This window comes from Pseudomonas sp. MT92 (assembly GCF_058792515.1).
On record NZ_JBXAFA010000001.1, the window covers coordinates 167,729 to 390,147 of the forward strand.

211 protein-coding genes, 1 other RNA gene and 3 pseudogenes (2 of these 215 running past the window's edge) are annotated in these 222,419 nt (G+C 60.7%); 125 read left to right on the forward strand and 90 right to left on the reverse strand.

The window, feature by feature from the left end; genetic code table 11:
* Positions 1-78 carry the 3' end of a c-type cytochrome gene (locus AC1Q6D_RS00800; RefSeq protein ID WP_047535053.1) on the forward strand. 339 nt of this gene lie to the left of the window's left edge, so the window shows 78 of its 417 coding nt (coding positions 340-417); its start codon lies beyond the left edge, outside the window; the stop codon is at positions 76-78.
* A 162-nt stretch (positions 79-240) separates the two neighbouring features.
* Positions 241-2,163 carry an acetyl-CoA hydrolase/transferase C-terminal domain-containing protein gene (locus tag AC1Q6D_RS00805; protein ID WP_103402926.1) on the forward strand — a complete coding sequence of 641 codons (1,923 nt, stop codon included), beginning with the start codon at positions 241-243 and terminating at the stop codon, positions 2,161-2,163.
* A gap of 67 nt (positions 2,164-2,230) precedes the next feature.
* Here AC1Q6D_RS00805 and AC1Q6D_RS00810 read toward each other — a convergent pair whose 3' ends face one another.
* Positions 2,231-2,803: a xanthine phosphoribosyltransferase gene (locus AC1Q6D_RS00810; protein ID WP_103402925.1), complete on the reverse strand. Its 573-nt coding sequence runs from the start codon at positions 2,801-2,803 to the stop codon at positions 2,231-2,233.
* A 56-nt stretch (positions 2,804-2,859) separates the two neighbouring features.
* Positions 2,860-4,869, reverse strand: coding sequence for a DNA helicase Rep (gene rep / locus AC1Q6D_RS00815; protein ID WP_047535049.1), 2,010 nt, complete (start codon positions 4,867-4,869; stop codon positions 2,860-2,862).
* Positions 4,870-5,147: 278 nt separating this feature from the next.
* Between rep and AC1Q6D_RS00820 the strand changes: the two genes are divergently transcribed.
* Positions 5,148-6,821 carry a putative bifunctional diguanylate cyclase/phosphodiesterase gene (locus AC1Q6D_RS00820; protein WP_047535048.1) on the forward strand — a complete coding sequence of 558 codons (1,674 nt, stop codon included), beginning with the start codon at positions 5,148-5,150 and terminating at the stop codon, positions 6,819-6,821.
* A gap of 135 nt (positions 6,822-6,956) precedes the next feature.
* Here the strand turns inward: AC1Q6D_RS00820 and AC1Q6D_RS00825 are convergent, their stop codons facing one another.
* Positions 6,957-8,354, reverse strand: coding sequence for a NorM family multidrug efflux MATE transporter (locus AC1Q6D_RS00825; RefSeq protein WP_103403007.1), 1,398 nt, complete (start codon positions 8,352-8,354; stop codon positions 6,957-6,959).
* 158 nt (positions 8,355-8,512) lie between these two features.
* On the opposite strand from AC1Q6D_RS00825, the gene AC1Q6D_RS00830 reads away from it, so the two are divergent.
* Both AC1Q6D_RS00830 and AC1Q6D_RS00835 read left to right on the forward strand, forming a co-directional pair.
* The gene (locus tag AC1Q6D_RS00830) at positions 8,513-9,433 is read left to right on the forward strand and encodes a LysR substrate-binding domain-containing protein (RefSeq protein WP_103402924.1); all 921 of its coding nucleotides are present in this window, start codon (positions 8,513-8,515) and stop codon (positions 9,431-9,433) included.
* 185 nt (positions 9,434-9,618) lie between these two features.
* Positions 9,619-11,595, forward strand: coding sequence for a methyl-accepting chemotaxis protein (locus AC1Q6D_RS00835; RefSeq protein WP_103402923.1), 1,977 nt, complete (start codon positions 9,619-9,621; stop codon positions 11,593-11,595).
* A 34-nt stretch (positions 11,596-11,629) separates the two neighbouring features.
* On the opposite strand, the gene AC1Q6D_RS00840 is transcribed toward AC1Q6D_RS00835, so the two are convergent.
* A complete protein-coding gene (locus tag AC1Q6D_RS00840; RefSeq protein WP_103402922.1) occupies positions 11,630-13,123 on the reverse strand; it encodes a YifB family Mg chelatase-like AAA ATPase in 1,494 nt (497 codons plus the stop codon).
* Between the two features lie 433 nt (positions 13,124-13,556).
* On the reverse strand, positions 13,557-13,817 hold the full coding sequence (locus AC1Q6D_RS00845) for an accessory factor UbiK family protein (protein ID WP_090466396.1): 261 nt from the start codon (positions 13,815-13,817) through the stop codon (positions 13,557-13,559).
* Positions 13,818-14,235: 418 nt separating this feature from the next.
* Here AC1Q6D_RS00845 and glnK point away from each other — a divergent pair, with 418 nt between their 5' ends.
* The 4 genes from glnK to sutA all read left to right on the forward strand — a co-directional run bounded on the left by glnK (position 14,236) and on the right by sutA (position 17,013).
* Positions 14,236-14,574, forward strand: a complete 339-nt coding sequence (gene glnK, locus AC1Q6D_RS00850; RefSeq protein WP_002555808.1) for a P-II family nitrogen regulator — start codon at positions 14,236-14,238, stop codon at positions 14,572-14,574.
* A 35-nt stretch (positions 14,575-14,609) separates the two neighbouring features.
* On the forward strand, positions 14,610-15,947 hold the full coding sequence (locus tag AC1Q6D_RS00855) for an ammonium transporter (protein WP_103402921.1): 1,338 nt from the start codon (positions 14,610-14,612) through the stop codon (positions 15,945-15,947).
* 215 nt (positions 15,948-16,162) lie between these two features.
* Positions 16,163-16,588: a secondary thiamine-phosphate synthase enzyme YjbQ gene (locus AC1Q6D_RS00860; RefSeq protein ID WP_047534955.1), complete on the forward strand. Its 426-nt coding sequence runs from the start codon at positions 16,163-16,165 to the stop codon at positions 16,586-16,588.
* A gap of 101 nt (positions 16,589-16,689) precedes the next feature.
* The gene (sutA, locus tag AC1Q6D_RS00865; protein ID WP_007980816.1) at positions 16,690-17,013 is read left to right on the forward strand and encodes a dormancy-specific transcriptional regulator SutA; all 324 of its coding nucleotides are present in this window, start codon (positions 16,690-16,692) and stop codon (positions 17,011-17,013) included.
* Positions 17,014-17,193: 180 nt separating this feature from the next.
* On the opposite strand, the gene AC1Q6D_RS00870 is transcribed toward sutA, so the two are convergent.
* Genes AC1Q6D_RS00870 through lptM form a run of 6 tightly spaced genes read right to left on the reverse strand, consistent with a single transcriptional unit; the run spans position 17,194 to position 21,804 of the window.
* Complete coding sequence (locus AC1Q6D_RS00870) at positions 17,194-17,901, reverse strand: HAD family hydrolase (protein WP_103402920.1); 708 nt, start codon at positions 17,899-17,901, stop codon at positions 17,194-17,196.
* Positions 17,898-18,797, reverse strand: coding sequence for a tyrosine recombinase XerC (gene xerC, locus AC1Q6D_RS00875; RefSeq protein ID WP_103402919.1), 900 nt, complete (start codon positions 18,795-18,797; stop codon positions 17,898-17,900). The genes AC1Q6D_RS00870 and xerC overlap by 4 nt, the downstream gene beginning before the upstream one ends.
* Positions 18,798-18,799: 2 nt before the next feature.
* On the reverse strand, positions 18,800-19,525 hold the full coding sequence (locus AC1Q6D_RS00880) for a DUF484 family protein (protein ID WP_090466401.1): 726 nt from the start codon (positions 19,523-19,525) through the stop codon (positions 18,800-18,802).
* 13 nt (positions 19,526-19,538) lie between these two features.
* A complete protein-coding gene (gene dapF / locus AC1Q6D_RS00885) occupies positions 19,539-20,369 on the reverse strand; it encodes a diaminopimelate epimerase (protein WP_047534948.1) in 831 nt (276 codons plus the stop codon).
* A gap of 4 nt (positions 20,370-20,373) precedes the next feature.
* Positions 20,374-21,621 (reverse strand): diaminopimelate decarboxylase, encoded by a 1,248-nt coding sequence (gene lysA, locus AC1Q6D_RS00890; protein WP_047534945.1) that lies wholly within the window; start codon positions 21,619-21,621, stop codon positions 20,374-20,376.
* Between the two features lie 9 nt (positions 21,622-21,630).
* Entirely contained in the window at positions 21,631-21,804 is a 174-nt protein-coding gene (gene lptM, locus AC1Q6D_RS00895; protein WP_047534942.1) for an LPS translocon maturation chaperone LptM, read from the reverse strand.
* Between the two features lie 202 nt (positions 21,805-22,006).
* Here lptM and cyaY point away from each other — a divergent pair, with 202 nt between their 5' ends.
* The 3 genes from cyaY (at position 22,007) to rnk (ending at position 23,186) form a co-directional block, all read left to right on the forward strand.
* Positions 22,007-22,339 carry an iron donor protein CyaY gene (cyaY, locus tag AC1Q6D_RS00900; protein ID WP_090466405.1) on the forward strand — a complete coding sequence of 111 codons (333 nt, stop codon included), beginning with the start codon at positions 22,007-22,009 and terminating at the stop codon, positions 22,337-22,339.
* A gap of 4 nt (positions 22,340-22,343) precedes the next feature.
* Entirely contained in the window at positions 22,344-22,559 is a 216-nt protein-coding gene (locus tag AC1Q6D_RS00905) for a DUF1289 domain-containing protein (protein ID WP_081997964.1), read from the forward strand.
* Between the two features lie 216 nt (positions 22,560-22,775).
* Positions 22,776-23,186 (forward strand): nucleoside diphosphate kinase regulator, encoded by a 411-nt coding sequence (gene rnk / locus AC1Q6D_RS00910; protein WP_047534936.1) that lies wholly within the window; start codon positions 22,776-22,778, stop codon positions 23,184-23,186.
* 7 nt (positions 23,187-23,193) lie between these two features.
* Here the strand turns inward: rnk and AC1Q6D_RS00915 are convergent, their stop codons facing one another.
* The 3 genes from AC1Q6D_RS00915 to AC1Q6D_RS00925 all read right to left on the reverse strand — a co-directional run bounded on the left by AC1Q6D_RS00915 (position 23,194) and on the right by AC1Q6D_RS00925 (position 26,922).
* Complete coding sequence (locus AC1Q6D_RS00915; protein ID WP_103402918.1) at positions 23,194-26,040, reverse strand: class I adenylate cyclase; 2,847 nt, start codon at positions 26,038-26,040, stop codon at positions 23,194-23,196.
* 192 nt (positions 26,041-26,232) lie between these two features.
* Complete coding sequence (locus AC1Q6D_RS00920) at positions 26,233-26,478, reverse strand: TIGR02647 family protein (protein WP_103402917.1); 246 nt, start codon at positions 26,476-26,478, stop codon at positions 26,233-26,235.
* A 159-nt stretch (positions 26,479-26,637) separates the two neighbouring features.
* Positions 26,638-26,922 (reverse strand): hypothetical protein, encoded by a 285-nt coding sequence (locus AC1Q6D_RS00925; protein WP_047534926.1) that lies wholly within the window; start codon positions 26,920-26,922, stop codon positions 26,638-26,640.
* A gap of 124 nt (positions 26,923-27,046) precedes the next feature.
* Here AC1Q6D_RS00925 and AC1Q6D_RS00930 point away from each other — a divergent pair, with 124 nt between their 5' ends.
* On the forward strand, positions 27,047-27,706 hold the full coding sequence (locus AC1Q6D_RS00930) for a glutathione S-transferase family protein (protein ID WP_103402916.1): 660 nt from the start codon (positions 27,047-27,049) through the stop codon (positions 27,704-27,706).
* A gap of 119 nt (positions 27,707-27,825) precedes the next feature.
* Here AC1Q6D_RS00930 and argH read toward each other — a convergent pair whose 3' ends face one another.
* Positions 27,826-29,220: an argininosuccinate lyase gene (gene argH, locus AC1Q6D_RS00935; RefSeq protein WP_047534921.1), complete on the reverse strand. Its 1,395-nt coding sequence runs from the start codon at positions 29,218-29,220 to the stop codon at positions 27,826-27,828.
* A 455-nt stretch (positions 29,221-29,675) separates the two neighbouring features.
* On the opposite strand from argH, the gene AC1Q6D_RS00940 reads away from it, so the two are divergent.
* From AC1Q6D_RS00940 to rsd, 7 genes are all read left to right on the forward strand, one after another.
* Positions 29,676-30,422, forward strand: coding sequence for a LytR/AlgR family response regulator transcription factor (locus AC1Q6D_RS00940; RefSeq protein WP_047534918.1), 747 nt, complete (start codon positions 29,676-29,678; stop codon positions 30,420-30,422).
* 139 nt (positions 30,423-30,561) lie between these two features.
* Positions 30,562-31,503 (forward strand): hydroxymethylbilane synthase, encoded by a 942-nt coding sequence (hemC, locus tag AC1Q6D_RS00945; RefSeq protein WP_103402915.1) that lies wholly within the window; start codon positions 30,562-30,564, stop codon positions 31,501-31,503.
* Positions 31,500-32,267 (forward strand): uroporphyrinogen-III synthase, encoded by a 768-nt coding sequence (locus AC1Q6D_RS00950; protein WP_103402914.1) that lies wholly within the window; start codon positions 31,500-31,502, stop codon positions 32,265-32,267. Before hemC ends, AC1Q6D_RS00950 begins: the two co-directional genes overlap by 4 nt.
* Before the next feature lie 16 nt (positions 32,268-32,283).
* Complete coding sequence (locus AC1Q6D_RS00955) at positions 32,284-33,426, forward strand: uroporphyrinogen-III C-methyltransferase (RefSeq protein WP_103402913.1); 1,143 nt, start codon at positions 32,284-32,286, stop codon at positions 33,424-33,426.
* Positions 33,423-34,661, forward strand: coding sequence for a heme biosynthesis protein HemY (locus AC1Q6D_RS00960; protein WP_103402912.1), 1,239 nt, complete (start codon positions 33,423-33,425; stop codon positions 34,659-34,661). Before AC1Q6D_RS00955 ends, AC1Q6D_RS00960 begins: the two co-directional genes overlap by 4 nt.
* A gap of 228 nt (positions 34,662-34,889) precedes the next feature.
* Complete coding sequence (locus AC1Q6D_RS00965) at positions 34,890-35,441, forward strand: disulfide bond formation protein B (RefSeq protein WP_047534906.1); 552 nt, start codon at positions 34,890-34,892, stop codon at positions 35,439-35,441.
* Positions 35,442-35,618: 177 nt separating this feature from the next.
* On the forward strand, positions 35,619-36,077 hold the full coding sequence (rsd, locus tag AC1Q6D_RS00970) for a sigma D regulator (protein ID WP_103402911.1): 459 nt from the start codon (positions 35,619-35,621) through the stop codon (positions 36,075-36,077).
* 60 nt (positions 36,078-36,137) lie between these two features.
* Here the strand turns inward: rsd and AC1Q6D_RS00975 are convergent, their stop codons facing one another.
* Positions 36,138-36,803, reverse strand: coding sequence for an FKBP-type peptidyl-prolyl cis-trans isomerase (locus tag AC1Q6D_RS00975; protein WP_103402910.1), 666 nt, complete (start codon positions 36,801-36,803; stop codon positions 36,138-36,140).
* A 192-nt stretch (positions 36,804-36,995) separates the two neighbouring features.
* On the opposite strand from AC1Q6D_RS00975, the gene AC1Q6D_RS00980 reads away from it, so the two are divergent.
* Positions 36,996-38,102, forward strand: a complete 1,107-nt coding sequence (locus AC1Q6D_RS00980) for an AlgP family protein (protein ID WP_103402909.1) — start codon at positions 36,996-36,998, stop codon at positions 38,100-38,102.
* Here the strand turns inward: AC1Q6D_RS00980 and AC1Q6D_RS00985 are convergent.
* A complete protein-coding gene (locus AC1Q6D_RS00985) occupies positions 38,099-38,563 on the reverse strand; it encodes a TIGR02444 family protein (RefSeq protein ID WP_103402908.1) in 465 nt (154 codons plus the stop codon). The two genes, AC1Q6D_RS00980 and AC1Q6D_RS00985, sit on opposite strands and share 4 nt — an antisense overlap.
* Positions 38,564-38,613: 50 nt before the next feature.
* On the opposite strand from AC1Q6D_RS00985, the gene AC1Q6D_RS00990 reads away from it, so the two are divergent.
* The 5 genes from AC1Q6D_RS00990 (at position 38,614) to AC1Q6D_RS01010 (ending at position 44,543) form a co-directional block, all read left to right on the forward strand.
* Positions 38,614-40,524 carry an ATP-binding cassette domain-containing protein gene (locus AC1Q6D_RS00990; RefSeq protein WP_103402907.1) on the forward strand — a complete coding sequence of 637 codons (1,911 nt, stop codon included), beginning with the start codon at positions 38,614-38,616 and terminating at the stop codon, positions 40,522-40,524.
* Positions 40,524-41,105 carry a mechanosensitive ion channel family protein gene (locus AC1Q6D_RS00995; RefSeq protein WP_103402906.1) on the forward strand — a complete coding sequence of 194 codons (582 nt, stop codon included), beginning with the start codon at positions 40,524-40,526 and terminating at the stop codon, positions 41,103-41,105. Before AC1Q6D_RS00990 ends, AC1Q6D_RS00995 begins: the two co-directional genes overlap by 1 nt.
* Positions 41,106-41,220: 115 nt before the next feature.
* A complete protein-coding gene (rhtB, locus tag AC1Q6D_RS01000; RefSeq protein WP_047534889.1) occupies positions 41,221-41,853 on the forward strand; it encodes a homoserine/homoserine lactone efflux protein in 633 nt (210 codons plus the stop codon).
* Between the two features lie 229 nt (positions 41,854-42,082).
* Positions 42,083-43,981: an FTR1 family protein gene (locus AC1Q6D_RS01005; RefSeq protein WP_103402905.1), complete on the forward strand. Its 1,899-nt coding sequence runs from the start codon at positions 42,083-42,085 to the stop codon at positions 43,979-43,981.
* A 106-nt stretch (positions 43,982-44,087) separates the two neighbouring features.
* On the forward strand, positions 44,088-44,543 hold the full coding sequence (locus AC1Q6D_RS01010) for a YaiI/YqxD family protein (RefSeq protein WP_047534885.1): 456 nt from the start codon (positions 44,088-44,090) through the stop codon (positions 44,541-44,543).
* Positions 44,544-44,594: 51 nt separating this feature from the next.
* Here the strand turns inward: AC1Q6D_RS01010 and elbB are convergent, their stop codons facing one another.
* Positions 44,595-45,263 carry an isoprenoid biosynthesis glyoxalase ElbB gene (elbB, locus tag AC1Q6D_RS01015; protein ID WP_103402904.1) on the reverse strand — a complete coding sequence of 223 codons (669 nt, stop codon included), beginning with the start codon at positions 45,261-45,263 and terminating at the stop codon, positions 44,595-44,597.
* A gap of 115 nt (positions 45,264-45,378) precedes the next feature.
* Between elbB and AC1Q6D_RS01020 the strand changes: the two genes are divergently transcribed.
* Positions 45,379-46,614: a sterol desaturase family protein gene (locus AC1Q6D_RS01020; protein ID WP_103402903.1), complete on the forward strand. Its 1,236-nt coding sequence runs from the start codon at positions 45,379-45,381 to the stop codon at positions 46,612-46,614.
* Here AC1Q6D_RS01020 and AC1Q6D_RS01025 read toward each other — a convergent pair.
* Entirely contained in the window at positions 46,595-47,227 is a 633-nt protein-coding gene (locus tag AC1Q6D_RS01025; RefSeq protein WP_103402902.1) for a DedA family protein, read from the reverse strand. The two genes, AC1Q6D_RS01020 and AC1Q6D_RS01025, sit on opposite strands and share 20 nt — an antisense overlap.
* Before the next feature lie 205 nt (positions 47,228-47,432).
* On the opposite strand from AC1Q6D_RS01025, the gene hemB reads away from it, so the two are divergent.
* Both hemB and ppk1 read left to right on the forward strand, forming a co-directional pair.
* Positions 47,433-48,446 carry a porphobilinogen synthase gene (hemB, locus tag AC1Q6D_RS01030; RefSeq protein ID WP_103402901.1) on the forward strand — a complete coding sequence of 338 codons (1,014 nt, stop codon included), beginning with the start codon at positions 47,433-47,435 and terminating at the stop codon, positions 48,444-48,446.
* A gap of 18 nt (positions 48,447-48,464) precedes the next feature.
* The gene (gene ppk1, locus AC1Q6D_RS01035) at positions 48,465-50,687 is read left to right on the forward strand and encodes a polyphosphate kinase 1 (protein ID WP_103402900.1); all 2,223 of its coding nucleotides are present in this window, start codon (positions 48,465-48,467) and stop codon (positions 50,685-50,687) included.
* Positions 50,688-50,823: 136 nt separating this feature from the next.
* On the opposite strand, the gene ppx is transcribed toward ppk1, so the two are convergent.
* From ppx to AC1Q6D_RS01060, 5 genes are all read right to left on the reverse strand, one after another.
* Entirely contained in the window at positions 50,824-52,326 is a 1,503-nt protein-coding gene (ppx, locus tag AC1Q6D_RS01040) for an exopolyphosphatase (protein WP_103403006.1), read from the reverse strand.
* Positions 52,327-52,454: 128 nt separating this feature from the next.
* Positions 52,455-53,192, reverse strand: a complete 738-nt coding sequence (locus AC1Q6D_RS01045; protein WP_103402899.1) for an amino acid ABC transporter ATP-binding protein — start codon at positions 53,190-53,192, stop codon at positions 52,455-52,457.
* Entirely contained in the window at positions 53,179-53,829 is a 651-nt protein-coding gene (locus AC1Q6D_RS01050) for an amino acid ABC transporter permease (RefSeq protein WP_103402898.1), read from the reverse strand. The genes AC1Q6D_RS01045 and AC1Q6D_RS01050 overlap by 14 nt, the downstream gene beginning before the upstream one ends.
* On the reverse strand, positions 53,826-54,506 hold the full coding sequence (locus AC1Q6D_RS01055; RefSeq protein ID WP_103402897.1) for an amino acid ABC transporter permease: 681 nt from the start codon (positions 54,504-54,506) through the stop codon (positions 53,826-53,828). Before AC1Q6D_RS01055 ends, AC1Q6D_RS01050 begins: the two co-directional genes overlap by 4 nt.
* A gap of 22 nt (positions 54,507-54,528) precedes the next feature.
* Positions 54,529-55,314 (reverse strand): transporter substrate-binding domain-containing protein, encoded by a 786-nt coding sequence (locus AC1Q6D_RS01060; protein WP_047534861.1) that lies wholly within the window; start codon positions 55,312-55,314, stop codon positions 54,529-54,531.
* Positions 55,315-55,570: 256 nt separating this feature from the next.
* Here AC1Q6D_RS01060 and AC1Q6D_RS01065 point away from each other — a divergent pair, with 256 nt between their 5' ends.
* The 5 genes from AC1Q6D_RS01065 to AC1Q6D_RS01085 all read left to right on the forward strand — a co-directional run bounded on the left by AC1Q6D_RS01065 (position 55,571) and on the right by AC1Q6D_RS01085 (position 60,812).
* Positions 55,571-56,278: a FadR/GntR family transcriptional regulator gene (locus tag AC1Q6D_RS01065; protein ID WP_103402896.1), complete on the forward strand. Its 708-nt coding sequence runs from the start codon at positions 55,571-55,573 to the stop codon at positions 56,276-56,278.
* A 119-nt stretch (positions 56,279-56,397) separates the two neighbouring features.
* On the forward strand, positions 56,398-56,727 hold the full coding sequence (gene trxA / locus AC1Q6D_RS01070; protein ID WP_003206727.1) for a thioredoxin TrxA: 330 nt from the start codon (positions 56,398-56,400) through the stop codon (positions 56,725-56,727).
* 248 nt (positions 56,728-56,975) lie between these two features.
* Positions 56,976-58,235, forward strand: coding sequence for a transcription termination factor Rho (gene rho / locus AC1Q6D_RS01075; protein ID WP_017845130.1), 1,260 nt, complete (start codon positions 56,976-56,978; stop codon positions 58,233-58,235).
* Positions 58,236-58,377: 142 nt separating this feature from the next.
* Entirely contained in the window at positions 58,378-59,844 is a 1,467-nt protein-coding gene (gene ubiD / locus AC1Q6D_RS01080; protein WP_103402895.1) for a 4-hydroxy-3-polyprenylbenzoate decarboxylase, read from the forward strand.
* Positions 59,844-60,812, forward strand: coding sequence for a CDP-6-deoxy-delta-3,4-glucoseen reductase (locus AC1Q6D_RS01085; RefSeq protein ID WP_103402894.1), 969 nt, complete (start codon positions 59,844-59,846; stop codon positions 60,810-60,812). The genes ubiD and AC1Q6D_RS01085 overlap by 1 nt, the downstream gene beginning before the upstream one ends.
* A gap of 47 nt (positions 60,813-60,859) precedes the next feature.
* Here the strand turns inward: AC1Q6D_RS01085 and AC1Q6D_RS01090 are convergent, their stop codons facing one another.
* A complete protein-coding gene (locus AC1Q6D_RS01090) occupies positions 60,860-61,336 on the reverse strand; it encodes a sn-glycerol-3-phosphate transporter (protein WP_103402893.1) in 477 nt (158 codons plus the stop codon).
* A gap of 351 nt (positions 61,337-61,687) precedes the next feature.
* On the opposite strand from AC1Q6D_RS01090, the gene AC1Q6D_RS01095 reads away from it, so the two are divergent.
* The gene (locus AC1Q6D_RS01095) at positions 61,688-62,356 is read left to right on the forward strand and encodes a gamma-glutamylcyclotransferase (RefSeq protein WP_103402892.1); all 669 of its coding nucleotides are present in this window, start codon (positions 61,688-61,690) and stop codon (positions 62,354-62,356) included.
* A 112-nt stretch (positions 62,357-62,468) separates the two neighbouring features.
* Here AC1Q6D_RS01095 and AC1Q6D_RS01100 read toward each other — a convergent pair whose 3' ends face one another.
* Complete coding sequence (locus tag AC1Q6D_RS01100) at positions 62,469-63,446, reverse strand: NADPH:quinone oxidoreductase family protein (protein ID WP_090466442.1); 978 nt, start codon at positions 63,444-63,446, stop codon at positions 62,469-62,471.
* Positions 63,447-63,596: 150 nt separating this feature from the next.
* On the opposite strand from AC1Q6D_RS01100, the gene AC1Q6D_RS01105 reads away from it, so the two are divergent.
* Positions 63,597-64,004, forward strand: a complete 408-nt coding sequence (locus AC1Q6D_RS01105) for a flagellar basal body-associated protein FliL (RefSeq protein WP_047534823.1) — start codon at positions 63,597-63,599, stop codon at positions 64,002-64,004.
* Between the two features lie 88 nt (positions 64,005-64,092).
* Here the strand turns inward: AC1Q6D_RS01105 and AC1Q6D_RS01110 are convergent, their stop codons facing one another.
* The 4 genes from AC1Q6D_RS01110 to AC1Q6D_RS01125 form a co-directional block, all read right to left on the reverse strand.
* Complete coding sequence (locus tag AC1Q6D_RS01110; RefSeq protein WP_103402891.1) at positions 64,093-65,211, reverse strand: ABC transporter permease; 1,119 nt, start codon at positions 65,209-65,211, stop codon at positions 64,093-64,095.
* Positions 65,211-67,934: a ribosome-associated ATPase/putative transporter RbbA gene (gene rbbA, locus AC1Q6D_RS01115; RefSeq protein WP_103402890.1), complete on the reverse strand. Its 2,724-nt coding sequence runs from the start codon at positions 67,932-67,934 to the stop codon at positions 65,211-65,213. The genes AC1Q6D_RS01110 and rbbA overlap by 1 nt, the downstream gene beginning before the upstream one ends.
* Entirely contained in the window at positions 67,931-68,896 is a 966-nt protein-coding gene (locus AC1Q6D_RS01120) for an HlyD family secretion protein (RefSeq protein WP_103402889.1), read from the reverse strand. Before AC1Q6D_RS01120 ends, rbbA begins: the two co-directional genes overlap by 4 nt.
* A 132-nt stretch (positions 68,897-69,028) precedes the next feature.
* On the reverse strand, positions 69,029-69,478 hold the full coding sequence (locus tag AC1Q6D_RS01125; RefSeq protein ID WP_103402888.1) for an EVE domain-containing protein: 450 nt from the start codon (positions 69,476-69,478) through the stop codon (positions 69,029-69,031).
* A 196-nt stretch (positions 69,479-69,674) separates the two neighbouring features.
* Between AC1Q6D_RS01125 and AC1Q6D_RS01130 the strand changes: the two genes are divergently transcribed.
* A complete protein-coding gene (locus AC1Q6D_RS01130) occupies positions 69,675-69,830 on the forward strand; it encodes a hypothetical protein (protein WP_090466451.1) in 156 nt (51 codons plus the stop codon).
* Positions 69,831-69,864: 34 nt separating this feature from the next.
* On the opposite strand, the gene AC1Q6D_RS01135 is transcribed toward AC1Q6D_RS01130, so the two are convergent.
* From AC1Q6D_RS01135 to AC1Q6D_RS01150, 4 genes are all read right to left on the reverse strand, one after another.
* Positions 69,865-70,470, reverse strand: a complete 606-nt coding sequence (locus AC1Q6D_RS01135; protein ID WP_047539134.1) for a 5-formyltetrahydrofolate cyclo-ligase — start codon at positions 70,468-70,470, stop codon at positions 69,865-69,867.
* An 86-nt stretch (positions 70,471-70,556) separates the two neighbouring features.
* A non-coding RNA gene (gene ssrS / locus AC1Q6D_RS01140) (6S RNA) lies at positions 70,557-70,735 on the reverse strand.
* Between the two features lie 30 nt (positions 70,736-70,765).
* A complete protein-coding gene (locus AC1Q6D_RS01145) occupies positions 70,766-71,083 on the reverse strand; it encodes a cell division protein ZapA (RefSeq protein ID WP_007899404.1) in 318 nt (105 codons plus the stop codon).
* Complete coding sequence (locus AC1Q6D_RS01150) at positions 71,080-71,289, reverse strand: TIGR02449 family protein (protein WP_007982902.1); 210 nt, start codon at positions 71,287-71,289, stop codon at positions 71,080-71,082. The genes AC1Q6D_RS01145 and AC1Q6D_RS01150 overlap by 4 nt, the downstream gene beginning before the upstream one ends.
* 193 nt (positions 71,290-71,482) lie before the next feature.
* On the opposite strand from AC1Q6D_RS01150, the gene AC1Q6D_RS01155 reads away from it, so the two are divergent.
* The 9 genes from AC1Q6D_RS01155 to gcvH all read left to right on the forward strand — a co-directional run bounded on the left by AC1Q6D_RS01155 (position 71,483) and on the right by gcvH (position 80,847).
* Entirely contained in the window at positions 71,483-72,043 is a 561-nt protein-coding gene (locus AC1Q6D_RS01155; protein WP_103402887.1) for a YecA/YgfB family protein, read from the forward strand.
* 26 nt (positions 72,044-72,069) lie between these two features.
* Positions 72,070-73,404, forward strand: coding sequence for a Xaa-Pro aminopeptidase (gene pepP, locus AC1Q6D_RS01160; protein WP_047534788.1), 1,335 nt, complete (start codon positions 72,070-72,072; stop codon positions 73,402-73,404).
* Positions 73,401-74,588, forward strand: a complete 1,188-nt coding sequence (gene ubiH / locus AC1Q6D_RS01165) for a 2-octaprenyl-6-methoxyphenyl hydroxylase (RefSeq protein WP_103402886.1) — start codon at positions 73,401-73,403, stop codon at positions 74,586-74,588. The genes pepP and ubiH overlap by 4 nt, the downstream gene beginning before the upstream one ends.
* On the forward strand, positions 74,581-75,066 hold the full coding sequence (locus AC1Q6D_RS01170) for a DUF4442 domain-containing protein (RefSeq protein ID WP_103402885.1): 486 nt from the start codon (positions 74,581-74,583) through the stop codon (positions 75,064-75,066). The genes ubiH and AC1Q6D_RS01170 overlap by 8 nt, the downstream gene beginning before the upstream one ends.
* Before the next feature lie 9 nt (positions 75,067-75,075).
* Entirely contained in the window at positions 75,076-76,293 is a 1,218-nt protein-coding gene (locus AC1Q6D_RS01175) for a 2-octaprenyl-3-methyl-6-methoxy-1,4-benzoquinol hydroxylase (protein WP_178083095.1), read from the forward strand.
* A 178-nt stretch (positions 76,294-76,471) separates the two neighbouring features.
* Positions 76,472-77,476, forward strand: coding sequence for an extracellular solute-binding protein (locus AC1Q6D_RS01180; RefSeq protein WP_047534780.1), 1,005 nt, complete (start codon positions 76,472-76,474; stop codon positions 77,474-77,476).
* 84 nt (positions 77,477-77,560) lie between these two features.
* On the forward strand, positions 77,561-79,177 hold the full coding sequence (locus AC1Q6D_RS01185; protein WP_103402883.1) for an ABC transporter permease: 1,617 nt from the start codon (positions 77,561-77,563) through the stop codon (positions 79,175-79,177).
* Positions 79,178-79,333: 156 nt separating this feature from the next.
* On the forward strand, positions 79,334-80,416 hold the full coding sequence (gene gcvT / locus AC1Q6D_RS01190) for a glycine cleavage system aminomethyltransferase GcvT (RefSeq protein WP_103402882.1): 1,083 nt from the start codon (positions 79,334-79,336) through the stop codon (positions 80,414-80,416).
* Positions 80,417-80,463: 47 nt separating this feature from the next.
* Positions 80,464-80,847, forward strand: a complete 384-nt coding sequence (gene gcvH, locus AC1Q6D_RS01195; RefSeq protein WP_103402881.1) for a glycine cleavage system protein GcvH — start codon at positions 80,464-80,466, stop codon at positions 80,845-80,847.
* A gap of 46 nt (positions 80,848-80,893) precedes the next feature.
* Here the strand turns inward: gcvH and AC1Q6D_RS01200 are convergent, their stop codons facing one another.
* On the reverse strand, positions 80,894-82,033 hold the full coding sequence (locus tag AC1Q6D_RS01200; RefSeq protein ID WP_103402880.1) for a DegT/DnrJ/EryC1/StrS family aminotransferase: 1,140 nt from the start codon (positions 82,031-82,033) through the stop codon (positions 80,894-80,896).
* Positions 82,034-82,187: 154 nt separating this feature from the next.
* Between AC1Q6D_RS01200 and gcvP the strand changes: the two genes are divergently transcribed.
* Entirely contained in the window at positions 82,188-85,061 is a 2,874-nt protein-coding gene (gcvP, locus tag AC1Q6D_RS01205; RefSeq protein ID WP_103402879.1) for an aminomethyl-transferring glycine dehydrogenase, read from the forward strand.
* A gap of 90 nt (positions 85,062-85,151) precedes the next feature.
* Here the strand turns inward: gcvP and AC1Q6D_RS01210 are convergent, their stop codons facing one another.
* The 3 genes from AC1Q6D_RS01210 to AC1Q6D_RS01220 all read right to left on the reverse strand — a co-directional run bounded on the left by AC1Q6D_RS01210 (position 85,152) and on the right by AC1Q6D_RS01220 (position 87,754).
* Positions 85,152-85,469 carry a DUF2388 domain-containing protein gene (locus AC1Q6D_RS01210; RefSeq protein ID WP_047534773.1) on the reverse strand — a complete coding sequence of 106 codons (318 nt, stop codon included), beginning with the start codon at positions 85,467-85,469 and terminating at the stop codon, positions 85,152-85,154.
* A 71-nt stretch (positions 85,470-85,540) separates the two neighbouring features.
* Positions 85,541-87,325, reverse strand: a complete 1,785-nt coding sequence (tfpB, locus tag AC1Q6D_RS01215; RefSeq protein WP_103402878.1) for a type IV pilus assembly ATPase TfpB — start codon at positions 87,323-87,325, stop codon at positions 85,541-85,543.
* Positions 87,326-87,415: 90 nt separating this feature from the next.
* Positions 87,416-87,754, reverse strand: a complete 339-nt coding sequence (locus AC1Q6D_RS01220) for an ACT-like domain-containing protein (protein ID WP_103402877.1) — start codon at positions 87,752-87,754, stop codon at positions 87,416-87,418.
* Positions 87,755-87,879: 125 nt separating this feature from the next.
* Between AC1Q6D_RS01220 and AC1Q6D_RS01225 the strand changes: the two genes are divergently transcribed.
* Positions 87,880-88,344 carry an Lrp/AsnC family transcriptional regulator gene (locus tag AC1Q6D_RS01225; protein WP_047534765.1) on the forward strand — a complete coding sequence of 155 codons (465 nt, stop codon included), beginning with the start codon at positions 87,880-87,882 and terminating at the stop codon, positions 88,342-88,344.
* Positions 88,345-88,452: 108 nt separating this feature from the next.
* Here AC1Q6D_RS01225 and AC1Q6D_RS01230 read toward each other — a convergent pair whose 3' ends face one another.
* A complete protein-coding gene (locus AC1Q6D_RS01230; protein WP_103402876.1) occupies positions 88,453-89,820 on the reverse strand; it encodes a CYTH domain-containing protein in 1,368 nt (455 codons plus the stop codon).
* A gap of 157 nt (positions 89,821-89,977) precedes the next feature.
* Between AC1Q6D_RS01230 and argE the strand changes: the two genes are divergently transcribed.
* A complete protein-coding gene (gene argE, locus AC1Q6D_RS01235; RefSeq protein WP_103402875.1) occupies positions 89,978-91,138 on the forward strand; it encodes an acetylornithine deacetylase in 1,161 nt (386 codons plus the stop codon).
* A 245-nt stretch (positions 91,139-91,383) separates the two neighbouring features.
* Positions 91,384-92,682, forward strand: a complete 1,299-nt coding sequence (argA, locus tag AC1Q6D_RS01240) for an amino-acid N-acetyltransferase (protein WP_047534756.1) — start codon at positions 91,384-91,386, stop codon at positions 92,680-92,682.
* Between the two features lie 109 nt (positions 92,683-92,791).
* Here the strand turns inward: argA and tauA are convergent, their stop codons facing one another.
* The gene (gene tauA / locus AC1Q6D_RS01245; protein WP_103402874.1) at positions 92,792-93,781 is read right to left on the reverse strand and encodes a taurine ABC transporter substrate-binding protein; all 990 of its coding nucleotides are present in this window, start codon (positions 93,779-93,781) and stop codon (positions 92,792-92,794) included.
* Between the two features lie 362 nt (positions 93,782-94,143).
* Between tauA and AC1Q6D_RS01250 the strand changes: the two genes are divergently transcribed.
* The 9 genes from AC1Q6D_RS01250 to AC1Q6D_RS01290 all read left to right on the forward strand — a co-directional run bounded on the left by AC1Q6D_RS01250 (position 94,144) and on the right by AC1Q6D_RS01290 (position 103,358).
* Complete coding sequence (locus AC1Q6D_RS01250; RefSeq protein ID WP_103402873.1) at positions 94,144-95,484, forward strand: OprD family outer membrane porin; 1,341 nt, start codon at positions 94,144-94,146, stop codon at positions 95,482-95,484.
* A 501-nt stretch (positions 95,485-95,985) separates the two neighbouring features.
* A complete protein-coding gene (locus tag AC1Q6D_RS01255) occupies positions 95,986-97,323 on the forward strand; it encodes an OprD family porin (protein ID WP_103402872.1) in 1,338 nt (445 codons plus the stop codon).
* Positions 97,324-97,688: 365 nt separating this feature from the next.
* On the forward strand, positions 97,689-98,327 hold the full coding sequence (locus tag AC1Q6D_RS01260) for a peroxiredoxin (protein WP_103402871.1): 639 nt from the start codon (positions 97,689-97,691) through the stop codon (positions 98,325-98,327).
* Positions 98,328-98,618: 291 nt separating this feature from the next.
* Entirely contained in the window at positions 98,619-99,212 is a 594-nt protein-coding gene (gene ssuE / locus AC1Q6D_RS01265; protein ID WP_090466473.1) for an NADPH-dependent FMN reductase, read from the forward strand.
* Between the two features lie 89 nt (positions 99,213-99,301).
* Positions 99,302-100,267, forward strand: coding sequence for a sulfonate ABC transporter substrate-binding protein (locus AC1Q6D_RS01270; protein ID WP_103402870.1), 966 nt, complete (start codon positions 99,302-99,304; stop codon positions 100,265-100,267).
* Between the two features lie 25 nt (positions 100,268-100,292).
* Positions 100,293-101,441 carry an FMNH2-dependent alkanesulfonate monooxygenase gene (gene ssuD / locus AC1Q6D_RS01275; protein ID WP_047534736.1) on the forward strand — a complete coding sequence of 383 codons (1,149 nt, stop codon included), beginning with the start codon at positions 100,293-100,295 and terminating at the stop codon, positions 101,439-101,441.
* Positions 101,442-101,449: 8 nt separating this feature from the next.
* Complete coding sequence (gene ssuC / locus AC1Q6D_RS01280) at positions 101,450-102,232, forward strand: aliphatic sulfonate ABC transporter permease SsuC (RefSeq protein WP_047534732.1); 783 nt, start codon at positions 101,450-101,452, stop codon at positions 102,230-102,232.
* Positions 102,229-103,035 (forward strand): aliphatic sulfonates ABC transporter ATP-binding protein, encoded by an 807-nt coding sequence (gene ssuB / locus AC1Q6D_RS01285; protein ID WP_103402869.1) that lies wholly within the window; start codon positions 102,229-102,231, stop codon positions 103,033-103,035. Before ssuC ends, ssuB begins: the two co-directional genes overlap by 4 nt.
* A gap of 107 nt (positions 103,036-103,142) precedes the next feature.
* The gene (locus AC1Q6D_RS01290) at positions 103,143-103,358 is read left to right on the forward strand and encodes a TOBE domain-containing protein (RefSeq protein WP_007967989.1); all 216 of its coding nucleotides are present in this window, start codon (positions 103,143-103,145) and stop codon (positions 103,356-103,358) included.
* Between the two features lie 97 nt (positions 103,359-103,455).
* Here the strand turns inward: AC1Q6D_RS01290 and AC1Q6D_RS01295 are convergent, their stop codons facing one another.
* Together AC1Q6D_RS01295 and AC1Q6D_RS01300 are read right to left on the reverse strand one after the other, a co-directional pair.
* Positions 103,456-104,094, reverse strand: a complete 639-nt coding sequence (locus AC1Q6D_RS01295) for a TetR/AcrR family transcriptional regulator (RefSeq protein ID WP_103402868.1) — start codon at positions 104,092-104,094, stop codon at positions 103,456-103,458.
* 229 nt (positions 104,095-104,323) lie between these two features.
* Positions 104,324-105,700, reverse strand: coding sequence for a glutamine synthetase family protein (locus AC1Q6D_RS01300; RefSeq protein ID WP_090466477.1), 1,377 nt, complete (start codon positions 105,698-105,700; stop codon positions 104,324-104,326).
* Positions 105,701-105,978: 278 nt separating this feature from the next.
* Between AC1Q6D_RS01300 and AC1Q6D_RS01305 the strand changes: the two genes are divergently transcribed.
* The 8 genes from AC1Q6D_RS01305 to AC1Q6D_RS01340 all read left to right on the forward strand — a co-directional run bounded on the left by AC1Q6D_RS01305 (position 105,979) and on the right by AC1Q6D_RS01340 (position 114,731).
* The gene (locus AC1Q6D_RS01305) at positions 105,979-106,308 is read left to right on the forward strand and encodes a gamma-glutamyl-gamma-aminobutyrate hydrolase family protein (protein ID WP_178083092.1); all 330 of its coding nucleotides are present in this window, start codon (positions 105,979-105,981) and stop codon (positions 106,306-106,308) included.
* A gap of 77 nt (positions 106,309-106,385) precedes the next feature.
* Positions 106,386-107,744: a glutamine synthetase family protein gene (locus AC1Q6D_RS01310; protein WP_103402867.1), complete on the forward strand. Its 1,359-nt coding sequence runs from the start codon at positions 106,386-106,388 to the stop codon at positions 107,742-107,744.
* A gap of 61 nt (positions 107,745-107,805) precedes the next feature.
* On the forward strand, positions 107,806-109,170 hold the full coding sequence (locus AC1Q6D_RS01315; protein WP_047534711.1) for an aspartate aminotransferase family protein: 1,365 nt from the start codon (positions 107,806-107,808) through the stop codon (positions 109,168-109,170).
* Between the two features lie 168 nt (positions 109,171-109,338).
* On the forward strand, positions 109,339-110,451 hold the full coding sequence (locus AC1Q6D_RS01320) for a polyamine ABC transporter substrate-binding protein (protein WP_103402866.1): 1,113 nt from the start codon (positions 109,339-109,341) through the stop codon (positions 110,449-110,451).
* 164 nt (positions 110,452-110,615) lie between these two features.
* Positions 110,616-111,713 carry a polyamine ABC transporter substrate-binding protein gene (locus AC1Q6D_RS01325; protein ID WP_103402865.1) on the forward strand — a complete coding sequence of 366 codons (1,098 nt, stop codon included), beginning with the start codon at positions 110,616-110,618 and terminating at the stop codon, positions 111,711-111,713.
* A 71-nt stretch (positions 111,714-111,784) separates the two neighbouring features.
* Positions 111,785-112,927 carry an ABC transporter ATP-binding protein gene (locus AC1Q6D_RS01330; protein WP_103402864.1) on the forward strand — a complete coding sequence of 381 codons (1,143 nt, stop codon included), beginning with the start codon at positions 111,785-111,787 and terminating at the stop codon, positions 112,925-112,927.
* Positions 112,924-113,844: an ABC transporter permease subunit gene (locus AC1Q6D_RS01335; protein WP_047534701.1), complete on the forward strand. Its 921-nt coding sequence runs from the start codon at positions 112,924-112,926 to the stop codon at positions 113,842-113,844. Before AC1Q6D_RS01330 ends, AC1Q6D_RS01335 begins: the two co-directional genes overlap by 4 nt.
* Entirely contained in the window at positions 113,841-114,731 is an 891-nt protein-coding gene (locus AC1Q6D_RS01340) for an ABC transporter permease subunit (protein WP_103402863.1), read from the forward strand. The genes AC1Q6D_RS01335 and AC1Q6D_RS01340 overlap by 4 nt, the downstream gene beginning before the upstream one ends.
* Before the next feature lie 143 nt (positions 114,732-114,874).
* Here AC1Q6D_RS01340 and AC1Q6D_RS01345 read toward each other — a convergent pair whose 3' ends face one another.
* Positions 114,875-115,516 carry an HD domain-containing protein gene (locus tag AC1Q6D_RS01345; RefSeq protein WP_103402862.1) on the reverse strand — a complete coding sequence of 214 codons (642 nt, stop codon included), beginning with the start codon at positions 115,514-115,516 and terminating at the stop codon, positions 114,875-114,877.
* A gap of 305 nt (positions 115,517-115,821) precedes the next feature.
* Here AC1Q6D_RS01345 and AC1Q6D_RS01350 point away from each other — a divergent pair, with 305 nt between their 5' ends.
* Positions 115,822-116,787, forward strand: a complete 966-nt coding sequence (locus AC1Q6D_RS01350; protein ID WP_047534694.1) for a GlxA family transcriptional regulator — start codon at positions 115,822-115,824, stop codon at positions 116,785-116,787.
* A 126-nt stretch (positions 116,788-116,913) separates the two neighbouring features.
* Here the strand turns inward: AC1Q6D_RS01350 and AC1Q6D_RS01355 are convergent, their stop codons facing one another.
* On the reverse strand, positions 116,914-119,325 hold the full coding sequence (locus AC1Q6D_RS01355; RefSeq protein ID WP_103402860.1) for a penicillin acylase family protein: 2,412 nt from the start codon (positions 119,323-119,325) through the stop codon (positions 116,914-116,916).
* 112 nt (positions 119,326-119,437) lie between these two features.
* A complete protein-coding gene (locus AC1Q6D_RS01360; protein WP_103402859.1) occupies positions 119,438-120,019 on the reverse strand; it encodes a DUF6436 domain-containing protein in 582 nt (193 codons plus the stop codon).
* A gap of 96 nt (positions 120,020-120,115) precedes the next feature.
* Here AC1Q6D_RS01360 and bipL point away from each other — a divergent pair, with 96 nt between their 5' ends.
* Positions 120,116-121,066, forward strand: a complete 951-nt coding sequence (gene bipL / locus AC1Q6D_RS01365; protein ID WP_103402858.1) for a phospholipase BipL — start codon at positions 120,116-120,118, stop codon at positions 121,064-121,066.
* Positions 121,067-121,183: 117 nt separating this feature from the next.
* On the opposite strand, the gene AC1Q6D_RS01370 is transcribed toward bipL, so the two are convergent.
* The gene (locus AC1Q6D_RS01370; protein ID WP_047534682.1) at positions 121,184-121,936 is read right to left on the reverse strand and encodes a DUF2059 domain-containing protein; all 753 of its coding nucleotides are present in this window, start codon (positions 121,934-121,936) and stop codon (positions 121,184-121,186) included.
* Between the two features lie 108 nt (positions 121,937-122,044).
* On the opposite strand from AC1Q6D_RS01370, the gene AC1Q6D_RS01375 reads away from it, so the two are divergent.
* Both AC1Q6D_RS01375 and AC1Q6D_RS01380 read left to right on the forward strand, forming a co-directional pair.
* Positions 122,045-122,677: a 2OG-Fe(II) oxygenase gene (locus tag AC1Q6D_RS01375; RefSeq protein ID WP_103402857.1), complete on the forward strand. Its 633-nt coding sequence runs from the start codon at positions 122,045-122,047 to the stop codon at positions 122,675-122,677.
* A 2-nt stretch (positions 122,678-122,679) separates the two neighbouring features.
* Positions 122,680-123,174, forward strand: a complete 495-nt coding sequence (locus AC1Q6D_RS01380) for a 2-thiouracil desulfurase family protein (RefSeq protein WP_103402856.1) — start codon at positions 122,680-122,682, stop codon at positions 123,172-123,174.
* 113 nt (positions 123,175-123,287) lie between these two features.
* Here the strand turns inward: AC1Q6D_RS01380 and AC1Q6D_RS01385 are convergent, their stop codons facing one another.
* Complete coding sequence (locus AC1Q6D_RS01385; RefSeq protein ID WP_103402855.1) at positions 123,288-123,872, reverse strand: transporter substrate-binding domain-containing protein; 585 nt, start codon at positions 123,870-123,872, stop codon at positions 123,288-123,290.
* Between the two features lie 135 nt (positions 123,873-124,007).
* On the opposite strand from AC1Q6D_RS01385, the gene AC1Q6D_RS01390 reads away from it, so the two are divergent.
* Positions 124,008-124,433, forward strand: coding sequence for a DUF4399 domain-containing protein (locus tag AC1Q6D_RS01390; protein WP_047534675.1), 426 nt, complete (start codon positions 124,008-124,010; stop codon positions 124,431-124,433).
* Positions 124,434-124,556: 123 nt separating this feature from the next.
* Here AC1Q6D_RS01390 and serA read toward each other — a convergent pair whose 3' ends face one another.
* The gene (serA, locus tag AC1Q6D_RS01395; RefSeq protein WP_047534672.1) at positions 124,557-125,786 is read right to left on the reverse strand and encodes a phosphoglycerate dehydrogenase; all 1,230 of its coding nucleotides are present in this window, start codon (positions 125,784-125,786) and stop codon (positions 124,557-124,559) included.
* 204 nt (positions 125,787-125,990) lie between these two features.
* On the opposite strand from serA, the gene AC1Q6D_RS01400 reads away from it, so the two are divergent.
* The 4 genes from AC1Q6D_RS01400 to AC1Q6D_RS01415 all read left to right on the forward strand — a co-directional run bounded on the left by AC1Q6D_RS01400 (position 125,991) and on the right by AC1Q6D_RS01415 (position 130,204).
* The gene (locus tag AC1Q6D_RS01400; protein ID WP_103402854.1) at positions 125,991-127,385 is read left to right on the forward strand and encodes an FAD-binding oxidoreductase; all 1,395 of its coding nucleotides are present in this window, start codon (positions 125,991-125,993) and stop codon (positions 127,383-127,385) included.
* A 37-nt stretch (positions 127,386-127,422) separates the two neighbouring features.
* The gene (locus AC1Q6D_RS01405; RefSeq protein ID WP_047534660.1) at positions 127,423-128,088 is read left to right on the forward strand and encodes a fumarylacetoacetate hydrolase family protein; all 666 of its coding nucleotides are present in this window, start codon (positions 127,423-127,425) and stop codon (positions 128,086-128,088) included.
* A 168-nt stretch (positions 128,089-128,256) separates the two neighbouring features.
* Entirely contained in the window at positions 128,257-129,183 is a 927-nt protein-coding gene (locus AC1Q6D_RS01410; RefSeq protein WP_103402853.1) for an SdiA-regulated domain-containing protein, read from the forward strand.
* A 103-nt stretch (positions 129,184-129,286) separates the two neighbouring features.
* The gene (locus AC1Q6D_RS01415; RefSeq protein ID WP_103402852.1) at positions 129,287-130,204 is read left to right on the forward strand and encodes an SdiA-regulated domain-containing protein; all 918 of its coding nucleotides are present in this window, start codon (positions 129,287-129,289) and stop codon (positions 130,202-130,204) included.
* A gap of 123 nt (positions 130,205-130,327) precedes the next feature.
* Here the strand turns inward: AC1Q6D_RS01415 and rpiA are convergent, their stop codons facing one another.
* Entirely contained in the window at positions 130,328-131,002 is a 675-nt protein-coding gene (rpiA, locus tag AC1Q6D_RS01420; protein WP_103402850.1) for a ribose-5-phosphate isomerase RpiA, read from the reverse strand.
* A gap of 316 nt (positions 131,003-131,318) precedes the next feature.
* On the opposite strand from rpiA, the gene ilvA reads away from it, so the two are divergent.
* The gene (gene ilvA, locus AC1Q6D_RS01425) at positions 131,319-132,833 is read left to right on the forward strand and encodes a threonine ammonia-lyase, biosynthetic (protein WP_090466510.1); all 1,515 of its coding nucleotides are present in this window, start codon (positions 131,319-131,321) and stop codon (positions 132,831-132,833) included.
* A 39-nt stretch (positions 132,834-132,872) separates the two neighbouring features.
* Positions 132,873-133,298 (forward strand): DUF2269 domain-containing protein, encoded by a 426-nt coding sequence (locus AC1Q6D_RS01430; protein WP_103402849.1) that lies wholly within the window; start codon positions 132,873-132,875, stop codon positions 133,296-133,298.
* A 94-nt stretch (positions 133,299-133,392) separates the two neighbouring features.
* Here the strand turns inward: AC1Q6D_RS01430 and AC1Q6D_RS01435 are convergent, their stop codons facing one another.
* On the reverse strand, positions 133,393-134,049 hold the full coding sequence (locus AC1Q6D_RS01435; protein WP_103402848.1) for a histidinol-phosphatase: 657 nt from the start codon (positions 134,047-134,049) through the stop codon (positions 133,393-133,395).
* Positions 134,050-134,192: 143 nt separating this feature from the next.
* Here AC1Q6D_RS01435 and AC1Q6D_RS01440 point away from each other — a divergent pair, with 143 nt between their 5' ends.
* Positions 134,193-134,672, forward strand: coding sequence for an RNA pyrophosphohydrolase (locus AC1Q6D_RS01440; protein WP_007897732.1), 480 nt, complete (start codon positions 134,193-134,195; stop codon positions 134,670-134,672).
* Positions 134,673-134,694: 22 nt separating this feature from the next.
* Positions 134,695-136,974: a phosphoenolpyruvate--protein phosphotransferase gene (ptsP, locus tag AC1Q6D_RS01445; RefSeq protein ID WP_103402847.1), complete on the forward strand. Its 2,280-nt coding sequence runs from the start codon at positions 134,695-134,697 to the stop codon at positions 136,972-136,974.
* 59 nt (positions 136,975-137,033) lie between these two features.
* On the opposite strand, the gene AC1Q6D_RS01450 is transcribed toward ptsP, so the two are convergent.
* Entirely contained in the window at positions 137,034-137,780 is a 747-nt protein-coding gene (locus tag AC1Q6D_RS01450) for an NRDE family protein (protein ID WP_103402846.1), read from the reverse strand.
* A 132-nt stretch (positions 137,781-137,912) separates the two neighbouring features.
* Here AC1Q6D_RS01450 and AC1Q6D_RS01455 point away from each other — a divergent pair, with 132 nt between their 5' ends.
* The 3 genes from AC1Q6D_RS01455 (at position 137,913) to AC1Q6D_RS01465 (ending at position 140,611) form a co-directional block, all read left to right on the forward strand.
* A complete protein-coding gene (locus tag AC1Q6D_RS01455) occupies positions 137,913-138,695 on the forward strand; it encodes a sulfite exporter TauE/SafE family protein (RefSeq protein WP_103402845.1) in 783 nt (260 codons plus the stop codon).
* Between the two features lie 83 nt (positions 138,696-138,778).
* Positions 138,779-139,591, forward strand: a complete 813-nt coding sequence (gene lgt, locus AC1Q6D_RS01460; RefSeq protein WP_103402844.1) for a prolipoprotein diacylglyceryl transferase — start codon at positions 138,779-138,781, stop codon at positions 139,589-139,591.
* Positions 139,592-139,639: 48 nt separating this feature from the next.
* Positions 139,640-140,611 (forward strand): thymidylate synthase, encoded by a 972-nt coding sequence (locus AC1Q6D_RS01465; RefSeq protein ID WP_103402843.1) that lies wholly within the window; start codon positions 139,640-139,642, stop codon positions 140,609-140,611.
* A gap of 133 nt (positions 140,612-140,744) precedes the next feature.
* Here AC1Q6D_RS01465 and cadR read toward each other — a convergent pair whose 3' ends face one another.
* The gene (cadR, locus tag AC1Q6D_RS01470) at positions 140,745-141,194 is read right to left on the reverse strand and encodes a Cd(II)/Pb(II)-responsive transcriptional regulator (RefSeq protein WP_103402842.1); all 450 of its coding nucleotides are present in this window, start codon (positions 141,192-141,194) and stop codon (positions 140,745-140,747) included.
* Between the two features lie 85 nt (positions 141,195-141,279).
* Between cadR and AC1Q6D_RS01475 the strand changes: the two genes are divergently transcribed.
* From AC1Q6D_RS01475 to AC1Q6D_RS01505, 7 genes are all read left to right on the forward strand, one after another.
* Complete coding sequence (locus AC1Q6D_RS01475) at positions 141,280-143,565, forward strand: heavy metal translocating P-type ATPase (protein WP_103402841.1); 2,286 nt, start codon at positions 141,280-141,282, stop codon at positions 143,563-143,565.
* Between the two features lie 16 nt (positions 143,566-143,581).
* Complete coding sequence (locus AC1Q6D_RS01480; RefSeq protein ID WP_103402840.1) at positions 143,582-144,445, forward strand: LysR family transcriptional regulator; 864 nt, start codon at positions 143,582-143,584, stop codon at positions 144,443-144,445.
* 223 nt (positions 144,446-144,668) lie between these two features.
* A complete protein-coding gene (locus AC1Q6D_RS01485; protein WP_103402839.1) occupies positions 144,669-145,745 on the forward strand; it encodes a putative 2-aminoethylphosphonate ABC transporter ATP-binding protein in 1,077 nt (358 codons plus the stop codon).
* Positions 145,745-147,469 carry a putative 2-aminoethylphosphonate ABC transporter permease subunit gene (locus AC1Q6D_RS01490; protein WP_103402838.1) on the forward strand — a complete coding sequence of 575 codons (1,725 nt, stop codon included), beginning with the start codon at positions 145,745-145,747 and terminating at the stop codon, positions 147,467-147,469. Before AC1Q6D_RS01485 ends, AC1Q6D_RS01490 begins: the two co-directional genes overlap by 1 nt.
* Before the next feature lie 39 nt (positions 147,470-147,508).
* Positions 147,509-148,534, forward strand: coding sequence for a putative 2-aminoethylphosphonate ABC transporter substrate-binding protein (locus tag AC1Q6D_RS01495; protein ID WP_103402837.1), 1,026 nt, complete (start codon positions 147,509-147,511; stop codon positions 148,532-148,534).
* A gap of 144 nt (positions 148,535-148,678) precedes the next feature.
* Positions 148,679-149,812 (forward strand): TIGR03364 family FAD-dependent oxidoreductase, encoded by a 1,134-nt coding sequence (locus AC1Q6D_RS01500; RefSeq protein ID WP_103402836.1) that lies wholly within the window; start codon positions 148,679-148,681, stop codon positions 149,810-149,812.
* Positions 149,812-150,369 (forward strand): phosphonate degradation HD-domain oxygenase, encoded by a 558-nt coding sequence (locus AC1Q6D_RS01505; protein ID WP_103402835.1) that lies wholly within the window; start codon positions 149,812-149,814, stop codon positions 150,367-150,369. Before AC1Q6D_RS01500 ends, AC1Q6D_RS01505 begins: the two co-directional genes overlap by 1 nt.
* Before the next feature lie 38 nt (positions 150,370-150,407).
* Here the strand turns inward: AC1Q6D_RS01505 and AC1Q6D_RS01510 are convergent, their stop codons facing one another.
* The gene (locus AC1Q6D_RS01510; protein WP_047534616.1) at positions 150,408-151,772 is read right to left on the reverse strand and encodes a GTPase/DUF3482 domain-containing protein; all 1,365 of its coding nucleotides are present in this window, start codon (positions 151,770-151,772) and stop codon (positions 150,408-150,410) included.
* A complete protein-coding gene (locus tag AC1Q6D_RS01515; protein ID WP_103402834.1) occupies positions 151,765-153,135 on the reverse strand; it encodes a DUF2868 domain-containing protein in 1,371 nt (456 codons plus the stop codon). The genes AC1Q6D_RS01510 and AC1Q6D_RS01515 overlap by 8 nt, the downstream gene beginning before the upstream one ends.
* 102 nt (positions 153,136-153,237) lie before the next feature.
* On the opposite strand from AC1Q6D_RS01515, the gene AC1Q6D_RS01520 reads away from it, so the two are divergent.
* Positions 153,238-153,750 (forward strand): dihydrofolate reductase, encoded by a 513-nt coding sequence (locus AC1Q6D_RS01520; RefSeq protein WP_103402833.1) that lies wholly within the window; start codon positions 153,238-153,240, stop codon positions 153,748-153,750.
* A gap of 122 nt (positions 153,751-153,872) precedes the next feature.
* On the opposite strand, the gene AC1Q6D_RS01525 is transcribed toward AC1Q6D_RS01520, so the two are convergent.
* A complete protein-coding gene (locus tag AC1Q6D_RS01525) occupies positions 153,873-155,264 on the reverse strand; it encodes an L-cystine transporter (protein ID WP_103402832.1) in 1,392 nt (463 codons plus the stop codon).
* A 240-nt stretch (positions 155,265-155,504) separates the two neighbouring features.
* On the opposite strand from AC1Q6D_RS01525, the gene AC1Q6D_RS01530 reads away from it, so the two are divergent.
* Positions 155,505-156,560, forward strand: coding sequence for an HAD family hydrolase (locus AC1Q6D_RS01530; RefSeq protein ID WP_103402831.1), 1,056 nt, complete (start codon positions 155,505-155,507; stop codon positions 156,558-156,560).
* 35 nt (positions 156,561-156,595) lie between these two features.
* Positions 156,596-156,688: pseudogene (locus AC1Q6D_RS01535) on the forward strand (outer membrane lipoprotein carrier protein LolA); the annotation flags it as partial.
* Positions 156,689-156,742: 54 nt separating this feature from the next.
* Here AC1Q6D_RS01535 and ilvD read toward each other — a convergent pair.
* The 3 genes from ilvD to AC1Q6D_RS01550 form a co-directional block, all read right to left on the reverse strand.
* The gene (gene ilvD / locus AC1Q6D_RS01540; protein ID WP_103402830.1) at positions 156,743-158,584 is read right to left on the reverse strand and encodes a dihydroxy-acid dehydratase; all 1,842 of its coding nucleotides are present in this window, start codon (positions 158,582-158,584) and stop codon (positions 156,743-156,745) included.
* 259 nt (positions 158,585-158,843) lie between these two features.
* Positions 158,844-160,046 (reverse strand): MFS transporter, encoded by a 1,203-nt coding sequence (locus AC1Q6D_RS01545; RefSeq protein WP_103402829.1) that lies wholly within the window; start codon positions 160,044-160,046, stop codon positions 158,844-158,846.
* Positions 160,047-160,250: 204 nt separating this feature from the next.
* Positions 160,251-161,447 carry a class I SAM-dependent rRNA methyltransferase gene (locus AC1Q6D_RS01550; protein WP_103402828.1) on the reverse strand — a complete coding sequence of 399 codons (1,197 nt, stop codon included), beginning with the start codon at positions 161,445-161,447 and terminating at the stop codon, positions 160,251-160,253.
* Positions 161,448-161,675: 228 nt separating this feature from the next.
* Here AC1Q6D_RS01550 and AC1Q6D_RS01555 point away from each other — a divergent pair, with 228 nt between their 5' ends.
* Positions 161,676-162,491 (forward strand): HDOD domain-containing protein, encoded by an 816-nt coding sequence (locus tag AC1Q6D_RS01555; protein WP_177329364.1) that lies wholly within the window; start codon positions 161,676-161,678, stop codon positions 162,489-162,491.
* 43 nt (positions 162,492-162,534) lie between these two features.
* Positions 162,535-163,347, forward strand: coding sequence for a bifunctional DNA-formamidopyrimidine glycosylase/DNA-(apurinic or apyrimidinic site) lyase (gene mutM, locus AC1Q6D_RS01560; protein WP_047534590.1), 813 nt, complete (start codon positions 162,535-162,537; stop codon positions 163,345-163,347).
* Between the two features lie 85 nt (positions 163,348-163,432).
* On the opposite strand, the gene AC1Q6D_RS01565 is transcribed toward mutM, so the two are convergent.
* From AC1Q6D_RS01565 to AC1Q6D_RS01585, 5 genes are all read right to left on the reverse strand, one after another.
* A complete protein-coding gene (locus AC1Q6D_RS01565; RefSeq protein WP_003176712.1) occupies positions 163,433-163,684 on the reverse strand; it encodes a YfhL family 4Fe-4S dicluster ferredoxin in 252 nt (83 codons plus the stop codon).
* 220 nt (positions 163,685-163,904) lie between these two features.
* Entirely contained in the window at positions 163,905-164,384 is a 480-nt protein-coding gene (gene coaD, locus AC1Q6D_RS01570) for a pantetheine-phosphate adenylyltransferase (protein WP_007939322.1), read from the reverse strand.
* 115 nt (positions 164,385-164,499) lie between these two features.
* Complete coding sequence (locus AC1Q6D_RS01575) at positions 164,500-166,095, reverse strand: GMC family oxidoreductase (protein ID WP_103402826.1); 1,596 nt, start codon at positions 166,093-166,095, stop codon at positions 164,500-164,502.
* A gap of 69 nt (positions 166,096-166,164) precedes the next feature.
* The gene (locus AC1Q6D_RS01580; RefSeq protein ID WP_103402825.1) at positions 166,165-166,710 is read right to left on the reverse strand and encodes a twin-arginine translocation pathway signal protein; all 546 of its coding nucleotides are present in this window, start codon (positions 166,708-166,710) and stop codon (positions 166,165-166,167) included.
* 28 nt (positions 166,711-166,738) lie between these two features.
* Positions 166,739-168,169: a coniferyl aldehyde dehydrogenase gene (locus AC1Q6D_RS01585; RefSeq protein WP_103402824.1), complete on the reverse strand. Its 1,431-nt coding sequence runs from the start codon at positions 168,167-168,169 to the stop codon at positions 166,739-166,741.
* 146 nt (positions 168,170-168,315) lie between these two features.
* Between AC1Q6D_RS01585 and AC1Q6D_RS01590 the strand changes: the two genes are divergently transcribed.
* The gene (locus AC1Q6D_RS01590; RefSeq protein WP_047534581.1) at positions 168,316-168,984 is read left to right on the forward strand and encodes a TetR/AcrR family transcriptional regulator; all 669 of its coding nucleotides are present in this window, start codon (positions 168,316-168,318) and stop codon (positions 168,982-168,984) included.
* A 50-nt stretch (positions 168,985-169,034) separates the two neighbouring features.
* Entirely contained in the window at positions 169,035-169,889 is an 855-nt protein-coding gene (locus AC1Q6D_RS01595) for a sulfurtransferase (RefSeq protein ID WP_103402823.1), read from the forward strand.
* Between the two features lie 61 nt (positions 169,890-169,950).
* Here the strand turns inward: AC1Q6D_RS01595 and AC1Q6D_RS01600 are convergent, their stop codons facing one another.
* The 5 genes from AC1Q6D_RS01600 to AC1Q6D_RS01620 form a co-directional block, all read right to left on the reverse strand.
* Positions 169,951-170,781, reverse strand: a complete 831-nt coding sequence (locus AC1Q6D_RS01600) for an AraC family transcriptional regulator (protein ID WP_103402822.1) — start codon at positions 170,779-170,781, stop codon at positions 169,951-169,953.
* 3 nt (positions 170,782-170,784) lie between these two features.
* Positions 170,785-171,783: a hydrolase gene (locus AC1Q6D_RS01605; protein ID WP_103402821.1), complete on the reverse strand. Its 999-nt coding sequence runs from the start codon at positions 171,781-171,783 to the stop codon at positions 170,785-170,787.
* Positions 171,784-171,846: 63 nt separating this feature from the next.
* Positions 171,847-172,461 carry a 16S rRNA (guanine(966)-N(2))-methyltransferase RsmD gene (gene rsmD, locus AC1Q6D_RS01610; protein ID WP_103402820.1) on the reverse strand — a complete coding sequence of 205 codons (615 nt, stop codon included), beginning with the start codon at positions 172,459-172,461 and terminating at the stop codon, positions 171,847-171,849.
* A complete protein-coding gene (locus AC1Q6D_RS01615; RefSeq protein ID WP_103402819.1) occupies positions 172,461-173,951 on the reverse strand; it encodes a M16 family metallopeptidase in 1,491 nt (496 codons plus the stop codon). The genes rsmD and AC1Q6D_RS01615 overlap by 1 nt, the downstream gene beginning before the upstream one ends.
* Positions 173,944-175,299 carry a M16 family metallopeptidase gene (locus tag AC1Q6D_RS01620; RefSeq protein ID WP_103402818.1) on the reverse strand — a complete coding sequence of 452 codons (1,356 nt, stop codon included), beginning with the start codon at positions 175,297-175,299 and terminating at the stop codon, positions 173,944-173,946. The genes AC1Q6D_RS01615 and AC1Q6D_RS01620 overlap by 8 nt, the downstream gene beginning before the upstream one ends.
* Positions 175,300-175,643: 344 nt before the next feature.
* Between AC1Q6D_RS01620 and ftsY the strand changes: the two genes are divergently transcribed.
* From ftsY to rpoH, 4 genes are all read left to right on the forward strand, one after another.
* Positions 175,644-177,029, forward strand: a complete 1,386-nt coding sequence (gene ftsY / locus AC1Q6D_RS01625; RefSeq protein WP_103402817.1) for a signal recognition particle-docking protein FtsY — start codon at positions 175,644-175,646, stop codon at positions 177,027-177,029.
* On the forward strand, positions 177,026-177,697 hold the full coding sequence (ftsE, locus tag AC1Q6D_RS01630) for a cell division ATP-binding protein FtsE (RefSeq protein WP_003229148.1): 672 nt from the start codon (positions 177,026-177,028) through the stop codon (positions 177,695-177,697). The genes ftsY and ftsE overlap by 4 nt, the downstream gene beginning before the upstream one ends.
* Positions 177,694-178,716, forward strand: coding sequence for a permease-like cell division protein FtsX (gene ftsX / locus AC1Q6D_RS01635; protein ID WP_103402816.1), 1,023 nt, complete (start codon positions 177,694-177,696; stop codon positions 178,714-178,716). Before ftsE ends, ftsX begins: the two co-directional genes overlap by 4 nt.
* 113 nt (positions 178,717-178,829) lie before the next feature.
* A complete protein-coding gene (gene rpoH / locus AC1Q6D_RS01640; RefSeq protein ID WP_047534555.1) occupies positions 178,830-179,684 on the forward strand; it encodes an RNA polymerase sigma factor RpoH in 855 nt (284 codons plus the stop codon).
* Positions 179,685-179,861: 177 nt separating this feature from the next.
* Here the strand turns inward: rpoH and mtgA are convergent, their stop codons facing one another.
* Positions 179,862-180,584: a monofunctional biosynthetic peptidoglycan transglycosylase gene (gene mtgA, locus AC1Q6D_RS01645; RefSeq protein ID WP_047534552.1), complete on the reverse strand. Its 723-nt coding sequence runs from the start codon at positions 180,582-180,584 to the stop codon at positions 179,862-179,864.
* A 74-nt stretch (positions 180,585-180,658) separates the two neighbouring features.
* Between mtgA and AC1Q6D_RS01650 the strand changes: the two genes are divergently transcribed.
* The 4 genes from AC1Q6D_RS01650 (at position 180,659) to trmB (ending at position 182,901) form a co-directional block, all read left to right on the forward strand.
* Complete coding sequence (locus AC1Q6D_RS01650) at positions 180,659-181,039, forward strand: DUF423 domain-containing protein (RefSeq protein WP_103402815.1); 381 nt, start codon at positions 180,659-180,661, stop codon at positions 181,037-181,039.
* A gap of 71 nt (positions 181,040-181,110) precedes the next feature.
* Positions 181,111-181,311 carry a sulfur carrier protein ThiS gene (gene thiS, locus AC1Q6D_RS01655; RefSeq protein ID WP_161793944.1) on the forward strand — a complete coding sequence of 67 codons (201 nt, stop codon included), beginning with the start codon at positions 181,111-181,113 and terminating at the stop codon, positions 181,309-181,311.
* Between the two features lie 60 nt (positions 181,312-181,371).
* Entirely contained in the window at positions 181,372-182,166 is a 795-nt protein-coding gene (locus AC1Q6D_RS01660; RefSeq protein WP_103402814.1) for a thiazole synthase, read from the forward strand.
* 9 nt (positions 182,167-182,175) lie between these two features.
* The gene (gene trmB, locus AC1Q6D_RS01665; protein WP_103402813.1) at positions 182,176-182,901 is read left to right on the forward strand and encodes a tRNA (guanosine(46)-N7)-methyltransferase TrmB; all 726 of its coding nucleotides are present in this window, start codon (positions 182,176-182,178) and stop codon (positions 182,899-182,901) included.
* Between the two features lie 118 nt (positions 182,902-183,019).
* Here the strand turns inward: trmB and AC1Q6D_RS01670 are convergent, their stop codons facing one another.
* From AC1Q6D_RS01670 to AC1Q6D_RS01710, 9 genes are all read right to left on the reverse strand, one after another.
* Positions 183,020-183,343, reverse strand: a complete 324-nt coding sequence (locus AC1Q6D_RS01670; RefSeq protein WP_047534544.1) for a DUF3392 domain-containing protein — start codon at positions 183,341-183,343, stop codon at positions 183,020-183,022.
* A 9-nt stretch (positions 183,344-183,352) separates the two neighbouring features.
* Positions 183,353-184,558: a radical SAM family heme chaperone HemW gene (hemW, locus tag AC1Q6D_RS01675; protein ID WP_103402812.1), complete on the reverse strand. Its 1,206-nt coding sequence runs from the start codon at positions 184,556-184,558 to the stop codon at positions 183,353-183,355.
* Positions 184,555-185,151 (reverse strand): RdgB/HAM1 family non-canonical purine NTP pyrophosphatase, encoded by a 597-nt coding sequence (rdgB, locus tag AC1Q6D_RS01680; protein WP_103402811.1) that lies wholly within the window; start codon positions 185,149-185,151, stop codon positions 184,555-184,557. Before rdgB ends, hemW begins: the two co-directional genes overlap by 4 nt.
* A complete protein-coding gene (locus tag AC1Q6D_RS01685) occupies positions 185,148-185,582 on the reverse strand; it encodes a DUF4426 domain-containing protein (protein WP_103402810.1) in 435 nt (144 codons plus the stop codon). Before AC1Q6D_RS01685 ends, rdgB begins: the two co-directional genes overlap by 4 nt.
* A gap of 25 nt (positions 185,583-185,607) precedes the next feature.
* Complete coding sequence (gene metW / locus AC1Q6D_RS01690) at positions 185,608-186,228, reverse strand: methionine biosynthesis protein MetW (protein WP_103402809.1); 621 nt, start codon at positions 186,226-186,228, stop codon at positions 185,608-185,610.
* 7 nt (positions 186,229-186,235) lie between these two features.
* Positions 186,236-187,375: a homoserine O-succinyltransferase MetX gene (gene metX / locus AC1Q6D_RS01695; protein WP_103402808.1), complete on the reverse strand. Its 1,140-nt coding sequence runs from the start codon at positions 187,373-187,375 to the stop codon at positions 186,236-186,238.
* Between the two features lie 206 nt (positions 187,376-187,581).
* The gene (locus AC1Q6D_RS01700; RefSeq protein WP_103402807.1) at positions 187,582-188,169 is read right to left on the reverse strand and encodes a YggT family protein; all 588 of its coding nucleotides are present in this window, start codon (positions 188,167-188,169) and stop codon (positions 187,582-187,584) included.
* Between the two features lie 24 nt (positions 188,170-188,193).
* On the reverse strand, positions 188,194-189,012 hold the full coding sequence (gene proC / locus AC1Q6D_RS01705) for a pyrroline-5-carboxylate reductase (protein WP_103402806.1): 819 nt from the start codon (positions 189,010-189,012) through the stop codon (positions 188,194-188,196).
* Between the two features lie 34 nt (positions 189,013-189,046).
* Positions 189,047-189,733, reverse strand: a complete 687-nt coding sequence (locus tag AC1Q6D_RS01710; protein WP_103402805.1) for a YggS family pyridoxal phosphate-dependent enzyme — start codon at positions 189,731-189,733, stop codon at positions 189,047-189,049.
* A gap of 57 nt (positions 189,734-189,790) precedes the next feature.
* Here AC1Q6D_RS01710 and AC1Q6D_RS01715 point away from each other — a divergent pair, with 57 nt between their 5' ends.
* Entirely contained in the window at positions 189,791-190,825 is a 1,035-nt protein-coding gene (locus tag AC1Q6D_RS01715) for a type IV pilus twitching motility protein PilT (RefSeq protein WP_103402804.1), read from the forward strand.
* Between the two features lie 130 nt (positions 190,826-190,955).
* Here AC1Q6D_RS01715 and AC1Q6D_RS01720 read toward each other — a convergent pair whose 3' ends face one another.
* On the reverse strand, positions 190,956-191,576 hold the full coding sequence (locus AC1Q6D_RS01720) for a C40 family peptidase (protein WP_103402803.1): 621 nt from the start codon (positions 191,574-191,576) through the stop codon (positions 190,956-190,958).
* 250 nt (positions 191,577-191,826) lie between these two features.
* On the opposite strand from AC1Q6D_RS01720, the gene AC1Q6D_RS01725 reads away from it, so the two are divergent.
* The gene (locus AC1Q6D_RS01725) at positions 191,827-192,258 is read left to right on the forward strand and encodes an NINE protein (RefSeq protein WP_103402802.1); all 432 of its coding nucleotides are present in this window, start codon (positions 191,827-191,829) and stop codon (positions 192,256-192,258) included.
* A 93-nt stretch (positions 192,259-192,351) separates the two neighbouring features.
* Here AC1Q6D_RS01725 and AC1Q6D_RS01730 read toward each other — a convergent pair.
* The 7 genes and pseudogenes from AC1Q6D_RS01730 to AC1Q6D_RS01760 all read right to left on the reverse strand — a co-directional run.
* A pseudogene (locus AC1Q6D_RS01730) lies at positions 192,352-192,450 on the reverse strand (hypothetical protein); the annotation flags it as partial.
* A 514-nt stretch (positions 192,451-192,964) separates the two neighbouring features.
* Positions 192,965-193,933: a lipid II-degrading bacteriocin gene (locus tag AC1Q6D_RS01735; protein ID WP_103402801.1), complete on the reverse strand. Its 969-nt coding sequence runs from the start codon at positions 193,931-193,933 to the stop codon at positions 192,965-192,967.
* Positions 193,934-194,411: 478 nt separating this feature from the next.
* On the reverse strand, positions 194,412-195,683 hold the full coding sequence (locus AC1Q6D_RS01740; protein ID WP_103402800.1) for a dihydroorotase: 1,272 nt from the start codon (positions 195,681-195,683) through the stop codon (positions 194,412-194,414).
* Positions 195,680-196,684, reverse strand: coding sequence for an aspartate carbamoyltransferase catalytic subunit (locus tag AC1Q6D_RS01745; RefSeq protein WP_103402799.1), 1,005 nt, complete (start codon positions 196,682-196,684; stop codon positions 195,680-195,682). Before AC1Q6D_RS01745 ends, AC1Q6D_RS01740 begins: the two co-directional genes overlap by 4 nt.
* 27 nt (positions 196,685-196,711) lie before the next feature.
* Positions 196,712-197,215, reverse strand: a complete 504-nt coding sequence (gene pyrR / locus AC1Q6D_RS01750; protein ID WP_047534509.1) for a bifunctional pyr operon transcriptional regulator/uracil phosphoribosyltransferase PyrR — start codon at positions 197,213-197,215, stop codon at positions 196,712-196,714.
* Between the two features lie 94 nt (positions 197,216-197,309).
* Positions 197,310-197,747 (reverse strand): Holliday junction resolvase RuvX, encoded by a 438-nt coding sequence (gene ruvX / locus AC1Q6D_RS01755; RefSeq protein WP_047534506.1) that lies wholly within the window; start codon positions 197,745-197,747, stop codon positions 197,310-197,312.
* Positions 197,747-198,319: a YqgE/AlgH family protein gene (locus AC1Q6D_RS01760; RefSeq protein ID WP_103402798.1), complete on the reverse strand. Its 573-nt coding sequence runs from the start codon at positions 198,317-198,319 to the stop codon at positions 197,747-197,749. The genes ruvX and AC1Q6D_RS01760 overlap by 1 nt, the downstream gene beginning before the upstream one ends.
* Positions 198,320-198,427: 108 nt before the next feature.
* Here AC1Q6D_RS01760 and AC1Q6D_RS01765 point away from each other — a divergent pair.
* Positions 198,428-198,529, forward strand: a pseudogene (locus AC1Q6D_RS01765) (outer membrane lipoprotein carrier protein LolA); the annotation flags it as partial.
* Here the strand turns inward: AC1Q6D_RS01765 and AC1Q6D_RS01770 are convergent.
* The gene (locus AC1Q6D_RS01770) at positions 198,524-199,423 is read right to left on the reverse strand and encodes an energy transducer TonB (protein ID WP_103402797.1); all 900 of its coding nucleotides are present in this window, start codon (positions 199,421-199,423) and stop codon (positions 198,524-198,526) included. The pseudogene AC1Q6D_RS01765 and the gene AC1Q6D_RS01770 sit on opposite strands and share 6 nt — an antisense overlap.
* 107 nt (positions 199,424-199,530) lie before the next feature.
* Positions 199,531-200,481 (reverse strand): glutathione synthase, encoded by a 951-nt coding sequence (gene gshB, locus AC1Q6D_RS01775; protein WP_103402796.1) that lies wholly within the window; start codon positions 200,479-200,481, stop codon positions 199,531-199,533.
* Positions 200,482-200,854: 373 nt separating this feature from the next.
* Here gshB and pilG point away from each other — a divergent pair, with 373 nt between their 5' ends.
* The 15 genes from pilG (at position 200,855) to madM (ending at position 218,384) form a co-directional block, all read left to right on the forward strand.
* Complete coding sequence (pilG, locus tag AC1Q6D_RS01780) at positions 200,855-201,259, forward strand: twitching motility response regulator PilG (protein ID WP_047539125.1); 405 nt, start codon at positions 200,855-200,857, stop codon at positions 201,257-201,259.
* A gap of 57 nt (positions 201,260-201,316) precedes the next feature.
* A complete protein-coding gene (pilH, locus tag AC1Q6D_RS01785; RefSeq protein ID WP_047539122.1) occupies positions 201,317-201,682 on the forward strand; it encodes a twitching motility response regulator PilH in 366 nt (121 codons plus the stop codon).
* A gap of 10 nt (positions 201,683-201,692) precedes the next feature.
* A complete protein-coding gene (locus AC1Q6D_RS01790) occupies positions 201,693-202,232 on the forward strand; it encodes a chemotaxis protein CheW (RefSeq protein WP_103402795.1) in 540 nt (179 codons plus the stop codon).
* Between the two features lie 126 nt (positions 202,233-202,358).
* Positions 202,359-204,419: a methyl-accepting chemotaxis protein gene (locus AC1Q6D_RS01795; protein WP_103402794.1), complete on the forward strand. Its 2,061-nt coding sequence runs from the start codon at positions 202,359-202,361 to the stop codon at positions 204,417-204,419.
* A 49-nt stretch (positions 204,420-204,468) separates the two neighbouring features.
* A complete protein-coding gene (locus AC1Q6D_RS01800; RefSeq protein WP_103402793.1) occupies positions 204,469-210,483 on the forward strand; it encodes an Hpt domain-containing protein in 6,015 nt (2,004 codons plus the stop codon).
* Complete coding sequence (locus AC1Q6D_RS01805; protein WP_371919874.1) at positions 210,476-210,946, forward strand: chemotaxis protein CheW; 471 nt, start codon at positions 210,476-210,478, stop codon at positions 210,944-210,946. Before AC1Q6D_RS01800 ends, AC1Q6D_RS01805 begins: the two co-directional genes overlap by 8 nt.
* A 200-nt stretch (positions 210,947-211,146) precedes the next feature.
* Positions 211,147-212,817, forward strand: coding sequence for a malonate decarboxylase subunit alpha (mdcA, locus tag AC1Q6D_RS01810; RefSeq protein ID WP_103402792.1), 1,671 nt, complete (start codon positions 211,147-211,149; stop codon positions 212,815-212,817).
* The gene (locus AC1Q6D_RS01815) at positions 212,817-213,692 is read left to right on the forward strand and encodes a triphosphoribosyl-dephospho-CoA synthase (RefSeq protein WP_103402791.1); all 876 of its coding nucleotides are present in this window, start codon (positions 212,817-212,819) and stop codon (positions 213,690-213,692) included. The genes mdcA and AC1Q6D_RS01815 overlap by 1 nt, the downstream gene beginning before the upstream one ends.
* Positions 213,692-213,991, forward strand: a complete 300-nt coding sequence (locus AC1Q6D_RS01820) for a malonate decarboxylase subunit delta (RefSeq protein WP_034147532.1) — start codon at positions 213,692-213,694, stop codon at positions 213,989-213,991. Before AC1Q6D_RS01815 ends, AC1Q6D_RS01820 begins: the two co-directional genes overlap by 1 nt.
* Positions 213,984-214,835 carry a biotin-independent malonate decarboxylase subunit beta gene (locus AC1Q6D_RS01825; protein ID WP_103402790.1) on the forward strand — a complete coding sequence of 284 codons (852 nt, stop codon included), beginning with the start codon at positions 213,984-213,986 and terminating at the stop codon, positions 214,833-214,835. Before AC1Q6D_RS01820 ends, AC1Q6D_RS01825 begins: the two co-directional genes overlap by 8 nt.
* Positions 214,832-215,635, forward strand: coding sequence for a biotin-independent malonate decarboxylase subunit gamma (gene mdcE, locus AC1Q6D_RS01830; RefSeq protein ID WP_103402789.1), 804 nt, complete (start codon positions 214,832-214,834; stop codon positions 215,633-215,635). Before AC1Q6D_RS01825 ends, mdcE begins: the two co-directional genes overlap by 4 nt.
* On the forward strand, positions 215,629-216,249 hold the full coding sequence (locus AC1Q6D_RS01835; protein WP_103402788.1) for a malonate decarboxylase holo-ACP synthase: 621 nt from the start codon (positions 215,629-215,631) through the stop codon (positions 216,247-216,249). The genes mdcE and AC1Q6D_RS01835 overlap by 7 nt, the downstream gene beginning before the upstream one ends.
* Positions 216,246-217,157 carry a malonate decarboxylase subunit epsilon gene (gene mdcH, locus AC1Q6D_RS01840; protein WP_103402787.1) on the forward strand — a complete coding sequence of 304 codons (912 nt, stop codon included), beginning with the start codon at positions 216,246-216,248 and terminating at the stop codon, positions 217,155-217,157. Before AC1Q6D_RS01835 ends, mdcH begins: the two co-directional genes overlap by 4 nt.
* Before the next feature lie 64 nt (positions 217,158-217,221).
* The gene (gene madL / locus AC1Q6D_RS01845; protein ID WP_103402786.1) at positions 217,222-217,614 is read left to right on the forward strand and encodes a malonate transporter subunit MadL; all 393 of its coding nucleotides are present in this window, start codon (positions 217,222-217,224) and stop codon (positions 217,612-217,614) included.
* A 5-nt stretch (positions 217,615-217,619) separates the two neighbouring features.
* Positions 217,620-218,384: a malonate transporter subunit MadM gene (madM, locus tag AC1Q6D_RS01850; RefSeq protein WP_103402785.1), complete on the forward strand. Its 765-nt coding sequence runs from the start codon at positions 217,620-217,622 to the stop codon at positions 218,382-218,384.
* 86 nt (positions 218,385-218,470) lie between these two features.
* On the opposite strand, the gene AC1Q6D_RS01855 is transcribed toward madM, so the two are convergent.
* The gene (locus AC1Q6D_RS01855) at positions 218,471-219,385 is read right to left on the reverse strand and encodes a LysR family transcriptional regulator (protein WP_103402784.1); all 915 of its coding nucleotides are present in this window, start codon (positions 219,383-219,385) and stop codon (positions 218,471-218,473) included.
* 200 nt (positions 219,386-219,585) lie between these two features.
* Between AC1Q6D_RS01855 and trhA the strand changes: the two genes are divergently transcribed.
* Positions 219,586-220,203: a PAQR family membrane homeostasis protein TrhA gene (gene trhA / locus AC1Q6D_RS01860; protein ID WP_103402783.1), complete on the forward strand. Its 618-nt coding sequence runs from the start codon at positions 219,586-219,588 to the stop codon at positions 220,201-220,203.
* Positions 220,204-220,209: 6 nt separating this feature from the next.
* Here the strand turns inward: trhA and AC1Q6D_RS01865 are convergent, their stop codons facing one another.
* A complete protein-coding gene (locus AC1Q6D_RS01865) occupies positions 220,210-221,133 on the reverse strand; it encodes a LysR family transcriptional regulator (protein WP_103402782.1) in 924 nt (307 codons plus the stop codon).
* A 109-nt stretch (positions 221,134-221,242) separates the two neighbouring features.
* Between AC1Q6D_RS01865 and AC1Q6D_RS01870 the strand changes: the two genes are divergently transcribed.
* Positions 221,243-222,419 carry the 5' portion of a D-amino acid dehydrogenase gene (locus tag AC1Q6D_RS01870; RefSeq protein ID WP_103402781.1) on the forward strand. It continues 65 nt past the right edge of the window, so 1,177 of the gene's 1,242 nt are visible here — the first part of the coding sequence; the start codon lies at positions 221,243-221,245; its stop codon lies beyond the right edge, outside the window.

Genomic DNA, 222,419 nt, shown 5'->3' on the forward strand with positions numbered 1-222,419 from the left:
CCGCCTAAAGGCACTTGCGCCGATTGCTCCGACGCCGAGCTCAAAGGCGCGATCCAGAAGATGTCCGGCCTGAAGTAAGGCGCTGCATCTTTCGTAAAAAACCGTCTCCGGACGGTTTTTTTGTGCCCGCGGATCGCCGCTCGCTCCTACAGGGTTTTGTGTTGCTTGCAGGCTGTTCATTGCAACCAAGACCCGGCAAGCTCAGTCCAACCCCGCATCATGGAATGTCAGGAGGTTTGGATGGTTCAGCTGTGTTCTATCGAGCAAGCGGTTGATGACGTGTTGGCACGGTTGCCGGCGCATATCCACATGGGCCTGCCTTTGGGCCTGGGCAAGCCCAATCACTTCGTCAACGCGTTGTATCAACGTATCGCGCAATTGCCGCAGCGGCGGCTGACGATCTACACCGCGCTGTGCCTGGGGCGCCCCGCGCTGGGTGACGGGTTGCAAAAGCGTTTCCTCGAACCCTTCACCGAACGGGTTTTCGGCGATTACCCGGAACTGGATTTCCTTGCCGACCTGCGTCGCGACAGCTTGCCGCGCAACATCCATATCCAGCAGTTTTTCATGCAGCCCGGCAGTCTGCTGCACAGTGAATCGGCCCAACAGGATTACATCAGCAGCAACTACAGCCATGCCGCGCGGGATATCAACGCCGCCGGGTTGAACCTGGTTGCGCAGTTGGTGGCCAGTCATGCCGAGCATCCAGACCGCTTGAGCCTGAGCTGCAACCCGGACATCACCCTCGACCTGTTGCCAATGATCGCCAGGCGCCGGGCCGCCGGGGAGACGATCCTGATGCTTGGCCAGGTGCACAACGATTTGCCCTACATGCCCGGTGATGCCGAGGTCGGCATCGATACGTTTGATCTGCTGATCGACGAAAAGGACAACACCACGCTGTTCTCCACGCCAAACATGCCGGTGGGGTTCCAGGATCACTTCATCGGTTTACACGCCAGCACGCTGGTGCGCGATGGCGGCACCTTGCAGATCGGTATCGGCGCCATGGGCGATGCGCTGACTGCCGCGTTGCTGGCACGGCAGGCCGATAACAGCGGCTACAAGGCGCTGCTGGCGGATCTGAATCTGAGCCAGTGGGCTCAATTGATCGACCGCGAAGGCGGCACCGAGCCGTTCGCCAGGGGCCTTTATGGTTGCAGCGAAATGTTCGTCAACGGTCTGCTGGTGCTGGCGGATGCCGGGATCGTACGGCGCAAGGTCTACCCGGATGTGCCGACCCAGCAACAGGCGAATGCCGGCACCCTGGAAGAAGCGGCGCAGACTGGCGGCATTTCGGTGCATGGCGGCTTCTTCCTCGGGCCGCGCAGTTTCTATGAGCGCTTGCGCGAATGGCCGCAAGGCAAGCGGCTCGCATTCAACATGACCCGTATCAGCTACATCAACGAACTCTATGGCCAGGAAGAGTTAAAGCGCTTGCAGCGCCTCGATGCACGGTTCATCAACACCGCATTCACCATGACCTTGCTCGGCGCGGGCGTGGCGGATCAGCTTGAGGACGGACGCGTGCTCAGCGGGGTGGGCGGGCAGTACAACTTCGTTGCCCAGGGCCATGCATTGCAGGGCGCGCGCTCGGTGCTACTGCTGCGCAGCTGGCGCGAGTCGGGCGGCGATGTCAGTTCCAATATGGTTTGGGAGTATGGTCACTGCACGATACCGCGGCATTTGCGCGACATCGTGGTCACCGAGTACGGCATCGCCGATCTGCGGGGCAAGACCGATGCGGCAGTGATTGAGGCGTTGTTGAATATCAGCGACTCACGTTTCCAGCCGGGGCTGATCGAGCAGGCGCAGAAGGTCGGCAAATTGCCGAAGGATTTCCGTCTCGATCCGCGTTTCACCGACAACAGCCCGCAACGTCTGCAGGCAATTCAGGCGCGGCACCCGCACTTGTTTCCGGAGTATCCGTTGGGCTGCGATTTCACGGAAGTGGAGCGGGACTTGTTGCGGGCGCTGAATTGGCTCAAGAGCAAATTCAAGCTGAGCGAGATTCTGGAGTTGGGCAAGGCTGCGCTGGATGCGCCGGAGCCCGATGCGTTTCCTGAACACTTGGAACGCATGCAACTGACCAACCCTGAAGGATTGAAAGAGGATTTGTATCAGCGATTGTTGCTCGCGGGCCTTAAGGCCACCGCGCCATAACGCCCACCGCAAAACCAACTGTGGGAGCCAGCAGGCTGGCTCCCACAGGTATTGCAGTGTTCGGGCGTTACTCGATGAAGGTCACGACGCCGCCGGCCAGCGACTGCACGCGAGCCAGGGACTCGACGCGATAGCCCTGCGCATCCAGCTCCGCACGACCGCCCTGGAACGACTTCTCGATCACGATCCCCAAACCAGCCACGGTGGCGCCGGCCTGCTTGATGATCGAAATCAGTGCCTGGGACGCCTTACCGTTGGCCAGGAAGTCGTCGATGATCAGCACGCGGTCGCTACTGGTCAGGTGGCGCGGGGAGATCGCGACGGTGCTCTCGGTCTGCTTGGTGAACGAGTAGACGGTCGCCGACAGCAGGTTTTCGGTCAGGGTCAGGGACTGGTGCTTGCGGGCGAAAATCACCGGTACGCCAAGGTTCAGGCCCGTCATGATCGCCGGGGCGATGCCCGAGGCTTCGATGGTGACGATCTTGGTGATGCCCGAGTCCTTGAACAGCGAGGCGAACTCGTCGCCGATCAGCTTCATCAGGGCAGGGTCGATCTGGTGGTTCAAAAAGGCATCGACCTTCAGGACCTGGTCGGAAAGCACGATGCCTTGTTCGCGAATTTTCTGGTGCAGTGCTTCCATGAAACTGTCCTCTTTTGGCGTCTTTTGCGCCGAAGGTCTAGTAAAAGTGGTCAATTCTAGCGCTTTAACATCGCGCGTATATCCGCCAATGCGCTATTGCCGCGAACGGCTTTGACTTCGGTCGGGGTGTCGTCGTTGCCTTCCCAGGCCAGGTCGTCCGGCGGCAGTTCATCGAGGAAGCGACTCGGCGCGCAGTCGATGATCTCGCCGTATTGCTTGCGCTTGGCGGCAAAGGTGAAGGCCAGGGTCTGACGCGCGCGGGTGATCCCGACGTAGGCCAGTCGGCGTTCTTCTTCGATGGTGTCGGCTTCGATGCTGGAGCGGTGGGGGAGGATTTCCTCTTCCATGCCCATGATGAACACGTAAGGGAATTCCAGGCCCTTGGAGGCGTGCAGGGTCATCATCTGCACACCTTCGGCACCGTCTTCCTCTTCCTGTTGACGCTCCAGCATGTCGCGCAGCACCAGTTTGCCGATGGCGTCTTCGACGGTCATTTCGCCGTCTTCGTCTTTTTCCAGGGTGTTCTTCAGCGCCTCGATCAGGAACCAGACGTTACCCATGCGGTAGTCGGCGGCCTTGTCGCTGGAGCTGTTGGTACGCAGCCAGTTCTCGTAGTCGATGTCCATGACCATGCTGCGCAGGGCCGAGATCGGGTCTTCGCCGGCGCATTGTTCGCGCACCTTGTCCATGAAGCGCTTGAAGCGCGACAGGCGATCGGTGAAGCGTGAATCCAGGTGCTCGCCCAGGCCGATTTCGTCGGTGGCGGCGTACATCGAGATTTTTCGCTCGGTGGCGTAGTTGCCCAGCTTCTCCAGCGTCGTCGAACCGATTTCACGGCGCGGGACGTTGATCACCCGCAGGAAGGCGTTGTCGTCGTCCGGGTTCACGATCAGGCGGAAGTAGGCCATCAGGTCTTTCACTTCCTGGCGTCCGAAAAAGCTGTTGCCGCCGGACAGGCGATACGGCACCTGGTGGTGCTGCAATTTCAGCTCGATCAGCTTGGCCTGGTAGTTACCGCGATACAGGATGGCGAAATCGCTGTAAGGGCGATCGGTGCGCAAGTGCAGGCTGAGGATTTCCACGGCCACGCGCTCGGCTTCGGCGTCTTCGTTGCGGCAGCGGATCACGCGGATCTCGTCGCCGTGGCCCATTTCACTCCACAGCTGCTTTTCGAACTCGTGGGGGTTGTTCGAAATCAGCACGTTGGCGCAGCGCAGGATGCGGCTGGTGGAGCGATAGTTTTGCTCCAGCATCACCACTTTCAACGACGGGTAGTCGTCCTTGAGCAGCATCAGGTTTTCCGGGCGCGCGCCGCGCCAGGCATAGATCGACTGGTCGTCGTCGCCCACCACGGTGAACTGGTTACGTTTGCCGATGAGCATTTTCACCAGCAGGTACTGGCTGGCGTTGGTGTCCTGGTATTCGTCCACCAGCAGGTAACGCACCTTGTTCTGCCACTTTTCCAGGATGTCGGCGTGTTCTTCGAACAGCTTCACCGGCAGCAGGATCAAGTCGTCGAAGTCCACCGCGTTGAACGCCTTGAGCGTGCGCTGGTAGTGGGTGTAGACGATGGCAGCCGTCTGTTCCTTCGGGTTGCGTGCGTTTTCCAGGGCCTGGGGCGGCAGGATCAGGTCGTTCTTCCAGGCGCCGATCATGTTCTTGATCTCGTCGACGCCGTCGTCGCCCGAGTATTCCTTCTGCATGATGTCGGTCATCAGGGCCTTGACGTCGGCCTCGTCGAAAATCGAGAAGCCCGGCTTATAGCCCAGCCGCGCGTGCTCCTTGCGGATGATGTTCAGGCCCAGGTTGTGGAAGGTACAGACCGTCAAACCGCGGCCTTCACCGGCGCGCAGCAGCGTGCCGACCCGTTCCTTCATCTCGCGCGCCGCCTTGTTGGTAAAGGTCATGGCGACGATGTACTGGGCGCGGATGCCACAGTTCTGGATCAAGTGTGCGATCTTGCGCGTGATCACGCTGGTCTTGCCGGAGCCAGCGCCGGCGAGCACCAAAAGAGGGCCGCCGACGTAGCTCACGGCTTCTTGCTGCCGGGGATTGAGTCGGGACATACGTAAATTCAGGAGTCAGTACGAAATGGGCCGGCATTTTAACAGGCTCAGCGATTTGTGCTGCTCTGTCCGACTTGTGACGTACAACGCGATCTCTATTTGCCGGTTTTGTTACTTTCACGCAGGATGCGCGACCAAATTGCGTCTACTGTTCGTAATTCCGGATACAAAGGCTTCGTTTTGATAACTGATGTCATTGGTCATTAGTCATTGGTCATTGGTTATCGGCACGGCATAATGCCCACCGCCTACATATTTGCAGAGTCTAGGGAGCTAGCTTGTCTACGCCTGTCGAACCCTTGCGTTTGCTGCTACTGGCCGAAGAGCCAGCGTGGGCAGCGTTGTTGCGCGAGTGTCTGGCTCCGATGGGGAGCTCGGCCGTGCTCATCAGCGCGCCGAGTTGGGAGTCGGTCAGCAGTCTGTTCGATGACAACCGCAGTGCGGTGTTGTTGACCGTCCCGGCTCTTCAGCCGGCGCCTGGCCGTTGCTGTCTGCCGACGGTGTTGCTGCTTGAACATGAACCGCTGACTCCACCCGACGGTGTGAGTGACTGGCTGGTACGCGAGCATCTCGACCCGAGCATGCTGCGCCGGTGCCTGCGGCATGTGCGTGAGCGTGGCGTGCTGGAAACCACCCTGCAACGACTCGCCGAGCAAGACCCGCTCACCGGCATTGCCAATCGCCAGGGCTTCCAGACCTTGCTGACGGCGCGATTGGCCGAAAACGAAGGGCGAGGCCTGGCGCTGGGCCACCTGGACCTCGATAACTTCCGTCATGCCAACGACGCCCTCGGCCATCAGGCCGGTGACCGGTTGATCCTGCAAGTGGTCGCGCGGCTCAAAAGCCAGCTTGAGGCCGGCGATCAACTGGCACGGCTGGGCAGCGATGAATTCGCGTTGCTGATCGACACCCGCCGCGCGCCTCAACGCGCGGAATGGATGGCCGAGCGCATCACCGAAGCGCTGGCCGAGCCGTATTGGGTCGATGGTGAGAGCCTGCTGATCGGTTCCAGCCTGGGCATTGCCCACGCCCGGGCCCAGGCCGGTGCCGATCCGTTGATGTGGCATGCACACATCGCCATGCAACAGGCCAAGAGCACTCAGGGCTGTACCTTCCATATCTTCAACGAACGCATCAACCGCAATGCCCGCAGCATCGCCGACCTCGAAAGCGAACTGCGCCGGGCATTGCGCCGCGATGAGCTGGAACTGCATTACCAGCCACGCCTGAACCTTGAGGACGGGCAAATCGTCGGACTCGAGGCGTTGGTGCGCTGGCGCCACGGCGAGCGTGGCTTGTTGCCACCGAGCGAGTTCGTGCCGCTGGCCGAGCAAAGCGGTCTGATCGTGCCGCTGGGGTACTGGGTCATTTCCCGGGCCTTGCGCGACATGCAGGCATTGCTCGAGCTCGGGATACCGCCATTACACATGGCGATCAACCTGTCATTCCGACAGTTTCAAGACAGTCAGTTGCTCTCGACCCTGAGCCGGCTGATTGCCGAACGTGGCGTCGAGGCGCAATGGCTGGAGTTCGAATTGACCGAAACCGCGGTCATGCGCCGCAGCGATCTGGTGAAGCAGACCATGGATGCCCTCGGGCGCCTTGGGGTGCGCTTCTCCCTCGACGACTTCGGCACCGGGTTTTCCTCGTTCGTACACCTCAATAGCCTGCCGATTACCTTGCTGAAGATCGACAAGAGTTTTGTCGGCGGCATGGAGCAACGGGAAGAGAATCGCAAACTGGTCCACGCGATGATCAACCTGGCGCACAACCTCAACCTCGAAGTCGTCGCCGAAGGGGTGGAGACGTCGGAGCAACTGGACTTGTTGCGCGGGTTTGAGTGCGATCAGGTACAGGGTTATCTGATCAGCAAGCCGTTGGCCTTGGCGGATCTGGTGGAGTACCTGACGTTTGACTCCAGTCAGAAGGCGCCGCTGGAAATCGTCAGCTGACCGCGAATAATTGGCTGCCACGGAGCCCTGTAGGAGCGAGCTTGCTCGCGATGATCGACAACGATAACGCTGGTTCGCAGGTGCACCGCGGCGTTCTCAGGTTTATCGCGAGCAAGCTCGCTCCTACAAGGGATCTCAGTCGGTCTGAGCAACCCCGAAGCGCTGCTCTGATGTTGTGTCCCGCCGAATCATGCGCTTCATCTTCCACTCGAACGCCAGTGTCAGGCTCACCGCCGAGCACGCCAGGCCCAGCGCCAGGCCCCACCAGACGCCCGTCGGCCCCCATTGCAAGTCGAACGCCATCCACCAGGCCGCTGGCGCGCCGATCAGCCAATAGCAAGCCAGACCAACCAGGAACGTGGTCTTGGCGTCCTTGAGGCCACGAATGCAGCCCATGGCGATGGTTTGCGTCCCGTCGAACAGCTCGAACCACGCCGCCACCGCCAACAGGCTCACCGCCAGGTGGATGACGTCGCGAAACGCCGGGTCGTTGTGGTCAAGAAACAGCCCCACCAACTGGTTCGGCAACAGCCAGAACACCATCGCAAAACACAGCATCGCCGCAGCACCGAAAGCGAGGCCGACCCGGCCAGCCAGTCGTGCATCGGGCAGTTGCCCGGCGCCGTAGTGCTGGCCGATGCGCATGGTGATCGCGTAGGAAATCCCCGCTGGCACCATGAACGCCACCGAAACGATCTGCAGGGCGATCTGGTGTGCTCCCAATGGCGTGCTGCCCATGGTGCCCATGCACAGCGCCGCGAAGGCAAACAACCCGACCTCCACTGCGTAGGTGCCGCCAATCGGCAGGCCCAGACGCCACAGCTCTTTCAGGTACGGCCGGTTGAGCCGCAGCAGGCCATGACGTAGCGGATAGGCGTCGTAAGCCGGATGCCGACGAATGTGCAGCGCCAATGCCAGGGCCATGATGTTGGCGACAATCGCCGTGACCAGGCCAATCCCCATCAGCCCCAGTTTCGGCAGGCCGAACAGGCCGGTAATCAGGGCGTAGTTGAGCAGGAAGTTCGCCACCGTACCGCCCAGGCTGATCACCATCACTGGCGTGGCCCGGCCGATGGCGCTGGTGAAACCACGCAGGGCCATGAAGCTCAGGTAGCCGGGCAGGGCGAACGGCAGAAAGATCAGAAACTGACCCGCCGACTGGACGTTGATCTCAGCCTGGCCGAACAGCAGCAGCACCGGTTTCAGATTCCACAGCAGCAAACCGGCGACCAGTGCCATCAGCCACGCCAGCCACAATCCGGCCTGGGTCAACCGTGTCGCGCCGAGGATATCGCCGGCACCCTGACGGATCGCCACCAGGGTGCCGACCGCAGCAATGACGCCGATGCAAAAAATCGACACGAACGAATAGGTCGCCGCGCCGAGTCCACCACCGGCCAATGCCTCGGGACTCAGGCGCGCCATCATCAAGGTGTCGGTGAGGACCATCAACATGTGCGCCAACTGCGAGGCAATCAACGGCCCCGCCAGCCGCAGGATGGCCCAGAGTTCAATACGCGCTGGATGCTGCATGGTCATCACGCTCGTTTATCAAAGAGGACAGGAAAGCGTCGATTCTCGGCGCTCTGCGCGGAATGCACAAAGGGATAAAAAGGATGGGTGGCATGATTAAAACTCATGCTGGAGAGTTTCTGCTAGGGTGGCCTTATCCCGCTGTAGGAGCTTTCCCAATGTCACGTCGCCTTCCTCCCTTGTATGCCTTGCGCGCATTCGAAGCTGCGGCGCGGCACAGTTCGTTTACGCGAGCGGCTGAAGAACTGTCGATCACCCAGAGTGCGGTCAGCCGGCACATTCGTACGCTCGAAGAGCACTTTGCCTGCCGTCTGTTTCATCGCAGTGGTCGCCATCTGCAACTGACCGAATCGGCTCGCTTGCTGTTGCCGGGCATCCGCGAGGGGTTCACCGCACTGGAGCGCGCCTGTAACACCCTGCGCGCCGAAGACGACATCCTGCGCATGAAAGCGCCGTCGACCCTGACCATGCGCTGGTTGCTGGCGCGCCTGAGTCGTTTCCGCCATCTGCAACCGGGCAACGAGGTGCAATTGACCAGCGCCTGGATGGATGTCGATTCGGTGGATTTCAACGACGAGCCGTTCGACTGTGCCGTGTTGCTGAGCAACGGGCACTTCCCGCCGGATTGGGAGGCGAGTTATCTGTTTCCCGAGGAACTGATCCCGGTGGGCGCGCCCAACCTGCCGAGCGATCAGCCCTGGGACGCGGCGCGGCTGGCGAACACCGAGTTGCTGCACCCGACACCGGACCGGCGCGACTGGCGTAACTGGCTGGAGCGCATGGGCCTGGCCGATCAAGTGTCACTCAAGGGGGGGCAGGTGTTCGATACGCTGGAACTGGGCATGATCGCGGCCGCCCGCGGCTACGGCGTGTCCATGGGGGATCTGCTGATGGTGGCGGAGGATGTGGCGCAGGGACGCTTGAGCCTGCCATGGCCGACGGCGGTCGCCAGCGGCGAGCGTTATTACCTGGTCTGGCCGAAAACCCGTCCCGGTGGCGAGCGTATGCGTCGGCTCAGCGATTTCCTGCAAAGTGAAGTCCGGGCGATGGAATTGCCGGATGTCGAGCACTTGAGCTGAAACGATAGAGCCGCCGCAATGGCGGCCTTAAGCAATATCCCGGTTTTTTACTCAAGTATTCCCTCCCTCCGCCGAAAATCTGCAAGTGGGACCTTCGTGCAGGTTCGACGCTTTCCCCATTATCAGAAATTTTGCTGAGTGTGCGTTGCGATCAGGATGATCCGGGCGCTCGGCCAGGAGCCGTCATGTCTCAACCTCGTGCCCGGATCGCCTCGCAGTTGGGTCTTGCGCTCGCTGTGATTCTGGTGACTGTCATCAGCGCAAGTACCTTGTTCGCCCTGCGTTCGCTGAACACCGCCAACCTGGCCACCCGCGAAGAGCATCTGGCGAGCGAAGCCCGGTTATTGGCCGATCAGCTGAGCACCTTCCACGGTACGTTGCGTGAAAGCACCCAGCGCCTGGCGGGCCTGTTCGAAAAGCGTTTCAGTGCTGGCCTGAGCGTGCACCCTGATGAGCCGGTAACGGTTGCGGGCACGCAGACTCCGGGGCTGCATCTGGGCAGCGAAGTGCTCAACAACAACTTCAAGGAAGTGGATGAGTTCAAGCAGATGACCGCTGGCGTGGCGACAGTGTTCGTGCGCAGCGGCGAAGACTTTATCCGGGTCAGTACCTCCCTGAGCAAACAGGACGGCAGCCGGGCCATCGGCACCCTGCTTGATCATGCTCACCCGGCCTACGCACGCCTGATCGCGGGGCAGGGCTATGTCGGGCGTGCCTTGCTGTTCGATCGCTCCTACATGACGCAATACACCCCGGTACGGGACAGCAGCGGCAAGGTGATTGCCGTCCTGTTCGTGGGCTTCGATTACACCGACGCGCAGAACGCGCAGTTCGAAAACCTCAAGCGTTTCCGCATCGGCCAGACCGGTTCACTGGCACTGTTGGACGAGCAGAACAAATGGCTGGTACCGATTGCCGGTGTGCAAGCGCTGGATCAGGCCGTGCCGGCCGTCGTGGCGCTGGTCAAGACGCCGGGCAAAGGCCGGTTCTGGAGCGACAAGTCCGAAGATTTCTACAGCATTGCCGTGCCGTTTGAAGGCGGCCCGTGGTCGGTGGTGGCGAGCATGCCGAAAACCGAAATCGGCGCTGTGACCTGGAGTGTCGGTATCCAGTTGGCTATCGGCAGTCTGTTGGCGATGTTGCTGGCGGTCGGCGCGGCCGTCTGGCTGTTGCGCAGCAAACTGGCGCCGCTGGGGGATCTGGTGCGTCAGGCCGAAGCCTTGGGCGCCGGTGATTTGAGCGTGCGTCTAAGCGTGTCGAGCAACGATGAAATCGGCCAGTTGGCTCGTGCGTTTAACCAGATGAGTCAAGCGTTGTCGACCATGGTCGAGCACATTCGCAACGCCTCGATGGAGGTCAACAGCCGCGCCCAGGCCTTGTCCGGTTTATCCGGCGGCGCCTATGAAGGGATGGAGCAGCAATCGGGCGAGATCACCAGCATGGCCGGGGCCGTGGAAGAGTTCAGCGCCACCTCCCTGAACATCGCCGACAACATGGGCAACACCCAGCGCCTGGCCCAGGAAAACGCTCAGCAAACCCGGATCGGTCGCACGTCGATGGACGAAGCTTCCTCGTCCCTGGAGCAAATCGCCGGTGCACTGAACAGCACCGCGACGGTGATCAACACTTTGGGCCAGCGCTCCCAGGAAATCGGCGGCATCGTTGGCGTCATCACCTCGATCGCCGAACAAACCAACTTGTTGGCGCTTAATGCTGCGATCGAAGCGGCGCGTGCCGGTGAGCAGGGGCGTGGCTTTGCCGTGGTGGCCGATGAGGTGCGCAACCTGGCTTCGCGCACCCGTCAGGCCACGGACGAGATTTCCGTGATGATCCAGAGCATCCAGCAGGAAACCGGCAACGCCATCAGCACCATGGAGCAGGGTAATGTGCTGATGCAGGAAGGCTTGTCGCGCAATGCCAATGTCGCCTCCGCGCTGGCGCGTATCGACGAGCAAAGCCGTTCGGCTGGCCAGCAATTCGCCGCGATCACCACGGCGACCCAGGAGCAGAGCAGCACCGCGACCTTGCTCAGCAGTAACTTGCAAAGCATTGCCCTGGCGAATAGCGAGCAGCGGGAAGTGGTGTCGAACCTGGCGGTCACTGCCAAAGAGCTGGAGAAGCTGGCGGCAGACTTGCGTGCCGAGGTTGACCGGTTTCGTTGAGGTGCTTTTGAAATAGTCGATGCGGCGTCGGCACTTATTGCATCGCCGGCCGATACTGCAATGCTTCCGCCAGATGCTCACGCCTGATCCCGTCGACCTGCTCCAGATCCGCCAAGGTTCGCGCCACCTTCAGCAGCCGATGCGCCGAGCGCAGCGACAGGGTCAGCCTTTCACAGGCCGTTTCCAGCCAGGTCTCATCGACTGTGGATAACGTGCAGTGCCGGCGCAGCCCCGGCAAATCGAGAAAGGCGTTGGCGCACCCTTGGCGCTTTTGCTGTCGTTCACGGGCTTCAGCGACCCGCTCCGCCGCGCTGGCGCTGTCCTCTCCGGGTTTCACCGTCGGATTCAGCGCCGTGGCCTCCCGCGCAACCGTCAGGTGCAAATCGATCCGATCCAGCAACGGCCCGGACAGTTTGTTGCGATAGCGCTGGACCATGTCCGGGGTGCAGGAGCAGCGGCCAGTGGGTTCGCCAAGATATCCACAGGGGCACGGATTCATTGCCGCCACCAGCTGAAAACGTGCCGGGAATCGCACGCGATCCTTCGCTCGGGAAATCACGATATGGCCCGACTCCAGAGGCTCCCTTAACACCTCCAGTACTTTGCGGTCGAACTCCGGAAGCTCATCGAGAAACAAAACACCGTGGTGGGCGAGGGTAATTTCACCGGGCTGCGGTTTCGAGCCGCCACCGACCAGCGCCGGGCCTGAAGCCGAGTGGTGCGGTTGTCGGAAGGGGCGCTGCGGCCAATGACTCAAAGGGACGCAACTGGTGACTGACTGAATCGCCGCCACTTCCAGTGCTTCGCACTCGGCCAGGGGCGGCAACAGCCCTGGCAGGCGACTCGCCAGAAGCGTCTTGCCCGTTCCCGGAGGTCCGCTGAACAGCAAGTTATGCGCGCCGGCTGCAGCAATCAGCAACGCCCGTTTGGCGGCTTGCTGGCCCTGCACTTCGTTCAGGTCGGGATAGGGTTTGCTGGCGTGGATCAATCCATCGGAGACATAGGGTTCTACCGGCGTGTGTCCATTGAAATGCGCCACGGCCTGCAGCAGATGATCCACCGCAATCACCTTCAACCCCGACGCCAGGCACGCCTCCTCGGCATTCGCGCTCGGCACCATCAACGAACGCCCGGCCTTGCGCGCGGCCAGTGCCGCCGGCAACACGCCTCGCACCGCACGCACTGCGCCTGACAGGGCCAGCTCACCCAGACATTCCACGTCATCGAGCGTCAACGTCGGCACCTGCACGCTGGCCGAAAGAATCCCCAGGGCAATCGCCAGATCGAACCGTCCGCCATCCTTGGGCAAATCCGCCGGTGCCAGATTCAGGGTGATGCGCCGCGCCGGAAACTGCAGCCCCGAATTGATGATCGCACTGCGCACCCGATCCTTGCTCTCTTTCACCGCTGCCTCAGGCAGGCCGACCATGGTCAGCGACGGTAAGCCATTGGCCAGATGAACTTCGACGGTGACGGCGGGCGCATCCACGCCAATCTGGGCGCGGCTGTGGACGATGGAGAGGGACATGGTCGTTCCTTGAGTTGTACGGGGGCCGCTTCCTGCGGGTTTTTGAAGGGTAGACGGCAGCGCTGTTTCCGCAGTGCATGGAAGAGAAGGAATTTTCGCAAGATGTTGCGCCGTTCCACGGGCAGCGTATTGATTCTGTGGCGAGGGGAGCGCTCCCTCGCCATAAGCATTCCATCGTTTAATTTCTTTGAAGAGACATTGATGTGCGATGCGCTAGTGTTGGTCGAAAGTGGTCAGTTATTGCATTAGAAAGGGTGGATTAGCGGCGCAATCAGACGGCGGATGAGAGGTTCGTAGGATGTTGCCGGGACTCTTGCGGGCTTGAAGACCGCAGTCTCGGCAATTCCTACAGATAAATCTGACGGTCGTTACGACCTTGTGGCGAGCAGGCTCGCCTACACGGTGGAATGGGGTTAACCATTGGGGAGCGGCGTTATTCGGAGGGTGGATTCAGTTTCGCTTCCAGTTCCGCGACCTTCGTCTCAAGTGCTTCCAACCGTGCCCGCGTCCGCGCCAGCACGACCATCTGGCTATCAAACTCTTCCCGGCTCACCAGATCCAGTTTGCTGAAGCCGCTTTGCAGCAGGGCCTTGAACTGGCTTTCGATTTCGCTTTTCGGCAATGGGGTGTCGCCGCTGAAGAGACGGGAGGCGGTGCCCGTCAGGGCGTCGAGGAAGTCTTTGGGCGCGAGCATGGGAAAGGTCCTGATAACAATGGCCGGCAGTGTATCACGCAGTGTCTATAGTCATTTCGCGGGCAAAGGATGCACGCTTTTCGCGCATGGGGACGGACGGCATCGCACCGTTGTTGTGCGTAACGCGTGCGGTGTTGTTGCGAAGTCGCTGCCATCTGCTGGTAAAGGCTTGAAAACAGTACGTTTTGTGGAGATGGCAAGCTTTCTGCTTAGACGGTAGTGACCCATGCACTGATGCAGTCGCTGTGACGAATGCAGTGCGCCAAGCGGAGCACGGGAAGTGTTTCGTGAGGAGCGGGTAGCTGGCGTCGGACGGGCAAGTAAGGTCGACGATGCGTTACAAAGCCAGGCACTGCGCTTAGACTTGAGACGGGTTTGTTTTCCTGGGGCAAGTCCACCAATTCGGGAGAGAGTTTTCATGAAGCTAGTCACTGCCATCATCAAGCCGTTCAAGTTGGACGATGTGCGCGAGTCGTTGTCCGAGATCGGCGTGCAGGGCATTACCGTCACTGAAGTCAAAGGCTTCGGTCGGCAGAAGGGTCACACCGAGCTGTATCGTGGCGCGGAGTATGTGGTCGATTTCCTGCCAAAGGTGAAGATTGATGTCGCCATTGACGACAAGGATCTCGACCGGGTTATCGAGGCGATAACCAAGGCCGCCAACACCGGCAAGATCGGTGACGGCAAGATCTTCGTGGTCAATCTGGAACAGGCGATTCGCATCCGTACCGGCGAAACCGATACCGACGCAATCTAAGCCGCCACAAACCCAACGCCCCAGGAGAAAACAATATGACTCTGCGTAAATTCGCAGGGCTAGGAGCCCTGTTGTCCATCGTAATGCCCGGCCTGGCCATGGCGGCAGATCCGGTGGCGACTCCAGTCCTCAACTCCGGCGATACCGCCTGGATGTTGACCTCGACAGCCCTCGTGCTGTTCATGACCATTCCCGGCCTCGCGCTGTTCTACGGCGGCATGGTTCGGTCGAAAAACATTCTTTCCGTGATGATGCAGTGCTTCGCCATTACTGGTCTGATCAGCGTCCTGTGGGTCATTTATGGCTACAGCATCGCGTTCGACACCACCGGCATGGAACAAGGCGTCATCAACTTCAACTCGTTCTTTGGCGGCATGGGCAAGGCGTTTCTCGCCGGCATCACCCCTGCCAGCCTGACCGGCCCTGCGGCCCTGTTCCCTGAGGCAGTGTTCGTCACCTTCCAGATGACCTTCGCCATCATCACTCCGGCGCTGATCGTCGGTGCCTTCGCCGAGCGGATGAAGTTCTCCGCGATGCTGGTTTTCATGGGCGTCTGGTTCACGCTGGTCTACGCGCCGATCGCGCACATGGTCTGGTCCGGCAACGGCGGCCTGCTGTGGGACTGGGGCGTGCTGGATTTCGCCGGTGGCACCGTGGTGCACATCAACGCCGGTGTGGCCGGCCTGATTGCCTGCCTGGTGCTGGGCAAGCGTAAAGGCTTCCCGACCACCCCAATGGCGCCGCACAACCTTGGCTATACCCTGATGGGTGCGGCGATGCTGTGGGTCGGCTGGTTCGGTTTCAACGCCGGTTCCGCCGCGGCGGCCAACGGCACGGCCGGCATGGCGATGCTGGTGACCCAGATCGCAACCGCCGCTGCTGCATTGGGCTGGATGTTCGCCGAGTGGATGACCCACGGCAAACCAAGCGCACTGGGCATCGCTTCGGGTGTGGTTGCAGGCCTGGTGGCCATTACTCCGGCGGCCGGCACCGTAGGTCCTATGGGCGCTCTGGTGATCGGCCTGGCAGCAGGCGTGGTGTGCTTCTTCTGCGCCACTACCCTGAAACGCAAACTCGGCTATGACGATTCCCTGGACGCCTTCGGTGTGCACGGTATCGGCGGTATCCTCGGTGCAATCCTGACCGGTGTTTTCGCTGCACCGTCCCTGGGTGGCTTCGGTACCGTCACCGACATCGCCGCACAAGTCTGGATTCAATGCAAAGGCGTGGGCTTCACGGTGATCTACACCGCGATCGTCACCTTCATCATTCTCAAGGTACTGGATGCCGTCATGGGTCTGCGTGTCACCGAGGAAGAAGAAGCCGTCGGTATCGATCTGGCGCTTCACAACGAACGCGGCTACAACTTGTAAGCACGCGCATGAGAAAACTTGCCCGGCTTGCCGGGCATTTTTTTGTCCGGATTTTGTCGTTAAGGGAAGCGCTGAAAGGTTTTTTCTGACAGCTTTTGCACTGTTTGCGACGCGGGTTTTTGTGCCGCCGATGGCTTACAGGATTGAAGGAATATTAGGGCCTTTGTTTTTTCCCAGAGCGCGCTAGAATGCGCCCCGAACGTGCGGAGAACTGTATGTGGCAACAGACTCTGATTACTCTGCGGGCGAGGCCCCGGGGCTTTCATCTGGTAACGGACGAGTTACTCGCCGGCTTGCCTGAACTCAGGGCGTGCCGGGTTGGTCTGCTGCACTTGTGGCTACAGCATACCTCGGCGTCGTTGACCATCAACGAGAACGCCGATCCGGCGGTACGTCGCGACTTCGAACGGTTTTTCAATCGTCTGATCCCACAAGGAGCAGACGGCTATGAGCATAACGACGAAGGCCTGGACGACCTCCCGGCGCACTTCAAGGCCAGTGTGCTTGGCTGTCAGCTCAGTCTGCCGATATCGGCAGGCCGATTGGCGTTAGGGACCTGGCAAGGCGTTTATCTGGGCGAGCACCGTGATCATGGCGGTGCTCGTAAAGTCCTCGCCACCGTGCACGGTGAAGGGGCATAACCGCTGGTCAGCAGCGGCTGTTGATTTTTTTCCGGCAGCCTTCGACAGAGGGCAAAGCTGGGCTATAACTAATCTGCTTTTCGCAAGTCATGAGGTAGAACATGAGCGACGATGATCTGGAAAACGACGACCTCGAAGTAGGCGACGACGACGAAACCGAAGAAGGTCTGGAAGCGGCGGCGGAAGATGTCGCTGAAGATGACGGCGGTGATGCGCCGGTTCCGACCGCCAAAGGCAAAGCCAAGGCAGCGGTATCGGTCGATGAGTTGCCAAGTGTCGAAGCCAAGAACAAGGAACGCGACGCCCTGGCCAAGGCCATGGAAGAGTTCCTGGCTCGTGGCGGCAAGGTGCAGGAAGTGGAGGCCAATGTGGTCGCCGATCCTCCCAAGAAGCCTGATAACAAGTACGGCAGCCGGCCTATCTAAGCCTGATTCCTTGCTTGCTGAAAAAGCCCGCCGTCGCTGCGGGCTTTTTCATGCCTGAAACAAAAAAGATGAAAACGGTGGTGATCCCTGTGGGCACGAGCTTGCTCGCGATGGCGGAGTGTCAGGCAACCTTTATTTTGAATGTTGCGCTCTCATCGCAAGCTCGCACAGGTTTCCTTGTCAGTTCGAGGTCTTGTTCCAACTCGCCAGCAACGCCGGCAACTCGGTCAGGCTGCGAATCTCGGCATCCGGCAACCGGTCGGCTTCCCAGTCCTTGCCGGCCGGGTTGAACCAGATCGCCCGCAGCCCCGCTTGCTGGGCACCGGCAATGTCATCGCCTGGGTGGTCACCGATATGCACCGCGGTCTCGGCAGTGGCGCCACCGCGCTGCAGCGCCTCATGGAACAATCGAGAGTCAGGTTTGGCGATGCCGATGTCTTCGGCGCATAACGCGAACTTGAAATAATCCGCCAGCCCCAGGCGCCGCACATCGGCATTGCCGTTGGTCACCACGCCGAGGGTGTAATGGTTGGCCAGCACTTCCAGGGTCGGTTGCACTTCGGGGAAGATTTCCAGCTGATGCCGGGCGTGCAGAAACACCTCGAAACTCTGATCGGCCAGGTCGGACGCTTCCGTATGGGCGTAACCGGCTTCTTCCAGCGCCTGGAACAGCACCCGGCGGCGCAGGGCGCTGATGCGGTGCTTGAGGTTAGGTTCGATGCTCAGGATGCGTTCGCGAATGGCCCACAAGTGTTCCACCGGTACCGCGCCCAGATTCGGTGCGTGTTCAGTCAGCCATTCACGCAATATGGCTTCGGCGCTGACGATCACCGGAGCGGTGTCCCAGAGGGTGTCGTCGAGGTCGAAGGTGATCAGTTGGAGAGTCATGAATCATCGCCTTTAATGCGTTTGGCCCGTGGATGAGCACTGTCGTAGACCGTGGCCAGGTGCTGGAAGTCCAGGTGGGTATAAATCTGCGTGGTCTTGATGTCCGAATGGCCGAGCAGTTCCTGCACTGCCCGCAGGTCCTGGGAGGACTCCAGCAAGTGGCTGGCGAAGGAGTGGCGCAACATGTGCGGGTGCAGGTTTTGCCCGAGCTCCCGTTCGCCAGCGGCTTTTACCCGTAGCTGAATCGCCCGTGGGCCCAGTCGACGGCCTTGCTGGCTGACAAACACCGCGTCGTCCGCCGGATTGGCCAATGCCCGTAACGGCAACCAGAGCTCCAATGCCTCGCGCGCCATTTTGCCCACCGGCAGCAGACGGGTTTTGCTGCCCTTGCCGAGCACCTGGATCATGCCATCCGCCAAATCAAGCTGATCGAGATTCAGTCCGGTCAGCTCCGACAGGCGCAGCCCGGAAGAGTAGAACAGCTCAAGTATCGCCTGGTCGCGACGTGCCAGAAAATCATCCTCCACACCGCCCTCAAGCAGTTGCAGCGCGCGGTCAGTGTCGAGGGTTTTCGGCAGGCGGCGTTCGCCCTTGGGCGGCGCCAGGCCGTTGGCCGGGTCGTGGTCGCACAGGCCTTCGCGGTTCAGGTAGTGATAGAGCCCGCGCACCGCCGACAAGAGTCGCGCCAGGCTGCGGGAGGACTGGCCCTGGGCATGCAGGCGAGCGATCAGGCTACGCAGACGCTGGATGTCCAGCGCCGCCCAGCTGCCGATGTTCTGTTTGACGCACCAGCCCAGCACCTTGTCGAGGTCGCGACGATAGGCCGAAAGCGTGTGCGGCGACACCTGTCGCTCACTGCGCAGGTGTTCGCAGTAAGCGTCCAGTTGCCGTTCCATGTTCAGCGTACCGAGCGCAAGGAGTTGTTGACCCGTGGCAGCACGCGGCCCATGACTTCGGCGATGTAGCTCAGGAACAGGGTGCCCACCGAGCTTTTGTAATGCTGCGGATCACGGCTGGCGATGGCCAGGATGCCGTGGATACCCTGATGGCTGATGGCGACGACGGCGGTGGAACCGATCTGCTTGCGCTGCTCTTCGCCGAACAGGAAGTCCAGCTCGTGCTCGCGCAGGCTGCCGCTGACGCTTTTGTCTTCCTGCAACAAGCCGCCAATGGCCACTTGTGCCTCAGCGTGGGTCACCCAGCGGCCGACCGGCATGGCGTTGTCGCCGAGCAGGATGAGGCTGACAAAAGGCACCTGGAAGTCCTGGCGCAGGCTGTCTTCGACAGACATCACCACGTCTTCCAGGCTGGCGGCATCCATCAGCGCGAGGATCAGGCGGCGGGTCTTGTCGAACAACCGGTCGTTGTCGCGGGCCACGTCCATCAAGTGCGAGAGACGGTGCCGCAACTCGATGTTGCGGTCACGCAGGAGGGTCATCTGGCGCTCGACCAGCGACACGGTATCGCCGCGCCGGTGGGGAATGCGCAAGGCCGGCAGCAGTTCTTCATGCTGGACGAAGAAGTCCGGATGAGCCTCCAGGTACGCGGCAATTGCCGCCGCCTCCAGGCTCTCGGACGGGGATTCGTCGGACTGTCGGGCGGGTACCTGAGGCTTATCGGTCATGGCTTTGGCTCACTCAAAGACGCACTTGTCCTTCATATACACGGACTGCCGGGCCGGTCATCAAGACCGGGTGGCCAGGGCCTGCCCATTCAATGGACAGGCGCCCGCCAGGCAGGTCGATCAATAGCGGCGAATCCATCCACCCCTGGCTGATCGCGGCCACTGCGGCGGCGCAGGCGCCGGTACCGCAGGCCTGGGTTTCCCCGGCGCCACGCTCCCAGACACGCAGCTGCGCGCGGCCTCGGTCGATGACCTGGAGAAAACCGACATTGACCCGTGCCGGAAAGCGCGGGTGATGTTCAATTTTCGGCCCCAATTCATGGACCGGTGCGTTGTTGATATCGCTGACCCGCAGAACCGCATGGGGATTGCCCATGGACACGGCGGCCAGCTCTACCGGGGTGCCATCGACGTCGACCTGATAGCTCAGGGCCTGCTCGGGTGCCTGGAACGGGATGTCGGCGGGCACCAGGCGCGGGGCGCCCATGTTCACGCCGATCTGCCCGTCGCTGCGCACGTCCAGCTCGATGATGCCACTTTTGGTTTCGACACGGATCTGCCGTTTTGCGGTCAGGCGCTTGTCGAGCACGAAGCGGGCGAAACAGCGCGCACCATTGCCGCACTGTTCCACTTCAGAGCCGTCGGAGTTGAAGATCCGATAACGGAAGTCCACGTCCGGGTTGCTGGGCGCTTCGACGATCAGCAGTTGGTCGAAACCGATACCAGTGTGTCGGTCACCCCAAAGCTTGGCGTGCTTGGGCAGAATATGCGCGTGCTGGCTGACCAGGTCGAGGACCATGAAGTCGTTGCCCAGGCCGTGCATTTTGGTAAAACGCAGCAGCATGGTTTTACTCCGGCAGCAGGCTTTCGCCAGCAAACAACTCGGCTACCGTTTCACGGCGACGCACTTCAAACGCCTGATCACCGTCCACCAACACTTCAGCGGCACGGCCACGGGTGTTGTAGTTGGAGCTCATGACAAACCCGTAGGCGCCAGCCGAATGCACAGCCAGCAGATCGCCTTCTTCCAGGGCCAATTGACGATCCTTGGCCAGGAAGTCGCCGGTCTCGCAGATCGGGCCGACGATGTCGTAGGCGCGACCGGCCGTGTTGCGCGGGCGCACGGCCGTCACGTCCATCCAGGCCTGATACAGCGCCGGGCGGATCAGGTCGTTCATGGCCGCATCGACGATGGCGAAATCCTTGTGTTCGGTGTGCTTGAGGTACTCGACCTGCGTCAGCAGCACGCCGGCATTGGCCACGATGAAACGGCCCGGTTCGAACACCAGCGCCAGGTCGCGACCGTCGAGGCGTTCACGCACGGCCTTGATGTAGTCGGCAGCCAATGGCGGCTCTTCATCGCGATAACGAACGCCCAGGCCGCCACCGAGATCGATGTGGCGCAGGTAAATGCCGCAATCGCCGAGGCGGTCGACCAGGCCCAGCAGGCGGTCGAGGGCGTCGATGAAGGGCGGCAGAGTGGTCAGTTGCGAGCCGATATGGCAGTCGACGCCGACCACTTCCAGGTTTGGCAGCTGCGCGGCGCGCACATACACGTCTTCGGCGTCGGCAATGGCAATGCCGAACTTGTTCTCTTTGAGACCGGTGGAAATGTACGGGTGAGTACCGGCATCGACATCCGGATTCACGCGCAGCGAGATCGGCGCACGAACACCCAGTTCGGCGGCCACCACTTGCAGGCGTTCCAGCTCGTCGGTGGACTCGACGTTGAAGCAGTGCACGCCGACTTCCAGGGCGCGACGCATGTCGTCACGGGTCTTGCCGACACCGGAGAACACGATCTTGTCGGCGCTGCCGCCGGCAGCCAGTACGCGTTCCAGCTCGCCACGGGAAACGATGTCGAAACCGGCGCCCAGACGCGCCAGGACATTCAGTACACCCAGGTTGGAGTTGGCCTTGACCGCGAAGCAGACCAGGTGTGGCATGCCCGCCAGTGCATCGGCGTAGGCCAGGTATTGGGCTTCGATGTGGGCACGGGAGTAAACGTAAGTCGGTGTACCAAAGCGTTCGGCGATAGCAGACAGGGCAACACCTTCCGCGAACAGTTCACCGTCACGGTAGTTAAAAGCGTCCATGAGGTTCCCTTATTGGTAGACGTCGTGCTTGTGCGCCTTGGAGGCAGGCTTTTGCGAGGACTGGGCCTGCGCTGCAGGGTCCTGGTCTTCGTCGGGCAGGTACAGCGGGCCTTTTTGACCGCAGGCCGACACAAGGCAGGCAACCGCGAGGAGCGCAGCAAGGGAAGAGATCAGGCGCTTCATGGCGAAATCCTTGAAAATGCATTAATTGCGCCGGAGTATACCGGCCGCCCGGCGGCTTGCCTATGCGACGGGGCTCCCGTCCGGCGGGCCTCGGCTCGCTCCCATAGATTGGGGTTGCCGGGTGTTATTCTTTGCAATCGGGAGGCCTCGGTCGTATCTTGCGGCGCTTGAGCCTGATCAGACACTTTTTGAGGTTGCCGTAATGAGTTTGTCCGAAGCGCGTTTCCATGACCTGGTCGATGCCACCCAACAGACGTTGGAGGACATCTTTGACGACAGCGACCTGGATATCGATCTGGAAAGCTCGGCCGGTGTGCTCACCGTCAAGTTCGAGAACGGAACTCAGTTGATCTTCAGTCGACAAGAGCCGTTGCGGCAGTTGTGGCTCGCAGCGGTGTCCGGTGGCTTCCACTTCGATTACGACGAAGAGAGCGATCGCTGGATGTGCGACAAGAGCGAAGAGCAACTGGGCGAGATGCTCGAGCGCATCGTCAAGGCCCAGGCTGACGTCGAACTCGATTTCGAAGGTCTGTAATACCGTGACACAGTCTGCGCCGGTACGTCCGCCCAAGCCGCTCTACAGCAATATCAGCCCGGCGGTGCCATCGCCGTGCAGTGGCGTGTGCCGGCTGGATGAGCAAAAAGTCTGCCTCGGCTGTTTCCGCCACGTCGAAGACATCCGCGAATGGCGCTCGGCGGATGACGAGCGGCGCCGGGTGATTTGCGAACAGGCTCTGAAACGCCGGTCTCTGTAGGCGCTGGCCTGACAGCGATGGCGGTCGTGCCCCTTCAGATCTATCGCCGGCAAGCCGGCGCTTGCAGGGTTGCGCGCTGTCCGGTTCTGGCTTGTATATTTTTTGAGCTGTGTTAGTGTCCGGGTACGCCTCAACTCATCGAGGCTTGTGAAAACCCCGCCTTTTTCTGGCGGGGTTTTGCTTTTTTCGTGCAGAAGAAAGGAGTCTGCCCTGATCATGACCGCACCTTCCATCACCCTTACCCGTCTGGACGTACAGCGTCTGGAGCGTCTGATCGACAGCCTGGATGACACGCTGCCAGGCGTTATCGCGCTGCAAACCGAGCTGGATCGCGCCGATACATTGGTCAGCCACGAAGAAGTGCCGGCCGATGTTGTGACCATGAATTCTCGCGTGCACTGCCGTGAAGAGAGCAGTGGCAAGGATTATCACCTGACCCTGGTTTATCCGAAGGATGCCAACGCCGACGAAGGCCGGATTTCCATCCTGGCGCCCGTGGGCAGTGCGCTGCTTGGCCTGAAGGTTGGCCAGCACATCGATTGGCCGGCGCCGGGTGGCAAGACCCTGAAACTGACCCTGCTGGAAGTCGAATCGCAGCCAGCCAATGGCGGCGCCTTCCCTGAGTGACAACCTGTCAGGCCTGTTCGAGCGCCTCGTTCAGTGCGTGCTCCAGGTCGGCCTTGTAACGTAGATACATATTGCTTGAACTCTGCCCATCACTGAGCAGGCCTGTCAGGTCAAGGTCGGTGATGTAGCAGCGATAGCGCTCGGTTTCGCTGCGCTGTTCGATGATTTCCCGGGCGACCACGCTGAACAGCTGGTCGCCATGCTCCAGTTCTGAAAACTCCCGCTGATTGCAATACAAAGTGACCTGTACCTTGCCCGGTACCGCTTTGCCGACGATCGCCTGTACGTCATAGAACGGTTTGTTGGCGGCGGTTTGCGGTGCCGGTCTGGGTTCGACCCTGCGCGCCCGCCCCGCACCGGAAGGCAGCAGCCGGTAATACAGGGTGTCCAGGCTCGGGGGGTGGGCCGCGTCCATCGGCAGCAAGGTGTCGCGCCGGTACAGGATCGACTGGAGGAACCGTTGCAGCGGCATCAGGAGGCTTTGCTCGTCGTGCCACGGCAAGCGCTGGTGCCACAAGGCATTGAATTCATCGAGTACGTACAGATCGGCCTGGTCTTCGTTGACCCGGTAGAACACCTGGATGCAGTCGGGCTGCCCCATGGGCAAGAGCAGCGCCAGGTTGTGGTCTTCCAGGGCCTTGTGATCGAGGTGCAGCGGGCTGTAGCTGGCCAGGTCTTCGCTCAGGTAATCGAACAGCGCAGGCAATGAGGCCAGGGCGACGTGATTGACTTGGCCGGGTATCAGTTCAAGTACGTGGTAATGCTGCTGGACCTGAATCATGTAGCGGTAATTGAGGTTGCTCAGCAGCAGGTTCTGCGCCGTGTCGAGGATTTCTTCGACGCGCTGGGCGATGAATTGCGCGCGGTTGTGGCAGAAGCACTGTACTCGCAACCGGGGCTGCTGCGGTCCGTTGGGCAGATTGTTGAGGTAGTCGCGCAGGCAGTCGAGCAGGGCGTGAGGTCCGTCGAAGCGATTGACCAGGACTTCGTTCCAGCTATTGAGCAAGACTTGATCCAGGGTCAGCACCAGGTTTTCCCTGACGCCGGCATAGCTCAGGGAGTCGGTGCGCTCGGTGGTCATCAGGATGTTCAGGTCGCGATGGTGCTTGAGCGGGTCGACGCCGACGTTTACCAGGATTAGCACCTCGCTGGGCACGCTGGCGCGCAGCAACGGTTCTTCGGCGACGGTCTGTAGCGGCAGGCGAATGCTCTGTTGCAGACTGCCCAGCAGGTTGAACAGTTCGAACTCGCTCAGGTCGCTGCTTCCGGGATGCAGGGCCAGACGGGTGCTGCTGTCGATCACGCCGTTGCGGTGGCACCAGGTCAGCAGTTCAAGCAATTGACGGCTGCGCTTGATCGGGGCGAAGTGTTCCCACTCAAGGACGGCCAGGCTGCCGTTATACAATCCCCACTGGCTTGTCTCCGACCCCTTTTGGCTCGATGCGTATACCAGCGTCAGGGTGTCTTCAGCCAGGTCAGGCGCGATGCCCGGGTTGATGAATTCGACCTTGCCTGCCTTGCGCTCGAAGGCGGCATACAGACGTCGGCCCAGCACGCTGAGATCGCGTTTGTTGATCAGGCTGGTGGTTTGGTCGTTACGGGCAAATTGGGTCAGGAAGCGGTAGCTGTAGTTCAGCTCGTTGACCAGTGCCCGGCGCTCCGAGTCGACCTGGCGGACTTTCCACTGACTGCGGCTGTCGAGCAGCGCCAATTGCCGTGGGTCCCATTGCCATTCGTGGGCCAGCCGTTCCAACAGCGAACGTTGCCAGCCCTGGGTTCGACCGCTGCTGCCGGTGAGTTTGCGATTGACCTTCAGGTACAGCGCGCGACGCACCACTTCCAGGCGCTCGGGCTCGTTGCGGGCGATAAGGTATTCCTCGATGCGCCGATAAACCACGACGTACGGGTCCAGTTCATCGAGGTCGAGCCGATTGGCGAACACGGCCTGCTTGAAGCGCAGGCTCAGGCACTGGACCCTGGGGTGTTCGCTGGCGTAAACCTCGGTCAGCAGCAGCTTGAGCACCGACTTGTAGGGCGACTCGATGCCCTTGAACAGTTGCCAGAGTCCGGCACCGATAAATTCGCCGGGCGGAATATAGGCCAGGTGCCCCAGGTCGAGGGTTTCGTCTGCGCGGATGAAGCGTTTGGAAATCAGCGTGTGGGTATAGCGGTCGTAACCCGCCTCTTCATAGACCGGTACCAGCCACCAGATCGGTGTGCGTCCGGCCAGCCAGATCGCGGTGCGGTAGAACTCGTCCAGAAGCAAGTAGTGTTGGGTGGTGCCACAGTCTTCCGAACTCAATTGGGTATCGCGCTCGCCGCGTACGAAGCGAACCGGGTCGATCAGGAAAAAGTGTGCTTCGGCCCCCTGGCTGTCGGCCCAGGCTTCCAGCAATTGGCATTTCTTGCGCAGCTCGGCGAGTTCCTGCTCGTTCAAATCCGGACTGTGACAGACCCACACGTCCATATCGCTCTGATCGGCCTGAGCCAGCGAGCCGAGGCTGCCCATCAGGAACAGGCCGTGAATCGGGCGCGGCGGATTGCTACCGTGGCGCGGCTTATAGGAAAACGAGCGGGTCAGGCGTTGAGCTTCGGCCAGGGCATTGGCATCCGGCTCGAAATTCGACAGCCCGGCCGGTGTGCTGCCGGAAACGTAACCCGGCAACAACGGATGATTGACGTGAAAAAACAGCGGAAGAAGGTTGAGCACCCCTTGCTGGCGGGTCGACAACCCCTCCATGGCGCGAGCCATGCGGCCCTGATTGAGCTTCAGAAACCGCGCGCGCAGTTGGCTGAGAACCTTGCGGTCGATTCCCTCGTCCAGATCGGGGCGGATTTCATGGGTACGGGTCATGTCAGCTCAAACCGGCTCACAGGGCTCGGATGTGGGGCTCTCGGGATGAGGGGCAGTTTAGCGCCTCGGCCCCAGGGCGTTTAAGCTGATTTTGTATTTCTGGCGCCAGATTTTTATCGCGTGGCGACGGCCGGGAAGAATTTGCCCGCGGAAATCCCGTGGTGGAGGTTTCCGTGGGCGATACGGTGCAATTCAGGCTGTTTCCCGGACGCGCAGGATGGTCAGAACGGTTTGTATGTTTTGCGCGGCATCACGACCCAGGCTGGTCAGGTAACCGCCATCGGGTTGGTCGATCAGTTCTTTTTCAAACAGGCGTTGGGCAGCGGCAATGGCTTTGGGGGCAGCGGTTTGATGAATTTTCAAACCTTCCTGGGAACTGTCCAGGTTGAAGAGTGCGAGGATTTCCAGTTCGGCAACCAGCTCAGGGGTAAGCGACATAAGGACTCCAGACTTTCTAGGAATTAGACGACAGCGCCCCTAAGGTGATCCCACTCGTGCGGCATGTCCAGCCCTCGCGACAGGGTTTTTTCATCATGGTGAGCATTCCCCGTTTTCAGGGGCTTGCAGGAGCGGGCTTGCTCCTGCAGGGGGAAGGGGTTATTTCTTTTCCGGGGGCAACTCGGGCAGCGCGCGCAGTGCCGCTTCGTACCATTCGGTGTTGAACGCGCGGTCTTCTTCGAGGATTGCGTCAATTTCCACGGCCAAAACATGAGCCATCAGATTGAGAATTTCTTCCTTCTCGTAACCCACCAGCGTCAGCTTGTTGAAGGTCGCCTTGGCGGCCGGCGGATTGTCGCTTTCGATCTGGTTTTCGATGGCTTCAATCAGGGTGTTTTCGGTGAATTCTTCTTCGTCGCTATCGATGTCTGTTGGCTCGCTCATAGCAGGCTCCTCAAGTTAAGGCGGCCAGTTTACCCGCATTCAGCAGCGTGATGCTGCTGGCGAGAAAGCCACGAGCGATCTATAAACACGCACTGCCCACCCCGCACGGCCTGGAGGCTCTGTGATGATCAAGCTTTATGGATTTTCCGTCAGCAACTACTACAACATGGTCAAACTGGCGTTGCTGGAAAAAGGCCTGGCGTTTGAAGAAGTGCCGTTTTACGGCGGCACCAGCCCTGAAGCGCTGGCCATCAGTCCACGGGGCAAGGTGCCAGTGCTGCAGGTCGAGCAGGGCTTCATTAACGAAACCGCCGTGATTCTCGAATACATCGAGCAGAGCCAGCAAGGCAGGCCCCTGCTGCCGAGCGGTCCATTCGAGCGCGCACAAGTGTTGGCGCTGGCCAAGGAAATCGAGTTGTACATCGAACTGCCGGCGCGTGCCTGTTTCGCCGAAGCGTTTTTCGGCATGACCGTGCCCGACGCGATCAAGGAAAAGACCAAAGCCGAGTTGCTGCTGGGAATGGCGGCCCTGGGCCGGCACGGCAAATTCGCCCCTTATGTAGCGGGCGACAGCTTGAGCGTGGCGGATTTGTATTTCCTGTACAGCGTGCCGCTGGCGTGTGGTGTGGCGCACAAACTGTTCGGGATTGATCTGTTGGCTGAAGTGCCGCAGGCCAAGGTACTGCTGGAGCGTCTGGAGCAGAATCCGAATGTGCAACGGATCGCGGCGGACAAGGACGCGGCGATGCCAGCGTTTATGGCGATGGTCGCGTCCAGGAAGTAGTTTGTAGCGCTCTTACGATCGCATCGCGAGCAGGCTCGCTCCCACAGGAGGTATGCGGCAGGCACAAATTTTGTGTCTGCCGCCGATCAATGTGGGAGCGAGCCTGCTCGCGAAGCTTTTTAGCGGCTGGCGAGCAACGCCTGGCCGCGAACCACGGCTGCCTTCACCTGCGCCGGTGCTGTGCCGCCGATGTGATTACGGGCGTTGACCGAGCCTTCCAGGGTCAGTACGGCGAATACGTCCTGATCGATCTGGTCGCTGAACTTGCGCAGTTCTTCCAGGCTCATTTCCGCCAGGTCCTTGCCACTTTCCACGCCGTATTTCACCGCATGGCCAACGATTTCATGGCAGTCACGGAACGGCAGGCCACGGCGTACCAGGTAGTCGGCCAGGTCGGTGGCGGTGGAGAAACCGCGCAATGCCGCTTCGCGCATCATCGCGTGCTTGGGTTTGATCGCCGGAATCATGTCGGCGAAAGCCCGCAGCGAGTCGCGCAGGGTGTCGGCGGCGTCGAACAGCGGTTCCTTGTCTTCCTGGTTGTCCTTGTTGTAGGCCAGGGGCTGGCCCTTCATCAAGGTCAGCAGGCCCATCAATGCACCGAAGACGCGGCCGCTCTTGCCACGCACCAGTTCCGGCACGTCCGGGTTTTTCTTTTGCGGCATGATCGAACTGCCGGTGCAGAAACGGTCTGGCAGATCGATGAACTGGAATTGCGCACTGGTCCACAGCACCAGTTCTTCGGAGAAGCGCGACAGGTGCATCATCGCGATGCTGGCGGCCGAGCAGAATTCGATAGCGAAGTCACGATCGGACACGTTGTCCAGCGAGTTGCCGCCCACCGCGTCGAAACCCAGCAATTGGGCAGTGTATTCACGGTCGATCGGGTACGTCGTGCCGGCCAGCGCGGCGCTGCCCAACGGCATACGGTTGGTACGCTTGCGGCAGTCGACCAGACGCTCGTAATCGCGGCTGAGCATTTCGAACCAGGCCAGCATGTGGTGCCCGAAGGTGACGGGCTGTGCGGTCTGCAGGTGGGTGAAGCCTGGCATGATGCTGCCCGCTTCGCGCTCGGCCTGTTCCAGCAAGCCTTTTTGCAGGCGGGTGATTTCGCCCAGAATCAGGTCGATTTCGTCACGCAGCCACAGGCGGATGTCGGTGGCAACCTGATCGTTACGGCTGCGTCCGGTGTGCAGCTTTTTGCCGGTCACGCCGATGCGGTCGGTCAGGCGCGCCTCGATGTTCATGTGCACGTCTTCGAGGTCGATGCGCCAGTCGAACTGGCCGGCCTCGATTTCACCCTGGATGGTCTTCAATCCATCGATGATGCTGTCGCGCTCGGCATCGGTGAGCACGCCGACCTTGGCCAGCATGGTGGCGTGGGCGATCGAGCCCATGATGTCGTGGCGATACAGGCGCTGGTCGAAGGTGACGGAGGCGGTGAAGCGGGCGACGAAGGCGTCGACGGGTTCACTGAAGCGGCCGCCCCAGGACTGATTGGTCTTGTCAGTGCTCATGAATTCGCTCGTATCGGCTGAAGAAAGATGGCGTTGAAAGCTGGCGCGGATAATAACAGGGTTGCCATTGCTGTCGCTGACGCTGGTCGCCTGGTTTTTTCATGGCCCGCCCGTGTCCGGGGCAATTCTTGTGCGATTCACTCAACGATATTTTTCATTTGAGCTCTATCGTCTCGGCAACCGTCTACAGTTGGACAGTAGGGTTGGTGCACTTCTCGGTGCGCAAGTGGACTATATGACGAGGGGGTGTTCAGATTGCGTATCAGCAAACCCTGTGGCGCTGTGTCGCCAATGCGAGCCTGGGCCGCCAATTGCCCGGCGGATGAAAATTTAGCCGTCGGTCTCGCGGCACTTTTTGACGCTCGCGCTAGTCTTAGCGTGGATCGCGGTGACGGACGTCACTTACCCTGTCTACGCTATCCTTGTGCGAGACTCACGCAGGAATCCAGCGCAATATGAATGTCCTGATCGTTGATGACGACCCCCTAGCCCGCGAGCGCCTGAGCCGAATGGTTGGCGAACTCGAGGGATACAGTGTCCTGGAGCCCAGCGCCACGAACGGCGAAGAGGCGTTGGCACTGATCGACAGCCACAAGCCGGATATCGTGCTGCTCGATATCCGCATGCCAGGCCTTGATGGCCTGCAAGTGGCCGCGCGATTGTGCGAACGCGAAACCCCGCCCGCCGTGGTGTTTTGCACAGGGCCCGATGAATTTGCCGTGGAAGCCTTACAGGCCAGCGCCGTAGGCTATCTGGTGAAACCTGTGCGAACCGAACATTTACATGACGCTTTAAAGAAAGCCGAGCGACCCAATCGTGTTCAACTCGCGGCCCTGACCCGCCCGGCCGCCGAAAGTGGCAATGGTCCACGCAGCCACATCAGCGCCCGAACCCGAAAGGGGATCGAGCTGATCCCGCTGAATCAGGTGGTCTACTTCATTGCCGATCACAAATACGTGACCTTGCGCCACGAGAGCGGCGAAGTGCTGCTGGATGAACCGCTCAAGGCCCTCGAGGACGAGTTCGGTGACCGCTTTGTGCGGATCCACCGTAACGCACTGGTCGCTCGCGATCGCATCGAACGGCTGCAACGAACGCCACTCGGGCATTTTCAGCTGTTCCTCAAAGGCCTGAACGGTGACGCCTTGATCGTCAGTCGGCGCCACGTGGCGGGCGTGCGGAAGATGATGCAACAGCTTTAATTCGCTGGTCGCAGGTGAATTTCCACACCCGATTGCCGGACATCCGGGGCCAGGGAGGCCGAGTAGTTTCTGATACAAGTCAAAGTGGATTTGGCTGAGCTGTTATTATCCGCCGTATCTTTTCAGTACGGATTGATCCATGTCCTCTCGCCAGATCCGCATCGCCACCCGCAAAAGTGCTCTCGCCCTGTGGCAGGCCGAATATGTCAAAGCCCGTCTGGAAGAGGCCCATCCCGGTCTGCTCGTGACGTTGGTCCCCATGGTCAGTCGTGGTGACAAGCTGCTTGATTCACCACTGTCGAAAATCGGCGGCAAGGGCCTGTTCGTCAAGGAACTGGAAACCGCGTTGCTGGAAAACGAAGCGGACATCGCCGTGCACTCCATGAAAGACGTGCCGATGGACTTCCCCGAAGGTCTCGGCCTGTTCTGTATCTGCGAGCGTGAAGACCCGCGCGATGCATTCGTCTCCAATACCTATGCCAGCCTGGACGAGTTGCCTGAAGGCAGCATCGTCGGTACATCGAGCCTGCGTCGCCAGGCCCAATTGCTGACCCGTCGACCTGATCTGGAAATCCGCTTCCTGCGTGGCAACGTCAACACTCGTCTGGCCAAGCTCGATGCCGGTGAGTACGACGCCATCATCCTTGCATCCGCCGGTTTGATTCGCTTGGGCTTTGAAGATCGCATTATGTCGGCCATCAGCGTCGACGACAGCCTGCCCGCCGGTGGCCAGGGTGCCGTGGGCATCGAATGCCGCAGCGCCGACAGTGAAATTCACGCACTGCTGGCGCCGCTGCATCATCAGGACACCGCCACCCGCGTCACCGCCGAACGTTCCCTCAACAAACACCTCAATGGTGGCTGCCAGGTGCCGATTGCCTGCTACGCCGTGCTTGAAGGCGAGCAGATCTGGTTGCGTGGCCTGGTGGGCGATCCGAATGGCGGTCTGCTGCTCAGTGCTGAAGCCCGCGCGCCACGAGGCAAGGCCGAGGCCCTGGGTGTGCAAGTGGCCGAAGACCTGTTGAGTCAGGGCGCCAACGAGATTCTCAAAGCGGTCTATGGCGAGGCAGGTCACGAGTGACGGGCTGGCGCCTGCTGTTGACGCGTCCGGCGGATGAGTCGGCGGCGCTGAGCAGTCTCCTGGCCGATCAGGGGATTTTCAGCAGCAGCTTGCCGCTTTTGGACATAGCGACGATCCCCGCCTCTGACACAATGCGCCAGGTGATCCAGGAACTGGATCGCTACAGCGCTGTGATCGTGGTCAGCAAGCCCGCTGCTCGAATCGGCATCGAGTTGATCGACCGGTTTTGCTCGCCCTTGCCGCGCGTGAAATGGTTCAGCGTCGGCGCGGCGACGGCACAGATTCTTGTCGATCGTGGCCTGGATGTGAGCTGCCCGGCGCAGGGCGATGACAGTGAAGCCTTGCTTGAACTTGAGGCATTGCGCGAGGCCATCGCCGGGCCTGAACCGCGCGTGCTGATCATGCGCGGGGAGGGTGGTCGCGAGTTACTGGCAGAGCGCCTGCGCGAGCGAGGTGCTAGTGTCGAGTATCTGGAACTGTACCGTCGCGAACTGCCGTACTACCTGCCGGCCACGTTGCCACGGCAGATTGAAGCGGAACGCCTGAACGGGCTGGTGGTCAGCAGTGGACAGGGTTTTGAGCACCTGCATCAATTGGCTGGCGATGCCTGGCCACGGTTGGCGCGGTTGCCGTTGTTTGTACCAAGCCCCAGGGTTGCCGAGCTGGCACATGCCGCCGGGGCCCTGGCAGTTGTGGATTGCCGCGGCGCCAGTGCCGCGGCTTTGCTGACGGCGTTACGGGAGCACCCCGTGCCCGTTCTCTAATGCAAAGGATGGATACGTGAGCGAAACAGCCTTGCCTAAAGATGACGTCCGGCCAGTGCTCGATGCACCGGTTGAAACACCACCACCTGCGGCAGAGCAGCGCCGAGGCAATGGGCTGGCGATTGTCGCGCTGTTGTTGGGCGCTGCCGGTATCGCAGTGGGTGGTTGGGGAGTCTGGCAGGTGCGTCACCTGCAATCGACTAACCAACAACAGCTGAGTCAGGTGCAGGCATTGAGTGACGAGGCGCAAAGCCTGAAGCTCAATGAACAGCGCCTGAGCGCGCGCCTGGAGCAAATGCCTGGCGCCGATGTGCTGGAGGAGCGCAGTCGCCTGGTGATTCAGCTGCAGGGTGATCAGCAGCGCCTGAACCAGCGTCTGGAAACCGTTCTCGGTGCCAGCCGCAAGGATTGGCGCCTGGCCGAGGCCGAGCACTTGCTGCGTCTGGCCAGTTTGCGATTGTCTGCCTTGCAGGACATCAGCAGCGCCCAGGCCCTGGTGCAGGGCGCCGATGAAATTCTGCGCGAACAAAATGATCCCGGAGCCTTCGCCGCCCGCGAGCAAGTGGCCAAAACCCTGGTGGCTTTGCGCAGCACCGAGCAACCGGATCGCACGGGGTTGTTCTTGCGGCTGGGGGCTTTGCGTGAGCAGGTGATCGGCCTGACCGAACTGGCGCCCGAGTACAAGGATCGTGGCGAATCGTTGCTGGGCCTGACCGCCGATGGCGACGGCGCCAACCGTTGGGCCCAGTGGTGGGATCAGATTTCTCGCTACATCCGCATCGATTTCAACGCCGATAAAAACGTCCGCCCGTTACTGGCCGGGCAGAGCCTGAGCCAGGTGCGACTGGCCCTGAGCCTGACGCTCGAGCAAGCGCAATGGGCCGCACTCAATGGTCAGGCTGCGGTTTACAGCCAGGCTCTGGACGAAGCGCGCGATGTGCTCAAGGGCAACTTCAACCCGGACAATCCGCAGAGCAAAGTGATGCTTGAGCAGGTGGCCGAGTTGAGCAAGCAGCCCGTCACCGTGGTCACCCCGGACCTGACCGGCACACTGAGTGCGGTTCAGGCTTATCTGGAACGGCGTAACGTGAACGCCGAAGACTCGGTCAAGCCAATGGCCAAACCTGCCGCGAACGCCGCGCAGGAGGCCACACCATGAAGCGCCTGTATGTGATCGTGTTTCTGGTCATCGCTGCTACAGCGGCGCTAGGCTTGGCGATTGCCGAGCACTCGGGCTACGTGCTGATCGCTTACAAGACGTTCAGATACGAATCGAGCCTCTGGGCAACGCTGGCTTTGGTGGCTGTCCTTTGGCTGCTGTTCTGGGGCATCAAGGCGTTGATCGAGTTGGTAACGACGTCCAGTGGCGTGGTCAACCCGTGGTCACGGCGCAATCGCAGTCGTCGGGTGCAGGTCGCCATCGAGCATGGTCAACTGGATCTGGCGGAAGGTCGCTGGGCCAGCGCGCAGCGTCATCTGGCCCGGGCGGCGGAAGCCGAGCGCCAGCCGCTGCTGTACTACCTCGGCGCTGCCCGAGCCGCGAATGAACAAGGTCATTACGAGGAAAGCGACAACCTGCTGGAGCGTGCGTTGCAGCGTCAGCCACAGGCCGAGCTGGCAATCGCCTTGAGCCACGCACAATTACAGACTGATCGCGGCGACACCGAAGGCGCCCTCGCGACCCTGCAAGCGATGCACGAGCGCCACCCTCATAACGTGCAGACCCTGCGCCAGTTGCAGCGCTTGTATCAGCAGCTAGGCGATTGGTCGGCCCTGATTCGTCTGCTGCCGGAGTTGCGCAAGGACAAGGTCCTGCCAGCCGCTGAATTGGCCGAACTTGAGCGTCGCGCCTGGGGCAAGAACCTGTCTCTGGCGGCGCATCAGGAAGCAGACGGAACCGTCGGCTTGCAAACGCTCAACCGCGCCTGGCAGCAGTTGAGTTCGGCCCAGCGTCAAGAGCCGCAACTGGTGCTGGCCTATGCCGAGCAATTGCGCCAACTGGGTGCTCAGGTCGAAGCTGAAGAGGTGCTGCGCACGGCGCTCAAGCGCAGCTTTGACAGTCACCTGGCTCGGCTCTACGGATTGGTTCGCGGTGGTGATCCGGCGCGTCAACTGCAATTCGCCGAGGGCTTGCTCAAGGATCAACCGGCCGACCCGAGCCTATTGCTGACCCTGGGTCGCCTGTGCCTGCAAAGCAGCCTGTGGGGCAAGGCGCGGGACTATCTGGAAAGCAGTCTGCGCGTGCAGCGCAACCCGGAAGCCTGCGCCGAACTGGCTCGGTTGCTGGCGCAGATGGGTGATACCGAGCGCAGTAATCAGCTGTTCCAGGAAGGTCTGGGCTTGTTGGATGAGCGCTTGTTGGCAGCACCGCTGCCGATGCCGGCTCACGCTTGACCGTGAGTGAAGGGTCGCCCGAAGGGGCGATCCGATGGCGAAAACGTTGTCGGAATTTTACTTTCGTGATTCGTCTTCAGCAGAATCCTACAAGGGGCTACACCTGATCCTCTGGCCTCTGTCGGGAATTCCCTACACTTGCGCTGAAGTGTCCCTGCCGACCTGTCTTGAAAGGCCGTTGCGCTTTCCTCTACCGTAGCTGTCGGTCCTTACTGTTACGGAAAAGCCATGCCTCTGGCCTGCTCACGCTCCCTGTTTTTCCTGGTTTTCATTGCGGGCGCCCTGGTCCTGGGCGTGTCGTACTATCTGGAGTATGCAGTCGGCCTCCAACCTTGTGGTTTGTGCCTGTTGCAACGAGGTTGCCTGGCACTGCTGACGGGTGTCTGTCTGATGGCTTCGGTGCAGGGACCCGGTCGCTTCGGGACTGTCCTGTATTGGCTGTTCGGTGTGCTTTTCAGCCTGGCCGGAACGGTCATCGCGTGGCGGCAGGTGTTGCTGCAAAGCGATCCGGCAAATCAATTGTCGACTTGCGCGCCTAATCTGAGTGATCTGTTCGCCGGTTCGCCCTGGATGTGTGTCGTGCGGCAGATGTTCAAAGGCACCATCGACTGCGCTCAGATCTCCTGGACCCTGTTTGACTTGAGCATCCCGGAGTGGAGCCTGCTGTTCTTTATCTCGATGATGACCCTGGGGATTTATCAGCTGTTGCGTCAAGCCTGGGTCGCCTTGCGGCGACCACTCAGCGGCGAGTCGTCGCACCGGGCGCTTGTGGGTGATTAAACACTTGTATGAACTTTATCGGCTGCGTACCTTGAAGCCACAGACGTGCGGGCATAATCTGGCCGGCACGTGTCATTGGAATTATGTTGCTCGATGACGCTCTGCCTGGCCGATTCTTGACCTTCAAGAGTATGACGGGTGTAGGGCAGCATGACCCACAAGGGAAGAGAGATCGCCATGCTCGAAAGTTGTCAGAATGCTCAGGAACGTTGGGGTGGAGTACATCTGCTGATCGATCGTTGGTTGCAGGAACGTCACGAACTGGTTCGTGCCTATGATGCGCTCGGTGCCAAGCCAGAGGCTCTGGGTGAAAACCGCAAACCTTTGCAGGAATTCTGTGGTGTCCTGGTTGATTACGTGTCCGCCGGGCATTTCGAAATCTACGAACAGCTGACCGGTGAAGCCAAGGCTTTCAATGACAAGCGTGGTCTGGAGTTGGCAGAAACCCTCTACCCGCGCATCGACGTCATCACCGAAAAACTGCTCGCGTTCAATGACCTGTGCGATGCAGGCAAGTGTGTGGCAGAGAAATTCAAGGAACTGGGTGGTCTGTTGCACGAGCGCTTCGAGCTGGAGGATTGCCTGATCGAGGTTCTGCACACCGCTCACAAGGCAGAAGATTCGGTTCAGGCCTGAATTCACTCTTCGCAATACTGAAAACGGTGCGCCTTGCGCACCGTTTTTCGTTTCCGCCATTCAGCCAGTGGCGCCGCGCAATTCGACTTCGAACACCAGCGGTGTAAACGGCGCGATCAAGTCGCCGGCACCATCGGCGCCATAGGCTTGCGCCGATGGAATCACCAGGCGCCATTTCGCGCCGACCGGCATTTGCTGCAGTGCGCTGCGCCATCCGCTGATCACGCTATCGAGACTGAACCATTGCGGCTGACTGTTCTGGTCGAACACCGTGCCGTCGGGAAGGCGACCGACATACAGCACCTGGACCTTGCCGTTTGGCCCGGCCTTGGCACCCGTGCCAGGCGCCAGTTCCGTCAGCAGTATTCCATCCGCCAGTTCACGAACACCGGGCCTGGCTTTTTCATCGGCGAGAAAACGCTGTTCTTTTTGCAGCGCCAATTCGCTTTGCGGCTCAGGTGATTGCATGGCGACCCGGGCTTCGTGCTCGTTGAGGATCTGTTCGATCTGCTCGTCTTTCAACGCCAGTGGCTTGCCTTGATAGGCTTGCTGCAAACCTTCGACGAGCGCCTGAAGTTGAAGATCGGGAACCTCCTGGCGCAGGCGTTCACCGAGGCTCGCACCCAGGCTGTAAGCGAGGTCGTGAGCGTCATTTTCCGACGTTTTTTCTGCAGCGTGGGCCGCGGAAAAAATCACGCACAGCGATAAAAAAAAGTAGCGCGACATGGGCACTCTCCAGCCTGAGATGCGGGCGATTATGCCAGTGAGAATGCGTTCAACGGTGAACTGCTTTTACACAAGCGCAGAACATTTTCGATTCGTTGCAACGCAACGCTTTGGATACTGTCAAGATGCCCTAGCGGCGGTAGCAGCAGAGGTCTAGTATGAGCCGCACCCACGTCAGCCAGGAGGTAAACCATGTCGGCCACCAAGAAGCCTGTAAATACCCCGTTGCACTTACTTCAACAACTCTCGGGCAGCTTGCTCGAGCACTTAGAAACCGCTTGTTCCGAAGCGCTGGCTGATGCTGAAAAACTGCTCGCCAAGCTGGAAAAGCAGCGCGGAAAAGCGCAGGAAAAATTGCACAAATCCCGCACCAAGTTGCAGGACGCTGCATCGGCCGGCAAGGCCAAGGCGCAGGCCAAAGCCAAGGACGCAGTGAAGGAACTCGAGGAGCTGCTGGATGCCCTCAAGGATCGTCAGTCGGACACTCGCGGCTATATCCTGCAGCTCAAGCGCGACGCTCAAGAAAGCCTGAAACTGGCCCAGGGCGTTGGTCGCGTTCAAGAGGCTGTCGGCAAGGCATTGTCCCTGCGTGCGGCCAAGCCTGCTGCGGCCCCTGCGAAGAAAACCGCTGCCAAACCGGTTGCTGCAAAAGCACCGGCCAAGCCTGCCGCCAAACCGGTTGCCAAGGCACCGGTGAAAGCCGCAGCCAAGCCCGCTGCAAAACCTGCGGCGAAAAAACCTGTCGCGGCCAGCGCTGCGAAACCGGCGGCTAAAACGACGGCTGCGAAACCGGCCGCTGCCAAACCGGTTGCTGCAAAAACAGCCGCTGCCAAACCGGCCGTAGCGAAAACCGCTGCTGCGAAACCAGCGGCCAAACCGGCAGCAAAAACGACCGCTAAACCTGCGGCCAAACCAGCCGCCAAAACTGCAGCGGCCAAGCCTGCTGCCAAGCCGGCCGCCAAACCTGTCGCCGCTAAAACCGCGGCCAAGCCAGCGGCTAAACCTGCTGCAAAAACGACGGCTAAACCAGCCGCCAAACCTGCTGCGGCGAAACCTGCCGCTGCTGCCAAGCCAGTCGCAGCCAAGCCTGCTGCAAAACCTGCGGCCAAACCAGCGGCTAAACCCGCCGTGAAAAAACCGGTTGCCGCCAAGCCGGCCACCGCGCCAGTTGCCAAGCCAGCCGTCCCGGCTGCGGCGGCAGCACCTGCTCCGGTCGCCACCCCCTCGACAGCCGTGTCTGCTCCAACGCCGGCCGCTGTTCCGAGCGCAGCTACCACCCACCCAACCAGCGCTTCCTAAGTGCCGGATACCGCGACGCGCAGCTGACGCAGCGCGTCGCGGTCCAGGTGAGTGGCGCCTGCCGCTACACCTTCCATCCAGGCCGAGAGATCGGTCCTTTTCTCTTGCGGCCAACCTTGGGCCGATCGCTCCAGTCGTAGCAACAGATGTCGCTCGGCTTCCAGCTCCAGGGTCTTCACCTGTTCGCGCAGCCCATGCAGGTCGGCGTCCAGCATGGCGATGGTTTTCCATTGCGTGCGCAATGCCCGTAGCGGTTGCACCACATCGTTGTCCCACGGCTCAGCCACACTGCGAAGTTGCTGCAGGCGCTGCTCATTGCAGGCCACTCCCCGCTGTCCCAGCCATGCCGCACACAGCAGCAGGCACACGTTGACGCCCGCCGACTGCAATTGCAGGCACGCCTGTTCAACGCCCGGACGGGCATAAGTGCTCAGGGAAAAGCTCCACAGGTCAGAGGACATAGTGCTACTCGCGCCAGTTGCGAGCGAAGCTGGTAGACTCCGCCGCCATTATGATTCGACTTCAGAACCTGACTTTACAGCGTGGCCCGCAACGTCTGCTAGAAGACGCCGAGTTGACGCTGCACGCCGGCCAGAAAGCCGGCCTTATCGGTGCCAACGGCGCCGGCAAATCGAGCCTGTTCGCCTTGCTTCGGGGTGAACTGCACCCGGATTCGGGTGACTGCTTCCTGCCGGCCGACTGGCGTATCGCCCACATGCGCCAGGAGGTCGACACCCTCGAACGCCTGGCGGTCGACTACGTGCTCGATGGCGACCTGCGCCTGCGCCAGGTGCAACGCGACCTCGCCGCAGCCGAAGCGGCCCATGACGGTGCCGCTCAGGCCCGTCTGCACTCGGAACTCGACAGCGCCGACGGTTACACCGCCGATGCCCGTGCCCGCAAGCTGCTGGCGGGCCTTGGGTTCACCAATGACCAGATGGATCGTCAGGTCGGAGATTTCTCCGGTGGCTGGCGGATGCGTCTGAACCTGGCGCAGGCCTTGATGTGCCCCTCGGACCTGTTGCTGCTTGATGAACCAACCAACCACTTGGACCTCGACGCCATCATTTGGCTGGAAGAGTGGCTCAAAAGTTATCCCGGCACTTTGATGCTGATCTCCCACGACCGGGATTTCCTCGATGCCGTGGTCGATCACGTGGCTCACGTCGATCAGCGCAAGATCACGCTCTATCGCGGTGGCTACAGCGCCTTCGAACGCGCCCGCGCCGAACGCCTGGCCCAGCAACAACAGGCGTACGAGAAGCAGCAGGCGCAACGTGCGCACATGGAAAGCTACATCGCCCGCTTCAAGGCCCAGGCCACCAAGGCCCGCCAGGCCCAGAGCCGGATCAAGGCATTGGAGCGGATGGAAGAGTTGACCGCGGCCCACGTCGACTCACCGTTCGACTTCGTGTTCCGCGAATCGCAGAAAATCTCCAGCCCGCTGATTGACCTGTCCGATGCCCGTCTGGGTTACGGCGAGAAAACCGTGCTGGAGAAGGTCAAGCTGCAATTGACCCCCGGCGCGCGGATCGGCCTGCTCGGCCCCAACGGCGCCGGCAAGTCGACCCTGATCAAGAACCTCGCGGGTGAACTCACGCCGCTCGCCGGCCGCTTGACCCGTGGCGAGAACACGGTTGTTGGCTACTTCGCCCAGCATCAGCTTGACTCCCTGGACTCCAAGGCCAGCCCGTTGCTGCACCTGCAGCGCCTGGCACCGACCGAGCGTGAGCAGACACTGCGTGACTTCCTTGGCGGCTTCGACTTCCGGGGCGCGCGGATCGATGAGCCGGTGCTGAATTTCTCCGGTGGCGAGAAGGCGCGTCTGGCGTTGGCGCTGATCGCCTGGGACCGGCCGAACCTGTTGCTGCTCGACGAACCGACCAACCACCTGGACCTGGAAATGCGCCTGGCGCTGACCATGGCCCTGCAGGAATTCAGTGGCGCGGTGCTGGTGGTCTCTCACGATCGTCATTTGCTCAAAAGCACCACCGACAATTTCTATCTGGTAGCCGATGGCAAGGTCGAAGAATTCGACGGCGACCTGGAGGACTACACCCGTTGGCTGGTGGAGTACCGTCAGCGTAATGCCCCGGTCAGCAACACGCCGGTCAACCCGGACAAGACCGACAAGAAAGCCCAGCGTCAGGCCGCAGCGGCGTTGCGTCAGCAACTGGCGCCGCACAAGCGTGAGGCTGACAAGCTCGAAGCCGAGTTGGGCAAGCTTCACGAGAAACTGGCGAAGATCGATGCCAGCCTCGGCGACAGCGACATCTACGAACCGGCGCGCAAGAACGAATTGCGTGATCTGCTGGCCGAACAGGCCAAGCTGAAGGTCCGTGAGGCGGAGCTGGAAGAGGCCTGGATGGAAGCGTTGGAGCTGTTGGAAAGCATGCAGGCGGAGCTGGAGGCGCTGTCCTGATGGACGCCTTCAAGTTGCCGTTGCCAGCGGTGTGGGTCGAGCCGATCTGGCTCGGCGTGCAACTCCTGCTGATCCTGCTGGCCGGCTACCTCGCCCAGCGCTTCGTTGCCAAGGGCCTGACCCGTCTCGGTGAGCGCTACCCGTTTCCGCCACAATTGCTGATGCCCCTGCGCGGAGGTCTGCGTTGGCTGATCATGGGCAGCGCCCTGATTTTCGTGCTGGAGCGCCTCGGGGTTTCGGCCACGGTGCTCTGGACGGCGCTGTCGGGTTTTGTAGCGGTCGCTGCAGTCGCGTTTTTCGCCATGTGGAGCGTGCTGTCCAACTTGCTCTGCGCGATTCTGATCTTCACCGTCGGCCCGTTTCGGCTGGGCGATGTGGTCGAGTTGGTGGATACCACCGACAAGCCCGGCGTCAAAGGTCGGGTAGTAGCGATCAATTTGCTTTACACCACGTTGGTCGAAGCCGAAGAGCTCGGAACCGGTAGCGCCATGGTGCAAGTGCCGAACAGTTTGTTCTTTCAGCGCTCGGTTCGACGCTGGCGCGGCAGTGATGTCTTTCCTGCAAGCGGTTTCGAAAAGTAGCCGACACGCCGGCCACGCGGGTCGGCGATCGTCATGTCCTATAAAAAATCGGTAGTCATCGGCCCAAAGCCGCATTAGCTTAGACCTCTGTCACGAGTCTGAGTCGAGGTGTGCGATGGAGCTTCAAACATGGCTGGCTTTTTTTGCCGCCTGCTGGGTGATCAGTCTTTCTCCGGGGGCTGGCGCCATTGCGTCGATGTCCAGCGGCCTGCAATACGGTTTCTGGCGTGGGTACTGGAATGCGCTAGGCCTGCAATTGGGGCTGGCGCTGCAGATTGCGATTGTCGGCGCCGGTGTGGGCGCGATTCTTACGGCATCGGCAACCGCGTTCTACGCCATCAAATGGTTCGGTGTGGCCTATCTGGTTTATCTCGCCATCAAGCAATGGCGCGCGTTGCCCAGCGACATGAGCGATAACGCCGCCGTGCGCCCGATTGGCAAACCGCTGGTACTGATATTCCGTGGCTTCCTGGTCAACATCAGCAACCCCAAGGCGCTGGTGTTCATGCTGGCGGTGTTGCCACAATTCATCGATCCCCACGCGCCGCTGCTGGCTCAGTACCTGATCATTGGTGTGACCATGATCTGCGTCGACCTGATCGTCATGGCCGGTTACACCGGGTTGGCGTCCAGGGTGCTGCGCCTGTTGCGCACGCCCAAGCAACAAAAACGCATGAACCGCACCTTTGCCGGGCTGTTCATTGGTGCCGCTGCCTTCATGGCGACTCTGCGCAAAGCCGCCGTTTAAACCCACGCTGACAAAAAAGGCGACCTTTTCAGGTCGCCTTTTTTATTGTCGCAAGGGCGGGATCAGCGCATCCGATGGGCTTGGCGCCCCTTGCCGGGAGGGTGGCAGGCGGTCGATGCGGGCGCTGGCCCCGTGTTTCGCTCTGACGCCAGCAGAGCAGACAAAGCTTGAGCGAAAGTCATTGAGAGTGAACAATATATTACTTCGTGTTTCCAATTGAGATTCATTCATGATTGCCCCGTCCCGTTTCCTGGCCTGGCTCTTCGTACCGTTGCTGGCCTTATGCAGCTCCAACTTGCTGGCCGACACGGTGGAAGGTGCGCCGCAAGCGCTGCACCTGCTCGACTACATCGGCGCGGATTACCCGGCAACGGTGCGGGCAGGCAAGGTCATTGACGAGTCTGAATACCGCGAACAGCTCGAATTCACCGGGGTGTTGCAAGGGTTGGTCGCCGCCATGCCGGGCAAGCCGGAAAAAGCCGGGCTGGAGCAGGGCATCAGTGCGCTGCATGCGGCGATCACGGCGCGTCAGGACGGCGCGGAGGTCGCCCGTCAGGCCCGGCAACTGGGCGCGAAACTGGCTGTGGCCTACGAGGTCAGCCAGGCCCCGGTCATTACCCCCGACCCGACTCGCGGCGCGCCCCTGTACGCCCAGCATTGTTCGGTGTGCCACGGTGATGCAGGCGCTGGCGATGGCCCTGCGGGTGTCGGCCTGACCCCGCCACCGGCCAATCTGCGCGATGCTGCGCGCCTGGATCAACTGAGCCTCTACGGGATCTACAGCACCCTGGGGCTCGGCGTCGAAGGCACCGACATGCCGGCCTTTGCCGATCAACTGGACGATCGCCAGCGTTGGGATCTGGCCACTTATATCGCTGGCTTCAGCGCCGATCCGGTGAGCGCCAGCGGCGACAAGACTTACAACATTGCCGATCTGGCCCGTCAGACGCCGGCCGAAGTACAGGCTGCCGACGGCCCGCAAGCGGCCGCTACCTTCCGGGCCCAGCGGGCGCAACCCCCGCAGGTCAAGCGCGGCCCGGCGCAGTTGCTTGATTACACCGCCGCCACGCTGGACAAGAGCATCGCGGCCTATCGCGCCGGCGAACACGATCAGGCCTATGACTTGTCGGTGGCGGCGTATCTGGAAGGTTTCGAGCTGGTCGAAAGCTCGCTGGATAACGTCGACGCCAACGTGCGCAAAGACACTGAGAAATCGCTGATGGCTTACCGTCAGTCGTTGCAGGATGGCTTGCCGGTCGAACAGGTCGAACAGCGTCTGGACGCCGCCAAGGCCAAGTTGAAAGTGGCCGCCGGCTTGTTGGGCAGTGACGGTTTGAGCTGGTCCCTGAGCTTCATCTCCGGCCTGTTGATTCTGCTGCGCGAAGGTCTGGAGGCTATCCTGGTACTGGCGGCGATCCTCGCCTTCCTGCGTAACACCGGCCAGCAGTCGGCGGTGCGCAGTGTCAACGTCGGTTGGGGGCTGGCGCTGCTGGCCGGTCTGGGGACATGGGCGCTGGCGGCGTATGTGATCGATGTCAGTGGCTCCCAGCGCGAACTGCTGGAAGGCGCGACGGCGCTGTTTGCCAGTGTCATGGTGCTGTGGCTCGGCGTGTGGATGCACGACCGTCGTCATGCCGCGGCCTGGCAGGATTACATCAAGAGCAGCCTGGTGGGCGGTGGCGGGCGATTCGGCTTTGCGATCCTGGCGTTTTTCTCGGTTTATCGCGAATTGTTCGAAGTGATCCTGTTCTACGAAACCCTGTGGCTGCAGGCTGGCCCGGCCGGTCACGACGCCGTGCTGGCCGGTGGGGCGACGGCGCTGGTGCTGTTGGTCGGCCTGGCATGGGTCATCCTGCGGGGTTCAGCGAAACTGCCGCTGGCGCTGTTCTTCAGCATCAACGCCGCGCTGCTGTGCGCGCTGTCAGTGGTGTTCGCCGGGCATGGCGTCAAGGCGCTGCAGGAAGCCGGGATTTTCGGTACACGGCCGGTCCCGTTCTTTGAATTCGACTGGCTGGGGATTCATGCCGATGCGTATTCGCTGAGTGCTCAGGCGGTGGCGATTGTTGCGATCACCGTGTTGTATGGTCGAAGCTGGCTGGCTGAGAAGCGCCGGGTAACTGTTTCTTAAAGCATTCGCTTCGCTCACATTCGCGAGCAGGCTCGCTCCCACAGCATTAGCGCTAACCTTGTGGGAGCGAGCCTGCTCGCGATGCTTTTCGGAAGAGGAAAAACTGATGCGTGTCTGGATCGATGCCGACGCTTGTCCTCGGGCGGCCAAGGACCTGGTGGTGAAGTTCGCCCTGAAGCGCCGGTTCGAGGTGGTGCTGGTGGCCGGGCAGCCGCAGATCAAGCCGGGCCTGACGCTGGTAAAGCTGATCGTGGTGCCGAGCGGTCCGGATGCGGCCGATGATTACCTGGTAGAACACGCCGTGCCTGGGGAGCTGGTGATCTGCAGCGATGTGCCGCTGGCCGACCGCCTGGTGAAGAAAGGCGTTTCGGCGCTGGACCCACGAGGCAAGGAGTTCGATGCGCAGAACATGGGTGACCGGCTGGCGGTGCGTAACCTGTTCACCGATCTGCGAGAGCAGGGGCAGATGAGCGGCGGCCCGGCACCGTTTGGCGAGCGGGAAAAGCAGGCGTTTGCCAATGCGCTGGATCGGATATTGACCCGGTTATCACGCAACGCCTGAGTCGGACGAAAAACCCTGTGGGAGCAAGCTTGCTCCCACAATTAGAGGGTGTCAGGCGTCGTTTTCGTGGGTCAGCTCAAGTACGCGGTCGACCAGTTTGTTGATGCCGGAGGCCGCTTCGCTGATCGACTGCGCCAGCATGTACGCCGGTGTAGTCACCAGTTTGCGTGCCTTGTCTTCGACGATTTCGCTGACCGCGCAGTCTTTGTGGGTCGCGCCCATCTTGTTCAGGGCGGCAGCGGTGTCGGCGTCGTTGCCGATGGTGCAGATCACGCCCGGCCCGTAGATTTTCGCCGCCAGGGCTGGCGAGATGCAGATCAGACCGACCGGTTTGCCGGCCTCGGCAAAGGCTTCGGTCAGGGCCAGTACGTCCGGTTGCACGGTGCAGCCGGTGCCCTCGACGGCAAAGTTGGAGAGATTCTTGGCTGAACCGAAACCGCCGGGAACGATCAAGGCATCGAAGTCTTCGGCGTTGGCTTCGCGGATGTCCTTGACCTCGCCACGGGCGATGCGCGCCGACTCCACCAGCACGTTGCGCGACTCGGGCATTTCTTCGCCGGTCAGGTGGTTGATCACGTGCAGCTGCGCGATGTCCGGGGCAAAGCACTGCACTTGCGCGCCACGCTGGTCCAGGCGCAGCAAGGTAATCACGCTTTCGTAGATCTCTGCACCGTCGTACACGCCACAACCGGAAAGGATCACTGCAACTTTTTTGCTCATAAGCTTTTCTCCAGATTCATGGCGTTAAATGTCCACTAATTTGTCACTCGTTGCCATAGGGTTAAATCGCGGCTACACATAGGATCTGTCCCCAGGATTCCGATCAGGGCGCGTCATGGACTTCATTCTGTATGCGGTGCCATTTTTCTTTGTGCTGATTGCCGTCGAGCTGCTGGCCGACCGTTGGCGCGGGGTGAGCAACTATCGGGTGGCGGACGCGATCAACAGCATCAGCACCGGCGTGCTGTCGACCACCACCGGCCTGCTGACCAAGGGCGTGGGACTGGTCACCTATGCGTTTGCCCTCAAGCATCTGGCGCTGTTCGAGCTTTCGGCCGACAGCGTTTGGGTCTGGGTTTTCGCCTTCGTCCTTTACGACTTCTGCTATTACTGGCTGCATCGAATGGGCCACGAACGCAACATCCTCTGGGCCGCGCATTCGGTGCATCACCAGAGCGAGGACTACAACCTCTCCACCGCCCTGCGTCAGACCAGCACCGGGTTCCTGCTGAGCTGGATCTTCTACCTGCCCATGGCGGTGGTTGGCGTACCGCTGTTGGTATTCGTCAGCGTCGCCGCGCTGAACCTGCTGTACCAGTTCTGGGTGCATACCCGGCACATTCCCAAGCTCGGCTGGTTCGAGTGGCTCTTCGTCACGCCGTCCAATCATCGGGCTCACCATGCACAGAACGCTCTCTACATGGATCGCAACTATGGCGGGGTGTTCATTATTTGGGACCGTCTATTCGGCTCGTTCCAGGAAGAGGACGACAACGAACCGGTGATTTTCGGCGTGACCACGCCGCTGGCGAGCTGGAATCCGATCTGGGCGAACGTGCAGTTCTATGCGCAGTTGTGGGCGGATGCGCGGCGCGCGGAAAGCACCTGGGACAAATTGCGGATCTGGTTCATGCGCACCGGTTGGCGGCCAGCGGACGTGGCAGCCAAATACCCGATGAACAAACCGGACCTGAGCCAGTTCCGCAAATTCGAGGTGCCGCTGGACGGACGTCAGCAACTCTACGTCTTGCTGCAGTTCTGCGTGTACATCGCGTTGGGCAGCTACTTGATGAATCTGGAGCCGAGGCTGCCGACCGCTGCCCTGATCCTGGGCTGGAGTGCCGTGGCGTTGGGGCTGTTTGTGCTGGGGGTGGCCCTGGAGAATCGCCCGTGGGCGTTGAAGCTGGAGTTGTTGCGACTGGCGTCGAATGTGCCGCTGGTATGGCTGGCGCCACTGGTGGGGCTGTGGCCGGCCAGCGCGGCGGGCTGGGTCGGCCTGCTCAGTTACAGCCTGCTCAGCGGTATCGGTCTCTACTGCTGCAGAAACCGCTTCACTCGGTTGGCGTCTTAGCGTTTTCGATTTTGGCCTGCTCAGCCTTCAAGGCTTGCTCGTCGGCATAAATCTGCTTGGCCAGGCGGGCATTCTTGAAGCGTCGGCGCAGCCACAGGACCAGGCCCAGTACCAGCAGGGCGCCGAGGACCCATAGCTCGTACTTCTTGATGCTGCCGAGCATGCCTTCGAGCACCGCGCCGAAGTGATACGCGGCAGCGGCCAGTGCGGCCGCCCAGACCGCCGCGCCTATGCCGTTGAGCAGCAGGTATCGCCCCGGTGGATAGCCCGAAAGACCGATGGCCACGGGCATTACCGTGCGCAACCCATAGACGAAGCGGAAGCTCAGCACCCAAATGTCCGGGTGTTTGCGGATGTGTTCCAGCGCCCGGTCACCCATCAGTTGCCAGCGAGGTTTGCGCGCAAGCAACTTGCGACCATGCTTTCGTCCCATGAAGTACCACAGCTGATCGCCGGCATAACTGCCGAAGAACGCCACGACCACCACCAGGTTGATATCCATGTATCCACGGAACGCGAGGAAGCCTGCGAGCACCAGAATGGTTTCGCCTTCGAAGAACGTGCCGAGAAACAAGGCAAAATAGCCGAAGTCATGCAGAAATTGTTGGAGCATTGTCTGGGTGCTGGCGAAATGAACGCGCAGCCTAACCCTTCGTACACATTCAGGAAAGTGTCGAAATGTGTCTCGACGTGAACATTTCCTACAACGACAATGGAATGCGGCTACATGTCGCAGTGTGCACATAACTGTCACGCGATCGTCATAATGGCCGCTTATAACTGTCACGCTCGCACGCCAGCGGGCTCAGGAGTCTGCCGTGAGCTTTACCCCCGCCAACCGTTTGTTCCCTGCAACCCGCCTGCGCCGCAACCGCCGTGATGAATTTTCGCGTCGTCTGGTTCGTGAAAACGTGTTGACCGTCGATGATCTGATTCTGCCGGTATTTGTGCTGGACGGTGAAAACCGTCGCGAAGCGGTCGCCTCGATGCCGGGCGTCGAACGCCTGACCATCGATCTGTTGCTGGAAGAGGCGGCCAAATGGGTCGAGCTGGGGATTCCGGCGCTGGCGCTGTTCCCGGTGACCCCGCCGGAACTCAAGTCGCTGGACGCCGCCGAAGCCTGGAACCCCAACGGTATCGCCCAGCGTGCCACCCGCGCCTTGCGTGCGCAGTTTCCTGAGCTGGGCGTGATCACCGACGTCGCGCTGGACCCGTTCACCACCCATGGTCAGGACGGCATTCTCGACGAAGAAGGTTATGTACAGAACGACATCACCGTCGACGCGCTGGTCAAGCAGGCCCTGTCCCATGCCGAAGCCGGCGCTCAGGTGGTGGCCCCGTCGGACATGATGGACGGTCGCATCCAGGCCATTCGCGAGGCTCTGGAACTGGCCGATCACGTCAATGTGCGGATCATGGCCTACTCGGCGAAGTACGCCAGTGCCTATTACGGGCCGTTCCGCGATGCCGTCGGGTCGGCGCTGAACCTGGGCAAGGCCAACAAAGCCTCCTATCAGATGGACCCGGCCAACAGCAACGAAGCCCTGCACGAAGTGGCGGCTGACTTGTCAGAAGGCGCAGACATGGTCATGGTCAAGCCTGGCATGCCCTATCTGGACATCCTCTGGCGGGTCAAGGAAGAATTCAAAGTGCCGACTTTTGTTTATCAAGTCAGCGGCGAGTACGCCATGCACATGGCAGCGATCCAGAATGGCTGGTTGAGCGAAGGGGTGATCCTCGAATCCCTGACCGCCTTTAAACGTGCCGGCGCAGATGGCATCCTGACGTACTTTGCCGTTCGCGCAGCTCAATTGTTACGAGAGCAAAAATAGCCCTCCCAGGAACATGTGATGAATACCGAAGGACTGACTGAAGTTGCCGTAAAAGACGCTCAACCCGTGGTGGAGCAAATCGCCGAAACCCCACCGGAACTGGAGCCTGCTCCGCCTGTGGTGGTCGCCGAAACCGTTGTGGCAGCGCCAGCGATTGTCATTCCAGGCCTGGATGACAGCAGCCTGTACATCCACCGCGAGCTGTCGCAACTGCAATTCAACATCCGCGTGCTGGAACAGGCGCTGGATGAGTCCTACCCGTTGCTGGAGCGGTTGAAGTTTCTGCTGATCTTCTCCAGCAACCTGGACGAGTTCTTTGAAATTCGCGTGGCCGGCCTGAAGAAACAGATCACCTTTGCCCGTGAACAGGCCGGTGCCGATGGTCTGCAACCCCATCAGGCCCTGGCCCGTATCAGCGAGCTGGTGCACGGGCACGTTGATCGTCAGTACGCGATCCTCAACGACATTCTGTTGCCGGAGCTGGAAAAACATCAGGTCCGCTTCATCCGTCGGCGTTACTGGACGACCAAGCTCAAGACCTGGGTTCGCCGCTATTTCCGCGACGAGATCGCCCCGATCATCACCCCGATCGGCCTCGACCCGACGCACCCGTTCCCGTTACTGGTGAACAAGAGCCTGAACTTTATCGTCGAGCTCGAAGGCATCGACGCCTTCGGTCGCGATTCCGGTCTGGCGATCATTCCGGCACCGCGTCTGTTGCCACGTGTCATCAAGGTGCCGGAAGAAGTCGGTGGCCCTGGCGACAACTATGTGTTCCTGTCGTCGATGATCCATGCTCACGCCGATGACCTGTTCCAGGGCATGAAGGTCAAGGGCTGCTATCAGTTCCGCCTGACCCGTAACGCCGACCTGGCACTGGACTCCGAGGATGTCGAGGACCTGGCCCGCGCCCTGCGTGGCGAACTGTTCTCCCGTCGCTACGGTGACGCGGTACGCCTGGAAGTGGCCGATACCTGCCCGAAACACCTGTCCGACTACCTGCTCAAGCAGTTCAACCTGAGCGAGACCGAGCTGTATCAGGTCAACGGCCCGGTGAACCTGACGCGACTGTTCAGCATCACCGGCCTGGACAGCCAGCGCGAGCTGCAATACCTGCCGTTCACGCCGCAGATCCCGAAACTGCTGCAGAACAGCGAAAACATCTTCAGCGTGATCAGCAAGCAGGACATTCTGTTGCTGCACCCATTCGAGTCGTTCACCCCGGTGGTCGACCTGCTGCGTCAGGCGGCAAAAGACCCGCACGTTCTGGCCGTACGCCAGACCCTGTACCGCTCTGGCGCCAACTCGGAAATCGTCGACGCGCTGGTGGATGCCGCGCGTAACGGCAAGGAAGTCACCGCCGTCATCGAATTGCGCGCGCGGTTCGACGAAGAGTCCAACCTGCAGCTGGCCAGCCGTCTGCAAGCGGCGGGCGCGGTGGTGATCTATGGCGTGGTCGGCTTCAAGACCCACGCCAAGATGATGCTGATCCTGCGTCGCGAGGCCGGTGAAATCGTGCGTTACGCGCACTTGGGCACGGGTAACTACCATGCCGGTAACGCCCGCCTGTACACCGACTACAGCCTGCTGACCTCCGACGATGCCTTGTGTGAAGACGTCGGCAAGCTGTTCAGCCAGTTGATCGGTATGGGTAAGACGTTGCGCATGAAGAAGCTGTTGCATGCGCCGTTCACCCTGAAGAAGGGCATGCTCGACATGATTGCCCGCGAAACCCAGTTCGCCCTCGACGGCAAACCGGCGCACATCATCGCCAAGTTCAACTCGCTGACCGATCCGAAGATCATCCGCGCGTTGTACAAGGCCAGTCAGTCAGGCGTGCGCATCGATCTGGTGGTGCGTGGCATGTGCTGCCTGCGGCCGGGCATCGCCGGGGTTTCGCACAATATTCACGTGCGTTCGATCATCGGCCGTTTCCTGGAACACACGCGGGTCTTCTATTTCCTCAACGGCGGTGAAGAGCAAATGTTCCTCTCCAGTGCCGACTGGATGGAGCGCAACCTCGACAAGCGCGTCGAGACTTGCTTCCCGGTAGAAGGCAAGAAGCTGATCATGCGGGTCAAGAAAGAGCTGGAGCTTTATCTCACCGATAACACCCACAGCTGGAGCCTGCAGTCGGACGGTCGTTACATCCGTAACACGCCAACCGGCAACCAGAACCCGCGCAGCGCCCAGGCGACGTTGCTGGAGCGTTTGGGCAGCCCGATCCTGGCCGTCCGTTAACGCGGATCAGGCGGACAAAAAAGGGCGATCCAACTGGATCGCCCTTTTTCATGTGCACTGTGAACGATTATGCGTGCTGCCTGGATAAACGTGTTGCCCTCAGGTTTTTCGCGAGCAAGCTCGCTCCTACAGGGCTCTAGCGGACGCTGAGGACGATATCGACCCGGGTCAGCCATTCCGCTTCGATGGCGAAATCGGCCTGGGTCAGTTGGTTTTCGTCCAGCCAGTTTTCCGGGAACACCACTTCCAGGCTGTTGCCATTGGCATTCAGTTCCACCTGAGGCATTTGCTGGGTGCCGCGGATGTGATGGAACAGGATCGCGAAGCGCAGCAGCACGCACAGGCGAATCAGCTTGATGCCGTCGTCGCCGAAATCGGCAAACTTGTCCTTGGGAATGTTGCGTCGGTGGCCGCGCACCAGCAGCGCGAGCATCAATTGGTCTTCGCGGGAGAAGCCGGCCAGGTCCGAGTGCTCGATCAGGTAGGCGCCATGCTTGTGGTACTGGTAGTGGGCGATGTCCAGGCCCACTTCATGGACCTTGGCGGCCCAGCCGAGCAGTTCGCGCCAGACACCGTCTTCCAGATCCCAATCCTTGGCCACCTGATCGAACGCATGCAGGGCCTTGCGCTCGACCCGCACCGCCTGTTCCAGATCGACGTGGTAGCGCTCCATCAGCGAGGTAAGGGTGCGCTCACGCACGTCTTCGTGATGATGGCGACCCAGCAGGTCGTAGAGCACGCCTTCACGCAGCGCGCCTTCACAATGGTCCATGCGTTGCAGTTCGAGGGCGTCGAAAATGGCTTCGAGAATCGCCAGGCCGGCCGGGAAAATGGCGCGACGGTCCGGTTTGATGCCTTCGAAGTCGATTTTCTCGACGTCGCCGAGCTTGATCAGTTTGCGCTTGAGCCAGGCCAGGCCCTCGGCGTTCACTTCCCCCGTGCCGTGACCGCCCGCCTTCAGCGCCAGGCCAATGGCGCGGATGGTGCCCGAGGAGCCAATGGCTTCATCCCAGGTCAGGCGATGCAGGGCGTGTTCGATGCTCATGATCTCCAGGCGTGCCGCCGTGTACGCCTGGGCGTAGCGGGCCGGGGTGATCTTGCCGTCCTTGAAGTAGCGCTGGGTGAAGCTGACGCAGCCCATCTGCAGGCTTTCGCGCAGCAGGGGTTCGAAACGCTGGCCGATGATGAACTCGGTACTGCCGCCGCCGATGTCGGCCACGAGGCGCTTGCCCGGGGTGTCGGCGAGGGTGTGGGAGACGCCCAGATAGATCAGGCGCGCTTCTTCACGGCCGGAAATGACTTCCACCGGATGGCCGAGTATCTCTTCGGCGCGGTGGATGAATTCAGCCCGGTTGCGGGCCTCGCGCAGGGCGTTGGTGCCAACGATGCGCACGGCGCCCAGTGGCATACCGTTTATCAGTTGGGCGAAGCGTTTCAGGCAATCGAGTCCGCGCTGCATCGATTCTTCGCTGAGCTTGCGCTCCTCGTCGATGCCGGCCGCCAGCTGAACCTTCTCCCCGAGACGTTCGAGAATGCGGATCTCGCCGTTCTGGGCCTTGGCCACGACCATGTGAAAGCTGTTGGAGCCCAGGTCGATTGCGGCGATCAAGGACAGATTCTTGGCTTGGGATTGCGGCATGGTCAGGCTCTCGGTCGATAACCCTGCCATCGTGCCACGATCAAAGGCTGCCGCCAACGCGCAGTGATCAAAGCGTTGATCCTGCGCATACCTGTGGCGAAGGGGTAGGCCCCCTCGCCACAGAGAGTTCAACCAGCCGCTTCCACCGTCCCGATGAAATTCGCCAGCTCCGCCGTCTGCGGATTGGCGAACAGCACTTTCGGATCCCCCACTTCATGCACCTTGCCCTGATGCATGAACACCAACTTATCCCCAACCTCCCGGGCAAAGCGCATTTCGTGGGTGACCATGATCAGCGTCATGCCCTCCCTGGCCAGTTGCCGGACCACGCTGAGCACTTCGTTGACCAGCTCCGGGTCCAGCGCCGAGGTGATTTCATCGCACAGCAGTACTTTCGGTGACATCGCCAGCGCGCGGGCAATCGCCACGCGTTGTTGCTGCCCACCGGACAGTCGATCAGGGAAGGCATCGAATTTCTCTCCCAGCCCGACGCGTTCCAGCATCTGCCGCGCCAGCTCGGCGGCCCTGGCTTTCGGCACTTTCTGCACCACTTGCGGCGCGAGCATCACGTTCTCGCCCACCGTCAGGTGCGGGAACAGGTTGAACTGCTGGAACACCATGCCGACTTTTTGCCGCAGGCTGCGCAGGTCCGCGCGGGCGGCGTCGAGGTATTCGCCGTCGACTTCGATGACGCCGTCGTTGATCGATTCCAGACCGTTCAGGGTGCGCAGCAGGGTCGATTTACCCGAGCCGCTGCGCCCGATGATTGCCACCACCTGGCCTTCCTCGACACTCAGGTCGATGCCTTTGAGCACATGGTGATCGCCGTAATATTTATGCAGGGCGGAAATTCTAAGCAGAGGCATGCAGTCTCCTTTCCAGGTAGCGCGCACTGAGGGACAAGGGGTAGCAGAGCAAGAAGTAGCCGAGGGCGACGAGGCCGTAGACCATGAACGGTTCGAACGTGGCGTTGGCGAGCATGCCGCCGGTTTTGGTCAGCTCGGTGAAGCCGATGATCGAGGTCACGGCGGTGCCTTTGACCACCTGCACCGAGAAGCCCACGGTCGGCGCCACGGCGATGCGCAGTGCCTGCGGCAGGATGACGTAGCGCAACTGTTCAAGCCGGCTCAGCGCCAGGCTGGACGAGGCTTCCCACTGGCCGTTGGGGATGGAATCGACGCAACCCCGCCAGATCTCCGCCAAGTAAGCGCTGGTGAACAGGGTCAGCGCGAGCGCTGCCGCCGCCCAGGGCGAAATTTCCACCCCGGCCAACGCCACGCCGAAGAACACCAGAAACAGCTGCATCAACAGCGGCGTGCCCTGGAACAGTTCGATGTAAGTGCGGGCGAAATTGCGTGACAGGGGATTGTCCGAGATGCGCATCACCATGATCAGCAGCCCGATCAAGCCGCCCCCGATGAACGCCACCAGCGACAGCGCCAGGGTCCATTGCAGCCCCGTGAGCAGGTTGCGCACGATGTCCAGGAAAGTGAAATCGCTCATCGGCTGCTCCTTGCGCTGTTTCTTGCGACAAACCGATGACCGATCCAGTTGAGCAACTGGCGGATCAGCAGGGCCATGCACAGGTAGATCAGCGTGGTCAGGGCGTAGGTTTCAAAGGCGCGGAAGTTGCGCGACTGAATGAAGTTGGCGGCGAAGCTCAGCTCTTCCGTGGCGATCTGCGAACACACCGCCGAACCGAGCATGACGATGATGATCTGGCTGCTCAGGGCTGGCCAGACTTTGCCCAGCGCGGGCAGTAGCACCACGTGACGGAACGCTTCGAAGCGCGTCATCGCTAATGCCGCCGCGGCTTCCAGTTGACCCCGTGGAATCGCCTGGATGCCGGCGCGGATAATCTCGGTGGAGTAAGCGCCCAGGTTGATCACCATCGCCAGGACCGCGGCCTGCCATTCGGAAATCTGCAGCCCCAGCGACGGCAGGCCGAAGAAGATGAAAAACAACTGCACCAGAAATGGCGTGTTGCGAATCAACTCGACATAGACGCCGAAAATCCCGGCGAACGGGCGGATGTTCCACGCCCGCACCAACGCGCCCACGATGCCGAGGCTCACCCCGAGCACCGCGCCGATGGCCGTCAGCTCAAGGGTGAACAGCGCACCGCGCAGCAGCAGATCGGTGTTTTGCACCACCGGCAGGAAATCGAACTGATAAGCCATAAAGGGGCTCCTGCACGCAGAGTCAGAGGTCGGCCGGCAGCGGTTCTTTCAGCCAGGTCAGGGCGTTTTTCTCCAGGGCGCCATCGCCCTTGGCGGTGACGAGGATCTGGTTGACCTTGTCCAGCAGTGCCGGCTCGTTCTTGTTCACGCCGACATAGACCGGCGAATCCTTGAGCTTCACTTTCAGCGCTGGCACGCGTTTCGGGCTTTTCTCGCTGATCGCCACCATCACCACGTTGCCGCTGGCGATCAGGTCGACCTGACCGGCCAGGTAAGCGGCGATGGTCGAGTTGTTGTCCTCGAAACGCTTGATGGTCACGCCTTCGGGGGCGACCTTGGTCAGTTCGATGTCTTCGATGGCGCCACGGGTGACGCTGATGGTTTTGCCCTTGAGATCGTCCAGGCTCTTGACGTTGGCGTCTGGCGGGCCGAACACGGCCAGGTAGAACGGCGCGTAGGCCCGGGAGAAGTCGATGACTTTTTCACGTTCGGGGTTCTTGCCGAGGCTGGAGATCACCAGGTCAACCTTGCCGGTGGTCAGGAACGGGATCCGGTTGGTGCTGTTGACCGGCGTCAGCTCGAGTTTGACCTTGAGCTGGTCGGCCAGCAGCTTCGCGGTGTCGATGTCGAGGCCCCGTGGCTTCATGTCCGGGCCGACCGAGCCGAAGGGCGGAAAGTCCTGAGGCACGGCGACTTTGAGGACGCCACGCTTGAGCACATCTTCCAGGCCGTCGGCGTGGGCGGGTGCCTGGCTCAGCATCAGGCTGGCAAACAGGGCAGCGAGTAGGGCGCTGTAACGCTGGATCATGGCAAATCTCCGAATCGACGAGGAGTAATTTCTGCGATTCGACAGAGCACGGGGCATGCCAAGATAGGGTTTTCCGGCTGCCAGGCCGCGGTTTTACTGGTGTGGCAAGGTCTTACTGGTCTGAACAGTCAGGTGTTGTTTCGCACCTCGATGGCGCATCTGTGAAAATCGCCGAACCCCCATGGGGCACGACTTGCCGGACGCCGTGAATAGCTTTACAACTACCCGCACATTGGCCTGGTTCGTCTGGAAAACCATGAATTCGATCTCCCGCGCCGTACCTGAAGTGGCGCTGCAAGCCATCCGCAAACTGATCACCGAACAGGGTTTCGGCCCGGGCGATGCCTTGCCCTCGCAACGGGACCTGGCGGTGCAATTGGGGGTCAGTCGGGCGTCGTTGCGCGAGGCGTTGTCATCGCTCAGTGCGCTGGGGGTCATCAGCATCCAGCCGGGCAAAGGCGTGTTCGTGCAGTCGCCCGTGGAACTGCCGCGAGGCGAGGGCGCGCCGAGCTGGCCGTTCGCGGCCCAGGCTTCGCCGCTGGATATCTTTCAATTGCGCTATGCGTTGGAGGGGTTCGCTGCGGGGCTGGCTGCCGTGACCTTGAGCACCGATGAGCTTGATGTGCTGGAAGATAATGTCGCCGCCATGCGCAACGAACTGAAGGCCGGGGACTTTGAGGCCGCGGCGCGTCTGGACTTCGAATTCCATCGGCGCATTCTGCTCGCCAGCGGCAACCAGGCGATGCTGAGCATCCTGACCGCCAGTGCCGACATCTTCCTGGAAAGTCAGAAACTACCGTTCATCCGGGCCGAGCGGGCCATGGAGACCTGGCAGGAGCACCGTAAAATCCTTCGTGCGCTGGCCCGGCGGGCCTCGGGCGCCGCCCAGAAAGCCATGCATGAGCATGTGCGCAATGCCGCCCTGCGCACTGGAATCGCTTTCGTCGCTCCCGCCATGGCGTGACTTGGGCTATACCCAAACTCATGTAACACCATAGCGAGACTCAATCATCTGCGGCTTCCTGAACACGGGAAGGGCGGCTATGATGGGCCACGTTTTTGCTTACAACCCCGGAGAATTCCATGAGCAGCGATCTTATCAAACACGTTAGCGACGCTAGCTTCGAGGCCGACGTACTCAAGGCTGAAGGCGCTGTACTGGTCGATTACTGGGCTGAATGGTGTGGCCCTTGCAAAATGATCGCTCCTGTTCTGGACGAAATTGCCGAGACTTACAAAGGCAAGCTGACCGTTGCCAAACTGAACATCGACGAAAACCAGGAAACCCCGGCCAAGCATGGCGTGCGTGGCATTCCGACCCTGATGCTGTTCAAGAACGGCAACGTTGAAGCGACCAAGGTCGGCGCGCTGTCGAAGTCGCAGTTGGCGGCCTTCCTCGACGCCAACATCTAAGCGTCGATGTCGTGTTATTGAAAAAGGCCCCGCAAATTGCGGGGCCTTTTTCGTTGCTGAGGGCTAGACGCTCCGAAACTCAGGTGTTACATTCGGCCCCGCACTGGTTTCTCCAGTGCCCCCTGCTAGCCGTCGCCGACGCTCTCCTTTTCGAATAAGTACGCGATCCTGTCGCCTTCTCTGCGGCGCGGCCTCATTAAGCCAAAAGCTTAATTTCCCCCCTCCATAAATGATTACGTCATTCCTATATGAATCTGACTGAACTCAAGCAAAAGCCGATTACCGAACTGCTCGAATTGGCCGAACAGATGGGCATAGAAAATATGGCCCGTTCGCGCAAGCAGGACGTGATTTTCTCCCTGCTGAAAAAGCACGCGAAAAGCGGCGAGGAAATCTCCGGTGATGGCGTGCTGGAGATTCTCCAGGACGGCTTCGGCTTTCTCCGCTCTGCAGACGCCTCTTATCTCGCCGGCCCAGACGATATCTACGTCTCGCCGAGCCAGATCCGTCGCTTCAACTTGCGCACCGGTGACACCATCGTTGGCAAGATCCGTCCTCCGAAGGAAGGCGAGCGTTATTTCGCGCTGCTCAAGGTCGATACGATCAACTTCGACCGTCCGGAAAACGCGAAAAACAAGATTCTCTTCGAGAACCTGACCCCGCTGTTCCCGACCGTGCGCATGAAGATGGAAGCCGGTAACGGTTCCACCGAAGACTTGACCGGTCGTGTCATCGACCTGTGCGCCCCGATCGGCAAAGGCCAGCGCGGTCTGATCGTTGCACCGCCGAAAGCCGGTAAAACGATCATGCTGCAGAACATCGCGGCCAACATCGCGCGCAACAATCCTGAAGTTCATCTGATCGTGCTACTGATCGATGAGCGTCCGGAAGAAGTAACCGAAATGCAGCGTACCGTGCGCGGCGAAGTGGTTGCCTCGACGTTCGACGAGCCGCCAACCCGCCACGTGCAGGTTGCCGAAATGGTAATCGAGAAGGCCAAGCGCCTGGTCGAGCACAAGAAAGACGTGGTGATCCTGCTCGACTCCATCACCCGTCTGGCCCGTGCCTACAACACCGTGATCCCGAGCTCCGGCAAGGTGCTGACCGGTGGTGTCGATGCCCACGCCCTGGAGAAACCGAAACGTTTCTTCGGTGCCGCACGGAACATCGAAGAAGGCGGCTCGCTGACCATCATCGCCACCGCACTGGTTGAAACCGGTTCGAAGATGGACGAAGTGATCTACGAGGAATTCAAAGGCACCGGCAACATGGAACTGCCTCTGGATCGCCGTATCGCCGAAAAACGCGTCTTCCCGGCGATCAACATCAACCGTTCCGGCACCCGCCGCGAAGAGTTGCTGACCGCAGACGACGAGTTGCAGCGCATGTGGATCCTGCGCAAGCTGCTGCACCCGATGGACGAAGTGGCTGCCATCGAGTTCCTGATCGACAAGCTGAAAACGACCAAGACCAACGATGAGTTCTTCTTGTCGATGAAGCGCAAGTAAGTCGGTCAGGTCTGCAGAAGCCGGGGAAACCCGGCTTTTTGCTATCTGATTTTTGATCAAACGCCAGTTCGTGGTTCTGAACCGAAGGGTTCGGCGCTAAACTGCCAGCCCCCGAACGCCACGGCCAAAACGAGGCTCACGCATGCAGTATCGCGACTTGCGCGACTTTATCAGCGGCCTGGAACAGCGCGGAGAACTCAAGCGCATCCAGGTTCCGGTGTCCCCTGTGCTGGAAATGACCGAGGTCTGTGACCGTACGCTACGCGCCAAGGGCCCGGCACTGTTATTCGAAAAACCAACCGGTTACGACATTCCAGTGCTCGGCAACCTGTTCGGGACGCCTGAGCGCGTCGCACTGGGTATGGGCGCAGAAGCGGTCAGCGAGCTGCGCGAAATCGGCAAGCTTCTGGCGTTCCTCAAGGAGCCCGAGCCGCCGAAGGGGCTCAAAGATGCCTGGTCCAAGCTGCCGATCTTCCGCAAGATCATCTCGATGGCGCCCAAGGTCGTCAAAGATGCCATTTGCCAGGAAGTGGTCATTGAAGGCGACGATGTCGATCTTGCCATGTTGCCGGTACAGACCTGCTGGCCTGGCGACGTTGCCCCGCTGATCACCTGGGGCCTGACCGTCACCAAGGGCCCGAACAAGGATCGCCAGAACCTCGGTATCTATCGCCAGCAAGTGATTGGCCGCAACAAGGTCATCATGCGTTGGTTGAGCCATCGTGGTGGCGCGCTGGATTACCGTGAATGGTGCGAGAAGCATCCGGGCCGGCCGTTCCCTGTAGCTGTGGCCCTGGGCGCCGATCCCGCTACCATTCTCGGCGCCGTGACCCCGGTGCCCGATAGCCTCTCAGAGTACGCCTTTGCCGGCCTGCTGCGCGGCAACCGAACCGAACTGGTGAAGTGCCGTGGCAACGACCTGCAAGTGCCGGCCACGGCTGAAATCATCCTTGAAGGCGTGATTCATCCAGGCGAAATGGCGGACGAAGGTCCGTATGGCGACCACACCGGCTATTACAACGAAGTCGACAGCTTCCCGGTGTTCACGGTCGAGCGCATTACCCACCGCATCAAGCCGATTTACCACAGCACCTACACCGGGCGTCCACCGGATGAACCGGCGATTCTCGGGGTGGCGCTGAACGAAGTATTCGTGCCGATCCTGCAGAAGCAGTTCCCGGAGATCACCGATTTCTACCTGCCGCCTGAAGGTTGCTCGTATCGCATGGCCGTCGTGACCATGAAGAAGTCGTATCCGGGCCACGCCAAGCGGGTAATGCTCGGCGTCTGGTCGTTTTTGCGACAGTTCATGTACACCAAGTTCGTTATCGTCACTGACGACGATATCAACGCACGGGACTGGAACGACGTGATCTGGGCCATCACCACGCGCATGGACCCCAAGCGCGACACGGTGATGATCGAAAACACGCCGATCGACTACCTCGACTTCGCCTCTCCGGTGTCCGGCCTGGGCTCGAAGATGGGGCTCGATGCCACGCACAAGTGGCCGGGCGAAACGACGCGGGAGTGGGGTCGGGTCATCGTCAAGGACGAAGCCGTGACCAAACGGATCGATGCCATCTGGAATCAGTTAGGAATAGATTGATGCGTGTAACTTTGCAGCCCTCCGGAGCAGTGCTGGATATTCTGCCCGGCGAGCGGATTCTCGATGGCGCACGCCGTCTGGGTTATGAATGCCCGCAAAGCTGTCGTAACGGTAATTGCCACGTGTGTGCCGCGCTGCTGGTGGAAGGGCGTGTCGAACAGGACGGCGGTGTGCGCGACCATGGCGAGTTCTACACTTGCATAGCAGAGCCGCTGGAAGACTGCATCGTGCTGTGGGATGGCGTGCTCGCGCTGGGAGAATTGCCGGTGCGCAGTCTTTCGTGTCAGGTCACCAGTTGTACCGACGTCGGCGGTGATACCTGGCGGGTCCGACTGCGGGCCCCGGCCGGCAAGCCGCCGCGCTATCATGCCGGCCAGTACCTGATGATTCATCGGGACAACGGCGAAAAGTCGTCCTTTTCCCTGGCCTCGGCCCCTTCCTCCGGGCGTGATCTGGAAATCCACGTGCTGGCGCGTGAAGCCAGTGCGCTAAACCTGATCAAGCAACTGCAGCGCGACGCGATGGTGCGGATCGACATGCCGTTCGGCGACACGCACCTGGCCGAGTTGCCGGACGGCCCATTGGTATTGATTGCCGCAGGCACCGGCATGGGCCAGGTCCACGGCCTGATCGAACATTGTCGCGCCACCGGCTTCAAGCATCCTGTGCATCTGTATTGGGGGGTGCGTCGTCCCGAAGACTTTTATCAAATCGAGCATTGGGACGAATGGCTGAAGTTGCCCAATCTGTTCCTGCACAAAGTCGTTAGCGATCAATGCGGATGGCAGGGGCGCTGCGGCATGTTGCATGAAGCCGTTTGCGAAGACTTTCCCGATCTCAAGGCGCTGCACGTGTACGCCAGTGGCTCGCCGGCGATGGTCTACGGCACGCTGGATGCGCTGGTCGAGGCCGGGATGGACGCCCATCAGATGCGCGCCGACGTATTTGCGTACGCGCCGCGATCTTGATCCACGATCTTGATCCACGGCTTTGATCGCCGCCCGGCAAGCCTTTTCTAGAAGCGTATGCCCGTGGTCACCATGGCCGCGTTGGCGCCGAGGAATACCAACTCGGCGGCCAGCGGGCCGTAGTGCGCGCCAACGGATGGAATGATCACCGGCGCAATGCCGAAGTGGTTGAGCGGAATCTTGTCCTTGTACTGGCCGCTGTAGCCTTGGAGCAGTCCGCCGGTCACTTTCAGATACACCGGATACTCGGCACTCTCATAGCGTTTACCGACATAGGCATAGTTGGAGCGCTGGCGGAACGAGTTGCGAAACGTCGCCCCGCCAAATACCCAGCCAGAGGCTTGATTGCGTTCAATGCCAATCAGGTCCTGATTGTTATTGTGGTCGGGATCAGGCGAGTAATGTTTGGTGTAGACGCTGGTCTGTGCATACCAGAAGCCTTTGTCTTGTTGTGCGTCATCCGCCGCCATTACATGGCTGGCCTGGATCATTAACAACATGGCGACAAGCCCCGCTTTTTTCATCATTCAGCCTCTGTTAAACACTACGGCTTGCGCCTGGGGAGGTCGTTATACGTGGGCGCCCGGCAACGGGGAAGGCAGAAAATCCGAGAGTTTAGTAGGAAATTTCCTGCGTATTATGAACCTGCCCTGAACAGGCCGAATGCTTATGCATATGTCATTCAGGTATTTAAGTCATTCTGAAAATAGTATTAGGCTATATAAAACGGGATGGCTGCGGTGATTGCCGGTATTTAGTGGTATCACGAGTGTCATACATCTCTTAGCACTTTTCGTTTTACGGTTACTGCTATATGTTCTATGTAACGAAATTTGCTACATCTTGTAATACTTGTGGGGCCGAACACTTCCGCCATGACAGCCATTGAATCGACTTTTCTGAATCTGGCTTACCCTCCGCGGCTCGATCTGGGGCCGCAGCTCACTCACGAACAATTGCTCAGCTCGATGCAGTCGACCATGGCACGCCACAAGGGCGGCCCGGTCTGGTTGTTCGCGTATGGGTCTCTGATCTGGCGTCCCGAATGCACGGCGGTTGAGCGGGTTCGCGGCCGGGTGCACGGCTACCATCGCGGCTTGTACCTGTGGTCCCATGAACATCGCGGCACGCCAGAAATGCCCGGCTTGGTGTTTGGCCTGGATCGTGGCGGCTCTTGCAGTGGCTTTGCCTACCGACTGCCGGAAGAGCAATTGGAGGCCTCGCTGTATGCGCTCTGGAAAAGGGAGATGCCTTTTCCGTCCTATCGTCCGCACTGGCTCAACTGCCGCCTTGAAGACGGCAGCCAGGTTCAGGCGTTGGGTTTTGTCCTGGAGCGGCACCTGCCCAGCTATGCCGGTAACTTGCCGGATCACGTGCTCAGCCATGTGTTCGAAAACGCTTGCGGGCGCTACGGCACCACTCGCGATTATGTCGAGCAGACCGCCCACGCCCTGCGTAGCCATGCCATGCCCGATCGGAATCTGGAAGCGCGACTCAAGCGCTGCAAGTCAAAGTCCGATCAGGCGGATGCACCGCCGATGTGAGCGGGCGTAGCAAACACTACCTGCACACCCGCTTCGTTGCTTTAGAGCTACGAGTGAATAGGCCAGAACAACCTCGTCAGTTGTTCTGGCTTTTTTTGCGTCCGGTGAAGGCTCAGCGAACCTGCACCACCACTTTCCCGACCGCCTTGCGCTGGCCGAGGTCATTGATGGCCTGTGCGGCGTTGCTCAGCGGGTAGACCTGCGATACCAGCGGCTTCAACTTGCCTTCTGCGAACCAGCCGAACAATTGCTGAAAGTTCGCCGCGTTGTCCTGTGGCTGACGCTGGGCAAATGAGCCCCAGAACACGCCGACCACGGCGGCACCTTTAAGCAGGGCGAGGTTTACCGGCAGTTCGGGGATGCGTCCGCTGGCGAAGCCCACCACCAGCAGGCGACCATTCCAGGCGATAGCGCGGATGGCCTGGTCGAACAGGTCGCCGCCCACCGGATCGTAGATCACGTCCGCACCCTGGCCATCGGTCAGGCGTTTGATTTCGTCCTTGAGGCTGGTTTCGCTGTAGTTGATCAGTTCATCGGCGCCGGCGGCCTTGGCCACAGCGAGTTTTTCGGCGCTGCTGGCGGCGGCGATGACCCGGGCGCCCATGGCTTTGCCGATTTCCACGGCGGCCAGACCGACACCGCCGGAGGCGCCGAGTACCAGCAGGGTTTCACCCGGTTGCAGGTTGCCCCGTTGCTTGAGCGCATGCATCGAAGTGCCGTAGGTCATGCTGAAGGCGGCGGCAGTGTTGAAGTCCATGGAAGGCGGGATGGGCAGTACGTTGTAGCCCGGTACCGCGACCTGTTCGGCGAAGCTGCCCCAGCCGGTCAGGGCCATGACCCGGTCACCGACCTTCAGGTGGCTGATCTTTTCGCCCACCGCGCTCACCACGCCAGCGGCCTCGCCCCCAGGGGAAAACGGGAAGGGCGGTTTGAACTGGTATTTGCCCTCGATGATCAGCGTGTCCGGGAAATTCACCCCGGCGGCGTGCACGTCCAGCAGGATTTCGTTCTTCTTCGCGACAGGACTGGCGACGTCTTCCAGCACCAGCGATTCGGCAGGGCCGAAGGCTTTGCACAGCACGGCTTTCATCAGGGCTATTCCTTTGGGAGTGATGGCCGATAAGTGTAGGTGTGTGAGTCGAGGGGTCAACGAGCATGCCCGGCCCTGATAGTCAGCCATAAGCTTGTGCTTGAGCGGCGGGTCGTTATGCTAGGCCGCAAACCGGATAAGGAGTGAATTGTGAAAGCGTGGATCGTGTTGATGCTGGCCCTGTCTCTGCCTGTGGCAGCGGTGGCCGAAGAGGCAAAAGAAGGTGAGGCTCCGAAGGTCAACTACATCACCCTCAGCCCGCCATTCGTGGGCAACTATGGGTTGGACGGTACGCCGAAGCTCAAGGTCTACAAGGCCGACGTGGCATTGCGCGTGACCGGTGACGAGGCCACCAAAGCGGTGAAAGCCAATGAACCGCTGATCCGCAATCAACTGGTGGCGCTGTTCGCCCAGCAGACCACCGAGACGATGAATAACGTCGAAGCCAAGGAAAAATTGCGTCAGGAAGCCCTGAAGCAAACCCAGCAGGTCATGACTGACGAAACCGGCAAACCGGTGGTCGAGGATCTGTTGTTCAACAACCTGATCATCCAGTAACGCCGGATCTACAGGCGCTGGGTGACTGGTGATCGCGCCTTCGGGCGCGCGATCACCAGCCAGCCATGGGGCTGGCAGGAGCATCGTTTCAGGACGCCAGGCTCTTGCGAAACCGCATCAGCGCGATCGCAAAGAACAGCAGGCCGATGGCGGTCAGCGCGAGCAAGTCCGGCCACACCACGCTCAGCCCCGCATCGCGAAACAGGATCGCGGCGCTAAGGCTGACGAAGTGTGTCGACGGTGAACCTTGCATCACCCACTGCAACCACTGCGGCATGCTGTCGAGCGGCGTACTGCCGCCGGACAGCAGCAGCATGGGAATGATGACCGGAATGGCCAGCAGACCGAACTGCGGTGTCGAGCGGGCCAGGGTCGCGAGAAAAATCCCCAGTGCCGTACTGGCGAACAGATAAACGGCCGTCACCATCAAAAACAGGCTCATGGAACCGGCCAGCGGTACGCCGAGCGCGCCTTTGACGATCACTTCCAGTGAAATCCAGGTGCACACCACGACGACGAGCATGTTGCTCCAGATTTTCGCCAGCATGATCTCCAGCGCCGTCAGCGGCAGCACCAGTAAATGGTCGAGGGTGCCGTGTTCGCGCTCACGCAGCAGAGCCGTGCCGGTGAGGACGATGGCGAGGATGGTGATGTTGTTGACGATCTGAATCACGGCCAGGAACCAGCCACCTTCCAGATTCGTATTGAACAGCGAACGGGTGGTCAGCAGGATGGGGGTCTGGCTGGCGGGATCGCTCTGACCACTGTAGGTCACCAATTCACGCTGGAATATCCGCCCGATGTAGCCGGCCCCCATGAACGCCTGGCTCATGGCCGTGGCATCGACATTCACTTGCACCGCAGGCTGGCGACCGGCCAGCAAATCGGTCTGAAAATTCGCCGGCACGTTGATCACAAAGGTGTACCGGCCACTGTCCAGGACTTGATCGAGTTGCCCATAAGGCAGCGCTACAGGGTGCTGAAACTCTGGTGGTTGCAGGGCCTGGGCCAGTTGTCGTGACAGCATACTGTGATCTTCGTCCACCATCGCTACGCTGGCGTTGTGCACGCCAATCACCGAGCCGGCCGCCGGCATGTAGATCGCCACGGTGAAGGCGTAGAACAGAAAGACCAGCAACACGCTGTCGTGCCGAAGGCTGGTCAGCTCCTTGATGCCCAGACGCAAGATGTGAGCGAGCTTGTGCATCAGGCCTCCTGCTTTTTCAGCATGATCAGGCTCAGCCCGGTGAACCCGAGAAAGAACCCGAACAGCGCCAGGCATTGCGGCCACAGCTGCCGCAGGTCCAGCGCTTTGGTAAACGTGCCGACGGTGATATCGAGGAAATAACCGGCCGGAAACAATATCCCCATCACCGCCGCCGCGCCCTCAAGGGAGGAGCGCGGCACGATCAGCCCGGAGAACTGGATGGTCGGCAGGCTGGTGATGATCATGGTGCCGAGGATCGCGGCGATCTGGGTGCGGGTGAATGCCGAGATCAACAGGCCCATGCTGGTCGTCGCCAGTACGTACAGCAGTCCGCCGAAGGCCAGGGTGAGCCCGCTGCCCTTGAAGGGGACGCCGAACAGCCAGCGGTTCATCGCCGTCAGCACGGCCAGATTGATCAGGCTGATCGCCAGATACGGCGCCTGTTTGCCCAGCAGGAACTCCAGTCGGGTCAGTGGCGTGGCATAGAAATTGGTGATCGATCCCAGTTCTTTCTCCCGCACGATCCCCAGGGCCGTCAGCATGGCCGGGATGAACGCGAGGATCAGCGCCATCACCCCGGGGCCGATGGCGTTGACGCTGACCACGTCCTGGTTGTAGCGGAATCGGGTTTCCAGTTTGGCCGCTGCGGGCGCATTCCGTGCGCGACTGCTCTGTTCGGCCAGTCGTTCCAGGACTGACTGGTGCACCGCTTCCACGTAGTTACGGCTGGTCTCGGCACGAAACGGCATGCCGCCATCCAGCCAGGCGGCTACGGCAGGCTGGCGTCCGGCGTACAGGTCGCGACCAAAACCCGGCGGGATCTCCAGCGCGAGTTTGATTTCCGAGCGTTGAAGGCGTCGGTGCAGTTCTTTCGTGTCGTGGATGGGGGATTGTTCGGCAAAGTAGCGAGAGCTGCGAAACGCCTCCAGATAGGTGCGACTTTGCGGCGTCTGGTCTTGATCGAATACGGCGAACGCGAGTTTTTCCACGTCCAGCGAAATGCCATAGCCGAAGATCACCATCATGAAAATGGCCCCGAGCATGGCAAAGGCCATTCGCACTTTGTCGCGCAGCAACTCCTTGCCTTCGCGGGTGGCCACGGCCACCAGGCGCCCGACACTGAAACGGCGCTCCTTCATCGGCTTGGCCGGTGTGACAGGTGCAGGGTCCGGGGTGGGCGCAGCTGGTGTTTCGGTCGCTCCCTGAGCCTGTTCCAGGCAGGTGACAAACGCCGCTTCCAGCGTTTCGCCGTTGAACTGTTGTTGCAGCGCCGCCGGGGTGTCGCAGGCCAGCACCTTGCCAGCGTGCATCAGCGAGATACGGTCGCAGCGCTGGGCCTCGTTCATGAAGTGGGTAGAGAGGAAAATCGTCACGCCTTGCTCGCGCGACAGTTCGATCAGCAGTCGCCAAAAGTCGTCTCGCGCGGCCGGGTCGACACCGGAAGTGGGTTCGTCGAGGATCAGGACTTCCGGACGATGCAGCACCGCGACGGCCAGCGACAGCCGCTGGCGCAAGCCCAAGGGCAAAGCGCCGGATTGTTGGTCGGCCACGCCGCCCAGGTTGAAGCGCTGGATCAGTTCGTCGATGCGCTGGACGCTATCGGCCTTGGGCAAATCGAACAGGCGGGCGTGCAAGTCGAGGTTTTGTCGCACGCTGAGCTCGCCATACAGCGAGAAGCTCTGGGACATGAAGCCGACCCGTTTTCGCGTGGCCAGGTCCTTGGCGTTCACCGGATTGCCCAGCAACGTGGCGCTGCCTTCGCTGGCCGGCATCAGTCCGGTGAGGACTTTCATGGTGGTGGTTTTGCCGCAGCCGTTGGAGCCGAGGAAACCGAAAATTTCGCCGCGACCGATGGCGAAGCTGACTTTGTCCACGGCGGTAAAGTCGCCGAAGCGCAGGGTCAGGTCGTGAGCCTCGATGGCAATGTCGGTGGTGGAGCCGGGCCGGGGGGGAATCACCAGTGGCTGGTTGTCGTGGCCACTGTCGCCCTGGAAATGGGTGAACGCCTCGTCGAGTTTGCCGCCGGGCGTGACGGCCGCCAATTCGCTGCTCAGGCCCGTTGCGATCAAACGACCGCCGTCGAGCATCAGGCAATGTTCGAATTGCTCGGCCTCTTCCATGTACGCCGTTGCCACCAGCAGCGTCAGTTGTGGGCGTTGACGCCGTACATCGTCCACCAGTTCCCAGAAGCGCCGCCGGGACAAGGGATCGACGCCTGTGGTCGGTTCGTCGAGGATCAGCAGGTCCGGCTCGTGGATCAGCGCGCAGCAGAGGCCAAGCTTCTGCTTCATGCCGCCAGACAGTTTGCCGGCCGGGCGATCGGCGAAGCGCAACAGATCGGTGGCCAACAGCAAGCTGCGCCGGCGCTGGTCGCATTCGGCTTTTGACAGGCCGAACAGTGTGGCGAAAAATTGAATGTTCTCGCTGATCGACAGCTCGGGGTACAGGTTGCCGCCCAGGCCTTGAGGCATGAAGGCGATACGCGGGTAGAGGCTATTGCGATGGCGACGGTCCTGGATCGAGCCGCCGAGCACCTCCAATTGCCCTTGTTGCAGGGTTTTAACGCCCGCGATCAAACCCAGCAAACTCGACTTGCCTGCACCGTCCGGTCCGATCAGGCCGCAGCGTGTGCCGGTCGGCAGACTGAAGCTGATGTCGGTCAGGGCCTGCTGTTTGCCATACAGGTGGTTGATGCCGGTGGCTTGCAGCGCCAGGCCGTTCATTGCAGTTTGGCCGGCCAATCAATCGGTGCGGTGCGCACATAACCGGCACCGGGCATGCCCGGCTTGGCCTGGGGCAGGGCGCCTGGATCGGTCAGGCGCAGTTTGACGCGGAACACCAGTTTTTGCCGTTCGTCACGGGTTTCGACTTCCTTGGGAGTGAATTGCGACTTGGCGGCGACGAAATTGATTTTGGCCGGCAGCGGGCGGTCGGGCAGGGCATCGAGCAGGATTCGCGCATCATCGCCAACCGCCAGGCGTCCGGTAACGGAGGCAGGAAGGTAGAGGTTCATGTACTGGTCGCTGGGGTCTATCAGCAACAGCACGCGCCCGCCGGCACCCAGCACCTCGCCGGGTTCGGCCATGCGCAACTGGACGACCCCGTCAATGGGTGCGCGCAGGCTGGCGTCATCAATTTCGCTGGTCAACATCGCCACTTGGGCCTGGGCCGCACCAATTGTCGCACCGACCGCCGAGACCTGGGCTTTGGACGCGGCGACTGCAGCGACGCCGGTGTCCAGGCGCGCCTGTTGTTGATCGACGATCTGGCCACTCACGAAACCGTGTTTGATCAATTCCTGAGAGCGCTTGAGCTCCTGTTGAGCCAGCAGTTGTTCGCTCTGGCGCAGTTGCACGTTGGCCTGGGCGGCGGAAAGGTTTTCCCGGGCACGCAACACCTCGGCTTCAGCCTGGTTGCGCTGTGCTTCGAGGGTGCGGGTATCCATGCGGGCCAACAGTTGGCCCTTGGTGACCTTGTCGCCTTCATCGACGAGCACCTCTGCCAGTCGCCCGGGTGTCTTGCTGGCGATCTGTACTTCGGTGGCTTCGAGGCGGCCATTGCCGACGTACAAGCCTTCAGGCAAGCGGTCATGCATTGACTTCCAGTAACCGAAGCCTCCGGCGGCCATCAGCAAAACCATCAACGAGCTGGCGAAGAAAATCGAAGAGCGACTGTGTGTTGACATGCGGGCATCCTGCGACTGTTGCGTCCTAGTCTGACTGATCGAGCACCGAGGCGATTTGATACCCGTCAACTGAGGGACAAGACTAATCTGATTGGCCAGGCAAATGGGGGCGATCGGCGCTTTCTGCTTTATTTAACGTAAATCGAGCACTGCCGCCCATTGCTCGGCAGTCACCGGCATCACGGATAACCGACTGCCTTTCTGCACGAGTGGCAGTTGCGCCAATGCGGTTTGCTGTTTCAGGTAATCGAGTTTCAACACCCTGGAGAACGTCTCGACATGGGCGACATCGATTGCGCTCCAGGCGTTTTTCTCCGCGGTTGCCTTTGGATCGTAATAATGACTTTCAGGCTCCAGTGCCGTGGGGTCCGGATACGCCGCTTCGACAATCTTGCCAATCCCGGCAATCCCCGGCTCGGGGCAGCTGGAATGGTAGAAGAAGAACTCGTCCCCCACTGCCATGGCCCGCAGGAAATTACGCGCCTGATAGTTGCGGACCCCGTCCCAGCGCGCTTTGCCGAGCTTCTCCAGACCTTTGATCGAGAGTTCGTCGGGCTCGGATTTCATCAGCCAATAGGCCATGTTTTTTGCTCCTTGCGAGGTGAGTGGACAGGTGGTCCGGCCATTTTATGACAAACCGACAGTCGGTTGACGTCAGCGTTTGCGTGCCGGTTCACGTTGTCGCAAAATGCCGGCCTTTAAAGCTTGACGCTGCTGCACGGCCAACAAACGGAAACCGCTGCTGTCATCGTGTTGATGTGCCTTTGGGGGGCAATCGATGAAACGCAAACCGGATTTACTATGGATTTTGGTTATTTTGTTCGGCCTTGGGGTCGTGACCACCGGTTATGCCCAAAGCCTTTGGACCAACAAGACCGATGCACCGGTCGAGGTCGCACCGTTGCAACAACAGTCGACCGCTTTCAAACGCTGAACCTGTCTTTCGACGCCGCTGATCCCGGTGGCGTCTAGCCTGCGTAATACCAGGCCTTGTCCGTCACCGTTCCCTGCAACGGCACATCCCAGCTTGCCTGAGCCAGGCGCTCGACCTTCTGACATTCGTGGGCCAGTCCCAGTAGCGTCGGCTTGCGCCAGTCATGACGGCGGGCCAGATAAGCCAGGCTGCGATCATAGAAGCCGCCGCCCATGCCCAGGCGTCCGCCAACATCGTCAAACCCCACCAACGGCAGCAGCACCAGGTCCAGCGCCCAGACTTTGCGTTGTCGGGCGAGGTTATGCCTGGGTTCGAGAATCCGGAAGCGATTGGGTTTGAGTTTTTCGCCGGGGCGAATGCGCTGGAACACCATTTTGGTTCGCGGCCAGGCGCTGAGCACCGGCAGATAGGTGGCCTTGCCCCGACGCTGGGCGGCACGCAGCAGCAGGCGCGGATCGATTTCACCGTCGGTGGGCAGGTATAGAGAGATGTGTCTGGCGCGGCGAAACAGCGGTTGCTGGGCCAATTGCTTGTACAGCCCGCGAGCGGCCTGGCGCTGCTGACTGGCTGTCAGTGCGCGGCGGGCCTTGCGCAGCATGCGTCGAAGTTGCGGGCGGGGAAGCAGCGCAGGTTCGGTCATGGATTCGGGCTTCAGCAGATCGGATACGTGAAGCGTACCCGTAAAAACGCCGATGCCGGTATTAAAACCGGCATCGGACTGCAATCAGGCTCCCCGGGTGAACCGCTGTCGACTTAGCCCTTGAACCCGAAAGTTCAAGGTGGAAGATGCAGTAGGCTTTAAGGCTTTCCGTCTAGCGGACATGCACACCAGCCCAACGTGCAACCTCCAGGGTATAGCAAATCGGCTCAGGGACATCGCCAACTGGCAAGCACCCCAGGGAGTGTTGGGAGTATAACGCAAGCGTTGGCGCGAATCAGCCTTTGGTGACGTCCGGATCGGTCGACAGCACCAAATCGACACGATCGAGCAGGTCTCGCACCTGTTCGCGGGTCGAGCCGCTGGCCTGAACATCCGGGCGTTCTTCCTTGTGCAGCAGGTCGTGTGTGATGTTCAACGCGGCCATGACGGCAATGCGATCGGCGCCGATGACTTTGCCGCTGCTGCGGATTTCACGCATCTTGCCGTCCAGGTAGCGAGCGGCGCTCACCAGGTTGCTGCGTTCTTCCTGGGGGCAGATGATCGAATATTCTTTGTCGAGGATCTGCACGGTGACGCTATTGCTTGAACTCATGAGTCTTGCTCCAGGGCCTTGAGGCGCGAAATCATCGATTCGACCTTACGCCGGGCGATTTCGTTTTTTTCAATGAGGTGAGCGCGTTCCTCGCGCCAGGTCTTTTCCTGAGCTAGTAAGAGTCCGTTTTGGCTCTTTAGTTGCTCGACGCGGGTAATCAGCAGTTCGAGTCTGGCCATCAGCGCTTGCAGGTCGGTGTCTTCCATTGTCTTCACTGTCTGATGGAGGGCGAACTGTAGGAGCGAGCCTGCACGCGATGGTCGCCAGCGTTACCACCGGGGCCCTGACACCCTATGGCGTTCTCGGGTTCATCGCGAGCAAGCTCGCTCCTACAGAGGAGTCGATGTAGGATACAAGGCCTTCATTCTAGACATAGCGCCGTCTGGCGCCTAGCTACCCATGCCCATTCAGAATTCCCCGTACCAAGCCTTCGCCACCCTGCTGACATCCAGCGGTCATAACGTCTCGCCTGCCGAATTGCACGGCTTGCTGCTCGGCCGCAGTTGCGCCGGTGCCGGTTTTGATGTCGAAGGCTGGCTGATCGATGCCGCCGAGCTGCTGGAAACCGAGCCACAGGACAACGTCCGCAATGCCTTGATCGGCCTGCAAGAGATGGTCAAGGGCGAACTCACCGGCGACGACGTGACCGTCGTTCTGCTGCTGCCAACCGATGAGACCCCGCTTACCGAACGTGCCGCAGCACTGGGGCAGTGGTGTCAGGGTTTCCTCAGCGGTTTCGGCCTGAACTGCCGCGACAGCAGCATGCTGAGCACTGAGGCGACCGAGGTGCTGCAGGATCTGGCGGCGATTTCCCAAGTGCAAGATGCTCTGGAAGAATCCGACGACGGTGAAAACGACTACATGGAAGTCATGGAGTACCTGCGCGTCGCGCCGCTGCTGCTGTTTTCCGAAACCAGGAAGCCGGACGCGCCTGCTGCCGCCAAACCGTCGCTGCACTGATCAACGCCAGGGAACGCCATCTGCCCATGATCCATATCCCGAAATCGGAATACAGCCGTCGCCGCAAGGCCTTGATGGCGCAGATGGAACCCAACAGCATCGCCATCCTGCCCGCCGCCGCAGTGGCCATTCGCAACCGCGATGTCGAGCACGTTTACCGCCAGGACAGCGATTTCCAGTACCTCAGCGGTTTTCCAGAGCCTCAGGCCGTGCTGGTATTGATGCCGGGGCGATTGCACGGTGAGTACATCCTGTTCTGCCGCGAACGCAACGCCGAACGCGAGTTGTGGGACGGCCTGCGTGCCGGGCAGGAAGGCGCGATTCGCGACTTCGGCGCCGACGATGCCTTTCCGATCACTGACATCGACGACATCCTGCCAGGTCTGATCGAGGGTCGTGACCGGGTGTATTCGGCCATGGGCAGCAACCCGGAATTCGACCGGCATCTGATGGAGTGGATCAACGTGATTCGCTCCAAAGCCAATCTTGGCGCCCAGCCGCCGAACGAATACGTTGCCCTGGATCATTTGCTTCACGACATGCGCCTGTATAAATCAGCGGCAGAAGTGAAAGTGATGCGCGAAGCTGCGCGGATTTCCGCCCAGGCCCATGTGCGTGCGATGCAGGCCAGCCGTGCCGGGTTGCACGAATTCAGCCTGGAAGCCGAGCTTGATTACGAATTCCGCAAGGGCGGGGCGAAGATGCCGGCCTACGGTTCGATCGTTGCGGCGGGGCGCAACAGTTGCATCCTGCATTACCAACAGAATGACGCGGTGCTCAAGGACGGCGATCTGGTGTTGATCGACGCCGGGTGCGAAATCGACTGCTACGCCAGCGATATCACGCGCACCTGGCCGGTCAACGGCAAATATTCCGCGGAACAGAAGGCCATCTACGAATTGGTGCTGGCGGCGCAGGAAGCGGCGTTTGCCGAGATCGCCCCGAACAAACACTGGAATCAGGCCCACGAGGCCACGGTCCGGGTGATTACTGCCGGTCTGGTCGAGTTGGGGCTGCTGCAGGGCGATGTCGACGAGCTGATCGCCAGCGAAGCCTACAAGGCGTTTTACATGCACCGTGCCGGGCACTGGCTGGGCATGGATGTGCATGACGTCGGCGAATACAAAGTCGGCGGCGAATGGCGCGTGCTGGAGGTCGGCATGGCGCTGACCGTGGAGCCGGGGATTTACATCGCACCGGATAACCAGAGCGTGGCAAAGAAATGGCGGGGCATTGGCGTGCGCATCGAGGACGACGTGGTGGTGACCAGAAGCGGCTGTGAAATCCTGACCAAAGGCGTGCCGAAAACGGTCGCCGAGATCGAGGCCCTGATGGCCGAAGCACGGACACAAGCGGCATGAGTCGAGTCAATCTGGCGATTATCGGTGGTGGCCTGGTCGGTGCCAGCCTGGCGTTGGCCTTGCAGGCCGGGGCCAAGGCCCGTGGCTGGAAGATCCTGTTGATCGAGCCTTTCGCTCCCGGTCACACCTGGCAACCCAGCTACGACGCGCGCTCCACGGCGTTGTCCTTCGGCGCCCGGCAGATTTATCAGCGGTTGGGCGTGTGGCAGGAGATTTCCCGTCGCGCCGAGCCGATCAAACAGATTCACGTCTCCGACCGTGGGCGCTTTTCCACGGCGCGGCTGTCGGCGATGGAAGAGGGCGTTCCCGCGCTGGGTTACGTGGTGGAAAACGCCTGGCTCGGGCAATGCCTGTGGCAAGGCCTGGACAAGGACGTGATCAGTTGGCGCTGCCCGGCGGAAGTCACGCGCCTGGAGCCGCTGACCGATGGCTATCGCCTGACCCTCAATGACGAAACCACTCTGGAGTGCGACCTGGCTGTGCTCGCTGACGGCGGCCGTTCCGGGCTGCGCGAGCAGTTGGGCATCGGCGTCAAGAAACGCCCGTACAACCAGAGCGCGCTGATCGCCAACATTACGCCGAGCGAAGCCCATAACGGCATGGCATTCGAGCGCTTCACCGACGATGGACCGATGGCGCTGCTGCCGCTGCAGGATAACCGTTGTGCGCTGGTGTGGACTCGCCAGGGCATGGACGCGCAAAGGCTGGCCGCCCTCGATGAACGCAGTTTTCTCAGTGAATTGCAGGGTGTGTTCGGCTATCGCCTCGGCACCCTGAAGCAGGTCGGCGCCCGGCATCTGTATCCGCTGTCGCTGGTGGAGGCCGAAGAGCAGGTGCGCCCGCATCTGGCGATTCTCGGCAACGCCGCTCACAGCCTGCATCCGATTGCCGGCCAGGGTTTCAACCTGTCTCTGCGCGATGCCCAGGCGTTGGCCGATGCGTTGCTCGCCAGCGAACAGGCGCTGGGGGATTTCGCGACCTTGCAGGCCTACCGCGAACGCCAGCGCCTGGATCAGAGCCTCACCGTGGGCTTCTCCGATCAGGTCACGCGCTTGTTCGGCAGCACTCAGCCGTTGGTTTCCATGGGCCGTAACCTGGGCCTGTTGGGCCTCGATCTCTTGCCACCGGCCAAGCGCTGGTTCGCCCGGCAGGCCATGGGCCTGGGTACGCGTCCCGATGTTTAAGTGGCTGACCCAACAATTCGGCAAGGCGCGGCTGATGCGCTGGTTCATGGGCCTCTATCCGCCGTACCTCGGTGCCGGGGTTCGAGTGCGGCACATCAGCGATGACTTTCGCGACATCCAGGTGTCCATGGGATTGAACTGGTCCAACCGCAATTACGTCGGCACCCAGTTCGGTGGCAGCCTGTATTCCATGGTTGACCCATTCTTCATGTTGATGCTCATGGAAAACCTCGGGCGCGACTACATCGTCTGGGACAAGGCCGCCGACATCGATTTCATCGCGCCTGGCAAAGGCACGGTGTATGCCCGTTTCAACATCGACGACACCTTGCTCGACGAGATCCGTCGGCAGACCGCGGGTGGCGAAAAGTACCTGCCGCAATTGCAGGTCGATATTCACGACGGTGCCGGCCATCTGGTGGCGCGCGTTGGAAAAACCCTTTACGTGCGGCTCAAGCCGCAAGCGAGACAGGCTTAAAGCATGGAAATGCGCGCAGATCTGCTGATTGTCGGAGCCGGAATGGTCGGCAGCGCCCTGGCGCTGGCGTTGCAGGACAGCGGGCTGGAAGTCCTGTTGCTGGACGGCAGCCCTCTGAGTGTCAAACCCTTTGACGTCCAGGCACCGTTCGAACCGCGAGTCAGTGCCTTGTCTGCCGCCAGTCAGCGGATTCTCGAGCGGCTGGGTGTGTGGGACGGCATCGTCAGTCGCCGCAGCAGTCCTTATAGCGACATGCAGGTCTGGGATGGCAGTGGCACCGGGCAAATCCACTTCTCGGCCGCCAGCGTGCATGCCGAGGTACTGGGCCATATCGTCGAGAACCGCGTGGTTCAGGACGCCTTGCTTGACCGTTTGCACGACTGCGACCTGGGCATGCTGGCCAACGCTCGTCTGGAACAAATGCGCCGCTCTGGCGACGACTGGCTGCTGACCCTGGCCGATGGCCGCACCCTGCGCGCGCCTTTGGTGATCGCAGCGGATGGCGCCAATTCGGCGGTGCGGCGCCTGACCGGTGTCGCGACGCGCGAGTGGGATTATATGCACCATGCGATCGTCACCAGTGTGCGCAGCTCAAAACCTCATCAAACGACCGCCTGGCAGCGCTTTACCGACAATGGCCCGTTGGCGTTCCTGCCGCTGGAACGGGACGGTCAGCAGGATTGGTGTTCGATCGTCTGGTCGACCACGCCGAGCGAAGCCGAACAGCTGATGGCGCTGGATGACGAAGGCTTTTGTCGCGCGCTGGAGCGGGCCTTTGAGGGCCGGCTCGGCACCGTGCTCAGCGCCGACCCGCGCCTGTGCGTCCCCCTGCGTCAGCGCCATGCCAAGCGATACGTCGCTGAGGGCCTGGCGTTGATCGGCGACGCGGCCCATACCATTCACCCGTTGGCCGGGCAGGGCGTGAACCTCGGGTTTCTCGATGCCGCCGTGCTGGCCGAAGTGCTGCTGCAAGCGTCGAGCCGGGGTGAGCGCCTGGCGGATGTGAAAGTGCTGAGTCGCTACGAGCGCCGGCGCATGCCCCATAACCTGGCGTTGATGGCGGCGATGGAGGGGTTCGAGTGGTTGTTCCAGGCCGATCCGTTGCCTGTGCGCTGGTTGCGTAATGCCGGGTTGAAAATGGTCGAGCAGATGCCTGAGGCCAAGGCGTTGTTCGTGCGCGAGGCCCTTGGGTTGACCGGGGACTTGCCGGCGCTGGCCAAGGCCTGAGATTTTTACCGAGGCTAATGGCCCCATCGCGAGCAAGCTCGCGATGGGGGGCCGGAACATCCACCGTGGATTTCCTGCGGTGCAACATCTGGTAACTCCTCCGCGAACTGTTCGATTGAGAAGCTAAATGTGAGTCCTTATCATTTGCCCTCACTTTTTCAATCGAGAGACTGCTCCCATGTTGGCACCAAAGCGTCTATTGACCGCACTGGCCCTGACCCTGATAGGCAGCACCGCCGCCCAGGCTGCCGACGAGGTGGTGGTCTACTCCTCGCGTATCGATGAGCTGATCAAACCGGTGTTCGATGCCTACACCGCGAAAACCGGGGTCAAGGTGAAGTTCATCACCGACAAGGAAGCACCGCTGATGCAGCGGATCAAGGCCGAGGGCGAGAACGCCACCGCCGACCTGCTGCTGACCGTCGACGCCGGCAACCTCTGGCAAGCCGAGCAGATGGGCATCCTCCAGCCGTTCACCTCGAAAACCATCGACGCCAACATCCCGCCTCAGTACCGCGCATCGTCACACGCCTGGACCGGCCTGAGCCTGCGGGCGCGGACCATCGCCTATTCCACCGAGCGGGTGAAGCCGGGTGAATTGACCACCTACGAAGCCCTGGCCGACAAGAACTGGGAAGGTCGCCTGTGCCTGCGCACGGCGAAGAAGGTCTACAACCAGTCCCTGACCGCCACCCTGATCGAAGTCCACGGCGCCGAGAAAACCGAGAAGATCCTCAAGGGCTGGGTCAACAACCTGTCCACCGACGTGTTCTCCGACGATGTCGCGGTGCTGGAGGCCATCAACGCCGGTCAGTGCGACGTCGGCATCGTCAACACCTACTACTACGGACGTCTGCACAAACAGAAACCTGATCTGCCGGTAAAACTGTTCTGGCCGAACCAGGCGGATCGAGGCGTGCACGTCAATCTGTCCGGCATCGGTCTGACCAGGCATGCCCCGCATCCGGAAGCCGCCAAGGCGCTGGTGGAGTGGATGACCACGCCTGAGGCGCAGAAAATCTTCGCCGACGTCAACCAGGAGTTTCCGGCAAACCCCGCCGTACAGCCATCGGCTGAAGTCGCTGCCTGGGGTCAGTTCGTGGCCGATACCTTGCCGGTGGAAGTCGCCGGCAAGCGTCAGGCCGAAGCGATTCGCATGATGGATCGAGCTGGCTGGAACTGAGTTGTGGCGAGGGGCCAGCTCCCTCGCCACAGATTGACGCCACTGTCGACTGACGGTGGCTTCACATTATTCTAGAGATCTTCCTTGGCCCACCCCGCCCAACGCCGCTGGTACCCGCTGGTCTTCGCCATCGCTGCGCTGGTCCTGCTGCCCCTGAGCGTCTTGCTGCTTTCCTGGCAAACCATCGACCAGCAGATCTGGTCCCACCTGTGGGACACGCAGATGTCACGCTTGCTGGGCAACACGGTGACGCTGGTGCTTGGCGTCGGTATCGGCGTCACGTTGCTGGGCGTGAGCCTGGCCTGGCTCACCAGCCTCTGCGAATTCCCCGGCCGGCGTTGGCTGGACTGGGCGCTGATGCTGCCGTTTGCGATTCCGGCCTATGTGCTGGCGTTCGTTTTCGTCGGGCTGCTGGATTTCGCCGGCCCCGTGCAAACCCTGCTGCGCGAGTGGTTCGGAACGGGCATGCGCTTGCCTCGGGTGCGTTCCACGGGCGGGGTGATTCTGGTTTTGGTGCTGGTCTTTTATCCCTACGTTTATCTGCTGGCACGTACGGCGTTCCTGGCTCAGGGCAAGGGCTTGATGGAAGCGGCACGCGTCCTCGGGCAATCGCCCTGGCAGGCATTCTGGCGGGTGGCGTTGCCCATGGCGCGACCGGCCATCGGCGCGGGCGTGGCATTGGCACTGATGGAAACACTGGCGGATTTCGGCGCGGTGTCAGTGTTCAACTTCGACACCTTCACCACGGCGATCTACAAGACCTGGTACGGGTTTTTCAGCCTCTCCACCGCCACGCAACTGGCCAGCCTGTTGCTGTTGGTGGTCATGGTGGTGCTGTACGGCGAGCGTCGCGCGCGGGGCGCCAACCGGGCGAGCAATGAACGGCCACGGGTCAAGGCCTTGTATCACCTGCGAGGTTTCAAAGCGCTGCTGGCCATGAGCTGGTGTGGGCTGGTCTTTGCCTGTGCCTTCGTCATTCCGATGCTGCAATTGCTGGTGTGGTTCTGGCAGCGTGGGCGCTTCGATCTGGATGAGCGGTACGCCGGGCTGATCGTCCACACCTTGTACCTGGGCGCCATGGCAGCGCTGATCACCGTCAGTGTCGCTCTGGTGTTGGCATTCGCCCGGCGCCTAGCGCCCACCCAAGGGATCCGTGCCGGGGTCAGTCTGGCCAACCTGGGCTACGCCTTGCCCGGCTCGGTGCTGGCGGTGTCGATCATGCTGGCGTTCAGTTACCTGGACCGCGAGTTGGTGATTCCGCTGTCCGCATGGCTGGGTGGGGCTGGCAAGCCGCTGCTGCTGGGCAGTCTGTCGGCGTTGTTGCTGGCTTATCTGGTGCGCTTCATCGCCGTGGCCTATGGGCCGCTGGAAAACAGCCTGGCGCGTATACGGCCTTCTTTGCCCGAAGCGGCACGTAGCCTTGGCGTCAGTGGGCCACGACTGTTTTTCAAAGTGTATCTGCCGCTGTTGCTGCCCGGCTCATTGAGCGCGGCGCTGCTGGTATTCGTCGACGTGCTCAAGGAAATGCCCGCGACCCTGCTGATGCGCCCGTTTGGCTGGGATACGCTGGCGGTGCGGATCTTTGAAATGACCAGCGAGGGTGAGTGGGCGAGGGCATCTTTGCCGGCGTTGACCCTGGTATTGGTAGGGCTGCTACCGGTCATCGGATTGATTCGACGTTCGGCACATCGAAACAGCTAGGTGTCAGTCCTACACCTTGCAGCTACAATGCGCGGCATTCGGTGCGGTCCGTCTGACAGACAAGGTAGTGAAAATCGGCTGGAAGCCTTTTATTTCAAGGTTTTCACTCAAATAGACACTCAACCGCGCCTTCGCCACGCCCGGAAGGAGAAACCCATGGGACAGCGTACGCCTCTGTATGACCTTCATCTCGCTCTCGGCGCGAAGATGGTCGATTTTGGCGGTTGGGATATGCCTCTGCATTATGGATCGCAGGTCGAGGAACACCACCAGGTGCGCCGCGACTGCGGTGTGTTCGATGTATCCCACATGACCGTGATCGATGTCGGCGGCTCCCAGGCCAAGGCCTGGCTTCAGCATCTGCTGACCAATGACGTCGAACGTTTGCACAGCTCGGGCCGTGCCTTGTACAGCGCCATGCTCAACGAGCAAGGTGGCATCGTCGACGACATGATCGTGTATCGCCTCGACGACGGTTATCGCCTGGTGGTCAATGCCTCTACCCGCAATCAGGATCTGGCGTGGATGCAGGCCCATCTCGACGGCTTCGATGTAACGCTCAGCGAACGTTCCGAAATGGCGATGCTGGCCATTCAAGGTCCCCACGCCAGGCACAAAGTGGCCGAGCTGGTGACCCAGTCCCGTGGCAACCTCATCCAGCTACTCAAACCCTTCGAAGGGCACCCCGACGGTGACTGGTTCATCGCGCGCACCGGTTATACCGGTGAAGACGGCCTGGAGATCATCTTGCCAGCCAATCAGGCGCCAGGATTTTTCAATGATCTGGTCGGCGCGGGCATTTCCCCGATTGGCCTTGGCGCTCGGGATACCTTGCGGGTCGAGGCCGGGATGAATCTTTACGGGCAGGACATCGATCTGGCGGTTTCGCCGCTGACGTCCAACATGGCCTGGAGCATCGCCTGGGAACCGGTCAGTCGCCAATTCATCGGTCGCACGGCTTTGGAAGCCGAGCAGAGCGGCGGCATACAGCACAAACTGGTCGGTCTGGTGCTCGAGGAGCGCGGGGTTTTACGCGCTCATCAAGTCGTTCGTATCGCCGATGTTGGCGAAGGGGAGATCACCAGTGGTAGTTTCTCTCCTACGCTTAGCAAGTCGATTGCACTGGCGCGCGTGCCGATGGCAACTGCCGACCGCGCAGAAGTGGAAATCCGTGGCAAGTGGTACCCGGTCCGAGTGGTCAAACCGACCTTCGTACGCCATGGCAAAACCTTGATTTAACCTATTCTGGCGGCATCGACCGCTGACAATTCCTGAGGATACAGAACATGAGCGATATCCCTGCCGACCTGCGTTTTGCCGAAAGTCACGAATGGGCACGCCTGGAAGCCGATGGCACCGTCACCGTGGGCATCAGCGATCACGCGCAGGAAGCGCTGGGTGATGTGGTGTTCGTCGAGCTGACCGAAATCGGAAAAGTCTTTGCTGCCGGTGATCAATCCGGTGTGGTGGAATCGGTAAAAGCCGCGTCCGACATCTACTCCCCGGTTGCCGGTGAAGTGATCGCGATCAACGAAGAGCTGAGCGCCTCGCCAGAGCTGCTGAACTCCGACCCGTACGGCGCATGGATCTTCAAACTCAAGCCAGGCAACGCCGCTGACCTGGACAAGCTACTCGACGCAGCGGGCTACAAAGCCGCCATCGGCGAGTAAGGTGCACCCCGCAGGAGCCGGCAACCCGGCTCCTGCGGGGGTGGACTCAAGGCTTGAGCACGGCTTTGACCGCTGCCACCGAGCGTTCGACGTCCGCTTTGGTCATCGCCGTAAACATCGGCAGCGAGACAATCAAGCGTCCCACCCGTTCGGCTGTCGGGAACATCCCCTCCTTGAAACCGCGCTCGCGGTAAAGACTCAGCAAGTGAATCGGCGGGTAGTGATAGCCGATACCGATACCCAATGCCTGCATCTGTTCCATGAAAGTGGCTCGGGCCGGTTTGCCATCCTGGCGTTCAGGCAATACCAGCTGGAACAAATGCCAGTTGCTGTTCTCGAAGTCCGCCGGAGGGAGTTGAGCCCCGTACTGCGCTTCGAAATCTTCGCCAAAACAACTGAAGTAGTGTTTGGCCAGTTCCCGTCGATGTGCGGTGATCGCTTCGAGATGGGCAAATTGCCCCAGGCCAATGGCTGCTGCGACATCGGTCATGTTGAACTTGCCGCCCAGCACATCGACATCCAGGCCATCAAAGCCGCTGCGCGTAACGCCCTGCAAACGGTACTTTTCCGCCAGCTTCACTTCTTCGGCATTGTTCAGCACCAGGCAGCCGCCCTCCGACGAGGTGACGTTCTTGTTTGCCTGAAAGCTGAAAGAAACGAAATCGCCGGTCGAGCCGATGCGCTGGCCGTTCCAGCTTGAGCCCAACGCTTGCGCCGCGTCTTCGATGATCCGCAGGCCATGCTTGTGTGCCAGGGCGTACAGGCGAGTCATGTCCACGGGCAAGCCGGCCAAATACACCGGGATGATGGCTTTGGTGCTTGGGGTGATCGCGGCTTCCACCTGATCCAGATCGATATTGCGGGTCACCGGGTCGATATCGGCGAACACCGGTGTGGCGCCGACTTCCAGAATGACGTTGGCGGTGGCGACCCAGGAAATCGGGGTGGTGATCACTTCGTCACCCGCTCCGATGCCGGCGATGCGCAAGGCGATTTCCATGGTGCAGGTGCCGGAGTTGAACGTGCGCACCGGGCGTCCGCCAAAGTACTCCGACAGTTGCGCTTCAAAGGCCTGAACCTTGGGGCCGCTGGTAATCCAGCCCGAACGCAGGACTTCACCGACGGCCGCGATGGTGGCTTCGTCGATAGTGGGTTTGGAGAAGGGCAGGAAAGGCAGTTGGCTCATAAAAACAGGGACCTCATCAGCGGATATTGGGTACGCGACGAGCATGATGATCCGTAATGCCCGGCGGCGCCATGCTCTCCGTGTCGGCGCTGGCTGCTATGCTGGTTTGACCGTGTTGCATCGACGCTGAGCGCCAGTCCAGAGAGAGCCCGTCATGTCCCAGTTGCCGTCCCTGAGTCAGTTACGCGATCCCAATGCCTTCCTTCGCCGTCACCTCGGGCCGGATGCCGCCGAGCAGCAGGCGATGCTCGACAGCCTCGGCCTCGGCAGCCGGGTCGAGCTGATCGAGCAAACGGTGCCGCCGGGTATTCGCCTGAACCGGATGCTCGATCTGCCGCCGGCCCTCGATGAAGAGGCCGCGCTGGCCAAGCTGCGGGGCTACGCTGAGCAGAACCAGGTCTGGACCAGCCTGATCGGCATGGGCTATCACGGCACGCTCACACCCACCGTCATTCTGCGCAACGTGCTGGAAAATCCCGGCTGGTACACCGCATACACGCCTTATCAGCCGGAAATTGCCCAGGGACGTCTCGAAGCGTTGTTGAATTTCCAGCAACTGACCATCGACCTCACGGGCCTTGAGCTGGCCAATGCCTCGTTACTCGACGAAGCCACGGCGGCAGCGGAAGCCATGGCCTTGGCCAAACGGGTGGCCAAGTCCAAGAGCAATGTGTTCTTCGTCGACGAAAACTGTCATCCGCAGACCATTTCCGTGGTGCAGACCCGCGCCGAGGGTTTTGGATTCGAGCTGGTCATCGGCCCTGTGGATAACTTGAAACAGCACCAGGTGTTCGGTGCGCTGTTGCAATATCCCGATACTCACGGCGAGATTCGCGATCTGCGACCCTTGATTGATCACCTGCATGCCCAGCACGCATTGGCGTGTGTTGCTGCCGATCTGTTGAGTCTGTTGTTGCTGACCCCGCCGGGGGAGCTGGGCGCGGACGTGGTGTTCGGCTCGTCCCAGCGTTTCGGCGTGCCCATGGGCTACGGCGGGCCTCACGCCGCTTTTTTTGCCAGCCGCGACGAATACAAACGTGCGATACCCGGGCGGATCATCGGTGTGTCGAAGGACGCGCGTGGCAACGTGGCCCTGCGCATGGCGCTGCAGACCCGTGAGCAACATATCCGCCGGGAGAAGGCCAACTCGAACATCTGCACGGCCCAGGTGCTGCTGGCCAATATCGCCAGTTTCTACGCGGTCTATCATGGCCCTGAAGGGCTGAAGCGGATTGCCCAGCGCGTGCACCGCCTGACCTGCATCCTCGCCGCCGGCCTTGAGCGCAAGGGCCTGACCCGGGTCAATCAGCACTTCTTCGACACCCTGACCCTGGACGTCGGCGGGACCCAGACTGCAATCATCGAAAGCGCCCAGGCTGCGCAGATCAATTTGCGCATTCTGGGGCGCGGGCGATTGGGCCTAAGTCTGGACGAAACCTCTGACGAAGCCACGGTGGCGAAACTGTTCGATGTGTTCCTGGGCGTCGATCATGGGTTAAACGTCGAAGAACTGGACGCCGAAACCCTGAGCCCCGGCATTCCGGGGGCGCTGGCGCGCACCTCGCCTTATCTGCGCCATCCGGTATTCAACGCCCATCACAGTGAAACCGAGATGCTGCGCTACCTCAAGCAGCTGGAAAACAAAGACCTGGCGCTCAATCAATCGATGATCCCGTTGGGCTCCTGCACCATGAAACTCAATGCCACCAGCGAGATGATCCCGATTACCTGGCCGCAATTCGCCAATCTGCATCCGTTCGCGCCGAAAGAGCAGGCAGCCGGTTATTCGCTGATGATCGAAGAACTGGAGCGTTGGCTGTGCGCGATCACCGGTTTCGATGCGATCTGCATGCAACCCAACTCCGGTGCACAGGGCGAGTACGCCGGGTTGCTGGCCATCCGCAAATACCACGAGAGCCGGCATCAGGGGGCTCGGGACATCTGCCTGATTCCGTCTTCCGCTCATGGCACTAACCCGGCTTCGGCGCAGATGGCCGGGATGCGTGTGGTCATTGTCGAGTGCGACGAGGCGGGCAACGTTGATCTGGATGACTTGAAAGACAAAGCGGCGCAGGCCGGGGACAAACTTGCCTGTCTGATGGCGACTTATCCTTCGACCCATGGTGTGTACGAGGAAGGCATCAGCGAGATCTGTGAAGTGATCCACAGCCATGGCGGCCAGGTCTACATGGACGGCGCCAACCTCAATGCCCAGGTCGGGCTGGCTCGTCCGGCGGACATTGGTGCGGATGTGTCACACATGAACTTGCACAAAACCTTCTGCATTCCCCACGGCGGCGGCGGGCCCGGCATGGGGCCGATTGGCGTACGCACGCATCTGGCACCCTTTGTGGCCAATCACCCGGTGGTGCCGATCGACGGGCCGCTGCCGCAGAACGGTGCCGTCAGTGCCGCACCCTGGGGCAGCGCGAGCATTCTGCCGATCAGTTGGATGTACATCGCCATGATGGGGCCGCAACTGGCGGACGCCAGTGAAGTGGCGATCCTCGCCGCGAATTACCTGGCGCAACACCTGTCCGGGGCGTTCCCGGTGCTCTACACCGGGCGCAACGAGCGGGTGGCCCACGAATGCATTCTTGACCTGCGCCCCCTCAAGGCGCTGACCGGTATCAGCGAAGAGGACGTGGCCAAGCGCCTGATGGACTATGGCTTCCATGCGCCGACCATGTCCTTCCCGGTGCCGGGGACCTTGATGGTCGAACCCACCGAAAGTGAATCGAAGGCAGAACTGGACCGCTTTATCGGAGCAATGCTGAGCATTCGCGCGGAAATTACCGAGGTGCAGAACGGCAACTGGCCGGCCGATGACAACCCGTTGAAACGTGCGCCGCATACCCTGGCCGACATCACCGGTGTCTGGGAGCGGCCTTACAGCATCGAACAGGCGGTTACACCGGACGCCCACACCAAGGCCCACAAGTATTGGCCGGTGGTGAATCGGGTGGACAATGTCTACGGCGACCGAAACCTGTTTTGTGCCTGTGTGCCGCTGGATGAGTACCGTTGAAATACCGGTCACTCCTGACCCCTCAGGGTTTTGCAATGAACAAAAAAAATGCCGCTCCATTTGAGCGGCATTTTTGTTCAACCTGAGAGCTTATTCCGAAGCCACGGCATTCTTCGCCAGGATCGCATTCGCCAGTTCCATGTCTGTCGCCTGCAGGCCAGGGTTGTCGGCGCGGACTTTCTGCATGGCGGCTTCCAGGTACGGGCCGCGGATGCCGCCGTCGCTGGCGACGAAGCTGCCGGCATCGTCCTGGGCGGCGACGATCAGTTTGTGATCCTTGAACGTCAGGTAAGTCGAACCGGTGGTGGCACCGGAGGAAAGGACGTTACGCCAAAAGCTATCGGCCATCGCCGAACCGACAGGCAGGGACAACAGGGCAATGGTAGCGACAGCAAGTTTGAGACGCATAAAAGTGACTCCACAGGGTTAACTCCGGTGTTTGATAGCGATTCCCCCAATCGAGTTCCATGGCGGCCAATCTACTTTTGCTCACTCTGCGGCGTCACTCGCAGCACCTCCTCAATCGTCGTCAAACCGGCCGCCACTTTCTGTGCGCCGGACAATCGCAGACTGCGCATGCCTTCCTTGAAGGCCTGACGCCGCACGGCGAGCAAGTCCGTGTCGGGGTTGATCAGCGCCTTGAGGCCATCGCTCAGTTGCATGATTTCGTAGACCCCGGCGCGGCCGTGGTAGCCGGTGTCGCGGCATTCCAGGCAGCCGATGGCGCGTTGGGCATGGGTGGGGAGCGGTGCTTGCCAGGGTCGGGTCAGGGTCTGCCAGTCTTCTTCGCCCAGGGCTTGCGCAGCCTTGCAGTGCGGGCACAAGGTGCGCACCAGTCGTTGGGCCATGACGCCCAGCAGCGTGGCCTTGATCAAGTAATGCGGTACGCCGAGTTCCAGCAGGCGACTGATGGCGCCGGGCGCGTCGTTGGTGTGCAGGGTCGACAGCACCAGGTGCCCGGTGAGCGCCGCCTGAATGGCCATTTCTGCGGTTTCGAGGTCGCGGATCTCGCCGATCATGATGATGTCCGGGTCTTGCCGCATCAGGGCGCGCACGCCGGCGGCGAAGGTCAGGTCGATATTGTGCTGGACCTGCATCTGGTTGAACGCCGGCTCGACCATTTCGATCGGGTCTTCGATGGTGCAGAGGTTGACCTGCGGCGTCGCCAGCTTTTTCAGCGTGGTGTAGAGCGTGGTGGTCTTGCCGGACCCGGTCGGCCCGGTCACCAGAATGATGCCGTTGGGCTGGCGCGTCATGTCCTGCCAGCGCCGCAGGTCGTCGGCTGAAAAACCGAGCTGATCGAAGTCCTTGAGCAGCACCTCGGGGTCGAAGATCCGCATGACCATTTTTTCGCCGAAGGCGGTCGGCAGTGTCGACAGCCGCAACTCGACTTCGCCGCCTTCCGGGGTCTTGGTCTTCACCCGCCCGTCCTGGGGTTTGCGTTTCTCTGCAACATTCATTCGCCCCAGGCTTTTCAGGCGGCTGACGATGGCCATGGTGACCTGTGGCGGGAATTGGTAGACGTTGTGCAGCACGCCGTCGATGCGAAAACGCACGGTGCCCTGTTCGCGCCGGGGTTCGATGTGGATATCGCTGGCGCGTTGCTGGAAAGCGTACTGGAACAGCCAGTCGACGATGTTGACGATGTGCGCGTCGTTGGCGTCCGGCTCCTGGTCGCTGGCGCCGAGGTTGAGCAACTGTTCGAAGTTGCCCAGGGTGTTGAATGGCTGATCGGCGTTATTCGCGCCGCTGACCGACTTGGCCAGGCGAAAGAACTCCACGCTGAAGCGCTGAATGTCCACCGGATTGGCCACCACCCGCTTGATGGGCAGCTTCAGCACATGGGTCAGGTCGGCCTCCCAGCCGGTGACGTAGGGTTGGGCGCTGGCCACAGTCACCGCATCGCGATCGATGGCTACCGCGAGAATCTTGTGGTGCTGGGCGAAGGCGTAGGACATCAGTGGCGTGACGGCCGCGACGTTGATTTTCAGCGGGTCGATACGCAGGTAAGGCTGGCCGGCCTGTTGGGATAGCCACAATGTGAGGCTTTCGAGGTCGAGGTGCTTGCCGGGCCGACTGAGGTCTTCCAGCTGTTGGCTGGCGATGAACTCCAGTGGGTGCATCTGGCCATTGGCGACGTGGCGGCGGCGGGCATTGAGCGCGTGTTCGGCCGAATCCTGGCTGATAAAGCCCTGGGCGACCAGTTCACGCAGCAAATCACTGAGATCCAGCCAGCGGTCCTGAAGGGCGAGTTGAACGGACATGCGGGCTCCTTGTGAACAACCGTTCGCAAAGGATAGTCGTGACCCCACCGACCGTTGGGCCACTACCCGACGAAGCCGTATCGACTTTTTTCAGCCAGCCGCCTGAGCCGTATCGCCCCAGGCAGCATCCGCCAATTGCAGCTCGACCGAGCAGACGCTGACCAGATTACGCAGTTTTTCTGCAATCACTTGGGCGCGGTGCCAGCTCAATCCGTCGATGACGACATCGATGTCCAGCAGGTCATCCTGGCGCTGCACGTTGACCTGTTCCGGCGTCAGAAACTGCAGGGCGAACAGGTTCAATGCGCGACAAAGCAGGTCGGGCTCGGCTTCGGCCAGCAACTGATAGCGAACGCGGCAATGGGTGTTACTGATGTTCCAGACATCGGCGCGGGTGGGCGGGGTGTTCACGGCTTCCAGGTGTGGCATGGTCGATCTCCAAATCACTGGAGAAATTTTTACATTCGTGGCCGGGTATTTCTTATCTATGATGGGGCGTATTACGGTTCTATCGAATCGTTTAATTCAGAGTATCGGTAATCAAGGGTTTTTTTATGCACAGCGAGCTGGATGGCTACGACCGCAAGATTCTCGCGCTGCTGCAAGAGGACGCTTCGCTCTCCAGCGCGCAGATCGCGGAGCAGGTGGGACTGTCGCAGTCGCCGTGTTGGCGGCGGATTCAGCGGATGAAGGAGGAGGGGATCATTCGTGGCCAGGTGACGCTGCTCGACCGCAAGAAAATCGGCCTCAACACGCAGATATTCGCGCAGGTCAAACTCAACGCCCACGGACGTTCGAATTTCACCGAATTCACCGAGGCCATTCGCGGCTTTCCGGAAGTGCTGGAGTGTTATGTCTTGATGGGGGCGGTGGATTTCATGCTGCGGATCGTCGCGGCGGACATCGAGGCGTATGAGCGGTTCTTCTTCGAGAAGCTGTCGCTGGTGCCGGGGATTCAGGAGGTCAACTCGGTGGTGGCGTTGTCGGAGATCAAGTCGACGACCAGTTTGCCGGTCTGAAAGTCTGCGGTAATAACGTGGGGTTCATCGCCAGCAGGCTGGCTCCCACAGGGGCTTTGTGGCGTACACAAAACCAAGGTGGGAGCCAGCCTGCTGGCGATGGCGGTATTACAGACGCAGAAGCATCTTCCACGCACGATTCTGATAAACCGCAATCGCCTGCTGCTTGCGCGCATCCAGGGTTTCGTCGGTGATCGGCTCGTTGGCCAGTTGCGCCAGCTTGTTCAGCTCGCCATATAGGCGATCCATTTCCGGGATGTCCAGCACGTGGCGCGCGTGGTGCAGCCAGGCCTGGATACGCTCGATGCGCGGCAATTGTTCCGCGAGGTCTTCCGGTTGCTGCTGGTAACGCTGCAATTGCAGCGAGTTGGCTTCTTCGCCCAACAGGCGCGGCAACCAGCTGCCCAGTTGCGCGGCGCCCTGGCGATTGCCACGGGTGTTGCGGTCGGCGGTCCAGGTGCGAGCGAGCAACCAGCGCGAGGTGTTCAGGGAGAACAGGCCCCAGCGCGGGTCTTCGAGTTCTTCGAGGAACTGCTCCGGCGCGGCTTTGCGTACGTCTTCATCATCCAGGCCGGCCTGGACCAGCGGACGCCAGTCTTCGAGCAGGGCATCGAGTGCGACGCGCAGGTCGTGGGTCGATTGACGCGGCGCGGCCTGGCCGAGGCTGCTGGCCAGCGCGCGCAATTCGGCGAGGTTTTCCACCCAGTCCTGCAGCAGGCGCCAGTGGCCATTGAAACGATATTGCTCGGCCAGACGCTGGCTGCTGCCCAACAAGTGCCAGCTCAAAGCGGCGAAGGCGTCGTCCAGCGGCGTTTCGGCGCTGATCTGCGGTGCCGGCAGGCTCAGCGAATAGCTGTTGGCGTCGTACAGGCGATAGCCGCGTTCAGCCTTGCTGATGTCACAAGGCATCAGGGCCAGGGTCGCGGCCAGCTCGGCGGCCAGTTCCAGCAACGCGGCCGGTTCGCCTTCGCGCAGTTCCAGTTCCAGCTCGCAGATTTCTTCTTTCTGTTTGCCAACCACCACGTGGCCGAGGTCCAGCGCGGCTTCGATGACCACTTTGGTCTTGCCGCGGCCCCAGGCGATTTCGGCGCGTTCGCGGACAAAATCGGTGGTGAAGATCGGTTTCAGGGTTTTCTTGTCCAGTTCGGCCAGTGCTTCGGGCCAGCATTCGCCGTCGAGTTTCTTCACGTCGAGCTTGGCCTTGGGCAGGTGCCAGTCGTACTCGTTACGCTCGGACAGGCCGGCGACGCTCTGGCCGCGGGTCTTGAGCGTTTGAATGACTTCTTCGCCATCCTTGCGCAGGCGCAGGGCCACCTTGGCGCGGGCCAGGTCGCGCTCAGGCGTGTCGAAGTACTGGTTCATCAACTCACGGCGTTCCCAGCCACTTTTGTTGCGTTTTTTCAGTAGCGGGTGCTCGCGCAGGGCAGCGAGGGTTTCGCGGCTGACGCGGAGTTTGATTTCGGTTTCTTTCTGCATGGCCGGAAAATCCAGGATCGGGAGCGCAGCCGGGGGGAATGTGTGGCTGCCAAGGTCGTGCAGTGTACAGGACTCGTCCTTGCTCCGCCCTGCGACGGTTTATTCCTGTCGCCGGATGGTTCTATGATGGACTTCAATTCGCGAGTCGGAGCCAGCGATGCCTTTGCCATCCATGAAAGATCAATTCGCTGCATTGATCGCTGCACCGTCGGTCAGTTGCACCCAAGCGAACCTCGATCAATCCAATCGCCCGGTGATCGACCTGCTGGCCGCCTGGCTCGGCGATCTGGGTTTTGCCTGCGATATCCAGCAGGTCAGTCCCGGCAAATTCAACCTGTTGGCCAGTTTCGGCTCCGGTCCCGGCGGTCTGGTGCTGGCCGGCCACAGTGACACCGTGCCATTCGATGGCGCGCTGTGGCAGACCGACCCGCTGAAGCTGACTGAAGTCGACGGCCGCTGGGTCGGCCTGGGCAGTTGCGACATGAAGGGCTTTTTCGCCCTGGCCATCGAGGCGGTCAAGCCGCTGCTCGATCAGCCGTTCAAGCAACCGCTGCTGATCCTGGCCACCTGCGATGAAGAGAGTTCGATGTCTGGCGCCCGGGCCCTGGCGCAAGCCGGACGGCCATTGGGGCGAGCAGCTGTCATCGGCGAGCCGACCGGGCTCAAGCCGATCCGCATGCACAAAGGCGTCATGATGGAGCGCATCGACATCCTCGGGCAGAGCGGCCACTCCTCGGACCCGCGCCTGGGTCACAGCGCTCTGGAGGCCATGCACGATGCCATTGGCGAATTGCGTGGCCTGCGCCTGTTGTGGCAGCGTGAGTACCGTAATCCGCAGTTCAGCGTGCCGCAGCCGACGATGAATTTCGGCTGCATCCATGGCGGCGATAACCCCAACCGGATTTGCGGACAGTGTTCGCTGGAATTCGACCTGCGGCCGTTGCCGGGCATGGACCCCAAAGCCCTGCGCGCGGCGATTTTGCAGAAACTCAACCCGATTGCCGAACGGCATCAGGTCAAGATCGATTACGCGCCGCTGTTCCCCGCAGTGCCGCCGTTCGAGCAGGCCGAAGACGCGGAACTGGTACGGATCGCTGAAAAGCTCACCGGCCATGCTGCCGAAGCAGTGGCGTTCGGCACTGAAGCGCCTTATCTTCAGCAACTTGGCTGCGAAACACTGGTGCTCGGCCCTGGCGATATCGCCTGCGCCCACCAACCGGGGGAATACCTCGAAATGTCACGTTTGCAGCCTACGGTGCATCTATTACGTCAGTTGATTGAACATTACTGCCTGACACCGGCAAACAACCCCCTGTAGGCGCGAGCCTGCTCGCGAAGGACGTAAACGATGACGAGGGCTGCCTGGAGGAACGCGGTAGCTCTACTACCATCGCGAGCAAGCTCGCTCCTTCAGGTGTTTGCGGTTAAATTGCCGGTACCCAAACCCGTATTCATGAGGAGAGTTCGCGTGTCGCCAAGCCTGTTCCGACGATAACCATCAGCCCGCTGTGCGTTTTCTGTTTCGCCCTTTCTTCGGCTGCTATTTATTACAGGCCCAGGTTCATGCCCGAATACGTCAATTGGCTTCGTCACGCTTCGCCTTACATCAACGCCCACCGCGATTGCACCTTTGTCGTCATGCTGCCCGGCGACGGCGTTGAACACCCCAACTTCGGCAATATCGTCCACGACCTGGTGCTGTTGCACAGCCTGGGCGTGCGGCTGGTGCTGGTTCACGGTTCGCGTCCGCAAATCGAAGCGCGCCTCGCTGCCCGTGGCCTGACCCCGCATTACCACCACGGCATGCGCATCACCGATGCCGCGACGCTTGAGTGCGTGATCGATGCCGTCGGCCAATTGCGCATCGCCATCGAAGCGCGGCTGTCGATGGACATGGCCTCGTCGCCCATGCAGGGCTCGCGCTTGCGCGTGGCCAGCGGCAACCTCGTGACAGCCCGGCCGATCGGCGTGCTCGAAGGCGTCGACTATCACCACACCGGCGAAGTCCGCCGGGTCGATCGCAAGGGTATCAATCGCCTGCTGGACGAGCGCTCCATCGTGCTGTTGTCGCCATTGGGTTACTCGCCGACCGGTGAAATTTTCAATCTCGCCTGCGAAGACGTCGCCACCCGTGCAGCCATTGATCTGGGCGCGGACAAACTGCTGTTGTTTGGCGCCGAGCTTGGCTTGATCGATGAACATGGCCGTCTGGTTCGTGAGTTGCGTCCGCAACAGGTGCCCGCGCACTTGCAGCGTCTGGGCAGCAATTATCAGGCGGAACTGCTGGATGCCGCCGCTGAAGCCTGCCGTGGCGGCGTAGCGCGCAGTCATATCGTCAGCTATGCCGAAAACGGTGCTCTGCTGACCGAGCTGTTCACCCGCGACGGTGGCGGCACGCTGGTCGCCCAGGAACAATTCGAAGTGGTGCGCGAAGCGGCCATCGAAGACGTTGGTGGTCTGCTGGATTTGATCAGTCCGCTGGAAGAGCAGGGGATTCTGGTGCGGCGTTCCCGCGAGGTGCTGGAGCGTGAGATCGAGCAGTTCAGTGTGGTCGAGCGCGAAGGCATGATCATCGCCTGCGCGGCGCTGTATCAGATTGCCGATTCCGATGCCGGTGAGCTGGCCTGCCTGGCGGTGAACCCGGAATACCGTCATGGCGGTCGCGGGGATGAGCTGCTGGAGCGCATTGAAACCCGCGCCCGGGCGCAAGGGCTCAAGACGCTGTTCGTACTGACGACCCGCACTGCACACTGGTTCCGCGAGCGTGGCTTCGAGCCGAGCAGCGTCGAACGCCTGCCGTCGGCGCGGGCGTCGTTGTACAACTATCAGCGTAATTCGAAGATCTTCGAAAAGACCCTTTGACCGTGGTGGTCCTATCGCGAGCAAGCTCGCTCCCACACGTTCTGCGGACAACAGAGAACCCTGTGGGAGCGAGCTTGCTCGCGATGGGCTGAACAGCCCTGTTCAGCAGTTACTCGGTGACAAACTTCGCGCTCACATACGGCGAATAATCCGGCAGTACCGTTTCGACCTTCCCTTGCTCCTTCAAGAACTTCGCCGTTTCGCCAATCGCCTTGGCCGTGCCACCGTCCAGCAACGCGCTGGACTGTTGCGTCTTGGCATCCGGAAACGCGGACCCGGCCAGTAGCTCCGGTACATCAGCGGCGTTGGCACCCGTCAATTTGGCGATTTTCTGCACCGGTAACGAGTGTTCGGTCCAGCTGTCCTTATGCGCTGCATAGTCGGCAAAAGAGTCCAGCGTGACCTTGGCGAATTTGGCCACGACCTCCGGGTGTTTCTCGGCGTAATCCTTGCGCGCCACCCAGACTTCAAACGTCGGCGCACCCCATTGGCCGACTTGGGCGGCATCGGTCAAGGTCTTGCCCGTCTTGCGAATCTCACCCAGGGCCGGCGACCAGACGAACGCGCCGTCGATGTCCCCACGTTTCCACGCGGCGGCGATCTCCGCCGGTTGCAGGTTCACCACTTTGACTTTTGAAGCGTCCAGGCCCCAATGCTTCAGGGCGCCCAACAGACTGTAGTGAGACGTCGATACGAACGGCGTGGCGATGGTTTTTCCGATCAGATCTTCCGGTTTATCGATGCCGCTGCCATTGCGCACCACCAAGGCTTCGGCGGCATTGATTTGCGCGGACACAATGAACGCGACAATCGGCAGATTGCGCGAGGCGGCCGCAGCCAGAGGACTGGAGCCGAGATTGCCGATCTGCACGTCGCCGGACGCAATCGCGGTGACCACTTCCGGGCCGCTATTGAAGCGACGCCAGTCGATTTTTTCGCCGATGGTTTTTTCGTAAACGCCGTCCGCCTGGGGGACTTTGCTGGGGTCGATACCGGTCTGGTAGCCGACTGTGAGGTTCGTCGCATGGGCGGAAAAAGAAAGGGCGAGCGATACACAAACTGTAACAATTGGTCGGGATAGTGCGCGTTTGATCATCATGGCGTTGTTCCTTTCGACAGGTTTTGTTTCAGAATTGCTTCTAAACCTAATCGATCTAAAAAACGCAAAATAAATAACATTTATGAATTAGCTTATGAGCAACCCGCTCTATTCTGGGGGGGGCGCGAAGGCGGGCTTAATTTCTAAATGGAATGAGAAAGGAGTCCAGTCATTCTTTTCAGGTTTGTGACAAGCACATGACCCTGAGTAAGCCAAAAAAGTGGGATTAGACTATGGTCGTAGACACACAATGTTACGATTGACTTGTGAGTCACGCTACGGCGCTAATCGCGCATCTTAGGATTCCGAGCATTCGATTCGGGACCAGGAATACAAGAATTAGAAACGAGAGGAGCTAAACAATGAACAAGTCCACCTTGGCCCTGGCCGTGGCCGTAGGGGTTTTGGCGCAGCAGGCAGGCGCCGCCGGTTTCATCGAAGACAGTAAGGCATCCGTTAGTTCCCGCACCATGTATTACGACGCCGATGTCCGTGAAGGCGCCAAAACAGCCGCAAACCGTCAGCGAGAAACCGCTGAAGGCCTCAAGTTCGATTACCTGTCCGGTTTCACTCAAGGCACTGTTGGTTTCGGTATCGACGCTCAGGCACTGGTCGGCATTCATCTGGATGGCGGCAGAGGGCATCACCCGCTGGGTAACAGCAACTCCTTCTTCCCGAGCGACGGCGACCGGTCCGCCGACGAGTGGAGTCGTCTGGATGCCAACGTCAAGGCGCGTTTCTCCAAGACCGAGGCCCACTTGGGTGGCGGTCTGGCACCTAACCTGCCGATCCTGATCGCGAACGACAGCCGTCTGCTGCCGCAGACCTTCGAAGGTGGCACCATCTCCTCGAAGGAAATCGACAACGTGACCTTCAACCTGGGTCAACTGGAGCACGCGTCAGGTCGCGCTTCCTCCAACGACACTGGCATGGCAGTGGCTGGCGGTGCTCAGGACAGCAACAAGTTCCGTTACGCCGGAGCTGACTGGAAGGTCACCAAAGACCTCTTGCTGCAGTACTACTACGCGAACCTGGAAGACTACTACAAGCAGAACTTCCTCGGCCTGGTGCACGTCTACCCGATCGCCCCGAACCAGTCGTTCAAGACCGATCTTCGTTATTTCGACAGCAGCTCCGACGGCAAGAACGGCGATGTGGGCTACCGCTTCAACAACAACAACGGCTACGCCAAGAATCCAGGCGAGGTCGATAACAAGACCTGGAGCGCGACGTTCACCTACACCTTGGGTGGCAGTGCGTTCCTGCTTGGCCATCAGCGTGTCAGCGATGACGGCGGCTTCGTCTTCTTGAACCAGGGCAGCCTGATCGATAGCAAAGGTCGTCCGGAAGGTGCTGGCGGCGCCAGCTTCTACTCCTTCACCGACGCCACCGTGGGCAGCTTTATCCGTGCCGGTGAAAACACCACGTATGGTCAGTACTCCTACGACTTCGCCTCACTGGGCGTGCCAGGTTTGAAAGCTTCGATTGCTTACCTGGATGGCCGCGACATCAAGGCTACCAGCGGCGTGGGTAAAGACCTGAATGAGCACGAGACCGACGCGCGTGTGGACTACGTGATTCAAACCGGCCCACTCAAAGGGTTTGGTACGACCCTGCGTCACGGTACTTACGGCGGTAACACCAGCACCGCTGACCAGGACCAGACCCGTCTGATCTTCAACTACACCTACAGCTTCCTGTAAGCAGTAGATCTGTATGAGCGAGCTGGCTCGCGATGGACTCGAGAACGACGCGTTTACCCGATAAAAACGCGTCATCGTTAACGACCATCGCGAGCCCGCTCGCTTCTTCATATGCCTTCCGTTTCTATATTTCTAAAAGATTGCTTCTAATCGTTTTTTATTCTTTTTAGATTTTTCCGCAAGCGCCTACAGTTGGCTCCACCTGACCTACAGGCCCCCTCGCTTTACGCTCAGCCCGTTCAACTTCCGATAACCACGACCACAGGAATCGGTTTCAACACCGATATCTCGTTTCTGTGGCGTGTACACATCGATATTCCATTTGGATATCAAAAAACACTAAGTGATTCTTTTCGGATTTATGAAAAGGTATGCTGCGCCGCCCAAATGACGGGGGGGAGATCTTCAGTGCGAGGGTCTCTATGGCGAAAGCCAGGCGAATCAAGGATTCAGGGCACTCGACCCGGAACCAAAAGAATTAGAAACGATAGGAGCGAAACAATGAACAAGTCCACCTTGGCCCTGGCCATCGCTGCAGGGGTTTTGGCGCAGCAGGCGAGTGCTGCCGGTTTTGTCGAAGACAGCAAGGCGACCTTGGGCCTGCGCAACTTCTACATCAACACCGATTACCGTGACGGTACTGGTCCGAACAAAAACGAAGAATGGGGCCAAGGCTTCGATCTGCGTTTCATCTCCGGTTACACCCAGGGCACCGTCGGTTTCGGTATCGATGCGATCGGCTTGTTGGGTGTAAAGCTGGATTCGGGCGGCGGCACTAACGGCGCAGCTAACAGTGCTGCCTATGGCGGCACTGTTTTCCCAAGCAAATCCAATGGTGAAGCGGTTGATGACTTCTCCAGCCTGGGTCTGACCGCCAAGGCCAAGGTTTCCCAGACTGAGCTGAAGCTCGGTACTCTGCAGCCAAAACTGCCGGTCATCGTGACTAACGACGGTCGCCTGCTACCGCAAACCTGGGAAGGTGGTCAGCTCACCTCCGGTGACATCAAGGACCTGACGCTGGTCGGCGGCCAGATCGAGCACGTTAAAGGTCGTAACTCCAGCAACAATGAACAGTTGGCTATCAATGGTGCGTCCCCACGCACCATCAACAGCAACAAGTTCATCTACGCTGGCGGTGACTACAAAATCACCAAAGACCTGACTGCCCAGTATTACTACGGCAACCTGGAAGACTTCTACAAGCAACACTTCCTGGGTCTGGTTCACAACTGGGCAATCGGTCCGGGCGTGTTGAAGTCTGACTTCCGTTATTTCAACAGCTCCGACGACGGTGCCAACGGCAGCAATCCGCTTTACTACAGCACCGGCAACTACAGCGGCGTGGCTAATGGCAAAGGCAAGGTCGACAACAATCTCTACAGCGGTCTGTTCCTGTACAGCGTTGCCGGTCACACCTTTGGGGGCGGTTACCAGGTCAGCAACGGCAGCAGTGACTTCCCGTGGCTGAACCAGGGCGACGGTTCGTCGAACTACACCATCACCGACTCGCAAATCCAGAAGTTCGCCCGTGCCGGCGAGCGTACCTGGCAAGCACGTTACTCGTTCGACTTCGCCAAAGTCGGTGTACCTGGCCTGACGGCGGGTGTGGTGTACCTGCATGGCGATAACATCGACACCGTGAACGCGCGTGGCGCCGAAGCGGCGAACGGCGCTTCCGAGTGGGAACGCGACTTGAACGTTGGTTACGTGGTCCAGTCTGGCGCACTGAAAAACCTGGGCGTGGCGTGGAAAAACGCCAGCTGGCGTACCGACCTGCCGAACACCCGTTCGCAGGACGAAAACCGTCTGATCGTCAGCTACTCGATCCCGCTGCTGTAATAGCGTGTGGGAGCGAGTCTGCTCACGAAGGCGTCATCCCAGCCACAAACGTGCTGAATGACACACGCCTTCGGGAGTGAGCCGCGATGAACCAAAAAAAGCCCCGCCCGGCATCTCGCCGGGCGGGGCTTTTGCGTTTTCAAGGCGGGCTCACCCCCGTAAACCTGCCTTGAAACTCCCCTTTTTGCAGCAACTCAAGGCCTTCTCGAACCTCGTTGACGATGGTCGGCGGGATGCGCAGGCGCGTCCAGTGAACAGATCTTTAATATTCCTTATGGATCTAAATAAATCGATATTTATTCTTTTTAATGGATAAAAAACACAGGCACAGTTGAGCTCATCAAGCACTCACAAGGAGCAGCACCATGAGCCTCAGACTCGGCGATATCGCCCCCGATTTCGAACAGGATTCCAGCGCCGGCACCATCCGGTTCCACCAATGGTTGGGCGAGAGCTGGGGCGTGCTGTTTTCCCATCCGGCGGACTTCACGCCGGTGTGCACCACCGAACTGGGCTTCACGGCCAAGCTCAAAGATGAATTCGACAAGCGTGGGGTCAAGGCCATTGCGCTGTCCGTCGACCCGGTGGATTCGCATCACAGATGGATCGAAGACATCAACGAAACCCAGAACACCGTTGTCACCTTTCCGATCCTTGACGATGCCGACCGCAAGGTTTCGGACCTGTACGACCTGATCCACCCCAACGCCAACGACACCCTCACGGTACGCTCACTGTTCGTGATTGACCCGAACAAAAAGGTCCGGCTGACCATCACCTACCCGGCGAGCACCGGCCGCAACTTCCATGAAATCCTGCGGGTCATCGACTCGCTGCAACTCACCGATAACTACAAGGTGGCCACCCCGGCCAACTGGCAGGACGGTGATGAGGTGGTGATCGTGCCTTCGCTCAAGGATGAAGATGAAATCAAGCAACGCTTTCCCAAGGGCTACCGCGCGGTGAAGCCATACTTGCGCCTGACACCGCAGCCCAATCGCTAATCGCTTTTGTAGGCGCTGGCTTGCTGGCGATTGAAGCAACGCGGTCTGTCAGTCAAACCGCCATCGCTGGCAAGCCAACGCCCACAGGGGTTTGTGCAGATCCACAAAGCAGGGGATTTCAGGCCGTTTCGACGGCCTTTTTTTTCGCCTGGAAGAAGTGGGTTTTAATATCTCTAAATCGAATAACCAAATGAATAAATATGATTTATGGATATATGAATCAACTGTTAAGGTCTCTCCATCGAAGCGAGATCGCAAACCGCGAATCGCCCCCACTCAGGAATTGTCTGAATGCTGGTCGTCTCACTCGGTGGCAGTCCCAGCCAACGCTCCCGTTCCGGGGTACTGCTGGACCGCTCCCAGCGTTGGTTACAAGAGCAGGGCGTGGAAGTGGTGAGTTACCAGGTACGGGACTTCCCGGCCGAAGACTTGCTGCATGCACGCTTCGACAGCCCGAAGGTGATCGACCTGCTGCAACAGATTGAAAACGCCGACGGCCTGCTGATCGCCACACCGGTGTACAAGGCGTCGTTCTCTGGCGCGTTGAAAACGGTACTGGATCTGCTGCCCGAGCGCGCGTTGAGCCACAAGGTGGTTCTGCCAATGGCAACCGGTGGCAGCATCGCCCACATGCTGGCGGTGGATTACGCACTCAAACCGGTGTTGTCGGCACTCAAGGCCCAGGAAATGCTCCATGGCATTTTCGCGGTGGACAGCCAGATCGCCTACGGCGAAGGCAGCGCGCTGGCGCAGTTGGCGCCGGAGCTGGAGCAACGACTGAATGAATCGCTGGAGCTGTTTTTCAGCGCCATGGCCCGACGGCCCAAGCCGCTCGATCCGAACCTGTTGAATGAACGTTTGTTGAGTGCTCGCTGGAGCATTTAAGCCCTATCCCAAATTGATGTACTGGCCTTACTCGCCCGCTAACGGGCAAGCAGGTGCAGCCAAAACCCAACTGCAAAAAGGAGAGCGTCATGCGCCCTGTTATTTTGCGTCGTGGTCTGGTCGCTCTGTTTGCAGCGGCTGTAGCCTTCGGCGCCATTACTCAAGCCCAAGCTGAAACGTTACGAATCGGCTATCAGAAATACGGCACCCTGGTGCTGCTCAAAGCCAAAGGCACTCTGGAAAAACGCCTCGCCGCCCAAGGCGTGGACGTGCAATGGACTGAATTCCCTGGCGGCCCGCAACTGCTCGAAGGCCTGAACGTCGGTTCCATCGACTTCGGCGTCACCGGCGAAACCCCGCCCGTGTTCGCTCAAGCGGCGGGTGCTGATTTGCTTTACGTCGCCTACGAACCTCCAGCCCCTCACAGTGAAGCGATCCTGGTGCCGAAGGACTCGGCGATCAAATCGGTGGCGGACCTCAAGGGCAAGAAAGTCGTCCTGAACAAAGGCTCCAACGTGCACTACCTGCTGGTCCGCGCACTGGAAGACGCCGGCCTCAAGTACACCGATATCCAGACCGTGTTCCTGCCGCCGGCCGATGCCCGCGCCGCGTTCGAACGTGGCAGCGTCGATGCCTGGGTGATCTGGGACCCGTACCAGGCAGCCGCCGAACAGCAACTGCAGGCGCGCACCCTGCGCGATGGCCAAGGCATCGTCGACAACCATCAGTTCTACCTGGCGACCAAGCCTTACGCACAGAAAAACCCTGAGGTGATCAAGACCCTGGTGGAAGAAGTGCGTGCCGTCGGTGAGTGGTCCAAGGCCAATCCACAAGAGGTGACGCAACAAGTGTCGCCACTGCTCGGCCTGCCGGCGGACATCACCCTGACCTCGGTGAAACGCCAGGGCTACGGCGCCTTGTTCCTGACCCCGGACGTGGTCGTTGCGCAACAGAAAATCGCCGACAGCTTCTACCAGCTCAAGTTGATTCCGAAACCGTTGAGCATCAAAGACGTGATCTGGACGCCACCGGCAGCCGTTGCCAAAGCACAGTAATTCAATTCCCCAAGGAGACCACTCCATGAGCCTCAATATCTTCTGGTTCCTGCCTACCCACGGCGACGGCCATTACCTTGGCACCGCCGAAGGCGCTCGCGCCGTTGACCACGGTTACTTGCAACAAGTCGCGCAAGCGGCGGATCGTCTGGGCTTCGGCGGGGTGCTGATCCCCACCGGTCGCTCCTGCGAAGACTCGTGGCTGGTGGCGGCGTCGCTGATCCCGGTCACCCAGCGTTTGAAATTCCTGGTCGCCCTGCGCCCCGGGATCATTTCCCCGACGGTGGCCGCGCGTCAGGCTGCGACTCTGGATCGCCTGTCCGGCGGTCGTGCGCTGTTCAACCTGGTGACGGGTGGTGATCCGGAAGAGTTGGCCGGCGATGGTCTATTCCTCAGCCATGACGAGCGCTACCAGGCTTCGGTGGAGTTCACTCGCATCTGGCGCCGCGTGCTGGAAGGCGAAACCGTTGATTACGACGGTCAGCACATCAGCGTGAAGGGTGCCAAATTGCTGTATCCGCCGATTCAGCAACCGCGTCCGCCGTTGTATTTCGGTGGTTCCTCGGAAGCGGCGCAGGACCTGGCGGCAGAGCAGGTTGAAATGGTTCTGACCTGGGGCGAACCACCCGCCGCCGTTGCCGAGAAGATTGAACAAGTCCGCGCCAAGGCCGCGAAGCTCGGTCGTACCGTACGTTTTGGCATTCGTCTGCATGTGATCGTGCGCGAAACCAACGCCGAGGCCTGGCAAGCGGCGGACCGCCTGATTTCGCACCTGGACGAAGACACCATCGCTCGCGCCCAGGCTTCCCTGGCGCGCTTCGATTCGGTGGGTCAGCAACGCATGGCTGCGCTGCACGGCGGCAGTCGCGACAACCTGGAAGTCAGTCCCAACTTGTGGGCCGGTGTTGGCCTGGTGCGCGGCGGTGCCGGTACGGCGCTGGTGGGCGATGGTCCGACCGTGGCCGCTCGCGTGAAAGAGTACGCGGACCTGGGCATCGACACCTTCATCTTCTCCGGTTATCCACACCTGGAAGAGTCGTATCGCGTTGCCGAGTTGCTGTTCCCGCACCTCGATATCGAACGTCCCGAACTGCCGAAAAGCGCCGGTTACGTCAGCCCGTTCGGTGAGATGGTGGCCAACGACATTCTTCCCAAAGCCGCGTCCCAGAGCTGAGGCGCGCCATGAAGAAAATCATCCACAGCCTCGCGCCCTGGGCGTTGCCGGTGTTGTTGCTGGCGGTGTGGCAGTTGTCGGTGTCGGCGGGCTGGTTGTCGACACGGATTCTGCCGGCACCGATCGCCGTGATCGAAGCCGGTGTAAGTCTGGTGCGCAGCGGCGAGATCTGGACACATCTGGCGATCAGCGGTTGGCGCGCTGCCCTGGGTTTCACCATCGGCGGCAGCATCGGCCTGACTTTGGGCTTTATCACCGGCCTGTCGAAATGGGGTGAACGCCTGCTCGACAGCTCGGTGCAGATGATCCGCAACGTGCCGCACCTGGCGCTCATTCCGTTGGTGATCCTGTGGTTCGGCATCGACGAGTCGGCGAAGATTTTCCTGGTGGCGCTGGGCACGTTGTTTCCGATCTACCTCAACACCTACCACGGTATCCGCAACGTCGATCCGGCGTTGGTGGAGATGTCGCGCAGTTATGGTTTGTCCGGTTTCAGCCTGTTCCGTCAGGTGATCCTGCCGGGGGCGCTGCCTTCGATCCTGGTCGGCGTGCGCTTCGCACTGGGCTTCATGTGGTTGACGCTGATCGTCGCCGAGACCATTTCCGCCAGTTCCGGCATTGGCTACCTGGCGATGAACGCCCGGGAGTTTCTGCAGACGGACGTGGTGGTGCTGGCGATTCTGCTGTACGCGGTGCTCGGCAAGCTGGCCGACCTCGCCGCCCGTGGGCTCGAACGTGTGTGGCTGCGTTGGCACCCGGCCTATCAAGTCGCCAAGGGAGGTGCTGCATGACGGCTCAACAACCTCCACGGCTGCTGCGCGGGATTCCGCTGGTGGTGCGCAATCTGCAAAAAACCTTCGGTTCGCGGCAAGTGTTGCGCGAGATCGACCTGCACATTCCGGCAGGCCAGTTTGTCGCGGTGGTCGGTCGTAGCGGCTGCGGCAAGAGCACCTTGCTGCGCTTGCTCGCCGGTCTCGATCAGCCTACCGGCGGCGAATTGCTGGCCGGCGCCGCGCCGCTCAGTGAGGCACGGGAAGACACCCGCTTGATGTTCCAGGAAGCGCGTCTGCTGCCATGGAAAAAGATCATCGATAACGTCGGCCTCGGGCTCAAGGGCAATTGGCGGCCGCAAGCGCTGGAAGCCCTGGAAGCGGTTGGTTTGGCCGATCGCGCCAATGAGTGGCCAGCCGCGCTGTCCGGTGGGCAGAAGCAACGCGTGGCCCTGGCCCGCGCGCTGATCCATCAACCACGTCTGCTCTTGCTCGACGAACCATTGGGCGCGCTGGATGCGCTGACCCGAATCGAAATGCAGCAACTGATCGAACGGCTCTGGCAACAGCACGGTTTCACTGTGTTGCTGGTGACCCACGACGTCAGTGAAGCGGTGGCGATTGCCGATCGGGTGATCCTGATCGAAGACGGCGAAGTCGGCCTCGACCTGCATGTGGAGTTACCGCGCCCTCGGGTCCGCGGTTCCCATCGACTGGCGGCGCTGGAAACCGAAGTCCTCAACCGTGTGCTGTCACTGCCCGGCCAACCGCCGGAGCCGGAACCTGTTTCACCCTTGCCTACGCAGTTGCGTTGGGCTCAGTAAGGCAGCTGCGAGCTTTGAGCTTCAAGCTGCGAGAAGAAGCACAGCGCTTTGACTTGCAGCTTGTGGCTTGCCGCTTACAGCTCATTTCGACCTCAGGAGAAATCAATATGACCATCAAAGCCATCAACGTTCGCAACCAGTTCAAAGGCTCCATCAAGGAAATCGTGCTCGGCGACGTGCTGTCGGAAATCGACGTGCAAACCGCTTCCGGCATCGTCACTTCGGTGATCACCACGCGTTCGGTGAAAGAGCTGGAGCTGGCCGTGGGCAGCGAAGTGATTGCATTTGTGAAATCCACCGAGGTGTCGATCGCCAAGTTGTAAGCCGTGCGCGTAAACGACAACCCCGGAGGGTTTTAGCCCTTCGGGGTTTTTTATGCGTGCCTTGAGCCGACGATGGGGCCTGCGAGGCCGATAAAAATCAGGCCGGTACAGCTCGCTTGGGCAGGTAGGGTGGCAAATACAGCCCAAGATAGGCGTCAAACACCCGCATCCCTTCTTCAGCCATGCGCGGTGTGATCTGTCCATGCTGTTGCACCGAGCGCGCATAGACCCGATCACCCAGCTCCATGGCCAGCGCAAACACATCGACATCGCTCGGCAGCTTCGGCAGCTCGAAGTGGTGGTCGAACAGTTTGTGCATCAGGTCGCCCAGTTCGATGTCGTGCTGACGATCGGCCTGGGTGACTTCGGTCAGGCCGTGTTGGGCGAGGATCAGTTGGCGGGCGGCGGCGTCTTCGCTGTAGATCTCGAGCATGCGTTGCTCCACCAGGCGCGACAGATCCCGCCAGCCGGTGAGGGCTTGGTGGTCGATGGGTGCTTGCAGGCAGGCGCGGAAGGCGGCGTGGACGTCGGCGGTCAGGGCTTCGAGCAGGGCCGGAACGCTGGCGAAGAAGTGGTAGACGGAGGAGGGCGGGATCTCCGCGCGCTCGGCCACGCTGTAGATCGACAGGCTGGCCACGCCCTCGGCGGCCAGCAGTGTGCGGGCCGCATCGAGTATCGAATCGATTCGGGCCTGGCTGCGTGCGCGGGGTTTGCGGGGGGTGGCTACGCGTGTCATTGAAGTCTCCTGCGGGGCAGCGGGCATTGTACGAGCGGGGTTGCGTGTTGTCTCGTCGGCCGCCATCGCGGGCAAGCCAGCGCCCACAGAAATTTCTGGTGTACACGGAATTTATGTTCACTGGAGATCAACTGTGGGAGCTAGCCCTGCTGGCGATCCGCCGCAGGCGTCCATAAAAAAACGCCGCAGGCTTCAGCAGCCAACGGCGTTCCTTTTTTACTGCAACCGCTTACACGGTATGCAGGTACCAGTTGTACTCGAGGTCGGAGATGGAGTGTTCGAACTCTTCCAGCTCGCTCTCTTTACAGGCCACGAAGATATCGATGTATTTCGGATCGATGTACTTGGCCATGACTTCGCTGTCGTCCAGCTCGCGCAGTGCATCGCGCAGGTTGTTCGGCAGGCTCTGCTCGTTCTGCTCGTAGCTGTTGCCTTCCACTGGAGCGCCCGGTTCGATCTTGTTGACCAGACCGTGGTGCACGCCTGCCAGGACCGAAGCCATCAGCAGGTAGGGGTTGGCGTCGGCACCGGCCACGCGGTGTTCCAGGCGGACCGCGTCGGCGGAACCGGTCGGTACGCGCAGGGCGACAGTGCGGTTGTCCAGGCCCCAGCACGGCGAGTTCGGCACGTAGAACTGTGCGCCGAAACGACGGTAGGAGTTGACGTTCGGGCAGAGGAACGCCATCTGCGCCGGTAGGGTCTCGAGCACACCGCCGATCGCGTGACGCAGTGCGGCGTTCTGCTCGGGATCCTCACTGGCAAAAATGTTTTTGCCGTCTTTATCGAGAATCGAGATGTGGACATGCAGACCATTGCCCGCCTGGCCCGGATAAGGCTTGGCCATGAAGGTGGTGTCCATTTCATGGTCGTAGGCGATGTTCTTGATCAGGCGCTTGAGCAGGACCGCGTAGTCGCAAGCCTTGATCGGGTCGGCCACGTGGTGCAGGTTCACTTCGAACTGCGCCGGGGCACTTTCCTTGACGATGGCGTCGGCCGGGATGCCTTGCTCTTTCGCACCTTCCAGAATGTCCTGGAGGCAGTCGACGTATTCGTCGAGGTCGTCGATCAGGTAAACCTGTGTCGAGTGCGGGCGTTTGCCGGAAATCGGCGAGCGCGGTGGTTGTGGGCGGCCGTTCACATTCTCCTGGTCGATCAGGTAGAACTCCAGTTCGAACGCGGCGCAGATGGTCAGGCCCATCTCATCGAACTTGGTTACGACTTGTCGCAGCACTTCGCGCGGGTCGGCGAAGAAAGGATCACCTTCGAGTTCGTGCATGGTCATCAACAGTTGCGCGGTCGGGCGCTTCTGCCATGGCTCGTTGCACAGGGTGTCGGGAATTGGATAGCAGATTCGGTCAGCATCGCCGATGTCCAGGCCCAGGCCGGTGCTTTCCACCGTCGAACCATTGATATCCAGAGCAAATAGAGAGGCCGGCAGGTTGATGCCTTTCTCGTAAACCTTGTGGAGGCTGGTGCGTTCGATGCGCTTGCCGCGCACCACACCATTCATATCCGCAATCAGAAGGTCAACGTACAGAACCTCAGGATGTTCCTTAAGGAACGCGTTCGCTTCGTTAAGCTGAACGGCACGCGGGGGTACCGACATGATGCAACACCTTTGTTGTTAAAAATATCAATCATTGATCTCTTCGGATTCCAGTCAACCCGAACGGCATGCCGAAGTCAAGCGAGGCCGTTTTTGCCCCAAAAAAGCGCTCGTGCGGCTTTTTTGAGGCACTTTGGGGCGTTTTTATGCCCCTGAGCGCTATGCCGTCTGCATGCTTGAGCGGGCCGTGTTGTATTTTTTACGGGGGTGTTGTGTAAAAAAATGAACAAGGCTAAGCTCGAATCAAACCCATAACAGCAATAATACCGGGGTGCTACATGTCTCGCCTGTCGTTAATCGGCATCACCGACTGCGGTCAGCAGAACGGTCTGCATGCTTATCACATCAGTGGCGATATTCACGTCAGCGTCGCAGCCTTCGCGGCTCCCGGCGTGCCGGTGATCTTTCCGTCGCTGGCGAATCGACCCTTAGCGTCCGATATTCTGGACGGCCTTGATGGCACCCCCATTACGGTTACTCCATTCAATATAGAACCGATTCACAATAATAGTGGCGCCTCCATTGCCTTGGGCGCCGCTTGCGATTCTGCACGCCTGGCATTTTGCGGCGTGGTGCAAAAAAAACACGATAGCCTTTCGTACACCTGAATTCCAACGCGGCGCCGATGCGTCAAACATTGCCCGACTCCTGCAAGAGTCAGGAAACTCAAAGCCTAGAGGCATTTATGAGTAACAACCTCGACCAGCTCACCGATTGGTTGAAAGACCACAAGATCACAGAAGTCGAATGCATGATCGCCGACTTGACCGGTATCACCCGGGGCAAGATTTCGCCGACCAACAAATTCATCGCCGAAAAGGGCATGCGCCTGCCAGAGAGCGTGCTGCTGCAGACCGTGACCGGCGATTACGTCGAAGACGACATCTACTACGAGCTGCTCGACCCGGCCGACATCGACATGATCTGCCGTCCCGACCAGAGCGCGGTGTACATGGTGCCTTGGGCCATCGAGCCCACCGCCATCGTCATTCACGACACCTACGACAAGCAAGGCAACCCGATCGAGCTGTCGCCGCGCAACGTGCTGAAAAAAGTCCTGAAACTCTATGCCGACAAGGGCTGGCAGCCGATTGTGGCGCCGGAAATGGAGTTCTACCTGACCAAGCGCAGCGATGACCCGGATTACCCGTTGCAGCCGCCGATCGGCCGTTCCGGGCGCCCTGAAACCGGTCGCCAATCGTTTTCCATTGAAGCGGCCAACGAATTCGATCCGCTGTTCGAAGACGTCTACGACTGGTGTGAATTGCAGGAGCTGGACCTCGACACGCTGATCCACGAGGACGGCACGGCGCAGATGGAAATCAACTTCCGTCACGGCGATGCCTTGTCCCTGGCCGACCAGATCCTGGTGTTCAAACGCACCATGCGCGAGGCCGCGCTCAAGCACAACGTGGCGGCGACCTTCATGGCCAAGCCCATGACCGGCGAGCCCGGCAGTGCCATGCACTTGCACCAGAGCATCATCGACATCGAAACCGGCAAGAACATCTTCTCCAATGAAGACGGGACCATGAGCCAGCTGTTCCTGCACCACATCGGTGGCTTGCAGAAACTCATTCCCGAGCTGTTGCCGCTGTTTGCGCCCAACGTCAATTCGTTCCGCCGTTTCCTGCCGGACACCTCGGCACCGGTAAACGTGGAGTGGGGCGAAGAAAACCGCACCGTGGGCCTGCGGGTTCCGGATGCCGGGCCGCAAAACCGTCGGGTGGAAAACCGCCTGCCGGGCGCCGATGCCAACCCGTACCTGGCGATTGCCGCGAGCCTGCTCTGCGGTTACATCGGCATGGTCGAAGGACTGAACCCGAGTGCGCCGGTCGTGGGCCGTGGCTATGAACGCCGTAACCTGCGCCTGCCACTGACCATCGAAGATGCGCTGGAACGCATGGAAAACAGCGCGACCATCGAGAAGTACCTGGGCAAAAATTTCATTACTGGCTACGTGGCGGTCAAGCGGGCCGAGCATGAAAACTTCAAGCGCGTGATCAGTTCGTGGGAACGGGAGTTCCTGCTCTTTGCCGTCTGACACGCCGGGCGTCCGTTGTCGCCAGACGGCGCCTCCACCTGATTTTCTTTAGGAGATTGGTATGACCAGCAACAACCCGCAAACCCGTGAATGGCAAGCCCTGAGCAACGATCACCACCTGGCCCCGTTCAGCGACTTCAAGCAGTTGAAAGAAAAAGGCCCACGGATCATCACCAACGCCAAGGGCGTTTACCTGTGGGACAGCGAAGGCAACAAGATTCTCGATGGCATGGCTGGCCTGTGGTGTGTGGCCATCGGTTACGGTCGCGATGAACTGGCCGATGCCGCCAGCAAACAAATGCGCGAACTGCCTTACTACAACCTGTTCTTCCAGACCGCTCACCCACCGGTGCTGGAGCTGGCCAAAGCCATCGCCGACATCGCGCCTGAAGGCATGAACCATGTGTTCTTCACCGGTTCCGGCTCCGAAGGCAACGACACCATGCTGCGCATGGTTCGTCACTACTGGGCGATCAAGGGCCAGCCGAACAAGAAAGTCATCATCAGCCGCAAGAACGGCTATCACGGTTCCACCGTGGCCGGCGCGAGCCTGGGCGGCATGACTTACATGCATGAACAAGGCGACTTGCCGATCCCGGGCATCGTCCACATCGCCCAGCCGTACTGGTTCGCCGAAGGCGGTGACATGACACCGGAGGAGTTCGGTGTCTGGGCTGCCAACCAGCTCGAAGAGAAGATTCTGGAGATCGGCGTCGACAACGTGGGCGCCTTTATTGCCGAACCGATCCAGGGCGCCGGCGGCGTGATCATTCCGCCAGACACCTACTGGCCGCGCATCAAGGAAATCCTCGCCAAGTACGACATCCTGTTCGTGGCGGACGAAGTGATCTGTGGTTTCGGCCGCACCGGTGAGTGGTTCGGCTCCGACTTCTACGGCCTCAAGCCTGACATGATGACCATCGCCAAAGGCCTGACTTCCGGCTACATCCCTATGGGTGGCCTGATCGTGCGTGACGAAGTGGTGGCGGTGCTCAATGAAGGCGGCGATTTCAACCATGGCTTCACCTACTCCGGGCACCCGGTGGCGGCTGCGGTGGCACTGGAAAACATCCGCATCATGCGCGAAGAAAAAATTATCGAGCGCGTGCACAACGAAACGGCACCGTATTTGCAGAAACGTCTGCGGGAACTGAACGATCACCCATTGGTGGGCGAAGTTCGTGGGGTCGGTCTGTTGGGGGCTATCGAGTTGGTGCAGGACAAGGCCACTCGCAAGCGTTACGAAGGCAAGGGCGTCGGCATGATCTGCCGGCAGTTCTGCTTCGATAACGGCCTGATCATGCGCGCCGTGGGCGACACCATGATCATCGCGCCACCCCTGGTGATTACACTGGCGGAAATCGATGAGTTGGTGACCAAGGCACGCAAGTGCCTGGACCTGACCCTCAGTGCATTGCAGGGCTAAGTGCTAGGCTCTGAGCGGGAGTATGAAACTTTCGCTCGGCACGGCCATAAGAGGCGGCCTTTTGTTGAAAGACCGCCTCGGATCTTGCCAGACTAGCCGCGGTTCCAGTTGCCCGGGTTCGGCCGCTGAACATAGTGGTTCAAAAGAGAAAAATTTGGAGCATCACGCATGAAGGCATTAGGCAAAATGTTTGCTGGCAAGACTCTTCTCGCCATGTCCCTGATGGGCATTATGGCGAGCGCGGTTCAGGCGGACGACAAGGTGTTGCACGTCTATAACTGGTCCGATTACATCGCTCCGGACACCATCGCGAACTTCGAAAAAGAGTCCGGCATCAAAGTCGTGTACGACGTTTTCGACAGTAACGAAACCCTCGAAGCCAAGTTGCTGGCAGGCAAGTCCGGCTACGACATCGTCGTACCGTCGAACAACTTTCTGGCCAAGCAGATCAAGGCCGGTGTTTACCAGAAGCTGGACAAGTCCAAGCTGCCTAACTGGAAAAACCTGAACCCGGACCTGCTCAAGGCGGTATCGGTCAGCGACCCTGGCAACGAGCACGCCTTCCCGTACATGTGGGGTTCGATCGGTATCGGTTTCAACGCCGAGAAGGTCAAGGCTGCACTGGGTGCCGACGCACCGACCGATTCTTGGGATCTGATCTTCAAGCCTGAGAACGCCGCCAAGCTGAAGTCGTGCGGTATCAGCCTGCTCGATTCCCCAACCGAGATGATTCCGGTGGCGCTGCACTACCTGGGCCTGCCAACCGACAGCCAGAAGAAAGAAGACATCGACAAGGCTGAAGCGCTGATCATGAAGGTTCGTCCTTCGATCGCTTATTTCCACTCTTCCAAGTACATCTCCGACCTGGCCAACGGCAACATCTGCGTGGCCGTGGGTTACTCGGGCGACATCTACCAGGCCAAGTCCCGCGCGGCTGAAGCCGGTGACAAGGTGAAAGTCAGCTACAACATTCCGAAAGAAGGTGCGGGCAGCTTCTACGACATGGTCGCCATCCCTAAAGATGCCGAAAACGTCGAAGGCGCCTACAAGTTCATGACCTACCTGCAGAAGCCGGAAGTCATGGCTGCAATCACCAATGCCGTGCGTTTCCCGAACGGTAACGCGGCTGCCACGCCACTGGTGGATAAAGACATCACCAGCGATCCAGGCATCTACCCGCCGGCGGACGTGCTGGCCAAGCTGTACGCGATTGCCGACTTGCCGGCCGCGACCCAGCGAATCCTGACTCGCAGCTGGACCAAGATCAAATCCGGTAAGTAAGTAACAACTCCTGTAGGAGCGAGCTCGCTCCTACAGGGATTTTCATAAAGTTTGCTGGAACGGTTTTTCGAGGGTAAGTTGCGCGCCGGTTTTGTTGCCAGGCAGCCATGGCTGTCATGTAACGCGGGGCAACTTGGGCCCAACTAATTTTAGAGGACCTCCACTTGCCTATTTTTTCTTTGTTGCGCAATGCCATGCTGGCCGCAGCCGGGTTGACGCTTGCCGTCAGTGTCCAGGCCGCCGGCACCGTGCATGTTTATAATTGGTCGGATTACATCGGGCAGACCACCCTGGCGGACTTTCAGAAAGAGACCGGCATCAAACCGGTCTATGACGTCTTCGATTCCAACGAAACCCTGGAAGGCAAGTTGCTGGCCGGGCGCACCGGTTACGACGTGGTCGTGCCGTCCAACCATTTCCTTGGCAAGCAGATCAAGGCCGGCGCTTTCCAGAAGCTCGACAAGAAACTGCTGACCAACTACGGCAACCTTGATCCGGTCCTGCTCAAACGCCTGGAGCAGAACGATCCGGGTAACCAGTACGCCGTGCCATACCTCTGGGGCACCAACGGCATCGGCTACAACGTCGACAAGATCAAGGCCGTGCTGGGCGTCGATTCGATCGATTCCTGGGCGGTGTTGTTCGAGCCGGAAAACATCAAGAAGCTGCACAGCTGCGGTGTAGCCTTCCTCGATTCCGCTGACGAAATGATGCCCACCGTTCTCAATTACCTGGGCCTGAACGCCAACAGCACCAACCCTGAAGATTACAAAAAGGCCGAAGCCAAGTTACTGGCGGTACGGCCTTACGTGACGTACTTCCATTCGTCCAAATACATCACCGACCTGGCCAATGGCGATATCTGCATCGCCGTCGGGTTCTCCGGCGACATGTTCCAGGCACGCAACCGTGCCGAAGAAGCCAAGAAAGGCGTGAAGATCGCCTACACCATTCCCAAGGAAGGTGGCGCACTATGGTTCGACATGCTGGCGATTCCGAAGGACTCGGCCAACGTCAAAGAGGCCCACGCGTTCATCAACTATTTGCTGAAACCTGAGGTTATCGCTCAGGTCAGTGATTACGTCGGCTACGCCAACCCTAACCCGGGGTCGGACAAACTGATGGAACAATCCATTCGCACCGACGAAGCGGTTTATCCACCGCAAGCCGTGCTCGACAAGACTTACGTGTCCATCGAGTTACCGCCAAACATTCAACGTTTGATGACCCGCAGCTGGACCAAGGTCAAGTCGGGTAAATAGCTTCAAGACTCAAACTATCCAAGGTTGGCTCACCTTGAGCGAACTGCACTCTTTTTCTGGGAGTTTCGTAAATGGCAGTTGCCTCCGGCGCCTATAAGAAAGCCCTCGAGGGCGACCAATTACCTAAAGAGGTGTTGGTCAAAATCGACCGGGTCACGAAGAAGTTCGACGAGACGATTGCCGTGGACGATGTGTCCCTGGAAATCAAGAAAGGCGAGATTTTCGCCCTGCTCGGCGGTTCGGGATCGGGCAAATCCACTTTGCTGCGCATGCTCGCAGGATTCGAGCGTCCGACCGAAGGGCGCATCTTCCTCGATGGCGTAGACATCACCGATATGCCGCCGTACGAGCGGCCGATCAACATGATGTTCCAGTCCTACGCCTTGTTCCCGCACATGACCGTGGCGCAGAACATCGCCTTCGGCCTCAAGCAGGACAAACTGCCCGCCGCTGAAATCGATGCGCGCGTGGCTGACATGCTCAAGCTGGTGCAGATGAGCCAGTACGCCAAGCGTAAGCCGCATCAGTTGTCCGGCGGTCAGCGTCAGCGCGTGGCCCTGGCTCGTTCCCTGGCCAAGCGGCCGAAGCTGCTGCTGCTCGACGAACCGATGGGGGCACTGGACAAAAAACTGCGTTCGCAAATGCAGCTGGAGCTGGTGGAGATCATCGAGCGCGTCGGCGTAACCTGCGTCATGGTGACCCACGACCAGGAAGAGGCCATGACCATGGCCGAGCGCATCGCGATCATGCACCTGGGCTGGATCGCCCAGATCGGCAGCCCGATCGACATCTACGAAACCCCGACCAGCCGCCTGGTCTGCGAATTCATCGGCAACGTCAACATCTTCGACGGTGAAGTGATCGATGACGCCGAAGGCCACGCGACCATCACCTGCAAGGACCTGGATCGCCAGATCTATGTCGGCCACGGCATCAGCACCTCGGTGCAAGACAAGTCCGTGACCTACGCGATCCGCCCGGAAAAACTGCTCGTGACCCCAACCATGCCGACCTGCGAATACAACTGGTCCAGCGGCAAGGTGCACGACATCGCCTACCTCGGCGGTCACTCGGTGTTCTACGTCGAACTGCCGAGCGGCAAGATCGTCCAGTCGTTTGTCGCCAACGTCGAGCGCCGTGGCCAGCGGCCGACCTGGGGTGATCAGGTCTACGTGTACTGGGAAGACGACAGCGGCGTGGTGCTTCGCTCATGAACATGCGCAAATTCAAACGCCGCCTCAATCGAATAATTCCCGGTGGCCGTCAGTTGGTCATCGGGGTTCCTTTCATCTGGCTGTTCCTGTTCTTCATGCTGCCGTTCTTCATCGTCCTGAAGATCAGCTTCGCCGAAGCCGACGTGGCCATTCCGCCGTACACCGAGATCTACAGCTACGCCGAGCAGAAGCTGCAGGTGCTGTTGAACCTGGGCAACTACGCGACGCTGGCCGGCGACGAGCTGTACATCGCCGCCTACCTCGGCTCGTTGAAGATGGCGCTGATCAGCACCATCCTCTGCCTGCTGATCGGCTACCCGATGGCCTACGCCATCGCCAGTGCCCGCAAAGAGCTGCAAACGGTGCTGGTCCTGCTGATCATGATGCCGACCTGGACCGCGATCCTGATCCGCGTGTATGCGTGGATGGGGATCCTCAGCAACAACGGTCTGCTCAACGGTTTCCTGATGAGCATGGGCTGGATCAACGAACCGCTGCAGATCCTCAATACCAACCTGGCGGTCTACATCGGCGTGGTTTATTCCTACCTGCCATTCATGATCCTGCCGCTCTACGCCAACCTGGTGAAGCACGACCATAGCCTGCTGGAAGCCGCGTCCGACCTGGGTTCGAGCACGTTCAACAGCTTCTGGAAGATCACCATTCCATTGTCCAAAAACGGCATCGTCGCCGGCTGCATGCTGGTGTTCATTCCGGTGGTGGGCGAGTTCGTGATCCCGGAACTGCTCGGCGGTCCGGAAACCCTGATGATCGGTAAAGTGCTCTGGCAAGAATTCTTCAACAACCGTGACTGGCCGGTGGCGTCTGCCCTGGCGGTGGTGATGCTGGCGATCCTGATTGTGCCGATCATTCTGTTCAACCGCAGTCAGGCCAAGGAAATGGAGGGTAAAGAATGAAGCGCTTCCGTTTCTCCAGCCTGATGCTGGTATTGGGTCTGCTGTTCATTTATGCGCCGATGCTGATCCTGGTGATCTACTCGTTCAACGCCTCGAAACTGGTGACGGTGTGGGGCGGCTGGTCGATCAAGTGGTACGTCGGTCTGCTCGACAACACCCAACTGATGGGCTCGGTGGTGCGCTCGCTGGAAATCGCCTGCTACACGGCGGTAGCGGCGGTGGCACTGGGTACACTGGCGGCGTTCGTCCTGACCCGTATCACCCACTTCAAGGGTCGTACCCTGTTCGGCGGCCTGGTGACCGCGCCGCTGGTCATGCCCGAGGTGATCACCGGTCTGTCGCTGTTGCTGCTGTTCGTGGCCATGGCGCAGATGATCGGCTGGCCGCAGGAACGCGGCATCGTCACCATCTGGATCGCTCACACCACGTTCTGTGCGGCGTATGTGGCGGTGGTGGTCTCGGCGCGGTTGCGTGAGCTGGACCTGTCCATCGAAGAAGCGGCCATGGACCTCGGCGCACGGCCGTGGAAGGTGTTCTTCCTGATCACCATCCCGATGATCGCGCCATCCCTGGGGGCTGGCGGCATGATGTCCTTCGCCCTGTCCCTGGATGACCTGGTGTTGGCGAGCTTCGTGTCGGGTCCGGGTTCCACCACCCTGCCGATGGAAGTGTTCTCGGCGGTACGCCTGGGCGTGAAGCCGGAGATCAACGCCGTGGCCAGTCTGATTCTGCTGGCGGTGTCGCTGATGACCTTCCTGGTGTGGTTCTTCAGCCGCCGCGCCGAAGAAAGCCGCAAGCGGGCGATTCAACAGGCCATCGAAGAAAGCGCTGCCGATTCGTGGAAGCAACCGGATGTGCGTCGCGCGCAGGCACCGGAAGCGGCTTGAGCTTGATGTGGGGTTGGCCACAATTTCGTGGCTGACCCTGATCCACTGTAGGAGCGAGCCTGCTCGCGATGGACTCCCAGTCGACATCATCGTTGACTGACACTCCTTCGCGAGCGGGCTCGCTCTCACAGGTGGTTTGGAAATCAGGCAACCCAGGGAGATTTGCGGATGACCTCGACAAAGTTCATCGGTCTGAACCCAGGCTCCTGATCCACCAACACATCCGTCTTCACGTTGCCGAACGTGGTCTGTGGACGATGGCGCAAGCCGTCGGCAAAGGCGCAGATGATGCACTCCTTGAACCCTTCGCCTCGTGGATGCGCATGCACCACGGCTTCGCGCTGCACGGGGTTAAAGGCCGCATAGTCCATCCCCAGCACGTCCATTTCTACACCGGCGGTCACCAGCGCGACGGTTGGCCGCAAATGTTGGGGCACGCCGGGTGTGGTGTGCAGGGCGATCGACAACCAGACTTGCTCGATATCGTCATCGCTGAGCCCGTAGGGCTTGAGGAACGCGACCGCCGCATTGGCACCATCGACTTCGAAGCGTTCGTTGTCACTGCGGTAGCCTTCCACCAGGCCGAGGTCGTGGAACATCGCGCCGACGTACAACAGCTCAGGGTTGTAGGCCAGTCGCTTGCGTTCGCCGCTTAGCGCACCAAACAGAAACACCCGGCGCGAGTGGTGATAGAGCAGGTCTGATTCGATGTCGCGGATGTATTCGGTGGTGGCTTTGGCCAAGGCGCTGTCAGGGATTTTGATGCCGGCAATGGTAGTGCTCATGGGAGTTCCCTCGTGATGAACGCCGTGGCGGCGCTGAGGGTTTCAGTCTGTTCGTCCACCCCGGAGCGAACAATCGATCCATGGCTGCGATCCCGGCCAATGAGCGTGCATATCGCGCCAACCTCGCTTGTTGGGTGTGGATTGGCTAAGTTTGCACACAGCCCCTGTAGGAGCGAGCCCGCTCGCGATGGACGCAAGAGCGCCGCGTTCATCCAGGCAGCCCGCGTCATCGTTGACATCCATCGCGAGCAGGCTCGCTCCTACAGGAGACGGTGTGATCCGATCCATAGAAGGCAATTCACGTCATGAGTAAAACCGTTGCCATCGTGGTATTCGCCGGCGTGCAATCGCTGGACGTCACCGGTCCCATGGACGTGTTTTCCGAAGCCAATCGATTTCTCGCCCCTGAGGATCACTATCAGCTGCAAGTGATAGGCGTCGAGCGCGGCGCGATGGCGTGCTCCAACGGCCTGTCACTCAACGCCCATCGACATTTCAGCGAAGCATTGCAGGCCTGCGACTTGCTGTTGGTGGCGGGTGGACCTCAGTTGCCGTTCACGGATTTCGGTGCGGCCTTCAATGCCTGGCTGCACGATGCCTGCGGCCGGGCGCAACGTTTTGGCTCGATCTGCAATGGTGCATTCATGCTCGCCCGGGCGGGTTTGCTGGAGGGGCGGACCGTGACCACGCATTGGAGTGATGCCGCCGCGTTGGCGGCGCTTTGCCCAACGACTCGGGTCGAAGCCGATCGCTTGTACGTGCAGGACGCCGAGCTCTACACCTCGGCCGGCGTCACGGCGGGGATCGACTTGTCGTTGTACCTGCTGGGTCGCGACCATGGGCCGGAAGTGGCCTTGAGCGTGGCCAAACGACTGGTGGTGTTCACCCAGCGCTCGGGCGGCCAGTCACAGTTCAGCCCGTTCCTGACGCCCCACGCCGAACCGACTTCGGCAGTGGCGATGGTGCAGCACTACGTGCTGGCCAACCTGACCGGCGACCTGACCATCGCCGATCTGGCCAATGCCGCCAACATGAGCGCGCGCAACTTTTCCAGGGTGTTTGCCAGGGAAGCGAAAATCACTCCGGCCGAATTCGTCGAGCGGGCCAGGGTAGACGCGGCGCGGGTGATGCTGGAAAGCACGGGTGCGCCGCTCAAGACAGTGGCCTATCAATGCGGCTTCCGCGATGCCCAGCACATGCGCAGTGTGTTCAACCGCAGGCTGGGGGTGACGCCGCAACAGTTCAGGCTGAACTTCGCGGCGATGGTTTGAGCCAGGATTTGCGCTCTTCTCGCGGGCCTCATCGCTAGCAGGCTAGCTCCCACAATGGATCTGCGTACACCGGACCAATGTGGGAGCTAGCCTGCTAGTGATGGGGCCAGTCCAGCCAAAACAAATTTACTGAGCACCCCGCGCCGGCAACAGCTTCAATGTACTGCGCGTATTGGCTGTCACCTCTTCATCATTGAGGTGCGCCTGGTAGTAAACCCCTTCGATATACGCCTCGGCCTGATCGTCATAGTGACGGTCGAACGGCACGCCGCTTTGGCCGACCGGGTTGACGGTCAGGCTGTGGGCCGGGTCGGCGAAGTCGATCAGGCGCCGGGTCGACGGGCCATAAGTCACCGGCCAGGGCGCCGGGCCGATCTTGGCCGACAGGTTGTTTGGCACTTCATGGCTGCCGGGGGCCGCGAACGGGCCGACATTGAAAATCAGGTCCAATGGTTTTTGCTGCCCCAACGGGTGGCCATGGGTCAGCGTATGAGCCTTGCCCCACTGCCATTGCGCGAAGTCCGGACCGAGGGTGGTCTTGAGGTGGGCGATGCTGGCCTGCCACGCAGCCTTGACGGTATCGGCCCGGGTTTCCTTGCCAAGCGTGTTGCGATTGTCCCACCAGGGTGAGTCGGGGCTGGCGGCCAGGCGTGGTAGCGCGGCGTCGATCACGCGGGTCGAAAGCAGTGTTTCGAAGAAGTCGTTGCCCAATTCATCGTGCATCGTCGCGTCAGCCAGATTGAACAGGAACTGGTTGAACAGCGTGGCGCTGGTGGATTCCAGCGGGTAGTCGCCCTTCCACTGGGCCAGTTGCTCCACCAGTTTCAGTTCGGCGGGATCGCTCACCACGGTGCGCAATACCGGCAGCAATGGCGCCAGGAGGCGAGGGCCGTAGGCGGTGGTGGTGCCCAGTTGCAGCTTCTGGCTGGATTCCAGGTCCCACTTGATGCCCTTGTCGCTGAGCTGTTGATTAAGCTGCTGACCACGGTCGGCGAGGTTGTAATAACCGGGAATCTCCATACCCGTCGGTGACACCGGCTGGAAGTTGGCCGAGACGATGTAGCCCCGCGCCGGATTCTCTTCCTGCGGGTTGGCGCTGAAGGGATAGAAACCGTCCTTGTCAGCATCAGCAGTGCTGCCGTCGAGGATAAAGCCGGGGCGCACACCCGCAGGGCGCTTGGGTAGCTGTGCGGCGGCCCACCAGCCGATGTCACCCTTGGCGTTGGCCCAGACGATGTTCAGGCCGGGTGCCTGGACCTTGGCGGCAGCGCTGCGGGCCTTGGCCAGGGTGTCGGCGCGATTGAGCTGATAGAAGCCCTCGAGGATCGGGTTCTGGCTTTCGAGAAAACCCCACCACATGGCGATCGGCGTCTTGCCCACGCCGCTGCCCAGCGCATCGTTGACGATCGGGCCGTGGGGCGACTGGCGCAACACCAGTGTGACCGGTGCCTGACCCTTGACCGCGATTTGCTGTTCGGTGGTCACCATGTCCACCCATTTGCCGCGATACCAGACCTGGTTGGGGTTATCCGGATTAACCTTCTCGGCAATCAGGTCGAGGTCATCGTTCTGGAACATGGTGATGCTCCAGCCGAAGTCACGGTTCATGCCCAGCGAGGCGAAGGGCATCAACGCCTGATAGTGGCCGTAGAGTTCGAAACCCGGCGCCGAGAGTTGCGCTTCGTACCACACCGATGGTGCGGAAAAGCGGATATGCGGGTCACCTGCCAGCAGCGGTTTGCCACTTTTGGTTCGGCTGCCGGCGACGACCCAGGCGTTGCTGCCTTCGAACTGCGGCAGGCCATTGTCGGCCAGCGCCTGTTCGCTGAGGCGGGCGAGGGCGTTCAGGTCTTTCCAGTCTGTACTGGCCAGCGACAGCGCCGTGCCATTGTGACGCTTCGCCAATACGCCCTTGGGCTGCCAGTCGAGATCGAAAATGTTCAGGTAGTCGGCGCCCAGTTGATCGCGCACGTAGGTCAGCAGGGGTTCGGTGCGAAACGCCGCGGCAAAACTGTAGGCCATGTAACCGGCGATGCTGATGGTGTCCAGGGCCGTGAACGGGCGCTTGGGGATGCCCAGTACATCGAACTCCACGGGTTTTGCGTGAGTGTCCTGATACTGGTTGATGCCATCCAGATAGGCCTGCATGGCGATGAAAGCGGGGGATTGTTTGTCCAGGTTTGCGAGGTAGGTTTCGGCGCGCTCGCGAATGCGCAGGCTGCGCATCAACTTGTCAGTGTCGAGCAGTTTCGGCCCCAGCACTTCGGCCAGCTCGCCACGGGCCAGGCGACGCAGGATTTCCATCTGGAACAGCCGGTCCTGGGCATGGACGTAGCCGAGGGCGCGGTACAGATCGGATTCATTTTCGGCGCGGATGTGCGGGATGCCACGTTCGTCGTAGCGCACCGTGACCGAACCTTGCAGGTGTTGCAGTTCCACCATGCCCTGGCGTGACGGCTGTTTGCTGTAGACGTACCAGCCGGCTCCAGCGGCAAGCACGACGATCAGCAAACCGAGTGCGGTCAGGCTACGTTTCATGGTGTCTCCTTGTTGTCATGTGTGAACAGCGATTCCCAGGCGCCACTGTTTAACATGGCAGGCCGGTTTGGCCCATCGCTCGTAGGAGGGATTCGTCTGGCCCTGTGTTTCCCTACTTTGCGGTATCGACGGGCCAGGGGCAGTAACAGCCCACCGCGAGCGTGTGCGTGGCACTCACTTCACGGCCTTCGTTCAGTGCTTGCAGAATCGGTTCGATAAAGCTGTTGCTCGAGTTGCAGGTCAGGCCCTCGCTGTAGGGGCCGAAATACGCCAGTTTGCCGCTGCGATCCCAGATCGCCACGGCCGGGCTGGCAGGGATTTGCTCGGCACCGGGCAAAACCTCGATGCTTTTCAGGCGGCTCAAGGTGCCGGGTAGCTGGCCATGGCTGCCGGGCTTTTGAACCGAAAAAAACTCCACCCCCTGCGGTACGTAGCGCTCGACCAGTTCGGTCAGGTGTTGTTGATTGCCGACGTTGCACGGACAGGACGGGTCCCAGAAATGCACCAGGCGGATGGCGCCAGGGCCGGCGAGGTCAGCGGGAAGGCGCAGCGGATCACCGGAGAACAAGGCGGTGTGATCGCTGAACGCACGCAGGTAACGCCCCTGAAACCAGTCGTAAGCAGCCCACAGCACCCCGGCACACACGAGCGCTAGCAGGCTGACAAACAGGGTGGCGCGGACGGGCGAGCGCATGGGTTCACTCCTTGAAAGTCGGCTAGCTTGCCATGCTTGCTGCGACAGATGAATATCGCAGATCCATAAAGTCCGTTTCACGCTCTGGAATCATTCATGCCGGCCACCTTCGACCCTGATCACCTGCGCGCCAGCCTGCGTCCATTGGCCGAGAGGCAGCCGCTGTCAGTCGAGGCACAGGCTTATCAGCGGTTTTACGGGCTGGATTTTTCTACGCGCAATGTACGCAGCGGACTGGGGCGTTTTCAGGTCGATGGCTATGAAGTCGTCAGCCAGTTCTGGTGGCCCGAACGGGCGAAGGCGACGCTGTTTGTGTTTCATGGCTTTTATGATCACACCGGACTTTATCGGCACGTGATCGAGTGGGCGCTGGATCAGGGGTTTGCCGTGATTGCCTGCGATTTGCCGGGGCATGGGTTGTCCAGCGGCGAGCGGGCGAGCATCAGGGATTTCGCCGAATACCAGGACACCCTGCAAGGGCTGTTCAACGAGGCGCAATCCCTGGAGCTGCCGCAACCGTGGCATTTGTGCGGGCAAAGCACCGGCGGCGCCATCGTGATCGATCATGTGCTCAATGCGGGGGCGAGCAGCCCGGCGCAGGGCCAGGTGATTCTGCTGGCACCGCTGGTGCGGCCGCGGGCGTGGGGTTGGTCGAAATTCAGCTATTACCTGCTCAAGCCTTTCGTCAAAGGCATTGCCCGACGCTTCAGCGAAAACTCCAACGACCCGGAATTTTTGCCCTTCCTGCAGGCCGATCCTTTGCAGCCACTGCGTCTGCCGACGGCTTGGGTGGGCGCGCTGGCACGCTGGATCAAACGCGTCGAAGCCGCACCGGCGAGCCCCCGGCGACCACTGATTGTGCAAGGCCAGGCGGACATGACCGTGGATTGGGAACATAACCTTGAGGTGCTGCGAGGCAAGTTTGATCGGCCGCAGGTGCTGATGCTGCCTGAGGCAAGGCATCATCTGGCGAATGAAGTGCCGGCGTTGCGAGGGGAGTACTTCGGGTTCTTGACCAGGCGGATCAAGGGCCGGAATGGTCAGTGACCATGCGTGCCCCATCGCGGGCAAGACCGATCCCACAGGATTTGTGCCCTTTCAAAATGGACGAATGAGCTGTGGGAGCGAGCCTGCTCGCGATGGCGATGATCGGGCTCCCAAACATTACTGGGCCAGGTTCGACGTACTTTGCCCCACCGCCAGCCCCGCCCGAATCGCCGCCAGGGCCGCCTGGTAATAAGCCTTGCCCTCTGCCGACTCGGCAAATGTGGCGAACTCTTCCAGTTCTTCATCCGACAGATCGCGGTAGACATACAGCAGGGTGTTGTTCAGGTCGCTGCCGATCTGCTCCATCAAGCGCTGGCGCTGTCCGTTCAACATGCCTTGCGCCTGGCCGGCGCCGAGCAGGCCGGGGATCATCGCGCTCAGGCTGTCGGCCGCGACACCGGCAATCGCCAGGCTGACTTCCGCACCGGCCTCGCGAGCGGGCAGGGCCTGGGCCAGGTGACCGATGATCAACAGGCGGCTGTCGCTGGCCTGCATCTTCGGCAAGCCCTTGGCGTTTTTCGCCAGTTGATCGCGGCGGGTCGCCAGCAATTCGGCGGCCACGATCTTCTTGCCCAGGGGCGACTGGAAGAAGTTCAGTGCCGGTTTCGGATCGGCGAGGTTCTTGCGCAGTTGCGATTCGGCGCGCTGGTCCACGGCTTTAGGGTCAAAGCGCTGATTGCTGTTGTTGACCAGTGCCTGGAACACGGCGGGTGGCAGGCTGCTCTGGTAGCGCTGCTGGGCGGCTGAAAGGGCATCGTTGAAATGCGCGCGTTGCTCTGGCCAGCCGGCGACCTTGTACAACTGGTCATGGCCGTCTGCCCAAGCGGGCAAAACGCAGAACATCAGCAGGGAGAAAAGCAAACGGCGCATAGGGACTCCTGTCAGCAGGCGACTATTCTCCGTGTGGCATACGGACTTGTCGAGAATTCGTATCAACCCGCTGCGTGGCTCTGTCGGATTTTCAGGCGCAGGAATACTATGCGCGCCATGCAAATACCTTCTGATCACCCGTTGCTGTTACGAATCGTCGATGACCTGGCCGCCAATGGCTGGTCGCAGCAGAATATTTTCCTGCCTCTGGATCTGACCCGAGCACTGGCGGCCGAGTGCCGTAAACGTGCTGCCGAGGGTGAACTGGCCCCGGCTGCGGTAGGGCGCGGGCCCACCTCGGAGATTCGCGAGGGCATTCGCGGCGATCATATCCAGTGGATCGAGCCCGGTCAGGCCGAGGCTTGCGACAGCTATCTGGGATTGATGGACAGCCTGCGCGAGGCCATGAACCGCGATCTGTTCCTGGGCCTGGAAGATTTCGAAAGCCATTTCGCGATGTACCCGCCGGGGGCGTTCTACCTCCAGCACGTCGACCGGTTTCGCGATGACGACCGACGCATGGTCTCGGCGGTGGTCTACCTCAACGACGCCTGGCTGCCCGAACACGGTGGTCAGTTGCGCATGTACCTGGATGAAGGTGCGGCATACGATGTGATACCGACCGGGGGCTGCCTGGTGGTCTTCCTGTCGGGCGAAGTTCCCCATGAAGTGTTGCCTGCGACCCGCGAGCGCCTGTCGCTGACCGGATGGTTCCGGCGTCGCGGCAACGAGCCTTTCTGATCATGCAGAAAATTCTGGTAAGCCGCTGTCTGCTGGGGCATCGCGTACGTTACGACGGCGGGGCCAGCGGGCCGTTCGATCCGCTTCAGGCATGGCTCGACGAAGGCCGCGTCGTGCCGTTGTGCCCGGAGGTCGCCGGAGGATTGCCGACGCCACGGGCCGCTGCCGAAATTCCCGGTGGGCAGGGTGGTGAGGTGCTGGATGGCCAGGCATCAGTGCTGACGACCGAGGGTGAGGACGTCAGCGCTCAGTTCCTGAGTGGTGCCCGTCAGGCACTGGAACTGGTGCAACAGCACGGCATCCGCATTGCCATCCTCAAGGCCAACAGCCCGTCCTGCGGCAATCTGCTGACCTATGACGGCACGTTCAGTGGGGTGAAGGTCAGTGGCGAAGGCGTGACGGCTGCACTGCTCAAGCGCCACGGCGTGCAAGTCTTCAGCGAGCTGGAGCTGGCTGAAGCGGCGGCAGCCCTCGCGGCGCTGAACCGACCCCTGTAGGAACTGGCCTGTCGGATCGCCGCATCGCAGCGATGGTCGTCAACGATAACGCGTGTGAGCTGGGTAAACGCGGCGCACTGGAGTCCTTCGCGCGCAAGCTCGCTCCTGCAGAGTCATTGTTTCAGCGTTGCACCCGCCTCTGCCCCAAACCACTTCTCCTCCAGCGCCTGAAGCCGGCCATCGGCCTTGATCCGCTGCAATGCGTTTTCCAGGCTGGCATGAAATGCCGGATTGCCCTTCTGAAACGGAATCGCCAGGTTCACGGGCGAACGGGTTTTCGGCTTCTCTTCTGTCAGTGATTGCACCAGCAGCATTGAGCGTGGCTCGTCCTTCTGCGCGATCAATTGTGCATCGGCGCGACTGTAAGGTTCGCTGAAGTCGAAACGTTCCTTGAGCGCCGGGGTCTCTGTTATGTGATTGATGGCGATGTCGTACTTGCCGCTTTCGACACCGGTCAGCAAATCGCTGCCGTCGGTGACGACGAAGTCAGCCCGAACATCCAGTTCGTCGGCGAGCAGTTGACCCAATTCAACTTCGAAGCCCTCAAGCTTGTCGTCTTTCTTGAAATTGAAAAGGGGTGTATTAGCTTCAAGGGCTATGCGCAGTTCACCGCGGTCGTTTACGTCATCAATCAGTTCGGCATGAGCCAAAGGGCTCAGAAGGGGTAGCAGGCAGATCAGGCCAGGCAGAAAGCGCATGGTCACTCCTTTGAATTTTTTATGGCGACCCTCTGATTCAGGCTCGCTTTGCTATGGTTGTCGAGTGCCTTCGACAACGATTGACCATGAAGTTGTGATGGTCATGCGGATTTTACGGAAAAACTGGAGAAGAGAATGAAAACCTTTATGTCACGTGCTGCTTTGGCTGGCCTGCTGATGGGCGTTTCTGTGCTGGCCAGCGCGGCCACAATGGCACCCGAGGGTGCAGTAGTGTCCATTGTTTCTCCCGCGGACGGTGCCACGGTTCCGCAAACTGTCGTTGTCAAATTCGCTGTCGAGAACATCGCGCTGGCGCCAGCAGGCGATACCACCAAGAACACGGGCCACCATCACTTGTTGATCGATGTCGACAAACTGCCGGCGGCGGGCGCGCCGATTCCCAACGATGCCAACCACCTGCACTTCGGCAAGGCACAGACCCAGGCTGAAATAACCCTGACACCGGGCAAACACACTCTTCAGCTGGAATTGGGCGACAGCGGCCATATGCCGTTCGACCCGCCGATCGTCTCGAAGAAGATCACCGTCAATGTGAAATAAAAAAAGGGAGCCCGCTTCGCTGGGGCTCCCTTTTTTATAGCTGCAAGCTTCAAGCGATAAGCCTCAAGTAAAAGCAGAGGCGAACGCTACTTGCCGCTTGAAGCTTACGGCTTGTAGCTGCCGTTAGAACAACACGCGGCTACGGATGGTGCCGTTGACGTGTTGCAGCTTCTCTTGCGCCAGTTCCGAGTACTCGGCGTCTACGTCGATAACCACGTAGCCGACTTTCTCGTTGGTCTGCAGGAACTGACCGGAAATGTTGATGCCGTTTTCGGCGAAGACCTTGTTGATCTCGCTCATCACACCCGGAATGTTCTCGTGGATGTGCAACAGGCGGTGCTTGCCAGGGTGAGCCGGCAGGGCCACTTCCGGGAAGTTCACGGACGATACCGAGGTGCCGTTGTCGCTGTACTTGACCAGTTTTTCTGCCACTTCCAGACCGATGTTGGCTTGCGCCTCGGCGGTGGAACCACCGATGTGCGGGGTCAGGATCACGTTGTCCAGGCCACGCAGCGGGCTTTCGAACTCTTCATCGTTGGAGCGTGGCTCCACAGGGAATACGTCGATGGCAGCGCCGATCAGGTGCTTGTCCTTGATGGCGGCGGCCAGGTGGTCCAGTTCGACCACGGTGCCGCGCGCGGCGTTGATCAGGATGCCGCCCTTCTTGATGGCGCGGATTTCCTTCTCGCCGATCATCCACTGGGTCGCAGCGGTTTCCGGCACGTGCAGGGTCACGATGTCGGACATGCCCAGCAGCTCGTTCAGGCTGCCGACCTGGGTGGCGTTACCCAATGGCAGCTTGGTCACGGTGTCGTAGAAGTACACCTGCATGCCCAGGCCTTCAGCCAGGACCGACAGTTGAGTACCGATCGAGCCGTAGCCGACGATGCCCAGCTTCTTGCCACGGATTTCGAAGGAGTTGGCCGCGCTCTTGATCCAGCCGCCACGGTGGCAGGAAGCGTTCTTCTCAGGGATACCGCGCAGTAACAGGATCGCCTCGGCCAGCACCAGCTCGGCAACGGAACGCGTGTTGGAGTACGGTGCGTTGAACACAGCGATACCGCGCTCGCGGGCCGCGTCCAGGTCGACCTGGTTGGTGCCGATGCAGAAACACCCTACAGCCACGAGCTTTTTCGCGTGATCGAAGATCTCTTCGGTCAGTTGAGTGCGCGAGCGAATGCCGATGAAGTGAGCATCTGCGATCTTTTCCTTGAGCTGGGCTTCCGGCAGAGAACCTGTGAGGTACTCGATGCTGGTGTAGCCCGCCGCCTTGAGGACGTCGACAGCCGATTGGTGGACGCCTTCGAGAAGAAGGAACTTGATCTTGCTCTTATCGAGAGAAGTCTTGCTCATCTGCGTAAACCTGTATCCCGGAGATAAATGGCAGGAGATAGCCAGCAGACGCTGACCCGGACGGCAGGAAAGCCGTCGCCGCAGAACAGCCGTTGGGCACTATGCTGCGGGGTCGGTATGCTAGCATATGCGCCCCGCTAAACACTCATTCCTGCGACGTGAAGCGTTCTCAGGATGACCATGAATTGTTCGAGAGTTCTGTCGATGACCAATCCTGCCCTGATTGATGAGCTGAAGACCCTGGTTGAGCCCGGCAAGGTGCTGACCGATGCCGACTCCCTGAATGCTTACGGTAAGGATTGGACCAAGCATTTTGCCCCGGCCCCGACCGCCATCGTGTTCCCGAAGACCACCGAACAGGTCCAGGCCATTGTCCTGTGGGCCAATAAACACAAGGTGGCACTGGTGCCATCCGGTGGCCGTACCGGGCTTTCCGCCGCCGCCGTGGCCGCTAATGGCGAAGTGGTCGTGTCGTTCGACTACATGAACCAGATTCTCGATGTGAACCTCACCGACCGCACCGCCGTGTGTCAGCCGGGCGTGGTGACCGAGCATTTGCAGAACGTGGCCGAAGAAAACGGCCTGTATTACCCGGTGGACTTCGCTTCGGCAGGTTCGAGTCAGATTGGCGGCAATATCGGCACCAATGCCGGCGGGATCAAGGTGATTCGCTACGGCATGACCCGTAACTGGGTGGCCGGCATGAAAGTGGTCACCGGCAAGGGCGACGTGCTGGAGCTCAACCGCGACCTGATCAAGAACGCCACCGGCTACGACATGCGTCAGCTGTTCATCGGCGCCGAGGGCACCCTCGGATTTGTGGTCGAAGCGACCATGCGTCTGGATCGGGCACCTAAAAATCTCACCGCGATGGTCCTCGGTACAGCTGATTTCGACTCGATCATGCCGGTGCTGCACGCGTTCCAGAGCAAGCTCGACCTGACCGCCTTCGAATTCTTCTCCGATAAAGCCCTGGCCAAAGTCATGGCCCGTGGCGACGTGCCGGCGCCGTTCGAATCCGATTGCCCGTTCTACGCACTGCTCGAATTTGAAGCGACGACCGAAGAAGTGGCCAATCACGCGCTGGAAACCTTCGAACACTGCGTCGAGCAGGGCTGGGTGCTGGACGGCGTGATGAGCCAAAGCGAAACCCAGCTGCAGAATTTGTGGAAACTGCGCGAATACATCTCCGAAACCATTTCCCACTGGACGCCATACAAAAACGACATTTCGGTCACTGTGTCGAAAGTCCCGGCGTTCCTGAAGGAAATTGACGCGATCGTCGGCGAACACTACCCGGATTTCGAAATCGTCTGGTTCGGTCACATCGGTGACGGCAACCTGCACCTGAACATCCTCAAGCCGGACAACCTGAGCAAGGACGAGTTCTTCGCCAAGTGCGCGACCGTCAACAAGTGGGTATTCGAAACCGTCGAGAAGTACAACGGTTCGATCTCTGCCGAACACGGTGTTGGCATGACCAAGCGCGATTACTTGACCTACAGCCGTTCCCCGGTTGAGATCGAGTACATGAAAGCCGTCAAAGCGGTGTTCGACCCGAACGGCATCATGAACCCGGGCAAGATTTTCGCTGTTTGATTTTCGAATTCAAGCGCTACGAACCAGGAGTCGGTCCATGAGCTATCAGCACCAGTATGTCGACGGTACGCGTATTCATTTCCCGCTGGGGAAAGTGGTGTGCATCGGCCGTAACTACGCGGAACACGCCAAGGAACTGGATAACCCGGTCCCGACCGAGCCATTGCTGTTCATCAAGCCGGGCAGTTGCGTGGTGCCTCTGGAAGGTGGTTTCAGCATTCCGGCCGATCGTGGTTCGGTGCATTACGAGGCGGAAATCGCGGTGTTGATCGGCAAGCCATTGTCGACCAAGCCAAGCCGTGAAGAAGTGCTCGACGCCATCTCCGGTTTCGCCCCGGCCCTGGACCTGACCCTGCGCGACAAGCAGGCCGAGCTGAAATCCAAGGGCCTGCCCTGGGAAATCGCCAAGTCTTTCGACGGCGCGGCGGTGATTGCGCCGTTCGTATCCGGCAGCACCTTCGCTGATCTCACCGACATCGGTATTCGCCTGACCATCAACGGCGAAGTTCGCCAGGATGGCAACAGTAGCGCGATGCTCAACCCGATCGTGCCGATGATCCAGCACATGGCTGGTTGCTTCTCGCTGCAGGCCGGTGATGTGATCCTCACTGGCACGCCAGTGGGCGTGGGGCCGTTGAATGTCGGCGATGAGATTGTCCTGGAGCTGCCGGGCGCGAGCCGCTTCACCAGCAGCGTTCGTTAGTCGAGACACCGCTGAACCCTGTGGGGGCGAGCTTGCTTGCTCCCACAGGGCGTTCCCGCCATTTCCCGTTTTTTTCACATTCTGTCTGGATAATTCCAGGGCTTCGGCGTTTGAGCCGATCCCAACTGTGCTATTACCCATAGCCTGAATTTCTGGATGCATTCTCCGATGGCTACCCAACCGCTGCTCACGCCGAAACCTGCCCGTCGTTCGCGCTTCGCCATGCGTTGGTATTCCTGGCTTTTGCTGGTCGTCGTCGCCGCTTACGGCCTCGCGTTTGCCATGCATTGGGACAATCGTGGCGTGTTGTGGGTGCGCGAGCAGTTCAAGAGCCCGGCCGAGCGCCAGGCGAGCGTCTGGCTGCCGGATTATCGCGCGGTGATCGACGCCAAGCCCCTGCCGGGTATGGAAAAGGACGAAGCGTCGGACCTGGCCTACGATCCGCAGACCAAAACCCTGTTTTCGGTCATGGGCAAAAACCCGTTTCTGGTCGAGTTGACGTTGCAGGGCGATGTGTTGCGCAAAATGCCGCTGGTGGGCTGGAGCAATCCGGAAGGCGTCACGGTGCTGGGTAACGGCTTGCTGGCCATTGTCGATGAGCGCTCGCACCTGATAACCATCGTCAAGGTCGATGCCGACACCCGCGAGCTGAACATCGCCAACTTCCCGAAATACGACCTCGGGCCGTCGAAAGACCAGAACAAGGCGTTCGAAGGGGTCACCTGGGACTCGCGCAATCAGCAATTGATGCTGGGCGAAGAGCGCCCGCCAGCATTGTTTACCTGGAAAGGCGACGGCAAGGTGCTGACCGGAGACAAGGTCAAGCTTGCCAGTCATGCACTGGACATGCGCAATCTCTCGGCCCTGGCCATCGATCCACGGACCGGGCACATGCTGGTACTGTCCGCCGATTCCCACCTGTTGCTGGAGCTGGATAAAAAGGGCGAGCAGGTCAGCTTCATTGCCCTGCTGGGTGGTTTCAATGGCCTGAAAAACACCATTCCCCGCGCTGAAGGCGTGACCATGGACGAGGCCGGCACGCTGTACATGGTGAGTGAGCCCAACCTGTTCTACCGCTTCGAAAAACAACGCTGACCAGCGGCTGTTCCTGCATTGTTTTTCAGCGCTAATGACCTTTAAGCTTGAATTCAGACAGGCGTGATATTTCATCCGCCTGTTTTGATTTCGAGCTGCCTGAATGCGTCGACTTGCCCGCCCCAAACCATTAATAGTGATGCTCTCGGTGATTGTGCTGATCGTGTTGTCTGCGATTGGCCAGTACCTGCGCCTGTTCGAGCGCGCCTGGTTCAACCTGAACACGCTTTGGCAGCCGATGAATGCGCAATCCATTGGCCTGGAGCGCTATCAGGTGGTGCTGGAGGGGCAAGTCATCGAAGGCCTGGATGACGATGTTTCGGCGTTGACCTTCGACCCGGTACGCAAAAGCCTGTTCACCGTGACCAATAAAAACGCCGAGCTGATCGAGCTGTCCCTGGACGGCAAAATTTTGCGTCGCGTGGCATTGATCGGCTTTGGCGATCCGGAGGCCGTTGAGTTCATCAGCGCCGACACCTACGTGATCACTGACGAACGCCAGCAGCGCCTGATCAAGATTCACCTGGAGCAGGGCGCTACCTTCCTCGATGCGGCGGACGCCGAACAGATGACGCTTGGCGTGCACATGAGCGGCAACAAGGGGTTTGAAGGATTGGCATACGACTCGGTGGGCAAGCGCCTGTTTGTCGCCAAGGAGCGCGACCCGATGTTGATCTACGAAGTGCACGGATTTCCGCATTTCAACCCGGAAAAATCCTACGCGGTGCATGTCATCAACAATCCCAGGCGTGATGCCGGGATGTTCGTGCGGGACCTGTCGAGCCTGCAATATGACGAGCGCAGTGGCCACCTGTTGGCGCTGTCCGACGAGTCGAGGCTGATTCTTGAGCTGGATGTGGACGGTCGACCGCTGAGCACCCTGTCGCTGAACAAGGGTCGGCAGGGGTTGCAAAAGACCGTTCCGCAAGCGGAGGGGATCGCCATGGACGACGACGGCACGATGTATCTGGTGAGCGAGCCGAACTTGTTCTACGTCTTCAAGAAGCCGCCGCAGCCTTGACCAGCACTGCAAGATCAATGTGGGAGCGAGCCTGCTCGCGATTTCGGTCCATCATTCAACATCTGAGTCGACTGATCAGGCCTGACCGCGAGCAGGCTCGCTCACACAGTTTTTGTGTCTGGCTTACTCGGCGCGCAGGGTCTTCACGCCTTCACTGGTCCCCAGCAACAGCAAATCCGCAGGGCGCGCAGCGAACAGGCCATTGGTGACCACGCCGACAATCGCGTTGATCTGCTTTTCCAGCTCCACCGGGTTGGTGATCTGCATGTTGTAGACGTCGAGGATGATATTGCCGTTGTCGGTCAGCACGCCTTCACGATAGACCGGGTCGCCGCCGAGCTTCACCAGTTCGCGGGCCACGTGGCTGCGGGCCATCGGGATCACTTCCACTGGCAGTGGGAAGTTGCCCAGAACCGGCACCAGCTTGCTGGCATCGGCGATGCAGATGAAGGTCTTGGCCACGGCCGCGACGATCTTCTCGCGGGTCAAGGCTGCGCCACCGCCCTTGATCAGGTGCAGGTGTTCATCGCTTTCATCGGCGCCGTCGACGTAGAACTCCAGGTCGCTGACGGTATTGAGCTCGTACACCGGAATGCCATGACCCTTGAGACGGGCGGCCGTGGCTTCGGAGCTGGCAACCGCGCCGTCGAATGCGCCCTTGTGCTGGGCCAGGGCGTCGATGAAGCAGTTGGCGGTGGAGCCGGTGCCGACCCCGACGATGCTCTTGTCATCGAGTTTCGGAAGGATGAAGTCGACGGCGGCCTGAGCCACTGCCTGTTTGAGTTGATCCTGGGTCATGCGGGCTCCGAGGTGCCGAAGAGGGGAAACGAAAGGCCAGCATTATAGGCCTTGGGAGCGGGGCAGGTCATTGCCCGATTGGCGGGTCAGATGCGCGCCCAATTACTGTAGGAGCGAGTTTGCTCGCGATGGTCGTGAACGATAACGCGTAAAACCTGATGCCCCGCGGTGCCGTTGGTTTTTTCGCGAGCAAGCTCGCTCCTACAGGGAGTGATCTCTTTCGGGTGACTTAAAACCACCGGTTTAGTGTGGTCGTCTGCCCAAAAGCCGGGTTAGACTCCGTGGTCCTGCCCAACCCGCTCAGTGATGCTTTCCGATGCTTGAACAGTACGTCAAAAAGATCCTCACCTCGCGCGTTTATGACGTTGCCGTAGAAACTCCATTGCAGACTGCCCGTCAGCTCTCCGAGCGGCTGGGCAACAGTATTTTGCTCAAGCGCGAAGACTTGCAGCCGGTGTTCTCGTTCAAGATTCGCGGCGCTTACAACAAGCTGACCCAATTGAGCGATGAAGAGCGCGCCCGTGGCGTGGTCACCGCTTCGGCGGGCAACCATGCGCAAGGCCTGGCCCTGGCGGCCAAGGTGTTGGGCGTGAAAGCGACCATCGTGATGCCCAAGACCACTCCCGAGATCAAGGTCGAAGGCGTGCGCTCCCGTGGCGGCAAAGTGGTGCTGCACGGCGATTCGTTCCCGGAAGCCCTGGCCTATTCGCTGAAACTGGTCGATGAAAAAGGCTACGTCTATATCCACCCTTACGACGATCCCCACACCATTGCCGGGCAGGGCACGGTGGCCATGGAGATTCTGCGCCAGCATCCAGGGCGCCTGGACGCGATTTTCGTCCCGGTGGGCGGTGGCGGGCTGATCGCCGGTATCGCGGCTTACGTGAAATACCTGCGTCCCGAAATCAAGATCATCGGCGTCGAGCCGGACGACTCCAACTGCCTGCAGGCCGCCATGGCGGCCGGTGAGCGCGTTGTGCTGCCGACCGTGGGCATCTTCGCCGACGGCGTCGCGGTGGCCCAGATCGGCCAGTACACCTTTGATATCTGCAAAGACCATGTCGATGAAGTGATTACCGTCAGTACCGACGAAATCTGCGCCGCGATCAAGGATATCTACGACGATACCCGCTCGATCACCGAACCTGCCGGCGCCTTGGGCGTGGCGGGGATCAAGAAGTACGTCGAGCAGCACGGCGTCACCGGGCACACCTTCGTGGCCATCGATTCCGGCGCCAACGTCAACTTCGATCGTTTGCGCCACGTGGCCGAGCGTGCCGAGCTGGGTGAAGGTCGCGAGGCTATCATCGCCGTGACGATTCCCGAAAAGCCGGGCAGCTTCAAGGCGTTCTGCGAAGCCATCGGCAAGCGCCAGATCACCGAATTCAACTACCGCTACAACACCGGCAGCGAGGCGCACATTTTCGTTGGCGTGCAGACGCACCCGGAAACCGACCCGCGCAGTGCGCTGATTGCCAGCCTCAGCGAGCAAGGCTTCCCGGTGATCGACCTGACCGACAACGAACTGGCCAAGTTGCACATTCGCCACATGGTCGGCGGTCGTGCGGCCCAGGTGGTCGATGAAGTGATCCTGCGCTTCGAATTCCCTGAGCGTCCGGGTGCATTGTTCAACTTCCTCAGCAAGCTCGGCGGGCGCTGGAACATTTCGATGTTCCACTACCGCAACCATGGCGCGGCGGACGGCCGTGTGGTTGCCGGGCTGCAGGTGCCTCACGATGAGCGTCATCTGGTGCCTGCGGCGCTTGAGGAAATCGGCTACCCGTACTGGGACGAAAGTGACAACCCGGCCTATAAGCTGTTTCTCGGCTGAACGGCTACGCTGATGGGCAAGTCATAAGGAAATCGAGCCATGGAAACGTTGACTGCCCTGAAAGCGGCGCACTTGGTGGCGACAGTCGTGTTGCTGCTGGGTGCATTGGGCTTGGGGATCTGGGTCTGGCGGGCCCGGCGCAACGGTGATGCGACGGCGGCAAGTCGCACCCTGCAAAGGCCGCGGGTGTTTGTCTGGCTGTTGATGGGGCTGGCGCTACTGAGCATGCCGTTTACCGGCTGGTGGATGGTCCACCTGGTGGGCTGGCCGCTGGGGCAAACCTGGCTGCTGGCGTCGAGCGTGCTCTACACCGTGGCGGCGCTGGCGTGGTTCTGGCTGCTGGCGCGCCTGAACAAGCTGCGCAAGACGCCGGGTGGCGTAGGGAAATTCACCTTTGCCCTGGCGTTGTTCAGTTTTGTCTGTTTTATCGCCATTGCCGGATTGATGGGCGCCAAGCCAGTGTAGGGGCGAGCCTGCTCGCGAAAACGGGGCATCAGGTGCCCCGCGTTTTCGTTAACGACCATCGCGAGCACGCTCGCTCCTACAGTGGGGTCATCGGTCAGTCGCGCAGACTGATGACCGGCCAGCCACGCTTTTGGGCTTCAGCATGGAGGTTGGGGTCCGGATCGACGGCCACCGGATTCGCCACCTGCTCCAGCAACGCCAGATCATTCATCGAGTCGCTATAGAAGTAGCTGTCTTCCAGCGAATGCCCAGTCTCCTCCAGCCAACGATTCAATCGCGTCACCTTGCCTTCACGGAAGCACGGCACGTCTGTGCTGCGTCCGGTGTAACGGCCGTCGACCATCTCGCATTCGGTGGCGATCAGGGTTTCCACGCCCAGGCGTGCGGCAATCGGTCCGGTCACGAAGCGGTTGGTGGCGGTGATGATCACCAGCTTGTCGCCGGCGTCGCGGTGCCTGCCCAGCAATTCAATCGCCTTGGGCAGTACGATCGGCTCGATGCAATCGCGCATGTAGTCGTTGTGCCATTGATCCAGCGTGGCCATTTCGGTGCGGCCGAGGACCTCGAGACAGAAATTCAGGTAGGCGTCGTTATCCAGCTTGCCAGCCAGGTAATCCTGATAGAACTCGTCGTTGCGTGTCTTGTAGGCCACGGCGTCGAGGAAGCCGCGCTCACACAGGTAATCGCCCCACGCGTGGTCGCTGTCGCCGCCCAGAAGGGTGTTGTCCAAGTCGAATAAAGCCAGCCGCATTGCAGTTACTCGCTGAAAAGTCTGTAGAAAGGCGTCCAGAATACGGACTTTTCACAAGAGTGCACATAAGGTAGGCCGGCGCGTTGCTGCCTTCACGACCTTTGTGGAACAATGCGACGACATGCGTTTGCGAGGTTGTTGCCGTGATCGACCCCGATGGTTTCCGTCCTAATGTCGGGATCATTCTCACGAATGATGCCGGACAGGTGCTATGGGCTCGCCGTATCAATCAAGATGCCTGGCAGTTTCCCCAAGGTGGAATCAACCCCCAGGAGACGCCGGAAGACGCCTTGTACCGCGAGTTGAACGAAGAAGTGGGCCTGGAGCGCGAAGATGTTGAAATTCTCGCCTGCACCCGGGGCTGGTTGCGCTATCGTTTGCCGCAACGTCTGGTCAGGACCCACAGCCAACCGCTGTGCATCGGCCAGAAGCAGAAATGGTTTCTCCTGCGCCTGATCTCCAATGAGCAGCGGGTGCGGATGGATTTGACCGGTAAACCGGAGTTCGATGGCTGGCGCTGGGTCAGCTATTGGTATCCGTTGGGCCAGGTTGTGACATTCAAGCGCGAGGTGTATCGACGCGCCCTCAAAGAGCTTGCCCCGCGCCTTTTAGCGCGCGACTGACGACGGAGTTCGACCCCGAGCCATGCTCAATACGCTGCGCAAGATCGTCCAGGAAGTTAACTCCGCCAAGGATCTCAAGGCGGCGTTGGGGATTATTGTGTTGCGCGTCAAAGAGGCCATGGGCAGCCAGGTCTGCTCGGTCTACCTGCTTGATCCCGAGACCAACCGTTTCGTGCTGATGGCCACCGAGGGCTTGAACAAGCGCTCGATCGGCAAGGTCAGCATGGCGCCCAATGAAGGTCTGGTCGGCCTGGTCGGCACGCGTGAAGAACCCCTGAACCTCGAAAATGCCGCGGATCACCCGCGCTACCGCTATTTCGCCGAAACCGGCGAAGAGCGCTACGCCTCGTTCCTCGGGGCGCCGATCATCCACCACCGTCGCGTCGTCGGCGTGTTGGTCATTCAGCAAAAAGAACGCCGCCAGTTCGATGAGGGTGAAGAAGCCTTCCTCGTGACCATGAGTGCGCAGCTCGCCGGTGTTATCGCCCACGCCGAGGCCACCGGTTCGATCCGTGGCCTGGGCCGTCAGGGCAAAGGCATTCAGGAAGCCAAGTTCGTCGGCGTACCGGGTTCGCCGGGCGCGGCGGTCGGTACGGCAGTGGTCATGCTGCCTCCGGCCGATCTGGATGTGGTGCCCGACAAAACCATCATCGACATCGACGCCGAGCTGGGGCTTTTCAAGACCGCCATCGAGGGTGTGCGCGCCGACATGCGCGCATTGTCCGCCAAGCTCGCCACCCAGTTGCGTCCCGAAGAGCGCGCCCTGTTCGACGTCTACCTGATGATGCTCGACGACGCGGCGCTCGGCAGTGAAGTGACCACCGTGATCAAGACCGGTCAGTGGGCCCAGGGCGCGTTGCGTCAGGTGGTCACCGATCACGTCAACCGTTTCGAGTTGATGGACGACGCCTACCTGCGTGAGCGCGCCTCGGACGTCAAGGACCTGGGTCGGCGCTTGCTCGCTTACCTGCAGGAAGAGCGTCAGCAAACCCTGGTCTACCCCGACAACACCATTCTGGTCAGCGAAGAACTGACGCCGGCCATGCTCGGCGAGGTGCCGGAAGGCAAGCTGGCGGGTCTGGTCTCGGTACTCGGTTCGGGTAACTCCCATGTGGCGATCCTGGCGCGCGCCATGGGTATCCCGACGGTGATGGGCCTGGTCGACCTGCCGTACTCCAAGGTCGACGGCATCCAGATGATCGTCGACGGCTACCACGGCGAGGTCTACACCAACCCGAGCGATGTGCTGCGCAAGCAGTTCGCCGATGTGGTCGAGGAAGAGAAACAACTGGCGCTGGGCCTCGATGCCCTGCGCGATCTGCCGTGCGTGACGGTTGATGGCCACCGCATGCCGCTGTGGGTCAACACCGGCCTGCTGGCCGATGTGGCGCGAGCACAGAAGCGCGGGGCCGAAGGCGTTGGCCTGTACCGCACCGAAGTGCCGTTCATGATCAACCAGCGCTTCCCCAGCGAAAAAGAACAACTGGCGATCTACCGCGAGCAACTCGCTGCGTTCCATCCGCAACCGGTGACCATGCGCAGCCTCGACATCGGCGGCGACAAGGCGCTGTCGTACTTCCCGATCAAGGAAGACAACCCGTTCCTCGGCTGGCGCGGCATTCGCGTGACGCTCGACCACCCGGAAATCTTCCTGGTCCAGACCCGCGCCATGCTCAAGGCCAGCGAAGGCTTGAACAACCTGCGAATTCTGCTGCCGATGATCTCCGGCACCCATGAACTCGAAGAAGCCCTTCACCTGATTCACCGGGCCTGGGGTGAAGTGCGCGACGAAGGCACCGACGTGCCGATGCCGCCCATTGGCGTGATGATCGAGATACCCGCGGCGGTCTACCAGACCAGGGAACTGGCGCGGCAGGTGGACTTCCTGTCTGTCGGCTCCAACGACCTGACCCAGTACCTGCTGGCCGTGGACCGTAACAACCCACGGGTGGCCGATCTCTACGACTACCTGCACCCGGCGGTACTGCAAGCACTGCAAAACGTGGTGCGCGATGCCCATGCCGAAGGCAAGCCGGTGAGTATCTGCGGTGAGATGGCCGGTGACCCGGCGGCGGCGGTGCTGTTGATGGCCATGGGTTTCGACAGCCTGTCGATGAACGCCACCAACTTGCCGAAAGTGAAGTGGATGCTGCGCCAGATCAACCTGAGCAAGGCCAAGGAATTGCTGGCCGAGCTGATGACCATCGACAACCCGCAAGTGATCCACAGCTCGCTGCAACTGGCGCTGAAGAACCTTGGGTTGTCGCGGATGATCAATCCGGCGTCGGTCAAAACCCTCTGAAACACTGACCGCCCCATCGCGAGCTTGCTCGCGATGGGGCCTGTCCATGTAATACAAAATTAAAGCCTGATCTCTATCTCGCCCAAATGTCCGCCATAGGGCCCGAAACTCCTTTCGACCAAATGCCGCGAACCGTCCGCGTGCACAATCAGCGCCGTACTCGCCCGAGTGCCGTAACTCTGGCTGGCAATGAACACGCTCGACAGCAACGTCTCAGTGGCCAGTCCCACCCCGGTATCCGGCAGCTCGGCAAAGGGCGCCGTTTGCGGATCGCTCAACAAGTTCAACAATGCTTGAGGCTGGGGATCATCCAGTACTTTGCTCAGGGCCGCTTTCGCCTTGATCAGCTTCGGCCACGGTGTATCCAGACCGGCATTCGACACCCCGTAGATTCCCGGTTGCAGCAGGACGGCTTCCGACTCTCGGGCATTGAAATGCCACAGCTCGTGCAGGTTGCCCACCAGCAGGTTAAAGCCGCCATATTCCGGCGAACGTGCGACAACGTCGTCTAAATAGTCATCAATCGGCAGTTCGCCGGTGAGAAAGCGCGCCACCAGTTCACCGCGTGATCGGCGGCCGGGTGGTCGATGCGGATCGCGGATATTGGTCAGCGCGGCAAAGCGCCCGTTGGCGCCAATGCCGAGCCAGGTTCCACCCGCCTCCAGGTCACGTCCGGCGTGGACCTGCGGTGTTTCGGACCACTGCGCCAGCGGCAGGCTGGGGCGGGCGTAAAATTCGTCGCGGTTGGCCGCCACGATCAATGGCTGGGCATGACCCGGGCGCCAGGCGAAAACAATCAGGCACATAAGGTGGTCCTTGTGTGTTTTTTGCTCACTCTACGCAGTCATCGTGCGGGTATCCATCGCCATCCAGTGGAGCCGGGGGCCATGCATCCGTTACCATGCCGCTCCGGTTTTGGGGTTGGGTGGTGAAGCACCATGGAATTTCTGCTCTATCTGGCGCTCGGCGCCTGTGCCGGCGTGCTGGCCGGGCTGTTTGGCGTCGGCGGCGGGATCATTATCGTCCCGGTGCTGGTCTTTAGTTTCAAGGCGCAAGGGTTCGATCCGTCGATCCTCACGCACCTGGCAGTCGGCACGTCCCTGGCGACCATCATTTTTACTTCGGTCAACGCCATTCGCGAGCATCACCGACGTGGCGCCGTGCGTTGGCCGATTTTCGTCTGGCTGACCGTTGGCATCCTGATCGGCGCCGGTTTCGGCGCAGTGACCGCCGAAGCGATCTCCGGGCCAAACCTGCAAAAGATCATTGGCGTGTTCGCCCTGGTCATCGCTGCGCAACTGGCGCTGGACCTCAAACCCAAGGCCAGCCGAACGGTACCGGGTAAATTCGGTCTGACGGTGGCTGGCAGTGTGATTGGCTGGGCGTCGGCGATTTTCGGGATTGGCGGAGGTTCGCTGACCGTGCCGTTCCTGACCTGGCGCAGTGTACCGATGCAGCAAGCGGTGGCCACCTCATCGGCCTGCGGCCTGCCGATTGCGTTGTCCAGTGCATTATTTTTCATGATTCTGGGCTGGCACGATCCATTGTTGCCGGCCCATAGTCTCGGTTTTGTTTATTTGCCGGCGTTGTTGGGCATTGCCCTGACCAGCATGTTTTTCGCCCGCATCGGCGCACGTTTGGCCCACAAGCTGTCGCCGAAGTTGCTGAAAAGACTGTTTGCCGCTTTGCTGTTCTGCGTCGGCCTGAACTTCTTGCTCTGACGCACAGCGCAATCCTGGCTTAATCCTGAGGTGGCAGCGTCGCCCGGGAATTTTTGAGATTTGAACTCTAACGAGGAGTCGCAATGCTGCCTTACCCGCAGATCGACCCGGTGGCCCTGGCCATCGGTCCGCTGAAAATCCACTGGTACGGTCTGATGTACCTGATCGGCATCGGCGGCGCCTGGCTGCTGGCGTCGCGGCGGATGAACCGCTTCGATCCGACCTGGACCAAGGAAAAGCTCTCCGACATGGTGTTCTGGATGTCGATGGGGGTGATCGTCGGCGGCCGCCTGGGCTACGTGTTGTTCTACGATCTGAGTGCGTACCTGGCCAATCCGACGCTGATTTTCGAGGTGTGGAAGGGCGGCATGTCGTTCCACGGCGGCTTCATCGGGGTGATGCTGGCGGCCTTGTGGTTCGGTAAAAAGAACAACAAGTCGTTCTTCCAGTTGATGGACTTCGTCGCCCCCATGGTGCCGATCGGCCTGGGTGCCGGGCGCATCGGCAACTTCATCAATGCCGAGCTGTGGGGCAAGCCGACGGACGTGCCGTGGGCGATGATCTTCCCGCCGTTCAGCGATCCGGCGCAGTTGCCGCGTCACCCGTCGCAGCTGTATCAATTCGCGCTCGAAGGCGTGGCGCTGTTCCTGATCCTGTGGCTGTTCTCGCGCAAGCCGCGGCCAACCATGGCGGTCTCCGGGATGTTCGCGCTGTTCTATGGCATCTTCCGTTTCATCGTCGAATTCGTCCGCGTGCCGGACGCACAACTGGGCTATCTGGCCTGGAACTGGCTGACCATGGGCCAGGTGCTGTGCGTGCCGATGATCGTTGGCGGGCTGTTCCTGATCTGGCTGGCGTATCACCGCGCGCCGGCAGCTCCAGCGGCAGCCGTATAAATTCGAACCCCGGAGCCAAGGCTCCGGGTTCAAGGACACAGGTAACTCATGAAGCAATATCTCGAACTGGTCGCCCACGTCATCAAGAACGGCACCAAACAGGCCAACCGCACGGGCGTGAACACCATCAGCTTCCCTGGGGCGATGCTGCGTTATGACCTCAAGGAAGGCTTCCCGGCGATCACCACGCGCAAAATGGCCTTCAAATCCGCCATCGGCGAGATGTGTGGCTTCCTGCGGGGCGTGAACAACGCGGCAGAATTCCGCGCCCTGGGCTGCAAGGTCTGGGACCAGAACGCCAACGAGAACGCCCAGTGGCTGGCCAACCCGTTCCGTCAGGGCGAAGACGACCTCGGCGAGATCTATGGCGTGCAATGGCGCAAGTGGCCGGCGTACAAACAGATCCCGGTCAACAACCAGGCGGCCATCGAGCAGACCCTGAAACAAGGCTACCGCCAGATCGCCGAAGGCGAAGAAGACGGCCAGGCCTATGTGGTGCTGTACAAAGCCATCGACCAGATTCGTCAATGCGTCGACACCATCATCAAGGACCCGGGCAGCCGCCGCATCCTGTTCCACGGCTGGAACGTCGCCCAACTCGATGAAATGGCCCTGCCGCCGTGCCACCTGCTGTACCAGTTCCACCCGAATGTTGAGACCAAAGAGATTTCCTTGACCCTCTACATCCGCTCCAACGACCTGGGCCTGGGCACGCCGTTCAACCTCACCGAAGGCGCCGCGCTGCTGAGCCTGATCGGTCGCCTGACCGGCTACACGCCGCGTTGGTTCACCTATTTCATCGGTGACGCCCACGTCTACGAAAACCACCTGGACATGCTCAACGAGCAGCTCAAGCGCGAGCCGTTCCCGATGCCGAAACTGGTGATCAGTGATCGTGTGCCGGAGTTTGCCAAGACGGGTGTGTACCAGCCGGAATGGCTCGAATTGGTCGAGCCGAGTGATTTCTCGCTGGAAGGCTACGAGCACCATCCGCCGATGACGGCGCCGATGGCGGTCTGAAGCCGTACGCTGTACCCCTGTAGGAGCGAGCCTGCTCGCGATGGTGGTCAACGATAACGCGGGGAGCCCGATACCAAGCGGCGTCCCTGAATCCATCGCGAGCAGGCTCGCTCCTACAGGATCAGCGGTGTTTTCAGTGGCCGTGGCTACGGCCCACATGTGAATGCTCAACCTCCGTGGCCACCACCCCGCCACTCACCTCCAGCCGCTGCAAAATCCCGCACTGATCGATATCCGGCCCTTCGCCGCAGCGTTGGCGCAGGTCGAGCAGTTGTGCCTGTAGCGCGAGCAGCCCGTCGATCCGCGCCTTGACGTGGTGGATGTGTTCGTCGATCAGCGCATTCACGTTTTCGCACTGATCCTGCGGGCTGTCGCGCAAAGCCAGCAGGCTGCGGATTTCTTCGAGGGTCATGTCGAGGGTGCGGCAATTGCGGATGAAGGTCAGGCGCTCGGCGTGGGCCTGGGTGTAGACGCGGTAGTTGCCGTCGCTGCGGGCCGGCTCCGGCAGCAGGTTTTCGCGCTCGTAGTAGCGGATGGTCTCCACGGCGCAGTCGGTGAGTTTGGCCAGTTCTCCGATCTTCATGACGGCAATCTCCAAATGGGTGCTTGACCCTATAGTGGCTACAGGGTCTTTACTTGGCAACAGGCACCTTCATGGACGCGACCCAATGAGCGATTCCCTTCACACCCACAAACCCGAGACTGATCACGATCACGATCACGATCACGATCACGATCACAGCCACAAGCTGCAGCCTGTGCAGAAGCATGAGCATGGTGGTCACGGCGATTCCTGCTGTTCGGCCAAAGTGGCGGCACCGTCGCTGGTCAAGTTGAGCGAAACGCCGACGGCTGGCGCGCGGCTGAGCAGTTTCCGCATTGAAGCGATGGACTGCCCGACCGAGCAAACACTGATCCAGAACAAGCTCGGCAAGCTGGCGGGTGTGCAGCAGCTGGAATTCAACCTGATCAACCGGGTGTTGGGCGTGACCCACGACCTGCCGAACACCGCACCGATCATCGATGCCATCAAGTCCCTCGGCATGCAGGCCGAGCCGCTGGAGCAGGGCGTTGAAGCGCCAGCCCCGGCCGTCGAGAAAAAGCCCTGGTGGCCCTTGGCGCTGTCTGGCGTGGGCGCATTGCTGGCCGAAGTCATTCATTTCACCGGCGCCGCGCCGAACTGGGTGGTAGCTATCATTGCGCTGGTGTCGATCCTCAGCGGCGGGCTGGGCACTTATAAAAAGGGCTGGATCGCCCTGAAGAACCTCAACCTGAACATCAACGCGTTGATGAGTATCGCGGTGACCGGCGCGATCCTCATCGGGCAGTGGCCGGAAGCGGCCATGGTGATGTTCCTGTTCACCGTGGCCGAGTTGATCGAAGCCAAATCCCTCGACCGCGCGCGCAACGCCATCGGCGGCTTGATGCAGATGACCCCGGAGCGGGCCACGGTGCAGCAGGCTGACGGCACCTGGGTCGAACAGGACGTCAAAACCATCGAGCTCGGTGCACGGGTGCGCGTACGCCCCGGTGAGCGCATCGGCCTGGACGGCGAGGTGCTGTCCGGCACGTCGACCATCGATCAGGCGCCGATCACCGGCGAAAGTCTGCCGGTGGAGAAAACCGTCGGCGATAAAGTGTTCGCTGGCACCATCAACCAGGCCGGCTCCCTGGAGTACGCCGTGACGGCCGCCGCCAACAATTCGACCCTGGCGCGGATCATCCACGCCGTGGAGCAGGCCCAGGGCGCGCGGGCGCCGACCCAACGATTCGTTGACCAGTTTTCAAAAATCTACACCCCGGCCGTGTTCATTCTGGCCCTGGCGGTGGCGGTCATCCCGCCGTTGTTCATGGGCGCGCTATGGTTCGACTGGATCTACCGCGCACTGGTGTTGCTGGTGGTGGCCTGCCCGTGCGCCCTGGTGATCTCAACCCCGGTGACCATCGTCAGCGGCCTCGCGGCGGCGGCGCGCAAAGGCATTCTGGTGAAGGGCGGCGTTTATCTGGAGGGTGGTCACAAGCTCGATTACCTGGCCCTCGACAAGACCGGCACCATCACCCACGGCAAACCGGTGCAGACCGATTACCTGTCACTCGATCCCGTTGCCGCAGCGTTGGCCCCGGCCCTTGCGGCGGCGCTGGCCGGTCGCTCGGATCACCCGGTGTCTCTGGCCATCGCCAACGCGGCTGTGGATAAACAGCTCGCGCCGCTGACTGTGGATAACTTCGAGGCCTTGGCCGGTCGTGGGGTGCGCGGCGAGGTGGGCGGACAGGTTTATTACCTGGGTAACCACCGCTTGGTGGAAGAGCTGAATCTCTGCTCGCCTGAATTGGAAGAGAAACTCTTCGCGCTGGAAAAACAGGGCAAATCCGTGGTGCTGTTACTCGACCAGTCCGGCCCCCTGGCCCTGTTCGCCGTGGCCGACACAGTGAAAGACTCCAGCCGTGAAGCGATCCGGCAACTGCATGAGCTGGGCATCAAAACCCTGATGCTCACGGGCGACAACGTGCACACCGCCCAGGCCATTGCGGCTCAAGTCGGTATCGACGAAGCCAAAGGCGACCTGTTGCCGACCGACAAACTGCAAGCCATTGAAGCGCTTTATGCACAGGGCCATCGCGTCGCAATGGTCGGCGACGGAATCAACGATGCGCCGGCACTGGCCCGGGCGGAAATCGGCTTCGCCATGGCCGCCGCTGGTACCGATACTGCTATCGAAACCGCTGATGTCGCCCTGATGGACGACGATCTGCGCAAAATTCCGGCGTTCATTCGCCTGTCACGGCAAACCTCGAGCATCCTCAAACAGAACATCGCGTTGGCATTGGTCATCAAAGCGGTCTTTCTTGGGGTAACCTTCGCCGGACTCGCCACCATGTGGATGGCGGTGTTCGCCGACATGGGCGTTAGTCTGTTGGTGGTGTTCAACGGTTTGCGCCTGTTGCGCAAGTAGAAGGAGAGGGGCGGGTGTGCTGAGTGCCGAGCTTAAGGCTTTTTACATGGTGGCCCGCCTGGGCAGCATTACCCTGGCGGCGAAAAAGCTCGGCCTGAGCCAACCGACGGTGACGACGCAGATTCGCAACCTCGAGAGTCAGTACTCAGTAGAACTGTTCTACCGTGGCGGCCGCCGCCTCAGCGTCAGCGACGAGGGCGCGCGGCTGTTGCCGATGGTCAAGGCGCTGATGCAGCAGGAAGCCGACATCGAGTTTTTCCTGCGCAACAGCGGCCAGGTTCAAGGCACGCTGCGCATCGCGGCCACGGCGCCTTACTACATCCTCGATCTGGTGAAGACCTTTCGTGAGCGTTTGCCGCAAGTGGAAGTGTCAGTGGAAATCGGCAACTCGCAACAAGTACTGGAAGCGCTTGAGGAGTACCGGGTCGATGTCGCGGCCTCCTCGCAACTGCTGGAGGATGCGCGGTTGATTCGCCGGGTGCTTGGCAGTGATCCGCTGGTGTTGGCGGTGCATCGAAGTCATCCGCTGGCGGTGCACGATCATGTACCGCTCAGTGCACTGGCGGGGCATACCTTGCTGATGCGTGAGCCGGGCTCGACCACCCGTCGACTGACCGAAGAGCTGCTGGCTGGCGCGGGCGTGTCCTTTGGGCCGTTGCTGGAGATTGGCAGTCGCGAGTCGATCCGTGAGGCGGTGCTGCGCAACATCGGCATCAGCATCATTGCCCGCCAGGAAGTCCCCCATGATCCGCAGTTACGGGTGCTGACCATCGAGAACGCACCGCAGATCCCCGAGTATTTGTACTGCCTTAAAGAGCGGAAAAGCGCGCGGTTGCCGGCGGCATTTCTGGGGCTGGCGCAGGAAATGTCTCCGGCCTGAAATCTCTATTGCTTGTCCCGGCCTCATCGCGGGCAAGCCCGCTCCCACAGGGGGAATGCGAAACCTTGTGGGAGCTGGCTTGCCAGCGAAGACGTCGGCCCGGACAACACATCACCTGAACCAAAATCCTCGAATACCACTATCGGCCGTTTTGGCCTCACTGCCACATGACGGACTCATTACAACTCTAGGATGGCGCTCATCTGCCAGATGAGGTCCGTCCATGAACAACTCGATCGCAACTGCCCTGACCAACCCGGGCGCGCCCATGAAAGTGCGTGGTGTCCAGAAACGCTTTGGTGCGTTCACTGCGCTGGATAACGTTTCCCTCGATGTGGCGGCCGGTGAGCTGGTGTGCCTGCTCGGCCCGTCGGGCTGTGGCAAAACCACCTTGCTGCGCTGCATTGCCGGTCTGGAAAAGCAGGACAGCGGCGAGTTGTACCTGGGTGATCGCGACGTTTCCCACCTGGCGCCCCAAGCCCGGGACTACGGCATTCTGTTTCAGTCCTACGCGTTGTTTCCCAATCTGACCGTCGAAGCGAACATTGCCTACGGCCTCGCCGGCAGTGGTCGCGATGAAGTGCGCCGCCGGGTCGGTCAGATGCTGGAACTGGTCGGCCTGAGCGGCAGTGAGAAAAAGTACCCAGGCCAGTTGTCCGGTGGCCAGCAGCAACGCGTTGCCCTGGCTCGTGCCCTGGCGCCGGCACCGTCACTGTTGCTGCTGGATGAGCCGATGTCGGCCCTCGACGCTCGAGTCCGCGAGCATCTGTGCACGGAGCTGCGCCAACTGCAACGCAACCTCGGCATCACCACCCTGATGGTCACCCATAATCAGGATGAGGCCATGCTGATGGCTGACCGCATTGCCGTGATGAACAACGGCAAGGTCGAGCAATACGCCACGCCACAGGAAATCTACAACCGCCCGGCCACGCCGTTCGTGGCGGAGTTCGTCGGCCAGGGTAACTGGCTGCCATTCCATCGCAGCAGCGACAGTCACGCCCAGGTCGGCGGCATGAACATGCGCCTGGCCGACGGCAGCGCCAAAAGCGCTTCGGGCCGCCTGTTCTGCCGCCCCGAAGCGATCAACGTCAACCCGCCGGTGCACGAAGAAAACCTGTTCCCGGCCAAGGTTCGCGAAATCACCTTCCTCGGTAATCGCTGCCGCATGAGCTTCGAGCTCGATCAGCTTCCGGGGCACGCGCTGCTGGCCGAACTGGCGCCGGAAGCCATGCCGCGTCTGGGCTCGCAACAGATCATGGTCGCCTTACCACCGCGCAGCCTGCAGGTCTTCGCCTGATGAGCGCCAATATCGCGCTGCCTCTGCCACACAAGCAGGTGCGGCAGACCTCCCGTGCCGAGATCGGCGATCGGTTGTTTGTGGTCGGCGGCAAAGTCCTTCTGTTGGTGTTGCTGGGCGTCGCGGTGTTGATGCCGTTGCTGGCGATTTTCTGGCGCGGGTTCAGTGCTGAGGCCGGGCAGGGCGGTGGTTGGGTCGCTGCCAGGGAGTTGGTGACCAGCGACAATTTCCACTGGTTGTTGGGCAATAGCCTGAAAGTTTCCCTCAGCGTCGCGGCCATTGTCGTACCGCTGGCCTACCTGTTTGCCTACGCCCTGCAACGCACCTTGATCCCGGCCAAAGGCATCTGGCGCGCCATTTCCCTGCTGCCCTTGATGGCGCCGTCGATGCTGCCGGGGATCGCGCTGGTTTACCTGTTCGGCAATCAAGGCCTGTTGCGTAGCCTGCTCTCGGACAACATCTATGGCTTCTGGGGCATCGTTCTGGGTGAGGTGATCTACACCTTCCCACACGCGCTGATGATTTTACTGTCGGCCTTGTCCCTGGCGGATGCGCGGCTGTTCGATGCCGCTTCCAGCATGGGCGCGAGCCCGGCAAAAGCCTTTCGCAGCATCACCTGGCCGGCGACGCGTCAGGCCGTGTTCGCCGCGTTCTGCCTGGTGTTCACCCTGACCATCACCGACTTCGGCGTGCCCGTGGTGGTCGGTGGCGACTATCAAGTGCTGGCTCTGGAAGCCTACAAGGCCGTCGTCGGCCAGCAGCAGTTCGGACGCGGTGCGCTGATCGGCATGGTGTTGCTGCTGCCGGCGCTGTTCAGTTTCGGTGTCGATGCCTGGTTGCGCCGTCGTCACGGCGACGCCATGAGCGGGCGGGCCCAGGTGTTCAAGCCGGCGCCATCGAAGCGGCGCGACGGTTGCTACCTGGCCATCGTCCTGCTGATCAGCGCGGCGTTGCTGTTGGTGTTCGGCATGGCGGTGTTCTCGTCGCTGGTGAAATTCTGGCCGTACAACCTGTCGCTGTCGCTCAATCATTACCAGTTCAACGAAACCGCCGGCGGTGGCTGGCTGGCCTATGGCAACAGCCTGAAGATGGCCCTGGGCACCGCGTTGATCGGCAGCCTGCTGATCTTCACCGGCGCCTACCTGATGGAAAAAACCAAGGGCCAGCGCGGCTTGAACCTGACCCTGCGGATGCTCAGTTTCGTGCCGATGGCGGTGCCGGGCCTGGTGCTGGGGTTGGGGTATGTTTTCTTCTTCAACCTCACCGGCAACCCGCTGCATGTGCTCTACGGGACCATGACGCTGCTGATCGTCTGCACCATTGCTCACTATTTGACCACCGCGCAAATGACCGCCACCACCGCGCTGCGCCAACTCGATGTCGAGTTCGAAGCCGCCGCGCTGTCGCTCAAGGCGCCGCTGTACCGGCACTACCTGCGCGTCACCGTGCCGATCTGCCTGCCGGCGCTGCTGGACATCGTGCGCTATCTGTTCGTCTCGGCCATGACCACCGTCTCGGCGGCGATCTTCCTCTACAGCCCCGACACCATCCTCGCGGCGGTGGCGGTGCTGAACATGGATGACGCCGGCAACGTCGGCGGCGCAGCGGCGATGTCGACCCTGATTCTGTTCACCTCGGCGGGCGTGTCCCTGCTCCTGGCCTGGGCTTCGCGCGGCTTGCTGCGCCGTTCCCAGGCCTGGCGGCAGACCGCGCCCGGTCACTGATTGCGTACAACCCCCTCAACTCAAAAACAGGAAAAGATCATGTTCAAGCCTATGGCCCTGGCCGCTGCTGTCCTCACCGCTTTCAGCCTGAACGCCTTCGCGGCGAAAACCGAGTTGACGGTGTACACCGCCCTCGAAGCCGAACAGTTGACCGCTTACAAGGCCGCTTTCGAAAAAGCTAACCCGGACGTCGAAATCAAGTGGGTGCGTGACTCCACCGGGATCATCACCGCCAAACTGCTCGCCGAGAAAGCCCGGCCACAGGCCGATGCCGTGTGGGGTCTGGCCGCTTCGAGCCTGGCGATCCTCGACCAGCAAGGCATGCTGCAAAGCTACGCGCCAAAGGACCTGGGCAAGATCGGCGGCAACTACCGCGACGCCGCCAACCCGCCAGCCTGGGTCGGCATGGACGTCTGGGCCGCGACCATTTGCTTCAACACCGTCGAAGCCGAGAAACAGGGCTTGAGCAAGCCAGTGAGCTGGCAGGACCTGACCAAGCCTGAGTACAAAGGCAAGATCGTCATGCCGAACCCGGCGTCGTCCGGCACCGGTTTCCTCGACGTCAGCGCCTGGTTGCAAACCTTCGGCGAGAAGCAAGGCTGGGCCTACATGGATGGCCTGCACCAGAACATCGGCCAGTACGTTCACTCCGGCTCCAAGCCGTGCAAACTGGCGGCCGCCGGTGAATTCCCGATCGGTATTTCCTTCGAATACCCGGCCGTTCAGCTGAAACGTCAGGGCGCGCCGCTGGACATCATCCTGCCGAAAGAAGGCCTGGGCTGGGAAATTGAAGCCACCGCTGTGATCAAAGGCACGCCACACGAAGACGCAGCGAAGAAACTCGCGGACTTCTCCGCCAGCCCTGAGGCCATGGAGCTCTACAAAGAGAACTTCGCCGTCCTCGCACAACCGGGCATCGCCAAGCCGCAGACTGAACTGCCAGCGGATTACGAACAGCGCCTGATCAAGAACGACTTCGCCTGGGCTTCGAAAAATCGCGACGAGATCCTGACCGAATGGCGCAAGCGTTATGACGGCAAGTCCGAGAAAGTCGTGGCCAAGTAATCTTCATCGGCTGACAGGGCCTCATCGCTAGCAGGCTAGCTCCCACATTGGATCTTCAGTGGACACAAACTTTGTGAACACCCCCGATTTCCTGTGGGAGCTAGCCTGCTAGCGATAGCGGTCTCCCATTCAGGGAAAATCTACATGACACAACACAACGACATGCTGATCGTCGGCGCTGGCATCCTGGGTTTGTCCCACGCCTACGCCGCCGCCAAACGCGGTCTCAAGGTCACCGTTTTTGAGCGCAGCGAAACGCCGGTCGGTGCTTCGGTGCGTAACTTCGGCCAGGCCCTGGTCACCGGCCAACCGCCGGGTCCGATGCTGGAGCTGGCCCGCGCCAGTCGCGGCATCTGGGGTGACTGGGCGCAACTCGCCGGCCTGCAACTCAAGCGCAATGGCTCGTACCTGTTCGCCCGCACCGAGGCGGAAGAACAGTTGCTTGAAGCCTTCTGCGAGGGCCGCGCCGTTGAACACGGCTACCGCGTCGAATTGCTGCGCGGTGCTGCATTGCGTGATCTGTACGGCGGCCAATTTCGCCACCACCGCGCCGCGTTGCACGGCATGGACGACCAGCAACTGTATTCGCGCGAGGCGATTCCGGCGCTGATCGATTTCCTGCGCCGCGACCTGAGCGTCGAGTTCCACTTTTCCACGCTGGTGCGTGATATCGAGCCGGGTCGCTTGCACAGCACGGCCGGCAGCTTCAGTGCCGAGCAGATCATTGTCTGTTCCGGCCACGATTATCAGACCTTGCTGGCCGAGCAGATCGCCGAGCTCGATCCGCAAATCTGCCGCCTGCAAATGCTCCGCGCCCGACCGCAAATCAACCTGAACCTGCAACACGCCTTGCTCACCGGTTTGAGTGGCGTGCATTACGGCGCCTTCTCCGACCTGCCGGAAGCCGCGGCGGTGCGGGCGGAGATCCTGCGGGACGCACCGCATCTGCACGAAAACGGCATTCACCTGCTGATCAGCCCGACGCCTTATGGCGAGCTGATCATCGGCGATTCCCATCATTACGGCCGCGATCCATCGCCCTTCAATGCCGAGCAGGTCGACGACTGGATGATCGGCCTGGCTGAGCAGACGCTGGGCTGTAAGGTGCAAGTGGTTGAGCGCTGGCAGGGTGTCTATGGTTCACGGGGGCCGGGGCCGTTTTCGTTCCTGCGCCCGGCTGATGGTCTGAGTGTGGTGTTGATGCACACCGGCGTCGGCATGAGCGTCGGGCCCGCGATGGCCGAGCGCAACGTGGCCACTGTTCTGGGAGAAATCTGATGGCGCGTCATGAGCAAGTGATCGCTGAAGTGTTCGGGTTGTACGAGCGCTTTGGCGACAGCGATTACATCGGCGAGCCGGTGTCGCAGATCGAGCACATGTCCCAGGCCGCGCAGTGTGCGCTGGCCGAAGGCTTCGATGACGAAGTGGTGCTGGCGGCGTTCTTTCACGATATCGGGCATATCTGCAGCGAAGACGCGGAGAACATGGGCGGCTTCGGCGTGGTCAGCCATGAACGGTTGGGCGCCGATTACTTGCGCAGTGCTGGCTTCAGCGAGCGCATGGCGCGCCTGGTGGAGTATCACGTTCAGGCCAAGCGTTATCTGACGCTCAAGGAGCCGGGGTACTACGAGCGCTTGAGCGAAGCCAGTCGCCGGACGCTGGAGTATCAGGGCGGGGTGATGACCGAGGCGCAGGCTGAGGCGTTTGAACGGGATCCTCTGTGCGAAATCAGCCTGCGCATGCGCCACTGGGATGAACAGGCCAAGGAGATAGATGTGCCGGTCATTGATCTGGCGGTATTGAAGGACAAGGCATCGCGGTTGTTGGCGGCGTAAACCGTTGGCACCGAGTCGCGATGGCGTCAGACCAGACGCTATAAATCTTTTGCCAAGACTTCGATCTGCTCCTGCCGCTCCGCCTGATTCAACTTTCCATGGGGATTGAGCGACGACCACTGCGGATAGGCCCGCGCCTTGTTCAAGGCTTCCGGCAGTTTGCCCTCGCGCCAGGTCTTGTCCTGGGGTGTGGCCACTTGAATGCTGTCCATCGCCGCGTGCCCTCGTGCGTCCAGCGCTTGCAGCAGCTGCCGTTGGCGTAGCGCCAATAATCGCAGCACGCTGTCATCGACAGTCAGTTCGCGCTGCCCCTTGATCTTGCCCAACAACCGGCTGCCGTAACTGCGGGCGGTTTGCAGGGCACCCCCCGCGATGGCCCCGGCCAGTGCCGCTGCGCCCAGGGTCAGGCCGCCGACCAGCAAATCGACCCCAGCTCCAGCGGCGGCGCCGGCTGCGATTCCACCGCCGACCCGCACGCCCAATTGCTTGAGGGTTTCGGGGTTGAACAGGTCATCGCCCCAGCGACCATCGAGCAGCGGCAGATCGCTGGCCGCCGCATCCTGTGGGCGGAAAGCGTAGAGCTTGAGCAAGGCTTCGACGCAGCGCTGTTCCCGTTGACGCACGGCTTTGCGCAATTCGCCGATGGCTTGTTGTTCCTGTTCGGCATCACTGGCCACGCTGCGTCGGCACGCAGCGCAGTCGATCAACAACTCGGCGATCAAGCGCACCGCACTCTGCTGGCGTGCCCGGCGTTGAGCCTGTTGATCGGCAATCAAGCGCTCCAGCTGCGGGCGGGCGTGTTCGAGCAACAGCGCGAGGCTTTCATAGAGTCGGCGTTCGCCATCCTCGGGCGGTGCGACGCTGTCGAAACGCACCAGCGCATGCAGGCCGAGGCGTGCCAGGGCTTCGCGCCAGGCCGGCTCGCGGTGGTTGGCGCTGCTGACAAAATTCAGCACCGGCAGCAGCGGTTTGCCACAACCGGCCAGCACTTCCAGTTCGTCGCGGTATTTGGCCAGCACCGGCTCGCGGGCATCGATCACATAGAGGCCGGCGTCGCAGGCCAGCAATTGCCGCAGCACCTTGGCTTCCTGTTCGAAACGCTGTCGTGCTTCGCTGCCCTCGAGGAAGCGTGCCAGCCGGGCCGGGCCGTCGAGGCGTTCGCCGGGGCGCTCCAGGCGTTCGAGGTAATCGAGCAGGGCGATGGCGTCCTCCAGGCCAGGAGTATCGTAGAGATCGAGCAAGGGCTCGCCGTCGACCGACAAGCGCGCGCCTTCGACGTGTCGCGTGGTGCTGGGGCGATGGGACACTTCACCAAAGCCGACGTCACGGGTCAGGGTGCGCAGCAATGAGGTCTTGCCGACATTGGTGTGGCCGACGACGGCGAGCTTCAGCGGTTTAGTCATGACCCGTCTCCAGCCAATTGAGCGGTGCGCAATCGGCAAAGGGCAGCTCCAGTTGTTGCAACGCGACGTGCCAGTCGCCAAGGCGCTCGGCGTCCAGCGCCTCACCGGGCGGTGCTTGCAGCAACCAGACGCGCGTGGCGCTGGCACTGCGGGCGAGTTCGGCGATCAGCGCCAGACTGCCGCGATCCGGCGAACGCCGTGGATCGCAAGCGATGGCCAGGCGCGCAGGCGGGAAACGGCCGAGTTGTTCGAGGAGTTTGTGCCGCGACTCGCGACTGTCGAGGATGCCTGCGTTACTCACATTCTTCGGCAGTGGCGGCGGCCACGGACGTTGGTCGTCCAGTTCGATGGCCACCAACAGCGCGCCATCGCTTTGCTGGTCGCTGACACCGCTTTCGACCCGATGCAGTTGCTCGGGCGCGGCATCGCTGATGCCCAGGCGTTCGCTGGTTGGCATCAAGCGTTCGCGCAATTGCGCATAGCCGGGCAGGTTCAAATCCAGGTGCAAGGACGCTTGGCCGGTTTTCCAGCGCCACAGACAAAACCCGGCGAGCAGCAGGCGCGGCACAACGCCGTAGACCAGCAGCACGCCCACCAGCCAGGCGGCCCAGGCCTGGCGGGCGCTTTCGATGTTCAATGCGGCATCGCCACTGGCGCGGATCATTTCCACGGTCGGCACGCTGAACCCGAGCAAGGACGGCAGCGCACCGAGGGCCTGGGTCACGGTGATAAAGGTATCGGCGCCGAGAATGGTGGTTTCCCAGACAAAGCCATAGCGCCGGGTCGCCAACAGCGTCAGCAGAATCACCAGCGCGCTGAGCATCGCCAGCAACCACAAGCTGTTGACCAGGACGCCGATGGCCCAGCGATTGAGTTTGTGTCGTTGCAACATCAGGATCAGGGCCGGGGCCAGTTGCGCGGCTTTGGCGTCGCGGGCGAGCTTTTCGCTGAGCCACAGCCACAAGCGCCCGAGGCTGGCGCCATGTTCGCCGGCAAACACCAGGCCCAACGCCCAGCTCAGCAGCAGGATCAGGTTCAGTCCGAGCAAACTGCCCAAGGCCCAGAACACATTGACCGGCATCTGGCCGTCACCCAGGGCGGCAAACGCCAGACCGGCGCCACTGATCACGGCCAGCACGGCCAATACCAGTAGTGCCAGCCGCGCACCTTGCAGCCAGTGTTTGAGCGCGTCGCTCAGGCCATCGCGCTCGGCCAGCCACAGGGCGCGGCGTTGAATGCGTGTCGGCAAGTCACCGCCGGCGCTGCGGGCGAGGCGATTGGCTTCCAGATCCTCCAGAGGGCCGGCGTGCGCTTCGCGCAGGCGGATGGTTTCTGTCAGCCAGAGGGTATTCAGTTCAGTCACGCGGCATCCCGTCGCTTAGATTGAGTCGTGAGCATAACCGCTGTGGCGCTTGTCGGGGGGGGCTACGTTGCGAGAAGTCGAGCCTCTGGTATCCTCGCCGGCATGACTAAATCACTCCCCCTCAGCCTGATCGCAGCCCTCGGTGAAAACCGTGTGATCGGCGTCGACAACAGCATGCCCTGGCACTTGCCAGGGGATTTCAAATACTTCAAGGCCACTACCCTCGGCAAGCCGATCATCATGGGTCGCAAGACCTGGGATTCCCTCGGTCGTCCGTTGCCGGGCCGCTTGAACATCGTGGTCAGCCGTCAGGCCGATCTGGTGCTGGAAGGCGCGGAAGTCTATCCGTCGCTGGAGGCCGCTGTGGTTCGCGCCGAGGAATGGGCGAAGGCACAAGGCGTCGATGAGCTGATGCTGATTGGCGGCGCGCAGTTGTATGCGCAAGGGTTGGCGCAGGCCGATCGCCTGTACCTGACGCGTGTGGCGTTGAGCCCGGAGGGAGACGCGTGGTTTCCGGCGTTTGATTTGAACCAGTGGAAGCTGGTGTCCAATGTGCCGAACCCGGCCGAAGGCGACAAACCGGCGTACAGCTTCGAAGTCTGGGAAAAAGCCTAAAAGCATCGCCAGCAGGCTGGCTCCCACAGTGGGTTTGAGGTGAAACACAGAATGTGTGAACACCCAAAATCCCTGTGGGAGCCAGCCTGCTGGCGATGAGGCCAGATCAGACGCTAAAGCATTTAAGCGTGCGCCAACGCCGAGTGCTCATCGGCATCCAGCAACGCTTTATCCGTCTGTTGCATCACCTGGCTGGTAATCGCTCCGGCCGTGATCGAACCGCTCACGTTCAACGCCGTGCGCCCCATATCAATCAGCGGCTCGACCGAAATCAGCAACGCCACCAGTGATACCGGCAACCCCATCGCCGGCAACACGATCAGCGCGGCAAAGGTCGCGCCACCGCCCACCCCGGCCACCCCGGCCGAACTCAGCGTCACAATCGCCACCAGCGTCGCGATCCACAACGGGTCCAACGGATTGATGCCCACGGTTGGCGCGACCATCACCGCCAACATCGCCGGGTACAGGCCGGCACAGCCGTTCTGGCCAATGGTCGCACCGAACGAGGCGGCGAAACTGGCGACGGACTGTGGAATGCCCAGGCGACGGGTCTGCGCTTCGATGCTCAGCGGGATCGTCGCCGCGCTCGAACGGCTGGTGAACGCGAACGTCAGCACCGGCCAGATTTTGCGGAAAAAGCGCAGCGGATTGATCCCGGCGGCCGACACCAGCACGCCGTGGACCACAAACATCAGGCCCAGGCCAATGTAGGACACCACCACGAAACTGCCGAGCTTGATGATGTCCTGCAGGTTGGAGCCGGCGACCACCTTGGTCATCAGCGCCAACACACCGTACGGGGTCAACTTCATGACCAGGCGTACCAAGCGCGTCACCCAGGCTTGCAGGGTGTCGATGGCATTGATCACTTTCTGACCTTTTTCCACGTCATCCTTCAGCAGTTGTAGCGCCGCGACCCCCAGGAATGCGGCGAAGATCACCACGCTGATAATCGATGTCGGCTTGGCCCGCGCCAGATCGGCGAACGGATTTTGCGGGATGAACGACAGCAACAGCTGCGGCACATTCAGGTCGGCGACCTTGCCGGCGTAGTCGGTCTGGATGGTTTGCAGGCGGGCCAACTCCTGGGTGCCGGCAACCAGGCCTTCGGCGGTCAGGCCGAACAGGTTGGTCAGGCCGATGCCGATCAGCGCCGCGATGGCGGTGGTAAACAGCAGCGTGCCGATGGTCAGGACGCTGATTTTTCCCAGGGACGAAGCATTGTGCAGACGGGCCACGGCGCTGAGGATCGAGGCAAACACCAGCGGGATCACGATCATTTGCAGCAACTGCACATAACCATTGCCCACCAGATCGAACCAACCGATCGAGGCTTTGAGCACCGGGTTACCGGTTCCGTAGACAGCGTGCAGGGCTACGCCAAATACCACGCCCAGGCCGAGTGCGAGCAAGACTTTTTTCGCCAGGCTCCAGTTGGAGCGGCGGGTTTGTGCCAGGCCCAGGAGCAGGGCGAGGAACACCACCAGATTCAGAATCAGCGGCAGATTCATTGGAACTCCCATTAGACATGTGCCAACTGCCTTGCGGGGCAGCTGCGAACCGGCAAGCCTAACAGCTTGATATCTAATGAATTAATATCAAAAACATCTCGTAACTGTCGTTTTTGGAATAAGCGCGTGTCGCTCTCGGAGAAGCAACTGGCGCGATAGGTACGTTGGCGGTCGCTGACAGACGAGGACTGTCACAGTTATTTGTTAGCGTCGATGTCTTTCTATCAGGGAGAAATGCCGATGAAGTTCGCACCGAAATTTCTGGCAGCAGCACTTTGCCTGGGCCTCGCGGGCCAAGTGTTTGCAACGGATCTTAAACACTGGCCTGCCGATCAGGCCAAGGCACTGGACGCAATGATCGCGGCCAATGCCAACAAGGGTAACTACGCGGTGTTTGACATGGACAACACCAGTTACCGCTACGACCTCGAAGAGTCCTTGCTGCCGTTCATGGAAAACAAGGGTCTGATCACCCGCGAGACCCTTGATCCCTCCCTGAAACTGATGCCGTTCAAGGACACCGCCGACCACAAGGAAAGCCTGTTCAGCTACTACTATCGCCTCTGCGAAGTCGACGACATGGTTTGCTACCCATGGGTTGCCCAGGTGTTCTCGGGCTTCACGCTGCAAGAACTCAAGGGCTATGTCGACGAGATGATGGCCTCCGGCAAACCGGTACCGGCCACTTACTACGATGGCGACGTGGTCAAGAACCTCGACGTCAATCCGCCGAAAATCTTCACCGGCCAGAAAGAGCTCTACAACAAGTTGATGGAGAACGGCATCGAGGTCTACGTGATGACCGCCGCCTCCGAAGAACTGGTGCGCATGGTCGCTGCCGACCCGAAGTACGGCTACAACGTCAAGCCGCAGAACGTGATCGGCGTGACCACGCTGCTCAAGGACCGCAAGACCGGCGAACTGACCACCGCGCGCAAGCAGATCACCGCCGGCAAGTATGACGAGAAAGCCAACCTCGGCCTCGAACTGACCCCGTACCTGTGGACACCTGCGACCTGGATGGCCGGCAAGCACGCGGCGATCCTGACCTACATCGACGAGTGGAAAAAACCGGTGCTGGTCGGCGGTGACACCCCGACAAGTGACGGCTACATGCTGTTCCACGGGGTCGACGTGGCCAAGGGCGGCATTCACTTGTGGGTCAACCGCAAGGATAAATACATGACCCAGATCCAGGGCATGATGGCCAAAAACGCGGCGGCCCAGGCCAAGGAAGGGCTGGCGGTGACGGCGGACAAGAACTGGGTGATCGTCAAACCTGAGGAAATCCAGTAAGGATTTGCTTCTCTGTAGGAGCGAGCCTGCTCGCGATGGTCGTCAACGATAACGCTGGAAGCCTGACACCCCGTGGTGCTCTCAGGTTTTTCGCGAGCAAGCTCGCTCCTACAGTTGATCGTGTGTTGCCCAAAAAAATACCCCGCACTTGGCGGGGTATTTTTTTGTTCGACGGTTAAGCCTTACAGCCCGTCGAGCATCGCCTTGTTACGCACAGCACCCTTGTCGGCACTGGTCGCCAGCAGGGCATAGGCTTTCAGGGCCGTGGTCACTTTACGTGGACGCACTTCCACCGGCTTCCAGCCTTTCTTGTCCTGCTCGACCCGGCGCGCGGCCAGTTCTTCGTCGCTGACCAACAGGTTGATCGAGCGGTTCGGAATGTCGATCAGCACTTTGTCGCCGTCCTGCACCAGGCCGATGGCGCCACCGGCAGCCGCTTCAGGCGAAGCGTGGCCGATGGACAGGCCCGAGGTGCCGCCGGAGAAACGGCCGTCGGTGAGCAGGGCGCAGGCTTTGCCCAGGCCTTTGGATTTCAGGTAGGACGTTGGGTACAGCATTTCCTGCATGCCCGGGCCGCCTTTCGGGCCTTCGTAGCGAATGATGACGATGTCGCCTTCCTTCACTTCGTCGGCGAGGATGCCGCGTACGGCGCTGTCCTGGCTTTCGAAGATCTTCGCATTGCCTTCGAAGACGTGGATCGACTCGTCGACGCCCGCAGTTTTCACCACGCAGCCATCAAGCGCGATGTTGCCGTACAGCACGGCCAGGCCGCCCTCTTTCGAGTAGGCGTGCTCGACACTGCGGATGCAGCCGTTTTCACGGTCGTCGTCCAGGGTTTCCCAACGGGTCGACTGGCTGAAGGCGGTCTGGGTCGGGATGCCTGCCGGGCCGGCCTTGAAGAAGTGGTGCACGGCTTCGTCGGTGGTCTGGGTGATGTCCCACTTGGCGATGGCTTCTTCCATGCTGCGGCTGTGCACGGTCGGCAGGTCGGTGTGCAGCAGGCCGCCACGGGCCAGCGAGCCGAGGATGCTGAAGATCCCGCCGGCACGGTGCACGTCTTCCATGTGGTACTTCTGGATGTTCGGCGCGACCTTGCACAGTTGCGGCACGTGACGGGACAGACGGTCGATGTCGCGCAGGTCGAAATCGATCTCGGCTTCCTGGGCAGCGGCCAGCAAGTGCAGGATGGTGTTGGTGGAACCGCCCATGGCGATGTCCAGGGTCATGGCGTTTTCGAACGCCTTGAAGTTGGCGATGTTGCGCGGCAATACCGACTCGTCGTTCTCGCCGTAGCAACGCTTGCACAGTTCGACGATGGTGCGGCCGGCCTGCAGGAACAGTTGCTCGCGGTCACTGTGGGTGGCCAGGGTCGAACCGTTGCCTGGCAGTGCCAGGCCCAGTGCTTCGACCAGGCAGTTCATCGAGTTGGCGGTGAACATGCCGGAGCACGAACCGCAGGTCGGGCAGGCGCTGCGCTCGTACTCGGCGACTTTCTCGTCAGAAGCGCTGGAGTCGGCGGCGATCACCATGGCGTCGACCAGGTCGAGGCCGTGGGAGGCGAGTTTGGTCTTGCCGGCTTCCATCGGGCCGCCGGAAACGAAGATCACCGGGATGTTCAGGCGCAGGGACGCCATCAGCATGCCAGGGGTGATCTTGTCGCAGTTGGAGATGCAGACAATCGCGTCGGCGCAGTGGGCATTGACCATGTACTCGACGGAGTCGGCGATGATCTCGCGGCTCGGCAGCGAATACAGCATGCCGTCGTGGCCCATGGCGATACCGTCATCGACGGCGATGGTGTTGAATTCTTTCGCCACACCGCCAGCGCGTTCGATTTCGCGGGCGACCAGTTGGCCCAGGTCCTTGAGGTGCACGTGGCCCGGTACGAACTGGGTGAAGGAGTTGGCGATGGCGATGATCGGCTTTTTGAAGTCGTCATCTTTCATCCCTGTTGCGCGCCACAGTGCGCGGGCGCCGGCCATGTTGCGGCCGTGGGTGGATGTTTTCGAGCGATAATCAGGCATGAAGCACTCCGGGCGGCTAAATCAGGTATCAAAAGGGAAGTGAGCTTCTATTGACGTCTGGAACACTCAGAAATGGCCGTGTGTCCGGAAGTTGCCGAAAACTTTGCGGGATCGCCGCGCGCTTCAGCTTGAGCTCATAAACCCGCCGGGGGATGACTGGCGATGAATGTCGCGATTCTACACGGCTGGCGTCAGGAGGGAATGCCGTGAAGCGTTGATCCGGCATATACGGAGCGTGCGGGATGACGACCGGCAGGTGTCATACACCGTCCAGCGCCCTTTGATTCTTGTGGTTGATCAGTGCATTCAGGCCAAGGCCCGCAAGACTCAATGTCAGAAAACCAATGGCCAGTGTCGTGGTCAGGTCCCCGGACACGAGATTGATCACCAAGCTGATGACGCCGCCACCCATGAAGATCAGCACGGCACCGACCGAAGTCGAGGTTCCGGCGTATTGCGGGTGGATGCTCATCGCCTTGTTATTGACGACTGGCCTGGTGATGGTGGTCCCGATGGTGCAGATCAGCATGGATGCCAGCACGGCAGCGACAGACAGGCCGAAGTGGCGAATCAGCCACAGCATCAGCACACCCGAAACCGCGATCAGCCCCAGGCCAACAACGATCTGCGTATGCCCTCGCAGGCGTTCTTGCAAGGCGTTGGCGACTGCGCCGCCGCCCACGTACGCAACGCCGTACAGCATTAGCGTCCAGGCGTATTCATAGGGTGAGAGGGCCAAGTGTTCCATGAAAATAGTGGGTGACGTCACGATGAACGAAAAATGGCAGGCGAAGGCCAGGGCCGAAATCAGCCAGTAAGCCATGAAGCGTGCATTCGAGCAGACATGCCAGTAGGCACTGAAAAATCCGCCGTGCGAAGCGGTGCGGATACCCGAGGGCTCCTTGAGCAGCCAGCAGGCGCTTGACCCTGCTGAAACGGCCAGTGCGACAAATACGTAAAAGCTGCCTTGCCAGCCAAGCTGCAATTGCAGCCAGGTCCCGAGCAGCGGCGAAATCGAAATGAATACGCCACTGGCGGTCACCATCCAGATCCTCAGTCGCTGCCTTTCATGGCCTTCGAACAAATCCTGCACCAGTGCCTGTGACAGCGAGAAGGCCCCGCAGCCGATTGCCTGGACCACGCGAAAACCCAGGAACCAACGGTATTCGCTGGAAACCGCGCATCCCGCCGCGCCAATGGCCGCGATGGCGATACCGCCCAACAACAGCTTCTTGCGGCCCCACATGTCCGATAGTGGGCCAACCAGCATCACGGAGAACGCCAGGCTGACGGCGAACAGGCTGACAGACAGGGCTGCCTCGGAAGGCGAAATCCGGAAGGAGGCTGACAGGTCTGGAAAGGAGGGGAGAACCACGTCCAGCGGGAATACGCCCAGCAGGGTCATGGTCATCAGCAGCAGGACGATTAACGGCTTTTCGTTGGCGTCATTGGCGTGCGGCATACATCAACGCGCTCGTTCCGTGAGGGGGGAACGAGAATTGATTTGATGAAGAAGCAAGTCAATGCGAAAGGGCGTGGGCCCTTTCTGAGTTTGTTGTAGGAGCGAGCCTGCTCGCGATGAACGTCAACGATAACGCGGTGTGTCTGGTTGCCCGCGGTGTCTTTGCGTTTTTCGCGAGCAAGCTCGCTCCTACAGGGGGGGTTGTCAGCTGTTTGGCAGCAGGCGGCAGGTGATGCTCTTGATGTAGCGGGTTTCGGCAATGGCCGGGTGTACCGGGTGATCCGGACCCTGGCCGCCGCGCTCGAGCATCTGGATGTTGCGATCCAGGTGGCGGGCGCTGGTCAGCAGGATGTTCTGCAGGTCATCTTCGGGCAGGTGCATCGAGCACGAAGCGCTGACCAGGATGCCGTCCTTGCTGAGCAGGCGCATGGCTTGCTCGTTCAGGCGACGGTAGGCGCCTTCGCCGTTCTTCATGTCTTTCTTGCGTTTGATGAACGCCGGCGGGTCGGCCACGATCACGTCGAAACGTTCTTCGCTGGCTTTCAGCTCTTTCAGGGCTTCGAAGACGTCGCCTTCGATACAGGTCATTTTGTCGGCGAAACCGTTCAGCGCGGCGTTGCGCTCGACGCCGTCGAGGGCGAAGGCCGACGCATCGACGCAGAACACTTCACTGGCGCCGAAGGCTGCAGCCTGCACGCCCCAGCCGCCGATGTAGCTGTAGAGGTCCAGTACGCGCTTGCCCTTGGCATAAGGCGCCAGGCGTGCGCGGTTCATGCGGTGGTCGTAGAACCAGCCGGTTTTCTGGCCCTGGATGACCGGCGCTTTGAATTTCACGCCGTTCTCTTCCAGTGCAACCCACTCCGGCACCAGGCCGAAGACGGTTTCGACATAGCGATTGAGGCCTTCGGCATCACGGGCAGCGGAGTCGTTCTTGAACAGAATGCCGCTTGGCTTGAGCACTTGGGTCAGGGCCGCGATCACGTCGTCTTTATGGGCTTCCATGGTCGCCGAGGCGATCTGTACGACCAGGATGTCGCCGAAACGATCGACCACCAGACCTGGCAGCAGGTCGGAGTCGCCGTAGACCAGGCGATAGAAAGGCTTGTCGAACAGGCGATCACGCAGCGACAGGGCGACGTTCAGGCGATGCACCAGCAGGGACTTGTCCAGCGGCAGCTTGATGTCGCGCGACAGCAGGCGGGCGCAGATCAGGTTGTTCGGGCTCATGGCCACGATACCCAGGGGCTTGCCACCTGCGGCTTCGAGGATCGCCTGGTCGCCGGCCTTGAAACCGTGCAAAGGGGTCGCCGCTACATCGATTTCGTTGCTATAGACCCACAAATGACCGTTGCGCAGACGACGGTCGGCGTTGGCTTTGAGGCGCAGGCTAGGCAGGGACATGACGTCGCTCCAGAAAAAAGAGCGGGAGTATAGCGTGTTGGGACGGATGCAGGGTCAGCGGTAGACATGCGGCGAGGGGGCTGTCCGCTCGCGATAAAGCCCTGTCTCTCGATTTGTCATGTCGAATCCCGCTTTTAGACGCTAGAATCTGCGCCTGACCCTGAGTGTGTACTTATGTCCCAAGAGCTGACTCCCGAACAGATCCAACAGTCCCTGCAAGGCATAAGCGTGCCCGCTCAACCGCAGATCATGGTGGATTTGCAGATGGAGCAGTACATGCCGGACCCGGATCTGGAGGTGATCGCGAAGCTGATTTCCCAGGACCCAGGCCTCTCCGGCTCGTTGCTGAAAATCGTCAACTCGCCTTATTACGGCCTGACGAACAAGATCGCCTCGATCCAGCGCGCGGTGAATCTGCTGGGCAGCCGTTCGATCATCAACCTGATCAACGCCCAGTCGATCAAGGGTGAGATGAACGATGAAACCATCGTCACCTTGAACCGTTTCTGGGATACGGCCCAGGACGTGGCGATGACTTGCCTGACCCTGGCCAAGCGCACCGGCACCCAGGCTGGCGATGAAGCCTATGCCCTGGGCTTGTTCCACGACTGTGGCGTACCGCTGATGCTCCAGCGTTTCCCTGACTACATGGGCGTACTGGAACAGGCCTATGCCAATGCCGGCCCCGAGTGCCGGGTGGTGGATACCGAGAACAAAGCGTTCAACACCAATCACGCGGTGGTCGGTTACTACACGGCCAAGTCCTGGCGCCTGCCAGAACACGTGACGGCCGCGATTGCCAACCATCACAATGCCCTGGCGATCTTCAGCGATGAATCGTCGCGCAACAGCACGTTGAAAAACCTGCTGGCGATCCTGAAGATGGCCGAGCACATTTGTGCGTCCTACCGCGTGCTGGGCAACCAGACCGAAGACCACGAATGGAACAGCATCGGGCATCTGGTGCTCGATTACGTCGGTTTGTCGGACTACGACTTCGAAACCCTCAAGCAGACCATTCGCGATCTCGGCACTCACCGCTGAGTGTCGGACCTTCTTCTTATCGAGCGCCCGATTCGAGAGCACCATGCCTGAACTGCCAGAAGTCGAAACCACCCGTCGAGGCATTGCACCGCACCTGGAAGGCCAGCGTGTCAGTCGGGTAATCGTGCGCGATCGTCGGCTGCGCTGGCCAATTCCCGAAGACCTCGATGTGCGGTTGTCCGGGCAGCGTATCGTGCTGGTAGAACGGCGCGCCAAGTACCTGCTGATCAACGCCGAAGTCGGTACGTTGATCAGTCATCTGGGCATGTCGGGCAATCTGCGGCTGGTGGAGGTCGGCACGCCGGCGGCCAAGCATGAACACGTGGATATCGAGCTCGAATCGGGCCTGGCCCTGCGCTACACCGACCCGCGTCGGTTTGGCGCAATGCTGTGGAGCCTTGACCCGCTCAACCACGAATTGCTGATTCGCCTGGGGCCGGAGCCGCTGACCGACCTGTTCGATGGCGAGCGGTTGTTCCAGCAATCACGCGGGCGTTCGATGGCGGTCAAGCCGTTCATCATGGACAACGCGGTGGTGGTGGGCGTCGGCAACATCTACGCGACCGAAGCGCTGTTCGCCGCCGGGATCGACCCGCGTCGCGAGGCCAAGAGCATTTCCCGGGCGCGCTATCTGAAGCTGGCGATCGAAATCAAACGCATCCTGGCCGCCGCCATCGAGCGCGGAGGTACCACGTTGCGGGACTTTATCGGTGGTGATGGTCAGCCGGGCTACTTCCAGCAGGAACTGTTCGTGTACGGCCGTGGTGCTGAACCGTGCAAAGTCTGTGGGACAGAGCTGCGGGAAGTGAAGCTCGGGCAGCGCGCCAGCGTCTTTTGCCCACGCTGTCAGCGCTGAAATGCCTGCGGGCTCCCACAGGGTCTAAGCGATCCTTGTGGGAGCGGGCTTGCCCGCGGTGGCGTTCGAACCGATATCGAAAGACTCAAGCCTTGCCGGTAATTTTCCGGTACTTCTCCATCAACTGCTCTTGCGTTTCCGGATGGGCTTCGTCCAGGGGAATGCAATCGACCGGGCAGACCTGTTGGCACTGAGGTTCGTCATAGTGGCCGACGCACTGGGTGCACAGGTTCGGGTCGATCACGTAGATCTCTTCGCCTTGGGAAATGGCGGCGTTCGGGCACTCGGGTTCGCAGACGTCGCAGTTGATGCAATCGTCGGTGATGATCAGGGACATGCTAACTCCAGCCAGGGCGACAGGCCCGGGCGCAATAAATCAATGCGCGTAATTGTGCCGCATTGGCGCCTGCGTTGCACGCAGGTGCGACGTACTGTAGGAGCGAGCTTGCTCGCGAAAAACGCAAAAGCAACGCGGGCAACCAGATACACCGCGTCATCGTTGACGTCCATCGTCGGAACGCCGCCCGGAGCAGGCTCGCTCCCACAGCTTGCGGGGGTTATTTCTTGAAGCGCTCGGTCAGGGCGTCCGCCACCACAGGGTGCACGAACTTGGTGATATCGCCGCCAAGGGCTGCAATTTCACGGACCAGCGTCGAGGAAATGAACGAATAACGCTCGGACGGGGTGAGGAACAGGCTCTCCACATCCGGAGCCAGCTGACGGTTCATGTTGGCCAGCTGGAATTCGTACTCGAAATCCGACACCGCGCGCAGACCACGCAGGAACACATTGGCATTCTGCTCTTTGGCAAAGTGCGCCAGCAGCGTCGAGAAGCCGACGACTTCAACGTTCGGCAGATGTTTGGTGACCTCGCGTGCCAGCTCCACGCGCTGTTCCAGAGGAAACAACGGGTTTTTCTTCGGGCTGGCGGCGACGGCAATGATCACGTGATCGAACAGGCGCGAGGCGCGTTCGACCAGATCGCCATGGCCCTTGGTAATAGGGTCGAAGGTACCTGGGTACAACACTCGGTTCATCGCGTCGTCCTGGCGGGAGTGCGTTGGGGAGTCGGATGGTATCGCAGCCTAACCGGTCGGCCAAGTCGCCTGTTGGGTAAGGAAGCACTATAGACGATGGGAATATTCGTCGTTTTCATGAGTTTTTCAAACGTTCGGCCAGGGAAGTCGCCAGTTGCGCGGTCAGCCCGTAGACCGACAACTGCGGATTTGCGCCAATGCTGGTGGGGAACAGCGAGCCGTCGTGTATCGACAGATTGGTCAGCTGATGATGTCGACCGAGGCTGTCGGTCACGGCGGCTTTCGGGTCTTCGCCCATGGCACAACCGCCCATTACATGGGCGCTGCCCAGCCGGGTGCGGTACAGCTCCAGGCTCAAGCCATCGATCAGCGTGCGTGCTTCGCCCAGGGTTTTCACATAACGGGCATCGGCGTGCATTGGCATGACCGCCTTGGCGCCACCGGCGAACTGAATCTCGGCCATGCTGTGGAACGCACGGCGCAAGCCTTCCCACGCATAAGGCGTCACTGGGTAATCGAGCACCGGCGTGCCATCACCGCGCAATTCGACGGCACCGCCCGGGCTGTCTGGGTGAAAACCGTCCCGCAGCAACGCGAGCATGGCGTGAGTGTGGGGAAGGTTGGCCATGTGCTGTGCGTTTTCCTGGCCAAAACCGCCGAGCAGCGTGGTTGCCAATGCGGGGTGCAGTGGCGGGACTTCCAGTTTGTAGGCCATCCTGCCCGTGGTGCCGTCCAGCCATTGGAAATGGTCTGAATAAATCGACTGCGGTGCCCCGTAAAACGGATTGATCACTTCATCGAACAGCCCGGCGGACATGTTCACCACATGCAGGAAAGTCCGTTTGCCCAGCCGTTTGTGCGGATCAGGCGCGTCGGAACGCAGCAACAGCGCCGGGCTGTTGATTCCGCCGCCCGCCAGTACGTAATGCCGCGCCTTGACCGTGATGCGGAGCCCTGTGGGTTCGACACAGCGCTCGTCCATCGCCACGCATTGCAGGCCCGTGACCTTGTCGCCCGCCAGAATGAGCTTTTCAGCGCGGGCCAGGAACAGCAGCTCGCCACCCTTTTCCAGCGTGGCCGGAATGGTCGTGACCATCATCGATTGCTTGGCGTTGGTCGGGCAGCCCATGCCGCAGTAGCCGAGGTTCCAGCAGCCGCGCACGTTGCGCGGGATCACGTGCCAGCTGTATCCGAGCTTTTCGCAGCCTTTGCGGATCACGTCGTTGTTGGCGTTGGGCGGAACCCTCCACGGGGCCACACCCAGACGCTGTTCCATTTTCTCGAACCACGGCGCCATTTCAGCCGGCGAGTGGCCCTTGACGTTGTGCTCCCTGGCCCAGTGTTCCAGGGTCTGTTCCGGGGTGCGGAAGCTGGAGGTCCAGTTGATTAGCGTGGTCCCGCCCACCGCGCGGCCCTGGAGGATGGTGATCGCACCGTCCTTGCTCATGCGGCCGATGCCTTCCTGATAGAGGCTGGCGTAGGCCTGGTCTTCAAGCAGCTTGAAGTCGCTGCTGGTCTTGAGCGGGCCCTCCTCGATCAGCAGTACTTTGTAACCGGCTGCGCTGAGGATTTCGGCCGTGGTTCCACCGCCGGCGCCACTGCCAATGATCGCCACATCCGCTTCGAGGGTCAGGTCCTGGGTCAGTTGTGAGCCGTTGTAGGTTTTCCAGCCACGGGCCATGCCTTCGCGGAACGGATCGGGTACGGGCATCTTCGGGGTCTCGTCTTGTTTTTTAATGATGTGCTGAGGTGGCTTGCCCGCGGCAGGGTCGACTCGATTTCAAACCGTGGGCGGCCCGGGATACCCACAGTGCGCCCACGATTCCTTGCGGCCGTACCAGGCCATCATCACCAGTTGCAGTAACGAGCTGTGCCCCATGCGCAACAGGCCCAGGGAGCTGTTCTCCCAGCGATCGAGAAAGTGCCGGATCTCAGCGCCGCTGGCGTTCTCCCAACTGCCCCAGATGCCGGTCAGTGGCCCGCGGGTCACGGCCATGCCCAGCACGTCGAACAGTTGCCGGGTCAGCTTGAGCATTTCCGGCGACAGGTGATCAAGGTTGTAATCCAGGCTTTTCAGGGTGCCTTCGACGGCGTCGGACATACCTTCGACGGCCACGGCGCCATCGAGCATGACCGGCACCAGTGCCCGCAGAAACAGCAGGTCGCCACTGCGCAAAGACGAAAATCCGCTGGCCGGGATGCTCGACGAGCACCCGCTCAGGCTGGCTCCCAGCCCGGCCGTGGCAAGAAAGGCACTGGCGCCAAGGCTGAACTTGAGCAGGCCGCGCCGTGACAGCGCGGGTGTATCGGACAGGCTTGGGCTCATTGTTGTTATTACCCGACGGTGACGATCGTTAGCGGATGAACAGCTTCTGGATCAGTTTCTGAATGGATTTTCCGTACGGCGGGTAGATCAGTTTCGCCGCGTTGAATCGCTGTTTGATCAGCACACCCTTGGCCTTGCTGAAGGTCAGGAAACCTTCGTGGCCGTGGTAATGACCCATGCCCGAGGCGCCAATGCCGCCGAAGGGCATGTCGTCCTGGGCAACGTGCAGCAGGGTGTCGTTCAGGCACACGCCGCCGGAATGGGTTTCATGAAGCACGCGGTTTTGCTCGCGTTTGTCATAGCCGAAGTAGTACAGCGCCAGTGGGCGAGGGCGCTGGTTGATGTAGGCAAACGCCTGATCCAGATCCTTGTACGGCACGATCGGCAGCAGCGGACCAAAGATTTCGTCCTGCATCACCGTCATGTCGTCGCTGACGTTGAGCAGCAAACTGTGGCCCATACGGCGTCCCTGGCCCTGTTCAAACAGCGGTATCAGCAGCGCGCCTTTGCTGGTGGCATCGCTGATATAGCCATTGAGTCGCGCCAGTTGGCGATCATTGATGATCGCGGTGTAGTCCGGGTTGTTGGCCAGGGTCGGAAAAAACCCGCGAACCGCCTGGCGATAGGCTTCGACGAAAGAGCCAACGCGGTCTTCGGGCACCAGCACGTAGTCCGGCGCCACGCAGGTTTGTCCGGCGTTGAGGGTCTTGCCGAAAGCGATGCGTTCGGCGGCGTCCTTCAGAGGCACGTCGTGGGACACGATGGCTGGGGATTTGCCGCCCAATTCGAGGGTAACGGGCGTCAGGTTCTCCGCAGCGGCCCGCATCACGTGTTTTCCGATGCTGGTGGCGCCGGTGAACAACAAATGATCGAAACGCAGTTGTGAAAACGCGACCCCGATATCGGCCTCGCCCAGTACCACGCAGACCAGGTCGTCGGGAAAGATTCGTCCCAACAGGTCCTTGAGCAGCAAACCGGTAGCAGGCGTGGACTCGCTGAGCTTGAGCATCACCCGATTACCCGCCGCCAACGCGCCGACCAGAGGCCCGATGGCCAGGTACAACGGGTAGTTCCACGGCACGATCACCCCAACCACGCCCAGCGGCTGGTAAACCACTTTGGCCGAGGCAGGTTGGAAGGCCACGCCGACCTTGCGGCGCGACGCTCGCATCCAGCCTTTGAGGTGGCGGCTGGCGTAATGAATGCCATGCAGGCTGGGCATCAATTCGGCGAGCAGGGTTTCATCGGGGCTGCGGTGGCTGAAGTCCTGGCTGATGGCATCAATCAGGGGTTCGCGTTCAGCGCTCAACAGGTCGCGCAATGCCTTGAGCCACTGCTGGCGCTGGGCTGCGGGTGGCATCGGGTTGGCGGCGTAGGCGGCGCGTTGCGCGTTGAAGAGGTTGTGGAGTTCTTCCAGAGGCTGCTGCAGGTCTTGCAGGTAGGAAATTCCAGCGGTCATGGTTGGCTCCGGATTTATTGTAATGAGGCTCGTTTTAGAGTCTATGCTCTAGAAAGTCAAATGGCATCCTGCCGCAGCTTTGTTTTATCCCTGTCCGGTTAGGTCGTAAGATGCTCATCAACGCACTCTGAATTAAAGCTCAAGCCATGGCCCCAAGGATCAAAACCAGCGAGCGCATCGTGCAGAACAGCCTCGAGCTGTTCAATCAGCAGGGCGAGCGCAGCATCAGCACCAATCACATCGCTGCTCACATGGAGATTTCTCCGGGCAACCTGTACTACCACTTCCCCAACAAGCAGGCGATCATCGCTGTGCTGTTCAGTGAGTACGAAAGCCTGGTGGACAGTTTCCTGCGCCCGCCCCAGGGCCGCGCCGCCACGGTGGAAGACAAGCGCTTCTACCTCAAGGAGCTGCTGTCGGCGATGTGGCGCTACCGGTTTTTGCATCGCGACCTCGAACACTTGCTCGACAGCGATGCAGACCTGGCCGGGCGCTATCGGCGCTTTTCCCAGCGCTGCCTGATCCAGGGCACGCACATCTACGAAGGCTTCGTCGAGGCGGGCATCCTGAAGATGGATCGGGTGCAGATCGAATCCCTGACCCTCAATGCCTGGATCATCCTCACGTCCTGGGTGCGCTTTCTGTGCACCACGCGGGAAAATTCCAGCCACCTCAGCGAGCAAGCGATCAAGCGCGGGGTCTATCAAGTGCTGGTGCTGGAGGCCGGCTTTGTCACGGATCAGGCGCGCGATGCGGTCAACGCCTTGTTCGAGGAGTTTTATGTGCCGTTGGCCCAGGCGCTGGAAGAGCTGTGAAGCGCAAAGTGCAGTAGGATCGTCATTCGACAACCTCACAGGAGCCCGTTATGCCCATTGCGCAACTGATCAGCCCGCAAGCGCTGGACCTGAAGAAGGACCAGCCGGGGTTGGTGATTCTGGATTGTCGTTTTGCCCTCGAAGACCCGGATTACGGTCAGCGCAGCTATGCCGAAGGGCACATTGCCGGGTCGAGCTTCGCTGATCTCGAGCGCGATCTCAGCGGCAAAGTGGTCAAGGGTGTGACCGGGCGTCATCCATTGCCTGAGCCGGCCGCCCTGATCGAGCGTCTGCAGGCCTGGGGCATCAATGCCGACAGCGAAGTGGTTTTGTATGACGACGGTCCGGGAGCCTACGCGGCGCGGGCCTGGTGGCTGCTGGCGTGGCTGGGCAAGCGTGAGGGCGTGTTCATCCTCGATGGTGGGCTCAAAGCCTGGCACGGCGCAGGGTTGCCGTTGAGTCTGGATGCGCCGTCCATCTCGCGCGGCACCTTTAGCGGGAGCCCTGACGGTTCGCTCTTGCTCAGCGCAGAACAGCTGCAAAAACGCCTCGGCCAACCCACGCTGACCTTGCTCGATGCCCGCGCCCTGCCGCGCTTCAAGGGCGAAGTGGAACCGATCGATCCGATTGCCGGGCACATCCCCGGCGCTCAGTGTGCGGCGTTCACCGATAATCTGGGCAGCGACGGGTGTTTCCTGCCGGCCGATCAGCTCAAGCAGCGTTTTGCGGCGAAGCTGCAAGGCCGTTCGCCGACCGAACTGGTGGCGTATTGCGGGTCCGGTGTGACGGCTTGCCATAACCTGTTCGCGTTGTGCCTGGCGGGTTATCCGTTGGGCTCGTTGTATGCCGGCTCTTGGAGCGAGTGGATCAACGAGCCTGCTCGGGGCATCGCCACCGGCGAATAAACACCGCAGACCCTTGTGGGAGCGAGCTTGCTCCCACAAGGGGGAGGGTGGATTTCAGATATCAAGACAGGCGCGCACTGCGATACGCCCCTGGCCCCACCCCATACACCTGCTTGAATTGCCGACTCAGATGACTCTGGTCGGCAAACCCCAATTGCGTCGCGACTTCCAGTGGCAAACAACCGTCCTGCAACAATGCCCGTGCCCGAGCGATGCGTTGTTGCATGAGCCAGGTGTGCGGCGGCATGCCGGTGGCGCGGCGGAACACCCGGGCAAAGTGAAAGGGCGACAGGTTCACCGCCGCTGCCAGTTCTTCCAGCGAGGGCGGTGCCGCCAGTTGCGTTTGCAACAAGTCCTTGGCCAATGTTACCGCCCGGTGTTCCTTGCCCGGTTTTCCGGCATCCGGAACCGCTGCGTGACGCTGCAGCAATGAAAGCATCAGTTCACGCCAGGCGGTCTGTTGTTGCAGTGCGGTAGCCGGGCTTTCCAGCAAGCGGTGCAATTGGCAGAAGCCATTCACCAGATCCGGATCGCGGTACAGCGTGGCGCCGAACGCCGGCAGGTTGTGGGTGGGCAATTCGAGTTCGGCCAGCAGCGACAGGATCTGCCCGCTATCGGGATAAAACGCCCGGTACAGCCAGCCATCCTCCGTACCCTTGTGGCCGGTGTGCAGTTCATCCGGGTTGATCAGCACCAGCGTGCCGCTGCCTGCCAGATGCTCGGCGCCGCGATACCGGTAGCGCTGGGCGCCTGCCATGATCATGCCGATCACGTAGCCGTCATGTACATGGGGGGCGAAACGCTGCTGGATGTAGCGCGCCGACAATAATTCGACCCCAGGCAGTGGCGCGGACTGCCAGAAGTGGATGGATTCGCCCTGATGGTTATTCACGGTCTACTTGCGAACCAAGGTGGCCAGCCATTGTGGGATACGCCGTTCCAGGTAGTACCCCGGTTGCCGGAACGAACCGTCGACAAATCCGACGTGCCCACCCTTGGCCTGCAACTCGAATTGCGTACAGGCCGATAACTCTTGTGCCTGGGGCAGGCTGTGGGAAAACACGAAGGGGTCATCGGCTGCCTGAATGAGCAAGGTTGGCGTGCGGATTTCGCCTAGGAAGTAGCGGCTCGATGCACGGCGATAGTAGTCCTCGGCATCGGTGAAGCCATTGAGCGGTGCGGTGACCCGGCCATCGAAATCCCAGAACGTGCGCATGTTTTCCAGCGAGCCCAGCGCGGCGAGCGCTGCCAGGCCATCCTCGCGCCCGTCGTGCTGGAACTGCCGCTGCTTGTTCTTGATGTAGGCCAGCATCTCGCGCATGAAGTGCGCCTGATAAACCTTGGAAAAACCCTGGCCGATGCGGTCGGCGCACTGGTCCAGGCGAAACGGCACCGACACCGCCACCGCGCCGAACAGGCCGCTGGCGCTGCCGGTTTCGCCCAGATGCTTGAGCAACACATTGCCGCCCAGGGAATAACCGACGGCGTACAGCGGAGCGAGAGGGCGTTTGGCCCGCAGGTGCCTGATGGTTTCGGCCAGGTCTTCACTGGCGCCGGAATGGTAGCTGCGCGGCAGCAGGTTGGGTTCGCCAGAGCAGCCGCGCCAGTTCAGTGCGACGCTGGCCCAGCCCCGGTCGCCCAGCGCTTTTTGAATCCCGGCCACGTAAGGCGAATTCGACGAACCGGTCAGTCCGTGCAACACCAGTACCAGGGGTGCGTCGACGCTGTGCGGGCCGTGCCAGTCGAGGTCGAGGAAGTCGCCATCTTCGAGCCACAGGCGTTCACGCTCGCGCTCGATGTGTGTGGTTTTGCGCCACAGCGGTCCCCACAAGGTCTGCAAGTGCGGGTTGCCGAGGCCGAAGGCAGGGATGAAGCGTTCTGACGGATGGGACACGATTGTTCTCGAAGCAGCGGCGCGTGCCTTGAAGGAGGCACGCACCTTGTTCAGGCCGATCGATTAGCCGGCAATCTCTGCCATACGTTGCCACAACGAATAATAGACCCGCCCGGACTTTTGCTCCCGGTGCAGACGCCAGTTGCCTGGCAGGCCCAGGGTCGAGGGTGCGCTTTCGCTTTCGGTATAAACCCAGGCATCGTCTGCCAGCCATTGGCGTTCTTCGAGCAGGGCGCAAACGGCAGGCAGCAGGTTCTGATTGAACGGCGGGTCGAGGAACACCAGGTCGTAGGCCGTTGCAGTCTGGGTTTCCAGGTAACGCAGGGCGTCGGCGGTCTGGACCTGTCCGTTGGTGCAACGCAGCGTACCCAAGTGCTCTTTCAGGCTGGAGACCGCGATACTGCTGGCATCCAGAGCCTGGCCCTGGGCTGCGCCACGGGACAAGGCTTCGAGGAACAGCGCGCCGCTGCCCGTGAACGGATCGAGCACCTTGGCGCCAGGGACGTAAGGTGCCAGCCAGTTGAACAGGGTTTCACGCACCCGGTCCGGCGTCGGGCGCAGACCTGGAGCGTCAGGGAAACTCAGCTTTCGGCTGCGCCATTCGCCGCCAATGATGCGCAGTTGGTTCACGCCGTTATGCACGTTGTGAACCGGTTTTTTAGGACGGGAAGTGGCCATTAATGCTCCGGAACCCCGAGCGGTTGCTCGGCAGGTTTATCAGTAGGGGCCGGTAACGGCTTTTGTGGCACGGTCGGGCCAGCGCTGACGATGACCATTTTGTCCGTGCTCAGGTGTTTGTTCAGTGCGGCTCGGACTTGCTCGACAGTCAGGTTCTGCGACTGTTGCATGAAGTCCTCAAGATGACTCAGCGGCAGGTTATAGAAGCCGATGGCGCCCAGTTGGCCGACAATGTCGGCGTTGCTGGCGGTCGACAGCGGGAAGCTGCCGGACAGTTCGCGCTTGGCGTCGTCGAGTTCTTTTTCGGTCGGGCCGGTTTTAAGGTAGTCGGCGAGCACGTCCTGCACCAGCTTCAGGGTGCCTTCGCTCATCTCGGCGCGGGTCTGCAGGTTGATCATGAACGGGCCGCGCGCCTGCATCGGGGTGAAGCCCGAATACACGCCGTAAGACAGGCCACGCTTCTCGCGGACTTCGCTCATCAGGCGAGTGCCGAAACCGCCACCGCCGAGAATCTGGTTACCCATGGACAGGGCCGCGTAGTCCGGATCGTCACGGTCGATGCCCAGTTGCGCGATCATCAGGTTGGTCTGCTTGGACGGAAACTCGATGTGGCCGACGCTGGCCTTGGGTTCAGCCGGTTGCGCGATTTTCGGCAGGGCGGGGCCTTTGGGCAGGGCCGCGGAAACCTGCGCGGCAATGGCTTCGGCTTCGGTGCGGGACAAGTCCCCCACCAGTGCGATCACTACGTTCCCGGCGGCGTAGGCTTTCTGATGGAACGCGCGCAGTTGCTCCAGGGTGATGGCGGGAATGGTGTCCGCCGTGCCGTCGCTGGAGTGCGCGTACGGGTGATTGCCGTACAGGCGATTCATCAACTCGACGCTGGCCAGTTTGCCGGGGTTCTGTTTCTGGTACTCGAAGCCGGCGAGCAACTGGTTCTTGATGCGGGTAAAGGAATCAGCGGGGAACGTCGGTTTGCCAACGACTTCAGCGAACAGCTTCAAGGCCGGCTCGCGTTTGTCCGCGGCGCTGAGGCTGCGCAGGGAGGCGACCGCCATGTCTTTGTAGGCCCCGTTGCCGAAATCGGCGCCCAAGCCTTCGAAACCCTGGGCAATCGCGCTGACATCTTTACCGGCGACGCCCTCGTTGAGCATGGCATTGGTCAGCGTGGCCAGACCGGGTGCATCGCCATCCTGGCTGCTGCCGGCGGCAAAGATCAAGCGCATGTCGAACATCGGCAGCTCACGGGCCTCGACAAACAACACCTTGGCGCCTTCGGCGGTGTTCCAGCTCTGGACATCGAGTTTGCGATGGCTCGGCGCCTTGCCGTTGAGCTCGGTCAGTGATTGCAGTTTCTGGCTGGCCTTGGCTTTATCCAGCGCTTCACTGGCAATGGAATCATCAGTCTTGGCGAAATAGAACGCGGCAGAGCCGATTAACATGGCAGCGATCAGGCCCAGCAGGGCCCGGCGCGATTTTTTACGCTCACTCATGAGTCGTCTCCTCTGGCAGAACATGGGCGACGCTGAGACGTTCGCGGGTGAAATACAGCTTGGCGGCTTTCTGGATGTCTTGCGGGGTCACGCTTTCCAGTTCGGCGAGTTCGGTGTCCATCAATTTCCAGGACAGGCCGACGGTTTCGAGTTGGCCGATGGCGGTGGCCTGACTGGTGATCGAGTCACGCTCATAAACCAGGCCGGCGATGACCTGCGCCCGCACGCGTTCGAGTTCTTCGCTGGACGGCGCGGTGGTTTTCAACTGTTCGAGCAGCTTCCACAAACCGGCTTCTGCCTGCTCGATGGTTTTGTTTTTCTGGCTGTTGGGTGTTGCCGACAGCGTGAACAGGCTGTCGCCACGGGTGTAGGCGTCGTAGCTCGACGAAGCGCCGGACACCAGCTCTTCGCCACGCTCCAGTTGGGTCGGGATGCGTGCGCTATAGCCACCGTCGAGCAGGGCGGATATCAGGCGCAAGGCATTCACCGAGCGTTTGTCTTCGGCGGTGGCAATACTCGGTACGTTGAATGCCAGCATCAGGCTGGGCAGTTGGGTCTTCACGTGCAGGATGATCTGGCGCTCGCCGGGTTCGGCCAGTTCCAGCGGAATCTTCGCCGGCGGCACGTCGCGTTTGGCGATCGGGCCGAAGTAACGCTGGGCCAGGGCTTTGACTTCATCCGGGGTCACATCGCCGACCACTACCAGCGTGGCGTTGTTCGGCACGTACCAGGATTCATACCAGTGGCGCAGCTCTTGGACCTTCATGCGGTCCAGATCCGCCATCCAGCCGATGGTGGGCGTGTGATAGCCGCTGGCCGGGTAAGCCATGGCCTTGAAGCGCTCGTAGGCCTTGGACATCGGTTTGTCGTCGGTGCGCAGGCGGCGTTCTTCTTTAATGACTTCGATTTCCCGGGCGAACTCATCGGGCGGCAGACGCAGGCTGGCCATGCGGTCGGCTTCCAGTTCGAAGGCCACGCCCAGGCGATCGCGGGCCAGTACCTGGTAATAAGCGGTGAAGTCGTCGCTGGTGAAGGCGTTCTCCTCGGCGCCGAGGTCGCGCAGGATCAGCGAGGCTTCGCCGGGACCGACTTTCTCGCTGCCCTTGAACATCATGTGCTCCAGGGCGTGGGACAACCCGGTCTGACCCGGAGTCTCGTAGCTGGAGCCGACCTTGTACCAGACCTGTGAAACCACCACCGGCGCGCGATGATCTTCGCGCACGACGACCTTCAGACCATTGTCGAGGGTGAATTCGTGGGTGGGTTGCGGGTCGGCGGCCAGGGCCGAAAGGGGCAGGCAAACTGTGCTGAGCAGCAGGCCAGCAGCGCGGCGGGCTAGAGCATTCATTCGTTTTTAAACCTTTGGGGCTGTCCGCTTGGTCTTAGCCTAGGCGGGCGAGGAGGTGCTAGGATACTGATCCGTTTTAGCGGCGGCCACGCCTATCAGGCCTTTATGCTTGATCAGGTTGATTGGGTTTACGACGGAAGGTGGATATTTATCAACTGAATTCCGCTTTTTCGCCGATTTTGCTGCTTTAGTCCTATGAGAAGTCGATTTCATGAGGCGCCGATGAGCGCCTCGACAAAATGTTGCGCGTGAACAAGCTGGGTCAATCGCAGTCTGTTCTGCATCGAATATTTATTTGCCGGGGCGCCCGTTGGCGCGTCGCTACCGTGAGATAGCCGTCCCCCATGTTTGGTTCCAACGACGACAAGAAGACCCCAGCTGCGGCTGGCGAAAAGAAAAGCCTGTTCGGATGGCTGCGCAAAAAGCCGCAGGAACCCGCCGTCGAACAGCCACAGCCAATTCCTGAACCAACGCCAGCGCCTGCGCCCGTTGTGTTGCCAATCGCCGAGCCAGTGCTGCAACCGGTTGCCGCGCCTGCTGACGAAGCCCCGACCGAATTGCCACAGACCCCGGTCGCTCAGCCCTGGCTGACGTTGCCGGTGGCGGAAGAGCCGGTGGCCCTGGTCGAAGATGAGCAGGCGCCACACGTGACGCCGCCGATTCCTGTGCACACGCCAGTGGCGCAAGAGCCGGTTCGGGCGCCAGTGATTGAGCCGGTGGTTGCCGCGCCGGTTGTCAAAGCGCCGGAGCCTGCACCTGCCGTCGTGCCGGTCGAGCCAGTCCGTACCGAAGAAACCAAGGCCGGTTTCTTCGCCCGCCTCAAGCAAGGCCTGTCCAAGACCAGCGCCAGCATCGGCGAAGGCATGGCCAGCCTGTTTCTGGGCAAGAAAGCCATCGACGATGAGCTGCTCGATGATCTCGAAACCCGTCTGCTGACCGCCGACGTCGGGGTCGAAGCCACTTCGGTGATCATTCAGCGCTTGACCCAGAAGGTCGCGCGCAAGGAGCTGGCTGATTCCGATGCCTTGTACAAGTCCCTGCAAGCCGAGCTGGCGGCCATGCTCAAGCCCGTCGAGCAGCCGCTGAAAATCACCTCGCAAAACAAGCCGTTCGTGATTCTGGTCGTCGGCGTCAACGGTGCCGGCAAGACCACCACCATCGGCAAGCTGGCGAAGAAACTGCAGCTGGAAGGCAAGAAAGTCATGCTCGCCGCCGGTGACACCTTCCGTGCCGCAGCGGTCGAGCAATTGCAGGTCTGGGGGGAGCGCAACAAGATTCCGGTGATTGCCCAGCACACCGGCGCCGACTCGGCTTCGGTGATCTTCGACGCCGTGCAGGCCGCCAAGGCCCGTGGCATCGATGTGTTGATCGCCGACACGGCCGGTCGTCTGCACACCAAAGACAACCTGATGGAAGAGCTGAAAAAAGTTCGCCGGGTGATCGGCAAGCTCGACGCCGATGCACCGCACGAAGTGTTGCTGGTGCTCGACGCCGGCACCGGCCAGAACGCCATCAACCAGGCCAAACAGTTCAACCAGACCGTCGAGCTGACGGGCCTGGCACTGACCAAGCTCGACGGAACCGCCAAGGGCGGGGTGATTTTTGCCCTGGCCAAGCAGTTCGGTCTGCCGATCCGCTACATCGGCGTCGGTGAAGGCATCGACGATTTGCGCACTTTTGAAGCTGAACCCTTTGTCCAGGCACTGTTTGCCGAGCGGGAGCGTTCATGATTCGTTTCGAACAGGTCGGTAAACGCTACCCGAACGGTCACGTCGGCTTGCATGAGCTGAGCTTTCGAGTGCGTCGCGGTGAGTTTTTGTTTGTAACCGGCCATTCCGGTGCCGGTAAAAGTACGTTGTTGCGCCTGCTTCTGGCCATGGAGCGACCCACCAGCGGCAAGTTGCTGTTGGCCGGGCAAGACCTGAGCACCATCAGCAATGCACAGATTCCATTCCTGCGCCGGCAGATCGGCGTGGTGTTCCAGAACCATCAATTGTTGTTTGATCGCACGGTGTTCAACAACGTCGCGCTGCCGCTGCAGATTCTTGGCCTGTCCAAGGCGGAAATCGCCAAGCGTGTGGATTCGGCCCTGGAGCGCGTGGCGCTGTCGGACAAGACCGATCTGTACCCCGGCGACCTCTCCACCGGTCAGCAACAACGCGTCGGCATTGCCCGCGCCATCGTTCACCGTCCGGCTTTGCTGCTGGCGGACGAACCGACCGGTAACCTCGACCCGCGGCTGGCGGCGGAAATCATGGGCGTGTTCGAAGACATCAACCGTCTGGGCACCAGCGTATTGATCGCCAGTCACGACCTGGCACTGATCGCGCGCATGCGCCACCGCATGCTGACCCTGCAGCGCGGTCGATTGATCGGCGACGGGGAGGCCGGCGTATGAGTGCGACTCGCAGTCCGAAGGTTTCAGAACGCGTGGCGCCGAAGGCCGCCGATCCACAACCGACCAGGAAAAAAGGCGACGACGATGATGGCCCGGACTTCGCGACGCTGTTTCGCGCCTGGATCGAGAGCCATCGCGCCAGCCTGCTGGACAGTCTGCGCCGGCTGGGTAAACAGCCCATCGGCAGCTTTTTCACCTGCATGGTGATGGCGGTGGCCCTGAGTTTGCCCATGGGCCTGTCACTTTTGCTAAGTAACGTTGAGCGTCTGGGTGGTTCCTGGCAGCGTGCTGCGCAGATTTCACTGTACTTGCAGCTCGAGGCCAGCCCGGCTGAGGGCGAGGCGCTACGCGCGCAGATCAAGGGCATGCCGGGCGTGGCCGATGCCGAATACGTTGGCCGGGATCAGGCGCTGGAAGAGTTCCAGCAGCAGTCCGGCCTGGGCGACGCCCTCAAGGAGTTGCCGGAAAACCCGCTACCCGGCGTGGTCCTGGTGACACCGAAAGAAGTCGATAAGCCGACACTTGAAGCATTAAGACAAAAACTTTCCGATCTGCCGAAGGTACAGCAGGCGCAGCTTGATTTAGTCTGGGTGGAGCGTCTGGCAGCCATTCTCAAGCTGGGCGACCGTTTTGTCTTCGGTCTGACCGTGCTTCTGGTTTCTGCATTACTTTTGGTGATAGGCAATACCATTCGTCTTCATATTGAAAACCGCCGCACAGAGATCGAAGTGATTAAACTGGTCGGCGGCACTGACAGCTATGTGCGCAGGCCCTTTCTCTATATGGGCGCGCTTTATGGCTTCGGTGCGGGGATTTTTTCCTGGGGCGTATTGGCGTTTGGCCTTGACTGGCTGAATGACGCGGTAGTCGGACTGGCCGGTTTGTACGGCAGCAATTTCGCGCTGGCCGGAGTGCCGGTTGCCGACGGTCTGTCACTCTTGCTTGGCGCTGTGCTGTTGGGGTATATCGGTGCATGGATTGCAGTCGCACGCCACCTGAGGGAGCTTGCGCCTAAGTAGTATCATTTTGCTCGTATTGACCTTTCAGCGTTTATGGGAACTTGTTCTACGGTTTCTGGTCAATTTTCGCAGTGCTTAACTGCACGAGTTATGTAAGTCGGAGGTTTTTTCGTATGACCAATTCTTTGCAACCTGCATATGCTCTGGTCCCGGGTGCGAACCTGGAGGCCTATGTGCACACGGTGAACAGCATTCCGTTGCTGACGCCGGAGCAGGAGCGTGAACTGGCCGAGAGTCTCTACTATGAGCAGGATCTTGAGGCGGCTCGGCAGATGGTGCTCGCCCACCTGCGTTTTGTCGTTCATATCGCCCGTAGCTATTCCGGCTACGGTCTGGCTCAGGCTGACCTGATCCAGGAAGGTAACGTCGGCCTGATGAAGGCCGTGAAGCGCTTCAACCCGGAAATGGGCGTGCGCCTGGTGTCCTTTGCCGTGCACTGGATCAAGGCGGAAATCCACGAATTCATCCTGCGCAACTGGCGGATCGTGAAGGTCGCGACCACCAAGGCCCAGCGCAAGCTGTTCTTCAACCTGCGCAGTCAGAAGAAACGCCTGGCCTGGTTGAACAACGAGGAAGTCCATCGCGTGGCGGAAAGCCTCGGCGTAGAGCCGCGGGAAGTGCGCGAGATGGAAAGTCGCCTGACCGGCCATGACATGGCCTTCGACCCGGCTGCCGAAGCTGACGACGACAGTGCTTTTCAGTCGCCGGCCAACTACCTGGAAGACCACCGGTACGACCCGGCCCGTCAACTGGAAGATGCCGACTGGAGCGACAACTCCAATCACAACCTGCACGAAGCGCTGGAAGTGCTGGACGACCGCAGCCGAGACATCCTCTATCAGCGTTGGCTGGCAGAAGAAAAAGCCACGCTGCACGACCTGGCGCAGAAGTACAACGTGTCGGCCGAGCGTATTCGTCAGCTCGAGAAGAGCGCGATGAACAAACTCAAGTTGTCGATTGCCGCGTAACCGGCAAGCAGGCAATAAAAAACGCCCCGATCATTGATCGGGGCGTTTTTGTTTCTGGCCTCACACATACCCAATGCGGGAGCGAGCCTGCTCGCGATGGCGTCGGATCAGTCGACATCAATGTTTAATGTGATGACCTCATCGCGAGCAGGCTCACTCCCACAGGGGATACGCTTGTTACTGAGACCACGGCGCCCGGCGGGAATCGTTCAGTCCAATCAAATAGCTGTCCCCCCCCAACTGGCTCATCTGCTGCCGTATCCACCCCGCACGCCGCGAAACGTACGAAGTCGGATGGCTGGCGCTCCACACGCGCGGGTTTGGCAGCACGGCAGCCAATAGACTCGATTGCTGGCGGCTGAGGTTTTTTGCGCTGATGCCGAAATGATGTCGTGCTGCGGCCTCGGCACCAAATACCCCGTCATCCCACTCGACGCTGTTGAGGTACACCTCAAGAATCCGCTGCTTGGGCCAGAACACTTCGATCAGCCCGGTAAACCAGGCCTCCAGGCCTTTGCGCAACCAGCTGCGACCTGACCACAGGAACAGGTTTTTCGAGACCTGCTGGCTCAGGGTGCTGGCGCCGCGAACCGTGCCGCCGAGCTCGTTATGGGCCAGCGCGGCCTGGATCGCCCCGAAGTCAAAGCCCCAGTGCTCCGGGAATTTCTGATCCTCCCCGGCGATTACCGCGACCTTCAGGTCGTCCGAGATTTCATCCCAGGGCTTCCAGGTGCGTTGCAGGTCAATGGGCTCGCCGTTGAACCACGATTCAATCTTGCGTTCGACCATCAATGCCGTACCCGGTGGTGGCACTACGCGAAAGATCAGCACCAGCAATACGCTGCCGCCCATGAACCAGAGCACGGCCTTCGTGAAACGACGGAAATATATACGCAGCATAGAGATGGCTTGGCCGAACCCGTTGAGCGGGCCATTATACAGACCCTGTTGATTGCGTCTGACTGGAGTTCTTCATGCTGCGTGGCTTTCTGATGCTGGCCGCTTTTTTCGGTTTCACCGGTGTCGGCCTTGGCGCGTTCGCCGCCCACGGTCTGAAAAGTCGCCTGAGTGCCGAGTACCTGGCCATTTTCCACACCGGCGTCACTTATCAGCTGGTGCATACCCTGGCGTTGCTGGGTGTGGCGCTGCTGGCCACGCAGATTCCCGGTCGGCTGATCACTTGGGCCGGAGCGTCCTTTGCCATCGGTATCCTGCTGTTCTCCGGCAGCCTGTACGTGCTGACGCTGACGGGCTTCAGCAAGCTCGGCATCATCACCCCGTTCGGCGGGCTGGCGTTTCTGGTGGGCTGGTTTTGCCTGGGCCTTGCCGCCTGGCGCTTGCAGCTTACCGCTTGACGCTTGTTGCTGACCTTTAGGTCACGATCGGGCTAGAATGCCAGCCCCTAAAAATGATGGCGGCATCCGGCATGCGCATTCAGTTGAACGGCGAATCCTTTGAACTGCCCGACGGTGAAACCGTTGCGGCCCTGCTGACCCGTCTGGACCTGACCGGACGCCGGGTGGCGGTGGAACTCAATCTGGATATCGTTCCGCGCAGCCAGCATGCCGATACCACGCTCAACGACGGCGACAGCGTCGAAGTCGTGCATGCCATCGGCGGCGGCTAGCCGTCTGGCCTGCATGGGCCAACAATTCTGCAAGACCCTCACTCCTACAGAGGATTTCCCATGAGCATCGTTCGTAGCGACAAGCCTTTCGTCCTGGCCGGTCGTACTTACCAGTCGCGTTTGCTGGTGGGTACCGGCAAATACCGTGACATGGAAGAAACCCGCCTGGCCATCGAGGCCTCGGGTGCCGAGATCGTCACTTTCGCCGTGCGCCGTACCAACCTTGGTCAGAACGAGGGCGAACCGAACCTGCTGGATTTCCTGTCGCCGGATCGCTACACCTTTCTGCCGAACACCGCCGGTTGCTACGACGCCGTCGAGGCCGTGCGCACCTGCCGCCTGGCTCGTGAGCTGCTCGATGGCCACAACCTGGTGAAACTGGAAGTGCTGGCGGACCAGAAAACCCTGTTTCCCAACGTGATCGAAACCCTCAAGGCCGCCGAGTCGCTGGTCAAGGAAGGCTTCGACGTGATGGTTTACACCAGCGACGACCCGATCATCGCCCGGCAACTGGCGGAAATCGGCTGCATCGCGGTGATGCCGCTGGCCGGTCTGATCGGTTCGGGCCTGGGGATCTGCAACCCGTACAACCTGCAGATCATCCTTGAAGAAGCCAAAATCCCGGTGCTGGTGGATGCCGGGGTCGGTACCGCTTCCGACGCTACCATCTCCATGGAACTGGGTTGTGACGCTGTGCTGATGAACTCGGCGATCGCCCACGCCCAACAGCCGATCATGATGGCTGAAGCCATGAAACACGCCATCGTTGCGGGCCGTTTGGCTTACCTCGCTGGCCGCATGCCGAAAAAACTCTATGCCAGCGCCTCTTCGCCGCTGGATGGTCTGATCAAGTAAGAGCCATTGATGACTGAATCGAACGACACGCCTATCCAGACGGAAGAAGGCGACGAGCGCCAACACCGCCGCATCAAGAGTTTCGTGATGCGTGCCGGGCGCATGACCGAAGGCCAGCAACGTGGCCTGGAGCAGGGCACGCCGCTGTTCGTGCTGCCCCTGGCCGACGCGCCGGTGGACTTCGACCAGGTGTTCGGTCGCTCGGCACCGCGCTCGCTGGAAATCGGTTTCGGCATGGGCCATTCGCTGCTGGAAATGGCGGCAGCTTCGCCGGAGCAGGATTTCATCGGCGTCGAAGTGCACCGTCCGGGCGTTGGTGCGTTGCTCAACGGCGTGCTGACCCAGGGTTTGACCAACCTGCGGGTTTACGACTGCGATGCGATCGAAGTGCTCAACCGTTGCGTGGCCGACAACAGCCTCGATCGCCTGATGCTGTTTTTCCCGGACCCGTGGCACAAGAGCCGCCATCACAAGCGTCGTATCGTTCAGGCGTCGTTCGCCGAGCTGGTACGCAGCAAGTTGAAGGTCGGCGGCATTCTGCACATGGCCACCGACTGGGAGCCGTACGCTGAATACATGCTGGAAGTGATGAACGTCGCGCCGGGTTATCGCAACCTGGCCGAGGACGGCAAGTGTGTACCACGCCCGGCCGAGCGGCCGATCACCAAGTTCGAACGCCGTGGCGAGCGTCTTGGGCATGGTGTGTGGGATTTGAAGTTCGAGAAGCAGTCGTAGGAGCGAGCCTGCTCGCGAAAAACCAGAGAGCAACGCGGGGCCCCAGATGCCCCGCGTTTTCGTTAATGATCATCGCGAGCAGGCTCGCTCCTACAGTGGATGTTTGGTACAGCTGAAATCAGCGGCGGTCAGCGACGACGCCGATCAGCACCAGCACCACCAGCAACACCGGCGCCAGGCTGTAGTTGTTGAATTGGCTCAAGCCCCGAACGATCCACGGCGTGGCGTAGATCAGGGCGGCGCCGCTGCCGATCATGCACAGCAGGGCCATCAGCGGCACGCGCAAGGCGCCGGCGATGCTGCCCAGTCGTTGGTCGACCCAGCCTTTGAAGTCCGCGCCAAACAGCACCAGCAGACAGCCCATCAAAGCCAGGGCGATCTCCGAGAGATTGCTGCGGCTCCAGCGAGAAACGGTGGCGAGCAGGTCGAGTACCAGATCCATTCGATTTCCTTATGTCAGAAACTTCTGCAGCAAGTCGTTGAGGAATAGCTGTCCGCGCTCGGTAGCCGCCAGACGTGACGGTTCGACCTGCAACAGGCCACTTTGTTCTGCCTCGCGGCGAGCTTCGGCCAGGGTGTCCAGGGGCAGTCCGGTGCGTTCCGGATACAGCCGCGATTCGACCCCTTCGGTCAGGCGCAGGGCATTCATCAGGAACTCGAACGGCATTTCGTCGTTGGTCAGGGCTTTCTCGCCCGCCTGGAAGCTTTTGGCCGGGTTGAGGTAGTCCTTCGGCAGGCGAGTCTTCCAGGTGCGCACGATGCGCCCGTCCGGATGGCTGAGCTTGCCGTGGGCACCGGCACCGATGCCAATGAAGTCGCCGAAACTCCAGTAATTGAGGTTGTGCCGTGCCGGGCGGCCCGGTTGGGCGTAGGCCGAGACCTCGTACTGCGCGTAACCGTGCTCGGCCAGCAGCGCCTGGCCGGCTTCCTGAATGTCCCACAACGTGTCGTCTTCCGGCAGCGTCGGCGGCTGGTTCCAGAACACGGTGTTCGGCTCCAGGGTCAGCTGATACCAGGAAAGGTGGGTCGGCTTCAGGGCGATGGCCTGGCGCAGGTCGCTCAGGGCGTCCTCCAGGGACTGGTCCGGCAGACCGTGCATCAGGTCCAGATTGAAGTTGTCGAACCCGGCCTGACGCGCCATGCCTGCGGCTCGCACCGCTTCGTCGCCGTTGTGAATCCGCCCCAGGGCCTCGAGTTTTGCCTGCTGGAAGCTCTGGATGCCGATCGACAGGCGATTGATGCCGAGCGCCCGGTAGGCGACGAATTTCTCTTGTTCGAAGGTGCCGGGGTTGGCTTCCAGGGTGATTTCGATGTCGTGGGCAAACGGGATGCGCTGTTCAACGCCTTTGAGCAGTCGGCCCAACGCGGCGGCGCTGAACAGGCTCGGCGTGCCGCCGCCGAAGAAAATCGAGCTCAACTCCCGACCGTAGACGGCGTGCAGGTCTTGATCAAGATCGGCCAGCAAGGCGTCGACGTACTCTTCTTCCGGCAGCACCGGGCTGGCGGTATGGGAGTTGAAGTCGCAGTAAGGGCATTTGCGCACACACCACGGGATGTGGATGTACAGCGCCAGGGGCGGCAGTACCGGCAGAGCCGCCCGAGGCGATTGCGCGGCACCGCCGAAGATCAGCGGTGACGCGGAGCGGTCGTGGGTCATTTCAGGCCCAGACGCTGGCGCAGCAGATCCATTGCGCGGGCGCGGTGACTGATCTGGTTCTTGTCGCCCGGGCTCAGCTCGGCGCTGGAGCAATCGCGCTCCGGCACCCAGAACAGCGGGTCGTAGCCAAAGCCGTGCTCGCCGCTGGCCTCAGTCAGGATGCGACCGTGCCACAGGCCTTCGCAGAGAATCGGCAGCGGATCGTCGGCATGCCTCACCAGCGCCAATACACAGACGAACTGCGCGCCGCGCTCGGCCTCGGGCACGTCCTTGAGGACGTCCAGCAGTTTGGCGTTGTTGGCCGCATCGCCCTTGCCGTCGGCATAGCGCGCCGAGTAGATGCCCGGCGCGCCACCGAGGAAGTCCACCGCCAACCCGGAATCGTCGGCCAGCGCCGGCAGGCCGGAAATGCGCGCGGCGTTGCGGGCCTTGAGAATGGCGTTCTCGACGAACGACAGGCCGGTTTCTTCAGGCTCGACCTGGCTGAACTCGCCGATCGAGCGCAGTTGCACCGAGTCGCCGAGCATGGCCTGGAGTTCCTTGAGTTTGCCGGCGTTGTGGCTGGCCAGTACGAGTTGCGTGAAGTTGATCATTCGCCGGGGAAGAGCTCTTGGTTGAAATTGATGGTGTTGATTTTGTCACCGGTCTGCACCTTGATTTCGAAGGTGCGGGTTTCCTGTTGAGGCACAGGGTACTGGGCGATGTAGTAAATGGCGCCCTGCTCGGTGACCTGTTTGAAGCTCAATGGCACGCTCTGGCTGGTCAGGTCTTTGACCGTGCCGGAGACTTGCGCCATCTGCGGCTTGCCGTCCTTGATCACCGAAATATTGATCACGCCTTGAGTCTTGCTGCGAATAAGTTCGGCCGACTTGGCGATGTCCGGCGTCAGGTACGTGGAGTTGAAGGTGTTGTAGTGCACCGTCACGTCGCCAAAGGTTTCCTGGCGCTCGCTCTTGATGACGTCGGCGGCCATGGCCGTGACGCTCAGGCAGGCGGTGAGTAGAAACAGCGCTAGACGACCCATGATTTTCTCCTCGGAATGTGGTGATTCAGACCGCGACCTTATGGTCTGCAAGCCCCGGGCTGCTGACGCGGTAGATACCGATCTCACCTAACAGATTAGGCCATAGCTTACTGGCCCACCCGTGCCGATGCTGTTGATCCACGGCAAGCCGATCAATGACCTTGGCTTCACGTTCGCGACACAAGGCTTCAAAGTCTTCGAAAGTGCAGAAGTGGATGTTCGGCGTGTTGTACCAGGTGTACGGCAGGAACTCGGAAACCGGCATCCGTCCCTTGCTGGCCAGGTACCAGCGGCAGCGCCAGTGACCGAAGTTGGGGAAGGTGATGATGCACTGGCGACCGACCCGCAGCATTTCGTCGAGGATCTTGTCCGGGTAATGCACCGCCTGCAGCGCCTGGGTCATGACCACGACGTCGAAGCTGTTGCTGGCAAAGTTGCCCAGGCCCTTGTCCAGGTCCTGTTCGATGACATTGATGCCCTTGGCCACGCATTGGGCGATGTTGTCCGCGTCGTTTTCCAGGCCATAACCGGTGACCTGCTTGTTGTCGCGCAGCCAGGTCAGCAGCTCGCCATCGCCGCAACCGAGGTCGAGCACGCGGCTACCGGCGGGGATCCATTCCTGGATGATTTCCAGATCAGCTCTCATGGCTATCTCACAGCGTTATGCGGTTCATGTAATTGCCGAACGCCTGCAAGTAGCGCGGGATCGGAATCAGGAAGGCGTCGTGGCCCTGCGGTGCGTCGATCTCCAGGTAGCAGACGTCCTTGCGCGCGGCCATCAGCGCGTCCACCAGTTCCCGCGAGCGAGCAGGGGAGAAGCGCCAGTCGGTGGTGAACGACATCACACAGAACTTGGCGGTGGCACCGGCGAAGGTCTTGGCCAGGTCATCATCGAAATTGGCGGCCGGATCGAAGTAGTCCAGGGCCTTGGTCATCAGCAGGTACGTGTTGGCGTCGAACCGCCCGGAGAATTCTTCCCCCTGGTAGCGCAGGTAGCTTTCGACCTGGAACTCGACGCTGTGGAAGTCGTAGTTGAGCTTATCGCTTTTCAGGCCGCGACCGAATTTTTCGCCCATGGAGTCGTCGGACAGGTAGGTAATGTGCCCGACCATCCGCGCCAGCATCAGCCCGCGCTTGGGGATCACGCCGTGTTCCTGGAACGAACCGCCATGGAAGTCCGGGTCGGTGAGGATCGCCTGACGTGCCACTTCGTTGAAGGCGATGTTCTGCGCCGACAGCTTCGGTGCCGAGGCGATGGCCAGGCAGTGCCGTACGCGGTCTGGGTAAGTGATGGTCCACTGCAGGGCCTGCATGCCGCCCAGGCTGCCGCCGATGACGGCTGCCCATTGGCCGATGCCGAGCACGTCGGCGAGGCGCGCCTGGCTGTGCACCCAGTCTTCCACGGTCAGCACCGGAAAGTCGGCGCCAAACGGCTTGCCGCTCTCGGGATTGATACTGCTTGGGCCGGTGGAGCCGTTGCAGCCACCGAGGTTGTTCAGGCTGACCACAAAGAACTTGTTGGTGTCGATGGGCTTGCCGGGGCCGATGCAGCTGTCCCACCAACCGGGTTTGCGGTCGTCGGGGCTGTGATAGCCGGCCGCGTGGTGGTGCCCGGACAAGGCGTGACAGATCAGCACGGCGTTGCTCGCCGTGGCGTTCAGCGTGCCGTAGGTCTCGTAAATCAGGTCATAGGCCGGTAGCGAACGACCGCAGGCCAACGCCAGGGGTTCGCTGAAGTGCGCCATTTGCGGCGTCACCAGACCAACAGAATCGGGGGGGAAGGCAGCTGGCATCGACCCTGCTCTCGTTGAAATGAGGCGTAAGTCTAAAGACCAGTGGGGTTAGCGGCAAGCAAAGGGCGGGCCTGATTTTTCCTGAAAGACCGAGGTGCGGCCATCGCGGGCAAGTCCCGCTCCCACAGGAGTACAGATTCCCATGTGGTGAGCAGGGCTTGCCCGCGATGAGCGATGACTCGCTCAACCAGGCCGCCGCATCAGTGTCAGATCAGCCCGAACAGCTCTTTTGGCATCAGGGCGTAGTACGCCAGGCGCGGAATCAGCCAGCTCTGCAGCAACTGCAGCGCGATAAAGGCGAAGATGGGCGAGATGTCGAGGCCGCCCAGGTTCGGAATGATCCGGCGGAACGGTGCAAGAACCGGTTCGGTGATCTGCTGCACCAGCTCTGCGCCAGGGTTATGGCTGCCCGGAGCGACCCAGGACAGGATCACGCTGATAATCATCGCCCAGAACAGGATTTTCAAAAACAGCGCGAAAATGCCGATCAAACCCCATGGCACCAGGAACAGCGCGTCCACCTTGTAGCCGCTGAGCAGCAGGATGACGGCGAACAGCACCATTTGCACGATCAGCGCCAACACCAGCGACGACATGTCCAGCCCGAACATGCTCGGGATGACCCGGCGCAGTGGCTTGAGCAACGGTTGAGTGGCCTTCACGGCGAACTGGCAGAGCGGGTTGTAGAAGTTGGCCCGCACCAGTTGCAGGATAAAGCGCAACAGCACGACCAGCAGATACAGGCTGCCCAGGGTTTGAATCACGAAAATGGCAGCGTCATTGAGTCCGAGCATCATTTATTCCTTTGTAAGAGCTGATTAGCGACCGAGTTGCTCAGCCATTTCGGCCGAGCGGTGCGCGGCGGCGCCCAATGCTTTTTCTACCAGCGCTTCGAAGCCGCCGGCCTGGAACGATTTGATCGCCGCTTCCGTGGTGCCCGCCGGCGAGGTGACGCGGCGACGCAGTTCAGCGGCGTCGACGTCGCTGGAGACCGCCATGTGAGCAGCGCCCAGTGCGGTTTGCAGGGTCAGTTGAGCGGCGATGTCGGCTGGCAGGCCGAGTTTCACGCCCGCGGCGGTCATGGCTTCGATCAGCAGGAAGAAGTACGCCGGGCCGGAACCGGATACCGCGGTGACCGCGTCCAGTTGCTGCTCCTCGTCCAGCCAGAGGGCGATACCGACGGCCGACAGCAGCTCTTGCGCCTGTTGGCGTTGTTCGGCGGTCACCTGGGCGGTGGCGAACAAGCCGCTCACGCCCTGGCGCAGGAGTGCCGGGGTGTTGGGCATGCAGCGCACGATCGGTTGGGCGCCGAGCCAGTTATTCATGCTGGCGCAGGTGATGCCGGCGGCAATCGAAACCACCAGTTGCTCAGGCTTCAGGCTTGGACGGATCGCTTCGCAGACCGCTTTCATTGCTTGAGGCTTGACCGCCAGCACGACCACATCGGCACCGTCGATGGCCTGTGCGTTGTCGGCAAAGGTTTCGATGCCGTGTTCGGCGCTCACGCGGGTGCGTGTTTCTTCACCCGGATCGCTGGCGCGGATCTGCGCGGCGTCCAGGCCTTTGGCCCGCAGGCCGCCGATCAGACTGGCGGCCATGTTGCCGGCACCGATAAAGGCAATACGCGTCTTGCTCATGTCAGGTCCTTATAAAAAGTGTGTAAGCCATGGATCAAGGCTGTGAGTAGTCGCGAGCGCCAAACAGGGCCGTACCAATGCGGACCCAGGTGGCGCCTTGAGCGATGGCCGATTCGAGATCGTGGCTCATGCCCATGGAAAGTGTGTCGAGCGGCAGATTCAGGCTGGCTTGCAGATTCTGCACGGCAGCAAAGGCGGCATCCTGGGCGGCGCGATCTTCAGTCGGCTCGGGAATCGCCATCAATCCGCGCAACTTGAGGCGAGGCAGGGCGCTGATGGCATTGGCCAGGGCCGGCAGGTCGGCCGGGGTGCAGCCGGATTTGCTGGCCTCACCGCTGACGTTGACCTGGATGCAGATGTTCAACGGTGGCAGATCGGCAGGTCGCTGTTCCGACAAGCGTTGTGCGATTTTCAGGCGATCCACGGAATGCACCCAGGCGAAATGCTCGGCGATTGCGCGAGTCTTGTTCGATTGAATGGGGCCGATGAAGTGCCAGATCAAGGGCAGGTCGGCCAATTCGAGCTGCTTGCCCAGGGCTTCCTGCAAGTAGTTTTCGCCAAAGTCGCGCAGGCCGGCGGCATAGGCTTCGCGCAGGGCTTGTGCGGGTTTGGTCTTGCTCACGGCCAGCAGCTGGACGCTGTGTTCGTCCCGGTTGGCGGCGAGGGCGGCAGCGCGGATGCGCGAACTAACCAGTGCAATGTTGTCTGCTATCGTGGACATTCAAGGGGCGCCAGCGGGTCTGAGGTTGGCGGCATTCTACTGGAATTGAGGCGTGCTATGGATATCACTGAGCTGCTGGCGTTCAGCGCCAAACAAGGCGCATCCGACCTGCATCTGTCCGCAGGCCTGCCGCCGATGATTCGAGTCGATGGCGATGTGCGGCGCATCAACCTGCCACCCCTGGACCACAAGGAAGTGCAGGCGCTGATCTACGACATCATGAACGACACCCAGCGGGTGGATTTCGAAAAGCACCTGGAAACCGACTTTTCCTTTGATCTGCCTGGTGTGGCCCGTTTTCGGGTCAATGCGTTCAACCAGAGTCGTGGTGCCGGCGCCGTGTTTCGCACCATCCCCTCCAGGGTCTTGAGCATGGAGGCGTTGGGCATGGGCGATGTGTTTCGCAAAATGACCGACGCTCCCCGTGGACTGGTGCTGGTCACCGGCCCGACCGGCTCCGGCAAGTCCACGACGCTGGCGGCGATGATCGATTACCTGAACAACCATCGTCACCACCATATCCTCACCATCGAAGACCCTGTCGAGTTCGTCCACGAGTCGCGCAAATGCCTGATCAATCAGCGTGAAGTCCATCGCGACACCCGCAGCTTCCCCGCAGCCTTGCGTTCAGCCCTGCGCGAAGACCCGGATGTCATTCTGGTGGGCGAGATGCGCGACCTGGAAACCATTCGCCTGGCGTTGACGGCAGCCGAGACCGGCCATCTGGTGTTTGGCACGCTGCATACCACCTCGGCGGCGAAGACCATCGACCGGATCATCGACGTGTTTCCGGGGGATGAGAAGCCGATGGTGCGTTCGATGTTGTCCGAGTCGTTGCTGGCAGTGGTTTCCCAGACCCTGGTCAAGAAGATTGGCGGCGGACGTATGGCGGCCCACGAGATCATGCTCGGCACGTCGGCGATCCGGAACCTGATCCGCGAAGACAAGGTGGCGCAGATGTATTCATCGATTCAGGCAGGTGGGTCGCTGGGCATGCAGACGCTGGACATGAGCCTGAAGGAGCTGGTGACCAAGGGCCTGGTCACTCGCGACCATGCGCGGGAGAAGGCGCGGTCACCGGATAATTTCTGAGGGGAAGCTGTAGCGCTTTACAGGAGGCTTCGCGAGCAAGCTCGCTCTCACAGGGGAATGCATTCCAATGTGGGAGCGAGCGTTCTCGCGAAGAGGTCGTTACATTCGAAGCAGGTTCCAGCGGATGTAATCAGCGCTGAACAACCCGCATCTGATGCGGTTCTTTCGGCAGAACCCGTTTGGCCACGGCGTAGTGGTTTTCCCAGTACGGCTTCTTCAGTGTGTCGATGGTCACCGACTTGCCACGACGCGGTGCGTGGATGAAGCGGTCGTTGCCCAGGTAGATGGCAACGTGATTGACTCGACGGCTCTTGATGTTGAAGAAAATCAGGTCGCCTGGCTTCAGGTCGTTGCGATTGACCTTCTCGCCGTGACCGCTGGCCATGGCATTGGAGGTGCGTGGCAGGTCAAACGTGGCGTCGTTGAACGCGTATTTCACCAGACCGCTGCAGTCGAAGCCTTTGCTCGGGCTGCTGCCGCCCCAACGATACGGGGTACCGAGGACGTTGACCGCACGGCTCAGCACATTGCTGCTTTCCTTGTTCGCCATCGGCGGAACCAGGCCTTTTTTGTTGCTGGCCAGCTGTGGAGCGTGTTTGACTGATTTTTTGCTTTTGTTCGAAGGAGCAGAAGCATGGGATTTCGGGGTGTAACCATTAACGTTCGGAAGACGTTGCTCACGATTGGTGGCGTGGGCGGCCAGTGGCAATAATAGGCAAATGGTTAGCCATGTCTTTATAAATGGACGCATTAGGCAGGGCTCGTATGGGTTAGCGCGCAACTTTATAACAGCTTTTTTGTCCCTTCCGAGGCCGTTGGTCGATTCAACCTGGGGGTCAACGGAACCAAATGAGCGGCAAAAAGACGCCATTGTCGGACAGAAGTCAGGTGTTATAAGGCTTTGACGGGAGACAACGTACCATTTGCCATACGTCGGGTGCTCGTAAAAAAGTCACAAAGAATTCAAGAATATTTATCTATCGTGTGAATCGAGGTCATCCATGAACACCTATCAACAACCCGTACCCCATCAAGATACCCACAGCAAAGTGATCGGTTATCTGCTGTGGATTTTCGGTTTCACCGGCGCTCACCGCTTTTATTACGGCAAACCGGTCACGGGGACGATCTGGTTCTTCACCTTCGGTTTGTTGGGGATTGGCTGGTTGATCGATCTGTTTCTGATCCCGTCCATGGACCGTGAAGCCGACCTTCGGTTCACCGCCGGCCCGATCGAATACAACGTCGCGTGGATTCTGCTGACGTTTCTCGGGGTGTTCGGTGTGCACCGGATGTATCAGGGCAAATGGATCAGCGGGTTGATCTACCTGCTGACGGGCGGACTGTTCTTCGTGGGAGTGCTGTATGACTTCTGGACGCTGAATGATCAGGTTTCGATTCGCAACGCGCAGAATCGAGCTGCCTTTCAGTAAGCCATCGCTAGCAGGCTAGCTCCCACACGGGATCTGTGAACCACACAAATCCCCGTGGGAGCTAGCCCTGCTAGCGATTGGGGTGACACGGTCTTACGCCTGGTGACTGATCCGTCCATCCACCAAGGTGTAACGCACTAGGCCCGGCAGGCTGTGCCCGATGAACGGGCAGTTCTCGCCTTTGGACAGCCAGTTTGCCGACCGGCAGGCTAAGCCTTGGCACCCGTCCATCCTTCGCTCGTCGCCGAGTGTCTTAACTTTTTCTAAAAAAAATTATCTGGTTATAGATAAATACTGCAGTAGTCATGCAATAGAGGAGTGAAATTATGATGTGATTGGGCACCCACCAATAGAATGTGCTGACTGCAAGGATTATGAAGGAAATGGTTGATAAAAATCCTGATATTCCAATTAAGAAATACCTGCCAGTGCGGGTTTTTAATTTTTTATTATGGATGAGTAATTGTAGGATGTGTGTTGCGTTAAGTGCTAGAAGGATGGCGGCGAGGGTTATTAGGGGGGGCGCTATCGAATCTTGTGTAGAGTCATAAATCCCGGAAGTTTGATTTGTAATTATCGTAAGTGTTCCGGTGGCGGTTGTTATAAGTGAGGTTGCTGGGTATAGGTATTTCATATTTTTGTGCTTTTTTAATGGGCAGATTGGGTGCTTATCAGCACCCAATCGATAGAGATTAAACTAAATCATTCAGGGTTGAAAGCCTTCTCCGGTTAGCGTTACTTTATACTCGCCAAAAATTTCAATTTCATAGGTTGTTCCGGAGAATAATCTGCCAGCTGTAGTGAGGGTTTCGAGGATTGGCGCTCTATTGCTTGCATCAAAGTCAAAGGTGTCTGTGTATGCTTTTACTACGCCATCGAAAACCCAAGTACTATTTTCATTTCTTGTGAAGCTTCCTTCTATTTTTAATGTGATTCTTCCTAAATAAGCACCTGTAATTATGCTGTCGTCGAATGTGTTGTAGGCAACTTTGGGTTCGGATATAAAATAAGTTCCCGGCTCTCTTGTGTTGGTTATTGAGCTGGCTAAAAGTGGAATATCATAAGTTTGAATTTTTAGATCAATGTTGTTGATGTTTACGCTAAGTTTTTGTCCGTTGCCCCAAAGGTAGTGACTAAATGCTTTGATTGGGGTGAATGTTCCGCCTGAAAGCTCAGGGGTGGTTAATTCGTATACTGTACCATGGCCAGTAGAGGCTCGTATTAGTGCCTCTTGGTTGCTTGCGTTTTGTTGGGCTACTAATGCGTCGGCTAAGCTGAAGTTGACAAGTTTGTTTTTAAAGTAAGCGTGGGTGACGAATGTGTCATTGTTCAAAAGGTAGTTATCGGCTTCAGTTATTTTCCAAAGGTCTTTTATGGCACCCAGTGCGTCATTGTTATTGATGGACCTCTCCGCCATTTTCAGCTCGTAAGTGAATGCCTTGATTCCACTTTTCATTTCTAGCCAGTCGTGGAACATTTCCATGTCAGCGGAAGATATAATAGGACCATCGGCGAGAGGTAAGGAATATGTCATTCCGTCGGTGGTGATGATCGCCTCTCCCGCACCTTGCCAGTCAGCTGTTGCATACGTTCCCCAGCTGAAGCCTGTGTCGATCGTAATGCCGCCCGATGGGGCTGTAGTGACGATTGGGGGAAGTGTAAGTCCATTCTGCATAATTTATCCTTTGTTTTTAGTTTTTAGTTTTTAGTTTTTAGTTTTTAGTTTTTAGTTTTTAGTTTTTAGTTTTTAGTTTTTAGTTTTTTTGATCAGGTTTCTTGTTTGTGCGAAATAAATAGTAATTGATCGTTAGAGAAGTTGTTTCTCATAACTCTGTAGGTTTTTTCGGTATGTGAAGCGGGGAATTTCGGCGAGGGGTGACGGCTAGGTATGACTTGCTGATCTTGCGGCTTTCTAACTATCTCTCAGGAATGTGCGCAGTTAGTCTGGATGCTCGACTAAATAGGTGTTTTTTAGGCTTATTGTGCGGATACATACGGTAGGGCTGTAGAGGGAGCACTATTCTCTAATGGCTTTCTAACCGGGCTTGCGTTGCGAAGGAGCCCCGAAGGGGGGCATTCGCTGGCAAGTCTCGATTAGCATCGCTTTGCGGATTGGATATTCGGTATAGGGCAAGTCCTTTTGCCAAAAAGATTTACGCCTGGTGACTGATCCGTCCATCCACCAGGGTATACCGCACCAGGCCCGGCAGGCTGTGCCCGATGAACGGGCAATTCTCGCCTTTGGACAGCCAGGTTTCCCCGGCCACGGTCGAGGCCGCAGGGTCGAACAGCACGATATCCGCCGCACCACCGACCGCCAGTTTGCCCGCCGGCAGGCGCAAGGCGTCGGCAGGACCGGCGCCAAGGCGCGCCAGCAGGGTCGGCAAGTCCAGCAAACCGTCTTCCACCAGCGTCATCGCCAATGGCAGCAGCAGTTCGACGCTGCTGATGCCGGGCTCGGTGGCACCGAACGGCGCCAGTTTGGCGTCGCGCTCGTGGGGTTGGTGGTGGCTGGAAATCGCCGACACCACACCTGACTTCACTGCCGCACGCAGACCCTCGCGGTCGGCGCGGGTGCGGAGCGGAGGCTGGACGTGATACAGACTGCTGAAGTCGATCAGCGCTTCGTCAGTCAGGATCAACTGGTACAGGGCGACATCCGCGGTGACCTTCAGGCCACGGGCCTGGGCCTGGGCGATCAGGGCCACACCGCGAGCGCTGGTGAGCTGGCTGAAGTGCGCGCGCACGCCAGTCTGTTCGACCAGCAGCAGGTCCCGGGCCAGGGCCACGGTCTCGGCGGTTTCCGGAATACCCGGCAAGCCGAGGAAACTGGCGGTCGGGCCTTCGTGGGCCAAACCGCCTTCGGCCAGATCATGGTCCTGGGAGTTGAAAATCACCGTCAGGTCGAAGGTTGCCGCGTACTCCAGCGCCCGGCACAGGGTGCGGGTGTTGCGGAAACTCTCCAGACCGTTGCCGAAGGCCACGCAGCCGGCATCGCGCAACGCGACCAGCTCGGCCAGCTGTTCGCCGTCCAGGCCTTTGCTCAGGGCGCCGATCGGGAAGACTTTGGTGTTGCCGGCCTCGCGGGCGCGATCGAGGATCAGTTCGGCCACCGCCGAGGTGTCCAGTACCGGTTTGGTTTTGGGCGGGCAGCACAGGCTGGTCACGCCACCGGCCGCGGCCGCGCGGGTTTCGCTGACGATCGAGCCTTTACGGCTGTAGCCCGGTTCGCGCAGGGCAACGTTGAGGTCGACCAGGCCAGGGGCGGCCACCAGGCCTTTGGCGTCAAGGGTGTCGACGGCGACGAAACCGGCCGGTGCGGCGCCAATGGCGACGATCTTGCAGGCTTCAATGTGGATATCGGTAACTTGATCCAGGCCGCTGGCTGGATCGATCACGCGGGCGCCGAGAATGCTGAGCTTCACTGGGCGTTCTCCTGCTCGAATTGGCGCTGGGCAGTCTGCCCGCTCATGGCCATGGACAAAACGGCCATACGAATGGCGATGCCGTAGGTCACCTGGTTGAGGATCACCGAGTGCGGGCCGTCGGCCACCGCCGACTCAATCTCCACGCCACGGTTGATCGGCCCCGGGTGCATCACGATGGCATCGGGCTTGGCACCGGCCAGGCGCGCAGTGGTCAGGCCGAACAGGCGGTAGAACTCACCTTCGCTCGGCAGCAGGCCGCCGGTCATGCGCTCGCGCTGTAGACGCAACATGATCACCACATCGACGTCTTTCAGGCCTTCGGCCAGGTCGGTGTAGACCTTCACGCCGTATTGCTCGATGCCGATCGGCAGCAAGGTTTTCGGCGCGATCACGCGGATGTCCGGGCAGCCCAGGGTTTTCAGCGCCAGCATGTTCGAACGGGCCACCCGCGAGTGCAGGATGTCGCCGACGATGGCCACCGTGAGGTTCTCGAAGCCGCCCTTGTGCCGGCGGATGGTGAGCATGTCGAGCATGCCCTGGGTCGGGTGGGCGTGACGGCCGTCGCCGCCGTTGATGATCGCCACCTGCGGGCACACGTGTTCGGCGATGAAGTGCGCGGCGCCGGAATCACCATGACGCACGACAAACATGTCGGCCGCCATGGCTTCCAGGTTGCGCAAGGTGTCGAGCAGGGTTTCACCCTTGCTCGCCGAAGACGTGGACACGTTCAGGGTAATCACGTCCGCCGACAGGCGCTGGGCCGCCAGTTCGAAGGTGGTGCGGGTGCGGGTGGAGTTCTCGAAGAACACGTTGCACACGGTCTTGCCGCGCAGCAGCGGGACCTTCTTCACCGCGCGGGCGCCGACTTCGAGGAACGAGTCGGCGGTGTCGAGGATTTCCGTCAGCAGCTCTCGGCGCAAACCGTCGAGCGAGAGGAAGTGGCGCAGCTGGCCCTGATCATTGAGCTGCAGCGGGCGCTTGGTTTCTAGAGGCGTCATCGCAAGGGGGACTCTCAATAGGGCGAATTAAAGGGCGAGGTCTTGCACTTCGAGCTTGAGCTCCGGGCCGGACAGCTTCACGCGCTCGTGGGCGGCGAGTGACAGCGTGGCGCCAACCACGTTCGGGCGGATCGGCAGTTCGCCGGCATCCAGGTCCAGCAGGCACACCAGCGTCACGCTGGCCGGACGCCCGTAGTCGAAGAGTTCGTTCATGGCCGCGCGGATGGTCCGGCCGCTCATCAGTACGTCGTCGATCAGCACCAGGTGCTGGCCTTCGATTTCGAACGGCAGGGCAGACGGACGCACTTGCGGGTGCAAGCCGTTCTGGCTGAAGTCGTCGCGGTAGAAGGAAACGTCGAGCGTGCCGAGGGGCTCATGGCTGCCCAGCTCTTTGAGCAGGGCCTGGGCGACCCAGACGCCGCCGGTGCGAATGCCGATGTAACGCGGTTCGCTAATGCCACGGTGTTCCAGGTGTGCCTTGAGACGGATCGCCATCTGGCTGATCAGTTCGGTGGGATTGGGCAGGCTCATGGTTGCTCCTTCTTGGGCCCGAGTCGGGTTGTGCTTGAGTTGGCTCGGGTTGTTACTAAAAGAGCCGCATGGCGACTCTTCAGGATTGGGTGCATCAGGATTCGAACAATGCGCTGTTTTCGTCGAGCCAGCCTTGCAGCAGCAGGGCGGCGGCGATGGCATCGACCGGGTTGTCGCGGTAACTGCCTTTCTGCCCGCCTCGATCACGGCGTTCGCCCTTGGCCTCGAACGTGGTCAGGCGTTCGTCGTGGGTATAGAAGGGCAGGTTGAAGCGGCCATTCAGGCGACGGGCGAACTTTTCCGCGCGGACGCACATGTCGCTGGGCGTGCCGTCCATGTTCAGCGGCAGGCCGACCACCACGGCGTCAGGTTTCCATTCCTTGATCAGGGCTTCGACCTGATCCCAGTCGGGAATGCCGTTCTGCGCTTTCAGGGTACACAGCTCGCGGGCCTGGCCGGTAATCACCTGGCCGACCGCAACGCCGATCTGTTTGGTGCCGTAGTCGAATCCCAGGATCAGCCGCAGGGCCATCAGGCGTGCCCCGCCTGACTGGTCAGCAGGCTGAGGTTGATGCCCAGGTGCTTGGCGGCTGCTTCGAGGCGCAATTCACAGCTGGTGTTGAACAGGATGTCGGCGTCGAACGGGCAGGTCAGCCAGGCGTTCTGCGCCAGTTCGGCTTCCAGTTGCCCGGCTTCCCAGCCCGCATAACCGAGGGCGATCAGGCTTTTCGCCGGGCCGACGCCGTCGGCGATGGCGAACAGGACGTCCTGGGAGGTCGACAGGGATAAATCGCCTTCCAGATCAACGGTCGCCTGATAGCTCTGCCCCGAAGGATGCAGGACAAACCCGCGATCGGTCTGCACCGGGCCGCCGATGAAAATCGGCACATGCTGGCAGAGTGCGGGTGGTTCGATATCCGGGCGCAATTGCTCGAGGATATCGGCCAGATTCAGTTCTTGCGGACGGTTGACCACCAGCCCCATGGCACCGTTGGCCGTGTGCTCGACGATGTAGGTCAAGGTGTGCGCAAAGTTCGGGTCGACCATGTGCGGCATGGCGATCAGGAATTGATGCTTGAGGTAGCTGGGGCTGACGTTTTTCATGAGCGCTAGTGTGGCGTTGGAGGGGCAAACTGACAAGCTGGGGATGCGCAGGAAATGCCGCAAATTGCTGTTGGCGACACAATCCCTGTAGGAGCGAGCCTGCTCGCGATGGTCGTCAACGATAACGCTGCAAGGTTGACACTACGCGGTGCTCTCAGGTTTATCGCGAGCAGGCTCGCTCCTACAGGGGGATTTGTGTTGGTATCAGTTGCTTGAGAGTCTGTCCCCACGGGCAAACTTCCAGGTGCGAATGATTTCCAGCCGGTCAATATCCGACAGATCCCCGGTAAATGGAGCGAAGGGCGCGGCCAGGCGCACGATGCGCTGTGCCGCCTGATCCAGCAACGGTTGCCCGGAGGACTCCAGCACCAGCACCTCGTACAGCGAGCCGTCACGGTTGATCGACACCATCAGCCGCAAACTGCCGTAAATCTGTTGGCGCCGGGCTTCTTCGGGGTAATTGAGGTTGCCGATGCGCTCGATTTTCTTGCGCCAATCTTCCTTGTACCAGGCGCCCTTGTCTTTCATGGTCGAGGCGGCGCTCAGGCGGTGGATGCGCGGGCGCTTGGCGTACAACTGTTGTTCATTGGCCAGTTCCGCTTCCAGGCTGGCGATGTCGCTGGACAACTGTTCAGTGTCAAACGTCGGCGCGGCCACGGCGGGTTTGGTGTCGGTCTTGGGTTCTTCGGTCTTGGCTGGGGCTTTTTTCGGCTTCGGCGCGACGGTGGTCACGGCCGCCTTGGGCGGTGCCTCCCGCACTTCAGGCTTGGCCGCTGGCGGTGGCGTGACTTTCTGAACCTTGTTGTCCTGGAACGGCGCGACCTCGGTGGTCTTGGGGATCGCCTTTTTATCCAGGGTGCCGCTGCCTTGTTGATTTTCCTGGGCGAGGAAGTCGGCTTTCTCAGGCTTCTTTTCGCTTTTGAAAGTGGCGAGGGTGATTTCCAGGGTTTTGCTGATTTGCTTGGGCTCGACCATCGTGAAGCCGACGCCCAGCAGCAAGGCCAGGTGAATCAGCGCCGCGAGAAACAGGGTAAAACCGAGGCGATCAGCCGGGCGCACGCCACGGTGGGCGAGTTCGGCGGGCAGATCGGACGGGAGGGTCATGGGGCAAAAAACCAACATCGCGTTTTCGTGGGCTGGGCATGATAACGCAATGTTGGTTTTTAGCTTCAAGCTTCAAGTGTCGAGCGACAAGATGTAGAGGTACAGTCTCAAGCTTGCAGCTTCTTGTCGATAGCCTCCATCAGCAGGCCGCCAATGTCGGTACCGAACGCATTATCGATCTCGCGAATGCAGGTCGGGCTGGTGACGTTGATTTCCGTCAGATGCTCGCCAATGACGTCCAGACCCACGAACAGCAGGCCTTTTTCCCGCAGGGTCGGGCCGACTTGCGCGGCGATCCAGCGATCTTTCTCGGTCAGCGGACGCGCTTCGCCACGGCCACCGGCGGCCAGGTTGCCACGGGTTTCACCCGCGGCGGGAATGCGCGCCAGGCAGTAGTCCACCGGTTCGCCGTCGATCATCAGGATACGTTTGTCACCATCGATGATGGCGGGCAGGTAGCCCTGGATCATGATCTGCTGCTGACCGTGCAGGGTCAGGGTCTCGAGGATCACCGACAGGTTCGGGTGGCCCGCGGTGTGGCGGAAAATGGACGAGCCGCCCATGCCGTCCAGCGGCTTGAGGATCACGTCCCCGTGGTGGTCGGCAAATTCGCGCAGCACATCCGGGCGACGGCTGACGATGGTCGGCGGCGTGCACTGCGGGAACAACGTGGCGAACAGTTTTTCGTTGCAGTCACGCAGGCTCTGCGGCTTGTTGACCACCAGCACGCCAGCACGCTCGGCCTGCTCCAGCAGATAGGTGGAGTAGACGAACTCCATGTCGAACGGAGGATCCTTGCGCATCAGGATCACGTCCAGATCACTCAGCAGGTTGTCCTGCTCGGCGTCCAGTTCGAACCACTTTTCCGGGTTGGCGAAGACCTTCAAAGGACGCATCCGCGCCCGGGCCTGGCCTTCTGCCTGGTACAGGTCGCGCTGTTCCATATAGAACAGTTCCCAGCCGCGCTTCTGCGCGGCCAACAGCATGGCCAGCGAGCTATCCTTTTTATAGGAAATGCTGGCAATAGGGTCCATGACAATCCCGACGCGAACGCTCATGGGTGTTTCCTCGAAAGTAGGGGCGTATGTGTGATCTGTAGGAGCGAGCCTGCTCCGGGCGGCGTTCCGACGATGGGCTTGAGGGCACCGCGTTTTTCCAGCCAGCCTGCGTCATCGTTGACGACCATCGTCGGAACGCCGCCCGGAGCCTGCTCGCTCCTACAAAAGATCAGGCCGTAAAGTGGCGTCAGAGTGGCGCTGAGTGTGTTCCCGGTCAAGGAAAAACCACCGCGAAGGCTGGCCGATAGATTGGTGTTGGAGACTGTGCTAAAAAGGCTGCCAAGTGGTACTGGCCCTTGAACATCAAGGGTTTCGAGCCCTCCGGTTACCGGAAATGGACAATTTGATTCGCAAAGGCGACGGCAGAGCATTTATGGAACAGCATTCCAGCGCCTTGAAGGTCATGGTGATCGACGACTCGAAGACGATTCGTCGCACCGCCGAAACGCTGTTGAAAAACGTGGGCTGTGAAGTGATCACCGCCATCGACGGTTTCGATGCCCTGGCCAAGATCGCCGACAATCACCCCGGAATCATCTTTGTCGACATCATGATGCCGCGCCTGGATGGCTATCAGACCTGCGCTTTGATCAAGAACAACCAAGCGTTCAAGTCCACGCCAGTGATTATGTTGTCGTCCAAGGACGGGCTGTTCGACAAGGCCAAGGGGCGTATCGTCGGCTCCGACCAGTTTTTGACCAAGCCTTTCAGCAAGGAAGAACTGCTGAACGCGATCCAGGCCCATGTTCCGGGCTTTGCCGCCGTTTTGCCGCAGTAAGACACCTACAGTGACGCTCGGCCAACGGGCCTGGCGCCGACAAGAATGGGGAAGACCATGGCACGTATTCTGATCGTCGATGATTCGCCGACTGAGATGTACAAACTGACCGGTATGCTGGAAAAGCATGGTCATGAAGTATTGAAAGCCGAAAACGGCGCCGACGGCGTGGCCCTGGCCCGCCAGGAAAAGCCTGACGCCGTGTTGATGGACATTGTCATGCCCGGCCTCAACGGGTTTCAGGCGACCCGTCAGTTGACCAAGGACCCGGAAACCGGGCATATCCCGGTGATCATCATCACCACCAAGGATCAGGAAACCGACAAGGTCTGGGGGACGCGCCAAGGGGCCAGGGACTACCTGACCAAACCCGTCGACGAAGAAACCCTGATCAAGACCCTGAACAACGTATTGCCCGGTTGATCGTCCAGCCATGAGCGAGTCACTGACCGCCTTCGAGCTCCTGCTGCAGATCGACCAGCGTTGTCGTCTGCTGGCCGCGGACTTGCCGTCCCAGCCACCCCGGCAGGACAGCTGGAGTGGCATCGGCTTTCGTGTGGGCGAACACTGGTATGTCGCGCCCATGGGCGAAGTCGGCGAAGTGTTGCACGAACCGCGCTTCACGCAACTGCCCGGGGTCAAGCCCTGGGTCAAGGGCGTGGCCAACTTGCGCGGGCGGTTATTGCCGATCATGGACCTGTGTGGCTTTTTGGGTTACGAGCTGTCGACCGCGCGAAGGCAGCGACGGGTATTGGTGGTGGAGCACGACGATGTGTTTGCCGGCTTGATGGTCGACGAAGTCTTCGGCCTCCAGCACTTCGCTCGGGACAGCCTGGAGGCCCTACCCGCTGACGAATTGCAGGGGCCGGTGGCGGCGTTCGTCGAAGGCTGTTTTCAGGGCGAGCAGCATTGGCGGGTGTTCAGCCCGTTTGCGTTGGCGCGATCCCAGGGATTCATGAACGTCGCCCTGTAAACCCTGTGGGAGCGAGCCTGCTCGCGATTGAACGATAACGCGGTTTTCCTGATGCGCCGCGGCGCCTGAATGAGCAAACTCGCTCCCGCAGGTACTTCGGCAAGCTTTAAAGGGTGTTGGTGACCGATGATAAAAGCAAAAACAGGCAAGCCAATGGAAGGGTCGCGCAGTCGGTCGCAGATCATCGTGCTGTTCATCGCACTGATCATCTTCATCATGCTGCTGTTCGCCAACTTCGCGTATCTCAACACCCAGGCCACCTACGATAAACAGTACATCGGCCACGCTGGCGAATTGCGCGTGCTGTCCCAGCGCATTGCCAAAAACGCCACCGAGGCCGCCGCCGGCAAGGCCGCGGCATTCAAGCTGCTCAGCGATGCGCGCAATGATTTTGCCCAGCGCTGGGGCTATCTGAAGAAAGGCGACCCGGCGACCGGCCTGCCGCCAGCGCCGGCTACCGTGCGCCCGGAAATGCGCGCCGTGCAACTGGATTGGGAACGCCTGCTGAAGAACACCGACGCCATTCTTTCCAGCGAGCAGACCGTGTTGTCGTTGCATCAGGTGGCCGCCACCCTCGCTGAAACCGTGCCGCAGTTGCAGGTCGAATACGAAAAAGTGGTGGAGATCCTGCTGCAACGCGGCGCCCCGGCGGGGCAGGTGGCGATGGCCCAGCGTCAATCGCTGCTGGCCGAGCGGATTCTCGGCGCGGTGAACACGGTATTGTCCGGCGACGAAAACTCGCAGCAGGCCGCCGACGCTTTCGGTCGTGACGCGGCGCGTTTCGGTCTGGTGCTCAACGGCATGCTTCAGGGCAACGTGTCGCAGAGGATCAGCCAGGTCGAAGACCGCGATGCGCGCGCGCGACTGACCGAGATTTCCGAGTTGTTCGAGTTCGTCTCCGGCTCAGTGGACGAAATCCTCGAAACCTCGCCCGAACTGCTCAAGGTGCGCGAATCGGCCACCAGCATTTTCAGCCTGTCGCAAACCCTGCTCGATGAAGCCTCGCACCTGGCCAGCGGTTTCGAAAACCTGGCGGGCGGGCGCACGACCGATACCATCGGCGGTTACGTGCTGGGTTTGTTGGCGTTAACCTCGATCATCCTCATCGGTTTGGTGATGGTGCGTGAAACCAATCGCCAACTGCGGGAAACCGCCGAGAAAAACGAGCGCAACCAGAACGCGATCATGCGTCTGCTCGACGAGATCGAGGACCTGGCCGATGGCGACCTGACAGTCACGGCATCGGTTACCGAAGATTTCACCGGCACCATCGCCGATTCGATCAACTATTCCGTGGACCAACTGCGCGACCTGGTGGCGACCATCAACCTGACGGCCGGCCAGGTCGCGGCCGCCGTGCAGGAAACCCAGGCCACCGCGATGCATCTGGCACAGGCGTCGGAGCATCAGGCGCAGCAGATCGCCGAAGCGTCTACCGCCATCAACGAGATGGCCGAGTCCATCGACCAGGTGTCGGCCAACGCCGCCGAATCTTCGGCGGTGGCCGAGCGTTCGGTGGAAATCGCCAACAAGGGCAACGAGGTGGTGCACAACACCATCCACGGCATGGACAACATCCGCGAACAAATTCAGGACACCGCCAAGCGAATCAAGCGTCTTGGCGAGTCATCCCAGGAAATCGGCGACATTGTCAGCCTGATCGATGACATTGCCGATCAAACCAACATCCTCGCGCTCAATGCGGCGATCCAGGCGTCCATGGCCGGTGATGCCGGGCGCGGCTTCGCGGTGGTCGCCGATGAAGTGCAACGTCTGGCCGAGCGTTCATCTGCCGCGACCCGGCAGATCGAAACCCTGGTGCGGGCGATTCAGACCGACACCAACGAAGCCGTGATTTCCATGGAGCAGACCACCACCGAAGTGGTGCGAGGGGCGCGGCTGGCGCAGGATGCCGGTGTGGCCCTGGAAGAAATCGAAGGGGTTTCCAAGACACTGGCGGCGCTGATCCAGAGTATTTCCAACGCCGCACAACAACAGACGTCGTCTGCCGGTCAGATTTCCCTGACGATGAATGTGATCCAGCAAATCACGACGCAGACCTCGTCAGGTTCCACCGCCACCGCCGAGAGCATTGGCAACCTGGCGAAAATGGCCAGCCAGTTGCGGCGGTCGGTGTCCGGTTTCACCTTGCCGGCCGCCCAGGCGCAGGCGACGGACAACGCTTGAACCGCCTTCGGGCGTTGGCATTTTGACTGAAGTGGTAACTGGAGTGGTTATGGGTGATCGGCACGACTATGTGGCCCTCGAATGGGTCAAAGGCGAGATTGCCGAAACGCTGAAGCAGGCTCATCACGCCATCGAAACCCTGCTGGATGATCCGCAGGCGACGCATGCGCTGAGTGATTGCCTGGCGTGCATCCATCAGGTTCACGGCAGTTTGCAGATGGTCGAATTCTACGGCGCGGCCCTGCTCGCCGAAGAGATGGAGCAGCTTGTGTGCGCCATGCAACAGGACCGCGTCAGCCACCGTGACGAGGCACTGCACCTGTTGATGCAAGCCTTGGGGCAATTGCCGATTTACCTCGACCGGGTCCAGGGCGCGCGTCGCGACTTGCCGCTGGTGGTGCTGCCGCTGATCAACGATCTGCGCAGCGCCCGTGGTGAAGGCCTGTTGTCCGAGACCAGCCTGTTCAGCCCACAGTTGCCTGATCTGCCGCCCCTGGATGAGGAATCGCTGGCGCTGCTGGAGCCGGCGGAGCTGCCGAGCGTGCTGCGCAAATTGCGGCAAATGTTGCAGATGGCCCTGGTTGGCTTGCTCCGTGAGCAGGATGACGAGACTAACCTCGGTTATCTGGCCAAGGTATTCAGTCGCCTCGAAAGCCTGTGCGGTAACGCACCCTTGAGCCCGTTGTGGCAGGTCGCTTCGGCGCTGGTCGAAGGCATGCGCGGCGGTGCGATTGCCAACAGCCCCGCCTTGCGCAGCCTGTTCAAGGACGCCGACAAGGAACTCAAGCGTCTGCTCGAACAGGGCATGCCCGCGATCAATCAGCCGGCGCCGCCGGAGCTGCTCAAGAGTTTGCTGTTTTACATTGCCAAAGCCGAACACCCCACCGGGCAGATGCTGACCATGAAAGATCGCTACGGACTGGACGATGCGCTGCCTGACAGCGCGATGGTCGATGAAGAACGCGCACGGCTGGCCGGTCCCGACCGCGACGCCATGCGTTCGGTACTGGCGGCGCTCTGCGAGGAGCTGGTGCGGGTCAAGGAGCGCCTGGACCTGTTCGTGCGCAGCGACCGTCAACACACCTCGGATCTCGACAGCCTGTTGGCGCCGCTGCGGCAAATCGCCGACACTCTGGCGGTGCTGGGTTTCGGTCAGCCGCGCAAGGTCATCATTGACCAATTGGCGGTGGTGCTGAGTCTCGCCCAGGGCCAGCGTGCGCCCGATGACGCGATCCTCATGGATGTGGCCGGGGCCTTGCTCTATGTCGAAGCGACGCTGGCCGGCATGGTCGGCACCGTGGAACCGGAGAGTCAGGAAGACAGCCGTCTGCCGACCACCGACCTGACGCAGATTCACCAGATCGTGATCAAGGAAGCGCGCATCTGCCTGCAGCAGGCCAAGGACATGATCGTCGACTACATCGACGCCGACTGGGACCGCCAACATTTACAGGCGCTGCCGGCCCTGTTGACCCAGGTTCGCGGTGCGCTGGCGATGATTCCGTTGAGCCGCGCGGCCAGCCTGGTCGAAACCTGCAATCACTTCATCCGCGAGCACCTGCTGCTCGATCCCGGCCAGCCCGACTGGCAGGAACTGGACAGCCTGGCCGACGTTATCGCCAGCCTCGAATACTACCTGGAGCGCCTCAACGATGACCCGGAAGCCCCCGGTGAGTCATTGCTCGATATCGCCGAAAAAAGCCTGGCGTCACTCGGTTTCTTCCCCCGCGAACAGCATGTGCCGGTGCTCGAGGACGTACTGAGTCCGAGCGAGGCGCAGGTCATCCAACAGATGCAGGAACTGGATTCTCCGACCATCGTCCAGACCCTGGCGGATGTGATGGCCAGCCCGGTGTCGGCGCTGAACCCGCCCGCCCTGACCACGCCAGGCAGCCTGTTGCCGCCGCCTGCCGGTGAAGAGCCGGTGGATGACGAACTGCGCGAAGTGTTCCTCGAAGAGGCCGACGAGGTGCTGCAAATCCTTCGGGAATACTTACCGCGCAGGTCGGCCGCCCCCGATGACCCGTCAGCCCTGGGGGACGTGCGTCGCGCGTTCCACACGCTGAAGGGCAGTGGTCGAATGGTCCGTGCGCTGGTGCTCGGCGAACTGGCCTGGGCCGTGGAAAACCTGCTCAACCGCGTGCTGGAGCACAGCGTCGCACCGTGCGCTGCCGTGCAACAACTGTTGGCTGATGTGGTGGCGCTGCTGCCGGAACTGGTGGCCGAATTTGCCGCCGGTGCACAACGCCAGCGCAACGACGTCGACCAATTGGCCGCCCGCGCCCATGCCCTGGCCAAGGGCGAGGAATGGGCCGCCGATGAAGATACCCAGGACGTCGCGGCCCTTGATCCCTTGCTGCTGGAGATCTTCCGCAAAGAAGCCGAAACCCATTTGAACAGCCTCAACCGCTTCCTGGATCAGGCGGCCGAACACGTGCCGCTGCAGGCCAGCGATGAGTTGCAGCGCGCCTTGCACACCCTCAAGGGCAGTGCGTCGATGGCCGGGGTGTTGCCGATTGCCGAGCTGGCCGCGCCGCTGGATCAACTGGCCCGGGAATACAAGGCCCACCAGATCGCCCTGGATCTGGACGAAGTCGAATTGCTGTTGGAAGCCGAAGGTTTGTTCCGCCTCGGCTTGCGCCAACTCAAGACGGACCCGTTGGCCGGGATCCCTGACGCTGTGGCCTTGATCCAACGCACCCAGGCATTGTTGGCCGAACGTCTGGCCAGCCTGTCGAACACCCCGAGCACAGGGCTGCGCATCAAGCGCGACCCGCAATTGATCAACAACTTTCTGGCCCAGGGCATGGACATCCTGCTGGACGCCGAAAGCCTGTTGCAACGCTGGCAGCAACACCCTGGCGAACGCCAGGAACTCAGTGCGCTGCTGGATGAATTGACCACCCTCGGCGAAGGTGCGCACCTGGCCGATCTGCATCCTGTCGATGAGCTGTGCGAAGCCTTGCTCGACCTTTACGGTGCGGTGGAAGAAAGCAGTCTGGCGGTCAGCGAGGCGTTTTTCCAGGAAGCGCAAAGTGCCCACGAAGCGCTGATCAACATGCTTGATGAACTGGCTGCCGGCCAGGAAGTCAGCCCGCGCCCGGAACGGATTCGCGCCTTGCACGGCCTGCTCGATCAGAGCCTGGACCCATCGGCCATGGGCCTTATTCGTAGTGACGGCAGCCGCACCCTGAGCATCCGCGAACTGTCCGATGCCACCGCCGAACTCGAAAACAGCCTGCCCCCTGTGGGCACTGGCTTGCCCGCGATGGTCGTCAACGATGACGCGTTTTTATTGGAAAAACGCGGCGTCGGTGAGTCCTTCGCCGGCAAGCCAGCTCCTACAGAGAACCGTGGTAAGGACCTGGACGACGAGATCGTTTCGATCTTCCTCGAAGAAGCGGTGGATATCCTCGAAAGCGCCGGCCAGGCCTTGCAGCGCTGGTTGGGCGAGCCGCAGAACGTCGCGCCGCTGTCGTCCTTGCAAAGGGACATGCACACCCTCAAGGGCGGTGCGCGCATGGCCGAGGTCGAGCCGGTCGGTGACCTGGCCCATGAACTGGAACACCTCTACGAAGGCCTGGTCGACCGTCGTTACAGCTACAGCGTCGGGTTGACCGATTTGCTGCAACGCAGCCATGAGCGGTTGGCGCAATTGCTTGAGCAACTGAAACAGCACCAGCCCTTGGGCGACACGAGCGAGTTGATCGACGCGATCCGGGTGTTGCGCCAAGGGCAAACGGGCCACGCCGATGTGATCGAACCTGCGGCCAGCCATGACTCGGCCCATCACGACAGCGAGCTGCTGGACATCTTCCTCGAAGAAGGTTTCGACATTATCGAAAGCTCCGGTGCGGCGCTGGTGCGCTGGCAGGCCGAGCCGTCGAATCGTCAGGAAGTGGAAACCCTGCTGCGCGACCTGCACACGCTCAAGGGCGGCGCCCGTATGGTGGAAATCGCCCCTATCGGCGATTTGGCCCATGAGCTGGAGTTTCTCTACGAAGATTTATCCACCGGAGTGCTGAAACCCACGTCGGCGTTGTTCGAGCTGCTGCAACGCAGCCATGACCGTCTGGCGCAAATGCTCGACGCGACCCGCGCCGGCGAACCCTTGCCGCCGGCCGATCGGCTGATCGACGCGATCAAGAACTTCAGCCACCCGACACTGCCTGAAGCGCCAACGCCAATCTCGCTGCCCGTCACTGCAAAAAACGAAGCCCCGCAGCAGCCCGATGCCGGGGCCGACATGGTCAAGGTTTCGGCGGAACTGCTCGATGACCTGGTCAACCTGGCCGGCGAGACATCGATCTTTCGCGGCCGCATCGAGCAGCAGGTCAGCGATGCGCAAATCGCCCTGAACGAGATGGAAACCACCATCGAGCGGATGCGCGATCAACTGCGTCGACTCGATATCGAAACCCAGGGCCGGATCCTCAGTCGCCAGCAAGTCGACGCCGAACGCCTGGGTTACGAGGAGTTCGATCCACTGGAGATGGACCGTCACTCGCAATTGCAGCAACTGTCGCGGGCGCTGTTCGAATCGGCCTCCGACCTGCTTGACCTCAAGGAAACCCTCGACCGGCGCAATCAGGACGCGGAAAACCTGCTGCAACAGCAAGGCCGCATCAACACCGAACTGCAGGAGGGCCTGATGCATACGCGCATGGTGCCGTTCGAGCGGATGCTGCCGCGCTTGAAGCGCATCGTTCGTCAGGTGTCCGAAGAGTTGGGCAAGGACGTCGAGTTCATCGTCGAAAACGCTGAAGGCGAGATGGATCGCAACGTGCTCGAACGCATGGCCGCACCGCTTGAGCACATGCTACGCAACGCCGTGGACCATGGCCTGGAATCTGCCGAGGCGCGGATAGCGGCGGGTAAACCGGCACAGGGACGGATCACCCTCGATCTGTTGCGCGAGGGCGGCGACATCATTTTCGATATTCGCGACGACGGTGCCGGCGTGCCCCTGGAGGCGGTGCGGCGCAAGGCGATCAATCGCGGTTTGCTCGACCCGAACAGCGAGATCAGCGACCGCGACGTGCTGCAATTCATCCTGCAGCCGGGGTTCTCCACGGCCGAGAAAATCACCCAGATTTCCGGGCGGGGCGTCGGCATGGATGTCGTGCATGAAGAAGTCCGGCAACTGGGCGGCAGCATGAGCATCGATTCCGTGCGGGGGCAGGGCGTGCACTTCCGCATTCGCCTGCCGTTCACGGTGTCGGTCAACCGCGCGCTGATGGTGCAATGTGGCGAGGATCAGTACGCGATCCCGCTGAACACCATCGATGGCATCGTCCGTGTGTTGCCCAACGAGCTCGAAGGGCATTTCCGCCTCGACCCGCCGACCTATGAATACGCCGGGCAACGCTATGAACTGTGCTACCTGGGCGAACTGTTGAAAACCAGTCCACGGCCAAAACTGCTGGGCCAGAACCTGCCGCTGCCGGTGCTGCTGGTGCAGTGCAACGAACGGCACATCGCGGTGCTGGTCGATGCCATGGCCGGCACTCGCGAGATCGTGGTCAAGAGCCTTGGCCCGCAGTTCGCGGCGGTGCAGGGCGTGTCCGGCGCGACGATCCTGGGGGATGGCCGGGTGGTGCTGATTCTGGATTTGCTGGCGCCGATCCGCGCCCTGCAAGCCCATGTGCCACAGCGTCCGGCGAATCCCGATACCGAGAGCGAGCCGCAACGGCCGTTGCTGATCATGGTGGTCGATGACTCGGTCACCGTGCGCAAGGTCACCAGCCGCTTGCTCGAACGCCACGGCATGAACGTGCTGACGGCCAAGGATGGGGTCGACGCCATGCTGCTGCTTGAAGAACACATGCCCGACGTATTGCTGCTCGACATCGAAATGCCGCGCATGGACGGTTTCGAAGTGGCAACGCTGGTGCGCAGCGACGAGCGTTTGAAGCACCTGCCGATCATCATGATCACCTCGCGTACCGGGCAGAAACACCGCGACCGCGCCATGGCCATCGGCGTCAACGACTACCTCGGCAAGCCGTACCAGGAATCGGTACTGCTCGAAAGCATCGCCCTATGGAGCAAAACCCATGCTTGAGCGGCTGATCGACCAGCGCACCAGCCACCTCACCGGTCTCTTGCTGCCACTGGCCGACCGCAACCTGATCCTGCCCAACGTCGCGGTCGCCGAACTGATCGACTACCAGCCCGCGGCATTCGACCTCGACACGCCGCCCTGGTATTTGGGGCGAGTACCGTGGCGCAACCGGCAAATCCCGCTGCTCAGTTTCGAGTCGGCGTGCGGCAGTAAAATCGTCATCGGTGAGCGCGCCCGGATCGTCATCCTCAACGCCCTCGGCGGCCGCCCCGAGCTGAAATTCATCGCCATGCTGGTCCAGGGCATTCCCCGCTCGTACAAGCTCGACAGTCAGTTGAGCTATGTCGACGTGCCGTTGTGCTCGCTGGAAAAAGCAGCGGTGCAGGTGGGTGATCAGGTTGCGAAGGTGCCGGATTTGTTGGCGTTGGAGGAATTGTTGATCGGGGCGGGGTTGGCCGGTTGATCCTGATTTTTCGATGAATGCACTGCCGCTCCCACCGCTTTATGAATGTCGCAAATCCAATGTGGGAGGGAGCTTGCTCGCGATGGCGTCAGCACGGTCAACCATTACCCTGACCGTAACAATCCACCACGCTGCTTGATTGATACCCCCCACCCAACGCTCCTAAGGTGACTCCACGACAGCGAACCCGTGGAGTGGTCATGACAACAACAATATCCCCCGACTCGCGATGGACGCGGCGGCGCAGCGAAAAGCAGCGGCGTCTTGCACTGGTGCGGGGCCTTGCCGACGGTGTGGTGTTGCCCACCGACAAGATAGTCGCGGCGCTGGAGGCGTTGATTCTGCCCGGCGACCGTGTGGTGCTGGAGGGCAACAACCAGAAGCAGGCGGATTTTCTCTCCCGCTCGTTGGTCAAGGCCGACCCCGGCAAGCTGCATGATTTGCACATGATCATGCCCAGCGTCGGACGTGCCGAGCACCTGGATCTATTCGAACGCGGCATCGCCAGCAAACTCGACTTCGCCTTCGCCGGCGCGCAAAGCTTGCGCATCAGCCAGTTGCTCGAAGACGGCCTGCTGGAAATCGGTGCGATCCACACCTACATCGAACTCTATGCGCGGCTGGTGGTGGACCTGATTCCCAACGTCGTGCTCTCGGCCGGTTTCATGGCCGACCGCGCCGGCAACATCTACACCGGGGCGAGTACCGAAGACACTCCGGCCCTGATCGAGCCGGCCGCGTTCAGCGATGGCATCGTCATCGTCCAGGTCAATCAGCTGGTGGACGACGTCAGCGAGTTGCCCCGCGTCGACATTCCCGCATCCTGGGTCGATTTCGTGGTGGTGGCCGACAAGCCGTTCTATATAGAACCGCTGTTCACCCGCGACCCCCGGCACATCAAGCCTGTGCATGTGCTGATGGCGATGATGGCGATCCGCGGCATCTACGAAAAACACAATGTTCAGTCGCTCAATCACGGCATCGGTTTCAACACCGCCGCCATCGAGCTGATCCTCCCGACCTACGGCGAATCCCTCGGTCTTAAAGGCAAGATCTGCCGCAACTGGACGCTTAACCCGCACCCGACGTTGATCCCGGCAATCGAAAGCGGTTGGGTCGAAAGCGTGCATTGCTTCGGCACCGAACTGGGCATGGAAAACTACATCGCCGCCCGGCCTGACGTGTTCTTCACCGGGCGTGACGGTTCCATGCGTTCCAACCGCATGTTCAGCCAACTCGCCGGGCAATACGCGGTGGATCTGTTCATCGGTGCCACCCTGCAAGTCGATGGCGACGGCCATTCTTCGACCGTGACCCGAGGACGCCTGGCCGGTTTCGGCGGCGCACCGAACATGGGCCACGACCCGCGCGGTCGGCGCCACGGTACGCCGGCCTGGCTCGACATGCGCCACAGCGACGCGGCCGAACCCATGCTCGAGCGCGGCAAGAAACTCGTGGTGCAGATGGTCGAGACCTTCCAGGAGGGCGGAAAACCGACCTTCGTCGAAACCCTCGATGCGATCGACGTGGCGAAGAAAAGTGGCATGCCGCTGGCGCCGATCATGATCTACGGCGACGACGTCACCCACCTGCTGACCGAAGAAGGCATTGCCTACCTGTACAAGGCCCGTTCGCTGGAAGAGCGCCAGGCCATGATCGCCGCCGTCGCGGGGGTGACCGCCATCGGCCTGCGTCATAACCCCAAAGACACGGCGCGCATGCGCCGCGAAGGCCTGATCGCCCTGCCCGAAGACCTCGGCATCCGCCGCACCGACGCCACCCGCGAATTGCTCGCCGCCAAAAGCGTGGCCGATCTGGTGGAGTGGTCCGGTGGCCTCTACAACCCGCCCGCCAAATTCAGGAGCTGGTAATGCACGCATTCAACCTGCACGCGAAAACCCTGACCCTGGCCGAACGCCTGGCGGACCTGGCGGTGGACGCGCTGATCGACGAAGCGGATCTGTCGCCGAAACCGGCGCTGGTCGATCGACGCGGCAGCGGTGCCCATACCGATTTGCACCTGGGGCTGATGCACGCCTCGGCGCTGGCGTTGTGGCCAGCGTTCAAGGAAATGGCTGAGGTCGCCATCGAGATCGGCGAGATCGGTTTGCCCCTGCGTGAGGCCATCGGGCTGATCGGTCGGGAAGGCGAGCAAGCGATGCTCGCCACCACCCACGGCGTGAATACTCATCGCGGGGCCATCTGGGCGTTGGGCCTGTTGGTTGCGGCTGCCGCGCTGGAGCCTGAATCGACTGCCGCAGGTTCCATCGCTTTGCGCGCCGCACGCCTGGCCTTGCTCAACGACCGCCATGCACCACGGCCGCTGAGCCATGGTGCCCAGGTCGCCCAGCGCTACGGCGCTCGCGGTGCGCGGGAAGAAGCGCAGTTGGGCTTCCCCGCGGTCACCCAGCGCGCCCTGCCGCAACTCAAGCGCAGCCGCGCCGCCAGTCATGGCGAACAGAACGCCCGGCTCGATGCGCTGCTGGCAATCATGACCAGTCTGGCGGACACCTGCGTGCTCTACCGCGCCGGCGAGCAAGGCCTGCAAACCATGCAGCGCGGCGCCCAGGCGGTACTCGACGCGGGTGGCAGTGCCAGCCTGGCCGGTCGCCGGCGCCTGCATGAGCTGGACCAACAATTAATCGCGCTGAATGCCTCGCCTGGCGGTGCTGCCGACCTGCTCGCCGCCTGCCTGTTCATCGACCGCATCGAGTCCGGCGACGGCATCAATCAGGGAGCTTTTTGATGGAAACCTTATCCTTTGAATTCCCCGCCGGGCAGCCGCCACGCGGCCGCACACTGGTGGGCTGTGTCGGCTCGGGCGATCTGGAAGTACTGATCGAGCCGGGTCAGGCCGGCAAGCTGACCATCACCGTGCAGACCTCGGTCAATGGCAGCGAGCAACGCTGGCAGCACCTGTTTGCACGGATGTTCGACGGGCAGACACCGCCGGCGATGGACATCGACATTCACGATTTCGGCGCCACCCCCGGCGTGGTGCGTTTGCGCCTGGAGCAGGGTTTCGAGGAGATCGGCCATGACTGACAACGCAGAACTGCTGCACAAGCACAGCTTCGTCGAACTCGGCGCCCGCCAACGGGCGAAGGCCTTGCTCGATGCCGGTACCTTTCGCGAATTGCTCGACCCGTTTCAACGGGTCATGTCGCCCTGGTTGTCGCGTCAGGGCGTGGTGCCACAGGCCGATGACGGCGTGATCATTGCCAAGGGCAGCATTGACGGTTTGCCGGTGGTGATCGGGGCTATCGAAGGGGCGTTCCAGGGCGGCAGCCTCGGTGAAGTCGGCGGGGCGAAGCTTGCCGGGGCACTGGAGCTGGCGGCCGAAGACAACCGCAACGGCATCCCGACCCGTGCCGTGCTGCTGCTGGAAACCGGTGGCGTACGTTTGCAGGAGGCCAACCTCGGCTTGGCGGCGATTGCCGATGTTCATGCGGCGATTGTCGACCTGCGCCAGTACCAACCGGTGATTGGCGTGGTGGCCGGCAGCGTGGGCTGCTTCGGCGGCATGTCGATTGCCGCCGGCTTGTGCAGCTACTTGCTGGTCACTCAGGAAGCGCGTCTCGGCCTGAACGGCCCGCAAGTGATCGAACAGGAGGCCGGACTTGAGGAATACGACTCGCGGGATCGTCCGTTCATCTGGAGCCTGACCGGCGGCGAGCAACGGTTTGCCACCGGTCTGGTGGATCGCTACGCCGAGGACGACGTGGCGCAGATCCGCCAGCAGGTCAGCGCGCTGCTCAAGCAGGGTTTGCCCGCGCAGCAACGCAGCACTCAGGCCGAACTGTTCCTGCAACGGCTGGCGCGTCTGGACGCCGGGCCGCAAATCGAGCCTTCAGTGGTTCGCGATCTGTATCAAGGAGAGCGCTCATGAGTGCGTATTCCCTGAGGGGCTTGAACTGGTTCAACGCCTTGAGTGCTGGCACCAAAGCGGTCGAAGGTTTACCGGCCTCGCTGAAGGTGGCGGATGGCGTTCTAGGTGAACAAGCCGTTCGTTTTATCGCGGTGGTGGCCGATCCGGATAACCGTTTCGTTCGTGCCCGTCATGGTGAAGTGGGCTTGCTCGAAGGCTGGGGCCTGGCCAAGGCGGTGGATGAAGTCATCACGGCCGATCAGGACAAACCGCAAAAACGCGCCTTGATCGCCATCGTTGATGTACCGAGCCAGGCTTATGGCCGGCGCGAAGAAGCGCTCGGTATTCATCAGGCCCTGGCCGGTGCCGCCGACAGTTATGCCCGTGCCCGACTGGCTGGCCACGCCGTGATCGGCTTGTTAGTGGGCAAGGCCATGTCCGGGGCCTTTCTCGCCCACGGCTATCAAGCCAACCGACTGATTGCCTTGCGTGATCCTGGGGTGATGGTGCATGCCATGGGCAAGGCATCGGCGGCACGGGTGACGCTGCGCAGTGTCGAAGAACTGGAAACCCTGGCCGCCAGCGTGCCACCGATGGCCTATGACATCGACAGTTATGCCAGCCTCGGTTTGCTCTGGGAAACCTTGTCGGTGGAGCGGATCGAACAACCGTCGGCGAACGATCTGGCGCGGGTGACCGAGTGCCTGGCATTGGCGATCGGCGATGTCGCTGCCAAGGGACGCGACCTGAGTGGCCGCCTCGGTGCCACCAATCGCACGGCCTCCAGCCTGGTTCGCCAACTGCTGAGGGCGCAGTGGTGAACACGCTGTTGGCCCACGACCTGCTCTGGGGGATGACCCCGGAGCAGTTGCCAGCGGATGCGCCTGCGTGGGTGATTGAGTCTGTCCGCGCCGGGCAACCGGTGGTGGTGCGGCGTGCCTTGTCAGCGGCCGGGCAGGTGGCGGTCGGTGTGCGTGGCCGTCTGCGTGAGCAGCGTTACGCGGCGTCGATGGCGATTGCTTCGATCACCCGTCGGGTGTCGCCGGAGGCGCTCTGTCATGTCGATATCGATCGGGACTTGCCCGTGCTTCAGGCCCTGGCTCAATTGCGGCCGATGCTGGAGGGTTGCGGTCGGGTCTGGGGTGTCAGCGGCAGTGCCGGGTTTGAACTGGCCAGCGGGTTTGCAGCCTTGCATGAGGGCAGTGACCTCGACCTGATACTTCGTACACCGCAGCCGCTAAGCCGTGCTGAATCCCGGGCGCTGGTGGCGATTCTGGACCGCGCCATCTGTGTAGTGGACATGCAATTGCAGACGCCATGCGGCGCCGTCGCATTGCGTGAATGGGCCGGTTCTTCGAATCGCGTGCTGCTCAAGAACGCAAGCCAGGCTTGTCTGGTGCTCGATCCATGGAACCCGCAGGAGCAGGCAGCGTGAGCAGCTTGTTGGTGTTCCCCGGTCAGGGCGCGCAGCAGCCGGGCATGCTTCAGCGCTTGCCTCGGGAAACCCTGAACGAGGCCAGCGACGTGCTCGGTGAGGATGTCTTGCGACTGGATTCTGCCGAAGCCTTGCAGTCGACTCGGGCGGTGCAATTGTGCCTGTTGATCGCCGGTGTGGCGGCTTCGCGGCAATTGTCCGTCGCTGCGGATTATGTCGCCGGTTTGTCCATCGGCGCCTACCCGGCAGCGGTGGTGGCCGGAGCCCTGAGTTTCAGCGATGCGTTGCATCTGGTCAGCCTGCGCGGTGAGTTGATGCAGCAGGCTTATCCTCTGGGCTACGGCATGACCGCGATCATCGGTCTGGATCTGGCGACGGTTGAAGGTTTGCTGGCCCAGGTTCACGGCGACGACACGCCGGTTTACCTGGCCAACATCAACGCCGATAACCAGGTGGTGATCGCCGGCAGCGATGGCGCGATGAAAGCGGTCGCCGGGTTGGCGAAAGGCCGTGGTGCCGGGCTGGCCAAGCGTCTGGCGGTGAGCGTGCCGTCGCACTGCCCGCTGCTGGATGCACCGGCGAAGGTCCTGGCCGAAGCCTTCGCCACGGTGCCACTGAAAACGCCGGTCCTGGGTTATCTCAGCGGCAGCCGCGCGCGGATGGTGACCAACATCGAAGCGTTGCGCGACGACCTCGCTTTCAACATGTGCCGCGTGGTGGACTGGCGCGGCACGGTACAAAGCGCTTATGAGCGTGGCGTACGTCTACAGATCGAACTGCCGCCCGGTGCGGTGCTGACCGGGCTGGCGCGCCGGGTGTTCGAGCAGGGCACCGTCATGGCTTTCGACGGTGCCCGGCTCGATACCCTGCAGGCGCTGTTGCGTGAGGAGGGAAGCCGCCAATCCTAGATCACTGACTCAGGCTTCGAACAACAAAAACAATATTCGACGATGCAATTTGAGGACTACAACAATGATTATTTACGGTGTGGCGTTTCTCGCCTTTTGTACCCTGACGGGTATTTTCATCGGTGAACTGCTTGGCAAGCTGATAGGCATACCGGCCAACGTCGGCGGTGTCGGTATTGCGATGTTGTTGTTGATCGGGCTCGGCAGTTGTCTCAACAAAAGCGGTTGGTTCAAGGGTAAAACCGAACAGGGCGTAGAGTTCTGGAGCGCAATTTACATCCCGATTGTCGTTGCCATGGCGGCACAGCAGAACGTTTATGGCGCGCTCAAGGGAGGGCCAATGGCGATTCTGGCGGGTGTAGCTGCAGTTACCATCGCTTTTGCGCTGGTGCCAGTCCTGGTTCGAATTGGTAACAAAGAACCGGCCTCGGTCATTCCACCCAAGACTGTAGGGTAATCGCCATGTACGAATCGATGATGAAGGTGATTACCGGTTACGGCATGATCAGTGGCTTTGCGATTGTCGGCGTGACCATGTGGGTGTCCTACTGGATTTCCAATACGTTCACCAAAGGCCGCTTGCACGGCTCGGCCATCGCCATTTTGCTCGGTCTGTTGTTGTCGTACATCGGTGGTGCGTTGACCGGTGGCCAGAAAGGCGTGGTGGACATCCCGTTGCTGTCCGGGATCGGTTTGCTGGGCGGTGCAATGTTGCGTGATTTCGCCATTGTGGCCACGGCGTTCGGCGTCAGCGTCGATGAGCTCAAACGTGCCGGTTTTGTCGGAGTACTGGCATTGTTCGTCGGCGTCGGGACGTCGTTCATCGCTGGTGTCGCGGTGGCTATGGCCTTCGGATATACCGATGCGGTGAGCCTGACCACCATTGGTGCCGGGGCCGTGACGTATATCGTCGGACCGGTAACCGGGGCTGCCATTGGCGCCAGTTCCGAGGTTATGGCGCTGTCGATTGCGGCCGGGTTGATCAAAGCCATTCTGGTGATGGTCATGACGCCGTTCGTGGCGCCAGTAATTGGTCTGAACAATCCACGTAGCGCGGTGATCTTTGGTGGCTTGATGGGCACTTCCAGTGGCGTGGCGGGCGGGTTGGCGGCTACGGATCCGAAGCTGGTGCCTTATGGTTGCCTGACCGCCGCGTTCTACACGGCGTTAGGCTGTTTGCTCGGGCCTTCGGTGCTGTTTCTGGTCATGCGCGGATTAATGGGCTGATGCCTTAGAGGGTAAGCCTTGCGCCTCAGGGGATTGCGTAATCCCTGTAGGCGCGAGGCTTGCTCGCCAAAGACGTGCGGCGGCTCTCAAACCTGCCGATTGGCATACATCCGACACTCTGCCAATAGCGCCAACAGATTCGGGTCACGCTCCTTGGCCTTGAGAAACACCACGCCGATGTGCTGCTGCAACCGGTATTTTTCCTGCAACGGGATCAGCTTCACCCGGTTCTCGTACACCGCCGCAATCCTGCCCGGCAGCAACGCATAACCCACCCCCGAACTGACCATGCTCAGCAAGGTGAAGATGTCGTTGACCTGCATCGCCACCTTCGGCTCGAACCCCGCCTGCTCGAATACCCGCTTGCCGTCCTGATGGGTGGCGAAGCCCTGGCTCAGGGTGATGAAGGTTTCGTCGCGCACTTCGGCGAGGTCGACTTCGGTGCGTTGGGCGAACTTCGAATCGGCCGGCGTGGCGAGGAAGATATCGTCGGAAAACAGTTGGATCTGCTCGCAATCCGGGTCGTTGATGCTGTCGTCCAGAGACACCAGGATCGCATCCACTTCCATGTTCTTGAGCTTGTAGAGCAGGTCGAAATTCGAACCAAGGATCAGGTCGATGTTGAGTTCGCTGCGGCGGATTTTCAGGCCCATGATCAACTGCGGCACGGTTTTCACGGTCAGCGAATACAGCGAGCCCAGTTTGAAGCGTTCAGCGGAAAATCCGGCGGCCTCGCGCGTCAGGCGTACGCTCTCGACCACGTCCTGAATCAGCTTCTGCGCCCGTTCTTCCAGCACGTAGGCGCTTTCCAGCGGGGTCAGGTTGCGGCCTTCGTGTTTGAACAACGGGCAGCGCAAGGCGCTTTCCAGGGAGTGGATCGCCCGGTGCACGCTGACGTTGCTGGTCTGTAATTCGGCCGCGGCCCGGGACAGATTGCCGGTGCGCATGAAGGCCAGGAACACCTCGAGTTTTTTCAGGGTCAACTCTTCGTCAATCAGCATGGCGCGGACTCTTGTTCGAATGGCTCGATTGTACGGGCCTTTACGGGAGCTGGCTTGCCAGCGATGGCGCCATGACGATCAACGTAAAACTTGAGGCGCTGACACCGGCAAACCGGCCATTGTGTTCTGAAACATTGCGCTCTTAAGCTTCAGGCCTAAGCCTTGTACGTTGGGCTAATGATTTTCGAGGTGAATGACCGATGTATCACGGGGAAAGACTCAATGCCTGGACGCATCTGATTGGGGCGGTGGCGGCGTTTGTCGGGGGTGTCTGGCTGATCGTCGTCGCCAGTCTGGACGGCAGTCCGTGGAAGATTGTCAGCATGGCGATCTACGCCTTCACCTTGCTGGTGTTGTACAGCGCGTCGACCGTGTACCACAGCGTGCGCGGGCGCAAGAAAGTGATCATGCAGAAGGTCGATCACTTTTCGATCTACCTGCTGATCGCCGGCAGCTATACGCCGTTTTGCCTGGTGACCTTGCGCGGGCCCTGGGGCTGGACGTTGTTCGGGATTGTCTGGGGGCTGGCGCTGATCGGCATTTTGCAGGAGATCAAGCCGCGCTCGGAAGCGCGGATTCTGTCGATCGTGATTTACGCGGTGATGGGCTGGATCGTGCTGGTGGCGGTCAAGCCATTGCTGGCGGCACTGGGTGTCGCCGGGTTTGCGTGGTTGGCCTCGGGCGGGGTGTTGTACACCGTGGGCATTATCTTTTTTGCCCTCGATCATCGCCTGCGCCATGCCCACGGGATCTGGCATCTGTTCGTGATTGCCGGGAGCCTGCTGCACTTCGTGGCGATTTTCTTTTATGTCCTGTGATCGCTCCTACAGGTCCGGTGCAAGACCAGCAATGCGATCGAGTTGTGCCTGGGCCTGTCGACTGAACACCTGCAACAGGTCGCTCAAAGTGTGGGGCGGCGGTTCCGTGGCGCGGGTCACCGCGTACAGGGTGATGGGCAGCGGTGGCGCGAGAGGGCGAATAGTCGTTGTGGCGGGGGAGGCGCCCAGGGCCGTGAACGGATCGATCACCGCCAGCCCGGCACCGGACTCCACCATCGCCCGGGCCAGCGAATAGGTCTGCACCGCGATGCGTACCCGCGGCGGCGGTTCGACCGCTTCGAGGTAGGTGTCGAGCCGGGCGGCCAGCGGGTCGGCACTGGACAAGCCAATCAGCGGCGCATCGGCCAGGGCCATCAATGACAATGGCATGCCGGCCTGCGCCGATGGCCAGTAACCCGCCGGTGCCAGCACTACCAATACACCGCCCGCCAAGGCTTGGGCCTTGAGCCCCGGATGATCCGGTCTTTGCAGCGTCAGGGCGACATCCACTTCCCGCATCAGCAGGTTCTGCACCAGCTCACGGCTATGGGCGCTGGACAATTCGCAGGCGATGTCCGGGTAGCGTGCGGTCCACTCGTGAATGGCCGGCGGCAACAACGACAGGGCCAGCGCCGGCGTGGCGCCGATCCGCAGGCTGTGGCCCGGTTCGCGACGCAGGCTCTGGGCCAGGCGCCGCACGCCTTGCAAGCTTTCACTGACCTTGTCGACCTCGCGCTCCAGCTCCAGCGCTTCGGGCGTCGCTTGCAACTTGCCGCGAACCCGCAAGAACAACGGGAACCCCAACTGCTGCTCGGCGTGCTGCAGCACCTTGGTCACCGCCGGTTGCGAGACGTGCAGCAATTGCGCGGCGGCGCTGATCGATCCGGTTTGGCGGATGGCCTGGAAAATCTCGATGTGACGGAGGCGCATGGCGAGTCCATAACCTTTGTTTATGGGTTAAGCATCTTTATTCATTGTTCGCCGCCTGTCACCTGGACCTAACCTCGGCTTCGTCATCACAACGGTTTTAAGGACGGACATGGCTCAGCGTGTGTGCATCATCGGCGGCGGCGTGATCGGTCTGGCAACGGCCTATGCGCTGGTGCGCGACGGCTTTGAGGTCACCGTCATCGAGGCGCGGGACGCGTTGGGCAGCGAAACCAGTTTCGCCAATGGTGGGCAACTCTCCTATCGCTACGTCGCACCTTTGGCTGACGCCGGTGTGCCGTTGCAAGCCATTGGCTGGATGCTGCGCGGCGATTCCCCCTTGAAGCTGCGCCCGCGGTTCGACGCTGCGCAGTGGCGCTGGATGGCGTCTTTTCTCGGCGCTTGCCGCCGCTCGGTCAACCGTGAGAACGCCGCACACTTGCTGCGGCTGGCGCTGTTCAGTCAAGGCACATTGAAGGCATGGCGCGAAGACGATGGGCTGGCAGGCTTCCAATGGCGGCGCAACGGCAAACTGGTGACCTTCCGGGAGCGCGCCAGCTTCGAGCATGCGTGCCAGCGGCTGGCCGACCCTCAGCAGCAACAGGTGCTGTCGGCGGCCGAGTGCGCTCAACTTGAGCCGGCCCTGGCCGATGCACCCTTTGTCGGTGCGATTTATACGCCGGACGAAGAAGTGGGCGATTGCCATGCTTTCTGCCGGCTCTTGGCTACACGGTTGCAAGCGTCCGGGCGTTGCGAGTTACGCCTAGGGCAAGCGGTGACCGGCATTCGCCACGCCAACGGCAGCGTCAGCGCCATCGATCTGGGCGAGCAAGTGTTGCCGGTCGATCAATTGGTGATCGCCGCCGGCCACCGCAGTCCGCTGTTGGCATTGCCCGGTCTGCAATTGCCGTTGTACCCGCTCAAGGGCTACAGCCTGACGGTGCCCATCGGCCCCGACCACCAGGCCCCGGATGTGAGCATCACCGACTATGACCGCAAGATCGTATACGCACGGATCGGCGAGCAGTTGCGGGTGGCTGCGATGGTCGACATCGTTGGCTTTGATCCTGCTATAGACCCCAAGCGACTGGCGCTGATCAAGCGTCAGGCCCGTGACACCTTCCCCAATGCCGGGGCCTATGACGCGGCCACCGAATGGGCCGGGATGCGCCCGGCCACGCCGAGCGGCGTGCCGCTGCTGGGCGCCACGGCCTACCGCAACCTGTGGCTCAACATCGGTCATGGCGCGTTGGGTTTCACCCTGGCCTGTGGCAGTGGGCGGTTGCTCA

Excerpts from the sequence above, each read along its gene's own strand:
- AC1Q6D_RS00805 (WP_103402926.1), top strand. The coding sequence starts at position 241 with ATGGTTCAGCTGTGTTCTATCGAGCAAGCGGTTGATGACGTGTTGGCA.
- AC1Q6D_RS00810 (WP_103402925.1), bottom strand. The coding sequence starts at position 2,803 with ATGGAAGCACTGCACCAGAAAATTCGCGAACAAGGCATCGTGCTTTCC.
- rep (WP_047535049.1), bottom strand. The coding sequence starts at position 4,869 with ATGTCCCGACTCAATCCCCGGCAGCAAGAAGCCGTGAGCTACGTCGGC.
- AC1Q6D_RS00825 (WP_103403007.1), bottom strand. The coding sequence starts at position 8,354 with ATGCAGCATCCAGCGCGTATTGAACTCTGGGCCATCCTGCGGCTGGCG.
- AC1Q6D_RS00830 (WP_103402924.1), top strand. The coding sequence starts at position 8,513 with ATGTCACGTCGCCTTCCTCCCTTGTATGCCTTGCGCGCATTCGAAGCT.
- AC1Q6D_RS00835 (WP_103402923.1), top strand. The coding sequence starts at position 9,619 with ATGTCTCAACCTCGTGCCCGGATCGCCTCGCAGTTGGGTCTTGCGCTC.
- AC1Q6D_RS00840 (WP_103402922.1), bottom strand. The coding sequence starts at position 13,123 with ATGTCCCTCTCCATCGTCCACAGCCGCGCCCAGATTGGCGTGGATGCG.
- AC1Q6D_RS00845 (WP_090466396.1), bottom strand. The coding sequence starts at position 13,817 with ATGCTCGCGCCCAAAGACTTCCTCGACGCCCTGACGGGCACCGCCTCC.
- glnK (WP_002555808.1), top strand. The coding sequence starts at position 14,236 with ATGAAGCTAGTCACTGCCATCATCAAGCCGTTCAAGTTGGACGATGTG.
- AC1Q6D_RS00855 (WP_103402921.1), top strand. The coding sequence starts at position 14,610 with ATGACTCTGCGTAAATTCGCAGGGCTAGGAGCCCTGTTGTCCATCGTA.
- AC1Q6D_RS00860 (WP_047534955.1), top strand. The coding sequence starts at position 16,163 with ATGTGGCAACAGACTCTGATTACTCTGCGGGCGAGGCCCCGGGGCTTT.
- sutA (WP_007980816.1), top strand. The coding sequence starts at position 16,690 with ATGAGCGACGATGATCTGGAAAACGACGACCTCGAAGTAGGCGACGAC.
- AC1Q6D_RS00870 (WP_103402920.1), bottom strand. The coding sequence starts at position 17,901 with ATGACTCTCCAACTGATCACCTTCGACCTCGACGACACCCTCTGGGAC.
- xerC (WP_103402919.1), bottom strand. The coding sequence starts at position 18,797 with ATGGAACGGCAACTGGACGCTTACTGCGAACACCTGCGCAGTGAGCGA.
- AC1Q6D_RS00880 (WP_090466401.1), bottom strand. The coding sequence starts at position 19,525 with ATGACCGATAAGCCTCAGGTACCCGCCCGACAGTCCGACGAATCCCCG.
- dapF (WP_047534948.1), bottom strand. The coding sequence starts at position 20,369 with ATGCTGCTGCGTTTTACCAAAATGCACGGCCTGGGCAACGACTTCATG.
- lysA (WP_047534945.1), bottom strand. The coding sequence starts at position 21,621 with ATGGACGCTTTTAACTACCGTGACGGTGAACTGTTCGCGGAAGGTGTT.
- lptM (WP_047534942.1), bottom strand. The coding sequence starts at position 21,804 with ATGAAGCGCCTGATCTCTTCCCTTGCTGCGCTCCTCGCGGTTGCCTGC.
- cyaY (WP_090466405.1), top strand. The coding sequence starts at position 22,007 with ATGAGTTTGTCCGAAGCGCGTTTCCATGACCTGGTCGATGCCACCCAA.
- rnk (WP_047534936.1), top strand. The coding sequence starts at position 22,776 with ATGACCGCACCTTCCATCACCCTTACCCGTCTGGACGTACAGCGTCTG.
- AC1Q6D_RS00915 (WP_103402918.1), bottom strand. The coding sequence starts at position 26,040 with ATGACCCGTACCCATGAAATCCGCCCCGATCTGGACGAGGGAATCGAC.
- AC1Q6D_RS00920 (WP_103402917.1), bottom strand. The coding sequence starts at position 26,478 with ATGTCGCTTACCCCTGAGCTGGTTGCCGAACTGGAAATCCTCGCACTC.
- AC1Q6D_RS00925 (WP_047534926.1), bottom strand. The coding sequence starts at position 26,922 with ATGAGCGAGCCAACAGACATCGATAGCGACGAAGAAGAATTCACCGAA.
- AC1Q6D_RS00930 (WP_103402916.1), top strand. The coding sequence starts at position 27,047 with ATGATCAAGCTTTATGGATTTTCCGTCAGCAACTACTACAACATGGTC.
- argH (WP_047534921.1), bottom strand. The coding sequence starts at position 29,220 with ATGAGCACTGACAAGACCAATCAGTCCTGGGGCGGCCGCTTCAGTGAA.
- AC1Q6D_RS00940 (WP_047534918.1), top strand. The coding sequence starts at position 29,676 with ATGAATGTCCTGATCGTTGATGACGACCCCCTAGCCCGCGAGCGCCTG.
- hemC (WP_103402915.1), top strand. The coding sequence starts at position 30,562 with ATGTCCTCTCGCCAGATCCGCATCGCCACCCGCAAAAGTGCTCTCGCC.
- AC1Q6D_RS00960 (WP_103402912.1), top strand. The coding sequence starts at position 33,423 with ATGAAGCGCCTGTATGTGATCGTGTTTCTGGTCATCGCTGCTACAGCG.
- AC1Q6D_RS00965 (WP_047534906.1), top strand. The coding sequence starts at position 34,890 with ATGCCTCTGGCCTGCTCACGCTCCCTGTTTTTCCTGGTTTTCATTGCG.
- rsd (WP_103402911.1), top strand. The coding sequence starts at position 35,619 with ATGCTCGAAAGTTGTCAGAATGCTCAGGAACGTTGGGGTGGAGTACAT.
- AC1Q6D_RS00975 (WP_103402910.1), bottom strand. The coding sequence starts at position 36,803 with ATGTCGCGCTACTTTTTTTTATCGCTGTGCGTGATTTTTTCCGCGGCC.
- AC1Q6D_RS00980 (WP_103402909.1), top strand. The coding sequence starts at position 36,996 with ATGTCGGCCACCAAGAAGCCTGTAAATACCCCGTTGCACTTACTTCAA.
- AC1Q6D_RS00985 (WP_103402908.1), bottom strand. The coding sequence starts at position 38,563 with ATGTCCTCTGACCTGTGGAGCTTTTCCCTGAGCACTTATGCCCGTCCG.
- AC1Q6D_RS00990 (WP_103402907.1), top strand. The coding sequence starts at position 38,614 with ATGATTCGACTTCAGAACCTGACTTTACAGCGTGGCCCGCAACGTCTG.
- AC1Q6D_RS00995 (WP_103402906.1), top strand. The coding sequence starts at position 40,524 with ATGGACGCCTTCAAGTTGCCGTTGCCAGCGGTGTGGGTCGAGCCGATC.
- rhtB (WP_047534889.1), top strand. The coding sequence starts at position 41,221 with ATGGAGCTTCAAACATGGCTGGCTTTTTTTGCCGCCTGCTGGGTGATC.
- AC1Q6D_RS01005 (WP_103402905.1), top strand. The coding sequence starts at position 42,083 with ATGATTGCCCCGTCCCGTTTCCTGGCCTGGCTCTTCGTACCGTTGCTG.
- AC1Q6D_RS01010 (WP_047534885.1), top strand. The coding sequence starts at position 44,088 with ATGCGTGTCTGGATCGATGCCGACGCTTGTCCTCGGGCGGCCAAGGAC.
- elbB (WP_103402904.1), bottom strand. The coding sequence starts at position 45,263 with ATGAGCAAAAAAGTTGCAGTGATCCTTTCCGGTTGTGGCGTGTACGAC.
- AC1Q6D_RS01020 (WP_103402903.1), top strand. The coding sequence starts at position 45,379 with ATGGACTTCATTCTGTATGCGGTGCCATTTTTCTTTGTGCTGATTGCC.
- AC1Q6D_RS01025 (WP_103402902.1), bottom strand. The coding sequence starts at position 47,227 with ATGCTCCAACAATTTCTGCATGACTTCGGCTATTTTGCCTTGTTTCTC.
- ppk1 (WP_103402900.1), top strand. The coding sequence starts at position 48,465 with ATGAATACCGAAGGACTGACTGAAGTTGCCGTAAAAGACGCTCAACCC.
- ppx (WP_103403006.1), bottom strand. The coding sequence starts at position 52,326 with ATGCCGCAATCCCAAGCCAAGAATCTGTCCTTGATCGCCGCAATCGAC.
- AC1Q6D_RS01045 (WP_103402899.1), bottom strand. The coding sequence starts at position 53,192 with ATGCCTCTGCTTAGAATTTCCGCCCTGCATAAATATTACGGCGATCAC.
- AC1Q6D_RS01050 (WP_103402898.1), bottom strand. The coding sequence starts at position 53,829 with ATGAGCGATTTCACTTTCCTGGACATCGTGCGCAACCTGCTCACGGGG.
- AC1Q6D_RS01055 (WP_103402897.1), bottom strand. The coding sequence starts at position 54,506 with ATGGCTTATCAGTTCGATTTCCTGCCGGTGGTGCAAAACACCGATCTG.
- AC1Q6D_RS01060 (WP_047534861.1), bottom strand. The coding sequence starts at position 55,314 with ATGATCCAGCGTTACAGCGCCCTACTCGCTGCCCTGTTTGCCAGCCTG.
- AC1Q6D_RS01065 (WP_103402896.1), top strand. The coding sequence starts at position 55,571 with ATGAATTCGATCTCCCGCGCCGTACCTGAAGTGGCGCTGCAAGCCATC.
- trxA (WP_003206727.1), top strand. The coding sequence starts at position 56,398 with ATGAGCAGCGATCTTATCAAACACGTTAGCGACGCTAGCTTCGAGGCC.
- rho (WP_017845130.1), top strand. The coding sequence starts at position 56,976 with ATGAATCTGACTGAACTCAAGCAAAAGCCGATTACCGAACTGCTCGAA.
- ubiD (WP_103402895.1), top strand. The coding sequence starts at position 58,378 with ATGCAGTATCGCGACTTGCGCGACTTTATCAGCGGCCTGGAACAGCGC.
- AC1Q6D_RS01085 (WP_103402894.1), top strand. The coding sequence starts at position 59,844 with ATGCGTGTAACTTTGCAGCCCTCCGGAGCAGTGCTGGATATTCTGCCC.
- AC1Q6D_RS01090 (WP_103402893.1), bottom strand. The coding sequence starts at position 61,336 with ATGAAAAAAGCGGGGCTTGTCGCCATGTTGTTAATGATCCAGGCCAGC.
- AC1Q6D_RS01095 (WP_103402892.1), top strand. The coding sequence starts at position 61,688 with ATGACAGCCATTGAATCGACTTTTCTGAATCTGGCTTACCCTCCGCGG.
- AC1Q6D_RS01100 (WP_090466442.1), bottom strand. The coding sequence starts at position 63,446 with ATGAAAGCCGTGCTGTGCAAAGCCTTCGGCCCTGCCGAATCGCTGGTG.
- AC1Q6D_RS01110 (WP_103402891.1), bottom strand. The coding sequence starts at position 65,211 with ATGCACAAGCTCGCTCACATCTTGCGTCTGGGCATCAAGGAGCTGACC.
- rbbA (WP_103402890.1), bottom strand. The coding sequence starts at position 67,934 with ATGAACGGCCTGGCGCTGCAAGCCACCGGCATCAACCACCTGTATGGC.
- AC1Q6D_RS01120 (WP_103402889.1), bottom strand. The coding sequence starts at position 68,896 with ATGTCAACACACAGTCGCTCTTCGATTTTCTTCGCCAGCTCGTTGATG.
- AC1Q6D_RS01125 (WP_103402888.1), bottom strand. The coding sequence starts at position 69,478 with ATGGCCTATTGGCTGATGAAATCCGAGCCCGACGAACTCTCGATCAAA.
- AC1Q6D_RS01130 (WP_090466451.1), top strand. The coding sequence starts at position 69,675 with ATGAAACGCAAACCGGATTTACTATGGATTTTGGTTATTTTGTTCGGC.
- AC1Q6D_RS01135 (WP_047539134.1), bottom strand. The coding sequence starts at position 70,470 with ATGACCGAACCTGCGCTGCTTCCCCGCCCGCAACTTCGACGCATGCTG.
- AC1Q6D_RS01145 (WP_007899404.1), bottom strand. The coding sequence starts at position 71,083 with ATGAGTTCAAGCAATAGCGTCACCGTGCAGATCCTCGACAAAGAATAT.
- AC1Q6D_RS01150 (WP_007982902.1), bottom strand. The coding sequence starts at position 71,289 with ATGGAAGACACCGACCTGCAAGCGCTGATGGCCAGACTCGAACTGCTG.
- AC1Q6D_RS01155 (WP_103402887.1), top strand. The coding sequence starts at position 71,483 with ATGCCCATTCAGAATTCCCCGTACCAAGCCTTCGCCACCCTGCTGACA.
- pepP (WP_047534788.1), top strand. The coding sequence starts at position 72,070 with ATGATCCATATCCCGAAATCGGAATACAGCCGTCGCCGCAAGGCCTTG.
- ubiH (WP_103402886.1), top strand. The coding sequence starts at position 73,401 with ATGAGTCGAGTCAATCTGGCGATTATCGGTGGTGGCCTGGTCGGTGCC.
- AC1Q6D_RS01170 (WP_103402885.1), top strand. The coding sequence starts at position 74,581 with ATGTTTAAGTGGCTGACCCAACAATTCGGCAAGGCGCGGCTGATGCGC.
- AC1Q6D_RS01175 (WP_178083095.1), top strand. The coding sequence starts at position 75,076 with ATGCGCGCAGATCTGCTGATTGTCGGAGCCGGAATGGTCGGCAGCGCC.
- AC1Q6D_RS01180 (WP_047534780.1), top strand. The coding sequence starts at position 76,472 with ATGTTGGCACCAAAGCGTCTATTGACCGCACTGGCCCTGACCCTGATA.
- gcvT (WP_103402882.1), top strand. The coding sequence starts at position 79,334 with ATGGGACAGCGTACGCCTCTGTATGACCTTCATCTCGCTCTCGGCGCG.
- gcvH (WP_103402881.1), top strand. The coding sequence starts at position 80,464 with ATGAGCGATATCCCTGCCGACCTGCGTTTTGCCGAAAGTCACGAATGG.
- AC1Q6D_RS01200 (WP_103402880.1), bottom strand. The coding sequence starts at position 82,033 with ATGAGCCAACTGCCTTTCCTGCCCTTCTCCAAACCCACTATCGACGAA.
- gcvP (WP_103402879.1), top strand. The coding sequence starts at position 82,188 with ATGTCCCAGTTGCCGTCCCTGAGTCAGTTACGCGATCCCAATGCCTTC.
- AC1Q6D_RS01210 (WP_047534773.1), bottom strand. The coding sequence starts at position 85,469 with ATGCGTCTCAAACTTGCTGTCGCTACCATTGCCCTGTTGTCCCTGCCT.
- tfpB (WP_103402878.1), bottom strand. The coding sequence starts at position 87,325 with ATGTCCGTTCAACTCGCCCTTCAGGACCGCTGGCTGGATCTCAGTGAT.
- AC1Q6D_RS01220 (WP_103402877.1), bottom strand. The coding sequence starts at position 87,754 with ATGCCACACCTGGAAGCCGTGAACACCCCGCCCACCCGCGCCGATGTC.
- AC1Q6D_RS01225 (WP_047534765.1), top strand. The coding sequence starts at position 87,880 with ATGCACAGCGAGCTGGATGGCTACGACCGCAAGATTCTCGCGCTGCTG.
- AC1Q6D_RS01230 (WP_103402876.1), bottom strand. The coding sequence starts at position 89,820 with ATGCAGAAAGAAACCGAAATCAAACTCCGCGTCAGCCGCGAAACCCTC.
- argE (WP_103402875.1), top strand. The coding sequence starts at position 89,978 with ATGCCTTTGCCATCCATGAAAGATCAATTCGCTGCATTGATCGCTGCA.
- argA (WP_047534756.1), top strand. The coding sequence starts at position 91,384 with ATGCCCGAATACGTCAATTGGCTTCGTCACGCTTCGCCTTACATCAAC.
- tauA (WP_103402874.1), bottom strand. The coding sequence starts at position 93,781 with ATGATGATCAAACGCGCACTATCCCGACCAATTGTTACAGTTTGTGTA.
- AC1Q6D_RS01250 (WP_103402873.1), top strand. The coding sequence starts at position 94,144 with ATGAACAAGTCCACCTTGGCCCTGGCCGTGGCCGTAGGGGTTTTGGCG.
- AC1Q6D_RS01255 (WP_103402872.1), top strand. The coding sequence starts at position 95,986 with ATGAACAAGTCCACCTTGGCCCTGGCCATCGCTGCAGGGGTTTTGGCG.
- AC1Q6D_RS01260 (WP_103402871.1), top strand. The coding sequence starts at position 97,689 with ATGAGCCTCAGACTCGGCGATATCGCCCCCGATTTCGAACAGGATTCC.
- ssuE (WP_090466473.1), top strand. The coding sequence starts at position 98,619 with ATGCTGGTCGTCTCACTCGGTGGCAGTCCCAGCCAACGCTCCCGTTCC.
- AC1Q6D_RS01270 (WP_103402870.1), top strand. The coding sequence starts at position 99,302 with ATGCGCCCTGTTATTTTGCGTCGTGGTCTGGTCGCTCTGTTTGCAGCG.
- ssuD (WP_047534736.1), top strand. The coding sequence starts at position 100,293 with ATGAGCCTCAATATCTTCTGGTTCCTGCCTACCCACGGCGACGGCCAT.
- ssuC (WP_047534732.1), top strand. The coding sequence starts at position 101,450 with ATGAAGAAAATCATCCACAGCCTCGCGCCCTGGGCGTTGCCGGTGTTG.
- ssuB (WP_103402869.1), top strand. The coding sequence starts at position 102,229 with ATGACGGCTCAACAACCTCCACGGCTGCTGCGCGGGATTCCGCTGGTG.
- AC1Q6D_RS01290 (WP_007967989.1), top strand. The coding sequence starts at position 103,143 with ATGACCATCAAAGCCATCAACGTTCGCAACCAGTTCAAAGGCTCCATC.
- AC1Q6D_RS01295 (WP_103402868.1), bottom strand. The coding sequence starts at position 104,094 with ATGACACGCGTAGCCACCCCCCGCAAACCCCGCGCACGCAGCCAGGCC.
- AC1Q6D_RS01300 (WP_090466477.1), bottom strand. The coding sequence starts at position 105,700 with ATGTCGGTACCCCCGCGTGCCGTTCAGCTTAACGAAGCGAACGCGTTC.
- AC1Q6D_RS01305 (WP_178083092.1), top strand. The coding sequence starts at position 105,979 with ATGTCTCGCCTGTCGTTAATCGGCATCACCGACTGCGGTCAGCAGAAC.
- AC1Q6D_RS01310 (WP_103402867.1), top strand. The coding sequence starts at position 106,386 with ATGAGTAACAACCTCGACCAGCTCACCGATTGGTTGAAAGACCACAAG.
- AC1Q6D_RS01315 (WP_047534711.1), top strand. The coding sequence starts at position 107,806 with ATGACCAGCAACAACCCGCAAACCCGTGAATGGCAAGCCCTGAGCAAC.
- AC1Q6D_RS01320 (WP_103402866.1), top strand. The coding sequence starts at position 109,339 with ATGAAGGCATTAGGCAAAATGTTTGCTGGCAAGACTCTTCTCGCCATG.
- AC1Q6D_RS01330 (WP_103402864.1), top strand. The coding sequence starts at position 111,785 with ATGGCAGTTGCCTCCGGCGCCTATAAGAAAGCCCTCGAGGGCGACCAA.
- AC1Q6D_RS01335 (WP_047534701.1), top strand. The coding sequence starts at position 112,924 with ATGAACATGCGCAAATTCAAACGCCGCCTCAATCGAATAATTCCCGGT.
- AC1Q6D_RS01340 (WP_103402863.1), top strand. The coding sequence starts at position 113,841 with ATGAAGCGCTTCCGTTTCTCCAGCCTGATGCTGGTATTGGGTCTGCTG.
- AC1Q6D_RS01345 (WP_103402862.1), bottom strand. The coding sequence starts at position 115,516 with ATGAGCACTACCATTGCCGGCATCAAAATCCCTGACAGCGCCTTGGCC.
- AC1Q6D_RS01350 (WP_047534694.1), top strand. The coding sequence starts at position 115,822 with ATGAGTAAAACCGTTGCCATCGTGGTATTCGCCGGCGTGCAATCGCTG.
- AC1Q6D_RS01355 (WP_103402860.1), bottom strand. The coding sequence starts at position 119,325 with ATGAAACGTAGCCTGACCGCACTCGGTTTGCTGATCGTCGTGCTTGCC.
- AC1Q6D_RS01360 (WP_103402859.1), bottom strand. The coding sequence starts at position 120,019 with ATGCGCTCGCCCGTCCGCGCCACCCTGTTTGTCAGCCTGCTAGCGCTC.
- bipL (WP_103402858.1), top strand. The coding sequence starts at position 120,116 with ATGCCGGCCACCTTCGACCCTGATCACCTGCGCGCCAGCCTGCGTCCA.
- AC1Q6D_RS01370 (WP_047534682.1), bottom strand. The coding sequence starts at position 121,936 with ATGCGCCGTTTGCTTTTCTCCCTGCTGATGTTCTGCGTTTTGCCCGCT.
- AC1Q6D_RS01375 (WP_103402857.1), top strand. The coding sequence starts at position 122,045 with ATGCGCGCCATGCAAATACCTTCTGATCACCCGTTGCTGTTACGAATC.
- AC1Q6D_RS01380 (WP_103402856.1), top strand. The coding sequence starts at position 122,680 with ATGCAGAAAATTCTGGTAAGCCGCTGTCTGCTGGGGCATCGCGTACGT.
- AC1Q6D_RS01385 (WP_103402855.1), bottom strand. The coding sequence starts at position 123,872 with ATGCGCTTTCTGCCTGGCCTGATCTGCCTGCTACCCCTTCTGAGCCCT.
- AC1Q6D_RS01390 (WP_047534675.1), top strand. The coding sequence starts at position 124,008 with ATGAAAACCTTTATGTCACGTGCTGCTTTGGCTGGCCTGCTGATGGGC.
- serA (WP_047534672.1), bottom strand. The coding sequence starts at position 125,786 with ATGAGCAAGACTTCTCTCGATAAGAGCAAGATCAAGTTCCTTCTTCTC.
- AC1Q6D_RS01400 (WP_103402854.1), top strand. The coding sequence starts at position 125,991 with ATGACCAATCCTGCCCTGATTGATGAGCTGAAGACCCTGGTTGAGCCC.
- AC1Q6D_RS01405 (WP_047534660.1), top strand. The coding sequence starts at position 127,423 with ATGAGCTATCAGCACCAGTATGTCGACGGTACGCGTATTCATTTCCCG.
- AC1Q6D_RS01410 (WP_103402853.1), top strand. The coding sequence starts at position 128,257 with ATGGCTACCCAACCGCTGCTCACGCCGAAACCTGCCCGTCGTTCGCGC.
- AC1Q6D_RS01415 (WP_103402852.1), top strand. The coding sequence starts at position 129,287 with ATGCGTCGACTTGCCCGCCCCAAACCATTAATAGTGATGCTCTCGGTG.
- rpiA (WP_103402850.1), bottom strand. The coding sequence starts at position 131,002 with ATGACCCAGGATCAACTCAAACAGGCAGTGGCTCAGGCCGCCGTCGAC.
- ilvA (WP_090466510.1), top strand. The coding sequence starts at position 131,319 with ATGCTTGAACAGTACGTCAAAAAGATCCTCACCTCGCGCGTTTATGAC.
- AC1Q6D_RS01430 (WP_103402849.1), top strand. The coding sequence starts at position 132,873 with ATGGAAACGTTGACTGCCCTGAAAGCGGCGCACTTGGTGGCGACAGTC.
- AC1Q6D_RS01435 (WP_103402848.1), bottom strand. The coding sequence starts at position 134,049 with ATGCGGCTGGCTTTATTCGACTTGGACAACACCCTTCTGGGCGGCGAC.
- ptsP (WP_103402847.1), top strand. The coding sequence starts at position 134,695 with ATGCTCAATACGCTGCGCAAGATCGTCCAGGAAGTTAACTCCGCCAAG.
- AC1Q6D_RS01450 (WP_103402846.1), bottom strand. The coding sequence starts at position 137,780 with ATGTGCCTGATTGTTTTCGCCTGGCGCCCGGGTCATGCCCAGCCATTG.
- AC1Q6D_RS01455 (WP_103402845.1), top strand. The coding sequence starts at position 137,913 with ATGGAATTTCTGCTCTATCTGGCGCTCGGCGCCTGTGCCGGCGTGCTG.
- lgt (WP_103402844.1), top strand. The coding sequence starts at position 138,779 with ATGCTGCCTTACCCGCAGATCGACCCGGTGGCCCTGGCCATCGGTCCG.
- AC1Q6D_RS01465 (WP_103402843.1), top strand. The coding sequence starts at position 139,640 with ATGAAGCAATATCTCGAACTGGTCGCCCACGTCATCAAGAACGGCACC.
- cadR (WP_103402842.1), bottom strand. The coding sequence starts at position 141,194 with ATGAAGATCGGAGAACTGGCCAAACTCACCGACTGCGCCGTGGAGACC.
- AC1Q6D_RS01475 (WP_103402841.1), top strand. The coding sequence starts at position 141,280 with ATGAGCGATTCCCTTCACACCCACAAACCCGAGACTGATCACGATCAC.
- AC1Q6D_RS01485 (WP_103402839.1), top strand. The coding sequence starts at position 144,669 with ATGAACAACTCGATCGCAACTGCCCTGACCAACCCGGGCGCGCCCATG.
- AC1Q6D_RS01490 (WP_103402838.1), top strand. The coding sequence starts at position 145,745 with ATGAGCGCCAATATCGCGCTGCCTCTGCCACACAAGCAGGTGCGGCAG.
- AC1Q6D_RS01495 (WP_103402837.1), top strand. The coding sequence starts at position 147,509 with ATGTTCAAGCCTATGGCCCTGGCCGCTGCTGTCCTCACCGCTTTCAGC.
- AC1Q6D_RS01500 (WP_103402836.1), top strand. The coding sequence starts at position 148,679 with ATGACACAACACAACGACATGCTGATCGTCGGCGCTGGCATCCTGGGT.
- AC1Q6D_RS01505 (WP_103402835.1), top strand. The coding sequence starts at position 149,812 with ATGGCGCGTCATGAGCAAGTGATCGCTGAAGTGTTCGGGTTGTACGAG.
- AC1Q6D_RS01510 (WP_047534616.1), bottom strand. The coding sequence starts at position 151,772 with ATGACTAAACCGCTGAAGCTCGCCGTCGTCGGCCACACCAATGTCGGC.
- AC1Q6D_RS01520 (WP_103402833.1), top strand. The coding sequence starts at position 153,238 with ATGACTAAATCACTCCCCCTCAGCCTGATCGCAGCCCTCGGTGAAAAC.
- AC1Q6D_RS01525 (WP_103402832.1), bottom strand. The coding sequence starts at position 155,264 with ATGAATCTGCCGCTGATTCTGAATCTGGTGGTGTTCCTCGCCCTGCTC.
- AC1Q6D_RS01530 (WP_103402831.1), top strand. The coding sequence starts at position 155,505 with ATGAAGTTCGCACCGAAATTTCTGGCAGCAGCACTTTGCCTGGGCCTC.
- ilvD (WP_103402830.1), bottom strand. The coding sequence starts at position 158,584 with ATGCCTGATTATCGCTCGAAAACATCCACCCACGGCCGCAACATGGCC.
- AC1Q6D_RS01545 (WP_103402829.1), bottom strand. The coding sequence starts at position 160,046 with ATGCCGCACGCCAATGACGCCAACGAAAAGCCGTTAATCGTCCTGCTG.
- AC1Q6D_RS01550 (WP_103402828.1), bottom strand. The coding sequence starts at position 161,447 with ATGTCCCTGCCTAGCCTGCGCCTCAAAGCCAACGCCGACCGTCGTCTG.
- mutM (WP_047534590.1), top strand. The coding sequence starts at position 162,535 with ATGCCTGAACTGCCAGAAGTCGAAACCACCCGTCGAGGCATTGCACCG.
- AC1Q6D_RS01565 (WP_003176712.1), bottom strand. The coding sequence starts at position 163,684 with ATGTCCCTGATCATCACCGACGATTGCATCAACTGCGACGTCTGCGAA.
- coaD (WP_007939322.1), bottom strand. The coding sequence starts at position 164,384 with ATGAACCGAGTGTTGTACCCAGGTACCTTCGACCCTATTACCAAGGGC.
- AC1Q6D_RS01575 (WP_103402826.1), bottom strand. The coding sequence starts at position 166,095 with ATGCCCGTACCCGATCCGTTCCGCGAAGGCATGGCCCGTGGCTGGAAA.
- AC1Q6D_RS01580 (WP_103402825.1), bottom strand. The coding sequence starts at position 166,710 with ATGAGCCCAAGCCTGTCCGATACACCCGCGCTGTCACGGCGCGGCCTG.
- AC1Q6D_RS01585 (WP_103402824.1), bottom strand. The coding sequence starts at position 168,169 with ATGACCGCTGGAATTTCCTACCTGCAAGACCTGCAGCAGCCTCTGGAA.
- AC1Q6D_RS01590 (WP_047534581.1), top strand. The coding sequence starts at position 168,316 with ATGGCCCCAAGGATCAAAACCAGCGAGCGCATCGTGCAGAACAGCCTC.
- AC1Q6D_RS01595 (WP_103402823.1), top strand. The coding sequence starts at position 169,035 with ATGCCCATTGCGCAACTGATCAGCCCGCAAGCGCTGGACCTGAAGAAG.
- rsmD (WP_103402820.1), bottom strand. The coding sequence starts at position 172,461 with ATGGCCACTTCCCGTCCTAAAAAACCGGTTCACAACGTGCATAACGGC.
- AC1Q6D_RS01615 (WP_103402819.1), bottom strand. The coding sequence starts at position 173,951 with ATGAGTGAGCGTAAAAAATCGCGCCGGGCCCTGCTGGGCCTGATCGCT.
- AC1Q6D_RS01620 (WP_103402818.1), bottom strand. The coding sequence starts at position 175,299 with ATGAATGCTCTAGCCCGCCGCGCTGCTGGCCTGCTGCTCAGCACAGTT.
- ftsY (WP_103402817.1), top strand. The coding sequence starts at position 175,644 with ATGTTTGGTTCCAACGACGACAAGAAGACCCCAGCTGCGGCTGGCGAA.
- ftsE (WP_003229148.1), top strand. The coding sequence starts at position 177,026 with ATGATTCGTTTCGAACAGGTCGGTAAACGCTACCCGAACGGTCACGTC.
- ftsX (WP_103402816.1), top strand. The coding sequence starts at position 177,694 with ATGAGTGCGACTCGCAGTCCGAAGGTTTCAGAACGCGTGGCGCCGAAG.
- rpoH (WP_047534555.1), top strand. The coding sequence starts at position 178,830 with ATGACCAATTCTTTGCAACCTGCATATGCTCTGGTCCCGGGTGCGAAC.
- mtgA (WP_047534552.1), bottom strand. The coding sequence starts at position 180,584 with ATGCTGCGTATATATTTCCGTCGTTTCACGAAGGCCGTGCTCTGGTTC.
- AC1Q6D_RS01650 (WP_103402815.1), top strand. The coding sequence starts at position 180,659 with ATGCTGCGTGGCTTTCTGATGCTGGCCGCTTTTTTCGGTTTCACCGGT.
- thiS (WP_161793944.1), top strand. The coding sequence starts at position 181,111 with ATGCGCATTCAGTTGAACGGCGAATCCTTTGAACTGCCCGACGGTGAA.
- AC1Q6D_RS01660 (WP_103402814.1), top strand. The coding sequence starts at position 181,372 with ATGAGCATCGTTCGTAGCGACAAGCCTTTCGTCCTGGCCGGTCGTACT.
- trmB (WP_103402813.1), top strand. The coding sequence starts at position 182,176 with ATGACTGAATCGAACGACACGCCTATCCAGACGGAAGAAGGCGACGAG.
- AC1Q6D_RS01670 (WP_047534544.1), bottom strand. The coding sequence starts at position 183,343 with ATGGATCTGGTACTCGACCTGCTCGCCACCGTTTCTCGCTGGAGCCGC.
- hemW (WP_103402812.1), bottom strand. The coding sequence starts at position 184,558 with ATGACCCACGACCGCTCCGCGTCACCGCTGATCTTCGGCGGTGCCGCG.
- rdgB (WP_103402811.1), bottom strand. The coding sequence starts at position 185,151 with ATGATCAACTTCACGCAACTCGTACTGGCCAGCCACAACGCCGGCAAA.
- AC1Q6D_RS01685 (WP_103402810.1), bottom strand. The coding sequence starts at position 185,582 with ATGGGTCGTCTAGCGCTGTTTCTACTCACCGCCTGCCTGAGCGTCACG.
- metW (WP_103402809.1), bottom strand. The coding sequence starts at position 186,228 with ATGAGAGCTGATCTGGAAATCATCCAGGAATGGATCCCCGCCGGTAGC.
- metX (WP_103402808.1), bottom strand. The coding sequence starts at position 187,375 with ATGCCAGCTGCCTTCCCCCCCGATTCTGTTGGTCTGGTGACGCCGCAA.
- AC1Q6D_RS01700 (WP_103402807.1), bottom strand. The coding sequence starts at position 188,169 with ATGCTCGGACTCAATGACGCTGCCATTTTCGTGATTCAAACCCTGGGC.
- proC (WP_103402806.1), bottom strand. The coding sequence starts at position 189,012 with ATGAGCAAGACGCGTATTGCCTTTATCGGTGCCGGCAACATGGCCGCC.
- AC1Q6D_RS01710 (WP_103402805.1), bottom strand. The coding sequence starts at position 189,733 with ATGTCCACGATAGCAGACAACATTGCACTGGTTAGTTCGCGCATCCGC.
- AC1Q6D_RS01715 (WP_103402804.1), top strand. The coding sequence starts at position 189,791 with ATGGATATCACTGAGCTGCTGGCGTTCAGCGCCAAACAAGGCGCATCC.
- AC1Q6D_RS01720 (WP_103402803.1), bottom strand. The coding sequence starts at position 191,576 with ATGCGTCCATTTATAAAGACATGGCTAACCATTTGCCTATTATTGCCA.
- AC1Q6D_RS01725 (WP_103402802.1), top strand. The coding sequence starts at position 191,827 with ATGAACACCTATCAACAACCCGTACCCCATCAAGATACCCACAGCAAA.
- AC1Q6D_RS01735 (WP_103402801.1), bottom strand. The coding sequence starts at position 193,933 with ATGCAGAATGGACTTACACTTCCCCCAATCGTCACTACAGCCCCATCG.
- AC1Q6D_RS01745 (WP_103402799.1), bottom strand. The coding sequence starts at position 196,684 with ATGACGCCTCTAGAAACCAAGCGCCCGCTGCAGCTCAATGATCAGGGC.
- pyrR (WP_047534509.1), bottom strand. The coding sequence starts at position 197,215 with ATGAGCCTGCCCAATCCCACCGAACTGATCAGCCAGATGGCGATCCGT.
- ruvX (WP_047534506.1), bottom strand. The coding sequence starts at position 197,747 with ATGGCCCTGCGGCTGATCCTGGGATTCGACTACGGCACCAAACAGATC.
- AC1Q6D_RS01760 (WP_103402798.1), bottom strand. The coding sequence starts at position 198,319 with ATGAAAAACGTCAGCCCCAGCTACCTCAAGCATCAATTCCTGATCGCC.
- AC1Q6D_RS01770 (WP_103402797.1), bottom strand. The coding sequence starts at position 199,423 with ATGACCCTCCCGTCCGATCTGCCCGCCGAACTCGCCCACCGTGGCGTG.
- gshB (WP_103402796.1), bottom strand. The coding sequence starts at position 200,481 with ATGAGCGTTCGCGTCGGGATTGTCATGGACCCTATTGCCAGCATTTCC.
- pilG (WP_047539125.1), top strand. The coding sequence starts at position 200,855 with ATGGAACAGCATTCCAGCGCCTTGAAGGTCATGGTGATCGACGACTCG.
- pilH (WP_047539122.1), top strand. The coding sequence starts at position 201,317 with ATGGCACGTATTCTGATCGTCGATGATTCGCCGACTGAGATGTACAAA.
- AC1Q6D_RS01790 (WP_103402795.1), top strand. The coding sequence starts at position 201,693 with ATGAGCGAGTCACTGACCGCCTTCGAGCTCCTGCTGCAGATCGACCAG.
- AC1Q6D_RS01795 (WP_103402794.1), top strand. The coding sequence starts at position 202,359 with ATGATAAAAGCAAAAACAGGCAAGCCAATGGAAGGGTCGCGCAGTCGG.
- AC1Q6D_RS01800 (WP_103402793.1), top strand. The coding sequence starts at position 204,469 with ATGGGTGATCGGCACGACTATGTGGCCCTCGAATGGGTCAAAGGCGAG.
- AC1Q6D_RS01805 (WP_371919874.1), top strand. The coding sequence starts at position 210,476 with ATGCTTGAGCGGCTGATCGACCAGCGCACCAGCCACCTCACCGGTCTC.
- mdcA (WP_103402792.1), top strand. The coding sequence starts at position 211,147 with ATGACAACAACAATATCCCCCGACTCGCGATGGACGCGGCGGCGCAGC.
- AC1Q6D_RS01815 (WP_103402791.1), top strand. The coding sequence starts at position 212,817 with ATGCACGCATTCAACCTGCACGCGAAAACCCTGACCCTGGCCGAACGC.
- AC1Q6D_RS01820 (WP_034147532.1), top strand. The coding sequence starts at position 213,692 with ATGGAAACCTTATCCTTTGAATTCCCCGCCGGGCAGCCGCCACGCGGC.
- AC1Q6D_RS01825 (WP_103402790.1), top strand. The coding sequence starts at position 213,984 with ATGACTGACAACGCAGAACTGCTGCACAAGCACAGCTTCGTCGAACTC.
- mdcE (WP_103402789.1), top strand. The coding sequence starts at position 214,832 with ATGAGTGCGTATTCCCTGAGGGGCTTGAACTGGTTCAACGCCTTGAGT.
- madL (WP_103402786.1), top strand. The coding sequence starts at position 217,222 with ATGATTATTTACGGTGTGGCGTTTCTCGCCTTTTGTACCCTGACGGGT.
- madM (WP_103402785.1), top strand. The coding sequence starts at position 217,620 with ATGTACGAATCGATGATGAAGGTGATTACCGGTTACGGCATGATCAGT.
- AC1Q6D_RS01855 (WP_103402784.1), bottom strand. The coding sequence starts at position 219,385 with ATGCTGATTGACGAAGAGTTGACCCTGAAAAAACTCGAGGTGTTCCTG.
- trhA (WP_103402783.1), top strand. The coding sequence starts at position 219,586 with ATGTATCACGGGGAAAGACTCAATGCCTGGACGCATCTGATTGGGGCG.
- AC1Q6D_RS01865 (WP_103402782.1), bottom strand. The coding sequence starts at position 221,133 with ATGCGCCTCCGTCACATCGAGATTTTCCAGGCCATCCGCCAAACCGGA.